This is a genomic window from Cupriavidus sp. LA-1 (genome assembly GCF_055385985.1).
In genome coordinates this window covers 786,324-1,007,644 of the sequence record NZ_AP031388.1, presented here as the reverse complement: position 1 = coordinate 1,007,644, position 221,321 = coordinate 786,324, and the positions used below count along the sequence as shown (strand labels likewise).

The following is a 221,321-nucleotide window of genomic DNA, read 5'->3' as shown; positions in this document are numbered from 1 at the left end:
TCGATGGTGAGCGGCTGGGACAGGTGGGCGAGGATGAAATCGTCCAGCCGCGCCAGAACGTGCCTGGACAAAAGGCCCCGCTGCTGGGCTGCCAGGGCGGTTGCGTCCTGCCCCCTGCCGCCATAGAGCAGGGCCACGCGCAGGCTGATGGCCAGCAGCAAGGATTGGTCGAGCAGGCTGCCGCCCACGCTGCCGCCCTGGACATGGGCGTCCAGCGCCAGCACCAGTCGCACCAGGCCGTTGTCGGCGCCGCCGGCGAAGTCCGAGCTCAGGTCGGGCACGCTGCGGTCGTGCGTCTGTTCATGAGCCAGGACAACGGCATCGGGGCGCACGGAAAAATAGATGGCATCCAGCGGGGCCAACCACGTGCTGGAAAGCGCATCGCCCGCGGCGCGGAAATAGACCTGGTTTGGCGCCATCGCCCCGTCCAGGCGCCGCCCGTTGACGTGCCAGCGGATCGCGACGGGATCCCTGCCGATCGGGATGGCCAGGCAGTGCACGGGCATGACCGTGGTGTCCAGGGCGCCGGCGGGCAGCAGGTGGCGCTCCAGCACAAAGCCGTCCCAGTGAGAGGTCGCGCTGCCATAGCGCGGCGTGGTAGGGATAGCCGGCACGGGGCCGCCGGCCGTCGTCGCCAGCAACTGGGTGCGTGGAGGAGCCTGGCCCATAGTTGGCGCGAGTCAACCCGCTCCCGACATCGCGGCCAAGGCTAGATATACGGTATTGTTCATTTTCTTGTGCCGTCACCTTGCGCGACTGCCTCTGCGGCAGGTCGTGCGCTATGTGTGGGGGGAGTATACATAGCTTGTGGTCGCTTCAGGGGGGCGGCGGGGCTAGCGAACTGCCGCTTCCGGACCCTTTGGCGCCGCTCGGATCTCCGTGACGGCAAAGTCCGCTTTCATGGCCTAGCTGCCGTTCAAGCGGGGGGCGCGTTAGTGGATGCGGCGGAACTCTGCTCTTACCCTGTTTAAAGCGCGCCAGCAGGCTGGGCAGGTGCGTGCTGGTAGAAATGGTGACCTTCGGCGGTCAGCGTCACGCCTTGCGGCAGGCACTCGAACAGGCGCACCGCCAGATGCTGCTCGAGTGCCAGCACCGCATTGGAGATGGCCGATTGCGACACTTGCTCGGTGGTGGCCGCCTTCGAAAACTGCCTGGTCTCGGCGGCTGCGGCGAAGTAGCGGAACTGTCGCAGTGTAGTCTCGTCGGCGATCGTTTCCGGTGCCTCGCGAGACTTGGCCATGTCCATCCCTCCGCTATTTGTTTTATGGATATCAGGTTTTGGAATTTTTGATTTTACGATGGCGCGGGCGCTTCCTACACTCCTCCGGACAAAAGAAGCATGCGGAGACAGACATCGTGAATGCCCCACTATCGCCAACCTGCGCGAATCCCTGGCCGCGGCCAGCCTGGACGACAAGGACACCCTCAAAAGAGGCCGCGTCTACATGAGCGGCACCCAGGCGGTGGTGCGACTGCCACTGCGGCAATAGGCCCGCGACCGGGCCGCGGGATTGAATACTGCCGGCTTTATTCCGGGTACCGGAGCTCGCCGCTGGGCGGGCTCCATGACGGTCGTCTGCTGGCGCGGCTGAAGGGCTTGCGCGACATCGCCTTCGATATATTCGGCAGGCCTACCGAACGGCGTGCAGAGCGGCAACTGATTGTCGAGCATCTCGCCACGGTGGAGGAGCTTGCGCAGTCCCTGAGCGACGGCAAACTGGACACTGCTGTCGCACTGGCTTCACTACCAGACAATATTTGCAGTTTCGGCCATGTGAAGGAGGTCAATATGCAGAAGGCGGCGCAGCGGCGGACGGCATTGCTGGCCCAATTTCGCAGTGGCGCGCTGAGTGCTGCTGCCTGACTCCGGCCGCAGCAGAACAGTTTCCTGTGGCAGGATCGAGCGCGTCCGGCTTGGCGGTGGTGGGGCTTGCGAAGGCGCGCCGCTCTTTGGCAAGTAGCACTCCCCCCTTGCAAGACACCCGCCCAGACGACACTACCGCGGCGGCCAGGGCCATATGGCCCAACATCCTCGGAACACTGAAAAATGAGTACGGAAAATCAACTGCATTTCGTTGTAGAGCCTCGCCCGGGGCCCACCCCCGCCGATGAGATTGCTGCCAAGTTGGCAAATCCGACGTTCGGACGCATTTTCACAGATCACATGGTCACGATCCGTTGGACCGACGGTCGCGGCTGGCATGACGCCAAGGTCGAAGCACGCCGTCCTTTCCAAATCGATCCCGCCTGCGCGGTACTGCACTACGCGCAGGAAATCTTCGAGGGCATGAAGGCATACCGTGGCGAGGACGGCAAGATCTCGCTGTTCCGCCCACAGGAGAACGCAAGGCGTTTTCGCGCCTCTGCTGCCCGCATGTCGATGGCCGACCTGCCCGAGGCCACATTTCTGCAAGCCGTGGAAGCGCTCGTCGATATTGACCGCGCCTGGATTCCAGGTGGCGATGGTAGCCTCTACCTGCGCCCATTCATGTTCGCCTCAGAAAATTTTCTAGGCGTGCGTGCGTCGGCCGAATTTGTATTTTGCGTGATTGCTTGCCCGGTCGGCCCGTATTTCAAGGCCGGCAAGCCGGCGGTGACCGTATGGGTTTCGGATCGCTACACCCGAGCGGCCCCTGGCGGCACCGGCGCGGCCAAGTGCGGCGGCAACTACGCGGCCAGCCTGATCGCGCAGACCGAGGGCTCGGCCAATGGCTGCGACCAGGTGGTGTTCCTTGATGCTGCGGAGCACCGCTGGATCGAGGAGCTCGGGGGCATGAATGTTTTTTTCGTGATGGATGACGGCTCTCTGCGCACACCCCCATTAACAGGGACAATCCTGCCGGGCATTACGCGCGCTTCGATCATCGAACTGGCCAGGCACGAGGGTATTCCGGTCAATGAAACACCATACGACTTCGAGACGTGGCGCACGGATGCAGCCAATGGCCGGGTTAAGGAAACCTTTGCCTGTGGCACGGCCGCGGTCGTCACCGCCATCGGGCAGGTACGTCACGCTGGTGGGGAGTTCACGATCGGCAATGGGGGGGAAGGCGAAGTTACGCAACGCCTCCGTTCGTTGTTGACCGGCATCCAGCGCGGCAAGATCGCCGACCCGTTCGGATGGGTTCATCACGTCGATTGAGACCGGCGTGTTTGACATGAGCGGCGTGCACGGAATCGGAGGGCCGCGCACGCCGGGTTGATTCGGTTTGATGTCTGTCCCCGTGGCCTGGGCGGTCCGGGTAATTCCAACAAATGCCGGGACCGGTGCGCGACCTGCGTGCCGGCAAGCCGTGCCGCCGACCCCGGCAGCACGCTGCCCGGATGCCTTCGCGCCCGCATGACTCGTCGCCATCTCCGGCGCCGGCCCGTGCGATCGCTCGGCAGCACATGCAGGAGACACCTATATGAGCTTGTTCCGAACCAAAGACATTGACGCCATGCTGGCGGAAAGACACGTTGGCAGCCTGAAGAAGGTGCTGGGTCCGGTGGACCTCGTGCTGATGGGCATCGGCGCCATCATCGGCACCGGCATCTTCGTGCTGACCGGCACCGGCGCTTTGACCGCCGGCCCGGCGCTGACCGTGTCTTTCGTCATCGCGGCCATGGCCTGCGGCTTCGCCGCGCTGTGCTATGCCGAGTTCGCCTCCGCCATCCCGGTGTCGGGATCGATCTATACCTATAGCTACGCGACTCTGGGCGAGATCATCGCCTGGATGATCGGCTGGGACCTTCTGCTCGAATACGGCCTGGCTACCTCGGCGGTGTCGGTGGGCTGGTCGGGATACTTCCAGTCGCTGGCGGCGGGTTTCGGTCTGCATTTGCCGACGGCGCTGACGGCAGCTCCGGGGGCTGTGCCGGGCGTGCACACCTTGTTCAACCTGCCGGCCTTCCTAATCATGCTGATCACCACTTGGGTGGTGTCGTGCGGCGTGCGCGAGTCGGCCCGTCTCAACAACCTGATGGTGGCGATCAAGATTTCGGTGGTGGTGCTGTTCATCGCAGTCGGCGTCTGGCATGTCAAGCCGGCCAACTGGCAGCCATTCGCACCGTTCGGGGTATCCGGCATCTTCAATGCGGCGGCGCTGGTGTTCTTCGCCTTTATCGGCTTCGATGCGGTGACCTCAGCCGCCGAGGAAGTGCGCAATCCGCACCGCGACCTGCCGGTCGGCATCATCGGCTCGCTGACGGTCTGCACGGTGCTATACGTGATAGTCGCGGCCATCATGACCGGCGTCGTTCCCTTCGCCAAGTTCGCCGGCATCGACCATCCCGTGTCGCTGGTGTTGCAGTACGCAGGACAGGACTGGGTGGCTGGCTTTGTCGACCTGGGCGCCATTCTCGGCATGACCACGGTGATCCTGGTAATGACCTTTGGCCAGACTCGCGTCATCTTTGCCATGTCTCGCGACGGCTTGCTGCCCGCCAAGCTGTCGTCGGTCCACCCGGTGCACGCCACGCCATTCTTTGCCACCTGGACTGTCGGCATCGTGTTCGCGATGATCGCCGCGTTCGTGCCGCTCAATGTGCTGGCCGAGTTGATCAATATCGGCACGCTCTCCGCCTTCACGCTGATCTCGATCGCGGTGCTGGTGCTGCGCCGGACCCGCCCCGAGCTGCCGAGAGCTTTCCGCTGTCCCGGCGTGCCGGTGGTTCCGCTGCTATCGGTGGGCTTCTGCCTGTTCCTGATGGCGCACCTTCAAGCGCTGACCTGGATCGCCTTCCTCACTTGGCTGGGGATCGGGCTGTCGGTCTACTTTCTGTACGCGCGCGGCAACGCGGTGCTGCACGGTGGCACCAGGTAGCACGCGGTGCCTAAGCGGATGTGGAAGCCGACCTTGGAGTAAGCGAAAACCCCAGCCCCGCCCGCACCCTGAAACTGGGTAAGATGCCAACCCGGCGACGGCGCGACAAGATCGCCCGAAGCCGAACGCGATTGGGGCTTCCCGCCCCATCAAAGCCGCACCGCACTGCAACCCAGGCGGTGTGTCAAGGAAGGCAGAGCTACAGCTTTGCATTCCGCACGTCATGGAGAAGAAGTTGAACGACCGTACCCACGCGGCGGCCGCTGTCCGCCTGTTCGGCACCGGCGAAGGCCTGTCCCACGAGCGCGTGACGCTCGCCACCGATCCGGAATCCGGCCTGCAGGCCATCATCGCCATCTACAACACCAGACTGGGCCCCGCCTTCGGTGGCTGCCGGTACTGGACCTATACCGCCGAAGCCGACGCGCTGTCCGATGCGCTGCGCCTGTCACAGGGCATGGCCTACAAGAACGCCCTCGCCGGGCTGCCGTTCGGTGGCGGCAAGGCGGTGATCCTGCGTTCCCCGGCGCAGCCCGACCGCCAGCAACTCTTCCGCGCCTTCGGCCGCATGGTCGAGTCGCTGCAAGGCAGCTATATTACGGCCGAGGACGTCGGCACGACGGTGGACGACATGCGTGCCGTCCAGGCCGAGACCCGCTACGTCAGCGGCATGCCGCGCGACGGCGGCTTCGGCGGCAATCCCTCGCCGTGGACGGCATACGGCGTGTTCGTCGGTATCGAGGCGGCGGCGCTGTATCGCCTGGACCGCAAGTCGCTCGCCGGCTTGTCCGTGGCCGTCCAGGGTCTGGGTTCGGTGGGCTGGGAGCTTTGCCGCCGTCTCCATGAAGCGGGCGCCACCCTGACCGTGGCCGATATCGACGCCGGCCGCACGACGCAGGCGCAACAGCAGTTTGGCGCCAGCGTCGTATCGCCGGAAGCCATCACGGCCGTCGACGCCGACGTATTCGCGCCTTGCGCGCTGGGTGCCGTCATCACCCCGGCCGTGGCCGAAAGTTGCCGCTTCCGGGTCATCGCCGGCGGGGCAAACAATCAACTTTCTTCGCTCGCCGAAGGCGACACCCTGTACCAGCGCGGGATCTTCTATGCGCCCGACTTCCTCATCAATGCCGGCGGCATCGTGAGTTGCGCCCGGGAATACCTTGGCGGTGTCGACGAATCGGCCCTGCGCGACGAAGTGGCAGGCATCCGCGAACGGGTGCTCAGGCTGGCGCAACGCGTGGAGTCGACCGGCCAGGCGCCGGCGCGCGCGGCGGTGACATGGGCGCACGAGGTGTTGTCGCGTGGCATCGGGCCGAACTGAGCGTCACGTCGACCAGGAGGAAGCCGATGAACGAATTCCCGAAGCCCCACAATTCGACCAGCGCCAGCGACAAGCTCGTCATCCTTGATACCACCCTGCGCGATGGCGAACAGTCGCCTGGCGCGGCAATGACCGTCAGGCAGAAGATCGCGGTCGCGGAACATCTCGATACCCTGAACGTCGATGTCATCGAAGCTGGCTTTGCAGCCAGCTCGGATGGGGACCATGACGCCATCCGGGAGATTTCCCGGCAAGTGAAGGGCAGCGTGATTTGCTCGCTCGCCCGTGCCAATGAGCGCGATATCGAGCGAGCCGCCAATGCGTTGAGGCGCGCGAGAAGATCCCGCATCCACACCTTCATCGCGACGTCGGCGTTGCACATGGAGAAGAAGCTGCGCATGACCCCGGAGGAGGTGTATCTGCGGGCGTGCACTGCCGTCCGCTTCGCGCGCCAGTTTACGGACGACGTGGAATTCAGCCCCGAGGATGGGAGTCGATCGGACGCCGATTTCCTCTGTCGCGTGATCGAAGGGGTCATCAAGGAAGGGGCGACCACGATCAACGTCCCCGATACCGTTGGCTATGCCATGCCCGTCGAATTTGCCGAGGGACTCCGGAGGCTTCGCGAGCGCATTCCCAACTCCGACAAGGCCATATGGTCGGTGCATTGCCACAATGACCTCGGCCTGGCGGTTGCCAATTCGCTGGCGGCCGTCAGGTACGGTGGCGCCCGGCAGATCGAATGCACCATCAACGGGCTTGGCGAACGCGCAGGCAACGCGTCCCTGGAAGAGGTCGTCATGGCGGTAAAGACCAGGCGTGACCTGTTCGGACTTGACGTTGGCGTGAACACCACGCATCTGGTCGCTGCCTCCAGGGCCGTTGCCGAGGCCACGGGATTCAGCGTTCCGGCGAACAAGGCAGTGGTCGGTGCCAATGCCTTTGCGCATGCGTCAGGCATCCATCAGGATGGCATCCTGAAAGCCCGTGAGACCTATGAAATCATGCGGCCGGAAGATGTTGGATGGGACAAGGGCGCGCTCGTGCTCGGCAAGCTTTCCGGCCGGAATGCCTTCAAGCACCGGGTTCAGGAACTCGGGATGCATTTTCCCGATGACGAAGGGCTGTCCGCTGCCTTCGCCCGCTTCAAGCAACTGGCGGATACGAAGGCCGTGATTACCGATGACGATCTGAGGCACATTGCCCTCGGCGTGGCGGAATCCAGTATGGTCAGCGCTTCATAAGCGCTCCCGGCCACGCCGCCGGGAGCTACCGCAGGCGGCGCTCAAGACAGCGCCGTCTGCTCAGCTTCCCGAACGTCGGGATAAGCCGACGCCAAAGGTCCGGTACCCGCGCGAGGCGCGCAGCATGAATGACCACCAGCAGCGCCGTCGCCACCGTCCTGCCCGGACTGGTGATGACATGGGCGACGTCCGCGCCATAGCGGGCGGTCTACCCATGTTTCAGCCTCTCTTCTTCCCCGCCTGACCGCACCGTCATTGACCCTGACTGGACCGAGAGGTGCTCGGGTTACCCCAGAGGGTCCCATGCCCGCTTCCGATACCGCCCTCCACGACCTGCTATCGGCGCTGCCGCGCCCGGGTGAGATCCAGTGTGCGCCTCTGGCAGTGGTCGCTGACCGACCCCATCTCGGCCATTCAATCCGTCGCCGTCCCAACGGCAGCTTCCAAACTACAACGGTCAATTGGAAAATCGGCCGCAGAGTGCTCGGCCGCTGGCGAGGCAATCAGAGCATCATGAGCGCGAACGTCATTGGCTGGGAGGACCTCGCGTGGGTCGGCCGCTATTACCCATGCGCTGCAGAGCATAATCGAGAATCCCGGCCGACCCTCGGATGGTTCTTTGCCCTTGGCGAGAAGGCTCAAGACGGGCCGCAGCGCGACAGCGTGTCGCATGGAGCGAGACCTGACGGCCGGGCCGCACCCTGGGTGTGGGTTGGGCTGGTTGGGAAAAGTGAGCGCGGGGCGGATCGCGAGTGGTTTCGTTCTGCACCGCCCGGCTCGGGATGGCTGGCGTCGGGAGGCGCATTAGGCTAGGCTCAATGCAACACATCGTCTAGAGGAGGGCCGACCATGTCACAACGCAGACTGCCGCGCCTACGCGTCCTGTTGCCCGTGTTTCTCGCGGCGCTGGTGGGGGGCTGCTTGTCGCGCCAGACGCACCACCTGCTGCCGCCGGCCCCAGAGCCGCCGAGAATGCCGCCGCAGGCTACCGACACCCAGGAGACCACGACTCCGGTGGCTTTGCCGGCGAGGCCGGCGGCCAAGGCCCCGGCCCCCTGACGGCACCGGCCGGCAAGAGGGCCGGCCTCAACAGCTTCACCCCCAAGGCATTGGCCTTCGTATGGGTCGCGACCTTCATCTCCCCGATGTCTGGCAACGGCTGTCCAGGCGGATTACCAAACCAAAGAAACGAATCGAAATCCAGATCCGGTTTCACCACGATCCAGAGGATGCAGCCGCTTGGCTTTTTCATGAGATTGAGGCTGGCGGTCACACTGGCCCGCTTCCCGCCGGCCACGCTTACTTTGAGCTGTAGCCACTGGTAAATCGCGTGCAGATTTCCCTTGTTGGTAAAGCCATCACGCACGCGACCGTGCGCGAAGCCTCGTAATGCCGGTCCCTGTCTCGGATTGCCCGCCTGCTGTCAGGCCATTTCACACGCAGCTTCGCCAGCCAGCGCGACTCTTGTCTCGTCGGTCACCGTGCTTTCCGCTATCGCGTTGTCGTCTTCGGAAACCATGTCGCCCAGACCGATGACGACCGTGATATTCGGCGTCCAGTTCTTGCGGTCGGTGCTGACCTCGGCAAACGTGGTCACCGTTGCGGTGTAGCCCTGCGCTCTGAGGTCGTTGGCTAGCCGTTGCGCGCGCGGTTCCAGCGCTGCTTGCGGATTGTCTTCGTTGATGTCGAGTACCAGGCTGGTCTCGAATTCTTCCTTGCCCCTCTGGATTGCCGTTTGCATTGCCTTGAGTTGCTTGTTCGCGAGCGCGACGAGCTTGCTGTACCTGGACTCTTCCTGGCTGGCGCGCAGTGCCTTGGCGGCGTTGATGATTTCGGTGCGGTGCACGAACATGATTGCCTTTCGAGGTGGGGAGAGAAAGCGCAGGCGCCGCACGGGCTTGACTTCAGGAGCCAGCTGTTCCGGGATGCGACGACAACTGTATAAATATACAGTGTTCGCCGGCTAACCGGCAAGGAGTAAAGGATGAAAGTCCCTGGCAGCAGAAGATCTGGCGAATCACGCTACGGTTGACGCGTCTATAAGGCGAAAAATTAATTCCGGGTCCAACGGTCGTCCGCCTCCATGGTCGCTGCGGCATTGCGAGGCGATGCGGCACCTTAATTGACTTGGGGCTAAGCGCAAAAAACCCCTCGCACAAGTCGAGGGGCCAAAAGCCAGGCCAAGGGGAAGCCCCTTGGCGAGAGGCTCAACAGCTTAGGGACGGTCGATACTCAGGCTGTAGAAGTTTTGAGCGGCATTGGCGCTGATCGATGCGGCAAGGCCGGCAGCGGGGATTCTCAGGCCGATTGCTTCGTTGACGTTCGTGGCAGCGGCCCGATGGCGCAGGCCAACGACGGGATTGTCGAGAGTCCAGGTATCTACGCGCCCATCCTCGATACGCGTCCGGGTATAGGAATTCGCGGTGGTGTCAACCGAGTCGATCCTGGTACTGTAAGCCGAGAAGGCGCTCATTGTGCCTGTCGTAAAGAGCGTCGAGTCCCAATACGCACTCGTCGTGCCAACGGTCGGCAGAGTCATGGTGTAGGCCCTGCTGGCGACCGTGAAGCCACCAGGACGGGTCAGGAACATGGAGACGCGGCCATCGGTGCCGACGAAAGTGACCGCATACCCGATGCCACCGTTGGAAGGTGTGCTCGCCAGGCCGTCTGCCCCTTCGGTGAAGACAGGGAAATCAGCGTCCGTCCAGACGTAGCATGGCTTGCCAGGGAAGCAACGGCCGCCAGCCGTGACCTTGCCGTCGGCGCCGATCGTCATGTTGACGCGACTCGGCATCAGATTGCCTGCGCTGTCGGGAGTGGTAGCGTAGGTAAGACCCACCCAATCCCCCGCCTTTTGGTCGGTGGCGACCTTTTGCGCCGGTACCAGGAGCCTGGCGGACGTGGAGGAGCCACGGACATCGCGCAGGAGTGCGATGCCGCCCTTGCCGACGACCATGTCATAGCCATACAGACTATCCGGATTGAGGAAGCGGCACGCCTGACTGGAATCAGCAGTAAGCGTATCGACGGCGCCATCGCTCTGATAAGTTACGGTCAGCTTTGCGGCGTCCACCGTCACCGGCTCGATCATGTTGTCGGCCGTATTGACACTGAAGTACTTGCCGCTGCGGAAGCTGGCGCAGGACGCCGCCGCAGGTTGCAGGATGGTTTGAATCGGGCCAGTCGAATTGCCACCGGGGTTCGCCGCGACTGCCGTGGACAGATCCACCAGGGTCGTGCCGGACGAGGTCATCGCGGCAGCGAGTTTGTCGATCGCCTTGTCCATGGCGTTGCCGGCCGCGCTGCCAGTTGCTGCGACAAGCGTGTCCGAAACGGGATTCACTCCGCCCAGATCAACAATGCCGCTAAGCGTGAGGCTGACTGCCGAGACCGCGCTGCGGACACCATCGGAGGTCAGCTTGCCTTGCGCGGCCGCATCAAAGGCAGTGAAGAAATCAGTCGTGCTACCGCCTGCGATGGCCGCCGTCACGAGCTCGGTCAGAGGCGTGATATTCGCCACCGCAGCGGTGCCAGAACCCGCATCGACGATCGAGTGCATCACCGGCCCGTTCGGAACCTGGACGCTGAGCACGCACGGACGCACGGCGTTCGGAATACCAATGGTGAAAGTGCCATCCGCGGCAGTCGTGGCCGACCCGGACCCCGTCGCGCATTTGGCCTGGACGGTTGCTCCCGCCAAAGCCGCGCCGGTTGCGGCAGTGCCACTGATCTTCGTCGTCGGCGTAGCAGGCGTAGTCGTTGTCCCCCCAGTCGTGGAGTTATCGCCCCCACCACCACAAGCACTCACGGTGGCTGCAGCTACGGCGACAGCAAGCAGTTTTGCTTTCATTTTTCTGACTCCCTAAGGTTGCAGGCGCGCGAGTCCGATGTCCCGCTACACCTTCCCGTCCGCTGTTTTCGGTCTTGGCGTGCGCTGTAATACAACCAGCACGCCGTAGCAAGTATGTAAGGGAAGACATGATCGCCGCATCATCAATATTGATGATGAAACAGCAGGTGTGTTTCACGATCTGAAGCGGCCCTGTGTGCGGAGCGGATTGCTCAAGGGCGGCTTTCACGGCTAGGAACGCCATAAGCCGATCGGCATCGGCTAGCGTTCAGCACTGGGGGACTTTTGCCAACAACTATGAAGCGGGGCCATTACGGGCCGTCGCACCCGCGCCAGTCAATCCGGCTTCTTCTGCGAGAGTATCGATAACATGGTACTCACGGCTTTGACTTGCGATCGGGAGTTGGTCTTTGCGAGAACGGCCCGCACCTGGTATCGAACCGTGTTGGATGAGACCCCTTTGGTGTTCGCATAATCCTCCGGGGACGTGCCTGCTATCAGGGCCTCCGCCACGGCCGCTTCCGCCGGCGTCAAGCCAAAAGCCTGATGCAACTGCCGGGCGGTGACAGGGGGGGAATTTCCACGCGTCCTTGCCGTAACCAGGACCGATGCGGAGCCGAAAGCGGTCAGCGTCAGCCCCGGAATGCCGGCGATGCTCATGAACAGGTCGTGTGTGGCTCCGGTGGCGTTTCGCAGCGCCAGGCTTTCTCCGCGCCTGGATCGCACAACCCGAAGGATCGCAGCATGGAGCGCGTCATTGTCCGGAGCGTGGGGCGCTGCCAGTCGACCGTGCCTGAGCCTGAGCGCTGTCCCGGCGCTAAGCAGCGCCTCCCCAGCCTTGTTGGAAAAGACGACGTGTCCCTCCTTGTCCAGAGCGAAGACAGCAAGGCCGAGTTGCTCCATCAGTTCGGTCCCCAGCGCGGCGTCCCGGTGCAGATCCCTGGCGTCCTGCCAAAGGTTGATGGCGCGATGGAGATGCGGGATCAGACCAGCTGCGGCCTTTCTTTCCGCGTCGGTATAAGGCTTTCTTCCTTTGTTGCGAAGGAGCCCCAGGAGGGTGTCGCTCCCCCCGGGCTGGGGAAGGCGCGCGCCCATCAGATAACGATGCCCGGAAGTCGGGAGCTGGAAGTCCTGGTAGAACTCGCTCCGAGCCACGTCTTGGTCGGTAATGTAGTCTTGGCAGGCAACGAGCGCTCCTGCGGGCGCACGCTGGACCAGTTCGCGCCGCGGATCCAGTGCGCCATAGTAAGCCTCGTAGATCGCGACAACAGAATCGAGCTGAGAGGCTGGCGTATACACCGAGAAGCGCGGACTGTTGTTTGCCGGGTCCCAGCTGAACATATGAAAGACGTTCGCGCCGACCGCCTCCGCGGTGCGTTGCAGGACTTCCAGGAAATCGTCTTGTCGAATGGCGGCCTCGTAAAGGTCCCCAATCAGATGGTCTCTCAGCATGTCCGCTCCCCAATCGATTAGCGAGCAGAGCCTGTCAGGCGGCTCTTTTGGTCGAGGCTCTTGGATCTACCGGCTAAATACGATATCGAACTCTTGATGGTGTTTACTTCCCCTCCAAGGAGGGGTATTGCGATTTTGGGGGAGTTCACATTTTGCATTGGCTCCCGGCCGGCCTCCGGCTGTCGCCAGGTCGACGCCGGCACGGGTCCGTCCTTGAACCTGCTTGCTGCTGAGCGCCTGATCCACAACGACGCTGTTGTGGCATCCTTCCATTCGCATAAGAAAAAGAAGGGTAGGGATCAACATTTATAAGAGCTTGCTGGTAGTCGCGGTCGCCGCGGCCGCCTTTATCTATTACAAAACTCATGCGCCTTTGGTAAATGCCGTTGCCCAGACCGAACCACAGGCGATCGAGGTCTCGGCCGTGGCAGCAACGGCGGAACCGGTTTTCCGCTGCGAGGGCAAACAGCACTGCAGCCAGATGGCTTCCTGCGCGGAAGCGCGCTTCTATTTAAAGAACTGCCCGGGGGTAAAGATGGATGGGGACGGCGACGGTATTCCATGCGAGACGCCGCCTCTCCAGTGTATGTTTTGACGCGCTGACCGGCAGGCCACGCACTGCTGTCCGCTTCCGAGCGGCGACCTACCTCACGAAGGCGAGGGCCACGTCAGTCGTCGAATCATGGCCGAACTCAGGCCGGGCAACGGCTGAACCGTTGCTCGATGACCTTGGTTCCCCATTGCGCCCCCTCCGATTCCTCCACCAGCTGAAAGCCAAATGACTCGTATAGATGCCGTGCCGCATCCAGCCCCTTGAATGTCCAGAGGTAGGTCTCGCTATATCGCTTGTCGACAAATTTCATCGCTTGTGACATTAGTTGCCGTCCGACACCGGAGCCACGCAATGAGTCATCCACAATGAACCAGCGCAAATGGGCGATGCCCGTTTCATCATCCCCGTCGATGGCGAGCGAGGCGAGCGACCGGCCGTTTTCGACGTAGAGCCACAGCGCCTTGTCAACGGCCGGCAGCTTGCCGACAAACTCGGCAAGCTCGGTCGCTACTTTCTTTTCGAAGAACGCGCCGAAGCCCCAATGTTCCGAGTAAAACCGGGCGTGCAAGCTTGCGATGTCACCGATGCAGCCGGGTTGGTAGCCTTCCAGAATCCGCGCGGACGCGGCATCTCCGGGGGCTGCTTGCATCGCGTTGTCTTGCGTGAGTGCGTCGGCGTACAGCGCGAGAGAGCGGACCAAGGCCTGCTGGTCAGCGGGAACCATCCGTCGCAGCGCGTTGGACACCTGATCGGTTGCGAAGCGGTCGATTTTTTTTCGAAGTTTCTGTCCTGCCTCGGTCAGGTACAGCTCGGACGAACGGGCGTCTTCATCCGCGATCCTGCGCTCCAGGAGTCCGCCGGCCTCCAGCCTTGCAACCTGCCTGCTTGTGTTCGATTTGTCCAGGCGCAGGATGTTGCCCAGATCCTTTGCGCTGATCCCTGGCTTGGCCCCGATCTCGATGATCGCGTGAACCGCCGACGGGGCAAGGTCACTATCGGCCAGGGTGGCCCGCATGAAGCCAAGTTCGCGGACAAGTCTTCGCGAGAAGTCGCGAAGCTCAAGAATCGTCGCTTCTCTTGATTTGGCTGGAAGGTCGACAAGGTCCACGGACGGCCTCACATAGGTTGCGCTGCGCAACCAATATAGTTGCGAAGCGCAACTTGATCAAGTCCGGTTTTGCTGAGATGTCGCAGGTCGGCGGTGCGGGTGCGGCGCCCGGGTCCCACAGTCGGCACAGGCGAGGTCATTCGCCGCCGATCCCCGCTGGTCGGAACCTAGCGCAACTCCGATTCCGACCGTGGATCCGCCCAACGTCCGCCGTAGGGTTCCCGATACAGGCCAGCTTGAAGCGGATTCCACTCAGATACCGCTTCAGCCAGCCATTGGGCAGAATGGTGTTGAGATGGAAATTCATGACAAAATAGGGCGCCACGGTGACCATTTCGTCGGCCCGGTAGACTGCGAAATAGCCGAAACGAAATCCCTCGATTCCGGCAGCCTGGAAGGCCCGGTAGAAATCTCCGCCCTCCGGCGCTTCTTGCAGGAATCCCTCTGGCGGTGTTGCCAGATCCTCGATGCGAAGCATCGCTCCCCCTAACCCGTTGTTGTTTATTCTTGGGCCGAACTGCGGTCCGGCCGAATACCGATCACGTTGAAGTCGACGTGCTCGGAGCATTCCATTAAAACGTCTTCTACATTCATCCTACCGCAACATTGTTTGCAGCCTACGACAAAGACCCCTCTTTCGTAGGATGGATGGCTCTTATTTCAATTCCCAATTCCGGTTACATTACTCTGCCTCTCCGCATTTTCCCGCTTGCCATACCGATCAGGCGGGCAGAAGGCGGTCAAATGAGCGGGAGGGGAAACTCAAGTAATGAAACATCGCTGAAATATGGCAGCTCTAGTCCTCATCAGAAGAATGGCGCTCCGGGTCTCGCTGGCCGCTGTGCTGTTACTGCCAATGGTTTCCTGCTTTGCGATCGAGGCTGCCGACCTCTATGAGAAGCGCTCCCCAAGTATCTGGCTGGTCAGCGTCCACGATGCTCAAGGGCAGCGCATCAAAATGGGGAGCGCTGTCGTGACAGGCCACGAGGAGCTGGTCACCAATTGCCACGTTCTGACCCAGGGACGGTCGATCACCATCAAGCACGAAAATACCGCGCACGCGGCTCAGCTCGCGCACGCTGACGTAGAGCGCGACCTGTGCATCATTCGTGCGAAAGGTCTTGTCGCACCTGCCGTGAAGATTGCTCCGGTGTCGACGCTGAAGGTGGGGCAGAAGGTCTACGTTATTGGGGCCCCGCGAGGGATGGAACTCACCTTGAGCGACGGGCTCCTATCCGGGCTGAATCACGACAAGGATGGCAACCTTACCCGGATCCAGATCAGCGCCCCGATTTCTCCGGGTTCCAGTGGCGGCGGCGTGTTCGATACTGACGGCCGCCTGATCGGCATCGCCTACCTGACGATCAGGGATGCGCAGAACCTGAACTTTGCCGTCCCGGCTGACTGGATAGCGCAAGTTCCTGCGCGTGCAAAAGTGGCGCTGGAAAAATTTCGCGCCGAGAATCCACCCCAGCCAGCCAAACTGGCAAAAGCACCGGAACCGGCAGGTGGTCAGCCCGGCTTGTCCGTACCCTACCTTGGGGAGAAAGGCCAGGAGCGCTTTCGCGATTTTCTGACAAGGCCATTCCCGCGAGCTTTTGCGATTTCGGATACAGGCTATTCCGTCGCAACCTGGGGCAGCAGGCCCAAAGATCCGACCAGGCCGGTCGACACAAAGGAAAGAGCATTGCAGATATGCAAGGAAGCGGCGGGGAAGGACTGCATGCTCTATATGGTCGACAGTGACATTGTATTCTCCAGATAAGACCAATGCGTATTTGCTCGAAGCTCCTTCCGATGACGCCTGCTTGCCTGACTGCCGCTTTCCGTATTATGGCAAGACCTCCCGTGTCGGCGGTGATGGCACTCGCGCTAGGCGCCTGCGCGGCCCCGACTGCCGTGACCACCAATCGGGCGCTGGATTACGATGGACGGCCGACCCGGCTGTATGTCATCTCGGGTGCCGGCATGGGATGGGGCCCTGATTTTTCTGGCGCATTTCGCGCAAAGTTCCGGGAGATCGCCCGGCGTTGCGGAGCTACCACCGGATTTGAAGAAATCTCTGGTCTCGAACTGGATCAAAACGGGCCCGCGGCCAGGGCCGCTGCGTTCGGCGCGGACACCATCCTGACCATTACGCACGGCGGCGGGGTGGTCAGCGGCAGCACCGGCAATCGTCTCTCGATCAGCTATGGTGCCACGCTGAGCGACGTCAGCCAGCACCGAGCCGTGTGGCGGGGCAACTTTGCCTTCAATCGTGGCGGCACCGTAATTCCCATTGCGGAACGGGGCTCGGTACTGGCGATCGATATCACAAACGGCCTGAAGAAGGACGGCATCCTGCAAGGGTGCAGCCAGATCGTACTGGGACAAGGCGGGCGGCTGGACCCGTCCGCGGTTGCCAAGCCGCGCCCGGAGGATGCAAAACCGCCCACCCTGTCGGCACGTCCATCCGGTGCGGCGCCTGGAACACCCAGCCTGAAGGATCTGCAGGGCCTGCTGCCTTCCCAGTGAAACGCAGGCCACGGCTGGGGCTGGCGCCCCGGTCAGATTATGATGTCCGTGCGATGACAAGGACCCGTCCGCGACCACTGCCACGGCCAAGCGCTTGCGTCAGCGCAGCAGGATGTTCACGGCTTGCTCGGTTGCCGCACTGGCGCTCGCGAACATCTGGCCTGGATGGAATATGCTGGCCATGACTCCAATGCTGCTGTTGCGGTGGCGCAGGCAGCGCTGAATCTGCAGTACATGGCGGTGCTGCGGGGGGCGGCCTGGTAAGACAGCACGGGAATCGGCGACAACGGGTGGGCCCGATGGGCTGGTGGATTACCTGTCCCCGGCGGACGGCTTGCCTTGATCCGGCGCTGCCGGTTTCCTTCCGGTCACCATGGACAGGATCAGGTTCTCCTTGTGCAACCGACTCATCAGAATCGCCGCGGCAACATGCACGCACACCAGCGCCAACAGCAAATCGGCGAGGACGCCATGGAGGTCCTTGGGCCAGTCTTCGCCCCAGAACATATCCAGCCGCGACAACCAGCCGGTAGCGGCAAGCGCAAGGATGAGGATCCACAGCGCTAGCATCATCAGCGCGCCAAGCGGATTGTGGCCAAGGTAGCGGGGCGGATGCCCGGCAAAGGCGGCCTTGACATACGCAACAACGCTGCTGCTGCCGGGGAGCCATTCGCGGAAATTCCCGGCGCCGCTTCCCACCACGCCCCAGGCGACGCGGACCAGCACCAGGCACGCGGCCGCGTAGCCAAGGGTGCGGTGCAGCGGCCCGCCGGAATCCTCGTACAGGTTCCACAGCACCAGTGCCGCCACGCCCCAGTGCGTGATACGCACGATGGGATCCCAGACCTGGACGGATGGGCGCGAAGGCTTCATGACGCGGCGGCGGGGGGCGGCGTTATTTCTGGATTTCCGCCTTGACTATGTCCAGCGTCTTGGTATCGAAGTAGATTTCCGCCTTTTTCCCCTCCTTGGTCGTGCCGTAGATCTCGTAGCAGTTCCCGTCGGTCTTGAACTTCTTGATGTTGTAGCCCTGCGCTTCAATCCTGGCGCGGGCATCGCTTTCCTTCATCCATTCGCTCTTGGGGTGCGCGGGACATTTCGCGCTGGCCAGCGCGGAACCGGACACCAGGATCATTGCCATCAGCGCGCCAATTCTAAGCATGAACACCTCCGTATCGTGGGAGGCATCAGCATAGTGCACTCAATAATGCTTCGCAATCATGGCGGTGCCTTGCGTGCACTTTGCATTGATCCCGGCGATCGCCTGACGCCTGCCTCCGGGCAGGCGCTTTGGCTTCGCTGATGACGGGTATCAGCCGGGGCCGCTTCCTTAGCGTTGAATTCGGGATCACACTACAGCTTCAATCTCGCGGACCTGTCAGCGGCTCAGCAGCACGGGCGGGCTGATCCACGCGAGCGAACCGATCAGGCAACAAGGAGAAGAAAGTGATTACCAGTGCGCGCAACCAGTTTTCGGGTGAAGTTTCGGCGGCCAGGCATGGCGCGGTCAACGACGAAGTCATCCTGCGCCTTGCCGGTGGCCAGGAGATTGTTGCCACCGTGACCAGCGAGAGCGCCGCACGCCTTGGACTGACGCAAGGCAAGAAGGCGGTCGCCATGGTCAAGGCAACCTCGGTGATCGTCATGGTGGATGTCGATGTCAGCAAGGTGTCGGCGCGCAACGCGGTCAGCGGCAAAGTGACCGACCTCAAGAAGGGCGCGGTCAATGCGGATGTCACCATTACCGACGATTCCGGTCTGGCGATTTCGGCAATCATCACCAACAGCAGCGTTGACCGGCTCGGCCTGGCGGTAGGCAAGCCGGCGGCGGCAGTGTTCAAGGCATCGAGCGTGATCGTGGGCGTGGATGGCTGAGCAAGCCCTGGGCAGGCGGCGGCACGCCAGGGTGGCCGCCGCAGTCAGAGATTCTTTGAAGGCACCGGCCCGGGCAGAACATTCTGGTTCAGACGAAAGAAGTTGGTGGGGTCGTATTTGTTCTTGAGCTCGACCAGCCTTTGGTAGTTCTCCCCATAGGCGGCTCGTACCCTGTCCTCTCCCTCCTCGCCAAGATTATTTGCATAAACCCCGCCCGTCGAGAACGGCCGGATAGCGTCCCAGGTTTCACGCGCCCACCGTACATTCGCTTCATCGTCTGCCGGATCGTCCCAGATCGAGATGGGGAAGCAGTCATAGAGCGCATCGCGGTTGACGTAGGCTGTCTCCGTGCGCGGGACCCGGGCGATCGCGCCTCCAACCTGCTGCAAAACCAGCAGCGGCATGCCGCCGCGCGCGTTCGCGTAGGCACTGAGCAGCGTATCGATGGCCGGATCCGTGAGTTCACGCAGGAACTGTGCCTTCCAGTAGTAGCGGCGCCCGCGGGGAAAGATGGCATCGCCGGCGCACTGGATCTGCAGGTAGGGGGTCGCCTCAAACCGGCACTCGGCCGGGGTTCCATGGTCCCTGAGCGGCGCGAGCACTCGCTCACCTTCCGTGATGGGTCCGGCATAGCATGCCGAGAGGCTCAGGAAGCGCTCGCCAGACGGCATGGTCACAAGGGCCGCGTCGACGCTGAGTTCGTCCGGCGCCTGGCTCGCAAATGCATGGTAGAACCGCAAGGCGTCCCGCGCCTGGTCGTAGCGATGCAGCACGGATCCGGTCAGAAGCATCGGCCCGACAGGATGAAGCCGGTACTCGAATGCCGTCACAATGCCGAAGTTCCCGCCGCCGCCGCGAAGGCCCCATAACAGGTCCGCGTTCTCGGTGGCACTGGCTCTGAGCATGCGGCCATCGGCCAGCACGATCTCGGCCGCGATCAGGTTATCGCATGCCAGGCCATGCTTGCGGCCCAGCCTGCCGAAGCCGCCGCCAAGCGTCAGTCCGGCGATGCCTGTGTCGCTGTTGACCCCCATCGTCGTCGCCAGCCCGTGCGACTGGGTTGCGCTGTCGAATTCGCCCAGGCTCAGGCCGGCACCCGCGCGCGCAATGCGCTGCACCGGATCGATTTCGATCCGCTTCAGGCGCGCCAGGTCGATCACGATGCCGTCGTCGCAGACGGACAAGCCGGCGACATTGTGGCCGCCGCTGCGTACCGCCACCAGATAGCCGCCTGACCGGGCAAACGTCACGGCGCGGCTGACATCGGCGGCATCGGCGCAATAGACGATCATCGCCGGCCGCTTGTCGATGGCGCCGTTCCAGACCTGGCGTGCCCTGTCATATCCGCTTTCTCCGCGCAGGATCGCTTCGCCATTCAGGCCTTGGCGGAATCGCTCCATGCTCAGGCCGACGTGCTCCGGCCCGCTTCCGGCACTCCCGGAGATGAGATGCGCATCCATGCTGCCCCCTTTCCATGTCCGGCACAGCAACCTCTGCACCGCAGGTTCCGGATACATGCTTGACGCAAGCAGGAAACGAAGCAAGCTCGAAGAACTCAGCTGGCAGATGAGTTCTGCTCACCTACACTCAGTGCATGCGCAAACTGCCACCGCTACGTTCGCTGCGCGCATTCGAGGCCGCGGCCAGGCTCAAGAGCTTCAAGGCTGCTGCGGCGGAGCTCGGTGTGACGCCGACTGCCATCAGCCATCAGATCCGGTTGCTGGAGGAAACCTGCGGCCAGAAGCTGTTCCAGCGGCGCCCCCGCCCGCTGACCCTGACTGGCGCGGGCGCGCAGCTGTTTCCGGCGCTGCGCAATGGCTTCGATGCGCTGGCGAGCGCCGTGGCATCGATCGCGGCGACCGACCACCAACGCCCGCTGCGCGTGACGAGCTCGAACGCGTTCGCGAGCCGGTGGCTGGTTCCCCGGCTACCCGAGTGGCGCGCATTGCACCCCGGGATCGCATTGGAAATCATCGGCACCGATGCTGTCCTGGACTTGCGGGCAGGCGACTCCGATATCGCGATCCGCTACGCGCGAACTTCGCCGGCCGATCATGTCGTGCAGGAGATCTGCCGGGACGCCTTCTTTCCCGTCTGCCGGCCGGAATTGCTTGGCACGGATGGCCGGCCCGTTCAGCGCGCCGCAGACCTGCTGCGCTTTCCGCTGATCCATTTCGACTGGATGAACCGGGATCCGGACGCCCCCACGTGGCACAAATGGCTGGCTACCGCGGGCATGATCGACCCCATGATGATGAACCTCAGCGTGAAGTGTGGCCTGAGCTTCCGCGAGGAACTGCATGCCATTGACGCAGTGGTTGCCGGACAGGGAATCGCAATATGCAGTGATGTGGTGGTCGGCAATGAACTGCGCACGGGGACCTTGGTCAAGGCACATCCCCTTGCCTTGCCAGGCTATGGCTTCTACCTGGTGGCAACCGCCAATCATCCGAGGCAGGCGTCCATTGATGCCTTTGCGGGCTGGATCCGGTCGACGGCGTTGAAGACCGGGCCGATGTAGCGCGGATCCGCACTGCTGAACGATCTCTGGCTTGCTCCTTCAGCGGCCCTTGGCCCCGCCCAAGCCAGTTCCGGGCAAGCAATCCCATCAGGTGCCGGTCGCCGGCGAGCCATGCTACGGCCTCGCGATGCGGGTCCATCGCACCATCCTGACCAGGCTCAATCACTTTGGCTTGCCTAGGGAGTGAGCCCCTATGTTTCGTCTAAGTCAGTCGAGTCAGACTGCATCTCACCATCAAACCTGAGTACTTCGAACGGGAGCTGCACATGAACGCTGTGTCGCCTGCAGACGCCACTGGCTGGCTCAACAAGGTCCCCACCATCACGCTTTCGTTCTGGATCATCAAGGTCATGTCCACGACCGTGGGGGAGACCGGCGCCGACTACCTGGCCGTCAATGCTGGCTGGGGGCAAGGCATGACGCGGGCCGTCATGGGGGGGCTGCTCGTCGCGGCCTTGATCGCGCAGTTGCATACGCGCCGCTATACACCGTGGATTTACTGGCTCACGGTGGTCCTGGTCAGCATCGTTGGCACCCAGATTACAGACCTGCTGACGGATGGCCTTGGCGTCAGCCTGTATCTCAGTACGGCGGTATTCGCCGTAGGTCTCGCGGCCATATTCCTGGTCTGGTTTCGCGTCGAGCGGACCCTGTCGATTCATACCATTGTCACGCGTCGTCGCGAACTGTTCTATTGGGCGGCCATTCTCTGCACGTTCGCGCTGGGAACCGCCGCCGGCGACTTGACGACCGAAGCGTTGGGACTGGGCTTTGTGCGCGGCGCGGTGGTATTCGGCGCAGCCATTGGAGCCACCTATGCGGCGTGGCGGATTGGCACCAACGCTGTCTTGACCTTCTGGGTTGGCTACATCCTGACTCGCCCCTTCGGCGCTGCTCTCGGCGATTGGCTATCCCAATCCACTACCTACGGTGGGCTCGGCATGGGTGCGATGTGGACCAGCGCGCTATTCCTCGCCGTGATCGTCTTCCTCGTCGGCCTCGCTCAGTACGGCATGCCTGACCGGCGTATGCCTCAGGCTATCGAATAGCCTTCCCCAATTCAGGAGAAATGCCATGCGCTCAATCCTCTCACGCCTGCCTGTGGTGACATCCACCGCTGCATTAGTCGGGCTCAGCCTCCTGGCAACCGGCTGTTCCAGGTCCGCCGAGAAGCCGGTTGCCGAACCGGCAGCTGTGTCAAGCACGCAAAGTCTTCCTGAACAACCGGCGCAAAAGACTTCCGCGCTTGGAGACCTGAGTGCGTTTCGCAGCATTGCAACTCAGGTTGCGACCATCGTCGACCAGGGCGATCTGCCCGGTGCGAAGGCTCGCATCAAGGATCTGGAGGTCGCATGGGATGCGGCGGAAGCAGGCTTGAAGCCACGCGCAGCCAATGATTGGCACGTGCTCGACAAGTCCATTGACCGGGCCCTGGCTGCCTTGCGTGCCGACTCGCCAGGTCAGCGGGATTGCAAGGCCGCCATGGCGGAACTGCTCCGGACGTTCGATGTGCTGCAGGGCAAAGGTTGACCGACTGAATTCTGTGCGCTGCGACAGGGGTGGCACAGACGATCTCGAAGATGTGCGGGGTGCATCTGGCTCAATCCCCATGCCCCAAGCCCCATACCGTCAGGATTCGTGGGTCTTGTTGCCAAGCAGATATTTTTCAATGCGGGAATCAGGAGCGAACCATACCCCAGCCATCAAGGTCAGTATGAAAAACGAAGCTGCGCTGCTGAAAAAACTGGCCAGGATCGCCAATGCGTAGATTGGGAGGGAGAGCTTCCCCTTGAGGTCGTTTCCGATGGCCTGTCTGAGTGCGGAATGTTCGCCGTCGTGGTTCATGATGAGTCTTGTGAGCAGCGAGTAGGACACGGAGCACATGAACAGGACAAAGGCATAGATTGCCGTCGGCGCTTCCGCGAAGCCGGATTTGCCGGTCCAGGTGGTGGTGAATGGAATCATGCTTAGCCAGAATAGCAAGTGGAGATTCGCCCACATGATTCTTCCGTTAATGCCGCGGGTAACCTGGAACAGGTGATGATGGTTGTTCCAGTAGATTCCGACGTAAACAAAGCTTAAGACATAGCCGAAAAAATTAGTGGCATTGTTCAGGATATCCCTGAGGGTAAAGCCTTCGGGAACCTGCAATTGAAACAGCATGAGTGTCAAGCTTACAGAAATGACCCCATCGCTAAATGATTCAAGCCTGTTCTTGCTGATGATCATGCTGTCGCTCACTCATCTGAATTGGTTGCGAAATGCCAGGCGCGCCATGTATGCGATGGGAAGAATAAACGGGAAGACACTCCAGAATCCGATCGTCACATAGAGGGATGCACCCAGGAAAGCACCGATCACAAAACCGACGACAACACTTGCGCTTTTGAGAAGCGCCTGGAAATTGGCGCGTGTCCTGGCGCGCAAGTAATTTGACAGATCGATACCCAGTTGTGTGGTGTTCCCGGTCATCATGGTGCTGGGACTGATGTACTTGATCAGTGTCTTGCTGGCAGTATTTCGGACGGCAAGCGCGACCAGGCCAAGGCCTCCGGTCAAAGCCAGGCCCGCGCCATCCGGATCCTGGAACGGTTCGAGATACAGGCCGGCGACCATGAAGCCAAGCAGGAAGACTGCTTCAGCAACAAACAGCCAACCCAGGGTCCGGTGGCTCTGCTGGTTGCGGTCAATCAGCATCTTGCTGACGATGACCGTGGCAATAAAGAGTGGTATGGCGCCAAGCTTGATCCATAGGCCGGCCCCGCCTTTGACGAGCGCCGCTCCCGCGAGCACCAGGTTTCCGGTGACGTGCGCAGTGAAGAATCCCAGCAGCGCAATAAAGCCAATGGTGTCGATGGCGCCGCCCACAATGGTAAGAAGGACTGGCGCCTTGCACATTTCCCAGAGGCTGAGACTTTCGCTCGTCTCTGTATTGTTTGATGCGTTGACGTTTGCGCTCATGGTTGAGATCCATCCGGTATATGGGGGCAGCGGCCGCTTGCACTCGCCCAACTCCGGGCGCTCGCCCGTAGCATTGTCGCCGCTTGCTGGTCTCGCAGGGGCAGGCCCGCGGGGGAGGGTTTCCCCCGGGGGGGCAATCAGGCGATCAGCGTCCTGGCGACGATCGCTGCCGCCGCCACGCTGGAGGCGCTGATGGCCAGCCAGCTTCCCAGCAGGAGGGCGCTGTTGGCCGCGCTTCGACCTGGAATCATCTTATGCGCTCCCAGGGATGACTGGCGGCGGACTTGCATCAGCGCTCGATGACCGGCGCGTGGACGGGAGCCAGCGATTCGTGCGTGGTTGCCGTGCGTTGCGCGGCCTTGTGGACCATCGTATAGGCATAGTCGATCCCCATGCCATAGGCGCCCGAGTGTTCCTTGGCCACGGCCATCACCTCGTCGTACGTTTCGCGGTTCTTCCAGTCGCGTTGCCATTCCAGCATGACCTGTTGCCAGGTCACGGGCACCACGCCTGCCTGGACCATGCGCTGCATGGCGTAGTCATGCGCTTCCTTGGTCGTGCCGCCCGAGGCGTCGGCCACCATATAGATCTCGTAGTCGCCTTCGAGCATCGCGCACAGCGCGAAGGTGGTGTTGCAGACCTCGGTCCAGAGGCCGGCGACGATCACCTTCTTGCGGCCATTGGCGGCCAGCGCGTCGCGCACCTTCTGGTCGTCCCAGGAGTTCATCGAAGTGCGCTCCAGGGTTTGCTTGCCCGGGAACACATCGAGCAGTTCCGGATAGGTATAGCCGGAGAACGATTCGCTTTCGACGGTGGTGATCGTGGTCGGCACGTCGAAGACCTTCGCGGCCTTGGCCAGGCCCACGACGTTGTTCTTCATCGTCTGGCGGTCCATCGACTGCACGCCGAAGGCCATCTGCGGCTGGTGGTCGATGATGATGAGCTGGCTGTTGCGGGGGGTCAGGACTTCAAGCTTGGCGTTCGACATGGTGTTCTCCGGTGGACGTAGATTCAATTATTTTGAGGATCTGTCTGGCGGCGCTGTTTTCGCTGTTTTGCGTTGTCGCGCCGTCCATGTGCAGAACTATAGCGAGGGAGAATGCACGAACAGCCAATCAGGATTGTTTATGTTGTTCAAAAAATTTGATCATCCTGAGACCATACCAAAGGTTGATTGGTGTATCAGGCGCTTTGCGAAGATACTCAACGCAAGCCAGTTCATCCGGCATCCCACATCGTCGTGCAGAGGAGCAGGGACCATGACACACGGCACCGCACGGATTGGATCGACGCCCTATCGCACGGACATCGTCGTATCCGGCCACGCAATCACGTCCGATGAACCCCGCGCTCTCGGCGGGCAAGGGGCCGGACCGGCCCCCTACGATCTGTTGCTGGCAAGCCTTGGCGCGTGTACAGCGATCACGCTCAGGATGTATGCCGAACGCAAGGGTTGGGCCCTTGAGTCGCTCGATGTTTCCCTCCGGCTGGTCGGGACGGACGAGCGGCGAATCGAGCGGACGCTGGTGATCCAGGGCCTGGAGGACAGCCAGAAAGCGCGTCTGGCGGAGATTGCCGAGCATACGCCCGTCACGAAGACGTTGAGATCCGGCTTGCCGATCGAAACCCGCCTCGCGTGACGCAGATCTGGTTCACACAAACCACCTCCAGACTTTCCGAAGCTGACGGCTCCTGGCAGTGAATCCACCGGACACCGCTCTCTGGGGGAGAACGCTCATAGGATCCAGCAGCACGCAGACGGTGCCGGAGAGCGCAGGCACCAGATATTCCGAGACCAGCATGCCGGGAGTCTTTGCAATCGGCGATGTCCGGGCTGGCTCGACCAAGCGGGTTGCCGCCGCAGTCGGCGACGGAGCCGCTGCCATCGCCCAGATCCACAGTTACCTCAGCAAGCTGACAAAGGAGGTGGCATGAAGACTTGTGACCATACGGATTCGATCCGTGATGTCGTGCCAAGCGCTCTGGGTTGCGAAGAATGCCTCAAGGTGCGCAGCCCGTGGGTGCATCTTCGGTTGTGCCGAACCTGCGGTCACGTCGGCTGTTGCGATAACTCTCCCCTCAGGCATGCCCGCGCGCATTTCGAGCAGACCGGACATCCCATCATTGAGGGATATGACCCCCCTGAGGGTTGGGGTGGTGCTATATCGATCGGGAAGAGGTCGCGCTCCCGGACCAGACGCCGCAGCGAGGGCCCATCCCACGGTTCGTCCGATGAAGCGCGTCGTGACCGGTATCGACAATTCAATCTAGCTCGCCCCCTTCGTGACAAGCACCGCATCCTTCCGATAGACCTCCGGGAACATCGCCTTCAGGTTGACGATCTTCGGCAGGTCGTTGATCACGATGTACGGATAAGTGGGATTCCTGACCAGGAAGTCCTGGTGATAGTCCTCGGCGGCATAGAAACCCTTGTAGTCTTCGATGCGGGTCACGATGGGCACCCGATATGACCTGGCGCCATCGAGCTGGGCGATATACGCCTGGGCAATTGACCGCTGCTCCGGCGTCAGCGGGAAGATCGCCGAGCGATACTGGGTACCGTGGTCGGGACCCTGGTAGTTCAGTTGAGTAGGATCGTGCGCGACCGAAAAGAAGATCTGCAGCAGCTTGCCGTAGCTGATCTGCGCGGGGTCGTAGCGGATCTCGACCGATTCGGCGTGACCGGTCAAGCCGGTGCCCACCCGTTCATATTGCGCGGTGCTCGCCGCGCCGCCGGCGTAGCCGGATGTCACGCGCGTCACGCCGCGTACATGCTCGAACACCCCTTGCACGCCCCAAAAGCAGCCGCCCGCGAAGACCGCGGTCTGGCTGTGGCTGGCGCCCGGCTTTTCGTCGACGCTTGCGGCGGGGATCTTCACCGCGGCTTCGGCGGATAGCACTGGCCTGGCGACGCCGGCAACCAGTGCCGCCAGCATCCCCAGGCCCGCAAGCCTGGCGGCGGTGGGGAGGGTCCAGCGTTGCAGCATTGCAATGACTTTCATGGTCAGCCTCTCTGGCATGTGTTTGATTCAGCCGAACGTAAAGGCATAGGCCTGCACGCCGGGATCGAGGAATTCGATGCTAAAGGTCCGGTCGCGGATGTCGCCGCCCTGGCGGACCAGCTGATAGAGGCGTTGCGCCGTCACCGTGCCGCTGCCATCGGCAGCCACGTCGGTGCCGTGCGAGGTGCCCGGGGCCTTGCCGTCGATCGCCACACGAAACCGCACTGGCTTGCCATCCGGCGACGGGCCGAGCACGAGGTGCAGGTCGCGTGCGTGGAAGCGAAAAACGATGCGGCCACTGGGGCGCTCCAGGGTTGCTTCTTCCTCGCCGACCTTCCAGTTGCCGGCCAGGCCCCATTGATTGAGTGCAAGCTCGGCGGGCGTACTGTAATCCTTCGACTGATCCTGCGTGGCGCCGCCGGCGGAAACGAAATTCTCGGCGCGCGCATAGCCGACATAGGTTTCCGGCGAACGCATGGCGTCCTTGTCGGCGGCCATTTCCACGCCTTGCGCCGTCACCGTCTGCCGGATGGCATTGGCATCCGGGGTGCTTTCGGGCATCGCCACCTTGGCCACCTGCGGGTGCCCGGCTTCCGCCAGCAACTGGCGGATCACGGCTTCCGATTTTTCGTACTCGCCTTCGCCGAAGTGATGGAAACGCACGCGTCCCTGCGCGTCGATAAAATAGTGCGCCGGCCAGTAATTGTTGCCGAACGCGCGCCAGATCGCGAAGTTGTTGTCGATGGCGATCGGGTAGGTCACGCCGAGGTCGCGCGCCGCCTTGCGGACGTTGTCGATATTGCGCTCGAAGGCGAACTCAGGCGCATGCACGCCGACCACGACCAGGCCCTGGTCGCGATACTTCTCGGCCCAGGCCTTCACATAGGGCAGGGTGCGCAGGCAGTTGATGCACGAGTAGGTCCAGAAATCGACCAGCACGACCTTCCCACGCAGCGCTTCGGCACTGAGCGGTGGCGAGTTGAGCCATTGCACCGCGCCGTCGAGGCCCGGGAAGCGGCCTTCCACCGGCAGGGCGGCGGGGTGGTCCGCAGTGCGCATCATCATCGGGTCATCCTGCGCAGGCTTTCCGGACATGGTGGCCGGTTCCGCCTGCGTGGCGATGGTGCCGCCTTCGCCCCTGGGGGAAAGCTGGTCGACCAGCCGCTGTTCGAGGCCGCCCGTGGCCACCGTCGAGATCCGCGTCAGCACGCCGGTATCCAGTCCCAGCGCAATCGCGCCGACGCCGGCCAGCATCGCCGCGCCGATGCCGCGCCGTATCCATTCGCCGGCACCGAGCGAGCGCTTCATGGCGGCAAACACGCGCCCCCCGACCAGCAGGGCAATGGCCAGCGAGGTTGCCGCACCGGCTGCATACGCCAGCAGCAGCAGGGTGGTGCCGAAGCTCGCGCCCTGCAGCGCCGCGCCGGTCAGCACCAGGCCCAGGATCGGGCCGGCGCACGGGGCCCACAGCAAGCCCGTGGCGATGCCAAGCAGGAAGGACGACGCGGGGCGGCTGGTGCGGCTGTCGGCCTGGGCGAAGTTCGACAGGCGGCTGCCCGCGTCGACCAGCGGGCGTGTCAGCCGCTCGGCCAGCCCTGGCAGCAGCAGTGTCAGGCCGAACACGGCCAGCAGCGCGATCGCCAGCCAGCGTCCGTACTGGTTGGCCTGGGCGACCCAGCTGCCGCCCACGGCGGCCAGTGTGGCCACGCCGGCGAAGGTGACGCCCATCCCGGCCAGGAGCGGCAGGCCACTGCGCACGAAGGGCTGGTCGGCGCGCGCGAAGACAAAGGGCAGGACCGGCAGGATGCAGGGGCTCAGGATCGTGAGCGCACCCCCAAGGTAGGAAAGTATCAGGAGCAGCATGGCGATGGGTCCGGGTAGTGGGTCCGATCAGGCAGAAGCCGGGCGGAAGGTCATGGCCACGCCGTTCATGCAGTAGCGCAGGCCGGTCGGCTTGGGGCCATCGTCGAACACATGGCCCAGGTGGCCGCCGCAGCGGTGGCAATGCACAGCGACGCGCAGCATGCCGAATGAGCGGTCGTTGGTGGTGCCCACGGCATTGGCCAGTGGCGCCCAGAAGCTTGGCCAGCCGGTGCCGCTGTCGAACTTGGTGGTCGACGAAAACAGCGCAAGCTGGCACCCGGCGCACGAAAAGATGCCCTTGCGATGCTCGTCGTTGAGCGGACTGCTGAAGGGCCGTTCCGTGCCTTCCTGGCGCAACACGGCATACTGGCTCGGGCTGAGCTTTTTGCGCCATTCGGCGTCTGTCAGCGTGTACTCGAAGGTTTCGGGTGGCTTCGCCGTGGTTTTGCCGTCTTCGCCGGCCAGGGACGCGGCGTTCAGCAGCCGCCAGCCGCCCACGGCGGCCAGCGCCGCGGTCAGCGTGCCGCCGGATAGCAGGAAGCGTCTCGTGATGCGCATGGTGAACCCCAGACTGGAAGTGGTAACCGGATGGTAGGCGCCTGCCTGTATCGGAGTCCTCGCCAAACCTTAAACAATTCGTGATAACTGCGCTGGCAGATTTCTGCACAATAGAGCCAACTCCGAGCCACCACTGCGCCATGGACCGCCCCAAACGCATCCTTCTCGTCGAGGACGACGTCGGCATTGCCAACGTCCTCGCCATGCATCTGCGCGATGAGCGCTACGAGGTCGTCCATAGCGCGGACGGCGCGGAAGGACTGCGGCTGCTGGAGCAGGGCGGCTGGGATGCCCTGGTGCTGGATCTGATGCTGCCCGGCGTGGACGGCCTGGAGATCTGCCGGCGCGCGCGCGCCATGACGCGCTACACGCCCATCATCATCACCAGTGCGCGTTCCAGCGAGGTCCATCGCGTGCTTGGGCTCGAACTCGGCGCCGACGACTACCTTGCCAAGCCGTTTTCCATGCTGGAACTGGTGGCGCGGGTCAAGGCGCTGCTGCGCCGCGCCGACGCGATGGCGCGCGACGTGCGGGCCGATGTCGGCAGCCTCGAACTGGCGGGCCTGAGCGTCGATCCGCTCGCCCGCGAGGCCGTGGTCGATGGCAGGCGGCTCGACCTTACCCCGCGCGAGTTCGACCTGCTGTACTTCTTTGCGCGCAATCCCGGCAAGGTGTTCTCGCGCATGGACCTGCTCAACGCGGTCTGGGGCTACCAGCACGAAGGCTACGAGCACACCGTCAACACGCATATCAACCGGCTGCGCACCAAGATCGAGGCCGATCCCGCCCAGCCCCGGCGCATCCTGACAGTCTGGCGCCGCGGCTATCGCTTCGTCGCCGATCCTCACGCCGGCGAGGCTGCCGACACCGGAGCGGCATCGTGAACCTTTCCCTGACCCAGAAGCTGGCGGCCGTCTTCGCGGCCTTGTTGCTGGCCTGCTGCGGCGCCTCGGCGTGGCTGCAGGTGCGTGCCAATGCGATGCACGAGAAAGAGGTGGTCCAGGATATCTCGCGTGGACTGGCCGCCTACGTCGCGCGCACGGCATTGCGCGAAGACCAGAGCGCGCTCGAACCGGTGGCGCTGCGCAGGCTGTTTGGCGAGCTGATGGTGGTCAATCCAAGCGTCGAGGTCTATTTGCTCGATGACCAGGGGCGTATCCACGGCCATGACGCGCCGGCCGGCCATCTGGTGCGGGACCGTGTCGACCTGGCGCCCGTGAAGACACTGATCGGCGGTGGCGCATTGCCGATCCTCGGTGACGATCCGCGCAGCGCTACGGCGCGCAAGGTATTCAGTGCCGCGCCGTTGCGGCAGGGGGGCTACATCTACGTGGTGCTGCAGGGCGAGGCGCATGACAAGCTGGCCGCGCAGGCGTCGCGCAATGCAGTGATGCGGACGACGCTATGGTCGATGGCGCTGGTGGCTGCGCTCGGCCTGGCCGCCGGACTTGCCGCGTTTGCCCTGATCACACGCCCGCTAAAGCGCCTGACGCTGCGGATCAGCCAGTTCGACTCGGGCGGTGGGCACGTGGTCCGCGCCGAACGTCCGCCGGAGCCCACGTCACGCGACGAAATTGCCGCCCTGGATGCCGCTTTCTCCCAGATGGCCGGCCGCATCGACACGCAGTGGCGCGCGCTCGCGCAGCAGGACCAGGAGCGGCGCGACATGGTTGCCAATATCTCGCACGACCTGCGTACGCCGCTGACCTCACTGCACGGCTATCTGGAAACGTTGTCGCTCAAGGCCGACGTGCTCAGCCGAGAGGATCGCCAGCGCTATCTGGATATTGCCCTGGCCCAGAGCGCTAAAGTCGGCAGGCTGGCACAGGCGCTGTTTGAACTTGCGCGCCTCGAACACGGCATGGTGCAGGCGACGCCGGAGGACTTTTCGATGGTGGACCTGGCCCAGGACGTGCTCGAGAAATTCGCCTTGCCGGCCGAGGCCAAGCAGCTTCAGTTGCGCGCCGGGGTGCCGCCGGCCTTGCCCGCTGTCAGGGCCGATCTCGGGATGATCGAGCGCGTGCTGACCAATCTGCTCGACAATGCCATCCGCCATACGCCGGCCGGCGGCACCGTGGAGGTGGACCTGGCCGCTCAGGACGGCAAAGTGGCAGTCACCGTCAGCGATACCGGCCCTGGCATACCGCCGGCCTTGCGCGAGTCGATCTTCCAGCGTCCGTTCCCGTCGGGTGGCGCCCATCGTGGCGGGGGCCTCGGACTCCTGATCGTGCAGCGCATGCTGCAACTCAATGGCAGCCAGGTGCGACTGGTCGACAGCCCGGTGGGAACCACGCTTCGCTTCGTCCTGCCGGCCGCATCCAAAGTCTCGGGGTTTGCGCTTCGTGCCGCTAACCAGTGAGGCATGACCCATGCGCGGGCAGCCGACCGCGGAACAGGCAATAGTCGCGACCGCGAACCGGTCTGGACTTTATAGGCGCTTTTTCCCACGGTTTCTCAAGGCACGCTGATGCGCGCCGCTTAATGAAACGGTCTGACGCCAGTCAGCCAGCCGTGCAACAGGAGAGCAAAAAGCGCCCAGGCGGCAAGTCCGGCGACCAGCGCGATGATGTCGCCCCGCAGCGTTCCGGCACTGGCACCCGCCGTCGCCGCGTCGCCACGGCGCAGCGCCGACACGAAGTCCGCGGCCGCCCAGATTAGGAAGGCACCGAAGAGCACCAGATCCGCCAGCGTGCCGTTAGCCAGCAGGTGTGCGATGGCCCAAACCAGCACGCCGGCAACCATGGGATGGCGCACTACCGTGCGGATGCGACTGGGCGGCGCGTACGCCGCCGCCACCAGGACAAAGGCCAGCGCGGTCAGCAGGCCCGCCGCGTGAGGCGCCCATGCCGGCGGCGTCCACAATTCCACGGCCTGCGCGCGCGCCAGGCCGTAGCCGTGAATGACCAGCACCAGACCGACAAGCGACGCCAGCGCGTACAGGCCTTTCCAGCGCCGCTCCCCGTGGCGGGCGATCTGTGCCTCACGCCACGGCGCCGCAATGATACGGACCGAGTGCGCGCCCAGGAAAATCAGCAATCCCAACAACAATACGGTCATCCTGATGCCTCCGATGTTGCCTTCCTCATGCATGAGCCCATACCCTGGCCCTAGCTCTTGTGTACGACCTCGAACGAGTATCCGTCCGGGTCGAATACATCGGCCGCGTAGTACCCGGGATAGTATTCAAGCCGTGCGCGAGGCGGGATGTTCTCCCGTGCACCGGCGGTGATTGCGGCGTGGTGGAATGCGTCGACCGTGGCGTTGCTATGCGCCGCAAAGCCCCAGTGAATCGCTTCGGGATTCGGATTCCCCTGCTTCAGCCAGAAGACGGCCTTCTCGCCATCGCCGAAACCCCACAGGTCAGGATGCCCATTTTCCCCTTTGTACGGCAGGAAAAACTTAATCCCTATGGGCTTCAAGGCAGCTTCGTAAAAAGCCAGCGAGCGCTCGATATCGCTGACGGTCAGGATCATGTGATCAAGCATACCTTCCTCCTCATAGTGCAAGTGGTTCGATGACTCGCTCGCCGTTCGCGACGGCATCTGGAGCGAGCGTCGGAATATTCATGGCTTCCGCACGAACCGTCTGGACATCTGAGATCCCAATGAAGCCAGGGATCTGGCGAAGGTACGACTCTACAAAATCCCACGGGCCTTTGCGGCGGCGGCCAGAACGTCCTCAGTTCGAAGGCCAACCTGCGAACAGAGGCCTGCGATGTCGAAAAGGAGTTTCTCGCCTTGCATCTTTCCGTCGACGAATGGCACGACGTTATGGAAGGCGCACGTGAAACTACGTCCGGTTGGCGCGAGGCCAAGCCATGCCCCGATGAACGTCCCATGTACGGTGCCCCAGGTCACGAACACGTCGTCCCCATAGGCGAATCCCTCCGACGTCGGCGAAAGATCGCGAAACGCGCCAAACAGGGCTTCGTAGGATTGACGAACCGCCATCCTGCCTTCGGTACGCAAGCCTAGCGCTACGTTCTCCAGAAAGCAGTTGTCGGCGAACGTGGCGATGACTGCGTCCAGGTCCCTGGCTTCTTCGAACTTCCGGTGCTCCTCGTACGCGTGCTTCATCTGGATTGGCGTCATCATTCAAGAACCCTCCAAGAAACCCCGTCTCGCGGGCGCGCGTGCATTCACGGCAACGGCTCGACATAGGGCGCAGTTTGACCGCATGGGTGCCTGGATTCTAGTCAGGGATCGATCAATTGACAGGGGAGTTTGCGGGCTGGCAGCGAACCCGACTCGGGGTAAAACAACCACACAACGTTTCAGCCTACGCCAGTCCCCGGGGTCAAGTAGGCCTCCAGGTCATGCGAGACCGTAGAAAAGCGCTCTATCAGAAAGTCGAGGAGCGCCCGGACGCGCGGTGCCATGTACCGGCTACGTTGATACAGGGCATGCACCGGGACATCTTGAGACTGCCACTCGGGCATCAGAATAATCAGTCTTCCCGCGCGCAGATCCGCCTCTATGTCCCATACCGATTTCATCGCTATCCCGTAACCCGCCACTGCCCACTCACGAGCGAGCGCGCCGTCATTCGTCTCTCGGGAACTTGCCAATGGCAAGGTATAGCTCTCGGCCGTGCCGCCGCGCGTGAATCGCCAGTCAGTCGCCAGTCCAACTGCGGTCCCCAGGACGATGCAATCGAAGCGCGCCAGATCCCGCGGGTGCTCGGGCGCCCCGTGCGTCGCCACATACGCCGGCGACGCACAAAGCACACGTCGATTAGACGCGAGGCGCCGCGCGACAAGGGAGCTATCGGGGGGGCACGCCAAACCGGATGGCAAGGTCAATGTCGTCGAGCAACAGGTTCGACAACGAATCGGACAGCACCAGGGCGAACGTCACCTCCGGATATTGCGCGTTGAATTCGTCAAGCCAGCCCTTGAGGACGTGACGGCCAAAATCGGAGGTCGCCGAAATCCGCACCTTTCCGCGCACGACGCTCCGGCCGGCCTGTAGTGCGGCATGGGCATCTTCCAGGGCCTGAAGCGCCTGCTGGCAATGTAGCAGGTAGATTCGCCCCTCCTCCGTGAGCCGCAACTGGCGCGTCGTGCGCTCAAAAAGCCGCGTCTTCAGGGTCGCCTCCAGCTTGACAAGACGTGCGCTCGCCGCGGCGGGAGAAAGCCCCAGCTTCCGTCCCGCGGCCGATAGCCCGCCCAGGTTTGCCGCTTCAACAAAAAGCCGGATGTCGCCGAGGTTCTCCACGATATTTCCGTTCCTTTTGAAGATGATTCAAATGGTAGGCCAATTATCAAAACCCGGCGGACTTTGCACAATGTGCCACATCAGCAATCGGCCAACGACTCCCCTCGGATGGGATCGAACAGCGTTCCCTGCCAACTCGCCGAGGTACCGCTTGCGAACGAACGCCAACGCATCATTTCGCTGGCTCCCGGTGCCGTCGTCGAATTCGTAGCCCGGTCAGGCAGTTCCATTTCAACCATCGTCAACTCACTCCGGAGATCCGCAATCATGTCGACAAGCGTCTCGCCGCTTTTCACGCCGACCGTTCTCGCCGGCCACACGCTGGCTCATCGCGTCGTCATGGCGCCCATGACGCGTGCGCGCAGCACCCAGCCCGGTGACGTACCCAACGCGATGAACGCCCGCTACTACGCTCAGCGGGCCGGCGCCGCGCTGATCGTGACTGAGGCCACCCAGGTCTCGCCCCAAGGCAAGGGCTATTCATTCACGCCCGGGATCTACAGCCCCGAACAGGTCGCCGGATGGCGACTGGTGACCGACGCGGTCCACGCCGCGGGCGGTCGGATCTTCCTGCAACTCTGGCACGTGGGCCGCATGTCCCATCCGGATTTTCACAACGGGGAATTGCCGGTGGCGCCCTCGGCAGTCCCATTCGACGGCCAGATCTGGAAGGTCGACCCGGCCACGGGCGTTGGCACCATGGTCGCCAGCCCGACCCCGCGCGCACTGACGCGCGGCGAGATCAGCGGCGTCGTGGCGGAGTTCCGCCAGGCCGCACGCCATGCCATGGATGCGGGCTTCGACGGTGTCGAGATCCACGGCGCCAACGGCTACCTGATCGACCAGTTCCTGCGTACGACGTCGAACGTCCGCACCGACGAATACGGCGGTACGCGTGAGAACCGCCTGCGCTTTCTCAAGGAAGTCGTCAACGCCGTGGCGGACGAGGCCGGAGCCGATCGCACCGCCATCCGCCTCGCCCCGTTCCTGACCGCGCGTGGCATGGCCTGTCCCGACATCCTGCCGACCATTCTCGACGCGGCCGAATTCTTGCAGGCACGCGGCATTGCCTATCTGCATCTGGTCGAGGCGGACTGGGACGATGCTCCGCAATTCACCGAGGCATTCCGCCAGGCCATCCGCGCGCGGTTCAAGCGGCCGGTCATCGTCGCAGGGAACTACGACAAGGCGCGTGCCGAGTGGGTTCTGTCCAAAGGCTACGCCGACCTGGTTGCCTTCGGCCGGCCGTTTGTGGCCAATCCGGACTTACCGCGCCGCCTTGCCGATGGCCTGCCGCTGGCGACCTTCGACGGCAGCACGTTGTTCGGCGGCGGCGAGCGAGGCTACACCGACCATCCCGCTTTGCCGGGGGCGGATGTCTCCGGCCTGGCTCTGGACGTCGCCAGCGTTGCGTGAGTGCCGCCGGCCGCAATGTGATCAGTCATCCGGGGCGGGTTCAAACCATCCGCGCGCCAATGCAAGTTCATCTCGACACAAGGAAGAGGAAATGTTTGATTATCGCGGCTCGACCGCTCTGATTACAGGCGCGTCAAAAGGACTAGGGAAGGTCTTCGCGGAGACCCTTGCGGCACGAGGCATGAACCTGGTGCTGGTGGCCCGGTCTGGTGACGCCTTGCGTGCCATGGCGCAAGAGCTTGGCGACAAATACGGTGTGCAGTGTCTCCCGCTCAACGCGGACCTGGCCAATCCCGAGGCCGCCATCCGGATCGGCGAGGAACTCGAGCGCAGCGGCATCCAGGTAGACCTGCTGGTCAACAATGCGGGGCTTGGTCTGACCGGCAGCTTTCTCTCGCAGGATTTCACCAGGGTGCAGTCGGAGATCCAGGTGAACGTCAATGCGCTGGTTGCGCTTACCCACCTGCTTGGCCGCGGAATGACGCAGCGAGGGCGAGGCGGCATCATCAACCTCGCGTCCAACGCAAGCTTTCAGCCGCTCCCCTATATGGCCACCTACGCGGCAACCAAGGCATTCGTCCTCTTCTTCAGCGAGGCGCTGCAGTATGAGCTCGCTGGTACGGGCGTTCATGTGACGGCAGCTTGCCCGGGGCCAACGGCAACAAGCTTCTTTGACGGCGTGTCGACCGACGTGTCGCCCAGGGACATGGACAGCTCCGAATCGGTTGTTCAAAAAACACTTAAAGCCTTCGACCGAAGGAAGGCGGTCGCCTATCCGGGGCGGCCAAGTGTGCGAGCGGCTACATGGCTGTCGCGATTGTTTCCGCGAACGCTCGTTGTGCGCCTCGCAGCAATGGCCACGGGAAAGATGGGGCTTCAAGGCTGAATGCACCCGGAGATTCGCGCAGCCGCTCGATCATCTTGCGTGGGTTATCGCCGGCTACACGGCTGCATGAAGCAGGGTCCACGCAACCATACGCCGGCTTCGGACGGTGGCATTAACTCTCAGACCAATAGGATACGGACATGAAATATCAGGAAAGAACGCCGACGCGCCAAGGAGAAACGCAATGAAGATTCTCGTGACCGGAGCGACCGGCTATATCGGTGGCGCCGCCGCCAAGGCGCTCGTCAAACGCGGACATGAGGTCTTCGGCCTCGCACGATCGGAAGGATCCGCCGAGCGGCTTCGCCGCGCTGGGATCACCCCGGTTGCCGGCGATTTCGCCGACAGCGCGAGCCTGATCAGGGCAGCCAGCGAAGTCGACACGATCGTCAGCACCGCAAGCATCGGCTCCCTGGCGGGCAGCGCTGAAACATTCGCGCAGGATCGGGATGCAATTCGCGCCATGCTCGGCGCCGCAAAGGGATCGGGCAAGACCCTTATCTTCACCAGCGGCTCGGCGGTCCTTGGCATCTTCAATGACGGTGAGGCGACGCGAGACGTTTTCGATGAAAATGTGAGCCTGCCTTTGCCACCCTCGGTCTTCGCCCCCGCATCGGCAAATGTGCCGCCCGAGCTGATCGACATGTTCGGCGCCGCGATGGGCGCGCGCGTCGAGACGGAGAAAGAAGTCGCCAACGCCTCGGGTGTCCGCGGCATCGTGATGCGTCCGGGCCTTGTCTATGGAAACGGCGGCAGCTACGACTTGCCCGCACTCATCCGGATGGCCCGCGCTAAAGGCGTGGCTCCCCACCTGGGGTCAGGCGGCACGCTGCAGGGATATGTTCATGTGGATGATCTGGCCGAACTGTATTGTCTCGCCGTCGAGGGGGCGCCCGCTGGCGCGGTGCTGCATGGCGTGGCCGGTGAAGTGAGCCAGCGCGAGCTTGCCGCGGCGGTCAGCCGCATGATTGGAGCCGGCGATCACACGGCAAGTTTCCGGCTCGAGGAGATGTACGCCGCTGGCGGCCCGGTCGGCGTGAGTCTCTCGTTGAACAAGCGCATGTCGTCAGAGATGACGCGGCGTTTGCTGGGCTGGTCGCCAACCCGCACGGACATCCTTGACGATATCGAACTCGGGTCGTACGCCGCCTGAATTCGTTGCGGTCGCGCCGGGGGGCAACGCTTGATGCAATCGCGGCCTCCCTGGACGCGGAAGATGCTGATCAGTACGCCGTAAAGCTCCAGGACTTGTTGATCGCCACACCATTTCGTGCACCGGCGAAAGTCGCTGTGTAGGTGCCGGCAGCGATGGGCTGCGTCGGGAGCAGAAATACCACGCCGCGATACAGGCTCGCGTCCTCGATCGCAGAAGCAACCGAACCGGCCTTGGATTCGGCAGGCACCAGGATGCGAGCGGGCACGGAGCTGCCGCCTGGTCCCGTCAGGATGAAGTTCGACACCGTCAGCACGTCCGATGGCTTTTCCACGTTGACGCGGAACATGATCGGGGTACCGGCGCTGGCCAGATCCGGCGCCGGGTTCGGGATCTCGTCCCCGGGAATGAACAAGCCGAGGACGTTGGCATTGGCGGCCGGGTAGTGGGCGCCAGTGCCGGGGGGCAGTTGCTGGCCGCCCCATTGGGCGAGGCCATAGCCGCCGGTTCCGGCTGCGGTCATCACACCGAAGTTCGCCACGCAGTAGTTGTCGTGCATGGCCAGGCCGATGGTTTCCTGGTTGCTGGTAATCCCTTGCAGGTGGTAAACCGAGTTCACCATCGCACCAAGGCAGCGGGCAATCTCGCCGCTATAAGCATTCTGCCCGACCCATTGCCGATGCGAGCCGCCGACAGCAAGCACTTGCTGGTACGGATCGACGCTGGTGAAACCAGGATTCCCCGGGATCTCCGTATGGCTCATCACCGCATTGAACCTCATATACTCAAGGTGGTTCTCAGCCGCGGCGTCCAGGGCGGCGTCCTGCCGCAACGCGCCTACACCCATGGCAACGCGCAGGGAGTTGAGCGCATTGAAGAACTCGAGGCGCGGGTCGATCCTGGCGTAGGTGGACCTGGGCGCGATCGCGGTGGGACCAGAAGAAGACGGATCCTTCCTGATGGTCGGCGTGCGTGGCGTGATCGAGGCGAGCGTTGGAGGGGTGGCACCAGCGTTACCAATGCTGGCGCAGACCGCGACGAGGGCAGACGTCGCGGCCACTGCGAAAAGGCACTTTTTCACGTTTTCCGGTTATTTCAGATCTGTACGAGCGGAGCCAGCGATCTGCGGCTGACCCTGGCAATTCCGCTTCCGGAGGCATAACGCGATATTGTGAGGATTGGTGGACAGGACCTTGGCGCGAGTCTGAAAGATTGCGCTGATGGCGCCGCGGCCTGCTTGTCACAGGCCGCACCTCTTGTTTGACGTTACGCGCCTTACATCTCCGCCGCGATCGCGTTCAGCCCGGCCACGTCGAGAATCAGCAAATGCGAATAGGTGATGCGAATCATCCCCTCGCGTTCCAGCTGCTTGAGCTCCCGATTGACGATGGGTCGGGATCGGCCAACCATGTCGGCGAACTCGTCCTGTGACAGCTTCAGTGAGATCGCCACCCCGTCGGTGCGTGGCATGCCGTATGGATCGACGAGATGGAGCAGCGTGCGCGCGCAACGGGCGCGGAGCGTCGACAGGGAACTCTCGGCAAGGTTCAGGTACGTGAGGCGCGCGCACAGACAAAGCAGCCGCATGAAGGCCAGCGCCAGTTCCGGCTCACTGGCCAGGGTCTGCCGGACCAGTGCCTTGCTCAGCAGCAGGACGACAGTGTCCGCATGCGCCACGGCATCGTGGATCGCGCCTTGCTCATCCAGCACCGGGATCAGGTTCATCAACTGCCCGGGCTCCAGGTAGCGCACCACGTGCCGCTTGCCGGTCGACGTCGTGGCGCTGACCTCCAGCACGCCATCGACGATCAGGCAGAGCTGCTCCACCGGCTCTCCGCGCCGGGTCATGATTTCCCCACGCTTGAGCCAGCGCACCTGTCCTTCCTGCAGCAGGGTTTCCAGTGTTTCCGGCTTGCAGGTGCTGAACCAGGCTGTCCGCTTGAGTACAGCGGACGCCAGGGAACGGTGGGAGGGCCGGGCGGATTCTGTCATTTTCTTTACAGATTTGCGGGACACGCCTTCTTAGAATCGCCGGCACATCAACGGAAAGCCAGGAGACAGCAATGGCCGACGATCATAGCATCGGCGCATCCGCCTATCTTGCTGCATTGCAGCGGGCGGGTGTCAGTCACTTTGTCACGGTGCCGGACTTCGTCCAGCTTGCACTGCATCAGGCCGTGGAGCGCGGCGAAGGCGGCGTGGAACTGGTCCGCACCTGCAACGAAGATCAGGCCGTCTGCGTGGCAGCGGGCCTGACGGTTGCCGGGAAGCGGCCGCTCGTGGTGATCCAGAACCAGGGCCTCTACGCGTGCGTCAATACCATCCGTGCCGTGGCGCTCGATGCGCGCATTCCTACTGTCTTCCTGATCGGCCAGTTCGGTCGCGAAGCCGAGAACTTCAGCCAGCCGAGCACGCAGTCGCGCCGGCGCGTGGTGAACCTGCTGGAGCCGCTGCTCGACACGCTCGATGTGCCGTACTGGCAACTGGAAGAGGCCTCCGACCTGGAAGCCGTGCCCGCGGCCTATGACGCCGCGCTGACCCGCCGGGGCGCGGCGGCGCTGATTGTCGGACGCCCCGTGGCGTGGAACTGAGGGAGAGCATCATGCGAATTGTGGAAGCCTGCAAGGCGATCGCCCAGGCGCGCGGCGAGCGCGTGATCGTGGCAACGATGGGGGCGATGTTCGCCTTCGATGTACTTGGCGTGACGGAATGCCGGCTGAGCTCGGTGCCGCTCATGGGCGGCGCTGCGAGCCTCGGTCTTGGTTTGGCGCTGGCGCGGCCCGACCACGGCGTGATCGTCGTCGATGGCGACGCGAGCCTGCTGATGCAGCTCGGTGGCCTGGTCACTGTCGCCGACGGCCGTGCATCGAATCTGATCCATTTCGTCGTGCAGAACGGTGCCCAGTTCACGGGCGCGTCCAACCTGCCGGTGCCGGGCGGCCGTGACGTGGACTTCTGCGCCATGGCGCTGGCCGCCGGCTATGCGAGTGCGCACAGCTTCGACAGCGCCCCCGCGCTTGGCCAGGCATTGCCCGCGCTGCTCGATGCCCGGGGTCCGGTGTTTGTCGCGCTGAAGGTCGAGCCGGAGGCCCCGCAGTTCGGCCCCGCGAAGCCACAACCGGAAATGCCGGATCGGCAATTTCAGCGCATGGGCGCCGAGGCGGAACAACTCGGCGTCTGGTACGCCGCGCATTGAAGGGGACATGCCGTGAATTCCCAAACCGCAGATACATACGACTACATCGTGGTGGGCGCCGGCTCGTCCGGCGCAACGCTGGCGACTCGCCTTGCCGAGCGCGGCAAGGGCAAGGTGCTCTTGCTGGAAGCCGGCGCCCCGCGCGACAAGGACTTCTGGGTCACCGTGCCGCTGGGAGTCGCCAAGCTGCTGCTCAATCCCGACTACGTCTGGCCCTTCCAGACCGAGGCCCAGCCCCAGCTTGCCGGGCAGAAGATTTACTGGCCGCGTGGCCGCCTGCCCGGCGGCTCGAGTTCGGTCAACGGCATGATCTTCGTGCGTGGCGAGCCCGCCGAGTTCGATCACTGGGCCGCGCTCGGCAACCAGGGTTGGGACTACGCATCGCTGCTGCCGTATTTCATGCGCCTGGAAAGGACCGAGTGCGGCCAGGACGAAGTGCGAGGCCGCAGCGGACCGATCAGCGTGTCGTCGGTGTCGACAGTCCATCCGAACCCGCTCAGCGATGCGTTCGTGCAAGCCTGCCAGCAGGCCGGCATTCCGGCGGCCAGCGACTACAACGGCGGCGTCTACGAGGGCGTGAGCTACCTGCAACTGTCCACTGGCGGTGGCAGGCGCTGCAGTACGGCGGTTGGCTACCTGCGCGGCAGGCCGCAGGCCAATCTGGTGCTGGCAACCGAGGCGCTCGGCACGCGCGTGCTGTTCGATGGCCAGCGCGCCGTTGGCGTGGAGTACGAGCAAGGGGGCATTCGGCGCCGCGCGATGGCGGCGCACGAGGTCATCCTCAGCGCGGGCCCGATCAAATCGCCGCAACTGCTCGAACTCTCAGGCATCGGCGACGGGGCGCGTCTGCAGGCACTCGGCATCCCTGTGCTTCAGCACCTGCCCGGCGTTGGGGAGAACCTTATCGACCATTTGCAGTCGCGTATCACCTTTGAATGCACCAGGCCGATCACGCTCAACGAGATCGTGCGCAGCCCGATCCGGCAAGGCTGGATGGGCATGCGTTACCTGATGACCCGGCGCGGCATCATGGCCACGCCGTCGGCTACCGTCCACGCACTGGCGCGCACGTCCGGGTTGCCCGGGCGCCCGGCGGTCAAGATTCAGCTTCACCACCTCACCGGCGCGGATCGCTACGCCGGAAGGGGCTTCGGCCTCGATCCGTTCCCCGGCTTCGCGGTAGGCTTCTTCCAGTTGCGACCGGATTCGCGCGGTCACCTGCATATCCGCAACACCGACCCGCATGAAGCGCCCGTGATTGAGCCGCGCTATCTCAATACCGAGAGCGACCGGCACGCGATGCTGGAAGCGCTGCGCCTCTCGCGCAACGTCGCGCAGCAGCGAGGGCTGTCCGGCTACGTGGCACGCGAAACCCGGCCAGGCGCGGACGTGCAGGATGACGCCGGCCTGCTGGAATACATCAAGACGTCGGGGCAGACGTCGTGGCACCCGATCGGGACCTGCAAGATGGGCAGTGATCCGATGGCCGTCGTGGACAGCCAGCTACGTGTGCATGGCATGGCCAGCTTGCGCGTGGTGGACTCTTCCATCATGCCGACCATGTGCTCGTCGAACACCAACGCCGCGTCGATCATGATCGGAGAGAAGGCGGCCGACATGATCCTCGGTGCCGCGCGCGGCTGAGCGGAACTGACACCGCGCAGGCATACCCCACCTCTACGCCATGCGATCTGGCGCGTACTCGGCGATGACAGGCCGCGCCAAGACGGCCACGGCATCCCAACACAATATCTCGGAGACAACATGAGCCCTATCTACGAACCCGCCAAGGCGTGGCGAATGGCGGTCCTGCTGTTCCTGTTCATGGTGGTGAATTTCCTGGACAAGATCGTCATCGGCCTGCTGGCCGTGCCGATGATGGAGTCACTGCACTTGACACCATCGCAGTTCGGGTTGGTGGCAAGCAGCTTCTTCTGGCTGTTTGCGATCGCCGGCGTGGCGGGCGGTTTCATGGCCAACCGGGTCGCCACCACCACGATGCTGCTGGTGATGTCGCTGACATGGTCGGTGTTTCAGATTCCCCTGGCAATGTCCTCGAGTCTGGCGGTGCTCATACTGTCGCGGGTGCTGCTTGGTATTGCGGAAGGTCCGGCGTTTCCGATCGCCGTGCACGCGGCCTACAAATGGTTTCCCGACGACAGGCGCAATGTGCCGGTCGCGTTTTTCTCGCAGGGCGGTAGTGTCGGCCTGCTGATCGCGGGCATCGTGATTCCGCAGATCACGCAGCATTGGGGCTGGCGGGCGAACTTCTATGTGCTTTCCGCCGTCGGCCTGATCTGGGCCCTGCTGTGGATGGCGCTTGGCCGCGAGGGGCGTATCGATGCAAGGCATTCCGGGGTGACCACCGTCGGAACCGATGACCGGCTGCCCTATGCGAGGCTGCTCTCGGATCCAACCGTGCTTGCCTGCTTCCTTCTGCATTTCGTTGCCTACTGGGCGCTCGCGCTGACGCTGACGTGGCTGCCAGCCTATCTGGAGCGCGGGCTCGGCTATTCTGGCATCCAGGCCGGCCGTCTCTATGCGGTCATCGTCGCGATCAGCATGCCGACGGTGATTGGCTGCTGCTGGCTCGCCCAACGGATGCTGAAGCGTGGCGCGACTTCGCGTGCAGCCCGCGGCATCTTCTCCGCAGCGACGCTGCTGCTTGCAGGGGGAGCGTTCATTGCCGTGTGGGCGACGGATCTTGCGCCGATCTGGCGCGTGGCACTGATCGGTGTGGCCGTGGGCGTTTCCCCGACGATCTACTCGCTGGGCCCGGCCATGCTGGCGGAAGTGACTCCGGGCGCGCAGCGTGGCGCCATCCTCGCCATCGACAATTCCATCGCTTCTGTCGCGGGCGTGTTGGCACCATTGGTATCCGCGTTGTTCATTGAAGGGATTGGCGGCGCGAAGGGCTACCAGGCGGGCTTTGCCTTTTGTGGCGCCATCATGGTTGTCGGCGGGGTGCTCGGCGGGTTGATGATCAATCCCGAGAAGTCGCGGCGCACCGTGTCACGCTATCTCGCGACACGCACGGCGAGCGGGGCGACTGGTCCGCAGTCCGTGGCGGGATAAGCAGGGATGGAGCCGGGAGCCGATGCCATTGAAGCATCGTTCAAGCGGCGGAGACCGGTTCACCTGCCTCCGCCGACTGCCGATGCCTTCCGTGGCACCACGGACCTGGCGCTGCCGTGTCGGAAATCAGCTTTACGCTGAAAAACCTTGACTGACCACCTCAGGGCGTGACTCGGCCTCTCGATTCTTCGCCTCTTCAATGTCAGCTTCCAAGGTACTACGGCCTCCCGGCGAACTATGTCGGCCGGCGGGTCTTTCGGATGCGTTCTGTGCCTCCCGTCTTGGCGGCGATTGGACGGGTTCGGCACACTGACTCCAGGGGTGGCGTTCGGGAAGATCATCGCTCGCGCCTGGGGCGAGAAGGGCAAGCCTCTGTCTGACTTGCCGGATCGATGAAGTCTGATCGTATATGCCGCAATGATCCCATGATGCGATCAGGTGGTGATGCCGCTCCGCAGCCGTCGACTTCCCCGGACAGAACGCGGCACCGGCCTTGAGCAGGGCATCCACATAGCCTGCCTGCGGGGAACCCGACATGGTGTGCGCCAGATCAGGCGCCGCTGCCGCCAGCGGGTCGAGAGACTTCGCCAGCGCCATGGCATCGTCGGCAAGTCGGGGGAGCGGGAAGCGCCCGCCCGGCGCAAGGGTGACTACTGTCACAAAAGAGACAGTCCAGTGCGTTCGGTTCTCGCATTGGTCTCCGGCGCCGTCGATCATATATCGAGTGTCACCCGACAAAGAAAGCTGAGTCAACGTGGTTTGGCAATTGTCGGTGCGACTGCTCAACGATTTTTCCCTGGGATGGTTTCCACAAATGCTCAAACTGCACGGGCGCGCTCTTGCGGTACGAGGCGCTGACGCGGGCCGCCAAGCTGGCGGCTGTGACGCATTCCTGCTCCGTCGAGTGGGCGTACGACGCTCCCCGACCGCAGAAGAATCGTGCCTGAATGGCGAGATGTTGCATTGGCGAGGCAGCCCTGAAATTCTATGACGACAACGCAGACGTGTATGAATGCAAACCAAATCAGCGTGAGCTTGCAAGGCAAGGTCGCAGTCATTACCGGTGCCGGACGAGGCATTGGCCGCGCAGTCGCAATTGCCTATGCGGCAGCCGGAGCAGCGATCGTCTGCGGCGCCCGGTCCAAGAGTGAGATTGATGAAACGGTCGAGTTGGTTTCCAGACAGGGAGGACGAGCGGCCGCCGTGACGATGGATGTGACAAATTACGCCACCGTGGAGGCTATGTACGCCAAGGCCGCTGCGGAGTTTGGCGGCGTTGACATTGTCGTAATCAATGCGGGTGCCGCGATGGAACGGAGCACAATTGAGGAGTCTGATCCAGAGTTGTGGCGAAAGACGATCGACGTGAACCTGACGGGCGCCTTCAATACGGCTAACGCCGCGATTCCTCATCTGCGTCGGCGTGGAGCGGGAAAAATGATCATAGTTGGATCTGGAATGCGGGGTCGGCCCAATAAGGGTGTGTCGGCTTATGCCTGCTCCAAGGCGGGCTTGTGGATGCTGACACAGAGCCTGGCGTCGGAATTGAACGAAGCCAGGATCTCTGTGAACGAGTTGATTCCAGGACCAGTTCGGACCGCCATTACGGGCTTCGGCGAAAAGTTCATCACTTCCGGGGAGGAATGGCTGAAGGATCCCGAGGATGTAGTGCCGATGGCGCTGTTTTTGGCGGGCCAACCAGATTCCGGGCCATCAGGTCAGAGCTACAGCCTGATGCGCCGGGTAGGCTGAAAAGAGTTCTTCACCGATCTTCGGGGACGGCCGCCCGGAGCTTGAGGAGGGAGCAGCGGGCATCCCGGAAGTCATAGTTCATGTGCTTGATCACTTTGATCCGGTTCTTGATGCCTTCTGCCATATTGGTACCCAAAGGCACAGTACGAAGATGATCAGCAGCGTGAATGGGACCACCCCCTTCAGCTTGAGGTGGCCTGCTCCAAGCACCGTCCTGGCCACAGCCGTCTGTATATCCTGAACCGCCGAGCGCAGGTCCAGCCCGCGAATGTCGACGTACACCCGACCGGACATGCGGGCGTTTTCGCTGCGCAGCATCGGTGGACACTGCACCACCTGAAAGCGAGCCACGTCGGATAGCAGCATCGCCGCGATCGCAATGGTCGTCTTCGACCCGGTCAGCACCCTTGCGGGGCGAGCCATATGGGCGCCGCCTTCCCGAAACGCTACTTCGACGCCTTTGCGCTGGTCTCGTCGCAGCGCACTCGGCGGCGCTTGCAGTCTTGTTCGTAAATCGCTGTATGCGGAACCGTACGTACGGTGTGTGAGAGCGCCGGGGGATGATCCCTCAGCCTACACGATGGTTCTTCCCCAAGATCCGGAGAAGGCAAGGCCTTTGAATCCTGGCGACAATGAATTTGTAATGGAAACAATATGTACATTTCGCTGCATGACCTGCTCGCCTCACCACTAGCCGTTCCCTAGGAGTTCGTCGGAGTTGAGGTGAAGCGTGATTCAAAACATCAGGTCGTGACGGGGTTCGCTTCGGTTGGCGGGCTCATCGCAGTCGTGATACGCGATGAAGGTATTTGAGAGTGGATGAGGAAGGCAATCGGGTGCTTTTTGACCGCACAAGAAGCCCGCTGATCGGCCCTATGCACCCCGTAATACGTTCATCCGCTTGATGTTCCACGCGAGCGCCACCAGCGACCATTCCGCCGCGACGTTGGACAGTCCGCGCAGCGAGAACTGCCGGAATCCCATCACTCGCTTGATGATGCCGAACACCGGCTCGACCGTGCTCTTGCGCAGCCCGTACAGTGCTCGCCCCGCCTTCGTTTTGTGTCGGTGTGTCATCCTGACGATTGGATCGGTGCTCTCAGGCGGCGCCGGATCGTCGGCGAAGCGTTCCATCAGCGGCAGATGATGGGCGTCGCGCTGGATCGCAATCAGCGGGGTGATGTCCGCCGCCTCGCAGGTGACGACGTTGGCCGCACTGAAGTAGCCCGCATCCGCCAGCAAAATCTCAGGCTGGCCCAATGGCTCGGGCAGCGCCCCCAGCACGTCGATCATCGGTGCGACCTGGCGCTTGTCGTTGCTTTGCTGGGTCACTGAGGTGCCCACGATCAACATCGTCTCGACATCCACCGCTGCCTGCGCGTTGTAGCCTTGCTCGAAGCCGCCGCTGGACACCGGCATGATGCGCGACTCTTCGTCCGTCAGGTTGATCTGGTCGCGTTCCTTGGCACCGCCTTGCGGCGGCTCCGGGTCCTTGCCCCGCGGCTTCTTGCCGTCTTTGCGCTGCGCCTCGCGACGCGCCACCTTGGCTTCATACTCCTGCTGCTCTTGCTCGAACCGTTCCTGCGCCCGTGCCTCGATCTTCGCCTTCGCTTCGGCCAACGCCTTCAGTCGCGCTTCGCGCCGTGCGATCTCCGCCGGTACATCCATCCCATCTGGCAGACTCTCTCGATCGGCGGTCTCGGCCATCGCCATCAACTGCTGCACTTCTTCATGCAACTGCGCTTCGATCCGGCCGATATACCCGTGCGACAGCGCGCGGTGCCTGCTCGCATTCGCCTTCACCTTGGTGCCATCCAGCGCAATCCGGCCCAGCTTGACCAGCTTCATCTCCTTCGCGATCAGCAGCACCTGCACGAACAGCTTCTCTAACTGGCTCGCAAACCGCTTGCGAAAGGTGGCCAGCGTGTCATGGTCCGGATGCGTGTTCGCCGCAATGTAGCGGAACGCCACCGAGTCATAGGTCGCTCTCTCAATCTTGCGGCTCGAAGACACTCCGGTCGCATACCCGTACACCAGCAAGCCAAGCAGCACCTCGGGGTGATGCGCCGCCATGCCGCGACCCGCGTACGCCCCACTCAGCTCCGACAGGTCCATCTGCTCGATGACTTCCACTACGAACCGCGCCAGATGACCTTCCGGCAACCAGTCCTCCACTGACGGTGGCAACAGATAGTCGGTCTGACGATCAACGGGCACGAAACGACTCATCTATGGGCTCACTCAGCGAACTGTGAATTTATCAACGCCCAACCCGTCCCGCCGGACGACTGGAGATCCCGAAAATCCGACAAACTCCTAGCATCAGCAATGCCCCCGTCAATTGCTGGCTCGCGTCCATTTCAGAAGTTTCCCCGGAAGACTGTGCGTCGCTGAAGGCGGGGCGCACTTCAGGCTTCTGCGCAATTGCGCTTTCTCGGTGCGGAGATCGCCCGCTGGTCAATGGCAAATGTCGTGCCACGCGTCTATCTGGCATGGCGGCATGCCGTCGTGGCATGAATTGGGTGCGATGGGAGACGCCGGATTTCGCGGCCTTCTCCCAGGGGCGGCGGCCGAAGAGCCCGATGTCGTAATGGTTGTGCCCTGGAAACAATGAACTGAAAGCTATAAGCCAAGGAGGATGGGAGTTGATGAAAAGAATGATCTCTGCCGCGGTCACCGTTCTGGCATGCGGTGCAGCACAGGCGCAATCCAGCGTGACGCTATACGGTGTGGCCGACGTCAATGTCGAATATGTCAATCATGTCGGCACCGTGCCGCAGGCAAGCAATGGATTCAATTCCGGCGTGGCCCACTCGGTGGTTCGTGAGAACTCCGGCGGATACTCCGGCTCGCGTTGGGGTCTTCGCGGTACAGAGGACCTTGGTGGCGGCTTGAAGTCTATCTTCGTGCTGGAAACCGGCTTCAATGTCGATACCGGTACCCTGCAGCAGGGCGGGCGCCTCTTTGGTCGCCAGGCTTACGTTGGTCTCGACACGCAGTTTGGCCAGTTCACGTTTGGCCGGCAGTACCAATCGCTGTTTGCCGCGCTTGCCAACTTCGTGCCGGCGCGATATGCCACGCAGTATGAGGCGGTAAGTGTCATCGCCGGTTCCAACTTCCGCCAGGACAACGTGGCGAAGTACACCGGGACCTTTGGTCCCATCACGGCACAGGCGCACTGGTCGTTCGGTGTCGGGGTTTCACCTTCGCAGGTCAACCCCGGCGTTCCGGCTGCGGGCGGCAACGGTGAAATTCCGGGGCAGTTCCGCCGTGACTCCGCCTACGGTGCAGGGGTGAACTACATGTCAGGACCAATCGGGTTGGGGATCGGCTATGACCAGTGGAATCCCACTATCGGCACCGGCAATGGTACATACAAGAAAGCCGCAGTCATGGCTCGCTACGCGTTCAATGGTACGGCAGTGCTGATGGGCGGTTACCGCTGGGCGCAGAACAGGGACCAGACTGGTCGGCTGCTTCAGCGCGATGACTTCTACTGGATTGGCGGTCAGTATCGAGTGTCGCCGACGCTGGATTTCACGCTCGAGTATGACTACCAGAACGTGAAGAGTCTGGGCGGAAGCACCCAGGTTCCCAACCCCTGGCAAATTCTCCTGATCGCGGACTATTCGTTTTCCAAGCGTACCGACATCTACCTGACCACGGCCTATAGCCGGAACGCCGGCCTGGCCATGGACTCGGCGGCCAGCGGCTTCTCCGCCAGCCTGGCGAGTGGCAATGTCTACGCGCTGGCCACCGGGCAGAAGTCCAGTTTCGGTGCCGCCATCGGTATCCGTCACGTGTTCTGACGACAAGCCTGGCGATCCCGCGGACTGGCGGCTATGTGCGCAGCACGCTTCAGGATCAAGCGGCTGCGGATGATTGGCCAGTGTCGAAAACTTCATCCCCGATACCGCACGCCTGGCAGAATGACACTTTCCTCGGTATCTGGACTTTAATGGTTCCACAGGCATCGCCTGTGGAACCCTTTTCCATGCTGGTAGCTTGGCCCAGGCACGCCATCTGCACGCGGCCATCCTTGTCCGGGCCGAGATTTGTACTGGGTTGCTGCAATCGACGCGCCGGCCCCGGATCGCGCTGGAGCCAGAGGGCGACAGCTTCATTGTCGATCCGTCCGGTGCCTCCACACGGATGCCTTGAGCCGTCATGGATAACGACGTGTGGCGGTTTTTCCCTATAGGCGGTTCCGAATCGTACGAGGGACAATCCATGGGCTATGAGCCGCGTCCTCACCAAACTTTCCATTACACAGTCGGAATTGTTCTCCGGTTGGCCCGGCGAAGCCGTCGAAAGACTGATCGCGGCGGCTGATGTCGTGAGCTACGATGCCAATGCCTGTGTGCATCGTTCAGGAGATGTCGCCGATTTCCTTTATCTCGTGGTCACGGGATCCATGCAACTGTCGCGTCGCGTGTCCGATCGCGAATTCACGGCATGGCTGTATTTCGCGGGTGATTGTCACGGCATCGGGCCGGTCATTACCAACTCGCCCTTCACCTATACAGCGACCTGCAAGGAACCCACGATGCTGGTACGGATTCCTGCCGCGCTGCTGCGCGACATGGTCCGCGCCGACGGAAGTCTGGCAATCAGCTTGTTCGCCGCCCTGGACCACCGCTATCGCAACGCCTTGAGCCTGTATGAAAGCGCCTCGACATTTTCAACACGTGAACGCATTGCAGCGCTCCTGCTGTCCTTTGTTGCCAGGAACATCCGATGCCGTGAGGCGTCGGAAGTGAACCTGTCCCAGGACGAAATCGCGACCATGCTGGGAACGCGCCGGCAGGTGGTGAACCGTGCGCTGCGCGAGATGGAGCTTGCCGACATCGTCCGGGTGCAGTACGGGCGCATTGCCATTGTCGACAAGGCCAGGCTGTCGGCGATGGCCGAAGGCACCGGGTGACGCTGCACTGACTCGGTCGGCGCAGCGCATTCCTTGCTTCAAAGGTCGAGCACCAGTTCCTCGGAGCTGGCGCGCGAACAGCAAATCAGCATGGTCTTGCCGCAGGCCTGCTCCTGGGGGGAGAGGGCAAGATCGCGATGATCGGGCGTGCCGGAGATGACCGCGGTCTCGCACGCCCGACACACGCCGGCCATGCACGAATATGGCACATCGATACCGGCATTCAGCACCGCATCCAGGATGCTGGTTTTCGGTTCGATCACGATCGTCTTCTGTGTCTTTGAAAGAACGACCCTGAATTCGCCATCTGCATCGGCCCTGGCAGACTGCGCGGGCGCAAAGTACTCGCGGTGGATGGTCGAAGGGTCGCGTCCGGAACAGGCCACTTCAAATGCCTGCAGCATCGGCACCGGGCCGCAGCAGTATACGTGCGCATCGTCGGCGCACGTGCCGACGAGTGCGCGGATATCCAGCATTCTGTCGTTGATCCCGCCGTCAAAAGTCAGCCGCACCTTGTTGCCCGTGCGAACCGCAAGGGTGACGAGCTCATCGACGAACGCGGCGTTGTCCTGGTTGCGCGCGGAGTAATGGAATTCCCACGAGCGGCCGAGTTCGGACAATCGGTGCGCCATGCTCCACAGCGGTGTGACGCCGATGCCGCCCGCGATGAACACCGAGTGACCGGCAGATTCGATCAGCGGAAACGAGTTCCGCGGCGGGGAAACCTGCAGGATCTGGCCTACCCGCAGTACCTCATGGAGGTAGCTTGACCCGCCACGACTGGCCGGGTCCCGGTTGACGCCGATCAGGAATCGATTGTCCTCGCCTGGCCGATTGGTAAGGGAGTAGCTGCGCATGACCCCGTTCGGCAGTACCACATCGATATGCGATCCGGCGATAGCCGTAGGCCAGGTCTCACCGTCGGCCGGCCGAAAATCGAATTCATGAATGCCCTGGGCGAGCCAGGTAATCGAATGCAGGCGGGCTTTAAGGTATTGCATAGTCTCTCCGACCCCCCGCCGGACAGGCCGGAGCGCCTTGGCTGGCTCTGCTGCGGTCTTGGGAGTTGATTGGTTGCGCTGTCGACCGGAGTGAACCGGGCGCGTTGTTGCCGCAGTGCGCGACCTTCGTATGGTGCGGCGGCCGCTTGGCGGAAGCTGGTCCTATTCTGGTAAGTCGGCCCGGTGGCAACAAGTGCGATGGGGATCCGATTGTCCGCAATGTTTCAATCCCGCGGGGGCTCAACGGGCTGGCGCCTGGCGGCCACCTTCTGGTGGGCGGGCTGCGCGGGCTGCGCGGCGCTGGAGTGCGGATCGCTCGAACGAAACAAAAAATACAATCTGGCCGCGCCGTGATTCGACCTCCAAAGTTGTCCGGGCCACAATCAACCTACCAACTACCCAGGTACAGGAGACGGACGAATGTCGGACACTTCAATCAAGATCGGTCGGTTCCAGAGCGGTGACCGCATCTTTATCGGCCGCATGGACAGCGACATGATCGGCTTGCTGGAAGATGGCGATGTGCTCTCCGACGTGCTCGCCAACGGGGCGGCAGCCATGCCCGTCAAGCAGCGCATTTCGGCGCAAGAGGCGGTGCTGCTGCCCCCCGTTGACCCAACCGCGCGGATTTTCGCGGTTGCCATCAACTACCAGGCGCACGGCGTCGAATCCAGCGCCAAGCCGCCTGAGCGCCCGCTGATCTTCTACAAGGCGCCGTCCAATTTCGTCGCCCATGGCGGCGTTCTGGACGCCAACGCGTCTGTCACCTCCCAACTGGACTACGAAGGCGAGATTGCCGTCGTCATCGGCAAGCGCTGCAAGGCGGCGACGGCTGAAACCGCCCTGGACTATGTCGCGGGCATCTGCGCACTGAATGATGGTTCTGCACGCGATCTGGTGAAGCTCGCGGCCGGCGCAGGCTTCTGGCCGGACTGGACGGCGGCGAAAGGCCTCGATGGCGCGTCCGCGCTCGGCCCCACGATCACCTGCGGCCCATCGGTGATCAATGCCCTGCGCGAGCGCACTTTGTCGCTGACCACCCGCCTCAATGGCGAAGTCGTGCAGCAGGGGCACATCTCGGAAATGATCTTCTCGACCGAGCAGATCATCACCACGCTTTCGTCCTACATGACGCTGTTGCCCGGCGACGTGATTGCAACCGGTACGCCGTCAGGCGTCGGTGCATCGCGAAACCGCTTCCTGGCAGGCGGTGATGAGCTTGAAGTCGAGATTGCCGGCTTTGACAAACTGCGTGTAAAGGTGGGCTGAACATGGCACAGGTAAAGAGTAAAGTCTCGGAGCAGCAGGTCGAACGACTGAGGCAGTTGACCGAAGTGGAAAGCGGAACGCCAATGGGCGATCTTCTGCGGCGGTTCTGGCACCCTATTGCGGTCTCGCGGGAAGTCGTCAATGGCAAGGGCAAGGCGGTACGTCTTCTCGGCGAAGACCTTGCGCTATACCGCGGCGAAAGCGGGGAACCGCACTTGGTCGCCGGGCGTTGCGCTCACCGGCTGACATTGCTGCACACCGGATGGATCGAAGGCGAGGAAATCCGGTGCATGTACCACGGCTGGAAGTACGACGCGAGCGGCAAGTGCGTGGAGCGCCCCGCGGAACGCAATTGCCGCGAGTCGAATATCCGCATCTCGGCGTACCCGGTGCGCGAGTATTGCGGCCTGATCTTCGCGTACATGGGGGAAGGGGAGCCGCCGGAGTTCGATCTGCCGCGCAAGGAGGCGTTCGAGAAGGACGGCATGCTGGTGTTCGCGCGCAAGGAGATCTGGCCTTGCCACTGGCTGCAAAATGTCGAGAACTCGCTGGACGCGGTGCATGTCAGCTTTGCGCATCAGATCGGCAAGGTCGGCGTGTTTGGCGAGGCCATCACGACGGATGTGCCGGAGGTCAGGTATCAGGAAACCGAAGCCGGCATTTGCCAGACGGCCTTGCGCGAGGGTTCAGAGCGCGTCAGCGACTGGACCTTTCCCTACGGTAATTACGTCGCGATCCCGGGCCTCAATGTCGATGATCCGTGGACGGAAGTTTCCCACTGGATGGTGCCTGTCGATACCGGGCACACGCTGAAGATTGCCGTGTTCGCGACGCCCTCCACCACGCCGGAGGCCGACCAGGAGCGGATCGATTACTTTGCGGGCTGCGAGGACTACAACTCGGCAGACTTCCATGACGAACTGTTTACCGGACAATATCCCTCGGATCCCCTGATCCGCCTGACGAGCGCGCAGGACTATGTTGCCCTCATCGGCCAAGGCGTGATCGCTGACCGGGTCAACGAGTGCCTGGGCGCATCGGATGTCGGCATTGCCATGCTGCGCAGGATTCTGTGGCGCGAAATGGATGCCCTGCGGGCGGGAGCGCCTGTCAAGGCCTGGCGACGGCTCGAGCGGCCATCGATGCTGTTCACAAGGAAAGATAAAGCAATCGTATAGGCTGCCGCTGGTGCCTGCCAACGACGACGTGGCGGCACCTGCCGAAATTTTAGGAGACAGGATCTTGAACAGACGAATGGTTCTGGGTGCTGCGGGCGCCCTGTTGCTCGCTTGGGGTGGATGGTGGCACGGGATGAGCTATGCGCAGTCGTACCCGGTCAGGCCCATCACACTGGTGGCGCCGGTGGCTGCCGGAAGCAGCGCGGATATCCTGGCGCGCGTGCTTGCAGAGCGGGTTGGTGCGGCGCTCGGCCAATCGGTCGTCGTGGAAAACCGCGCCGGGGCGGGTGGCGTCGGGGCCATCAAGTACGTGGCAAGTGCCAGCCCGGACGGGTACACGCTGGTTCTGATTGGCAGTGGCAATGCGCTGAGCCAGTCACTGTTCAAGACGCCACCTTATGACATCCTGAAAGACCTTGCGATGGTGTCCGACATCGCCAGGACGGACATCGTGGTACTGGCCGGGAAGCACTCCCGGTTCAAGAGCATGAAGGACTTTGTGCAGGGTGCGAGTGACCGTACCAGCCATGTGAAGGTTGGCACGACGCTCATCGGTACCACGCAGCAGATGACTGCGGAACTGCTCAAGGCCTCCATAAAAGCCGACTTCGACGTGATTCCGTTCAAGACGTCATCGAATCTGTATTCGGGTCTGCAAAACGGGGACATCGATGTCGCCTTCGATCTCGCGCCCGCCGTGCTGGCCCAGGTCCGCAATGGCGAAATGCGGGCACTGGCGACGGGTGGCGGACAGCGGTCCGGCCTCTTGCCGGATGTGCCGACGCTCAAGGAGCTCGGCCTCGTCAAGTATGAAATCGTTTCCTCCATGCTGATCGCGGCACCGGCGCGTACACCGGCGCCGATCATCGAGCGGGTCAACAGTGAGCTGCAGCGGGCGCTTCGGCAGCCGGGCGTTCAGCAGCGCATCAAGGATCTTGGCTTCACGGCGACGGGAAGCTCGCCTTCGCAAGCCCGCTTGCTAGCGGAAAAAGAGATGGAGAAATGGCGCAACGTTGTTCACTCCACGAATATTGAGCTGCAATAGATGAGCGTCTGACGGGGTTTCCTTGTCGGTCTCAAGCAACTGAGCGCCGGCATTGGCAGCCGCAAGCGTCTGCTTTGTGGCTGACCTGCGGCGCATCTCTGCAAGGCGCCGGTGCCCTCTGCGCAAACGCGCCGTAGCAGGGTCATCGAATCGGCAGAAGCCCATGCCGATCCCCTGCACGGTTTGCAGGAAGGGCGGCAGGCTGCTTGTGTGGCTCCAGTTTCCGCTCGCGCCCCATGCATCGCAAAGGCATGGCTGGTCGGCTCTCGTCCCATGCCTGGACTATTCCATCCGGATCACCTATGAATACCGCACTCGTTCGAGCTGGCACGAAACTCAATGACAAATACCAGATCCAGGAAGGCTGGGTCTACATGACCGGCATGCAAGCGCTGGTAAGGTTGCCGATCCAGCAACGTTTACGCGATCTGGCGATGGGCTGGAATACGGGAGGGTACATTTCCGGCTACCGGGGCTCTCCCATGGGCCGTTACGACGCGGAACTGTGGGGCGCTCAGGATTTCCTCAGTCAGCACAACATTCAGTTCCGGCCCGGCCTGAACGAGGATCTTGCGGCGACCGCGATCTGGGGCTCGCAATATGTGGGAAGCTTTCCGGGGGCCACGGTCGATGGGGTGTTCGGCTTCTGGTATGGCAAGGGGCCGGGCGTCGACCGGTCTGGCGATGTGCTGCGCCATGCCAACCTGGCAGGCACTTCGCCCAAGGGTGGGGTGGTCTGCCTGGCCGGCGATGATCACGGCGCCAAGTCTTCGACCGTGGCAAATTTCTCCGACCAGATCTTCATGGCGGTCGGCATGCCAGTGCTCTACCCGTCCAACACGCAGGAATTGCTCGACTACGGCTTGCACGGGATCGCCATGTCCCGCTCCAGCGGCTGCTGGGTAGGGATGAAAGTGGTGACAGACGTTGTAGAAGGCGGTGGTTCGGTCTACGTGTCGCAGGATTCGCCACGCATCAGCTTGCCTCAGTCATTGCCAGCGCAACCGGAAGGGGCGGGCAATGAACTCAGCATTCGCAGCATCGATGGACCGCTGCCGCAGGAGGATCGTCTCTATCACCACAAGCTCCAGGCGGTGATGGCATATGCACGCGCCAACGGTCTCAATAGCATCACGACAAATCCCGATAACGCCAGAATCGGCATCGTTTCGGCGGGAAAATCCTGGCAGGATGTGCTGCAGGCGCTGGCGGGCCTGAACCTGAGCGAGGAGCGCCTGGGACAATTGGGTGTTCGCATGCTCAAGATCGGCATGATCTGGCCGCTCGATCCGGTGATCTTGCAGGATTTTGCGAAAGGTCTGGAGACCATCATCGTCGTCGAGGAAAAGCGGCCTATCCTCGAGGAGCAGCTCCGCTCGGCCCTCTACGGCGGTTCAGCAATGCCGCGCATCATCGGCAAGCACTCGGGTGGCGGCGTGTTCGACCCGGCGCGAGGTCCGATGGTTTTCCCGAGCTCCGGAGAGCTGAGCCCCCTGCAGATTGCGGCGGTCATCGCTGACACGCTGCAACTGTCGAATCCGACGTGCAGCTTGCACGAGGCCATGCCGGGTCCCGCGAAAGGCGGGGCAGGCGCACCCATGCGCCTGCCGGGGTTCTGCTCCGGCTGCCCACACAACCGCTCGACCAGGTTGCCGGAAGGCAGCCGGGCGCTGGCGGGCATCGGTTGTCATACGATCGCCATGCTAAACAATCCGGCCCAGACGACCACGGTCTCCCAGATGGGCGGAGAGGGGGTCATGTGGCTGGGCCAGCATGCCTTTACCGAAGAGCGCCACGTCTTTGCCAACCTTGGTGATGGGACCTTCGCCCACTCCGGCTTCCTGGCCGTGCGCCAGGCCGTTGCGGCGGCTGTGCCGATTACCTACAAGGTCCTTTATAACGGCTTCGTGTCGATGACCGGCGGTCAGCCAGTCGAAACCGGGCAATCGCCCGCTCAGATCCTGCATGCGCTGTCGGCTGAAGGCGTGATGAAGATGGCGGTGGTCACCGACGAGCCGGGGAAGTATGAAGGCGTTGGCTTGCCACCGGGTACGGTTGTACATCACCGCAGTGAAATGGAGGCCGTGCAGCGCGATTTCCGCGAATACCTGGGCGTCTCAGTCATCCTGTACGACCAGGTTTGCGCGACGGAGCGACGCCGGCTCAGGAAGCGGGGCAAGCTGCCCGATCCCGACAAGCGCGCCTTTATCAATCCGGCGGTCTGCGAAGGCTGCGGCGATTGCGGCAAGGTCTCCAACTGCATGTCGATCGAACCACTGGAAACCGAACTGGGTCGCAAGCGGCGAATCAACCAGAGCAGTTGCAACAAGGACTATTCCTGCGTGGACGGCTTCTGCCCGAGCTTCGTCACGGTACACGGCGGGAAGGTACGCAGGCCGGGTGCGAACAGCAAGGGCGCAAAGCTGCCCGAGTGGCCGTACGAGCTTCCCGAGCCGGCGATTCCGCTTCTGACCGAGGTCTCCAGCATCCTGATAGTGGGTATCGGCGGCACGGGGGTGGTGACCATCGGACAGACCCTGGCGGTGGCTGCCCACCTGCAGGGCTACTACAGTTCGAACCTCGATATTACCGGTGTGAGCCAGAAATACGGGGCGGTCAGCTCGCACGTGCGCATCGCGCCCAAGCCGGACATGCTGCATGCAACCCGTATCGCCGCGGAAGAATGCAGCACATTGATCGGATGCGATCTCATCGTCGCGGCCGGCGACGAATCGATGTCCAAGCTAAAGGACGGCGTCAGCCAGGGCGTGATCTGCACGGACCTGATTCCCACGGCTGAATTCGCTCGCAATGCCGACTGGCAGATCGACGCCGATGCCTTGGCAAACCAGCTCCGGCAGCGGCTGGGGGAGGGGGCATTGATGCTGGAGGCGCAACGCCTGGCCAGGGAACTGCTGGGCGATGCGATTGCCGCCAACATGTTCCTGCTCGGCGCTGCCTGGCAGCGGGGCCTTGTGCCGGTATCGCTTGAGGCAATACAAGAGGCCATCGAACTCAATGGCGTTTCGGTGCCGATGAACAAGGAGGCTTTTACCTGGGGCCGCCGGGCCGCGCACGACCTGCAGGCCGTGGAGCGGCTGAGCATCGAGAAGGCTCGCCAGTCCGCCCAGGTGATCCAGTTCGTGCCGCGTGCCAAGCGCAGTGTTCCGGACATGGTCCGGCATCGTGCCCAGTTGCTGCGCGAGCACAGTGGGGAAGCCCTTGCCCGGCGATATGAGGAGCGGGTGCGGAGCATCAGTTCCGCCGAGGAGCGGCTGGGTCTCGGCGACGCACTCGGCCGCGCGGTGGCGGAGAATTATTTCAGGCTACTGGCGGTAAAAGACGAATGGGAAGTCGCGCGTCTTTTCAGTCATCGTGATTTCACGGATGCCTTGCAGCGGGAGTTCGAGGGTGAGTACAAGCTGCACTTTCACATTGGCGCCTGGCCGTTTTCCAGGCGGGACCATGCCGGCAACCTCGTCAAGGCTGAAGTGGGACCGTGGTTCATGAAGGCGTTGCGCGCGATGGCGCGCCTGCGGCTCCTGCGCGGTACGATCCTGGACCCGTTCCGGAACAACGCCGAACGACAACTGGACCGTCGCCTGGTCGCTCAGTATGAGGCGGACCTGGAGGAGTTGCTCAAGGCGTTGAACGGAAAGACGCATGCCGTTGCAGTCAGCATCGCCAGAGTTCCGGAAACGGTACGGGGCTACGGCCACGTCAGGGAATCTGCCGCAGCAAAAGCCGACCAGGCGCGTACGGGCCTGCTCAATGATCTGAAGGCCGTGGCAGAAGACGCGGCGCCTCAAGTCATCAATGCGAAAGGCTAGTGTCCTGTCCAGCATGTAACTGGCATTGATCGATACTCGCCCGGCTCCAATCGATCTTGTCATGTTCGCGCAATCGGATCAGCAGAGCCAAGTGCAGGCGTTCCCACCATCACGGGTCGAACCGGCGTAGGTCTTGTGCTGGAGCGGAGCCGACCCTTGAATGTCCACGTGATGAGTAGCGTGGACTGACTGGAGTTGGCCGGGACCTGAAATCCAGGCTCTCGCAAGGGCTTGCAATTCCTGTTCAATCGCGACCACGCGGGCTGAACGTTCGGGGAAATATCACCGGCGCATTGCGGTCGACCAGTCGGAATCCCTTCGCCGGGCGATTGGATTCGCCCTCTGCATATCCAGTCTCCTCAAGGAATCGGGCGGAAAGCATCCGCGTGCGGAACCCGCTCTTGTCGACCGGCCGCCCAAGCACAACCTCGTACGCGTGCTGCAGCTGAGAGAGCGTAAATGGCTCCGGCAGAAGGAACGCCGGTAGCGATGTGTATTCGACCTTGCTGCGTAACCGCTCGACCGCGACTTGCAGGATATCGCGGTGGTCGAACGCGAGTTGGAACTCGCGCAGGACCTTGTCGGCCGGGAACCACGCGACGTCGGCGGCGTTTGCCCCCTTGGCGAGCGCCACGTTGTTGCCCGCAATCAAGGCAAAGTAGACATGGGTGGCTGACCATCCGCGAGGGTCACGCGTGGCACTCCCCCAACTCCCCAGTTGCTCCAGATAAGGACTCCTGACCCCGGTCTTGTCCTCGAGCTTGCGACGCGCGCAGTCCTCGATGGTGCTATCGACCACCGTATCGATAAAGCCGCCAGGCAAGGCCCAGCTGCCGGGAAAGGGTTCGTCACCATCGCCCGGCCGTTGCACGAGCAAGACCTGCAGGGTGTCATCAAGTACCGTAAAGATCACAACATCGACCGACGCATAGGGCGTGGGGAACGCCGGACTACGGCGGGGACGCTGGGGGGAAGGCTGTTTGGCGCTCATCGTCATTCACAAAAGGGCTTGACCGACCCCAGTGTAAGTTGTACTGTGCAACTCATACAAGTTGTACAGTGCAACTTAATGGGGGTTGCAAATGTTCGGCGTTCGTTTCATCAAGTCCCAGCCCACGGTCCACCTGATGCAGTTCCGCGCCGGCAAGGTGGTGCGCGAGGGGTCGGGCCTGTCCTTCTACTACTATGCCCCGACCACCACGCTGGTGGCCGTCCCGATGGCCAGCCAGGACCGCGCGTTCATCCTCGAGCTGGTGACGGCGGACTTCCAGAGCGTCACGGTGCAGGGCCAGGTGACCTACCGTGTCGGCGATCCGCGCCGCACGGCGGCGATGATGGATTTCTCGCTCGCGCGCAATGGCCAGACCTATGTTTCGGAAGACCCCACGCGGCTTGGCGACCGTGTGGCCATGCAGGTCGAAGTGATCGTGCAGCAGGCGGTGCAGGCGCTGGAGTTGAAGCAGGCGCTGCGTTCTTCCGCGCTGCTCGCCCGCACTGCGCAGCAGGAGTTGGCCACGCGGCCCGAAGTGATCGCGCTCGGGCTGGATATCCTCGGCGTATCGATCATGGCGGTAAAGCCGACGCCCGACATCGCGCGAGCACTGGAAGCCGAGGCGCGCGAGTCCAACCTCAAGATGGCCGACGACGCGATCTACCTGCGACGCATGGCGGCGGTGGAAAACGAGCGTGCAATCCGCCAGAACGAGCTGGATACGGATATTGCCGTCGAGCAGAAGAAGCGCCAGATCCAGGAAGCCCAGATGGAGGCCAAGGCTACGCGGATGCGCAAGGAAAATGACCTGCGCAATGAGCAGATGGCGTCCGATATCGAGCTGGATGAGAAGCGCAAGGCCCTGGTCGCCAGCCAGGCAAGCAACAGCCGCACCCTGGCGGAGTCGGAGGCGTACCGGGTGGCCGCCGTGATGCAGGCACTGGACAAGGCGGATCCCCGCATTGTCAGCGCGCTGGCAGCGGCCGGCATGCAGCCTGGCCAACTGATCGCCCAGGCCTTTGGCGGCATCGCGGAACGCGCCGAGCGCATTGGCCAGCTCAATGTTTCGCCGGAACTGCTCCAGGGCATTCTGAGCGCGAACGCCAGGGTGGCATCATGAAAAATGACCATCGCAAGGTTGTATTGGTGACTCGCCGCACCCGGCTCGAGGAGTTGCTGGCCCGGCATCACACGCTGGCGCAAGCCAGGTTCTACCTGGAACATCTGGGCGCCGATTTCTCGGACTATCTCGTGGAAAACGCCGCATATGCCCGCGGCCTCGAAACCGCGGTGCGCACGCTCGAAGCCTGGGGACGCTACCAGGTGGTCGACAGGGCCTACCTGCCGAATTTCATCTTCGCGCCCGGCGATATCGTCGTGGCGCTCGGACAGGATGGGCTGGTGGCGAACGCCATGAAGTACCTGGACGGACAGCCGCTGATCGGTCTCAATCCGGAGCCGAGCCGCTGGGAAGGCATCCTGCTGCCGTTCGAGCCGGGGGACCTGGGCGCTCTGCTGCCAGAGGTTGCACGTGATCACCGGCCCGTGAAGGCGGTAACGATGGCGCAGGCCAGGCTCTCGGACGGGCAAGTGCTTCGCGCCGTCAATGACCTCTTCATCGGGCCGCGCACGCATACCTCTGCCTTGTATGACATTCAGTTTGGCAAGACGCATGAATCGCAGTCGTCCTCCGGCATCATCGTCTCCACGGGATTGGGCTCTACCGCGTGGCTCAAGAGCATCGTCACCGGCTCTCTCGGCATTGCCCGGGCAATGCGCGCGGTGACCGCCGAGATCCGCTACAAGTCCCAGCCCTGGGACAGTCCGCAACTGACCTTTACGGTTCGGGAACCGTTTCCGAGCCGGACGTCATCGGCGCAGCTTGTCTTCGGACGCATCAGCGCGCGCGAGCCACTGCAGCTGCGCTCGCGCATGCCAGAGAACGGCGTCATCTTTTCCGACGGGATGGAGGCGGACTACCTCAGATTTGTAGCCGGAATGGAAGCTACCATCACCGTTGCCGAGAGCCAGGGGCGTCTTGTCGTGTAGCAGGATGCCCGGCCAATCAATGTTGCCCGTTCCTGGCCGCCAGCCGCTCCGCGCCCCGACATAGCGCGAGATTGGTTCGCAAACCTTGCAGTCCTATGCAATGACCCAATCCTGGCCAGCAATCGGACCACCGGCTTGCTGCATGCGTCCGCCCGACACCAGGCCGCCAAGATCCACTGGCGCGTAGCCAAAATCGTTGACGAGTCCGATCACCGCCGCCTTTGCGTCCTTGTCGTCACCGGAGACGAAGATGACGCGCTTTCCTTCATGAAACTTCGGGCCCTTGTCGTAGTGCTCCATGCGGATCGCATTGAACGCCTTGACGACGCGAGCCCCTGGCGCGTGTCCCGCGACGATCTCGCTGGCGCCCGTGCCCCCCAGGTCCGCCAGAACGAGCTCAGGCTCGAGTTGCGTAAAAGGGTTGGTGGTATCCACCAAAATGCGACCTGCCCAATCGGGCAGCCCGGCCAGGGCCAACGGGACTTGAAGCCATGGAACGGTGAGCATGACCAGCTCGAGCCGGGCCACTCCCTGGACCGTATCCGCGGACGCCTTCGGACCGAGTCCGGCCACGATATCGCCCAAAGCCTGCGGCCCACGGCGAGCGCTCAGGACAACCTCATGTCCTGCTTGAATGGCGCTCCTGGCGGTGGACTGAGCGACAGCACCGGCTCCAATAAAACCAATTTTCATCAGATTTGCTCCGAGAAACCTCGCCATTCATGGCGGGGAGTGAAAGGAGTGCCGCCGCGAGGCGGCATTCCCACGTTAGAATTGGCGGCATGATTCTTGTCTACCGCTACCGGGTGAAGTCGCTCACCGGTCTGCTCCACAAGCAGAGCCGAGCGGTGAACTACGTCTGGAACTTCTGCAATGACACGCAGAAGCACGCGCTCAAATGGGGTAAGAAGTGGCCGAGCGGGTTCGATCTGAACGTGCTGACCACCGGCAGCAGCAAGGAACTCGGCATCCATTCCGGCACGGTCAACGCGACGTGCGAGCAGTACGCGAAATCGCGCAGCCAGCATCGTCGTCCTTACCTGCGATACCGCGGCAGGAAGTGCCTTGGATGGGTGCCCCTGAAGGGCCGCGATCTGAAGCGAGAGGGCGAGGCGTTTCGCTTTGCCGGGAGTATCTTCCGCGTGTTCAACAGCCGCCCGTTGCCCGAAGGTAAGATCAAGGACGGCACAAACTTCGCGCAGGATTCGCGCGGAAACTGGTTTCTCAACATCGTGATAGAGGTTGCTGAGGTGCCGGCACGCCCGATTCAAGCTGGCGTTGGCATCGACCTTGGCTTGAAGGACTTCGCAACGCTCTCGACCGGCGAGAAACTTCCCAATGACCGGTTTGGTCGGCATGCCGCCGAAAGACTCGCGAAAGCGCAGCGTGCACGAAAGCACAAGCGGCATATTGCCAAGCTGCATGCCAAGGTGGCGAATGCCCGCGCCGACTTCCAGCATAAGCTCGCGCTCGATCTCGTCCGGCGCTTCGACTACATCGCAGTCGGCAACGTGTCGGCTTTGAAACTCGCCAAGACCAGGATGGCAAAGAGCGTCTACGACGCATCCTGGTCGTCCTTCCGGGACAAGCTCCGCTACAAAGCGATTGCGCACGGGGCCACGTTTGAGGAAGTGAACGAAAGCGGTTCTACCCAGTCCTGTTCGGCGTGCGGTTCGAAAGACAGCACGACGCGGCCGAGAGGTATCGCAGGACTGCGAATAAGAGAGTGGATCTGTAGTAGCTGTGGTGTCGTGCATGACCGTGATACCAATGCTGCCCTGAACATTCTCCGATGCGGACGTGCATCGCCAGGTGTGGGAATCCCCTGCCTTTAGGCAGGGGAGATGGAATGAACACCGCCCGTCAGTAACGCTAGCGGGGCTTCCACGAGGAGGGGCTCTCGCTTGACCGACGGCATCGATGTGCCAAAGTGAAGATCCGAACCATCACTTGAGGTAAGGAGAGCCCAAATGAATGCTACGACATATGGGCTGGATCTTGCAAAGTCGATCTTCCAACTCTACTGGGTCGACCCAGAGACGGGCGAGACGCACAGCCGGCGCCTCAGCAACACCCAACTGATTTCCTTTCTAAGCAATCGCACCCCCGGCAAGTTCGTACTGGAGGCGTGTGGCGGCGCGCACTGGTGGGCAAGAAAGATTATCAGCCTGGGCCATGAAGCCATCCTGCTCCACCCAAAGTACGTGCGACCGTTCGTGCGGACCAACAAGACCGATGCGGCCGACGCGCGCGCGATCTGGACAGCCGCGCAGCAACCCGGGATGCGACCGATACCGGTAAAGACTGAGGCACAGCAAGCCATACTTGGATTGCACCGAATTCGCTCGGAACTAGTCGACAGCCGCACGCGGCAAGTGAATCAGATTCGCGGCTTGCTGGGCGAATACGGCCTGCACTTCGTGCTTGGTCGCAAGGCCGCCATGGCGCAATTTGTCACCCGACTGAGCGAGATCGAGCAAACCATCCCGGCTCCCTTGTGGCGACTGTTGTCGCGCCAGTTACAGCGACTCAGGCAGTTGGACGCTGAAATCCTCGCGGCCGAGCAAGAGATCGCTGCATGGCTAAAAACCGAGCCTGCCGCCCAATGTGTGGATGTGATTCCGGGAATTGGCCCTATCACTGCCACGGCCCTGGTTGCCACCATGGGATCTCCCCAGGCTTACCGCTCAGGCAGAGCCTTCGCGGCCAGCCTGGGCCTGGTACCCACCCAGAGTGGCACCGGCGGCAAGGTTCACCTCGGCCATATCAGCAAACGTGGCGATCCCTATTTGCGCAAACTGCTGATCCATGGTGCACGCATCGTGCTGACCCGCTCGAAGCGGCGCCCGTGCTGGGCTGAGGCCCTGCTGGCTAGGCGCCCGACCAATGTGGCCGTCGTCGCCCTAGCCAACAAGATGGCGCGCACCGCCTGGGCTATGCTTGCCCATCGCCGCGTCTATGAACCCGGCTATGTCAGCACACGGCCAGTGTAGCGAAAGCACGACCACAGCAAGGCACAAACGAATACCTTCAGGGTTGCACAGGGTAAGGAGAGTGATGGCAAACTAGGGAATCGCTGATCAATGAGGTTTGCGCTTGATGTTGCACAAGCCAAGGATTTCGGTTTTCGCAACGCGGGAGAGATGGGCCGATTCAAGCCATTTTTCTCTCGTTTGGCACCATTTCTGGCGCGCTTTGCGCGCTCAGGACGGATTGCTCCCCTGTGAGGCCAACAACAGCTTCCTGCCGAGCACCAGATTCGCCAGACCAAACAGGCTGAACAACTGTGCCGTGTTCTTGACCAGGCCCTTGTAGCGAACCTTGCGATGACCAAACAGATTCTTGATGACGTGGAACGGATGCTCGACCCGCGCCCGAATCTGGGCCTTGGCCCGCTCGACAGCGATCAGCAAGTCCTTGACCGCACCGTCACGCATTGCCTTAATCTTGCCGCGCTTGACGGCCACGTGCCACTTCACGGACTTGCCTTGCATCTCCTTGCGCTTGTCCACGCCCGTGTAGCCCGCGTCGCCAAACGCGTGCTCTTCGTAGCCATGCAGCAAGGCATGCGCCTGCGACACATCCGACTCGTTGGCCGCCGTGCCCACCACGCTGTGCACCAGCCCCGAAGTCGCATCCACGCCGAGATGCGCCTTCATGCCAAAGTGCCATTCATTACCCTTCTTGGTCTGGTGCATCTCCGGGTCGCGGCTCTTCTCCTTGTTCTTGGTCGATGGTGGCGCCTCGATGATGGTGGCATCCACAATCGTGCCTTCCTTCATCATCAGCCCCCGCTCGCACAGCATGATGCCGATCTCGTCAAACAGCTTTCGCGTCAGTTCATGCTCGACGAGCAGGCGGCGAAACTTCAGCAGCGTGGTCGCGTCTGGCACCGCTTCGACCGCCAAGTCGATCCCGGCAAATGCCCGCATCGCCATGCTGTCGTACAGCGCGTCTTCCAGCGCCTCGTCCGACAGCCCGTACCACTGCTGGAGGAAGTAGATGCGCAGCATCCGCTCCAGACCGATCGGCGGCCGTCCACGTTTTCCCTTGGGGTAGTACGGCTCGACCGCCTCAATCAGGCGCGACCACGGCACCAAACTCTCCATCTCCGTCAGGAAGCGCTCGCGTCGCGTCACCCGCTTCTTGCCGTGGCTCTCGGCTTCCGCAAAACTGATCTGTCGCTTCATCTCCGACTCATATCGTGGGCATGCACATGACAACGCTTGCACGCCAGTCAACGATGACTGCCGCGCTGATTAAATCAGTCTTTCCCTAGGTCGGACCGCGGGAACGCAAACCCGATGACGTCCAAGCGGCTTATAGCCCGTCGTGGGAGATGGGGACGTTCCCGGCTGATTCCATCAAGGCCCGCAGGCACGTTCCTGCAGCAAGGTCGGATATAAGACAGCAACCCATACCTACAAGCCAAAGCCCTTCAATTTACCTTGGCATCCGGGCGGTGTTCATATAAGGACGTCAATTCGACACCTCAGTGGTCAACGTAAGTCAACGAAGCCATGCTCAGTCAGGAGCAGGGCACTTGGGAGAACAGCCTGGTCAGTTCGATGCGCGCAAGTCGAGCAGCACCTTGCCACCCTTGATTGCGTGAGCCACGGCCTGTTGGTAGTCGGCAAGCGGATACGCGGCAGCCACGGGCAGGTCAAGCTCACCGCGAGCCATCAGTTCGGCAGATTCCTTGATTGCATCTGTGATGTACGGCTGGTATTCGGGAAGGTCGATGTAGATGCCGCGTACGACGATGCCGCGCAGATGCAGGTCCACGGCCTTGAGCGGCGTGACCAGCTCGCCGCTCGTGAACGCATAGCTCACCAGCGTACCGTTCTGCGACAGCACGTCGACCAGACGCGCCGCAGCCGAACCGCTCAGGCCGTCGATGGCCAGACGGACGTTGCCCGCACCGACCGCGGCCCTGGCTTTGTCGATGGCGCCCGGCTCATCGACGAGAACGACGTCCCCGCCAGCTTCCTCCAGTTCCCTGACCAGTTCCGGACGACGTACGAAGTTGATGGACCGCAGGCCGCGCTTCTTCGCCAGCGCGATCACCGTGCGGCCGATGCCGGAATTGGCCGCGTTCTGCACGATCCAGTCGCCTTCCTTGAGATCAACGAAGCGCCCGAGCAGCAGTACGGCCGTGGGCGGATTGATGCGCAGCATGGCCAGTTGGCGTGGATCGACGTTGACAGGCAGCGCCATCAGCCCCTTGGCGGGAATCACCAGGCGCTCGCGCCAGGTCAACGCATAAAGCGGGGGCAACACGCGGTCGCCGACCTTCACGTTGGAGACATTCGAGCCCGCCTGCAGAACTCGCCCGACACCCTCGTTGCCCACGATCGAGGGCAGTGGCGTCGAGTAGGCGAAGCGATTGGTGATGACGGCCAGGTCATTGCCGTTGATGGGGGCATACTCCATCGCGATCAGGACCTCATCCGGGCCGGGGCTGGCCGGCTCCGGAAGGTCAACGAGTTTCAGTGTCTCGACAGGGTCGCCGAAAGCGGTGTTCTGGATAGCACGCATGGCTTAGGTCCTTTCATAAGATGCCTGGCTGGAAGGCCGAGAGGCAATGCTTCGGCACTCCGGGCGCATTTCGAGATCGTGCAGGAAGCGTAGCGCTAGAAGGCGAGCAGCACTGTGCCGGTCCTTCCCCTGCGGTACGCATGTTCGAGCGCTCCCAGGTAGTCGCTCGCCTGATATCGTTCCGCGACGCGGAAGAGGTTCGGGAAGTTGCGTGCAAGCTCGAGCGCCTTGGCCACATCTGCATCGCGCACCGCCGCAGGTTCGAATTGCCAGCTGAACAACGACACGCCCTTGATGGTCAGCGCTCGCGGGGCGATGGATCGAATGTCCGTCGTAGCGCCGCCCAGGGAGCCGTAGCTGACGATCGTTCCGCCGCGCGCGAGGAAGCTCGCTACCTCGGGCAACAGCGCGCCGCCGACGCCATCGAACGCCACGTACACGGGCTTGTTCGCCAGCGCATCGCGAAGCTTGTCCTGCCAGCCCTGGTTCTCCGTGACGATGACAGGAAGGTTGGGGCGAGCGGCTTTAAGCGCTTGCGCGCTCGCCCCGGAGCCGACAAGCAGGATCGGATTGACGCCCGCTTCGACGAGCAGATGCGTGAGCAGCTTGCCGACGGCGGAATTGGCAGCCGTCTGAATAACCGTGACATCTTCGCGCTTGTCTTCGGGCAACGCGCTGTGACCAGCCCGCATCGCAAGGCGTGCAGTCAATGTGTTGACCAGCATCTGCGCCGCAACCTCGTCGCTCACGTCATCGGGCACGGGGATCAGCGAACCGACAGGCGCGGCAATCCTGGCACTCCAGGTGCCGTTGACGGGAAAGAAGGCCACGCGTGTGCCGACCTGAATCTGGTGCGAAGGGTCAATGTCAGCGGCCAGCGCTTCCACCACCCCTACACCTTCGACTCCGGGCACCCGACCTCCGCGCGGGATGGGGGGAGCGGCCCCGAAGGCGGGGGAAGCGGAGACGCCCAGCAAGTCGCCAGGGTGAACCGGTGCGGCTGACACGCGCACGACAGCTGTTCCGCGCACAAGAGCGGGTGCATCGGAAAGCGCTTCCAGCCTGAGTACGTCGGCGGGCTCGCCGTGATTGCTGTGGACGATTCGCTGCATCGCAGACTCCTTCTGCAGGATGATTATTGGAGCGATCGCTCCGTTATGGCAGAATAGGTTTGCCACCACAGCCTGTCAATGATTTTTGGAGCCATGACTACAAAAAAAGATGCACAGCCCCGGCGCAGCCGCGGCAGACCCTCGACCTTTGATCGTGCGGAAGCTCTGGACCGGGCCATGAAGCTCTTCTGGGAGCAGGGATACGAAGGAACCTCCTTCGACCGGTTGATCCAGGCCATGGGCATCAACCCCTCGAGCTTCTATAACTCGTTCGGCAGCAAGGAGCGGCTCTACAAGGAAGCGACTGACGCATACCTGAGCATGTCCGAAGTCTGGTTCGCTGGCAGACTGTTCGGCACGGCCGACACGCGAGAAGCATTCAAGAACCTTCTCGATGCTACCGTCGCTGCATTCACCCGAAACAGCCTCCCACCGGGCTGCATGATCTCTCTGGCCGGCACGCACCTGGCGCCGGAGCTCACTTCTATTCGCGAGACGATGGCCAGGCACCGGGCAAACGCTGAAGAGGTGATGGCGCAGCGGTTGCACAAGGGCGTGGAAGACGGCGACTTGCCGCCCGATACCGACGTGCCCGCACTGGCTGCCTTCTACAGCGCCGTGACCCGCGGAATGGCCGTCCAGGCACGAGACGGAGGCGGCCCGCAAAAGCTGAAGGCGATCGCAGACATCGCCATGCAAGCATGGCCAGCCCGCCGCCTCGGTGCGCGTGCCCCCTGAAAGTAGGGTAAACAATGCCTGGGTCAGGCCGTTACCGAGTCAGAAGGGAGCGCGCAGCGGGTTTCATCCCGGTACCTGGCGGGATCCCCTGCTTAGATGTTGTAAAGCATATTGCTTGATGAAATGATATTTGCAATCAAGCTCTTATGAGTAATGTAATTATTAATTACATTGTTCGACGAGATTGTCAGCCATAGCTGGCACACAACAAGATCCTCCTGACAGAGATCGTTGAGTCTGCCGCTTCTTGCTCCGTCAATCACCAAAGCCCCGAACGCTGTTCATTTGAGACGTCCTCTCTCGTATGCTCCGATCCATTCGCTCAAGGATTCAGGTCATTTCCACCGGCATCGTTGTGACCGCACTGGCGCTGACCGCCGGTACGACGTATGTCATCGTCCGTCACAGCAATCTCGAAACGATTCAGCAGAATCTCGATGCCATCGCGACCGGCCATGCACTTGCCCTCGACGAGTGGGTGGCGGCAAAAGCCACGATGGTGGCTGCCGCTGCCGACCAGATTGCGCCTGGCGACCCGCAGGGAATCGTCCGCCAACTGCAAAGAGCCGGCGCATTTCCGGTTACCACGGCAGGGTGGAAGGACAGGTCCTTTGTCGCCAGCAAGGAGCACATGCCGGAAGGCTTTGATCCGACCGCCCGCCCCTGGTACAAGGAAACCGTGGCGGCAGCCCGGCAAATTGTCACCGCGCCCTACGCCGATGCTGCAAGCGGCAAGCCCTTTGTATCGTTTGCCGCGCCAATCATGCGCAATGGCGCGTTGGAGGGCGTGGTATCCGCAGTCGTGTCCCTGGAGGGGGTTCGCGACGTCGTTGCCGCCGTGCATCCGACACCGGCAAGCCTGGGATTTGTGGTTGGCAAGGATGGCAATATCCTGGCACACCCCCAGGAGAAGTACCTGCGGAAACCTGCGATCGAGCTGTCGTCGGCTTTGACGCCGGCAACGCTGGCCGCACTGGCGGGGGAGACGAAGCCGCTTGAGGTGGAACTGGATGGCGCCGCAAAGCTGCTGCGTGCCAAGCCTGTTCACGGCACCGACTGGCAGCTGGTAGTGGCGCTCGACAAGGCCGAAGCCACCGCGGCCCTGAACGACGTGATCAAGGCATCGGCCATCGCCATCGTGCTGCTGGCAGCCGCCGCAGCGGCGCTGAGCGGCGTGCTTACCGCGCAAGCCTTCCGCCGGCTTTCCGGCGTGCGTGACGCGATGCATGAGATCGGATCCGGCGACGGAGATCTGACTCAGCGCCTGCCGGCCATCGGCAGTGACGAAGTGACGCAGATTGCGACGTCCTTCAATACTTTTGTCGAGAAGCTTGGCGGGGTGTTGTTGCGGATTCGCCATGGCAGCGAGTCCATCAAGATTGCGACCAGGGATATCGAGGCCGGTAATCATGACCTGTCGCGCCGCACCGAAATGGCGGCCGGCAATCTGGAGGAGACTGCTGCCGCGCTGTCGGAATTGACCGGCTCGGTGAGCCGGTCGGCCGAAGCGACGGTACAGGCCACGCGCCTTGCAACGTCCGCCAGTGAGGCAGCAACGAGGGGTGGCAAGGTGGTTGCCGATGTGGTGACGACGATGGACGACATCGCGCAGTCTTCCGCAAGGATTGTGGAGATCATTGGCGTCATCGATGGCATCGCCTTTCAGACCAATATCCTCGCACTCAATGCAGCAGTTGAAGCGGCGCGAGCCGGCGAGCATGGGAAGGGCTTCGCGGTGGTGGCGAGCGAAGTGCGTAGCCTGGCCCATCGATGTGCCACCGCGGCCAGGGAGATCAAGGCGCTGATCGAGACTTCTGAAGTCAGCGTCAAGTCCGGGGCTGAACGGGTTCAGGTAGCGGGCGAGGCCATGAGCGAAATCGTTGACGGAATCCGTCGAGTGACTTCGATCATCGCGGAAATCAGCACGTCCATGGGCGAGCAAGCCACCGGCATCACTCAAATCAATCAGGCTGTCGAGGAAATGGGGCAGGCAACGCAGCAGAACGCCGCGTTGGTGGAGCAGGCTGCGGCGGCTTCCTCACTCCTGAACGAGCAGGCTTTCACGCTGGCGGATGCCGTAGCCGAGTTCAGGCTCGGCGCGCAGGCGAGGGGCACGTAACCAGCCACCATCGCGAGCGCCCCCGGCCAGAGTGCCATTCAAGGCTCCCGCAAGGTCAGAAGCCGCACGCTTTCAGGTCTCGTTTGTTCGAGTGCCACTGCGTCAGGAAGCAGCGGGACGCACAGACGGGTCAGGACGTTGCCCGGTGGCATCTCCACAGCGAGCCGCATGTCGCAGGCTCGCGCCAGCAGCATGGTCTCGTGCCAGCGTACCGGCAGCGCCATGTTGCGGGCCAGATCCTCCGTGATGCGCGACGGCTCCCTCAGTTCCCTGGCCGCGCTGGAGCTGAAGTAGCGCAGCAGAGGACACCGCACGATGACGCCTGCGAAGGCCCGCGCGAGAGCCTCGGCCGGGTCATTGAGCAGGGCGCAATGCGAGGGGACGGAAATCGCTACCCGCCTGGCTTCCCGCGCGCCGGCCGCCTTCGACAGCTCGGCAACGCGAGCCATCGCGGCGTCTGCACCGGCGATCACGAACTGCATCTCGGCATTGTGGTTGGCGAGATAAGCCGGCGACGCGGGGCCGTGGACGGCTGCAACAATGGCCTCCAGCGGGCCGCGTTCGAGGCCGAGGATTGCCGTCATGCCATATCCGCCGGGATAGGCGTCTTCCATGAGCTTGCCGCGCAGGGCGACCAGCCGCACTGCCTCGCCAAACGGCAACACGCCGGCCACTACCGCTGCCGCGTAGGCGCCGATGGACAGCCCGGCCACGGCGTTGGCGCGCGCACCGTCATCGAGCAGGCAGCGCGCGCTTGCGACGCCAGCGGTCAGCAGGCACAACTGTACTGCCACGGTCGAAGCCAGGCGTGGCGCGTCATCGAGCGACAGAACGTCGTAGCCCAGGACTTCGCTCGCTTCGGCCAGTGTCCGCGCGACGGACGGATGCGCCGGCAATGCATGCAGCATGCCGGGGCGTTGCGCGCCCTGTCCCGGAAACGTCAGCAGCACGCCCATGGCGATTGCCAGGGATCGGCGCACAGGACCGGCCCTGCGTCCGTCTTGAGCAGTACGCGGCCCCCGGTGCGCAGCCGCTCGCGCAGTGCGAAGGCGCCGTAGGGGGTGGCGACCTGGATATCGAGGCGGGCTTCCTCGCTTGCCTCCAGCAGGGCGCCGAGTGCCTGCATCTCGGCCTGTGCCAGGGGCCGGGCCGATACGAGCAACAGATCGACGTCGCTGTCGGCGTGGAGCACATCGATGCCGCAAGCCAGGGCGAAGCCAACGGCGCCCGTTACGCCCCATTGACAACTCAGCGTATCGAGCCGGGGCGCCAGCCGTGCCAGCGTACGGAGCGCGGGGATTTCCGCGCGGCGCGGATGCAGGCGCCAGCGCGCCTGGCTGGCGATATCCATGGGCGTGACGATCTTCGCGCACTGTGCGGCGGGAAGCCAGGCGGCATGGCGCTGCGGCCGGAGCCTGCCGCGCAGCCCGATGGGGATGCGGCCGTCGGGCGCGCGATCGCGGCGCACGACCACCGGCGCCCGCGCCAGCCATGCGGCGCTGGCCCAGTCCGGCAGCGCGGCCTGCGCGGCGAACACCTCGGGGTCGCTCAGCCAGATCAGGTCATGTGGCTGGGGTGCGCGCATGGCATCAGTCCCGCCATTGGCGGGCAAGCACTTCCCGCGCGCGGCGCGTGGCACCGCGGTTCTCGCCGTGCAGGCGGCCACGCAGGCCGCGGTGTGGGTCATCCTCGATATCGGCTAGCGCATCCGCGAGTGCGGCCCTTACGATGCCGAGATCGGCGGCATCCGGTGCCGACGGATTCGATACCCGCACGGTGCGCCAGAGCAGGCCGAGCGTCGCGTAGGCGCCGATGTCGTAGGCCATCGGCGGCACGGTTGCGGCGAAGGCCTCAAGATCTTCCACGCTGCGCATCGTGATGCGGGCGGCGGCGTCCTTGCCCATGGCGTGGACTTGCACACCAGCGTCGTCCAGCGCCACGATCCGGTTTGCCTGATAGCCATGGGCGAGGAACGCGCCGGACATTGCCTTGCCGACCAGCAGCGCGATGACCGGGTGTCCTTCCAGACGTGCCGTGGCATAGGCCCCCGCCGCGCCGGCCAGCGCCTGGTGGATGCCGAATGCTTCTTCACGGCGGCCATAAGCCTGGCTGGGGGTGTCGACGATAGCGACGATCGCGCGCTTGACCGATGCGCCGCGGTCAGCCGCGACGGCTTCCTGCACGGCGCGGGCCAGCGACCAGCCCTCCAGCAGGCCGACCTCGCCGTGGCGTGCGCGCGGGAACGGGCTGGCGGCGTCGGGAACGACCGCGATCAGCCGGGCGCGGCGGCCGTCGGTTTCGACGTCGGCCACCTGGACCGAAGGCGGATAGCCTGGCAGCCGTGGCGCATTGCCGCCAAGGCCGGCGAGCCAGGCTTCGCCCCGGCCGGGCGTCTTTGCTTCATCATTCATTGCTGGTCTCCCGCGTAGAGTCGGCGCACGGTGGCAGGGTCCGCCTGGGCGGCGGGATCATAGGCGGCGAGGCGCCGCAGGTAATCGTCGTGCCGGTCGCTGCGATGCACCGCTGCCGGCGGCTGCGCGACCAGCCCGGCTACCGTGGCGCGGATCGCGGCGCTGTCATCGTCGACGAAGCGGTCCGTCAGCCCGGTGACAAACCGTTGCTCGCCGCCGGTAAAGCTCCAGATGAAGGGGCGGTCGCGTGAATCGTATTCGGCAATGCCGGCCTCCTGCTCGATCACCGCCGGCCCGTTCAGGCCCAGCCGGGCCTCGCGCGTCACCACGAGCGCGCTGCACAGGCCCGCGGCGATCGACATGCCGCCGAAGCAGCCCACCTGCCCGGCGGTCACACCGATCACGGGCTGGTAGCGGCGCAGGTCAACAATCGCCGCGTGGATCTCCGCAATCGCCGCCAGCCCGAGATTGGCTTCCTGCAGCCGCACGCCACCTGTCTCGAACAGGATGACGGCACGCACCGGGATGCCTTGCCGGTTGTCTTCGGCGGCCAGCTCCAGCGCGCCGGCGATCTTGGCGCCGCCGACCTCGCCCAGGCTGCCGCCCTGGAACGCCCCCTCGATGGCGAGCACCACGGCGGGGTGCCCGTCGATGGTGCCTTTGGCAACGATGACGCCGTCATCGCCCTGGGGCACCACGCCCTGGCGTTCGAGCCAGGGCGACGTCAGGCCGTCGAACGGCCCGGCCAGCTCGCGGAAGGTACCGGTGTCCAGCAGCGCGCGCGCACGCGCACGCGCGCCCAGTTCGACAAAGCTCTCGCGAGCCAGCAGCGCGGCGCGGTTCATGCGTCCTCCTTGCCATCCACGGCATTGTCGAGGGCTTCGAAGGCTTCGGCCAGCCGCATGCCGACCACCCCCGGGGTCGCGCCGAAGTCGTGGATGCGGATGCGCATCGCGGCGCGCGGCTCGGCGCTGAACACGCGGTTGAGCTGCGCATCCCAGACCCGCCCGTAGCCGTCTATCGACGTCGTCACATGGATCGTGGTCCTGCCGGGCTCGCCGGGTTCGATCATGACTTCCAGGTCGCCGGAGCCCACCACGCCCACCAGCACCTGCCGGCGGGCCGGTGCGCCGGCCTCATATTCAAAACGGAGCTGTTCCATCATTGCTCTCCTTGCTGATCGTGATGGGCGGCAGGCAGCCGGTCGAGGAATAAGGTTGCGGCCAGCAGGTCTGCCGCCCCGCCGGGCGATGCATTGCGCGCCTGCATCGCTGCCTCCAGTTCGCGCAGCCGGCGGCGGCCAGGCAGCGTGCCAACGCCGCCGGCCCCGAGCACCGCCGCTGCGCCAGTCTGCATACCGGCCAGTCCTTCGCGGCCCGCCCGCACCAGCACACAGGTATCGTCAAGCCGCGCCATGATGGCGAGCAGGGCGTTGACCCTTGCACTGGATTCCGCATCGCCGCGGGCCCGGCTCGCTTGCAGCGCCGGCAGGCCGACACCGACGACATGCGGGAAGCCAGCCTCGGCCTGCGCCCGCGCACCGCCCACGCCGTACGCGCTGCACGCCAGTTCGCCCTTGTTGCCGGTATGGGCGGGACGATGCCGGTCCGGCAGCCGCGCGATGGCGCCGGCCGCCGATGCGACGCTGGCGGCATCGACCGCCTTGCCCAGCCACCCGGCCGCACCCGCCAGCAATCCGAGACACCAGATTGCGCCCCGGTGCGTATTGACGCCACCGGTGGCGCGCAGCATGGAGGCTTCGGCCTCGCGCCCGAGCGCGCCCAGGCGCTCGCGCAAGCCATGGTCGATGTGCGCGGCACGCTGGCCGGCCAGCGCCATGGCTGCGAAGGCCCCCCGCAGGCTGCGCGCGGAATGGATCATCAGGCCAAGCGACATGTCCTTGTGCGCGCCGCTGCCGCGTGCATCGACAAGGCCTGGCTTAGGTGTCAGCGAGGCTTCCTCGACCAGCACGTCCACGGCCAGGTCCCCGATGGCATGGGCAGTGGCCGGTACGACCTGTGCGGCCGCTGCCCGTGCAAGGTTTGCAGGGATCGCCATTACCAGCTCCTGAAGCGTGCCGGCGGCGCATACAGCCCGCCGGACCACTCGACCAGATCGGCCATGCTCTTCGCCGCCAGCAGCGAGCGCGTGGCATCGGCGCGATGCACGCCGAGATCCTCGGGCAGCGCAATCAGGCCGTCGCTGCGCATGCGCCGCGTGGTCGCCGGGTCGTGGCGCATGCCGATCGGCGTGACGCCGGCCACCGCGGCGATCATCGCGCGGCGTTCCTCCAGCGAGCGCGCCTTGTAGAGGTAGGCAATGCCTTCCTCGGTCAGCACGTGGGTCACGTCGTCGCCGTAGATCATGACCGGCGCGAGCGGCATGCCGCTGTCCCTGGCGACCTGCACCGCGTCCATCGATTCAACGAAGGTGGGCTTGCCTCCCGCCTGGAAGGTCTCCACCATCTGCACTACCAGCTTGCGGCCGCGCGCGAGCGGGTCGTCGGTCTCGATCAGGTCCAGCCACGCCGGTGTGGCGTGACGCCTGCCGCCCGGGTTGTGTCCCATGTTCGGGGCCCCGCCGAAGCCGGACAGGCGCCCGCGCGTGACGGTGGAGGAATGGCCGTCACCGTCGATCTGCAGGGTCGAACCGATGAACAGGTCCACCGCGTACTGTCCCGCAAGCTGGCAGAAGGCGCGGTTGGAACGCATGGCGCCATCGGCTCCCGTAAAGAAGATGTCGGGACGGGCCGCGACGTAGTCCTCCATGCCGAGTTCGCTGCCAAAGCTGTGCACGCTCTCGACCCAGCCGGATTCGATGGCGGGGATCAACGTCGGATGCGGGTTCAGTGTCCAGTACTTGCAGATCTTGCCCCGCAGGCCGAGCGATTCGCCGTAGGTCGGCAGGATCAGCTCGATGGCCGCGGTGTTGAAGCCGATCCCGTGGTTCAGCGACTGCACCTGGTGGCGCTCGTAGATGCCACGGATGGCCATCATCGCCATCAGGATATGAACGGGTTTGATCAGGCGCGGATCACGCGTGAACAGCGGTTCGCAGAAGAAGGGCTTGTCCGACTGCACCACATAATCGATCCATGAGCCGGGGATGTCGACTCGGGGCAGGCCGGCCGCGTCGTCGACGATCTCATTGACTTGCGCAATGACGATGCCGTCGCGGAAGGCCGCGGCCTCGACCAGCGCCGGGGTGTCTTCGGTACTGGCGCCGGTATAGAGATTGCCGTCGCGATCGGCCTTGTAGCCGGCAACCAGCACGATCTGCGGTGTCAGGTCCACATACAGCCGTGCATAGAGCTCGATATAGGTGTGGATCGCGCCCACCTCCAGCTGCCCGTCCTCCAGGAACTGGGAGATCCGCACGCTCTGCGTGCCGGCGTAAGCGAAGTCCAGCTTGCGGGCGATGCCGCGCTCGAACAGGTCCAGGTGCTCCACGCGGCTCACGCTGGGGATGATCATGTGCAGATCGTGAACGCGGGCAGGGTCGGCGTCGGCCAGTGCGCGGGACAGGAAATCGGCCTGCTTCTGGTTGTTTCCCTCTAGCACCACGCGGTCGCCGGGCGCGGTGATGGTTTCGAGAAAGGGCACGATGTCCGTCGTCGGGATCACCTTGCCGGTGGCGATCCTGGCGCCGAGGGCCTGGCGGCGCCGTTTTTCGGCGCGGCGGGTGTCCCACTGTCGTTCCGGCATGGGCTTGGGCATTGCATCTCCGGTGTGCTGCGATCGATGCAGGAAAGATAGGGCCGCAGGCACAGCCGAACAATGAACCCCGATGTCGGATCGTTACGCCAAGGGTAAATGATCGTCCGCCCACGATTAGCCTGAGCGTAACGATCTCCCTGTGCGGTTGATTGATGCGGGCGCAGGGCTTTCCTAGAGTCTGCTCATGCCGTGCATGGATCGGGCACGGACATCAACAAAAAACGCAGGCTGCCTGCATTGCCCCGGGGGCGGATGCCGTCAGCCGCACAGGAGACACATCGATGATCATCTATGGAACTGCATTACTGGCGCTCTGCCATCTGATCGGCTTGTTCCTCGGGGACTTGCTCGGCGCCGCAATTGGCGTCAAGGCCAATGTCGGGGGAGTGGGCATCGCCATGCTGCTGCTGATTACCATCCGGCTCTATCTGCACGACCATGACCTGCTACCCAAGGAGACCGAGGCTGGCGTCGGCTTCTGGGGCGCGATGTACATTCCCGTCGTGGTGGCGATGGCGGCACAGCAGAACGTCGTCGCAGCCCTGCGCGGCGGGCCCGTTGCACTGCTCGCGGCCGTGCTGGCGGTGCTGGCGTGCGCCTGCTGTATCGCTGTGCTGAGTCGCACCGGTGAGCATGAGCCGCTGCCGCCATTGCCTGCCGATGGGCAGGGTGGCTCTGGCACCGCCCGCGTAACGGCCACGCGCTGAGGAGACGGCCATGACAAACTCACTGGCGCATATGCTTCAGGAAGTGCTGCTGCACAACGGCCTGGTCACCGCCTTCGCCACCGTCGGTATCGTGATGTGGATTTCGTCGCAGCTGTCGCGGCGGCTGACCGCCGGGCGCGTGCATGCCTCCGCCATTGCCATCCTGATCGGCCTCGGGCTGGCTTACTACGGCGGCGTGGTCACCGGCAAGGAAAAAGGACTGGCTGACTTCGCGCTCTTCTCCGGCATCGGCCTGATGGGCGGTGCCATGCTGCGTGACTTCGCCATCGTGGCGACGGCCTTCGAGGTTCAGGTCAGGGAAGCGCGCAAGGCAGGCCTGGTCGGCGCTGTGTCGCTGCTGCTTGGCACGGTGATTCCGTTTGTCGTCGGGGCGATCGTCGCACGCGCCTTCGGCTACAGCGATGCCGTCAGCATGACCACCATCGGCGCGGGTGCCGTGACCTATATCGTCGGCCCGGTGACCGGCGCGGCGCTGGGCGCCAGTTCCGACGTGATCGCCCTGTCTATTGCGACGGGCCTGGTCAAGGCGATCATCGTGATGGTTGGCACCCCGTTTGCGGCCGGCTTCCTGGGCCTGAACAATCCGCGGGCGGCAATGGTCTTCGGCGGCCTGGCTGGCACGGTGAGCGGTGTCTCGGCGGGGCTGGCCGCAACCGACCGGCGGCTCGTGCCCTACGGGGCCCTGGTGGCTACGTTCCACACCGGCCTGGGTTGCCTGTTGGGGCCATCCGTCCTGTACCTGGCCACCAAGGCGCTGGTTGGCTGAGTTCAGCAGCCCTTGCCGCCGGCGGCGGGGGTGAGCATGCGGCAGACGGCGGCAAGCGCGAGGAGGTTGGGATCGCGCTCGCGCCGCCGCAGGAAACTGAGCCCGATGGTCTGCTTCAAGCCGTACTCGGGCGTCAACGGGATGAAGGCCACATTGCTGGCGAACACGTCGCGCACCCGGCCCGGAAGCAGCGAGTAGCCGATGCCGCCGCCGACGAGGTTCATCAGCGAGAAGATATCGCCTACCTTCATCACCACGTTGGGCGTGAAATCGGCAATCCGGAATGCCTCCGCGAAACCGCTGGATGTCACGAAGCCGTCGCCGAGCGAGACAAAAGGCTCGTCCCGGCACAGGCGCAGGTCCACGGCGTCCAGCCGGGCGTAGTGCGAATTCTCTGGCGCGGCAAAGAAGATGTCGTCCTCGAACATCGGTATCGACTCGATGTCCGCGCTGGGCTGCGGCAATCCCATCAGCGTCGCATCAATGGTGCCTTGCCGCAGCTTGTCAAGCAGATCCGCGTTGGAGCCCAGCACAAGCTCGGTCTGCAGGCTTGGCCGTCGCACCTTGATGCCGATGACTACCTGCGGCACGGTTCGGATGGTCAGTGAGTAGAGCGAGCCGATCTTGAGCTGATCCGCCGAATAGCCTGCCGCCTCGCGGGTCATACGGATGCCGTCGGACATGGTCTTCAGCACCTCGCGCGCAACGTCGGCCAGCACCTGCGCCGCTTCGGTCGGCAGCAGGTTGCGGCCTTCATGCCGGAACAGCGCACAACGCAGACCCTCCTCCAGGGAGTGAAGGGCCCGGTGCACGCTGACCGTGCTGACATCCAGCGCCTCGGCCGCCTTTGCAAGGTTGCCCGTGTCCATGAAGGCCAGGAGCGCCTCCAGTTTCCGGAACGTGATGTCTTCGCTGATGCGGTCTGGCATGGCGTGGCAGGGAGATGTTCAGGCAGGGATCATCGCACGACGCGCGGTCGGCTGTCATGATGGCGGGGAGCGGGCGCCCCCGCCATCATGACATCTGCTTCGCCCGCGTGCCAGACGGGCGGCGCGATGACGCTAGCTCAAGGTCGAATCGTCGTCCAGGAAGCCGTCGTCGCTCAGGCCTGCATCGAGATTGCCGTTATCCGAATCCCAATTGCGCGCAGCGACCGACGCCTGGTCATCGTTCCCGTAGTAGTTGTTGACGATGTTCGTTTCCGTTCCTGGCGAGTTCATGCCGGACTGCCCCAGGAACCCGTTCTTGCTGCTGTGGCCGAACAGGTTCTCGATACCCTGGAACAGGAAGGCACCGCCGGCTACGCCGGCGGCCGTCGTTGCGATAGTGCCCAGCGTGCTGCCGAACCCGCCGCTCAGGAAGCCCGGGCGGGGTGACTGCGGCGGGGCGGGCTGCAGCGCGGGTGACGCGGTCTGAGCGGGCGCAGGCACGGGCGCCGGGGCAGCAGGGTTCGCACTGGCGCCCCACGCATACTGCTGGTCGATAAAGCTGCGCGAGCCGTTGGCCTGCGCGGCCTGCAACTGGCCCTGCAATGCAGCGATCTGCGCCTTTGCCGTCGACAAGGCATGATCGAGCACCATGGCTCGCTGGACCAGCAAATAGGCGGCGTCCGGCTGTATCGCGACCGCCTGGGCGATCAGTGCCTCCGCCTGCGGGTCCTTCGCGCCGGCGCGGGCCTGGGTTAACTGAGTCAGGAAGACTTCGAGTGCTTGCGTATCCTGCGGGGTCATGGTGTCTCTATCCCGGTTGTTGGTACGCCGTCACTCTATGAGAAAAGACTTAAGGGAGACTTAAAGGCAGGGACATCCGCGCGCAGCAAGCGGCTTTTGGCGGCAGCCCGCGCTCCGGAATGTGCTTCGGCCCTTGCCCTGGCTAGTCGAAAGAGAGAGGCTCTCCGTTCTGTAGCGATGAGCCTTCGACTCAGGGAACATCATCTATGCAAGAGATCGCGACGCTGGTCGTCTCTCTCATATCTGCAGAATGATTTTCTGCAGCAGGGCAGTTAGATCTCGACGCTGATCCATGATCAAGTGCACATAAATGGTGTCGCCCCTGACTTCATAGATAATTCGATTCTTTCCGCAATGCACTTCGCGGAATCTGTTCGCAGTCAGCCCACTGAGTTCATCGACCATGTGGCCGCATTCTGGGAACTCCCGGATGCGAGTGATGGCCGCCTGGATCTGGGCATATGAGTCTTCCCAGACGGCCATGCCAAATGCATCCACAACGTAGCGGCGCACCCGCTTCAGTTCGGTTTTACCGCTGTCGAGAAGCTTCGCCTTCAGCAACTTGGAGGCCATCAGCGCCGCTTCTCTTGCCGATCCAGTTCGTCCAGTTCTGCGAACACATCTTCGATGTCGGAAAATTTTTCCTGCTCGATCTGCTTTTGCCCAAGCGCCAGAATCTTCAGCAGGGCCAATGTCTGCCGGTCGGATTCGTAGCTGCGTACGTCCTGGACAACGAGCTTGGCTTCGCCGTTTTGGGTGATGATCAATGGTTCACCGGATTCAGCGAGGTCCTTGACGATCTGCGCGGCTTCACTCTTGAGATAACTGATCGGCTTGACGTGACCGGCGATCCGCATCGGCGGCTCCTGTGAATGGCATGGGTGGACTGAATATAGTCCGTTAACAGTCTTTCGTCAACGTTGCCCGACCGCACTCCGCCGCGGCTGAGGGCGATCACATTCTCCGAAGGCGACTGCGCGCGCATGGCGGTCCGCAGGGGGTTATCCAGTCATTGCTGCAACCCCTGGCGCCGGAGGTTGGGAGGGGATACAGACGGCGGTTTCGTCTACCGAGATAGTGCCGATTGCGGCGCCAGATGTACAAGCCTCAACATCGCATCTGCACAAATTAGCACAGCACGCGATAGGTCGACTGCACCAGGCCGGACGGAAAGTGCCGGCTCGATTCGAGCGCCAGACTGACGTCGCGCGGCAGGGCGCCGAACAATGGCCTGCCTGCCCCGATCAGCACTGGCACGGTGGTGACCACCAGATCGGCGATCAATCCGTCGCGCAGAAACGACTGAACCAACTGACCGCCGTCGACGTACACGCGACGCGCGCCTGCAGCCTCCAGTTGCTTCATCGCATCCGTGGGCGTGCTGTCCGAGAATCGCACCTTTCCCTGCAGCTTCTCCGGCACTGGCTTGCCGGCCAATTGCCGGGACAACACCAGAACGGGCTTGTCGTAAGCCCATTCGCCCAGCGTAAGGACTTTCTCGTAGCAGCCTCGGCCCATGACGATCGCGTCCTTGTCGGCGATGAAGGCCGGATAGCCATGGTCTTCTGCCGGCTCATCCCGTTTCAGAAGCCAGTCGATGTCCCCATCGGGTCGGGCGATAAAGCCGTCAAGGCTGGTGGCAATAAAGACGTGTCCTGTGATCATTGTCAATCTGCTGTTCTGTCGGATCGCGTTCAAGCTTTAACCGGCGCCTCGGCCCCGCAGGCGCAGGCTCTTCGGTCCCGCCAGACACAATCCATGGGGTTTGCGACGCCAGAACGGCCATTATCGCTGAAGGCAGGGGTTGGCTATGCGTTGCCAAATGGCACCTGTTGGCGCTTCTGGCCGGCGATAGGCCGCTACGCGGCCCTTCGCGCGCCGAAGGACCACGCTGTCAGGTCCGCTCTGGCGTTTCACGGGCATATCTGCCAAGATTGCGGCCCCTCACTGACCAGCGGCGAACCAGCGCAACTCCATCATGGCCTCACGCAACGCGCACCACGCCACCGGATGGGCGGCGGCCGTCATCTTCGCCGCTGTTGTCGCGAAGCGCGGTGATGGCGGCTGGCACTGGGCCAGCGTGGCTGGCTTCGTGGCGGCGCTGCTCGGCAGCACCGCTCCCGACTGGCTGGAAGTAGCCTGGTGGTCCAGGTCGCGCCGCCTGTGGATTACCCATCGCACCTTGACGCACTGGGGCATCGCCTGGGTCGGCCTCCTGGTGGGGGCATACCGTGCACTGGGAACGCATGCGCTGGCTACGCCGGCATTCGGCTTTGCCTGCGGCGGCGTCATGCACTTGCTGGCCGACTGGCCAAATCCGCTGGGTGTGCCCTGGATCGCCGGCCGCCACTCCCTGAACTGGTGGAACAGCGGGCGCTGCGACCTTGTCATCGTCACAGCGTCATGGCTGATTGCCCTGGCTGTTTCCGATGACCTCTGGTTTCATGGGCGACATAGCCTCGAGTTCATCCATCATCTGCGCCTTGGGCCGGTTCTGTTCTGGTGATGGAGTCGTGCCTTGCACGCCCGTGATCACGCCTGGCCAGGCTCAGACCTGGTGGAAAGACGTCCGAAACTGACCAGACTTCAGTCAACCGACGAAAGGAGTGCCGGTCGACTCGTCCGGCCGGGCTGCAGAACTATGGCCATATTCGAGGCGGGGTAGTCGTGCCCGTCGCCCGATCGCATCAGTAGTGAATGTCGCCGGGCATCCCACCTCCGACCGGTATGGCATCGCCGTTGATAGCGACACTCAGCGGCGAGGCGAGGAAGGTTACGACGCTCGCCACCTCACTGGCATCGACAATGCGCCCGAGCGTATTCCGCGATGCGACGCGTGCTTCGGTCGCAGCGTCCGTTACTTCCGTACGAGTGGCACCCGGATGGAGCGCGGTGACATTGATGCCTTTCGGTCCCAGTTCGTCGGCCATGTTCTTGGTGATGGCCGCGACGCCCACGTTGCGCAGGGTTGCCACCGGGCGACCAGTGCGATAGATGGCGAGACCGCCGACGTTGATGATCCGGCCCCAACCATTGGCAATCAGGTGCGGCGCGAGCGCGCGTGCGGCGCGCAGATAGCCGATGACCTTGATATTGATGTCTTCCAGCGCCTCCGCATCGACGATCTGCTCCAGGGCCGTCGCAGGCGAGATGCCGCCAGGCAGCGCTGCCGCATTCACCAGGATATCGATGCCGCCCAAGGTACCGATTGCCTGTTCCACCATGGTGTCGACGGACGCCTGGCTGGCGGTGTTAACAGTCAGGGTTACTACGCGGCGTCCCGTCTCGGCCGCAATTTCGGCTGCTGTTGCCTCCAGAGCCGCCTTCCCCCGTGCAGCTAGCACAAGGTCCACTCCCTCCTGGGCGAGCTGGCGTGCAATTGCCTTGCCGATACCGCGGCTGCCGCCGGTGACGATGGCGCGCTTACCTGTCAGCCTGAGATCCACGATTCCTCCTTGAGGCGATATGACGTCAGCGATATTGAGCCCAACCCATGCGGCCCTGAACTCGGGGCCTGGTTTTGGCTCTTTCTATTCTCGGATCGCATCATGTCAACGTGCTTGTCCGATTACGACAAGCTGTTGCCGATTCGCGCAAACCGGGGAAATCCATGGCCCTCCGACGGCGACTGGCTTTGGACGTGCTGAAGAAGCTTCCACCAGAGCAAAGCGAGCCAACTGCTCCGCCCCTTTCCGCCGGAGCAGCGAATACGCCGGCCTGCGGCTCCCTACTTTGGTATGGAAACGCTACATTCAAGCTTGGCCTCGAATGTGTCGATAACCTCGCTAGTGTCCTGAGTCGGAAGTTCGTTGCAGAAATAAGTCTGTCGAGAAGGTGCGCGAGCCTAGGAGCGAAGCGCAGCAAGGCTGGAGCCTTGCGAGCATTCGCGACGACGGATCGTGCAGCTTATCGGCAGACTTATGCAACGAACTTGCGATTCAGGACACTAGTTGTCAGAACAATAATCGGCTCGTACTCATGGCACTCATCATTGCCAGCAATACCCTGGCTCTCAGCGCATCCCTGCAAGCGGGGAGGGCAAGCAACGCGGTTGGAGATTCCATTCGGCGCCTTTCCTCGGGACTGCGGATCAACTCCGCGCGCGACGATGCAGCTGGATTGGCCATTGCCAACCGCATGCGGGCGCAAGTCAGCGGGCTGAACCAGGCGCGTCGCAATGCGAGCGACGGGCAGTCCCTGCTCGAAACCGCCGGCGGCGCGCTGGACTCCCTGAGCGCGCGTCTTCAGCGCATTCGTGAACTGAGCGTCCAGGGCCTCAACGGCACGCTTTCGCTCACGGATACCGATGCGGTCCAGGCCGAAATCAATGCAAACCTGAAGGAAATCGACCGGCTCACGCAACAGTCCACGTTCAATGGCTTGCGGCTGCTGGACGGCAGCGCCGGCAACCTCAATCTGCAGGTAGGCGCCAACGACTCGGACAAGCTGTCCGTCAACCTGGGTGGCTCCGGCTTCGGCGTCAATGCCCTGGGGCTGAAGGATTTCACGATCGCGGGCATCCCGGGCACCGTCAGCGGCCTGAACGTGCTGCAGGGCCGCAGCACCAATGTCATGATCGACAGCCCCACCACCACCGTCCACTGGCCGGCTGGCAGCACGAGTCCCAACCTCGTGCGGGACGCCGGCGGCATCATCTATGTGCAGGACGTGGACAGCGCAGGCAAGCCAACCTATCAGCAAGTGGGATACCTGCCCACGACCGATACGGCAACGGGCCTTAGCGACGTAGGGCTTTACCCGACCGGTTCGCCGGTGTTTCACAGTCCGGCGGCGGTTGCCTCGCGCGCAATCGGTACCCCAAGCCTGCTCGATGATACGAACACGCCGATTGCCGGCGCCTCGCTGGTCCAGGCCGACGACGGTCGCTACTTCATCCAGAAGGCCGGCAACTACTATCAGGCCAGCCTGCGCTTTGGCGCGTCCGGAACCGTCACCGCGACAGCCGCCGACATGACGTCGCCACTGACCGCCGGGGATTTCGCGACGCTGCCGGCAACCGTCACCCAGACGCCGCCCGTTGACCCCGCCACCGACACCGTCGCGTTCCAGGATGCCAGCGGCGCCGTGATCAACGCGTCGTCCTCGCGCCTGCTCCAGCGCAACAACGGCACGTACGTCATCGAGGTGGATACGGGCGGCGGCAATCTCCACTATTACGATGCCGCGCTGACAATGACCGACGACGGCGCCACGCGAACCCTGACCGCCAGGGCCGTGAGCACCGCCTATCAATCGTTCACGGACCTGCCTTCGGTCGGTGGCAATTCGACAGTGACGATCGACCCGGCAAAGGTGACGGTCAATTACACCGATCGGAATGGCGTGACCTACGGCAACGTGCTCGGTCTCGACGCCAGCGGCAACTATGTATTCAATCTCCCGCAGTCGGCCAAGACCGGCACGCTGGTAACCGCGCAGGATGGCTCCCAGTACATCCGCACCGTCAACGGCAGCCAGGATGTTCTCATCTTCTACCCGCTGACATTCACCGCGCTCACCGATGCCTCCACCAATCAGACGGTGCTCAACGTGGTGGAAGCTGGCGAGGGGATCCGGCTCAAGCAGCCCCTTGATCCCTTGGCAACGCTCGACCGGGCCCTCGCCGCCGTCGACAGCCAGCGCAGTTTGCTGGGCGCGGCACAGAATCGGCTCGATTCGATCACCAATGCCCAACAAACCGCTGCCACCAACCTGGATATGGCACGCTCGCGGATCGAGGACGCCGACTATGCGGTGGAGGTCTCGAAGATGACGGCCTCCCAGATAGTCAGCCAGGCTGCCACCGCGATGCTGACCCAGGCCAACCAGCAGTCTCAGTCGGTGCTTGCGCTGCTGGGACGCAACTGATCGCGGGCGGGCGGTCGCATACCGGCCGCACCGTGCCCGGCCTCGGCCAGTATTTCATCCATGTGCCGATTGGGCGCTGGACTCGTCGCCCCACGTCGGGCCACCAGAAGAGTCAATCCACCCGATTTTCGCCAGATGACTCAATGACGTTAGGGTGTCCGTCACACACCAAGCGAGGCTCCAGCATGCGGTGCAGCATGAGTCCGATGGCTGCTCCTGCGCATTGAGCCAGCACAAAACCCGGTACGCTGCCCGGTGCAATGCCAGCGAAGCTGTCACTGAACATGCGCCCAAACGCCGCCGCCGGATTGGCGAACGACGTGGAGGCGGTGAACCAGTATGCCGCGCCGATATAGGCCGCGACCATGGCCGAGGCCCGGCCGTTCGGGGCGCGCAGGATGACCAGAAGCAGACCAGCGGTTGCCACCGTCTCCGCAATCCATTGCCCCGGACCGCTGCGCACCTTGGCGGAGAACTGCAGGATAGTCATGTCGAACATGGCATGTGCCAGCCAGGCTCCCAGTACCGCGCCGACAAGTTGTGCGGCGATATATGGGACCAGTGCCGCGCCAGGCAATTCGCGTTGCGCCACCATGACCGCACTGACCACCGGATTGAAATGGGCGCCGCTGATCGGGCCGAAGACCTCGATCAGGATGTAAAGGCCGCCGACGGTGGCCGCCGTATTGGCCAGGAGCGCTACGGCGACATTGCCGCCGGCAAGCCGCTCTGCCATGATCCCCGAGCCGATGACGATCGCCAGCAGCAAGGCTGTCCCAAGCGTTTCGGCCGCCAACCTGTTCCGCAAGTCGACCATGGCGCTCAGCTCTTCAAGATATGGTCGAGCTGTTGCTGCAACTCGGCATTGCTCATTGAGTCCAGCGGCAGCATCAGAAGTTGCAGCATCCGGTAACCGATGGCCTGCCGCGTCAGCTCGAAGGCTTGGCGCTTCCCTTCGTCACCGCCGGGCGCGTTGGAGGGATCGACATACCCCCAATGCACTTTGACCGGGCTGCCCGGCCAGTACGGGCATTGCTCGGCCGCCGCGCTGTCACAGACAGTGATGACGATGCGCATCTCGGGGGCATCGTTCGCAGCGAATTCATCCCAGCTCTTGCTGCGAAAGCCTGAGATGTCAATCCCAGCATTGCCAAGCGCTTCGAGGGCAAAGGGGTTGATCCGACCGCTCGGTGCACTGCCGGCGCTGTAGGCGCGCACATCCTTGTCAAGCTTCTGCGCCCAGTCATTCAACATGCCTTCACTCAGGACGCTACGCGCGGAGTTGTGGGTACAGAGGATCAGTACGTTGGTAGTCATGAGATGAGGTGAGGTAAAAGGCGCTGCTCTTGCCCAGGTCGTCAACGTGGATGTGAACGTGGAATTTTCATGAGATCTCCATCAGCATCGGCAAGTCGTTGTGCTGACTTCCAGGCAGGCTTGCTGTCCCTGGCAACAGTTGGCGGTCAAGAAGCCAAGCACCGCGTTCATGTGATCGAATGCGGCCCGATAGATCAGATTGCGGCCGTCGCGCTGCTGCGTCACCAGTTCGGCATGCATCAGTTCCTTGAGATGGAACGACAGGGTTGCACCTGGCACGTCAAGCTGCTCGGCAATCGCACCGGGCGTCAGCCCGGCTGGCCCTGCGACCACCAGCATCCGGAACACCTGAAGGCGCAGGCCATGGGCCAGCGCCGCGAGAGAGCGGATAACGTCATTTTCTTCCATAATTCCAATATATTGGAATTATGGAAGAAAGGCAATTGGTCGTACACGCCGATTAGGGCACTTGACCTTGCCTCGGAGGGAAGGTCAACACTGAGATTGGGCGCACTTGCCGGGTCATCGACGCGCCATAGCGCGGGCTTTCTGAAGGAGCGCGCAGATGAACGAATCACCCATTTGTTCCTTGAGCGAAGCCATTCTCGCGGCCTTTACGTTAGCTTTGAGGGATCAAAACATGAGCGCGGCCGATCATCTGCTGCGCGCCTTAGAAGTGCTGGCCGCCCAGCAAGGTGATGTAGCGCTACTGGATAATGCCTACCTGCTGTTCTTGAGATCGACGCCGGGACACCGACAGTGATTGCTTCCGACAGCGACGCAATGACAAGTGACGGGCAAAGGCGGCGGGGCACAGGCCTTTCTCGATGATCTGGTACCGTCTCGGTCTGGCAAGCCTGGGCTGTGCCACGAGCGAATCACCACATAACGTTTATCGCACCTATCCAACATCGCATGACCACCCTTCACATCATCATCCTGGCTTGTGTCCAGGGCCTTGCTGAGTTGCTGCCGGTTTCCAGTTCGGCCCATGTCATCCTGGCCGAGAAATGGCTGGGACTGGACCCGACCTCGCCCGACATGACGTTGATGCTGGTCATGTTGCACACGGGCACAATGTTCGCGGTCATCGCCTATTTCTGGCGCTCGTGGCGGCAGACGTATTTCTCGTCGACCAAGGCGTTGTGGAACAACGGTGTCCTGCTGGCGGTGGCCACGGTAGCCACGGGCGTCGTCGGGCTGGCCCTGCTGTACGTCATCAAGCATGCCGTGATGGGCGGCGCCGACAGCTTCGAGGTGGAACACCTCTTTGGCAATACCAAGCTGATGGCGGTCAGTCTGGCCGTGGCCGGCGTGCTGATCATCGTGTCGTCCAGGCGCGCCAACACGGCCACCGAAGACCTGACTGGCCGGCGTGCCCTCTGGATTGGGGCCGTGCAGGGGCTGTGCCTGCCGTTTCGCGGACTGTCGCGTTCTGGCGCGACGATCTCCAGCGGCATGCTGCTGGGTGTGCAGCGCCGCCGCGCCGAGGAGTTCAGCTTCGCGCTCGCCGTGGTGTTGACGCCAGCCGTCATCGCCAAGGAGGGTTATCGCTTCTTCAAGGCGCATGCGGGCGCGACCGACGGCCTGCTGCACATGCTGGCGCCGAGCCTGCTGGGCATGGTGTTCAGCTTTATCGCCGGCTTGCTGGCCTTGCGCTGGCTGTCGCGCTGGCTGGAGCAGGGGCGGTGGTACCTGTTCGGCTGTTACTGCCTGGTCGCGTCGGTCGTCGTGTGGACGTTCGCCGGGTGAAGCTGCGCTTGCGTCAATCGCGCCGCAGACGGCCACGCAGTCCAGTAAAGTCGTTTTTGCCAGGCGAGGGGACTCATGGGCGGCGTCGAGGCGACTTCGTCAAGGCGCGCGCCTTCCCTCGATCGGCCATGATGCTCGTGAGCTCAACGGCGGCAGGCGAACTCAATCGTGTGGAAAGGTCACCACAGTTGCATCGAGCCCGGTCAGCTCGCCCGCGGCGTCGATGGCCTGTTCGATGGCCTCGAACGGGAAGCTTCTCACGCGGATCGTGTCCAGCGAAAGCTGTCGGGCGCGAACCATTGCCACCAGCGCACGGTAGTCGGAGGACGAGTACATGAAATGGCCGATCAGTTCCCAGCCATTGCGCAGCATCTCGCCATAGGGCAGCGGCAGCGGCACGCTCATGCTGCCCATCAGCACCATGCGGCCGCGCCGCTTCAGGCTGAGCAGCGCTGCGAGCGTGCTGTCTGGCTCGCTGGCCTGACCCACCATGTCAAATGCCAGGTCGACGCCGCCCGGCGCTGCATTCCGGATTGCTGCGCAGTCGATGGCGGCATCGCCGCTCAGCACCACCGGCACCACGCGGCCATCGCCCAGCCGGGCCAGCGACTCGAGCGGGCCCGCACGGCGCCCCAAGGCGAACACCGTCGATGCGCCCATTGCCAGCGCCGCTAGCACGGCAGCCGAGCCGAACGCACCAGTTGCCCCGTTGACCGCGACCGTCTCGCCCGCAACCAGCCGACCGCGGCGCAGACCGCCAAACGGAATTGCGAACTTGGACAGCGTGGCCAACCGGTCCGACGGAATGTGATCCAGCCCGTCAAGGGAAATGAGTGTCGAAGACGGGAACTCGACGATTTCGCGCAGCGTGCCGTGCGGGAAATCGCTAAGCAGCGGGCCGCTATCGGCGCTGATGCCGGTCAGCCCGATCAGGATTTCCGCCGGCGCATCGACGCTTTCCGTGCTGGTCAGGTAGGGATTGACGGCCACACGCTGCCCGATCCGGAAATGGTGGACACCCGCTCCAGTCTCGATGATCGTGCCAGTGCCGTTGGTACCGGGCGTGAACGGGAAGGGCGGGTAGGCGTAAGGCAGCGCGCCGTTCAGGTAGTCGCGCGTGTAGCTGAGCAGCGGCACCGCTTCCATGCGCACGAGCACGGTGCCGGGTCGAGCGTGGGGCATGTCGATTTCGCGCAGGGCAAGCGGTTGACCAGGGTGGTCGAGCATCCAGGCTTTCATGATGGGTCCTCAATGATGGGGCGGTGTGCCTTGCACTGTAGGTGTCCCGGACATATCTTTGAAATCGATGGAAGGTATGCGAGGTATAACCATGATCGATTTCAAAGGGGTGGACCTGAACTTGCTGGTCACCCTGGATGCTTTGCTGGACGAACGTAACGTCACGCATGCGGCGGAACGGCTCGGGCTATCGCAGCCCGCCGTTTCGGCCCAGTTGGCGCGCCTGCGGCGCATTTTCGGTGATCCATTGCTGATGCCGGCCGACACGGGGCGCGGCATGATCGCGAGCGCCCGGGCCCTGGCGTTGCTGGAGCCGCTCCACGCCGCGCTCAAGGACCTGGAGTCGGTTGTGCGCCGGCGGCCTGAATTCGATCCGATGGCCGATGCACGCCGCTTCGTCATTGCCGCGAGCGACAACGCCACCTCCACGCTCGGCATGTCCTTGCTGGAACGACTGCCGGCGGTTGCCGGGGACGGGGTGCGCGTGGCCTTCGTGCACGCGCGGCAACCCGATATTGCCGCGCAACTCGAATCCGGCGACGTCGACATGCTGATTGGCTCCGAACGCATGATTCCGCTGACCATGCGGGCCCGCAAACTGGTCGACGAGACGTTCGTGATGGCTCAGCGCAAGTCTCATCCAAGGGGGATGCGCAGGGTCACGCTCGATGCCTACTGCAAATTGCGTCACGTGCTGGTTTCCACGAGCGGCGGCAGCTTCTTCGGCTTTGTCGACGAGCAGCTCCAGTTGCTGGCGCGGTCGCGCGAGGTCGCCGTATCCGTTCAGGCGTTCACGGTGGTGCCGGATTTGCTGTGCCGTAGCGACTACGTCTGCACGATGCCGGCGCGGCTGGTAGCCCGCTACGCTGATCGGCTGGATGCTTTCGCGCTGCCGTTCGATCTGCCGGGGTTCTCGCTCAGCGCGGCATGGCATCCGCGCAATCACGCGGACCCCGCGATTGCGTGGCTGAGGAAGATGCTGAGTGAGGTGGCCGGCGAGACGAGGCCGGCTGCACAGCGTTCCAGGGGGACTGGCCGGCCGGATTGACGTGGGAACCTGTTACGTCCAGGCGGTCCGCGTCCTTCTCGCACAGCTATCTCTTCAACGCAGGCGCAATCCGCGAGTCGGTGAGCAGTCGGCGGGCGATGGCGCACATTCCGCGGGGCTGTTAAATGGTCTAATCTGAATGGCGAACTCACACCGGCCGTCAGCGATCGCTGACTGTCGTCAGGTGAGGGCAGGTACGGACGCGTGGCATGTGAACCCATTGATAGTTGTCATATGTTGCGACTAGCGCACTCAAGTTCTCGTGCCAGCCTGATGCCGCACCGATCCGCCCTGACATCCGTTACGGCATTTCTATCGCATCGCGGGCTCCTGGCGGCTGGCATGCACGTCGCGAGGATCTTCGGTGTGTTTGCACTCGTTGTCTGCGGCGTCGCGTTTGCGCAGGAAGCGTCAGAGGTTGGCGACTTTGAGGCACGGCAGGAAGACAGCCCGACGGCAGGGTTGGAACAGCAAGCCGCACTTCCCGATCCAACCGACGATCAGCCACAGAGTCGCTGCGTTCTCTACCACAAGCGGGGGCTCGCCAATTTGCGGCTAGGGCGTTATCAGCGCGCCATCGCGGACCTTAAACAGGCATACGCCTTGACCCAGCCTGCGGAGAATTCGCATGCCGGCATGATGGGGCACCAAAGACGCCGCTTCCGATCGACCACCAATCCCTCTGCTCCGCCACTCCCGCAGTCTGGCTCCGCCGCCAAGGGCGAGTGGTGCCATAGATGGCGTGTGGAATCTCATTTGGCAAAAGCCTACGAGGGAATCGGCGACCAGTTTGCCGCGATCGAACTGCTGCAAACGGCGGCGCCAGAGTGGCAAAAGACCCATGTGCGTGCGTATTTCTATACGCAGTTGGAACTGACCGGCCCGTATCTCGCGTTGGGCATGCTGAAGGAGGCAGACGAAGCGTTTGATCGCGCCATCGCAGCCTTGCCTGAGCTCAAGACGCGCCGTGACTGGGAGACCATTCAGAACAACGTCAACGATGTCTCCAGTTCCATCGCGTCGAGACTGCAGGGGCTGCACGGTAACTATGGCGAGGCGGAGAAGTTGAGGCGGGCGAGCCTGGCCTATGCGCAACGATATCTTGAGGATCGCGAGAAATTGCCCAATCCGGTGGGCGTGAGAATCGCGAAGGAGAACGTCATTCGTCGCACGGTCGCCTTGTCCAGAATTCTCTCGATTCAAGGCAAGTTCGGTGAGGCAGAATATTTTGCGTACGAAGGATTAAGCCAGACGCTGTCCATGTACGCGTTCGGAACCGTCGAAACAAGCCGTGCCCTGAAGACGCTTGCCTCGATCAAGCTGCAGCGGGGCGAGATTGGCGATGCGGCTCACTATGAGGAAATCGCCCTGGATGCGCTCATGGCCACCGATATGGCGCCCTATGCCGCTGAATTGGCCAGTCAACGCGCCACGCTGGGATTGATCCGCAACATGCAAGGCCGTTGGGACGATGCCGTGCATTTGTTCGGGCTGCGCAAGCAAGGACTGGCAAGCAATTCCGAGCAGTGGAAAGTATTGGGCGGAGGCCATATTGAGTGGGCCATGGCGTTGGTGAAGACCGGACGAGCGGACAGGGCAGTCGAGATGTTGCAAAGAGTCCTGAATTCCGAGCTGAAACGTCCGTTTTATCCTCCGCTCAGAATAGCCTGGGCGCAGGCCTATCTTGGCGTTGCGCTGGCTGAGCGTGGTGACGATGGTGAGGCACTGACATATTTCCAACGTGCACTGCCGGTGCTGCTCCGGCAGACACAAGACGGTGTCGATGACGAGGATCGCGGACAAGTCCAGTTATACCGTCTGCGGGTGATTGCCGATTCCTACCTCGAATTGCTGGGCAGGCTGCACAGCAGTTCGAAGCAAGGTCAGGACTGGGTGACGGAGGCGTTCAAGATTGCCGAGATCGCGCGTAATTCGTCGGTTCAACAAGCGGTGGTGGTCAGTGCTGCGCGCGCGCAACTGCCCGACGCCGGCTTGGCCGAGCTGGCGCGGCGTGAGCAAGATGACACCAGCCGGATTCAGGCGCTGAGCACGCTCCTGGACAACGCCGTGTCCGGCGAACAGCGCTCGAATCAGGCGATTGCTTCGCTGCAGCAGCAGATTGTCAGTCTCAGGACGCAGCAGGAGTCATTGCGCAACGAGATTGCGCAGCGCTTCCCAGCCTACGCCAGCCTGGTCCGTCCGCGGCCGGTGACACCGGCCGACGTCCAGCGCGTACTGCAGCCGGGCGAAGCGATGGTTTCCATCTATAGTGGCGACCGTCAGAGCTATGTCTGGACAATCACGCCGACAAGCGTGGGCTGGCGTACCGTTGGTCTTTCCCGCGATCAGGCCGGGAAGGTCGTGGCAGGCCTGCGCGATGCGTTGGACCTGGAAGATGGCCGGCTGAAAGCGTTCGATGGGGCAGCCTCTTATGGTCTTTACGCCAGCCTGCTTGCGCCCGATGCGAAAATGTGGGCCAACGCCTCCGTGCTCATTATCGTCCCGCACGGCGCGTTGGGTGCGCTGCCATTCTCCGTGCTGCTGACCGCGCCGACACGCCCGGCAGCCGCAACAGATGGAGCTGCCTACGCAGCGATGCCATGGCTGATTGATCGAGTCGCGATCGTTCAGCAGTCTTCGGCCAGCAGTCTGGTCGCGCAGCGGCGTGTACGCTCTCCAGACATTGCACGCTCGCCATTCATCGGTTTTGGCGACCCGCTCTTCGCTGTCAGGACCGAAGGCGGTGGCCCGGCAGGCATTCACGTGCGCCAGTTGCGGGTGCCGGCGACCGGGGACGTGCTGCAGCCGCTGGTCAATCAGGCGCAGCACTCAAACCGGCCTGTCGGACTGGCTTCGCGGCCAGATCTTCCGACCCTGGCACAGGCGTTCTCGCTGTTGCCGGCATTGCCGGATACTGCAAATGAGCTGGCCGAGATTGCACGTACCTTAGGCGCTAGTTCGCAATCAGACCTGTACCTGGGTGCGCGGGCCAGCAAGGCTAACGTCAAGCGCATCGATCTTTCGCGCTATCGCGTGATCGCGTTCGCGACGCACGGATTGAAGGCGGGTGAACTGGCCGGGCTCGATCAACCGGCGCTCGCACTTGCCAATCCGGCGCTGACCCATGAGTCGGGTGACGACGGTTTCCTCAAGCTGGAAGACGTGTTCGGCCTGAGTCTGAATGCAGACTGGGTGATTCTTTCAGCGTGTAATACCGCCAGCCCGGATGGCAGCCGCAGCGAGGCAGTGTCCGGGCTCGGGCGAGGCTTCTTCTACGCCGGCGCGCGCAGCGTACTGGTGTCGAACTGGGCAGTGGAATCAAAGTCGGCGCGCCTGTTGACAACCGGGCTGTTCCGCGAGCAGCAGGGTCACCCGGGTATGGTGCGCTCGGAGGCCCTGCGCCGCTCGATGCTGGATCTGAAGGAGCGGCATCCTGGCGAGTACGGACACCCGGCATTCTGGGCGCCGTTCAGCCTGGCTGGTGAAGATCGATGATGAGGACGAAGGGAGACTTCACCGCCATCGCGCGCGACATAGCATTTGACTGGTGCGCCGCAATGCCGGACACGTCGTCCATTTCCGACGGTAACCAACCCGGCGCGACAAAAAGCGGTGCCCTTGCCTTGCTTGGTCACCTAATATGAATTCAGCGGGCAGCACTTTCCGCTGGAGCATCCCAAATGGCAAAACGAACCGTTGGCTCTTTTTGTGGGCGCTGGGTGAGCGCCTTGTGCTTTGTGGCGCTTGGCATCGCGGCCAACGGGCCTGCCGCGCAGGCCGGTGAGGTCATCCTCAAAGAGCAGGATATCAACGAGCAATCGATTACCGATGCGCTGATGCCGCAAGACGCCGACGAGAGCAATGTCACCCGCGGGATCAGGTTCAGGGATGCCGTGGCAGAACAACACCCCGCGAGCCCGGCTCGAAGTGCATCGGTGCACTTGCTGATTACGTTCAGGACCAACTCATCAAGGCTGACCGAAGGCGCTCGTGCCGCGCTCGACAAGGTCGCTCATGGACTGCAGTCAAACAAGCTCTCCGACTTCAAGTTCAAGATTGAAGGGCATGCGGACCCGCGCGGTTCGGCCATCACGAACCAGAAGCTATCAGAAGCGCGGGCCTCCGCCGTGGTGCAGTACCTCGCTCACCAGGGTGGTATTGCTGCCGATCGCCTTGCGCCGGTGGGGAAGGGCTCCACGGAACCGCTAAATCGACATAATCCGGCCGCCCCGGAAAATCGCCGCGTCACAATCGTCGCTGTGAAAAGTTAGCGCGTTTCCTTGAACTCAACCGCCCGGTTTGACACCGGCAAGCTGCGCGCCCCGGCGTAGAGGCATCCCCGGCCCTAGCCGAATACGGCTTCGACGCCGCTACCGTCCGGATTGGCGGCATTGCACACCGGCAATACTACCGAGTCTGCGCTGAGCGTCAGTCCAGGGATGTCCTCCGGTTCCAGGAAGCCGTCGTCACCTCGGCGCCGCTTCACGAACGCCAGCCAACCCTCATGATCGCGCTGGCCGTGTCGACCACGGCCGCCAGCACAAGCATGGCGATGATCACCGTGCAAGCCTGGTGCAGATGGAACAGGGACAGCTCGAAATACAGCATCTGCCCCAGCCCGCCGGCGCCGACAAAGCCAAGGATTGCCGCTGCGCGGATATTCGTTTCCCAGCGGTACAGGATGTAGGCCAGGTACTGGGGCCATACGCAGGGCAGCGTCCCATACAAGAAGACCAGTGCGGCAGGGGTGCCCCCTTCCATCAGCGCGCGGGCGGGTGCGCGCGGCGCATTCTCCAGCGCCTCGGCGAACAGGCGACCGAGCACGCCCGCGGTATGCAGTGCCAGGGCGAGGGTGCCGGCAAACGGTCCAAGGCCGACTGCCAGCACGGTCAGGGCTGCCCATACCAGCTCGGGAATCGAGCGCAGCAGGTTCAGCAGCAAGCGCGACAACGTGCGCAGCGCATCGCCGAAGAGCCCGGAAGCCGGTAGTGCCAGGGCAAAGCCCAGCACCGCCGCACACAGCGTGCCCACGGCGGAAACCGCAAGCGTTTCGAGCATGCTGCCAGCGGTTCTGGCCAGAAAAGCGGACGACAGCTCCGGCGGGAAGAACGTCAGCAGGAAGCGCACCATCCCGGCTGCGGCGTCCGCGGAAAAGAGCTGGCCCAGATCGAGCGACAGATACGCGAAGCTGCCCGACACCGCGGCGGCCACCGCGATCAGGGTGAGCAGGCAGCGCATGCAGAATTGAGCGGCCTTGACCTTGTGCGTCATGATTCAGTCGAGCAGCTTGCGCAGGCGCGCGCTGAGCGCGTCCGCCAGCAGAACCAGCAGCAGGAACACCAGCAGGATGGTCGCGGCTTCTCCGCCATTGAGCAGTTTCATGGCCTGGTCCATCAACTGCCCAAGCCCGCCGGCGCCGACGAAACCCATGACCACGGAAGCCCGGATGGCACATTCCCAGCGGTAGACGGTGTAGGAGACCAGCTCCTGCGCGGCATGGGGAAGCAGCCCGTAGAACAATGCCGCCAGGCGCCCGCTCCCGCTGCCAAACAAGGCATCCACGGCGCGTCTGTCGCTGGATTCGAGGATTTCCGCATAGACCTTTGCCAGCATGCCGCCATAGGTGATGGCCAGAGCGAGCACGCCCGCCGCCGCCCCCAGGCCGAGGGCACGCACGAAGACCAGCGCCCACACCAGCTCCGGCACCCCGCGCAGCAGCAGCACCAGGGCGCGCACGCCAGCGCGTACTGCCATGCGCGGCTTGCGTCCCTGGCCGGGGCCGATGCGCGACACCGACAGGCTGCCCGTCATGGCCACGGCCAGAGGTGCTGCGATCACAAAGGCGAGCGCAATGCCTGCAGTGGCGATCGCCAGCGTTTCCAGCGTGGCCTTGACCACAAGCCCGAGGAATCCCGCGGAAACCTCGGGAGGAAGGAAGTTGCGCACGAAGGCGCCCATTACCTTGAGGTTTCCGGTGTCGAACAAGGCTGAAGGGCTGAACCGGGACAGCCGCAGCAATGGCCACAGCAGCAGCAGCGCGAGCGCCAGGCCGCTTGCGCGCCGCAGCGCCTGGGGATCGCGCGGGTGCGCGGTCATCGGCACGCCGACCTGGGTGGGGTACCGCCACCGAAGGCGGCGCTGGCACCTGCCGCGATGCTCATCAGGGCCTGGCTGCCTTGTACCGGTGGTGATGTGCTTTCGGAGGCATAGAGTTCGCGCAGCATGGCGTCGGTCACCCGCCCGGCCGGCAGGTCGAAGGCGATCTCGCCCGCCTTCAGGCCGACGATGCGGGGAAACCAGCGTAGCGCCAGATCCACGGCGTGCAGGCTGGCGACCAGGGGCACAGCGCGTGTATCCGCTTCCTTGCGCAGCTCGCCCAAGGTGAGGTTGGCCAGCACCGGGTCCATCGCCGAGACTGGTTCGTCCGCCAGGATCAATTCCGGGCGCTGGTAAAGCACGCGGGCGACGCCCACGCGCTGCAGTTGGCCGCCCGAGAGCTGGTCGCACCGGTCGAACAGGCGGTCGGCCAGCTCAAGGCGGGCGAGCTGTTCGCCGGCACCATCGATGTCTGCCGGATAGACCAGCGACAGCAAGGATTTCCAGCCGGGCCAGATGCCCAGGCGGCCGGCAAGGATGGCGGTGACCACGCGCTGGCGCGGCGGCATCGGCGGCGCCTGGTGCACCATGCCGATGCGGCAGCGCAATTGCCGCAGGCGTGCGGCGGACACCGCCCAGGGGCTTTGCTCCAGCACCTCCACACGGCCTTCGCTTGGCCGCAGCGACGTTGCCAGCAAGCGCAGCAAGGAGGTCTTGCCGGCTCCCGACGGACCGATGACAGCGATGGGCTCGCCGCGGCTGGCTGCCAGCGTGATCTGGCTGAGCGCACGCTGTCCGTTGCCGTAACTGATGCTGGCGGCGTCCAGGCGAAAGCTCATGGGACCTGCATCACTGGATGAGGCCCGCGGCGCGGGCTGCGGCCTCGATGCCGGCGTAGTTTTCCGGCCGGGTGGGAATGTACCTGGCGGTCCGCTGCAACGCCATGATCTCCCGCTGCTCGGGATTGGCCGGGTCAAGTCGCAGGAACGCTTCGGTCAGCTTCTTGCGCAAGGCCGGATCGAGCCCGCCGCGCACGGTCCAGTTGTAGTCGTAGTAGGGCGGTGTGACGGCAAATACCCTGACCTTGCCGGGATCCACCTTATGCTGCTCCACCAGCTTGTCCCACACCGAGGCATTGAGCACGCCGGCGTCGGCCCTGCCGGCCTGCACGAAAGCCACCGTCGCATCGTGGGCGCCCGAATAGGCGACTGTCTTGAAGTCCTTGTCCGGGTCGATGCCGGCCTGCAGCAGGAAGTGCCGTGGCATCAGGTGGCCGGAGGTCGAGGACGGCGCGCCGAAGACGAAGGTATGGCCTTTGAGGTCGGCCAGCGACTTGATCGCGCTGTTGGCGGTGATGAACTTGCTGGTGAAGGCGGCATCTTCCTGGCGCTGGACGATGGGGATGGTGGCTCCCTTTGTCCGGATCTTGCTCTGCACGTAGGTAAAGCCGCCCAGCCATGCCATGTCGATCTTGCCGGTGGCCAGCGCTTCGACCACCGCAGCGTAGTCCGTGACGGGCACGAACTGCACCTTCATGCCGGTTTCCTTCTCCAGGTAGCTGCCGAGCGGCGCGAACTTGCGCTGCAGTTCGGTGGGGGACTCGTCGGGAATGGCCGAGACCTTCAGGACGGCCTGGGCACTGGCGAGGCCGGCAAAGCCCAGCAGGGTCAGCGCGGCGAGGCGCTTAAGCAACGGCAACACGGGCGGCTCCTTCCGTCATTTCGCCAATCACCGCAGCGTCCGCGAAGCCTTCCCGGCGAAAGATCTCCAGGATCTCGTCCACGGCTTCCGGTGCGCACGACACCAGCAAGCCGCCGCTGGTCTGGGGATCGGTCAGCAGCGCCTGCTGGCTTGGCGTGACCGACGTGGACAGGTCCACCTCGCTGCCGTAGCTGGCCCAGTTGCGCCCCGATGCGCCGGTCACCAGCCCTTCGGCGGCCATGCGCTCGACACGCGGCAGCAGCGGAATCCGCCCCATGTCCAGCCGGGCGCCGAGGTCCGCGCCACGGCACAGTTCCAGCAGGTGGCCGAGCAGGCCGAAACCTGTCACGTCGGTCAGCGCGTGGACACCGGGCACTTCGGCCAGCAGCCGGCCGGGGGTGTTGAGTCTGGTGGTGCAGGCAATCAGCTCTTGATAGCCGGCCGCGTCGAGCTTGTCCTTCTTTACCGCGGCGGACAGCACGCCCACGCCCAACGGCTTGCCGAGGATCAGCTTGTCGCCCGCCTCGGCGCCGCTGTTCTTCTTGACCCGATCCGGGTGCACCAGGCCAAGGACCACCAGCCCGTAGATCGGCTCAAGGGAATCGATGGTATGGCCGCCCGCGACCGGGATGCCCGCCTGGGCGCAGACCGATTCGCCGCCTTCGAGGATCTTGCCGATGACTTCAGGCGGCAGCTTCTCGATGGGCATGCCGACCAGCGCCAGCGCCATGATCGGGGTTCCGCCCATGGCATAGACGTCGGAGATGGCGTTGGTGGCGGCGATACGCCCGAAATCGTACGGATCGTCCACCACCGGCATGAAGAAGTCCGTGGTGGCGATCAGGGCCTGGCTGTCATTGAGCTGGTAGACCGCCGCGTCGTCGCTGGTTTCCTTGCCGACCAGCAGTGCGGCCGGAGCGGGGAAGCCGACCGAATTCCTGAGGATTTCAGAAAGCACACCGGGGGCGATCTTGCACCCGCATCCGCCGCCGTGGGAGAAGGCGGTGAGCTTGATTTTTGCGTTGTCTGGCTGGTCCACTGCGGGCTCCGGGTTATTCTGGTTTCAGGGCGTCGGCGACAAGTTTACTCACTTCCGCCCGTTCCCGGGCCGGCGCAAACAGCGGAGCCCGAAGTGCGCATTGCTGCCGCAGGCGGTTCAGGAACCCGGCATCCCGGCTGGCGCGTTCCAGCACCAGCGCCAATTGCGCGGGGTCACCCAACGGAAAATAACCTTCGTAGTCACGGCCCAGCATGCCGACGTTGCCCGGGATGCGGCTGGCCAGCACCGGCACGCCGCTGGCGACGGCTTCGATGATCACGTTGGCGCCGCCTTCCATGGCGCTGGAGATCACCATGGCCTGTGCTTGCCGGATGTGCTGCCGGGTTTCGTCATGGGGCAGGTTTCTGAGCCAGACATAGCGCCGCACGCCGGGCCAGGCTTGTGTTTCCAATGCCAGGGCCGCCTGCTGATAGGCGTCATCCAGCGCGCCACCGATGTGGATCAGGCGCACGCGCGATTCGTCGGGAAGCAGCGAGAGGGCGCGCATGGGCGTCAGCGGGTCTTTTTCCGCCCGCATGTGGCCGACCAGCACGACGTCGAAGTGATCCTGGCTGAGCGCCGCCGGCGCGCATGCCGGGGCGGATTGGTAGATCACCCGGCATTTGGCGCGATGCGCGGCGGCCAGTTCGGCGAGCCCTTCGTCCTGCAGCACCACCAGGCGGGTGGCGAGTTCGAGCGAGCGCCGGGCTGATGCATCGGTGCGGATGTCGCGGTACAGATCGGTGCCGGTCAGCACGACGATCAGCGGACGATCCGGGCAGACCTCGGCGAACCTGGCGATGGACTCGGCCGAGCGCCGGGCGTGCAGGGCGATCAGGCAGTCGGGCAGGGCGCCGCCCTGGCTGGCCGTCGGCCATTCAGCGGCCAGTGTGACATGGTAGTCCCCCTGCAGGAACCGGGACCAGCGATTGGCGGTCTGCCAGTTGCCATTGTTGGCTTTGCGCAGCGCCGGGCTGATAATCGCGACGGTGGCCTTGGGAGGACGCATGAGGACAGGTTCTGAGGGGGCGGCAGCAAGAAGGATAAACAAGTTCGGGCTGGATGCGGCGTTTGCCGATGCGCACCGGCGCACGTGGGGCCTGCTTCAGGACCTATCGCCGTCCCAATGGCAGGTTCCTTACGATGCGGGAATCAATCCGCCCTTGTGGGAGTATGCCCATATCGCCTGGTTCACGGAGCAATGGGTGCTGCGGGAGCCGCGTGCCGGTCAGGACGGCCGCTGGGTGGCCGGCCTTCCGTCCATGCTGCCGGACGCCGACCGCCTCTTCGATTCCATGCGCGTCGCCCACCGGGATCGATGGCATCTTGCGCTGCCCCGGCTCCCCGAGATTCGCGACTATGCAGCCGCCGTGCTGGCCCACGTTCGCGCCAGGCTCGCCGCATCGGACGATACTGACGCGGCGCTCTATTTTTTCCGGCTCGCCTTATTCCACGAAGACATGCATGCGGAGGCGCTGACCTATATGCGCCAGACGCTCGATTATCCGCTGCATGCCCCGCCCGGCATGCCTTCGATTGCGCCAGGCGCCGGGTCGGCGGCCGCAGGCGGCGACACGTTCCTGATGGGGTCGCCCAGCGGGGGCGACGGGTTCGTCTTCGACAACGAGAAGTGGACCCACCCGGTCCACATCGCCCCTTTCCGCATCGATCGCTCCTGCGTCAGCAATGCCGCATTTGCGGAATTCGTGGCCGCCGGCGGCTACCGCGACCGTCAATGGTGGTCCGACGACGGACGCGCATGGCTGCAACAGAGCGGGCTGGCGCATCCGGTGCGCTGGCGCCGGACGGCCGGCGGCATCCCGGGGCAATGGGCGTTGCGCTGGTTCGGGCAGTGGGTGCCGCTGCCGCCCGAACAGCCGGTGTGTCATATCAATGCCTACGAGGCGGAGGCCTATTGCCGCTGGGCCGGCAAGCGCCTGCCCACGGAAGCCGAATGGGAGTATGCGGCAACGCATGACCTGATCCGCTGGGGTAGTGCAGTGTGGGAATGGACGGCTGATCCTTTCGTGCCCTATGCAGGCTTCTCGCCCGACCCCTACCGGGAATATTCCGCGCCGTGGTTTCACACGCATCGCTCGGTTCGCGGCGGATCGTTCGCCACCCATGCCCGCATGCAGCATCCTCGCTACCGGAACTTCTACCTGCCGCACCGCGGCGACCTCTTCGTCGGATTCCGCTGCTGCGCTTGAGTCTTCGGCGCTTGCATTTGCGAACGCCGCCCACTGCAAGCAACGGACGTTGGCCCTGTCGTCGCAAACGGCTGCCCGTCGCGCAGGCGGCTGGTGTCCGGGCGAATGCTTGTGAATCCCATCCAACACACCTAACATTGTGTTGTACGAGGCTTTTTTTTACGCCCCGACTCAGGATCCAGTCTGTTGATCGATTCGACATGACGGTCAGGAGGGCGCCATGACAGCACCGAGTCGCATCCACTTCAGTCGTCGCACTGTCCTCAAGGGGGCCGCCGCCGCCGCCGCCTTGCAACTGGCGCCTCCCTTCCTCATCAAGGCGCGCGGCGAGACCCCACTCCGAATCGGCATGGTCGATCCCCTGACCGGCGTTTATGCCGCGGTTGCACAGAATGAAGTGACGGGTGCAAGACTTGCGGTCCGGCAGATCAATGACAAGGGTGGCATTCTCGGGCGACCCGTCGAGCTTCTGGTAGAGGACTCGGCGAACGACGTCGGCACCGGCGTGCAGAAGGCGCGCAAGCTGATCGAGCGTGATCAGGTCGCCTTTCTCATCGGGGACGTGAATTCCGGCATCGCCCAGGCCATCGCCCAGGTCAGCAACGAGAAGAAGGTATTGCACATCGTTTCAGGCGGCCACACTGACACGATCACGGGCAGCGACTGCAAGTGGAACGTCTATCGCGTCTGCAACACCACGAGCATGGAGGCCAACTCGGTGGCCAACCTGCTGTTCACCAAGTATGGCAAGAAGTGGCATTTCATTACGCCGGACTACGCCTTTGGCCACACCTTGCAGAAGGCCGCGGCGGCCGACTTGCAAAAGCTCGGCGGCACCATCACCGGCAACGAGCTCACGCCGCTTGGCACCACGGACTTCTCCGCCTACCTGATCAAGGCGCGCGCGGCCAATCCGGACGTTCTGCTGGTGCTGCCGCAGGGTTCCGACATGGTCAATTGCCTGAAGCAGATCGCGCAGTTCGGCATCGGCAAGCAGATGCATATTGCGGGGCTGCAGCAGGAACTCGAATCGCTCGAGGCGATGCCGCCCGAGGCCCGCGTCGGCATCTGGATGTTCGAGTGGTACTGGAAGCAGCCGGGTGTCCCGGGCGTCGAGAAGTTCGTCGCCGAGATCCGCAAGGTGAACGGCGGCAAGGTTCCCACCGCGCGTCACTGGTTCGGCTATACCTCGGTCCATACCCTCGCCGCCGTAGCCAACCGGGAAAAGAGCCTGGATGCGAGGAAGCTCGCCGAAGCGCTCGGCGGGTTCGAACTGGCGGACGATATCAAGCTGCAGCCCAACAAGTGCTACTACCGCAAAGGGGATCACCAGCTCATGACCTCGTCCTTCGTAGGCGAGGCGCAGTCCAGGCCGGCCGGCGATCCCGAGGACCTGTTCCGCGTCGATAGCGTCATTCCGGGTGACAAGACCGCGCCTCCCGAGAGCGCGACCGGCTGCACGATACGGTGGCCGGCCTGAGCCGGCGGACAACGGCCGAGCGGTGACATCGTGCGTTGTTCCCATGATCAGAACGGCAATGCCTGCCAGCGCCGCCGCGCGTGCCGGTCATCCGGACCCAGGCAGGGCGTGCGTCGGGACATCACGACGTGAGCCCCGGCGATGACGCAACTTGTCCTCTTCAACGTCACCAACGGGCTGATCATCGGTGCGTTCTATGTGCTGATGGCACTTGGGCTGTCACTTATCCTGAATCTGAGCAATGTGATCAACTTCGCCCATGGCGGCTTTCTTGTCATCGGCGGCTATATCGCCTATACGATCACGCCTCTGGTTGGCTTCTGGGGCGCGCTGCTGATCGCGCCGCCGCTTACCGCCATCATCGGCCTCGTGCTGGAACGGGTGCTCATCCGTCGGGTTTACGGGCGCGATCCGCTCTACAGCCTGCTGCTGACGTTTGGCCTGGCCTTCATCATCGAGGACGGTACCCGCTTTATCTGGGGCGCGCAGGGCAAGCCGGTGACAATTCCCGCTGCCCTGGCGCAGCCGTTGAGCAATGCGTTCTTCTTCATCACCGGCTATCGCCTGTTCATGGTTGGCACCGTGGCCGTCACGGTGGCGCTGCTCTTCCTGCTATTGCGTTATACCCGCCTTGGCATCCGTATACGTGCCGGCACCCTCGATCTTGAAACCGTCGCGGCGCTCGGCATCAACGTGGGCAGGCTGCGGACGCTGAATTTCGCTGTCGGCATCTACCTGGCCGGCCTGAGCGGGGTGCTGGCCGCAGGCCAACTCGGGCTGGAGCCCACCATGGGAACGGGGCTGCTGATGCCCAGCTTCATCGCCATCATCGTCGGCGGCGTCGGCAGCCTCCCGGGCACGCTGCTTGGCGGCCTGCTGATCGGTGTCGCCTCGGGCATCACCGCGGTGTTTCTTCCCGCGGCGAGCGAGGCCATCATGTACGTCCTGATGGCTGTGGTGCTGCTGATCCGGCCGCGCGGCCTGCTCGGCGAGGAAGGCATGCTGACATGAGCGATCGGGCGCAGACGCGGCTGGTGGCGCCCCTGGCGATCTGGGCGGCGCTGCTGCTCGCGCCGTACTGGATGCCGCCGCTGGGCGGCTATACCGCGCTCGGCACGCGCGTTCTCGTCCTCGGGCTGGCCGCCATGTCGGTGAACTTCCTGCTCGGCTTCACCGGTGTTCTTTCCTTTGGCCACGCAGCGTACTTCGGGCTAGGCGCCTATGGCGCCGGCTTCGCGCTGAAGTTCCTGGCGCCAAGCACGCCGCTGGCGTTGCTGTGCGGCACGCTGCTGGGCGGGATTGCGGGCGCGCTGCTGGGCGCGCTCAGCGTGCGGCGGCGCGGCGTCTATTTCGCCATGGTCACTATCGCCTTTGGCCAGGTCTTCTACTACATCGCCTTCCAATGGAGCTCGGTGACCGGCGGCGACGACGGATTGCGTGGGTTTGCGCGCCAGCCGCTCAGCCTCGGCGTCGCAACGTTCGATATCCTGTCGAACGCCGATGCGTTCTACTACTTTGTGCTGTTCTGCCTGGTGCTGGCGACCGGCTTGATGGGCTTCATCCTGCGCTCCCCCTTCGGGCACACCATGATCGCCATCCGCGAGAATGAGCGGCGTGCCCGCTTTCTCGGCATTCCCGTGGATCGCCATATCTGGATTGCCTTCACGCTGTCCTGCTTCTTCATGGGGTTTGCCGGCGCGCTCTATGCGCTGCTGAACAACTTCGCCGATCCGCGCGGGCTGCATTACAGCCAGTCGGGCGACTTCGTGATGATGGCGGTCATGGGCGGCATGCGCAGGTTCTGGGGGCCGCTCCTGGGCGCCGCGGTGTTCGTCGTGCTGCAGGATTACCTGTCGAGCATCACCATCAACTGGATGTCATTCGTCGGCATGCTGTTCGTTGCGATCGTGCTGTTCTTCCCGCGTGGCCTGCTCGGCTTCATTCGGCAAAAGGGCGACTCATGAGCGTGCTGGAGGTCAAGCGAGTCAGCAAGCGCTTCGGCAGCCTTGCCGCGGTGCGTGATGTGTCGCTGGCGGTTGAGCAGGGCGAGTTGCGCGCCATCATCGGGCCGAACGGCGCCGGCAAGACCACCTTCTTCAATCTGATCAGTGGCTTCTTCGCGCCGACCAGTGGAGCGATCCTGTTCGGCGGACGCGATATCACGGCACTCCCTGCGCATCAGCGCGTCGCCGCCGGCATTGCCCGCACATTCCAGATCACCGAGATTTTTCCGGAGCTCACCGTGTTCGAAAATGTGCGCATCAGCACCGAAGTGACAGAGGGCTTGCGCCTGCGCCCGTGGATCAGCCAGACCAAAAAGGCCCGGGTCCGCCGCCACACCGAGGAGATGCTGGAGCTCACCGGCCTTCGTGCCAAATCCGACCGGCTGGTCGGGGAGCTTTCACCTGGCGACCAGCGTGCGGCCGAGATTGCCATGGCGCTGGCACTGCGGCCGCGTCTGCTGTTGCTCGATGAGCCGACCGCCGGGATGGGCGACCAGGAGACCAGCGAGATCATGCAGCTTATCCGGCGCCTGCATCGGGAAAGCCATTTCACCATCATGCTGATCGAGCACGACATGCGCGTGGTCTTCCATCTTGCCGATCGGGTCACGGTGCTCGACCAGGGCACCCTCCTCGCCGAAGGCACGCCTGGGGAGATTGCCGCCAATGAAGCGGTGCAGGCCGCCTACCTGGGGAACGCGGCATGAGTGCAGCGCTGACCGCCGAAGGCCTCCATACCTACTACGGCAAGAGCCATATCCTGCATGGCGTCAGCCTGGAGGTGGCGGCAGGCAGCATCACGACATTGCTGGGCCGCAACGGGGCCGGCAAGACCACGACGCTGCGTACCCTGATGGGCCTGACACCCGCGCGCCATGGGTGCGTGACAATCCTGGGGGTGGATACCACGCATTTGCCGACATTCCGGATCGCCTCGCTTGGCGTCGGCTATGTTCCGGAAGGACGAAGGATCTTTGCCAATCTCAGTGTGGAAGAAAACCTGAAGGTGCCACTGGAGCGCCGCGGCCCATGGACGATCGCTCGGATCTATGCGCTTTTTCCGCGCCTGGCCGAGCGCAAGCTCAGCCGCGGGCGCCAACTCTCCGGCGGCGAACAGGAGATGCTGTCCATCGGCCGGGCGCTCCTGCTCAATCCCCGGCTGCTTGTTCTCGATGAGCCATCGCAGGGCCTGGCCCCCCTGATCGTGCGGGAGGTGTTCCGCGTCGTGTCGCAGATGCGCAATGAGGGAATTTCGGTACTGCTGGTGGAGCAGAACGCGCGCATGAGTCTTGAAATTGCCGATCATGCTTACGTGCTGGACGATGGCGGCATTGTCTATTCGGGCAACGCACGCGAGCTTGCCGCGGACGAGAGCCGGGTCCGGGCGCTGACCGGCGCTAGCGCGGCGGAGTGAGGGCGATCCTTGCCGCCTGGCCAGTCATTCGTGTTAACGCCGAACCCCGGTGCATTCGCTGCGAGCATCAGATGAATGACCGAACCGGGTATGGTGATAAGGCGCGATAACGGTCCCTGCTGGATGTATTGAAAAGCAGTGAACCAGCACGCAGCCGGAAAATCTTGCGTTACAAGTTCATTGCGCGCGCCGTCATCTTGGCCGATCCAGGTGCCGTTATTGGGTCATGTTCGGCGACCAGCGCCGGGCACCCACAACCAAGGGGAGCGTGAAATGATGACGAAGAAAATTCTGGGTGGTGCAGCGATCGCGATCTTCGCGGCAAGCCTTGCCAGCGCGGCCATGGCGAACGATAAGGACAGCCGCTGGGAGCGCAACCACCCCCGTCGTGAGCAGGTCAATGAACGGCTTGCCAACCAGAGCCGGCGCATCAACCACGAACTGAAGGAAGGCGAGATCTCGAAGGCCCAGGCCGCCAGGCTGCACCAGCAAGATGGGCAGATTCGCCGGGAAGAGCGCATGATGGCCAGCCAGAACGGCAGCCATATCACGCGCCAGGAGCAGCGCACGCTGAACCAGCAGGAAAACGCTGTCAGCCACCGGATCGGTCAGTAGGGCTGGCGAACCAGGGCGAGGGACCTGTTGGCGCGCGCTCGCCAGCCTGGCCTTTAGTCAGGGGCTGTCCTTGCGCTAAAGCGGATGGGACTTATCCGGCATGTTGGCGGAGAGCGGGCTGCACCGCGGGTTAACCTCGGGGTGAGAGCGCTGAGGAAGAGGCGGGCGAGCAGCGAAGCGGGCTGAGCGTGCAGTTTCCGTCCGCCGAATCTGACGACGCCCCCCTCGAGCCTAATGCCGTTCAGTTAAGAGCTGAACGGCATTTTTGTATGTAGCGTCAGAGGAAGTTGTAAACGCTGCGCCGAAGTGTTAACTTTCGGGCGCGATGCTTTCCAGTCACCTGACCTTCCTGCTCGAAGCGCAACAGCCGGCCGACTTGAGTCGGCTCGCCGAGCATCTTCCGTACGAGTGGATCGAGCGCGCGGTAGACGCGACGGGAACGGCAAGTATCCGTCGCCGTCGATTGCCCGCTGAACAGGTGGTCTGGCTGGTGATTGCGCTGGCGATGTACCGCCATTGGTCGATCAGCGAAGTGCTCGACAATCTGGAACTGGCCCTGCCTGATGAGGTGGCGCCATTCGTCAGCAAGAGCGCGGCGGCGCAAGCCCGCCAGCGCGTTGGCGAGGCGCCGCTGGCCTGGCTGTTCGAACGAACAGCGCGCGCCTGGAGTCTGCAGGACGCCAGCGACTACGCCCTCAAGGGACTCAGCCTGTGGGCGATGGATGGCACGACGCTACGCACGGCCGACAGTCCTGCCAACCGCGAGCACTTTGGCGCCCAAGCTTACGCTCGCAGGGTCGCCAGCTATCCGCAGGTGCGCATGGTGACGCTGACTGCGATCCCCACGCACCTGGTGGCAGGCGCCAGCTTCGGTCGCTATGACAGCAATGAGATGGTGTACGCCAAAGGCTTGTTGCCCCAGATACCGGATGACTCGCTGACGGTATTCGACAAAGGCTTTCTGGCCGCCGAGATCCTGTGCGGCTTGACGATGGGCGGGCACAACCGCCACTTCCTGATTCCGGCCAAATCCAACACGCGCTGGGAGGTGACGGCCGGCACGGCCGAAGACGCCACGGTACGCATGCGTGTCTCGCCGCAGGCACGCAAGAAGTGCCCGGCGCTGCCGGAGTTCTGGCAGGCGCGGGCAATCCGAACGATCGATGCCCGCGGACGTAGCCGAATTCTGCTGACGTCGCTGCTCGATCGCCGACGCTTCAAACCTGCTGACATCGTCGCCAGTTACGAGCGGCGCTGGCAGATCGAAACGAGCTACCGGGAACTGAAGCAGTCGATGCTCGGCATGGAGCTGACCCTGCGTAGCCGAACCGTCGATGGGGTATGCCAGGAAATCTGGGGCGCCTTGATCGCCTACAACCTGATTCGTCGCGAGATGGCCAGCGCCGCCCGAGAAGCGAAGCTCGCGCCGACTGACATGAGCTTCGTGCGTGCCTTCCATGTCATCCAGCACGAGATGATGTGGGCAGCTGTCACGCCAGCCTACGCGAAATTGCCCGCCTGCCTGCAGCGCCTACGCGAGCGCCTAAAGTCGCTGCCCAATGTGAAACGACCCGGTCGCTCATGCGACCGGGTCGTCAAGTCCCGCCCTTCACGCTATGCCGTTCGCTTCCTCAATAGGGACCTTAACTGAACGGCATTACCCCCTCGAGCCAGGCTTACTCGGTCCAGACGGCGTCGACGTCCCGCAGCAGGTGCCCGGCCAGGATGTAGTCGCCAACCTTCATGGCCTTTGCCTCCAGGGCAGCCAACTCGTTGGCTGCCAACTGGTCCAATGCAAACTGGCAGTAAAGGTTCCGCTGGCGGAAGGACACCTTCGGCCGACTGAGGCCAGCAATGAGCGCCGCGTGGGACTTCACGGCAATGCTCTCGTGTCCGCGATACTCCACCCGTATCCCCACCTTGTTGCCAAGGCGCCCGAGCTCAATCGCATCTTGCCAACCTGACTCATAGTCGAGCTCGACTAGCGCGACCCCCTCTGCCTCCAGGAGCCTGATGGCTTCCCCTTTGGTTCCAGCCCGAGCCGTTGTCATTTTTTCCTCCCCCTTGCACCCCCGGCACACAGGTCGCCGGTCTGCTTCAACGTACTACTGAAGTCAACTCAACGTTGCCCTGCTCACCTTGAACCCTGGCTGCAGATTTGGAGCCAAGATCCTGCTTAATTCTGACGTAAGAAAAATCTAAGTCAATATAGAATCGCCCTGAAGTCTTGCTACCACCCGCGTAATTGCTCCGGCGACGCGGGTTTTTTTTGACACAGAGCGCTTCGTTCTCATTCAGCCTGAAGCCCGATGCCCTCCCTCAGCAACCACATATCCTTGGCGGATCTCGGCGTTGGTGCTAATGCAAGCCGTCCGGCCGGTCGGCGAATGGATGCTTTGGAACTCGGATGCATATCATGTCGTGATATTCCGTTGAGCTGCCCGGCGCACGTTTTGGCGACGGAGAAGATACCGGGAATTGCGGCACACATGCCTTCGAATCACATTGAACACAACCTGGTGAGCAGCTAAGATGAACATTTCGGGTGCGAGAACAAGCACCCGCCAGCCAGAACCTCGCGTCCGAGAGGAAATAAGCGGTCTGTACAAACCAGGCCAGCTGTCACGGACGGTAGTGAAGTCCCGTAGCAAAAATAGACTAGAGCTTGGGAGACGACTGTGCTGAGTCATCATGAATTCGCCACGCTGATGCTGGTCAACGACAGCTCTGACCCAACAGAGCTGGACCGCTCTGATATGGACACGCTGCTCGCGCATCAGCTGGTTACGCTTGAGCGCCTTGGGCCAAGCCACAGCCGCCCTCACGTGACAATCCAGGGCTACGCCTTTCTGAAAGCCTTCGGGCGAACTCCCGCAAGGGAATGCCGGGCTCGCCAGGCCTCCTTGTAAGCGTATTGTTTTAGCTTGTAGCGACTGCCGGCGTCGGCGCTATTGCGTCCGATCGGCGTGGCCTGCCAGGGTCACAATGTTGTAATCGTTATCCACTCGATTCCCGACCCGTCGGAGCTCTCATCGGATAGCTCAGGTGGCGGGTCGCACTTAGGAGACGCAAGATGACTCAGTGGTCCCCCGAGCAATTCCTTAAGGTCCAAATGGCAGGCATTGAAACCTTGACCGGGCTGACCGGCAAGGCCTTTGAGGGCTTCGAAAAACTGCTGGAGTTGAATCTGCAAACGATGAAGACGGCGCTGGCTGAGACACGAGAAGGCGCAAAGAAGGCGCTCTCAGTCAAGGACCCGCAAGAATTGGTCGAATTGCAAATCGAATTACTTCAGCCAGCAGCCGACAATGTATTAGCGTATCGCCGTCAACTGTACGATATCTTCGCCGCCACTCGGGCGGAGTTCGAGAAGGTCGCCGAGGTCCAATACGCGGCAGGCAAGCAGGGTTTGCACGACTTCCTTGGAAGCGTGGTGAACAAAACGCCAGCCGGCCCGGCGGCACCGTTGGCTGCTTGGCAGGAGGCCGTGAACGCGACCACTACGCTTTATGAGTCGATGCAAACGACGGCAAAGCAGGCCATGCAAGTGGCCGAGAGCAGCTTCAATACTGCTGCGGAGGCGGCCTCGAAAGGCCTGCAACGTCGTGCAGCACAGGCCTCAAAGGTGGCTGCAAAGTAAGTCGGTTTTGGCTCCCCGTTATGCGGCTTCACGGTGCCGAGGGTCAGCCAGATTCGTGGGGGATATCGGGGGCTCGGTGAGCAGGGCGGGGCGCCGCGTCATCCAGGCGTACCGATGCTTTAGGCATTGGATTTCGTCTGCCTGGAGCTAAGGGCAGCAGACCAATCAACCCTGTACCGGCCTCCAAATAATAACCGCAGCCGAAGCTGCGGTTATTTCACCCTGCCAGCGCGACCGCCCCGGCAGCATCAAGGCCCTCACTTACTCCCCCGGACGAAGCTCCCCCGCCGTTTGCTCAAGCTTCGCCTTGATCATCCCCACCAGGCACCGGATACCATGGCAAGCCTCCGAACATTCGCTTTCCACTTCCAGCAGCGCCATAACCCTGTCCAGTCCGGCACTGACGCAATCCAGCGATTCCCGACATGCTTCCGGAATGGCAGCTAAGACGGTTTGTTGTTTCGACGCGATTTGTTCCTGCATTGCGAGCTCCTATCAAAGTTGGATAACCCGCCTGGTACCTGCATTTGAAGGGTGGCGGGCCTGACAGCGGGGGTACCAATACCGGCTCATTAACAGGGTAATCCGGCCAGCCTTGCGGCTGCCCCGCCCGGCCCGCCATTAAGCTGAGGGATGTGGACGTGCGACTTTGGCCGTATCAGACGGCCACCTGTAATGAAATCCGGGTTGGTACACCCGATCACCGTTGTTTCGGTGATGGCTCTAGTGTCCCCATCTCCGCTGGCCATGGCGATCAGACGATTCGCAATCTGCCGGGGGGCTCGCCGGGTAGTTAGCGAATCCTGTCGAACCCACCGGCGGCCCAACGCTCGGCACTGTCGCGCGTCAGCCGAAAGTCAGGCCGCACCTTGACAGTCGCCAGCACATCACCAAAGGGATCCTCGGCGGTAAGCGTGCCAAAGGGCTCGAATTCATCAGGCGTGATGACGAGCTTCACGATCACAGTGCCGGATTCAGACTCGATACTGACCTGCTTATTGAGCTGCGCATGCAGTTGCTGTTCGTGCCGCCGGATAACCTCCGAAGCCGTCTTGACCAGCGTCTGGTGCGCAGTAGCATCCAGCGGCTTGGGATCAACCTTGTTCCGCCCCATGGTCCAGGGCCCGACCAGCGCGGGCTCGGCTCTGCCGTCGCGGATCATCTCGACCGCCCAGCCGTCGCCATCCTCGTTCTTGATGACCCGGGCGGTCCAGCCCTTGTCGCGCCAGAGGCGGGGCTCGTGGATGGCTGTGGATTCGTGCTCAGGAAGGGCGTCGTCGGTGTGGTGCATCAATCTCGTGGTACGGGTCTGGGGAACCCGCGAGGATACTATAGGGGCCGGCAGGCCGCGATCGGCCGTGCGCGTGGGCGTTCAGGGGCGTCTGCGCTCAGGCCCCTGACGGTCGGCAGTGCAGGGGCCGGGTTGGACGGCCAGCACCTGCTATTGCGCCTCAGGCCATTTCCCCTTGCGGGGAAAGCGCATGTCGAACTCGGTGAACACGTGCTCCTCGGATCGGCAGCTGATGCTGGCCCCCCAGCTGTTCAGCACCTTCTGGCAGAACGCCAGCCCGATGCCGGTGCCGCGATGCGCCGGGTAGGAGAAGAAGGGCTGGAACATCCGCGCCAGCACTTGCGGGGGCACGCCCGTGGCGGTGTCGCGGAACACCACGTGGACGGCGTCGGGCTCGACCTCGCAGCGGATATGGATGGTGCCCTTGCCGGCCCGCTTGGTCGCTTCCAGCGCGTTCTTCAGCAAGTTGGTCGTGACCAGCCCGAACAACTGCGGGTTGCCCATCACGTAGGCGGGGCCAGGCAGGTCGATGGTGACCAGTTCCAGGTCGGCCTGCTCGAACGGAAACCGGCCAATGGCGTCGCGGATCACGCAGCCCAGTTCGAACAGCTCCTGCGTGGCGTTGTCAGGGTTCTTGGAGTTGGCGACCAGCAGTTCAATGCTGTTGCTGATATGGGCCAGGTCCGACTCCATCCGGTCCACGGCCTGCATCATGCCGTCGCGCAGCGGCGTGTCCTGGTCCAGCGCGGTCGGGAGGCGGGCCTTGAGGCCCCTGGCGGTCATGGCCAGGCTGGTCAGCGGCGTGCGCAATTCGTGCGCGACGGTGGCCAGCGCGGCGGCCATCCCGCGCCGCTTCTGTTCGGCCAGCAGCTGGCGGTCCATCTTGATCACCACCAGCACCGCGATGACAAAGCCGATCACCGGCAGCTGCAGCAGTACCGGCTCCCACGGGATGCCGACCATGGAGTTGCCGGTCAGCACGAACAGCGCGATCGCCGCCGCTGCGCCAGAGAACAAGGCGATGGTCGCGAACGCGGTGTTGAAGTGATACAGGATCACCACCGCGATGATGACGGATTCGGCCCAGACCATGGCGCCGCCATTCTCCAGGTAGAAGAAGATGAAGGCGAACGGCAGGCCTACGGTAATGGCAAAGAGTGCATAGGGCGGCAGCCAGCGCCGGTCCGAGAAGGCGGAGGCGAACAGCAGCGGCACGAACAGCGCGGTGCAGACCAGGCGCAGCCAGAGGTTTTCATAGGGCTGGGGGAAGATATAGGACCAGATCACGTAGTACAGCGGGTGTCCGATCACGCCCAGCGCACCCACCATCTGGATCCGGCGCAGCCGGATAACGCTTTCCTCGTCCAGCAGGGTGGCCCGCGCGGCGGTCTCGAACACGGTCTGCCACGCCTGGCGGGCAAGGCCGGCAAGGCTGGTGCGGCCGTCTTCCGCTTGCGCTACCTTTGCATCCATCTCCAGGACTACTCCTCGCGGGAGCCTGCCAGCGGCCCGCTTGTGGGATTTTGGGACTTGCGCCGGGCCCGGCGCGTCGAGGACCACTGATCCAGCCGGACTTCGTCACGGATGCTGGCGAGCACGCCGATCAGGCGGTCGATTTCATTGGCGCCAAGTTTCGCATGCAGCGTAAGTCGCATCAATGCCCGGTTCTTCGGGGTTGCCGGCGAACAGAATACCGCGCCGAAGATCCCGCGGCGCTGCAGCGCGTCGCGCAGCACCTTGACTTGCGGCTCGGTCCCCGCCTCCAGGCCGATGATCTGCTCGGAGCCCTCGCTGATGTTGTAGCCCAAGCCGGCAATCGCGGCCCGGGTGTCGCGGGTGATGGCGTGCAGGCGCGCACGGCGCTCATCCGCCCCGGCGACGAAATCCGTCACGGCGTCGAACCACGCAATCTCATGGCGCAGCAGCCCTGAGCTGAAAATGGCCGGCCGGGACTCAACCGCGAAAAAGTCCTTGAAGTCGGTCGAACAGGCAACATAGCCGGCGCGGCCGGCGAACGCCTTGGCCAGCGAGGCCGTGCGGAAGTGTACGCGGTCGGACAGCCCCAGCGCGCGCACCAGGCCGCCGCCAGACGGCCCATGGGTGCCGAGCGAGTGCGACTCGTCCACGACCAGCACGCTGCCCGACGCCTCCGCCAGGTCGGCATAGTCCACAAGCGGCGCCACGCTGCCGGTGGTGCTGTAGACCGAGTCCACCATGATCACGCCCGGACCGAAGCGCTCAAGCTGCCGGCGCACATGCTCGCAATCGTTGTGGCGCACCGGCACGGCCTGCGCGCCCGCGGCGATGATGCCCTCCCACAACGAGGCATGCCCGTTCATGTCGATATAGACCGGAATGCCGGGCCCGGCGATGCACTGCACCAGGCCTACGTTGGCGGCCCAGCCCGACTGGGCGATCAGCCCGTCCTCGGCCTGCATCAGGTTTGCGATCTTGCGCTCGACCCGCCGCTGCGGGGTGTCGCCGTGCTGGAACACCGACGACATCAGCAGCTCCGGCTCTTCTTCCAGGAAGGCGCGCGCCTGCGCCTGGACCAGTGAGGATTCCCCGAGCAGGCAGAGATAGTCGTTGCTGCTCAGGTGCAGCGCATCGGGCCCGGGCACGAGCCCGTGAAGCAGGTGATCGCCGCCCCAGAGCTTGCCCATCCGCTCATCGAAATGTTGCGCCATCCGAGCCGTGATCCATGGCGGCAGGGTGGGCGCTTTGGCGCGGGGGGCGTGGTGCATTGAATGCGGTGTCTCGGCTTCGGAGAACATCGGCTTTCCTTCTACAGGTACAGGTCGGGTAAAAAGCGGGATCGGTGGCAAGGCTCGGCCTGGCGGTTGCGGCGATGGACGCCGTGCGCGCGCGGCGGGGCCGCACCCGGTCCTTCCGGTGAGGCGCCATTGCCGACAGGCCGGGGAAGTCCTTTTTTGTAGCGACCACTGTGCCAGCCTTAATCAGCAATTGTGACCGGACTTCCACCAATGCAACGCCCGTTTGGAGAAGGGTTGTCGGGTTGAGGCAGCTGCGCCATGGCCAGATCATCCGCTGGACGATGGGCGAGCACGCTATAAAAATGCTTTTATAGGCACTTGTATGATCTACGCGCTATCTCTTGCGCTGGGCCCTTGAGGCCCGGACCGGGCATGGCTTGCGCTGGGCAGGACCTTGTCAGGCGCGGGACTGCCGAATGCTCATCATCAGTCTTGGCGATTAACGCCCTTTTTGCACGCCCTGGTTTCCAGGCAGGCGGCTTTGGCACGGTGCCATGGCACGAAGGGGGCAGCATGGGGCGTGCACCAAGGGAGGGAAACAATGGGGGCTGCGTGGTACGCCGGCCGCGGCGGGCAGGGTGTGAGGGAGGGGATGACAGGGCTTCGGAGAGGGGGCCGCCGCCCATGGCGCATCCAGGCTGGTGCCTTCAATCACTTGCTGTGTAGATCCCGTACTCCGGCGGCAACCCTGCCAGCGTGGCGAAGGCGACGCCTTGCGGTAGCACCAGCACCGCGCCAAGCAGCCCGGCCATCAGGTCCGCGCGCAGGGTGGCAGTGCTGATGCGATGGCACCAGGCTGGCAACAGGCCAGCGCCGTTTGCGTGGAGGCGGCGCAGAAGGCTGGTCATGGGGTGTGCCCCGCATGGGCCGGGTCCAGCAGTTGGTCCACCAGTTCAATCCAGTGCCGGACCGGTGTATCGGTGCCGTCCATGCGAAGCAGCATCGACTGTTGCGAAGACGCCGCTGGCTGGCTTGCGACGGCGCTACCGGACATAGCGGATCCCTGCCTTTGCCTTCGGATAAGTTGGCATGTCTTTCTTCTCTTGCGGTATGCGTGAAGGTGTCGCGCCCAGGCCCGGCGGCGTGGCCGCACAGGCAAGGCGCGCAGCGCGAGGACGGAGACCTCAGGTGTTGGCGTCAGTCAGCGAGCGCTGCGCGCGGCTCCGTTGCCGCCGGCTTCCGTGCGGGGCAACGCGCGGCGAAGCGGCGCTTGCTTGCCTCGGGATTGATCACGCAGAAGCCGATCACGCTCGCGATGACCGACAGCACGCCGGCCAGGACAAAGCCGTTGTCGTAGCCGATGCCCGGCGTCGAGGCGCCCTGGATCAGCTTGCCCATCAGCGCCGGCGCGACCAGGCCGCCGGTGGTGGCCAGCGCGCTGTTGATCGACATCATCCCCGAGCGCTGGCTGTCCGGGATGATCTCCGCGACGATAGTGGAACTGAGGACGAACGTGATCTGCGGCAGGTTGCATCCCAGGGCCAGCAGGATGACCTTCAGCAGGGGCTGCTGCACGCCATAGACCGACACGCAGATCAGTACGCCGCCGGCCAGCGCGAAGGCGCAGGTCAGCCAGGCACGTGCTCGCACCGAGGCCACGCCGCGCTTGAGCATGTGCTCCGACAGCCATGAGCCGCCCAGCACGATCGGGATGTTGAAAGCGGTGAAGAGCATGAACATCCAGCCGGTGGCGGTGGCGTCATAGTGCATCACCGTGCCGAGATAGGACGGTACCCACGTAAACATCACCGAGAAGATCCAGTACGTGGTCCAGTACAGCAGCATGTTGGCCAGGAAGGTGCGGTCGGTCAGCAAACTTGCATACGAGACATGCACTGCCGGGTGCTGCGCGCCAGCACCCTTGTCATCGCTGCTGACGTGGCCCTCCGAGCCGATGAACATCCACAGCACCATCCACACCAGGCTGGCGATGCCCAGCGTCATGAACGCGGCGTGCCAGCTCCAGCGCACCAATACGTAAGTCAGCAGCGGGCCGGAGATCAGCAGGCCGGCGGTGACGCCCTGGAATATGATCGCGGACGGCAGGTTGCGGCGGTCATTGCGGAACCACTTATAGCAGGCATGCAGCGCCAGCGGGTAGGCCGGCCCCTCTCCCGCCCCGAGCAGGATGCGCGAGAAGAACAGCAGCGGCACCGACGCGGTAAAGGCGAGCGGGAATTGCGAGATCCCCCAGATGGCGGCGCACACGAGCAATAGCGCCTTGGACGACACACGATTGGCGACAAAGCCGAAGCCGATCGCCGAAATCGAGAACAGCAGGAAGAAGCTGCTGGCGATCATGCCGAATTCGGACGGCGAGATATGCAACTCCGCCATCAGCGGCTTGGCCACGATGCCGAGAATGGCCTTGTCCATGAAGTTGATGACCATGAACAGCGCGAGCATGATGGTGATGACCCAGCCGCGTAGGTTGGGGTTCTTGATGCGTGACATAGTGTCTACCTCCGGTATCGGTGGGCCTTCTGACTCTTCTCTGTGATGGCTTAGTTCAGGCCCGCCCGCGTGCCGTCTGCTTCTTTGGCTTCTCTTCAAATCTTAGTGGTTCGGCACAATGCGGGCGGTGTCGTGGGCAAGCGTCAGTCAAACACGATGGCGGCGCCCGGGGGCGGGCTGAAGCCGAGGTCGCCGCGCTGGATCACAAACTCGCGACCACCATTGGCTTCGAGCAGTTCAGCCTGGCGCTGCCTCACCTTGTGATCCACCGCGACCGGGTCGCAGATGGCAAGCAGGCGCTGGTGGCAATCCTTGAGAACGGCGGCGTAGGCGGGCTCCTGCGCAAGGTCACGCAACTCTTCCGGATCGGCAGCAAGGTCGAACAATTGCGGCGGATAGTCCACGTAGCAGACGTACTTGTACTGCTTGTGGCGGATCATGAAGGCGCCGGTGGCCGAGCCCATGCCGTGGTATTCCACCATCACGTTGCGCGAGGGCTTTTCGCCGTCGGCCAGGTCGTTCAGCGATACCCCGGGAAAGCCGTCGCGCAGCGCGGGTTCGTCCACGCCCACGGATTCCAGGATGAAGGGGTAGGCATCGACGTGGCTGGCAGGCGTGTCGATGACCTTGCCGACGGGGATGTCCGGACCGGCCATGATCAGCGGCACGCCGGCGGCCTCTTCGAACATGGTGGACTTGCCCCACATGCCGCGGCTGCCGAGGTTGTCGCCATGGTCGCTGGTGTAGAGCACGCGGGTGTCGTCGGCCAGCCCGGATTCATTGAGCGCCTGCAGGACCTTGCCGATGTTCTCGTCCAGGAAGGAGCACAGGCCGTAGTAACCAGCCAGTGCCTTCTTCAGCTTGGCCTCGTCGAAATACTCGTCATAGTTGAAGCTGCTGCGATAGTCGACGAGGTAAGGATGGTCGGGGCGCTCGTGACGCGCGTACAGCTTGGGCAGCGGCAGGTCGCGGTCGTAGTACTTGTAGAAGTGCTCGGGCGGCGCGGTCAGCGGGAAGTGCGGGGCGACGAAGGAGACGAACAGCACCCACGGCTTGTCCTGGTGCTTCGCCGCCTGCTCGCGCAGCCACACCTGGGCGCGCGCGGCGATCTCCCGGTCATAGAAGGTGTACTGGCTCTCGCCGGGGCCGGCCAGGTTGGCCATCTTGTAGGCACCCTTGCGCACCGGCAGGTCGCTGCGCACCAGCCCCATCAGGTCACCCTTGCCCTCGATGATATGCATGGGGATGATCTCCTCGGAGAAGCCGTGATCCTCGCCTTCTTCGCGGAAATGCAGCTTGCCGATCGACACCACGCGGTGGCCGCGCTCGCGCAGCTTATGGTGCCAGCTGGGGATCACGCCGTCATAGGCGTCGGCATTGTCGGCGTATCCCATCTGGTGGATGTACTTGCCCACCGCGAAGGACGCGCGCGCCGGTATGCACACCGGGCTGGTGCAATAGGCCGAGCTGAAGCGCACCCCGCCGGCGGCAAGCCGGTCAAGGTTGGGGGTTTCGACGATGGGATGCCCGGCGCAACCCAGCATCTTGGGGTTGTGCTCGTCGGACATGATGATCAGCAGGTTCTTGGCGGTCTTGGCCATGGCTTACCTCTTTACTATGGAGCTATATAGTTTTTGAATCCGAAAAAAATTTTGCGGCTTGCGCCGGCGGGCTGGGCTTGCGCCGCCCGCCGGCCAGACGTCAGCGGCGGCCGCCCACCGCTTCGTCGGGAATGCACAGGGTTCGCGTGGTTGGGGGGATAAAGAACTCCTGGTAATACACGCAGGCTTCGCGTCCCATTTGCGCCACCGCCTGCAGGAAGATGCCGGTTGCCGGAGGCTTCAGCTCAAGGACCGAAACGATCTTTTCGTCGAACTGCATGGCGCGCACGAAATGCCCGACGCGAGTGATCGGCACATTCGATTCGCGGGCGATCAGCCGCTTGAAGTTGACCCCGCTCAGCTTCGCCAGCGGCGTGTCCCACAAGGCGGGCAGCAGCCGGCGGTCGGTATAGAACTGCGTGAAGACATTGAACTCATTGTTCACGTTGATCACGCGGTCGATCCGTATCACGTTGTCGAAAGCCTGCGGGAAGTGCGCGGACCATGCGCCTCTGCCCTTGACCGCTTCGCGCTTCAGGGCCTTGGAGTAGATCGGCAGGTAGCTTTCCCCATCGTCATCGAGAAAGCGGCAGTGCCAGGGGTCTTCCAGGCGCAGGTCGGTTTCTGCAACGAAGCTCCCTAATCCGTGCTGCCGCACCACGATGCCCTGTTCCGACAGGTTGCGCAGCGCACGCTGCACGGTGCCGAGGCTGAACGGGGTCAGCTCCGCCAGTTCCTCTTCAGTAGGCAGCTTGTCGCCGGGTTTCCAGTAGCCGGAGGTGATGGCTTCCACCAGTGCGTCGGTCAGCCGCACGTACTTTGGCTGGCCGCCTTTGCTCGGGCGCCGCAACTGCTCGAAAATCCCTGCGTGGTCGGTGGGCTCTGCCATGATTGTTGCCTCAGAAAGCGTTGTGTTCGTCGCGGCATCGGCCCCGTCCTGGCTGGGGATGCCGGCAGTTCCGGGCCGGCGCTGGCATGGCCAGGCGGGGGCCGGGTACCTTCAAGCCGCTAAATATATCCTAACGCTTCTCGCCTCCAGGGTGCCCTCCGGCGCCGACCTCAGGCTTGCACCGCCGGGCCTGGCGCGGCGGTACGCTCGGCCTGCGCGGCTGGCACTGTCAGCAGCGCGGGCAATGTATCTCCCCGGCCCGGACCGGCATCCTCCAGGATCATGTCGGCGGCCTTTTCTCCGATCATGATCGCCGGGGCGTTGGTATTGCCCGACACCAGCGTGGGCATGATCGAGGCATCGGCCACGCGCAGCCGGCGCACGCCGCGCACGCGCAGGCGCTCATCGAGCACCGCGCCGGCGTCGTTGCCCATCCGGCAAGTGCCTACCGGGTGGAAGATGCTGGAGCCGTAGGCGCGGATGAACGCCAGGATCTCGTCATCGCTCTGCACGCCGGCGCCGGGCAGGTATTCGTCAAGGATGTACGGCGACAGGCTGCGGGTTTGCGCCAGCGCGCGCGCTACCTTCACGCCGGCGATCATGACGGACCGGTCATGCGCGGTGGCCAGGTAGTTCGGCGTCATTGTGGGCGGCACAGAGGGATCGCGCGAGGTGATGCGAAGCGAGCCGCGGCTGGTCGGCCGCAATTGGCACATCGACATCGTGAATCCCGAAAACGCATGCGGCTTGCCTGCGGTGCTGTCTGCGCTGATGGTGCCGAAATGGAACTGGATGTCCGGCGTGCCGGCATCCTTGAGCGCGCGCGTGAACAAGCCACCCAACTGGATGCCGATGGCCAGCGGCCCTTTGCGGAACAGCATCCATTTCAGGCCGATCTTCATCCGGCGCCACAGGCTCTGCAGGTCGTCGTTGGTGGTGATCGGCCTGGCGCACTTGTACATCAGGCGGACTTGCAGGTGGTCCTGCAGGTTCTCGCCGACACCGGCGGAGTCGGCCACCACCGGAATGCCATGGCTGCGCAGCAGCGCCGCGGGCCCGACGCCGGACAGCTGCAGCAGCTGCGGCGACTGGATCGCGCCGGCACAGAGTATGACTTCACGCGTGGCACGCGCAGTGCGTTCGCGCCCGTGCTGGCGGAAGCTGACGCCGACGGCCGTGGTGCCTTCGAACAGCACGCGCGAAGTCTGGGCATCGGTTTCCACCACCAGGTTCGGGCGGCTGCGCGCGGGCTTCAGGTAGGCCTTGGCGCTGGAACAGCGCCAGCCGTTGCGGGAGGTGAGCTGGTAGTAGCCGGCACCTTCCTGGCTGGCACCGTTGAAATCGTCGGTGCGCGGAATGCCGAGTTCGCCCGCCGCGCCGATGAAGGCCTCGACCAGTTCGTGCTTTTCGCGGATCGGCGACACCTGCAGCGGGCCGCTCTTGCCATGGTAGGCGCCGCCAAGGCTGTGGTTGGTCTCCGACTTGATGAAGTACGGCAGCACGTCCTTCCAGGCCCAGCCTGCGTTACCCAGCGACGCCCAGTGGTCATAGTCCTGCGCTTGCCCGCGCACATAGACCAGGCCGTTGATCGAGCTGGACCCGCCCAGCGTGCGCCCGCGCGGCCAGTAGACCTTGCGCTGGTTCAGGTGTGGCTGGGCTTCGGTATAGAACCGCCAGTTGTACCTGGCGTCGAACATGGTCTTGCCGTAGCCGATCGGGATGTGGATCCAGATATTCTTGTCGGCGGGGCCCGCCTCCAGCAGCAGCACGGAATAGCGTCCGTCCTCGCTCAGCCGGCCGGCCAGCGCGCAGCCGGCGGAACCAGCACCTACGATGACGTAGTCGTACGTGCGCTCAGTCATGCCTGTCTCCTCTTTGTCTTGATGGTCTGCCGTGCCTGCAGGACACTAGATGTCCAGCACCAGCAGCTCGGAACTTGAGCGCGAGCAGCACACTGTCAGGTACTGGCTGCGCTCTTCGTCGCTGAGAATGAAGTCGCAATGCTCGGGTGTTCCTTCCAGGTAGCGCGTGCGGCAGGTGCCGCAGACACCGGCCTCGCACGAGGTCTCGCAGGCAATGCCTGCCTCGCGCAGGGCCTGTGCGATGGACTTGTCCGCGGGCACCGCCAGCGTCTGGCCGGTGCTGGCGATGCGCACCTCGAAGGCACCGTCGCTGACCGGGTTCCCGGCACGTGGCCATGCCGCCGGCGGCGCCGCGAAGTACTCGCAGTGCACGGTGCCCTGCGGCCAGTGCGCCGTGGCCTTGGCCACGGCCGCCATCCATCCCGGCGGGCCGCAGTAGTACACGTGCGTGCCGAGCTCCGGATGGCGCAGCAGGTCGGCCAGCGACAGGCCTTGCGCGGGATCGCCATGGTCATAGTGGTGGATGGCCTTGCCGGCTTCCACCAGCGGCGCCAGCTGCTCCCGGAACGCGGTGCGCTCGGGCGTTCGGGTGCAGTAGTGCAGCCTGTACTCCGCGCCGGCTGCGCGCAGGTGCGCCACCATCGCCATCATCGGCGTGATGCCGATGCCGCCGGCCAGCAGCAGGTGGCGCCTGGCGTCGGGCTCCAGCGGGAAGTGGTTGCGCGGCGCGGAGACCCGGATCAGGTCGCCTGCGCCCACCGAGGCATGCAGCGCCTTTGAGCCGCCGCGCCCATCCCCGACATTGAGCACGCCGATGACATAGCGCTTGCGCTCCAGGGGATCGTTGCTCAGGGAATACTGGCGCACGAAGCCGCCGGGAATATGCACGTCGATATGGGCGCCGGCCGTGAAGGCCGGCAGGTCGGCGCCGGCCGGATCAACGAGTTCGTAGGCATTGATGCCGACGGCTTCGTTGGTAATGGATCGGACACGGAGTTCTAGCATGATGGTTCTCGGTTACCGCGGCGCCTGTTGCCGCTCAGGCATCGGTGCCGGTCAGTAGCGCCGTGGCACCGCCTTCCAGCCCGCCATCGATGTCGTCCAGGCGCCGGCGCACATGCGCGTCGCGCTCGCCGCTGGGCAGGGCATCGGCTTCCTTCAGGATCGCCAGGACCTGCTTGCCGACCTTGGCCATCAGCGCGCGGTCGTCGGCGGCCTTGGGAACGCACAGCACCGAGTCCTGGGCATACATGGGCAGCGTGTCGCCCGCGGCAATGGCTGCGGCGCGCGTCGTGTCAGCCGGCAGCTGGCCGCGTGCGCCTTCGCGCAGCAGCTTGCGGCACATGTAGACGCCGATGTCGGAGCGCCCCGGGTTTTCCACCGCGTGGACCGCGATCGGACGCTGGCTTACCAGGGCTTCCCAGTCGCCCGGCGCGCGCTGGCCTGCTTCATAGGTGCGGTTGCCGGTCTGCCCGACCAGGAAGTCGATCTTGTCGACGCCGCAGTCCGCTTCGTTGCCAAGGTGGTCGGGGTCGACCTCATCGTTGAAATGGCGCCAGCCAAAGATGATCATGTTGGTGTCGTCAACGGGCACCTGCCAGCGCGTCATGGCCGTGGTGGCGTGGCGTTCGCGCGCTGCAGTCGGGACCAGCGAGCCGATCTGCAGGCAATTGGGGAACAGCATCTCGGTGATGCGCACCCAGATCTTGTCTTCCGGCAAGCGGCGTGAGGCAATGAAGATCATGCCGTTGCCACCACGCGTGGCTTCCCATTGCATCACCGGCATGTCGCCGAAGCCTTCCAGCGAGACGCCGGCCGAGGTCTCGGCATCGACGCCTTCGACCGTCATATGGTTGTGCAGCACCGCGGTGTGCATGTGGTCCATGATGTTCTCAAACACCTGCAGCCAGTTGCACGGATAGATATTCGAGAAGGGCACCAGCCGCGTGCCTTTGGGCTGCGTGTAGGCGTCGAAGACCGGAAACTCAGGCTTGGCATCCGGCGCGCCCATGTAGGCGAAGACCAGGCCATCGCGCTCGAAAGCCGGATAGGCGCCGTGGCATACGGTCTCCTTCAGGCGGCTTTCGGCGGGTTCGCAAGGCGTTTCCAGCAAGGTGCCATCGAGCCCGTAGTGCCAGCCGTGATAGCAGCAGCGGATGCCGTCTTCGGTGATGATGCCGTACTCCAGCGATGCACCGCGGTGGCTGCAGTGGCGGTGCAGCACGCCGACGCGTCCGCGCTTGTCGCGGAACGCGACCAGGTCTTCGCCCAGGATGCGGATGGCCTTGGGCAGGTCGGCCAGCTGCTCGGACAGGCACACGGGCTGCCAGAAGCGGCGCATGTATTCGCCCATGGGCGTGCCCGGCCCGGTGTGCGTCAGTTCGGTATCCGGTCCCGGCACGTCGCGTTTGTAGTAGCCGCCGAAGGGCATGTGCTTGAGGACGTGTTCTTGCTTGGACTGGCTCATTGCTTGTCTCCTTTCCGGGATGGCGATGTGAGGGGGCAGGCCGCGCTTACAGGGGGCAGGCCTGGCTGACGTACTTGGTATGCAGATAGGCATCCAGCCCTTCCGGGCCGCCTTCGTAGCCGACCCCGCTCTGCTTGAGGCCGCCGATCGGCGCGTCTGCAAGAGAGGGGGTGAAGCCGTTGATGCCGATCCAGCCTGCCTCGAAGGCCTCAGTCAGGTGCGAGGCGGTGCGGATCGAGCCGGTGAACGCGTAGGCGGCAAGGCCGAAATCGACGTCGTTGGCTTGCGCCACGGCCTCGTCCAGGGTGGCAAACGGCATCACCGGCACCACCGGGCAGAAGGGCTCCTCATGCAAGATGGAGGCTTGGGGTTCCAGCTCTGCCAGTACCGTTGGCGCGTAGAAGTAACCACGCTTGCCTAGGCGGTGACCGCCGGTCAGCACGCGCGCTTGGCGGCTGTGCGCATCGGCAACGAAGGCTTCCGCCGCGGCCAGCCGGCGCGCATTGTTCAGCGGCCCCATCTGCGTGGCCGGGTCCAGGCCGTCGCCGACGCGGATCTCCTGGGCGGCGCGCACGAACTCCGCGACGAACTGGTCGTAGATGCGCTCATGCACGAAGAAGCGGTTGGGTGACAGGCAGACCTGGCCGGCATTGCGGAACTTGAAGCCCACGCAGGCCTTCACCACGCGCTGGACCTCGACATCGTCGAACACCAGCACCGGCGAGTGGCCGCCCAGTTCCATGGTCACGGCCTTCAGCTGCTCGCCTGCCATGCCGCAGAGCAGCCTGCCCACCGGCACCGAGCCAGTGAAGGAAACCTTGCGGATCACCAGCGATTCGATCAGTCGCCGGGAAACATGTGCCGGAACGCCGAAGACCAGTCCGATCACGCCGGCCGGCACCCCGGCGTCCTGAAACGCGCGTACCACTTCGATGCAGGCGGCGGGCGTTTCCTCGGCGGGCTTCACCACCACCGAGCAGCCGGCTGCCAGCGCCGCCGCCAGCTTGCGCGTGACCAGGAATGCCGGGAAGTTCCAGGGCGCGAACGCCGCAACCGGGCCGACAGGCCGCTTGATCGTGCTTTCACTGACGCCCGCTGCGCGCGGTGCCATCACCCGGCCGTAGACGCGCTTGCCTTCCTCCGCGCACCACACAATGGTCTCGATGACGCGATCCAGCTCCCCCAGCGCATCCCCCAGGGGTTTGCCGTTCTCCAGCGTCAACATGCGTGCGATGTCCGGCTTGCGCGCCGCGATCAGGTCAGCGGCCTTGAGCATGATCCTGGCGCGCTCCCAGGGCGATACGGCGCTCCAGGCGGCGAAGCCCCGCTGCGCGGCGGCCAGCGCGGCATCCAGGTCGGCGTCGGTGGCCAGTGGCAATTGGGCCAGCACGTCTTCCGTAGCGGGATTGACCACCGGCCGGGTCTCGCGGCCAGCGCCGGAATGCCATTCGCCGTCGATCAGCATGCCGAGTTGCTGCGGATAGGCGGGACTCATGCCATCCCCCGCGCCTGCGATTGTGTATGGATCGTCTTCATGTGGGCCTCGTTCAGCAAAGTCGAATCGTCGTTGTCTTGGCGAAACTATAGTCCTATATAGTTTCTCGTCCAAGAAAAAAATAGTGCCCTAGGGTTTTTGCGGATCTACCGGGGATCGTCGGCGCCAGGTGACAATTAGCGCACGTGGGCAACCTGCAGTACATGGGGGCGTACCAAAGAAAAACGCGCTGAAGCACATCCAAATGCTTCAGCGCGTGCGCTGCAGGGCTTTCGTCGCAAATCCGTTGGGACGCCTTACGCCTGGCCTGCCTCGTCGGTCAGCGCGGAAACGTCGACGATATACATCTGCCGCTCGGCGTCTTGGATCGAATCGATGCAGACTTGCTGCCCGTCGCGGCTCCAGGCCTCAGTGTGGTGTCTGCTGCTCGATGTATTGGCGGATGATCTCGATGGGTGCACCGCCGCAGCATCCGGCAAAGTATGACGCGCCCGCCAGCGGTAGAACTCAAGCCGCGCCGCCGCCCTCCAACGCCGCCCCCCGCGCCTCCATCGTCCTGCGCGCGATATTGAGTTGGTGGATCTGCGTCGTCCCTTCATACAGCCTGAACAGCCGCACATCGCGATAGAAGCGCTCAGCCACGGTGCGCGCCATATAGCCGCTGCCACCAAATATCTGCACCGCGCGGTCGGCGACGCGGCCGGCCATTTCGGAGGCGAACAGCTTGCACATCGACGCCTCCATGGTCACGTCCTCGCCGGCGTCGCGCTTGCGCGCGGTGTCCAGGACCAGCGCGCGGGCGGCGTGCAGTTCGGTATTGCTGTCGGCAATCATCTGCTGCACCAGCTGGTAGTCCGCGATCGGCTTGCCGAACTGCCGGCGCTGCGCCGCGTAGCGGACCATCTCGTCGACCAGCCGGATGGCGGGCCCCACGCACAGGCCAGCCAGGTTGATGCGCTGCTTGTTCAATGCCTTCATCGCCGTCTTGAAGCCGACGTTGGGTTTGCCGCCGACGATGGCGCTGGCCGGCACGCGGCAGTCCTTCAGGTAGACATCGCCCACGGGCGAGCCGTGCTGTCCCATCTTGCGTTCCGGTTCGCTGGTGCTGAGGCCGGGCGTGCCGCGTTCGATCAGGAAGGCGCTGATGCCGTGCGCGCCGGGTGTGTCGGGGTCGGTGCGGGCGAATACGGTGAACAGGTCGGCGATCGGGGCATTGGTGATGAAGCACTTGGCGCCGTTCAGCACGTAGTGATCGCCGTCCCGCCGTGCGGTGGTTTGCAGCGACGTCGCGTCGGAGCCGGCTTCCGGCTCGGTCAGCGCAAAGCAGCCGGTCACCTTGCCGGAGGCCAGCAGCGGCAGGTAGCGCTGCCGCTGCGCCTCGGTGCCGTCGGCGACCAGCGATTCCGAGGCGATGCCGGTGTTGCCGCCGAAGCGGGCACGGAACACCGTGGCGGCCTGCGAGACTTCGATATTCACCAGCGCCAGTTCTTCGGTGGTCAGCCCTGCGCCGCCGTACGCTTCGGGGATGCTGTGGCCGAACAGGCCGAGGCGGCGCATCTGCTCGACCACGGGCTCGGGGATGACATCGGTACGGTCGATCTCCGCTTCCAGCGGGATGCAGGTGTCGAGCACGAAGCGGCGGATATCGGCAAGCAGCGCTTGCTGGCGGGCGGAGTCGCGGATCATGGAAGGGTTCCGGTTGGTTGGATGAGCGCGTGCGTGCGCGGCTACTGTGCCGTGATGCCGGCGGTTTTCAGCACGCCGGTCCACTTTTTGGTTTCGGTGTCCAGGAAGCGGTCGAACGCGGTGGTGGATTGCGGTGCCAGGTCCATGCCGAGCTCAGCCAGGTGGCGTGCCGTGGCGGCGTCCGATGTGGACTGCGCGGCGGCGTCCGCCAGCTTGCGTACCACGGCGTCGGGCGTGCCCTGCGGCGCGACCAGTCCGAACCACCCACCCATTTCATAGCCGGGCAGGCGCGCGGCCTCGGCCACGGTGGGCACATCGGGCATCACGGCTGAGCGCTTGGCCGAGGTCACCGCCAGCGCGCGCAGCTTGCCGCTTTGCACCTGCTGGCGGGCAATGGCCGCGGTCAGCGCCATCATCGAGACGCGCGCGCCCAGCAGGTCGCTCATGGCCTCGGGCTGGCCCTTGTAGGGCACGTGGGTGAGCTTCACGTGCGTCATCTGCGCCAGCAGTTCCGCCGAGAGATGGTTCGACGTGCCCACACCCGCGCTGGCGTACGTCAGCGTGCCGGGCTGTCTGCGCGCCGCGTCGAGCAGCTCGGGCAGCGTGCGCAGCGGCGACGAGGCCGGCACCACGATCACGTTGGGCACCGCGCCGATGCCCGCCACGGCACGGAAGTCCTTGCTGCCGCTCTTGCCCTGGATCGACGGGTTGAGCAGCGGCCCGACCACATAGCTGGGGCTGACCGCCAGCAGCGTATAGCCGTCCGCGGGCGACCTGGCGACGAAGTCCGCGCCGATGGCGCCGCCGGCGCCGGTCTTGTTCTCGACGATGACGGGCTGCTTCAGCACCTTCGCCATATTCTCGGCGGTGATGCGGGTGACGGAGTCGACCACGCCCCCAGCCGAAAACGGCACGATGATCCGTATCGGGCGGTCCGGGAAGCGTGCCGCATTGTCGGGGGTGGCCAGCGCTGGCAGCGGCATCAGCACGGTGCAGGCCAGCATGCCGGCAGCGAGCCGGCGCAACGGTTGGATGGCATCCATCTTGTCTCCTTGGGTTGCCTGCGCCAGGGGACTTCCCGCGGCGCGGTTTCATGCAGGCCTCTGGCGGGCCGCTTGTCATTGCCCTGCCGGCGACATCGCCGGCAGGCTGCATTGCCATGCCGTATCGGCTAGCGCGCGCAGCTCAGTTCGATCTGCCGCACCGCCTCGCGCAGCCTTGGCGCCACCTCGCGCTCCAGCATGTTGTCGCGGTTGCGCGAAGCGGCAATCGTGCAGTTCAGCGCGAACGCGTCTTCGTGCAGCGACTGGCGCAACGGGGCCGCGATCGCGTGGATCTCGGGCCGCCACTCGCCGCGGCTCAGGCAGTAGCCGTGCGCGCGGAAGTGCTTCTGGTCGTCTGCCCACATCTGGCGCTCAACATTGAAGCGCTCCGGGTCGTCCACGCGCAGCCGGTTCAGCAGCGCCGTGCGCTCGTCGGCGCTGCAGGCCAGCAAGACCGCGCGGCCGATCGCGCTGACCAGCAGCGGGCGGCTGCTGCCGATGTCCGGCTGGTAGAGGTTGCCGGGATCCAGCCGGCAACTGTCCACGTACACCACCGACAGGCGCTCGCGCATGCCCAGGTTCACGGTGCAGCCGGTCTCGCGCGCAATTGCCTCCATATAAGGCCGTACCACCTGGCGGATCGCCAGCCCGGCCAGCATCGGGTAGGCCAGCGCCAGCACGCCCGCGCCCAGCCGGTACTTCTGGTTGCCGGGCACGCGGCTCAGGAAGCCGAGCAGCCCCAGCGTGTAGGTCAGCCGCGACACCGTGGCCTTGGGCAGTCCGGTGCGTGCCACGATGTCCTGGTTGCCCAGCACCGGGCTGGACGGCGTAAAGGCGCGCAGCACCTCCAGCCCGCGCGCAAGATTGGTGGCGAACTGGCGGTCGGTGGCCAGTGCGTCCTCGCTGGCCAGGCCTGGCAGGGGTTCCGGGTGGCGATCCATGCTGTGCGGTGGTTGCTTGGGTTCCATGCTGGGATCCGGGAATGGGGGCGTCAATGTTGTAGCACGACCGTTCCGCACAGCGAAACCATACTTGCATCCGGTCCAGCCACCTGCCACTTTGCTGAAGACGCCAATGCCGCCGGAGAGCCGCCATGCAAGACAACATCGCACACCCTGTATCGTCAGACGCACACGGCACCGGTCCGCTGGGCGGACTGCGTATCCTCGACATGGCCACCGTGGTGGCAGGCCCGTTCTCTGCCACGCTGTGTGCCGACATGGGCGCCGATGTGGTCAAGCTGGAGCTGCCCGACGGCAGCGATCCGCTACGCGGACTGGAGCCGGTCACGGAGGATCACGCCCTGTACTGGAAGGTGACCAACCGCGGCAAGCGCGGCATCTCGCTCGACGTGCGCACGCAGCGGGGGCGCGAGATCTTCCTGCGGTTGCTGCCCGGCTTCGACGTCCTGGTCGAAAACTTCCGCACTGGCACGCTGGCGCGCTGGGGACTGGATCTGGAGACCCTGCACGCGGCCAACCCGAAGCTGATCGTGCTGCGGCTGACCGGCTTCGGCCAGACCGGGCCCGATGCGGCGCGGCCGGGCTTTGCCCGCATCTTCGAAGCCAGGAGCGGCTTCACCAACCTGGCGGGCACGGCGCAAAGCGGGCCGATGCATATGAACTACCCGGTCGGCGACATGATTGCCGGCCTGTTCGGCGCCTTTGCAATTGCCACTGCGGTAGCCGAGCAACGCGCCAGGCCTGGCCAGCCGGGCCGCGAGATCGACCTGGCCGCCACCGAGGCGCTGTTCCGCCTGCTGGACCCGCTGGCCATCGAGTATGAGCAACTGGGCCATGTGCGCCAGCGCGCCGGCAACCGCACTACCTACGCGGCGCCGTCCAATATGTACCGCACCGCGGACGATGTCTGGGTCACGGTGGTGGCCTCGTCCGACGCCACCTTCCGCCGGCTGGCCGAGGCCATGGGCGTGCCGCAGCTGGCGCAGGCGCCGGAATACGCCACCAACGCCGGGCGCGTGCGCCATATCGAAGCGCTGGACGGCAGCATTGCCGAGTGGTTTGCCGCGCAGCCTTATGCCGCGGTGGCGGCACGGCTGGAACAGTGCCAGGTGCCGTTCAGCAAGGTGTTCAGCATCGCCGATATCGTCGACGATCCGCAGATGGCCGCGCGCCAGGCCATCGTCCGGCTGCCCGATCCGGACCTGGGCTCGGTGCCGGCGCCTTGCGTGGTGCCGCGCTTCTCGGGCTATGCGCCGCCGTCACCGCGCACCGGGCCGGATGTGGGCGAGCACAATGCCGAGGTCTATGGGCAGCTTGGGATCGGGGATGAGGAGCTGGCCCGGCTGCGTGCTGACGGCGTGGTGTGATACACCGGGACGCTCACTCCCCCGTCATCAGCGCCGAAAAGTCCGCCACGATCTGCCGCAGCAGCCGTGCCGCCGGCGGCGACAACACCCGGCCCTGGCGCGACACGGTCTGGATCTCCCCCTGTTGGAGCAGGGGGTTTTTCATCGGCAGCGACACCACGCGCGCCTCGTTCAGCTGGTTCCACAAAGCGAGGCGCGTGCACAGGACATAGCCAAGCCCGGCCACCACGAAATGCCCCAGCGCATTGAATGACGAGGTGGTCAGCAGCGACTGCAGGCGCACGCCCTCGCTGATCTCGGCGGCCTCGATGTGCTGGCGCACGCCGAACGTCCGGTGCAGCGTGGCGCCGGGGTAGGGCAGCAGGTCCTGCAGGTCCAGCGGCCGGCCCAGTTGTGCCAGCGGATGCGAGGCCAGCACCTGGGCCTGGATCGGCATCGGATGGGCGTGGTGGCAGCGCAGCCGCGCGTCCTTGGGCGGCTGGAACACCAGCCCGATATGGGCGCTGCCATCGACAATGCGCTGCACGATGTCGTCGGTGCTGCCGACCGACAGGTCCACCGTGATGCCCGGGTGCGCCAGCATGAAGGTGCGCAGGCTATGGCGCATCAACCATTCCACGAAGCCTTCACCGGCGACGATGTCGATATGGCCGCGCGCCACCTTCTGGATGCTGTCGAGTTCGGCCAGCAACTGCTGCTTCTGGCTGTTCTGGTGGCGCACGTAGGCGGCCAGCAACTCGCCCGCCTCGGTGGCGACCACGCCGCGGCCATGCCGCTCCAGCAGGCGCGTGCCGCAGTCTTTCTCCAGTATGGCGATGGCCCGGCTCACTGCCGAAGGGTCCATGTCGAGGACTTCGGCGGCGCCGCGGACCGAGCCGCTGTCGAGCACCTGCATGAAGTAGCGCACGCGCCGCGTGTCCAGTTTGTCGTCCATCGAAAGCACGGGTCACTCCGCTGAGCGTTGCATTGAATGCAACAAGTTTCCCATATCACGATCATTGATGAAACGCTCAGCCACCGGAATACTGGCGTGATCCTTCTGGTCAGCGGTCAGGACGAACCGGAATGCCGAAGGAAGCACATTGGTGCTGCATAAGCAGGCTACCCCGGAGACACCTGATGACGAACCCCATTGCCCAGCCGGCGGTTGTGTCGGCCGATTCCCCGCTTGCCGCCGTTACCGGCAGCGGCAAGGTACGACTGGCCGTCGTCACGCTGGCCGTGGTGGCCATTGCCGAGACCATCGGCGCGGTGCAGTTCAAGCTGGGGCCCGGCAAGGTGGTGCTGATGCCGATGCTGTGGGCGCTGCTGATGGCCGCGGCGTGGGGCATCGCGGCCAGGAACCTGCCGCGCGCGGTGCGCATCGACGCGCCGCTGCAATCGCTGGCCACCGGCCTGCTCAATGCCGGGCTGTTGCTGTTCGTGGTGAAGCTCGGCCTGACCGTGGGCGGCGCGCTGCCGCAGCTCAAGGGCGCCGGCTGGGCGCTGTTGTTCCAGGAGTTCGGGCACGCGCTCGGCACGCTGGCGCTGGGCCTGCCGCTGGCCTTGCTGCTGGGCATCAAGCGCGAGGCCGTTGGCGCCACCTTTTCGGTCGGGCGCGAGGGCAATATCGTCATCATCGGCGAGAAATACGGCATGGCGTCGCCGGAAGGCCGCGGCGTGCTGGCCGAGTACATCACCGGCACCGTGCTGGGCGCGCTCTTTATCGCGGTGCTGTCGGGGTTTGTCAGCAGCCTGGGGATCTTCGATCCGCGCTCGCTCGCCATGGGTGCCGGCGTGGGCTCGGGCAGCCTGATGGCGGCGGCCGTCGGCGCCATCGTCGCGCAGCACCCGGGGCAGGCTTCCGAGATCATGGCCATTGCCGCCGCGTCGAACCTGCTGACCTCGGTGGCGGGCTTCTACTTCACGCTGTTCCTGTCGCTGCCGCTGTGTTCGTGGCTGTACGGCAAGCTGGAGCCGGTGCTGGGCCGCTTCTCGCGCCGCGACCCCATGCGCGAGGTGCAGGACGTCAGGCTCGATGGCGCGCTGGCGCACGGCACCTCGGCGCGGGATGCCGCGCTTGGCTGGTTCCTGGTCGGCGCCGGGGTGCTGATCGGCAACAAGCTCTCGTACCACGTGCCACTGTGGGAATCGCTCAAGGGCATCCTGGTGGCGATTGCCATCGTGGCGGCCTGCGACCTGCTCAAGCGCGTATTCCCGCGCGTGCCGCTGCTGCTGACGATGTCGGTGGTGGTCACGCTGATCGGCGTGCCGGGGATGCTGCCGTTCTCCGATGCCGTCATCGCCATGACGGAAAAACTCAACTTCATGACCTTCACCACGCCGGTGCTGGCGCTGGCGGGCTTCTCGGTGGCCAAGGACCTGCCGGTGTTCCGGCTGCTCGGCTGGCGCATCGTGGTGGTATCGCTGACGGCCACGGCCGGCACCTTCCTCGGCGCCACGCTGATTGCCGAGTTCTTCCACTGAATCTCACCAGCACCAGAGACCTGACATGTACCGCGACCCCGATATTGCCGACGACATCCGCCAGAACATGCTTGGCTGGCGCCGCGACATCCACGCCGTTCCGGAAACCGCTTTCGAAGAGCACCGCACCGCCGGCATCGTGGCCCAGGCGCTCGGTCTGATGGACATCGAAGTGCAGCGGGGGCTGGCGACGACGGGCGTGGTCGGCACCCTGCGCAACGGCGACGGCCCCAGCATTGCGCTGCGCGCGGACCTGGATGCGCTGAACATGCAGGAGTTGGGCAAGCCGGCGCATGCATCCACCTGCGCGGGCAAGATGCACGCCTGCGGCCACGATGGCCATACCGCCATGCTGCTGGGTGCGGCTGCGCACCTGTCGCGCAACCGCGATGCGTTCCGCGGCACGGTGCATTTCGTGTTCCAGCCCGCCGAGGAGAATGAAGGCGGCGGCCGCGTGATGGTGGAAGAGGGCCTGTTCGACCAGTTCCCGGCCGATGCCGTCTATGGCATGCACAACTTCCCCCAGCTGCCGCGCGGCAAGTTCGCCATCCGCGCCGGCACCATGACCGCGTTCCTGGACAACTTCGAGATCGTCATCACCGGCAAGGGCGCGCATGGCGCGCAGCCGCACCACGGCATCGATTCGGTGGTCGTGTCCGCGCACCTGATCACCGCGCTGCAGACCATCGCCAGCCGCCGCACCGATCCCACCGATTCGGTCGTGGTCAGCATCACCCAGATTCACGGCGGCGATACCTGGAATGTGCTGCCTGAATCGGTGGTGTTGCGCGGTACTATCCGCACGCTGCACCCGGCGGTCCGGGACCGCACGCAGAACGAGATGCGGCAGATCTGCGAGGGCGTGGGCACGACCCACGGCGCGCGGATCGCGATCGACTACCGCCCCGGCTACCCCGGCGTGGTCAACACGCCCGCCGAGACCGATGCCGCCATTGCCGCCGCCGCGCAACTGGTGGGCGCCGACAACGTGAAGACCGATATCAAGCCGGCCATGGGCTCGGAAGACTTCGCCTTCATGCTGGAAAAGCGCCCCGGCGCCTATATCGGCATCGGCGCCGGCGAAAGCGCCGAGGACCCACCTCTGCACAATCCCTACTACGACTTCAACGACAAGATCCTGCCGCTGGGCGCGGCGTACTGGGTGGCACTGGTCGCGCAGCAATTGCCGGCCGAGTGACCCGCGCCCGTCAGGCCATGCGGGCCGCTTGCGCGAACACGTTCAGGAATGCTTGTGCGGGCTGCGCGCTGGTGTGCGCTTCGATAGCCGCAGCCAGCACCGGCGCCGGCAGCCAGGGATAGGGCAACGCCGCCTGCAAGGCCGCCAGCGTGACCGCGCCGGGATCGGCGATTGTGTCCATGCGTTCGATATGGATATGCAGGCTGGCGATACGGTAGGTGCCGTCATCGCCGGCGGCAAAGCCCCAGCGGTAATAGCCCTTGCCGACGCGCAAGGCGCTGGCCGCCGTTTCCCGCATCACCACCAGCCATGGGATCGTCATGGCGTTGCCGGCCAGCGCGGCGGCAACGTCGCCGATGTAGTAGGTCCGGCAGCGGTCGAACGTCTTCGCAAACTCGCTGACCAGTGTCGTGGCAATGGCATCCGCGCCTTCGGCCCTGGGCGGGAAGCTGATGGCGTCGGTATCGATCGAGAAGGTCAGCGACGCATCCGCGGCAAAGGTCTCGTGGATCAGCGCCGGGCGGTTGTTGTCCTTGGCCTCGACGTACTGGGCCAGCCGGGTTTGGGCAGTGGCAAGCGGGATCGTGTTCATGCTGGACTCGGGAGTGTGGTTTGAAGGGGGCGGGGTGTTGCAGGGAGTTTGATAGAATTTGGCACAAAGCTTGCATCAAAAGCTAAGTGGACATTCCGCCGATGGCAACGACTCCTGCAAACAAGAACCTGACCGTTACGCATCCGGCCTGCCTGGTTGACGGCTCGGACCGTGAGTTCCGGCACCTGGTGAATGGCCTGCTTCCGTTTGCCGCGCGCCTGCTGTCCGTGCGCGACGGGTTTGGCAGCCTGATCGGCCTGACCGGGGTCCAGTACTCGCTGATCCGATCGATCCTGCACCTGTCGCAGCAGGGCGAGGTGACGGTCAACCAGCTCGCCGACCACCTGCACCTGAGCGGCCCCTTCATCACCATCGAGACCGGCAAGCTCAAGAAGCTGGGACTGATCGACAAGAAGGCCCATCCCGACGACAAGCGCAAGATGCGGCTCACCATCACTGCCGCCGGAACTCGCCTGCTCAATGAGCTGCTGCCGGTGCAGCAGCAGATCAACGACGTATTGTTCGATGGCGTTTCCCGCACCGAATTCAAGGTGCTGTGCTCGGTGGTGGACCGGCTGGTCGCCAACGGCGATCGCGCCGCGCTGGATCTTGAGCACCTGCAGGCGCGCCGTCAGAAAGGCTAGTGCGCGGCCCACTGCACCGTGCCGACATCAATGCCTTCCTGGTGCATCTCCCATAGCGGGCTTAGCTCGCGCAGACGGGTGACCGTGTCGCTGACCTGGCGGATGACTTCATCTACTTCCGCCTCGGTGGTGTAGCGCCCCAGCGTGAAGCGGATCGAGCTATGCGCCAGCTCGTCGCTGCGTCCCAGCGCGCGCAGCACGAACGAGGGCTCCAGCGAGGCCGAGGTGCAGGCCGACCCCGACGACACCGCCACGTCCTTGATGCCCATGATCAGCGACTCGCCTTCGACATAGTTGAAGCTGATGTTCAGGTTGTGCGGGATACGCTGGTCCAGGCTGCCATTCACGTAAACCTCGTCAAGTCCCGACAGCCCCGCCAGCAGCCGGTCGCGCAATGCGCCCACGCGGCGCGCTTCCTCCGCAAGTTCCAGCTTTGCCAGCCTGAAGGCCTCGCCCATGCCCACGATCTGGTGCGTCGGCAGGGTGCCTGAGCGCATGCCCCGCTCATGCCCGCCGCCGTGGATCTGCGCTTCGATGCGGATGCGCGGCTTGCGCCGCACATAGAGTGCGCCGATGCCCTTGGGACCATAGACCTTGTGCGCCGTTACGGTGAGCAGGTCGATCTTCAGGGCTTGCAGGTCGATGGCGATCTTGCCGGCGGCCTGTACCGCATCGCAATGGAACACCACCCCCGCCGCACGGCAGAGCTCGCCGATCTGCGCGACCGGCTGGATCACCCCGATCTCATTGTTGACCATCATCACCGACACCAGGATGGTGTCTGGCCGCATGGCGGCGCGCAGCGCGTCAAGGTCGACCAGGCCATCGGTGCCGACGTCGAGATAGGTCACCTCGAAGCCCTGCCGCTCCAGCTCGCGGCAGGTATCGAGCACGGCCTTGTGTTCGGTCTTGACGGTGATGACGTGGTTGCCCTTGCCGCGATAGAAATGCGCCGCGCCCTTGATCGCCAGGTTGTTGCCCTCGGTCGCGCCGGAGGTCCAGATGATCTCGCGCGGGTCCGCATTCAGCAGTGCCGCCACATGCGCGCGCGCGGCCTCGACCGCGTCTTCCGCCTGCCAGCCGTAGTAGTGGCTGCGCGATGCGGGGTTACCGAACTGCTGGTGCAGGTAGGGAACCATCTTCTCGACGACCCGGGTATCGACCGGTGTCGTCGCGCTGTAGTCCATATAGATCGGAAGGGTCTTCGGCTCTTGCATGGCGCTCATTCCTGGAGGCGGATGGGGGGACGACCGTGGGCAAGGCGTACCCGCTGGTCAAGGAAAGTGGGGCCGAGTCTAGCACCGGGTGGCGGCCGTTCGCGGCTGCGCCATGCTGCCGGTAGGGTTGCTTGACGCGCGGACAAGCGCAATGCCGGCCACCTGGCGCTACCTGTCACCGAACCGTAAACCCTTGTCCTGCAAGGGTTTACGGATTCCATCGAGCTTCCGCAGAGTGTCTTCAGTTGCGCGCGCTAGGGTTTTCACCAACTTGAATAGCGTTGTTTTCTAGCATTCAATAAAAGCTAAGTTACAAAGGTAAATAAACAAATTAACTGGTTTGGTGAGAACACTTGCGTAGGAGTCGTGATGGCTGAGTCATCTGTCGGTCAGGGCGTCAACGTGGACGCCGAAGCGCAACGCCGCTTCAGGAATGCGTTGGCGATGTTTGCAACGGGCGTCGCCGTGATTACCGCGCCGCGCGAAGAAGGGGTGCCGGTCGGCATCACGGTGGCGTCGTTCAACTCGGTATCGCTGGACCCGCCGCTGGTGCTGTTTTCGGTGGACCGCCGCTGCCTGAGCCTGGGCGACCTGCGCACCGCGCGGCGCTATGCGGTCAACGTGCTGGCCGAAGCGCAGCAGGATATCTCGAACCGCTTCGCCAGGGCGAACTCCGGCAAGTGGGAAGGCATCGGTTTCGGTAGTCGCGAAGAGGACAGCCATGTGCTGCTGCCCGATGCGCTGGCCACCTTCGAATGCGAACCCTATGCCCAGCACGACGGCGGCGACCACGTGATCTTTATCGGGCGGGTGCTCCGCCACCAGGCCCGCCAGGACGGCCGGCCCCTCATCTTCTTTGGCGGCAAGTACCGGGCTCTGGACGACAGCCCGGCCGCCGCCTGAATCCACAAGAACAGACAGTCAGCACAGGAGAACGACATGATCAAGACCGGTAACCAGCACATCGCCATGTTGCGCGATGGCCGCGAGGTGTACCTGGACGGCAAGCGGGTGACGGACGTCACCAGCCATCCGGCCTTCCGCAACTCGATCCGCAGCTACGCCAACCTCTACGACTTCCAGGCGCAGCCCGGCAATGTCGACAAGATGACTTTCCAGCCGGCGGGCACCGACCGGCGCGTCAGCCGGATCTGGGAGTTGCCGGCCAGCTACAACGAACTGGTCGAACGCCGCCAGATGCTGGAAGCCTGGACCGAACTGCATTACGGCTTCATGGGCCGCTCGCCCGACCACGTGGCTTCCTGCATCTCGGGCATGTACATGGGCATCGATGTCTTCGAGCAGGCCGATCCGGCACGTGCCGGCGCGCTGCGCGACTACTACCGCTATGCCCGCGACAACGACCTGTTCCTCACCTATGTGATTGTCAACCCGCAGGCCAACCAGTCCAGGTCCGCGCACGAGCAGGAAGACAAGTATCTGGCGGTGGGCATCGTCGACCAGGACGCGGAGGGCATCACCGTGCGCGGCGCCAAGATGCTGGCCACCAGCGGCATCATGGCCAATGAAGTCTTCTGCAGCTGCATCCAGCCGCTGCGCGAGGGCGACGAGATGTATGCGCTGTCGTTCGCGGTGCCGATGAACACCAAGGGGCTGAAGGTGATGTCGCGCAAGTCGTACGAAGCCAACGCCACCTCGGTATTCGACAACCCGCTGGCGAGCCGCTTCGACGAGAACGACGCGGTGCTCTACTTCGACGACGTCAAGGTGCCGTGGGAGCGCATCTTCGTCGCGGGCGACGTGGGCCTGTGCGCAAAGCAGTTCCACGCCACGCCGGCGCACGTCTACCAGAACTACCAGTGCCAGGTGCGGCTGATGGTGAAGCTGCGCTTCCTGGTGGGCCTGGCGCACCGCATCACCGAGATCAACGGCACCAACAGCTTCCCGCAGGTCAGGGAAATGCTGGGCCAGCTGGCCGCCGAGGCAGGCATGGTCGAGGCCTGGGTCTACGGCATGGAGGCCAAGGGCCAGGTCGGCAAGCACGGCTACTTCGTGCCGGACCGCAGCATGCTGTACGGCTCGCAGGTGGTGACCCAGCAGCTCTACGGCAAGGTGCTGGCCACGCTGCGCGAGCTGGCCGGCGGCGGCATGATCATGCTGCCGTCGAGCATCGAGGATTTCGCCAATCCGTCGCTTGCCGGGATCATCGCCAGGACGCAGAAGTCGCCGGTGTGCAGCCCGGAAGAGCGCGTCAAGTTCTTCAAGCTCGCCTGGGACGCGGTCGGCTCCGAATTTGCGTCGCGCCACAACCAGTACGAGATGTTCTACGCCGGCGCCACCTTCGTCACCAAGGGGCATGCCTACCGCACCTATGACTGGCAGAACGCATCCGGCCTGGTCGACAACATGCTCGGCAGCTATTCCCTTGAAAGCGAACTGGCCAAGCTGCCGCAGGCGGCCTGAGTTCCCGCACCTTCCCCAATGCCCGCATCGACTACGGAGATCGACATGGCAATCACCAAGCTTCACGATGAGTTCCACACCCTGGACCTGGAGTCCGGCTGGGAGGTCCCCCACGGCTATCCCTCGGGTATCCAGCAGAAGATCCTGTCCGGCTCGCTGGACGAGGGCGGCCGCAGCGGCAGCCGTACGCGCCTGCTGCGCTTCCAGCCCGGCGTGTTCACCACCTCGCCCTTCGTGCACGAGTACTGGGAAGAGGTCTACCTGCTCAGCGGCGACCTGACCGTGGGCAACGACGCCAATGGCAAGGGCGGCGAAGCCTTCGTCCCCAACACCTACGCCTGCCGCCCGCCCGGCGCCTTCCACGGCCCGTTCAAGTCCAACGGCGGCTGCATGCTGCTGGAGATCCACTACTACGACCCGGCCTGATCATGGAAGCGACCATCGCAACCGCACAGCGCCAGCTTGCCGCGGGCAGCGCCAACGCGCAGTCCCTGCTGGCGGCGTGCGTCGAACGTATCTGCAACCCCAGCGGCGAGGGCGCGCGCGTGTTCCCGCATGGTGTCAGCATGGCCGCGCGCAGGCAGGCCCAGGCCTGCGACATGCTGCGCGAGCAAGGCGTGGCTGGCCCGCTGGCGGGCGTGCCGGTGTCCGTCAAGGACCTGTTCGATGTGCAGGGCGACGTGACCCGCGCTGGCGCCCGGGTGCTGCCTGAGCGTGCCGCCAGTGCCGACGCGCCGGCCATTGCGCGCTTGCGTGCGGCGGGGGCAGTGTTTGTCGGGCGCACCAATATGACCGAGTTCGCCTACTCGGGTGTTGGCATCAATCCGCACTACGGCACGCCGCGCAATCCCTATGACCGGCAAGCCGGGCGCATTCCTGGTGGTTCGTCGTCAGGCGCTGCGGTCTCGGTGACGGACGGCATGGCGCTGGCCGCGATCGGCTCCGACACCGGCGGCTCGTGCCGGATTCCCGCGGCGTTGTGCGGCATCGCGGGCTTCAAGCCCACGGCGCGCCGCGTGCCGCTGCAGGGCACGGTGCCGCTGTCGCCCAGCTATGACTCGGTGGGCTGCCTGGCCAATACCTTGGCGTGCTGCGCCGCCATCGACGCCGTGATGGCGGGCGAGGCGCCGCCCGCCGGGCCGGTGCCGCTGGCCGGGCTGCGCCTGGCGGTGCCCACCGGCCTGGTGCTGGACGGCATGTCGGACGAGGTGGCCGAGGTCTTCAGCCGCACGCTGCGCCGGCTGTCGGCGGCGGGCGCGCTGCTGCGGGACGTGAGCTTCGACAGCTGGAACCAGCTGGCCGGCATCGGCACCAACGGCGGCCTGGTCGCCGCGGAAGCCAGTGCCTGGCACGGCAGCCTGCTGGCTGATCAGTCCGATCGCTATGACCCGCGCGTGCTGTCGCGCATCCGGCTGGCAGAAGGGCAGCGCGCCGCCGACTACCTGCGCATGCTGCAGCGCCGGGGCGAGCTGTGCCGGCAGGCCGATGCCGAGCTGGCCGGCTTTGACGCCGTGGTCCTGCCCACCGTGCCGGTCGTGGCGCCGCGCATTGCCGACCTGGACGACGACGAAGCCTTCTTCAGCACCAATCGGCTGCTGCTGCGCAACCCGGCCATTGCCAACATGCTCGACCTGTGCGCGCTGTCGGTGCCGTGCCATCGCCCGGGCGACGCGCCGGTGGGACTGATGCTGTTCGGGCGCCACTTGTCCGACCGCAGGCTGCTGGCCATCGGCATGGGCATTGAGGCGGCATTGCGGCACGAACGGGGCTGAGCACGCGCAGCAGTACAGAAGTACCCATAACTACAGTGGAGACAACAATGCCTGATATCCGTACCGGCGCCGCCGTACTGGCCTGCGCCACCCTGTTCGCGGCGACGGCTGCCGCGGCCGACCCGGCCCCCATCCCGGCCTCCATCAGCGACGGCGTGGTCAGGATCGGTGTGCTGACCGATATGTCGTCGATCTTTTCCGACATCGGCGGCAAGGGCTCGGTGGTGGCCGCGCAGATGGCGGTGGACGACTTTGGCGGCAAGGTGCTGGGTGCCCCCATCCAGGTGGTCAGCGCGGACCACCAGAACAAGACCGACGTCGCCGCCACGCTGGCGCGCGGCTGGTTCGACAACCAGAAGGTCGACGTGATCCAGGACGCGCTGCCGTCTTCGGTCGCGCTGGCCGTTTCCAACCTGGGCAAGCTCAAGCACAAGATCGTCATCGCCAGCGGGGCCGGCACCACGCGCCTGAGCAATGAAGACTGCTCGCCCTACACCATCCAGTACTCGTACGACACGTACGCCTTCGCCGCCAACACGGTCAAGGCGCTGGCCCGGCGCGGCGACAACAGCTGGTACTTCCTGACGGTCGACTACGCTCTGGGCGCATCGCTGGAGAAGGACGGTACCGAGGCCTTGTCCAGTGTCGGCGGCACCCTGAAGGGGAAGGCAAAGCATCCGATCAACTCGGCCGACCTGTCGTCCTACCTGCTGCAGGGGCAGGCCTCGGGCGCGAAGGTGATCGGGCTGGCCAATGCCGGTGCCGACACGGTCAATGCAATCAAGACCGCCGCGGACTTCGGCATCAACACCGCGGGCAAGCAGAAGCTGGCCGGGCTGCACATGTTCATCAGCGATATCCACAGCCTGGGACTGCAGGCCGCCCAGGGCATGACGCTGACGACATCGTTCTACTGGGACCGCGACGACGCCACGCGCGCCTGGTCGCAACGCTTCTTCGAGAAGACCGGGCGCATGCCGACCCTGGTGCATGCCGGCGTGTACTCGTCGACCACGCACTACCTGAAGGCGATCCAGGCCGCGCGCACCGACGACAGCGATGCCGTGCTGGCCCGCATGCGCGCAACCCCGGTCAATGACTTCTTTGCCAGGAACGGCACGATCCGCGCCGACGGCCTGATGGTGCACGACATGTACCTGGTCGAAGTGAAGCGGCCGCAGGAGTCCAGGCGCCCGTGGGACTACTACAAGATCAAGAGCGTGATTCCCGCGAGCGAAGCGTTCCGCCCGCTCAGCGCAAGCACTTGCCCGCTGGTCAGGAAGTAGGCCCACATCCCTCACGGAGGCCGGCATGCCAGCCGGCACTCGCCCCCCATTGCAGAGAGCAACCGATCATGAAGACCCTTACCTTTGAACTCGACAGCCGCCAGGGCAAATCGCAGCGCACCGTCACCATCCACCAGCTCATCGTGGCGGGCTGGACCGGCCGCGATGTCGAAGCCATGGAAGCCCATATCCGTGAACTGGAAGAACTGGGCGTGAAGCGCCCGCCCTATACGCCGGTGTTCTACCGCGTCGCCGCGCAACGCCTGGGCCCGGCCCCGGAAATCCAGGTCAGCGGCGAGGCCAGCAGCGGCGAAGCCGAGTTCCTGCTGGTCAGGGACGGCGATGAAATCCTGGTGGGTATTGCCTCGGACCATACCGACCGCGAAGCCGAGACCTACGGCATCACCGTGTCCAAGCAGATGTGCGAGAAGCCCTGTGCTTCGGCCTTGTGGCGCCTTGCCGAGGTGGAAGGCCACTGGGATCAGCTGGTGCTGCGCTCCTACGCCACCATCGACGGCGAACGCGTGCTGTATCAGCAGGGCCCGGTGACCGCCATGCGCTCGCCGGCGGACCTGCTGGAGCGCTTCAGCGGCCATGGCGGCGACTTTGGCGAAGGCTCGGCGATGCTGTGCGGCACGCTGCCCGCCATCGGCGGCATCCGCCCGGCCGAGCGCTTCGAGATCGAGCTGGAAGACCCGGTGCTGGGGCGCACGTTGCGCCACGCCTACGCGGTCGCGGCGCTGCCCGTCGCGGGCTGAGCATGCCGCGCCATCCCAACCGAACAGGCAGCGCCACGGAGTCACGTCCATGCACCACGACCTGATACTAGAGACCCGCAACCTCGGCAAGGCCTTCCGTGGCTTTACCGCGGTGAGCGGCGTCAACCTGCGGGTGCGCCGTGGGTCGATCCATGCCTTGATCGGCCCCAACGGCGCCGGCAAGACGACCTGCTTCAACCTGCTCACCAAGTTCCTGGAGCCGACCACCGGCACCATCCTTTTCAATGGCATCGATATCACCCGCGACAAGCCCGCGCAGATCGCGCGGCGCGGCGTGATCCGCTCGTTCCAGATCTCGGCGGTGTTCCCGCACATGACGGTGATGGAGAACGTGCGCATCGGGCTGCAGCGGCAACTCGGTACGGCATACCAGTTCTGGCGCAGCGAGCGCTCGCTCGAGGTGCTCAACGAGCGCGCCATGGAGCTGCTCGAACAGGTCGGCCTGACCGAGTTCGCGCACACGCTGACGGTGAACCTGCCGTACGGGCGCAAGCGCGCGCTGGAGATCGCCACCACGCTGGCGATGGAGCCCGAGCTGATGCTGCTCGACGAACCCACCCAGGGCATGGGCCACGAGGACGTGGACCGCGTCACGCAGCTGATCAGGAAGGTCTCGGCGGGCCGCACCATCCTGATGGTGGAGCACAACATGAGCGTGGTGTCGTCGATCGCCGACAAGATCACGGTGCTGCAGCGTGGCGCGATCCTGGCCGAAGGCCCGTATGCGGAAGTGTCGAAGGACCCGCGCGTGATGGAGGCCTACATGGGCACCGCCGACGCGGAACTGCAGGGCGCGCACTGAGCCAGGGACGACACGATGAGCACATCCAATACTCCCGCGCTGGAAATCAAGGACCTGCACGCCTGGTACGGCGAATCGCACATCCTGCACGGCGTGGACCTGACCGTGAACCGCGGCGAAGTGGTCACGCTGCTGGGCCGCAACGGCGCCGGGCGCACCACCACGCTGCGCGCGATCATGGGCCTGACCGGCGCGCGCAAGGGCTCGATCAGGGTCAATGGCCAGGAGACCATCAGCCTGCCGACGCACAAGATCGCGCACTACGGCATCGGCTATTGCCCCGAAGAGCGGGCCATCTTCTCCAGCCTCTCATGCGAAGAGAACCTGATGCTGCCGCCGGTGCTCAAGGGCGCCGACACCAGCAAGGGCATGAGCGAGGCCGACATCTACGAGATGTTTCCCAACCTGAAGGAGCGCCGCCAGAGCCAGGGCACGCGCCTGTCGGGCGGCGAGCAGCAGATGCTGGCGGTCGGGCGCATCCTGCGCACCGGCGCCAACCTGCTGCTGCTCGATGAAATCTCGGAAGGATTGGCACCGGTGATCGTGCAGGCGCTGGCGCGCATGATCCTGATGCTCAAGCAGAAGGGGTACACGGTGGTGATGGTGGAGCAGAACTTCCGCTTCGCCGCGCCACTGGCGGACCGCTTCTACGTGATGGAGCACGGCAGCATCGTCGAACGCTTCGCGGCCAGCGAGCTGCAGGCCAGGATGCCGGTGCTGCATGAATTGCTGGGCGTATGAGGAGCACCCATGACCTTGTTTGAAATCCCGTTCCCGGCGCTGCTGTCGCAGTTGCTGCTGGGGCTAGTCAACGGCGCCTTCTACGCCATGCTGAGCCTGGGCCTGGCGGTCATCTTCGGGCTGCTGAACGTCATCAACTTTGCGCACGGCGCGCTCTTCATGCTGGGCGCGGTGCTGGCCTGGGCCGGCATGGCCTATGCGGGGCTCAGCTACTGGGCGATGCTGCTGCTGTCGCCGCTGGTGGTGGCCGCGCTGGGTGTGGGGATCGAGAAGACCATGCTGCGCTGGATCTACAAGCTCGACCCTATCTACGGCCTGCTGCTGACGCTCGGCATCACGCTGGTGGTCGAAGGCATCTTCCGCTCGGTCTATGGCGTGTCCGGGCTGCCTTATTCTCCGCCCGAAGCGCTGCAGGGCGCTTCCGATCTCGGCTTCATGCGCTTGCCCAATTACCGCGTGTGGGTGGTTGGGGCATCGCTGGCGGTCTGCCTGTCGACCTGGTACGTGATCGAGAAGACCAGGCTGGGCGCCTACCTGCGCGCCGGCACCGAGAACCCCAAGGTGGTCGAGGCCTTCGGCGTCAACGTGCCGTTGATGGTGACGCTGACCTACGGCTTCGGCGTGGCGCTGGCTGCGTTTGCCGGGGTGCTGGCGGCACCCGTCATGCAGGTATCGCCGCTGATGGGGCAGAACCTGATCATCGTCGTGTTTGCGGTGGTGGTGATCGGCGGCATGGGCTCGATCATGGGAGCGATCCTGACCGGCCTGGGGCTGGGCGTGATCGAAGGGCTGACCAAGGTGTTGTACCCGGAAGCATCGTCCACCGTGGTCTTCGTCATCATGGTGGTGGTGCTGTGGTTGCGCCCGGCAGGGCTGTTCGGAAAGGAGAAGTGATGAGCGGACAATCTATCGCCGCAATCGGCGTGCGGCAGCAGCAGGTGGCGGGGCGCCTGCCAGGGCAGGTGATGTACGGCGTGGTGCTGGCGTGCCTGCTGGCCGCGCCGCTGGCCGGTGCGTATCCGGTATTCGTGCTCAAGGTGCTGTGTTTCGCGCTGTTTGCGTGCGCCTTCAACCTGCTGATCGGCTATACCGGGCTGCTCTCGTTCGGCCATGCGGCCTTCTTCGGCGGTGCCGGCTATGCGGCCGGCCATGCGATGAAGGTCTGGGGCGTGACGCCCGAGATCGGCCTGGTCCTGGGCACCGGCACGGGCGCGCTGATCGGCTACGTGGTGGGCTCGCTGGCCATCCGCCGCCAGGGCATCTACTTCTCGATGATCACGCTGGCGCTGGCGCAGATGCTGTTCTTCATCTGCCTGCAGGCGCCCTTTACCGGCGGCGAGGACGGCCTGCAGGGCATTCCGCGCGGCAAGCTCTTTGGCGTGCTGCCGCTGTCGGACGACCTGACGCTGTACTACGTGGCGCTGGTGATCATCGTGGCCGCCTTCGCGCTGATCGTGCGCACGGTGCATTCGCCGTTCGGCCAGATCCTGAAGGCGATCAAGGAGAACGAGCCGCGCGCGGTGTCGCTGGGCTATGACGTCGACCGCTTCAAGCTGACCGCCTTCGTGCTGTCGGCGGCGCTGTCGGGGCTGGCCGGTTCGGTCAAGGCGCTGGTGCTGGGCTTCGAGACGCTCAGCGACGTGCACTGGTCGATGTCCGGCATGGTCATCCTGATGACGCTGCTGGGCGGGCTCGGCACGCTCACCGGCCCGATCGTCGGCGCCTTCGTGGTGGTGGCGCTGGAGAACAAGCTTGGGGAGCTGGGCAGCTACCTCGGGTCAGCGACGGGCATCGAGTGGTTCAACGGGCTCGGTGAATCGGTGTCGATGGTAACCGGCATCATCTTCATCGTGTGCGTGCTGGCGTTCCGCAAGGGGATTGTGGGCAGTCTGGGGCGACGCCCTGGATGAGGCAAAACCCGCTTACGCCACTGGTTTTCTCCCCTCTCCCATAAATGGGAGAGGGGAGAAAACATCCGCGACCTCAGGCTCAGGCCTTCGCCAATGCCAGCGCCGCACCCGGCGCGACCGCCACCTTGGCGCCAAGATGCTGGTCCACCACCCCCGCCACCATATCCGCCGTCACCGCCGACAAGGTCCACCCGAGGTGCCCGTGCCCGGTGTTATAGAAGATGCAGGCCGCACGCCCGCGCCCCACGCGCGGCAGCATGTCCGGCATCATCGGCCGCAGCCCGGCCCACGGCACCACGCTGCGCGTGCTGACGCCGGGGAAGCACTGCTGCACCCATTCCACCAGCGGGCGGATGCGGTCGGCGCGGATATCGCGGTTGTAGCCGTTGAACTCGGCGGTGCCGGCCACGCGGAAGCGGTCGTCGCCCAGGCGGCTGGTGACCAGCTTGGTTTCATCGTCGAGCAGGCTCACCACCGGTGCGGCGGCGCGGCTGGCCGCGTCGGTCAGGTTGACCGTGATCGAGTAGCCCTTGACCGGATAGATGTTGACGCGGTCGCCCAGTCCCGCGGCCAGCGCGCGGCTGGCTGTGCCGGCGCAGATCACGGCGCCGTCGAAGCTGGAGCTGGCCGTAGCGGCGCCGTCTTGCACGGTCACGGTGGCGCGCCTGCCGTCGGTCTTCACCGCGCGCACATCCTGGCCATAGCGGCAGCGCACGCCCAGCCGGTCGATGGCCGCGGCCAGGCCGCTGGTGAACTTGTGGATGTCCCCGGTCGAATCGCTCTCGGTGAAGTAGCCGCCGTAGTACGACCCCGCCAGCGTCGGCTCGATCGCGCGCATCTCCTCGGGCGTCACGGCGCGCCGTTCCAGCCCGCCCTGCGCCAGCAGCGCCGAGACCCGGCCGGCATGCTCGAAACCGGCCTTGTCGCGGTAGATATGGAGAATGCCTTCTTTCTTCAGGTCGAAGTCGATGCCTTCCTGCGCCGCCCAGGCGAACAGATGCTCACGCGCGGCGATGGCCAGGCGCGCGGTCTCGACGGTGTTGCGGCGGTAGTGGGGGATCGAAGCGATGAACTCGGCGAACCACGACAGCTTGTGCCAGCTCGGCCGGGGATTGACCAGCAGCGGGGCATCGTTGCGCAGCATCCATTTCATGCCCTTGACGATGGTGGACCAGTGGGTCCAGACCTCGGCGTTGGAGGCCGACAGCTGCCCGCCGTTGGCGAACGAGGTCTCCATGGCGGCATAGCGGTGCCGTTCGAACAGCGTGACGGAAAATCCGCGCTTGGCCAACGCGTAGGCCGTGGTGACACCCGTGATGCCACCGCCGATGACAGCGATTGATTTCATGATCTGCAGGTTCCAGGAACGTCGATGGTGGGAGCCCGGACGCAATATGCGTGACGGACGCCCCCTCTGTTCTGGACCTGAGAGATTCACGACACCCGGCCGCGAGGGCGGGGCGCGCTTGCTCCTTCGGTATGCCGGCGGACGATAGCGTCCGGCATTCTTCAGAGTGCACTGACTGGTGATGCCGGTCCTTTTGCCTGAGAGTTTCCGGGGCGGTTGCTCCTTCGGCGCTGTCCGCGGCGGGCGCCGCGGCAGTCTCTCCCTGCATCACATTGGCTTGACGCCAATCCGGGCAATGTAGTGACATGGCCTGGCATTGGATATACGGGTAAACGCTAGGGTGACGTGCTGCCCGCGTCGCTATGTCGCATCGGCCCGCGCCGCCATGCCCCATAAAATGTCAGCGCTCGCTCTCGGGGAGAAGCGCCTGATGCTTCGCACAGGCGGAGCAAGCCAAAAAAAGACGACAACAAGGTTTTCCAGTGAAGAAGAATCGTATTGCACTCGCCGTCTCGGCGGTGCTGATGGGCCCAGCCGTTGCCGCCGCCCAGGCGGTGGACGCGCCCGAGCCGCTGCAGGAGGTGGTGGTCTCGGCCAAGTCAGAACGCGGCGAGACGCCGGCCGTACCGCCCAACACGCCCTCGCCAGCCTACGGCATCAGCGGCACCCGCATGGCCGACTTCAATGTGGTCAATACGGAAGACGCCCTCAAATACGCGCCCAACCTCGCCGTACGCAAGCGCTTTATCGGCGATATGAACTCGATCATCTCGGTGCGCAGCACCAGCTCGCGCCAGTCGGCGCGGGGGCTGGTCTATGCCGATGGCCTGCTGCTGTCCAACCTGCTGGGCTCGGACTTCAGCTTCCCGCCGCGCTGGTCGCTGGTCAATGCCGCCGAGATCGAGCGCATGGACGTGCTGTACGGCCCGTATTCGGCCCTGTATCCCGGCAACTCGCTCGGCGCGACGGTGCTGATCACCACGCGCACGCCGCAGAAGTTCGAGGGTGACGCCAGCGTGCAGCTTTTCACGCAGCGCTTCAGCCTGTACGGCACGCACGACAACTTCAACGGGGTCCACGCCAACGCCTATGTGGGCGACCGCGTCGGCCCGTTCTCGTGGCTGGTCAGCGTCGACCGGCAGGACAGCAAGAGCCAGCCGCTGAGCTTCTATACCGCGCCGCGCTCGACCAGTCGCGCGGGCGCCGGGGCAACGCCGGTCACCGGTGCCTATTTCGATCAGGACCAGACCGGCCGCGACCGCGTGGTGATGGGCGTGAACAGCGAGGGTGTCACGCACACGGTGCAGGACCAGCTCAAGCTCAAGCTCGGCTACGACATCACCAACACGCTGCAGGCCCAGTTCACCGCGGCCTACTGGCAGCAGGACCGCTCCAGCGCCACCGGCAGCTACCTGCGCGATGCCAATGGCAACGTGGTGTCGAGCGGTCCCGTGAATATCGGCGGCTATCAGTATTCGATTCCCGCCAACGCGTTCGCCCCGAGCAATGGCGAGGACGCGCGCTGGCTCTACGGGCTGTCGCTGCGCACGCGCAACGAGACCGGCTGGAATTTCTCGGGCGTGGCGTCGCTGTTCGATGTCAGCAAGGACATCAGCCGCAGCGCCAGCACCGTCGGCAGCGGGCCGGGCACCGTGACCTATGGCGACGGCACCGGCTGGCGCACGCTTGACCTCAAGGCCGACTACCGCCCGCAGCAGTTGCAGGGCGGGCACTGGATCACGTTCGGCTACCACTATGACAACTACCGGCTGACCAACACCACCTACAACACCTCGGACTGGCAGGCGGCCACCATCACCGCCTTCAACAACGCATTTGCCGGCAAGACCGAGACCCAGGCGCTCTACGCGCAGGACGCCTGGTACTTCGCCGGGGACTGGAAGCTGATCCCCGGCGTGCGCTACGAACACTGGCGCGCCTATGACGGCAGCCGCAGCCAGCCCGGCGTGGATATCGGCTACCCGGTGCGCAGCGAATCCAACTGGTCGCCCAAGCTGGCGCTGGAGAAGGCCTTGGGGCAGGAATGGCTGGGCCGGCTGTCGCTGGGCAAGGCCTATCGCTACCCGACCGTCAGCGAGCTGTTCCAGGGCCGCATCACCGGGACCTCGCTGATCAACAACGATCCGAACCTGCGGCCGGAGCGATCGTTCTCGAAGGACCTGACCTTCGAGCGCACGGTGGATTCGTCGTTCTTCCGGGTCTCGGTGTATGAGGACGATATCCGCGATGCCCTGGTCAGCCAGACCAACACCACGGTATTCCCGACCGTCACCAGCTTCCAGAACGTGGACCGCGTGCGTACCCGCGGCATCGAACTGGCCTATGACGCGCGCGATGTACTCGTCAGCGGTTTCGACCTGTCGGCCAGCGGCGCCTACAACCATTCGAAGACGCTGGAGAATGCCAACAACCCGGCCTCGGTGGGCAAGTACTTCTACCGCATCCCCAAGTGGCGCGCCAACCTCGTCGGCACTTATCGCATCACGCCGGCGTGGGCAGGCACGCTGGCGATGACCTATTCGGGCCGGCAGTACAATACGCTCGACAATTCCGACACCAATCCCGACACTTTCGGCGGCACCAGCAGCTTCCTGACCTTTGACGTCAAGGTGACGTACAAGCCCGCCAAGAACGTGCGCCTCGGGCTTGGCATCGACAACCTCACTGACCAGCGCTATTTCGTCTACCACCCGTATCCGGGCCGGACGTTCTACGCCGAGGCAAAACTTTCCTTCTGAGCAAGTGAACAGGCTGACCACAACCATGCAAGGCGTTCGCCCCGGTTTCCGTTTGATCGTTGCCGGGCTGATGGCCTGCGCCGCGCTGGCCGCGACCGCGCAAACGCACGGCGATCATGCCGGCCACGGCGGCCAGGCCAAGGCCGCGAAGATGAGCGAACTGGGCACCGGAGCCGCCTTCGACCGCGACGGCAAGCTTTGGGTGGCGTACAAGGACGGCCCCTATGTCGCGGTGCGTGCATCGGCCGACTATGGCCGCAGCTTCGGGCCCGCGCAGCATGTCAACAGCGTGCCGGAGCAGGTTGCGGCCGATCATGAAAGCCGGCCCAAGGTGGCCGCGGGGCGCGACGGCGAGATCTACGTTACCTGGACCCAGCCGCTGCCCAAGCCGTGGACCGGCTTTATCCGCTTTGCGCGTTCGACCGATGGCGGCAAGTCCTTTGGCGAACCGCTGACGGTACATGCCAACCGCGACCAGATCGCGCACCGCTTCGACGCCATCGCGGTGGACAACGCCGGGCACGTCTTTGTCAGCTGGATCGACAAGCGCGACGTGGTTGCCGCCGAGGCGCGCAAGCAGCCGTATGCCGGCGCCGCGATCTACTACGCGGTCTCGGCCGACCAAGGCAAGACTTTCCAGGGCGACTACAAGATTGCCGACCAGTCGTGCGAATGCTGCCGCATCGCCCTGGCGCCCACGCCCGACGGCAAGATGCTGGCGCTGTGGCGCCATGTGTTCCCGCCCAACGCGCGCGACCACGCGCTGGCGCTGCTGCGCACCGACGGCAAGGCCACGCCGATGCAGCGCGCCACTTTTGACGACTGGCGCATCGACGCGTGCCCGCACCACGGCCCCGGCGCCTCGGTGGCGCCCGACGGGACGGTGCATATGGTCTGGTTCAACGTGCGTGAAGGCAAGCCCACGGTCTCGGTCGGGCGCTGGAAGGACGGCAAGCTGCAGGCACAGCGTCCGCTGGATGACCCGCGCGCGCAGCATGCCGATATCGTCGCGCTGAACGATGACGAGATCGCCGTCACCTGGAAATCGTTCGACGGCCAGCAGACGCGCCTGTGGGCGATGCTGTCGCAGGACGGCGGCAAGACTTGGCAGACGCGCAAGCTGGCCGGCACGGAACGCGACTCGGACCAGCCGCACCTGCTGCAGCACGCCGGCCGGGCCTACGTGTTGTGGCGCACGGAAGCAGAGGGCTTCCAGGTCTTCGCGCTGGGCCAGGAGGGCGCATGATGCCATCGCGCCGCAAACTGCTCGCCGCTGCCGCCCTGACGCTGGCGCTCGCCACCGCCAATGCCGGCAATCAACCGGCCGACCGCGTCGCCGTGTTCGAATCGGCCAGTGCCACCCAACTGGCCGCCAGCCAGAAGGGCATGCCCTTTGTGCTGGTGGTGTGGTCGCTCGACTGCGTCTATTGCAAGCGCAACTTCGACGCCATCGGCAAGCTGCGCGCGCAGCATCCGGACCTGCGCGTGGTCACGCTGTCGATGGACAGCCCCGACGCCATGCCGCAGGTGCAGCAACTGCTCCAGCGCGTCAGGCTGACGCGCAACGCGTGGTTGTTCGGGTACGAGCCGCAGGAGCGGCTGCGCTATGCGGTCGATCCGGACTGGATGGGCGAGATGCCGCGCACCTATTTCTACCGCGCCGACGGGCAGCGCCAGGGCATCTCCGGCGTGATCAGCGACGCGGACTGGGGCAAGCATCTGCGCTGGGCTGGTATCGCGGGCTGACGCTGGACCGGGGCGATCCGGCCCTGCGGCTGTCCGCTTAGTCCGGCTTGATCCCCGCCCGCGCAATGATCGGCTTCCAGCGCTGTTGCTCCAGCGCGATAAAGCGCGCGAACTCCGCCGGCGTGTCGCCCACCACGATCGCCGCATCGGCGCTCAGGCGCTCGACCGACGACTTGCTTTTCACCGCTTTCACGGTGGCTTCCGCCAGCTTGTCGGTGGCCGCCTGGGGCAGCGATGCCGGCGCCAGCAGGCCATACCACTGTGTCATTTCGAAGCCGGGATAGCCTTGTTCGGCAACCGTCGGCACGTCAGGCAACTGGGGAATGCGCTGGGTCGTGCCGGTGGCGATGCAGCGCAGCTTGCCGGCCTTGATGAACTGGATGATCGCGGGCGCGCCGACCGCGGCCGCGTCCAGCCGCCCCGACAGCAGGTCGGTGATCTGCGGGCCGCTGCCGCGATAGGGCACGTGGGTGATGAAGGTGCCGGTCGCGGCCTTCAGGTATTCAAAGGCCAGGTGGCCGGCGCTGCCGTTGCCGGCCGAACCGTAGTTCAGCTTGCCGGGCTTGCTCTTGGCCAGCGCCACGAACTCCTTCAGGTTCTTCGCGGGCACGTCGGGGTGGACCACGTACAGGCTCGGCACCTTGGACAGCAACGAGATCGGGCGGAAGTCCTTGTTGGGGTCGTAGGGCAGCTTCGGGAAGATATAGGGATTGACCGCCAGCGTGCCGATATGGCCAAGGATCAGCGTGTGATTGTCATCGGCGCGCGCGACTTCGCCCATGGCGATATTGCCCGCTGCACCGGGCTTGTTCTCGACGAACACGGACACGCCGAGCAGCTTGGTCAGCTCCGCCGCGGTCGAGCGCGCCACGATCTCCGAGCTGCCGCCCGGCGCGAACGGCACCACCAGCCGGATCGGCTTGGCCGGCCAGGCCTGGGCGCGGGCGAGCGTGGGTGCCAGCGCGCAGGCGCCTAGTGCGGCGGAGGCCTTGAGCAGGTGGCGGCGAAGGGGATTGGTCGGGGTCATGCATTTCTCCTTGAAATTCTTTAGCCGGCCCGTGGCGGGCAGGGGCGGTGCCGACAGGTGCTATTCGGGCTTGATGTTGCCGTCCCGGATGACCTTGGCCCATAGCCGGGTCTGCCCGTCGATGAATTGCCGTGCCTGTGCGGGCGGTGCCGCCACGACCTCGCCGCCCAGCTCGGCCACGCGTTGCCTGATCTCGGGGCTGGTCATGACCTTCTGCAGCGCGTCAGCGAGCTTCGTGGCGACAGGCTCCGGCGTTGCCGCGGGCAGGAAGGCCGCGTTCCATTCATAGACCTCGTAGCTCGCCACGCCGGCCTCCTGCATGGTGGGCACGGATGGCAATGCCTGAGTGCGGGAATGGCTGGTCACCGCCAGCGGCTTGAGCTTGCCGGCCTTGATGTGCTGCAGGCTCGAGGCCACGTTGGCAAAGAACAGCGGCACCTGGCCGGCGATGACATCGGTCATGGCCGGGCCGCCGCCCTTGTAGGGCACGTGCAGAAGGTCGACCCCCGCGCGCTGCTCGAACAGCACGCCGGCCAGATGCTGCGCCGAGCCGTTGCCCGACGACGCAAAGGCGACCGAGCCCGGCTTCTGCCTGGCCATGGCCAGGACGTCGCTGACCTTGCTGGCGGGGAAGCTGGCCGTGGCCACCAGCACATTGGGATAGCGCGCCAGCACGCCGACCGGCCGGAAGGCCTTGTCCGGATCGTAGGGCAGGCGCGGGTAGAGGCTGGGATTCACCGCATAGGACGAGGCATCGACCATCATGGTGTAGCCGTCCGGTGCGGCCTTGGCGACATAGGCGGCACCGATCTGCCCGCCGGCACCCGGCCGGTTCTCCACGATGACGGTCTGGCCCAGCTCGCGCCCGAGACCCGGGGCGATCAGCCGTGCCATCAGGTCCGCACCGCCGCCCGGCGGATACGTCACCACGATCGTGATGGGGCGTGCCGGCCAGGCCGCGGCGGTGTCGGCGGCCTGTGCCAGCGTGGTGGTGGCGATCATGGCAACGATGGTGGTGGCGATCGCGTTGCGTGCGTGCATGGGTCTGTCTCCTCGGGCGCGGTCCGTCAGCGGACGTCCGCGGTATAGCGAAAGGCAAAGGCGTCGCCGCGCGTCAGCCGGTATTCGATGCAGTTGCCGCCCAGATCGAAGGCATGCCGGGTCACGACCGCGCACGGATGCGCATCCGGCAAGTCCAGCAACGCGGCCTCGTCGGCTGCCAGCGTGCGGAAGGCCACTTCATCCACGGCGCGATGGACCGTGATGCCGCAGGCGCTGCCCAGCAGCGGGTAGAGCAGGTCGCCCCACTGCGCCGGCGGGAGCTGCTGCAGGGCTTCGCAGCGCGGCAGCGGCAGCCAGATCGATTCCAGCAGCCGGGGCGTGTCTTCCAGCCAGCGGCGGCGCGAGATCGCCAGCCCGCGCGCGCCGGCCGGCAGGCCGAAGCGGGTGGCCATGGCCTTGTCCAGCCGGACAGCGCGGCACGACAGGATTTCCGAGCGCGGGACGGCCGGTGCATCGTCGGCGCGGCCGAAGCGGAAGAACCGCATCAGGCTGGCCCCGCTCAGTCCCTTGCGCACAAAAGTGCCCTTGCCCTGCACGCGCTCCAGCAGGCCCTGCTGGACCAGCACGGCGATGGCCTGCCGGATGGTGCCCAGCGCAATGCCGAACTCCCTGGCCAGTGCGCCTTCCGCGGGGATGGCGCTGCCGGGCGCCCACGCGCCGGAAACGATCCTTGCCTGCAGTTCCGCCGCGATCTGGCCGTAGCGGCTCAGGCCCGCGGCGGTGGTTGTAGTCTGGAGCAGCGCGTTGTCTGGCATGCCGAACCCGTGCTAAATTGATGTCAATGTCCTCTAGAGGACTAGAATACTGACGAGGGTTCGGATGCCATATCCGGATATACCCGCGCCACTGACCCGTGCCACTGAGGGGCTGACTGATGAGCAAGCGCGCTTTGCCGCTGGTGGATACCCACTTCCACGTCTTCGCTGCCGGAGCGGCCACGCCATCGGCCCGCTACCGGCCGCCCTATGCCGCCGACCTGCAGGACTGGCACGCCCGGCTTGCCGGGTTGGGGGACTTGTATGGCGTGGTGGTGCAGACCAGTTTTCTCGGCACCGACAATACGGCGCTGCTGGCCGCGCTGCAGGCCATGCCCGGGCGCTTGCGCGGCGTCGCGGTGGTCGGCCCTGCGGTAACGGACCAGGAGCTGACAACGTTGCACGCAGCCGGCGTGCGGGGCATCCGCCTGAACCTGTACGGCGATCCGGACTGGCAGCGCATCGCCACCGCGCCGTGGCGCGGGCTGTTCGCCAGGATCGCCGGGCTGGGCTGGCATGTCGAACTCCATACCGACAATGGCGACGGCGCCATGGTGCTGGCGCAGCTTGACGCGGCCCTTGGCGATGCCGGCGCGCCGGTCGTGCTTGACCACTTTGGCCGGCCTGGCACCGCGGGAACCGCGGATGCGATCTTCGAGGTTGCTTCTGCCGTGCGCGCGCGCCGCCAGGTCTGGGTGAAGATCAGCGCGCCATACCGGCTGGCATCACCTCAGGACTGGCCCGGCCTTGCGCAGCGATGGCGCGAAGTCGTGGGCGACGACCGCCTGCTGTGGGGCAGCGACTGGCCGTGGACCAATCACGAGGCGCCGGCTCGGATCGACGAGTGCCGGATGCTGGCCGCGTGGGCGGGGCAAGGGGCGCCCGATGACAGCGCGGCCTTGTCCGCTGCGTTCCGGTGGCGCAACGCCGCGGCGTTGTACGGGTTCGCGGTGAAAGGGTAGCGGGGATTTGCCTGCGGCGCTCGATCACCTGGAGCGCGGTGCCTTCGGCAAGGTGGTGGTGCGTTTGCGCTGAGGCGCGGGCGCTATTTGCGTGCCTTGCCGCGTACGCTCTTTCGGGCCGCGGCGCGGGCTGCTTCCTTCTCGGCCGCTGCCGCAGCGCCCAGTTGGTCCATCCAGGACATGGCCTCGACATAGGACAGGAAATGCCGCAGGTATTCCGGCGACGTCTCGCGCATCAGCGACAGCGAACGATGCACGAGATGGTCGGTATTGAGCGGCCCGGCATTCTCCGGTACCCGCTCCAGCGACAGGCGGAAGTGCTGCTCGACACTGACCCTGGCCCAGGTCTCGCGAAAGTAGTCGGCCAGGGCATCGACCAGTGGCGCGTCGGATTGGGGGGCGTGCGCGGGCTCTGGCGTACGCGGTCGGGCGTCGTTCGAAGCAACCGCGAGGGCGGGCCTGGCGCGGGCGGTGATGTCGTGGACCAGTGCGCCAAGCGCGCTGGTTGTTGGCGTGGACGGCGCGGCAACATCGGCGGCATCGCCACCATTGCCGGCATGCCCTTGCACGATGGCCGCATAAGCGGCCACCAGGCCGTGCAGGCGCTCATCCAGCAAGCGCCGCGCCGCGCCGCTGTGCCCGGCAGAGCGGCGGGCCAGCGCCTGCAGCATGCGGAAGCGCACGGGATCGGCCTGGTCGGCGCCGCTGGCCTGCCAGGCGTCCAGTTGCGCATGGAGATCCGCTGCCACGCCGAGGCTAGCCATGCGGCTTCACCGTGCCCGTGGTCACGCGCGGCACCGGCGAGATTTCCACGCGCCGGTTCTTCGCGCGGCCCTCGGCATCGGCATTGGGCGTCACAGGCTGCTGCGAACCGAAGGCGGCCGAGAATACCGACGAGGGCGGGATGCCCGCATCGATCAGCGTGCGGGTCACGGTCAGCGCGCGCTGCGCCGACAGTTCCCAGTTGTCGGCAAAGCGCCGGTTGCCCTCGCGCACCTGCTGGTCGTCGGTGAAGCCGCTGACCATCAGGATCTCGTCGCGGCTGCGCAGGTAGGCCGACAACGGCTGGGCCAGGCTCTTGAGCAGGTCGCGGCCTTCGGGCTGCAACTGGTCGGAATTGAGCGCAAACAGCACGCTGCCGCTGATGCCGATGCGCCCGTTCACCAGCGTCACGCGGCCCGCCGCCAGCGGTCCCGCCAGCGCCTTCTCCAGCGTCTCGCGGCGCTGTGCTTCTTCCTGGCGCTGCTTGACCTCGGCTTCCAGCCTGGCCGACAGTTCCATCTGCACGCCGATGACCCCCAGCACGATCAGCACGAACGCGCCCAGCAGCACCGACATCAGGTCGCCAAAGACCGCCCACGCGGGAACGGTCGGCTCAACGCCGGCGTCGAATTCCTCTCTCATGCCGCCTCTGCGCTGGACGCTTGCTGGCCGGCGCGCTGCTGCAGGTCTTCCAGGATCTGCTTCTGCGACAGCATGCTCAGGTCGACGACTTCGCGCGCCTGCGCCACGTAGTAGGCCAGTTGCTCGTCGCTGCGCGTCATCGACTTGTCCAGCGCGGCCTCGATGCGCTGCAGGTGGTCGATCAGCTTGCCGTTGGACTCGCTGAAGAGCTGCACCGCCACGCCGAAGGCTTCGCCCAGGCTGGCCACCTCGACCGCGCTGCCGGTGACCTGCGCGGCGACGTCGGTGAGCTTGCCGGTCTCGGACTCGACCTTGTCGGTAAAGCGGGTGCCGATGCGCTCGAGCAGGCCGGCCGTGGTGGCGACCAGCGCGTCGACCGCGGTGCGCTGCTCGGTGGAGGCGTGGTTCACGGCGTCAAGCAGCGTGCCCAGCGTTTCCATCATGCGGCTGCGTTCTTCCAGCATGGCGTGGTCGCGCGCCATGCCGTCGGTGAGCTTGTCGCGCAGTGCCGCGATGACCTCCGCGGCGGCCCTCGGCGCTTCGGACGCGGCCTGCATCAGGCGGGCGACTTCGGCGATGGTGCCGGTGGCTTGTGCCTCGGCCTGGGCCGCCATGTCACGCGCGGTGACGGCCAGCGTCTCGCAGATCTCCTGCTGGCGGCTGGCCGTATGCGCGCTGGCCTGTTCCCATTCCTGGCGCAGCGAGGCGGCCATGGCGCCGAGCGTATCGGTCCAGGCAGCCATGCGTTGCGCGTCCTGCGATGCCAGTTCCGCCTGCAGCGCGGTGGCGGCCTTGGGCGCTTCGGCCGCGGCCTGCACCAGGCGGTCGATTTCGGCGAGGGTGGTGCTGGCATGCGCCTGCGTCTCGGTCGAGATATCGCGCGCGGTCTGCGCCAGCGACTCGAAGATTTCCTGCTGGCGGGTGGCGGCATGCGTGCTGGCCTGTTCCCACTGCTGGCGCAGCGTGGCCGCGATGCCACCGAGCGTTTCGGTCCAGGTGGCAAAGCGTTGTTCGTCGCGCGACGCCAGTTCGGCCTGGAGTGCAACGGCCGCCTTCGGGGCGTCCGTTGCGGCTTGCACCAGGCGGTCGATCTCCGCAAGGGTGCGGCTGGCATGGTCCTGGGTCTGGGCGGAGATGTCGCGCACGCTCTGTGCGAGCGTAGTGCTGATCTCGTCCTGGCGGCTGACCGTGTGGGCGTTCAGTTGCTCCCACTGCTGGCGCAGCGCTGCGGTCATGTTGCCCAGCGTATCGGCCCAGGCGGCAAAGCGCTGTTCGTCGCGGGAAGCCAGTTCGGCCTGCAGCGCGACGGCCGCCTTCGGGGCGTCCGTCGCGGCTTGCACCAGGCGGTCGATCTCCGCGAGGGTGCGGCTGGCGTGGTCCTGGGTCTGGGCCGAGATATCGCGCACGCTCTGCGCGAGCGTAGTGCTGATCTCGTCCTGGCGGCTCACAGTGTGCGCGTTCAGTTGCTCCCACTGCTGGCGCAGCGCTGCGGTCATGCTGCCGAGTGTATCGGCCCAGGCGGCAAAGCGCTGTTCGTCGCGAGAAGCCAGTTCCGCCTGCAGCGCGACGGCCGCTTTCGGGGCGTCAGAGGCGGCCTGCACCAGGCGGTCGATCTCCGCGAGGGTCTGGCTGGCATGCGCCTGGGTCTGGGCCGAGATATCGCGCACGCTCTGCGCCAGCGTAGTGCTGATCTCGTCCTGGCGGCTCACAGTGTGAGCGTTCAGTTGCTCCAACTCCTCGCGCAACCCAGCCGTCATGGTGCCCAGCGTATCGCTCCAGGCCGACAGGCGCTGCGCGTCGTGCGTGGCCAGCTGCGTCTGCAGCCCGGCATGCGACTCGCCCACGGTGCGCACCAGTGCTGCCGCCTGTTCGCCGAAAGCGGCGGTAGCGGCCGCCAGTGCCTGCTGGTGGTCGCCGGCCAGCTTCTCGCCGGTGCGCTCCTGCCGGGACAGCGTCTCGCGCCAGGCGTCGGCAGCGCCGGCGGCCACGGCGTCGAGGCGGGCGGCGACACCGTCCAGCAGCCCGGCCGAGCGTTGTGCGAAGGTCTGGGTGAAGCCGTCCAGGGCGGCGCGCAGGTTCTCGGCCAGCGCCTCGCTTGTGCGTTGATGCCCGGCCAGCGCCTGGTTCCAGGTATCGGCAACGCCCGCGGTGGCGGTCTCGAAACGGCTCGATACCCCATCCAGATGCTGCTGCACCGCCTGCGTGACGGTGTCGCGCAAGGCCGTGGTCTCGTGCGCCAGGCCTGCCATGGTGGCGTCCACCGCAGGCTGGATCGCGGCGCGGGCGCTGTCGGCGATGCTGTCCTTCAGCGATTGCTCCACCGATGACGCCAGGCGGGTATACACCACTTCGGTCTTGCCGTGGAAAGCGTCCTGGCTGGCCGCCAGGCGTTCGGTCAGGGCCTCGTTCTGTTGCGCCATGGTGCGCATCATCGCCTGCATCTGTTCGACCAGCGCCGGCATCACGTCAGCCTGGCGCTGCAGCAGCCGGAAGGCCTCGTCGCGCTGGTGGCCGCGGGAGTACGGGCGCAGCGTGGTGGCGATGCGGGCGTCGAGCGCCTGCGCGGCCTGGATGCGCTCGCGCCGGCACAGCGCGGACAGCAACCCCAGCATGGCCGACGTGGCCACGCCCGCGACCGAGGTGCCGAAGGCAAAGCCCAGCCCCTTGACCGGCGCCGCCAGCGAGGCGCGGATGGCCTGCAGGTCGGTGGCGCCTTCCAGCGCGATGCCGGTGCCGCGCAGGGTGGCCACCATGCCCAGGAACGTGCCCAGCATGCCCAGCAGCACCAGCAGGCCGACCAGGTAGGGCGTGAGCGCGGGGCCGGGCAGGCCGACGCGCTCGCCTTCGACGCGCAGGCGCGCGCTGTCGCGCAGGCTGGGATGCAGCCGTTCCAGCCAGGCGCCAAGGCTGGCCGGCGTTTCGGACAGGCCGGCGAGCGCCTGTGCCAGCGTGGCCGTGGCCTGGCGGTAGCGGTAGAGCTCGAACGCGCCGGCCACGTAGAAGCCGCCGATCAGCAAGGTGACGGTGAGCGCCAGGAAATTCGTGCCGGCATAGCCGGCGGCGATCCAGCACACGACTGCCAGGCCCGCCAGGAAAGCAACAATATGGGTGAGGTATCGGGTCATGATGTCCTGGTTAGCTGTCTTGCAGCGCCGCCAGCAAGCCTTCAACGGGCTGCCAGCGGATTTCGAGTTCGGCGAGCAAAACGCTCTGCATATCCTTGCGGAACACCCCCAGCCATGCGCCGGGGCGGACCGCCGCGGGCTGCCCCGCGGCCAGCGCCGCCGCTTCGGCCTGGCGCAGGCGCTGGAAATGCGGCTCCAGCATGGAAGGCACTGTGCCCAGCAGGCTTTGCTCGCGCGCGCCCAGCACGCGCTCCATCACCGCATCGACCGTGGCCAGCTTGGCCATGCCGGGTCCACGGGCGGACAGTGCGACGCGCAGGCGGGCGCGCAAGTTGCCGATCGCGGTCTCCATGGTCTGTTGCAGCGTGAGATAGCGCTGGCGATAGACCGCGTAGTCGACCTGCGCATCGACGGGATCGGGTAGCGCAGACCGCCGCGACGGCCCGCGCCGCTTGCTGGCAAGCGAGGTGTCTTCCACGATGGCATCGGCCAGCGTGCCGCGCACGCGCGCGCATGCCTGCGCCTCGGTGCCGGCGGCGGCACTTGCCGCGGGTGGCATTGCCGGCGCATTGGCCTTCAGGGCCGACGACAGCGCGATTGCGTCCGCCCAGCCAAGCCATTGACTCAACTGGCTGGAAAGCGAGCTTGCGGGAGAGGGGGCATCGGCGTCGGTCAGGCGAGCCAGCAGGCGGACCAGGGTCGGGCCGCTGAAGCCTGTGCGCCGGGGCACTTGTAACATTCCGCCGGATTTGAAAAATCCAGCAGTTTACACGGGCCGGAGGGGCGAAGTCAGGAATCGGGGAGGATTACGAGACGGAGTTGACCCAAATGGACTCAGTGGACTAATATGGGCTTAGTCCACTAGGAGCAAAAATGCAGACGGTCAATATCCATGAAGCGAAGACCCATTTTTCGCGTTTGGTCGATGCCGCAGCCAGCGGCGAGGAGATTGTGATTGCCAAGGCAGGCAAACCGGCCGCGCGACTGGTGCCGATGGAACGGGCCAAGGTGGTGCGTCGGTTTGGTGGCCTGAAAGGCAAGGTGCGCATCGCCGAAGACTTCGATGCGCCGCTGCCCGATGACGTGATTGCCGCATTCGAGGGCCGGTGATGCGCCTGCTTCTCGATACCCACGTTTACCTATGGTCGGTCACGGACGACCGCAAGCTGACCAAAGCTGCCCGCAAGCTGATACTTGACGCCGATGATGTTTTCGTTAGCAGCGCGAGCATATGGGAAGCCTCGATCAAGGCCGGGCTTGGCAAGCTCGACGTGGATGTGAACCTGCTTGTCTCCGAGATTGAGGCGAGCGGCTTTTCGGAATTGCCGGTACGGGCGGTTCACGCGGCGATGGTGCGCGACCTGCCGGATATTCACCGTGATCCGTTCGACCGGCTCCTGGTCGCACAGGCTCTTTCGGAGCCCCTGCGTCTGGTGACTTCGGACGGCCATTTGTCGAAGTACACCAATCTGGTCATCACCGTGTAAGAGCCTCGATTCCAACTGCCTGCCAGAAGTCCATATACGGGTATGCAAGTACAATCCTCGGCAAACTGACACACAAATACTACGAGGGGACGACATCATGAATGGTGTGGTTTCAGGCCGCCTTGCGCCGGGGTGTCCTTGAATACTCGCTTTATCGAGGCCTTCATGTGGGTGGCGCGGCTTGGCAGTTTCCGCGCTGCGGCCGACCATCTGCACATCACGCAGGCCGCCATGTCAAACCGCATCGCCTCGCTCGAGCAGGAGATCGGCGCCCGCGTCTTTGAGCGCGAGGCCCGCGATCTGCGCCTGACGCCGGTTGGCCTGCGCTTGCTCGGCTACGGCGAGCGGATGCTCGAACTGCAACGCGAGATCATGGTGCTGGGCCGCTCGGACCAGCAACTGCTCGGGCTGGTGCGCATCGGCGCGATCGAGACCGTGGTGCATACCTGGCTGGTCGACTTCCTGCGCCACCTGAGTTCGACCTATCCCGGCATCGAGGTGCAGATCACCTCCGAGACGACCGAAGGGCTGCACAAAAGCCTGCGTGGCGGCGCCATCGATATCGCGCTGCAGACCGACACCGCCGTCGGCGAAGGCATCGCCAGCATGCCCTGCCTGCCGATGGCGATGGGCTGGGTTGGCCCGCCGGGCGAACCGCAGCCGGGCGAGGGCATGCTGGCGGGGCTGCTCCAGCATCCGACCATCACCATGAGCCGGGGCTCGCAGCCCCACGTTGCGCTCAAGGAGCTGTATCGCAAGGCCGGATTGCCGGTCGGCAAGGTGCATTGCGTGAGCTCGATCGCCGCCATTGTCAGGCTGGTCAAGGGCGGGTTCGGCAATGCCCTGATGCCGCTGGCACCGGTGCGCGAGCAGGTCGAGCGCGGCGAATTGCGCCTGCTTGCCTGCGATGTCCCGCTGCCACCGCAGCGTGTCGTGGTCAGCTATCACGACCACGGTGTTTCCGAGGCCATCCGCTTTGTTGCCGAACTGGCCTGCCGCGAATCGGATCAGTTCGTCCGGTCGCTGCCTGCACCATATTCGGGTGCCTAGGGCCTGTGCATAGGCCCTGGAGAGGCCATTGCGCCACCCTGGTGCGGTTTCCCGGCCGTATCCACAAGAAAAACTGATCGGAAGGACCAACAATTTCCCGTTTGTCCTGACTCGCTGCTGCAACGATCATCGACTCATCTGCCACGCCCGGCGATCACCCCGTCAGAGGAGATAGAGTTTGATGAGCAATCTTGCGGCCATTCCCCCACATGGCTTGTTGTTCGTCGCGTCCGATGTGGATGCGGCCGATGAAGCCGATTTCAACCTCTGGTACGACCGCGAACACGTAGAGGAGCGCGCGCGCGTTCCCGGCTTTATCTCGGCCGCGCGCTACCAGGCAGTGCACGGTGGCCCGAAGTACCTTGGCCTCTATCGCACCGAATCGCTGGCTGCGTTCACTTCGGCCGCCTACAAGCAGGCCTTCCGGCACCAGACCCCATGGTCAGTCACCAACCTCGGGCGCATGCGCAAGCCGATGCGCCGCGTGTGCTCGGTCGATGCTTCGGTGGGACAAGGCAGCGGCAGCTGGCTCGCGGTCCTGCCACTGCCGCGCGCCGACGATGCCGAGTCCCTCATTGACCGGGCCGCCGAGGTCGGAGATGAACTTTCGCTGCGCGCCGGGTTCGTCCGCTCCTATCTACTCGTCCCCGACGACGAGCTCAGCCAACCTTTGCCGAACGAGAGCCTGGCAGGCCGCGAACTGCTCCCCTTGTTCGTCGTGGAGAGCAGTGACGAACAGGCAAGCGAGCTTGCGCTGGGCCTCGCGGCACAGGGCCTGCACGCCGATCCCGCAGGTGCGACGCGCTACATCCTCAAGTGGAAGCTCTACGCAAAGGAACTGACGTCATGAGCGAAATGATTTCTCCGGTAGCCGACGCCGGCGCTGCAGCCGGCGCGCGCGATGCCAGCGCCAACGCGAAGATGCGCCGCCTGGCCGCGGCCAGCTCGATCGGGACCACGCTGGAGTGGTATGACTTTACCGTCTACAACCTGATGGCGGCGCTGGTCTTCAACGTCATCTTCTTTCCGTCGTTCGATCCGCTCACGGGCACGATCCTGGCGTTCTCCACGTATGCCGTCGGCTATCTGTCCCGGCCGCTCGGCGGCATGGTGTTCGGCCATCTTGGCGACAAGCTCGGCCGACGCTTTGTCCTGGTGACGACGCTGGTCCTGATGGGCGTAGCCACCGGTGTGATGGGGATGCTGCCGACCTATGCGTCGTTGGGCATCTGGAGCCCGCTGCTGCTGGTGGCGTTGCGCTTTGTGCAGGGCGCCGCCATCGGCGGCGAGTGGGCCGGCGCGGTGCTGCTGGCGATGGAGCACGGCAGGCAGGATCAGCGCGGGCGCAATGCGTCCTTTACGCAGGTGGGTCCGTCGGCCGGCACGCTGCTGGGCACTGGCTTCATTGCCCTGGTCTCGCTGTTCCTGAGCCCGGAGGACTTCCTGGCGTGGGGCTGGCGCATCCCGTTCGTTTCGAGCGTGGCGCTGGTGATCTTCGGCTTGTGGCTGCGGCGTGGCGTGGACGAAACGCCGGCGTTCAAGGAAATGGCTGCCCACAATACGCAAGCCAGGACCCCGGTCAAGGAAGTGTTTGTTTCGCACTGGCGGCGTTTGCTGGTGGCCGGCGGCGTGCGGATCGGCTCGGACGTGCTCTATGCCCTGGTCGTGGTATTTACGCTGACCTATGTGACCAGCGTGTTGCACCTGTCGCGACCGCTGGCACTGACCGCGACGATGCTGGGTGCGGCCGGCAATGCGCTGACGGTACCGCTGTTCGGTGCGCTGTCTGACAAGCTCGGCCGCCGGCCGGTCTACGTGACCGGCGCGCTGCTGGGAATCGTCTGGGCGTTCGTGTTCTTCGTGCTGATGGACAGCAGCCAGCCGTGGCAGATCTGTGTGGCCGTTGTGCTCGGGCTGCAGATCCACGCCGTCATGTATGGCCCGCAGGCCGCGTTCGTGACCGAGCAGTTCCCGACGCGGGTGCGCTATGCAGGGTCGTCACTGGCCTATACCCTGGCGGGCATCCTCGGCGGTGGCTTCGCTCCGCTCATCATCACGGGCCTGTACAAGGCCTACGGCACGACCGGCGCTGTGTCGCTCTATGTCTGCGCGGCATTGGTCGTGACGCTGATGGCGCTGCTGGTTGCCCGTGAGACGGCTCACAAGCCGCTTGAGCACTAGATCAGGCGTGGCCCGTCGGTGTCGGACGGGCCGAGCCTGCCGGCTGCATTCCGCTTGCAGCCCATTCTTCTCAACTACTAGTACCCCATGCCTACTCTGCAATTCCAGCTCGCCGGCGAGGGACCGCTGGCCCTGCATATCGACCGGCTCGTCATTGCCGGCTGGACCGGACGCGACGCCGAAGCCGTCAACCACCACATCCGGGAACTCGAACAGATCGGCGTGAAGCCGCCATCGACCGTTCCGTGCTTCTATCCGCTTGCCGCCTCGCTGCTGACCACCGCGCCGTTGCTGGAAGTGCCGCGGGAAGATTCATCGGGTGAGATCGAGTTCGTGCTGATGGCGGGCCCGGACGCGCTCTATGTCGGCGTGGGCTCGGACCATACGGATCGCAAGGTCGAGGCCTATGATGTTACCGTCTCCAAGCAGATGTGCGCCAAGCCGGTCGGTGGCGAGGTCTGGCGCTTTGACGATGTCGCGGCGCACTGGGACCGGCTCGAGATGCGCTGCTGGCGCACCCGGCATGGCGTGCGCGAGCTTTACCAGGAAGGACTGGTGACACGCCTGCTCGATCCGCGCGATCTGATCTGCCGTCTGCACGGCGAAGGCGCGTTGCCGCCCGGTACCGCGATGTTTTGCGGCACCCAGGCCGTGATCGGGGAACTGGGCGGAGGCGAGGCTTTTGAAGTCGAGCTGCACGATCCGGTATTGCGGCGTTCGATACGCCATGCGTACCGCGTGGCAAGCCTGGAGGTGGCCCCCTGATGCGCTCCGATCTTCCCACCATCGCCGAACTGGCCGCCAGCCTGAATGCCGGCCGTACTACGAGCGTCGCGCTGACCGAACAGGCGCTGGAGCGTATCGACAGTCATCGCACGGCGGGCGGCGCGGCCTTTATTGAGGTCGATGACAAGGGCGCCCTGGCGGCGGCCGCAGCGGCAGACCACGCGCGTGCTGCCGGCCATGTAGCGTCGCCACTGGCCGGCCTGCCGGTTTCGGTCAAGGACTTGTTCGATGTGCGCGGCCAGGTGACGCGGGCCGGCTCAAAGGCGCTGGACGGTGCCGCCGCGGCGGCGGACGCGCCGGCCGTGGCGCGCCTGCGCGCCGCGGGCGCGGTGCTGATCGGGCGCACGAACATGAGTGAGTTCGCCTTCTCCGGGCTCGGGCTGAATCCGCACTACGGTACGCCCCGTGCGCCGTTCGACGAAGCCTGCATCGCCGGCGGCTCGACCTCGGGCGGTGCCGTCAGCGTGGCGCTCGGCATGGCCGTAGCCGCGCTCGGTACCGACACGGGCGGTTCGATCCGCATCCCGAGCGCATTCTGCGGACTGACCGGCTTCAAGCCCAGCGCGCGGCGCGTGCCGCTGAAGGGCGCCGTGCCGTTGTCGACCTCGCTCGACTCGGCCGGTCCGCTGGCGCGTTCCGTGGCCTGCTGCGCGGCCTTCGATGCGGTCCTCAGTGGTGAGGCGCTTGACAGCCGTCCCACTGCGCTTGCCGGCCTGCGCCTGTACGTGACGCGCGACTTCGTCACGGAAGGTCTGGACAGCGAAGTCGCGCGCGCCTTCGACGCAGCGCTGGCCAGCCTGTCCGGGCTCGGTGCGCGCATCATCCCATTCGATTTCCCGGAGCTAAACCGCCTGCCGCAGATCAATGCCGGCGGCGGCCTGACCGCGGCCGAAGCGTGGCACTGGCATCGCGCGCTGCTGGAAGCGCGCGGCGCGGCCTACGATCCGCGCGTGGCGACACGGATACGCCGTGGCCTGCAACAGAGCGCCGCCGACTATCTGACCCTGCTCAAGGACCGCGAAGTCATGCGCCAGAGAGCGGCAGCGCTTCTGCGCGACGCCGATGCCTGGCTGATGCCATCGGTGGCCGTCCGGCCGCCGCGGCTCGACGCGCTCGACAGCGATGAAGCCTTCTTTTCGACCAACGGCCTTGTGCTGCGCAATCCCAGTGTGATTAATTTTCTCGATGGCTGCGCGGTATCCTTTCCGCTTTCCGCCGCCGCGCCGGGCATCGCGCTCAGCGTCTGTGGATTGAACGGTGCCGACGAGCGAATCCTGCAAGTTGCCGGTGGGATTGAAAAAGGCCTTCGCTGAACGCTACCCCTCCGACACCTCGCAAAACCGCAGCCGGTTTCCGAACGGATCGGCCACCTGCAGCATCCGTCCCCAGCCCACATCCTCCACGCCGGGCCTGGCGTACGGATAGTCCTTGGCGGACAGCTCCCGCTGCAGCGCATCGACATCCTCCACCGTGACGAACACCGTCGATCCCGGCGTGGCGTCGCCGTGGTGCTCGCTCAGGTGCAGCGTCAGGCCGCTGCGCCTGACCTGCGCGTACAGCGGAAACCCCTCTTCATACCGGTGCTCCCAGTCGAGCGAGAAGCCGAGGAAGTCGAGGTAGAACTCCTTGGCCTTGTCGACCGAGAAGATCCGGAGGATGGGAATGCCGGCGGACAGGGTCATGTTCTTCCGTTCGATAGTTGCGCGGGAAGGCCAGATGATAACGCCGGCCCGCAGTGATCCGCGCAATCTCCCCGGGGCGCAACGCGACCCCGGGGCACCCTGCATCAAACCACCCCCATCTCCGGATCGCTGACCGTATCCTCGCCGGTTTCCATCCGTCCTGCAAAGCGCCGCGCGAACGACGGGCTGGCCTCGCAGGTCACGACGAAGTCGTACCAGTTGCCGCTGTCGGCCACCGGCCAGTCTGTCAGGCTGGCGTAGCGTGGCCCACATCGTGTGCACACAGCGGCCATCAATGAATACGCAGGGCAGGGTAGAATCACGCCATCCCCGATCTCCGCGTGCCGCAGTCCATGTCCGAAGAAAAGAAGAGCCTGTCCGAAACCATCCGCGCCGCGATCGAGCAGGAGATTCTTTCCGGAAAGCTTCCCAGCGGGGCCCAGCTGGAAGAGCAGCAGCTGCTGGCGCGCTTTGGCGTGTCGCGCACGCCGGTGCGCGAGGCGCTGATCCAGCTGGAGTCGGCCGGCCTGGTGGACCTGGTGCCGCGCCAGGGCGCGATCGTGTCGTCCATCACGCTGCGCGAGTACGTGGCGATGAACGAGATCCTGGTACAGCTCGAGGCGCTGGCGGCGCGGCTGGCCGCACGCCGTATTTCGGCGGCGCAGCGCACGGCGATGCAGACGGCGTTCGACGACTGCCGCGCGGCCGCGGAGCGTGCCGATTCCGATGGCTACCGCGAGGCCAACGACACCTTCCATGAAGTCATCTACGCCGCCTGCTGCAATGACATCCTGTCGCGGCAGATCCGCACCATGCGCGCGCGCATGCGCGGCATGCGCGACCTGCGCTTCGAGAAGCCGGCCCGCATCCTGGCCTCGCTGGCCGAGCATGAGGCGGTGATGGGCGCGATCGTGCGCGGCAACGAGGATGACGCCGCGGCGGCGATGGTCCGGCATATCGCCACCGGCGGCGATGTCTACGCGGACATGATTGCGTCCATGCCCGGCGACGAAGCCGGCGGCAAGCGCGGCCGGCGCTAGTCCATGGCCGCCTTGTCAGTCCAGCTTGACGCCGGCCTGCTCGATCCGCGTCACGGCCGCCTTGCCGTCCGCCGCGGCCCACTTGCCGAACTCCGCGGGCGACGCCGAGGTGGAGACCTCGCTGCCGTTGGCGGCCAGCTTCGCGCGCAGCTGCGGATCGGCCATCACCCTGGCGGTAGCGGCAAAGAGCTTGTCGCGGATGGCATCGGGCAGTCCGGCCGGCCCGTATAGCCCGAACCAGAAGGTGAAGTCAAAGCCCGGCAGCCCCATCTCGGCCAGCGCCGGCAGGCCCGGCGCCACCGCCGAGGGCCTGGGCGTGGTCACGCCGATCATCTTCACCACGCCCTGCGTGCCCATCGGCAGCACCGACGCCGCGGTGCCGAACGACAACTCCACCTCGCCCGCGGCCACGGCCTGCAGCGCGGGCGCGCCGCCCTTGTAGGGCACGTGCGTCATCCGGACCCCGGTGGCCTTCTCGAACTGCAGCCCGGCGAGATGTGGCGAGCCGCCGATGCCGGACGACGAGTAGTTGAACTTGCCCGCCTGCGCGCGCGCCCTGGCCACCAGCGTTTTGATATCGCTGACGTTCAGGTTCTTGTTGACGGCCAGGATCAGCGGCGACACGGTCAGCCGCGTGACCGGGGTGAAGTCGCTCGCCTTGTAGCGGGCCTTGTAGAGCTGCTGGTCGATGCCGTACAGCGTGGACGTGGCCAGGCCCAGCGTGTAGCCGTCTGGGGCCGCCTGCGCCAGGGTCGCGGAGGCCAGCGTGCTGCCGGCGCCGGGCTTGTTGTCCACCAGCACGGTCTGGCCAAGCTCCTTCGACAGGGCCTCGCCGAACACGCGCGCGACATAGTCGGCAGCGCCGGCCGGGGTGTAGCCCACCAGCAGCCGGATCGGCCGGGTCGGGTAGTCCTGCGCACCGGCCATGCCGGGCAAGGCAGCCAGAGTGGCAAGGGCGGCGCCGACCGCGGCGCGCCCGAGGGTGTGTTTCATCGCTGTCTCCTTTTGTGTTCTCGTTGTCGCTATCGCGTGTCCTGGCCGCTGGGCGCTCAGGACGCCACGTTGGCGTCGCGCAGGGCCGCGACGCCGGCCTCGTCATAGCCAAGCCCGCGCAGGATCTCGTCGGTGTGCTCGCCGGGATCGGGCGCGGCGCGGGTAAAGCGCTCGGGGTGCGGCGCGGCCGACAGGTTGATCGGCGAACGCAGCAGTTCCAGTTGCCCCAGCACCGGGTGCCCGGCGGGACGGGTCATGCGCAGGTGGCGCACCTGCGCGTCCTCGAAGGCCTGGCCGATATCGAGCACCGGCCCGCACGGCACGCCGGCGGCATTCAGGCGCGAAGTCAGTTCGGCCGCGCTGAAAGCGGCGGTGCACTGGTTGATGGCCTGGTCCAGCCGGTGGCGGTCGGCGGCGCGGCCCGCGGCGCTCTGGAACGCGGGATCGTCCAGCAGCCAGCCGGCCTCGACGGTGCGGCAGAAGTTGGCCCACATGCGGTCGGTGCTGGCGGCGATATTGACCACGCCGTCGCGGCAGCGGTAGGTGCCCATCGGCACCAGCGTCGGGTGCGCATTGCCCTGCTGGGTCGGCACTTCGCCGTCGACGGTGTAGCGCGTGGCCTGGAAGTCCAGCTTGTTGAGCATGCCCTCGATCAGCGAGGTATGGACCCATTGCCCGCGCCCGGTGCGCGCACGGTGCAGCAGCGCCAGCAGGATGCCCTGGCCCAGGAACATGCCGGCGGTGGTGTCGGAGATAGCGATGCCCACGCGCAGCGGGCCTTTGCCGGGCTCGCCGGTGACCGAGCTCAGCCCCGACATGCCCTGCACGATCTGGTCCAGTCCCGGACGCTCGCAATAGGGCCCGTCCTGGCCGAAGCCAGAGATGCTGGCCAGGATCACGCGCGGGTTGATGGCGCTCAGGCGCTCATAGGTCAGGCCCAGCCGCTGCTTGACCACCGAGCGGAAGTTCTCCACCACCACGTCCGACTGGCGCACCAGGCGCGCCAGCACCTCGGCGCCCTGCGGCGTCTTCAGGTCCAGGCACAGGCTGCGCTTGTTCCGATGCAGGTTCTGTTCGTCCGAGCCGCGCCGCCGCCCGGTGACCGACCCGCGGTCCTGCGGCGGTGGCGGCTCCACCCGGATCACGTCGGCGCCCCAGTCCGACAGCAGGCGCACCGCCGCCGGGCCGGCGCGGGCGATGGACAGGTCCAGCACGGTGATGCCGGACAGCGGCAGGTCCGCGGGCGGGGCGCAGGACCCGGCGGCTTCGGGGCCGGGAAGCAAAGACGTCATGGCAGTTCCTTGGCAACAGATCGGCCTTGAGTATACAAATAACAACAATAAAAATACGTATACGGAGTTTCCATGATGCGGAGTACCGTGGAATGGCGTAGGCTGCGAGGGCCTTCATACAGGATTGCGTAATCTGCAGCGCGAGAAAATGCCATATCAGGCATGTGAAATAGGGCGGTCGGCGCCTCGTTATCGGCTTCCAACTGTGTCTGCGCCTGGCTGACGTCTAAGATTTGAGGATTTGTATGCTGACGGATGCTATCTGTATTAACAGGGTGGGAGGACCGGATGTGCTTGAGTCCTGCCAGGTTTCGGTGCCGCCACCCGGACCCGGCGAAGTGCAACTGCGCCAGTCGGCCATCGGCCTGAATTTCTCGGACATCTACCAGCGCAAGGGCGCACACGGCCCCCATGCGGCGGCGCCGTTCCCGGTCACGCTGGGCTCGGTCGGCGCCGGCACGGTGACCGCGGTTGGCCCCGGAGCAGAAGGGTTCGCGGTTGGCCAGCGTGTTGCCTGCATGCATCCGGGCGCCTATCAGGTGACGCGCAACGTGCCGGCAGGGCGGGTGGTGCCGCTGCCGGAGGCGATGCCCGAAGCGGTGGCCGGCGCCACGCTGCTGCGCGGGCTGACGGCCGAGTACCTGCTGCGCCGGCTCTACGCGGTGCAGCCGGGCGATGCCGTGCTGGTGCACGCCGCGGCCGGGGGCATGGGCGTGCTGCTGTCGCAATGGGCGCGCGCGCTGGGCGCGACCGTGATCGGCACCGTGGGCAGCGAGGCCAAGCGCGCGGTGGCGCTGGCACATGGATGCCACCATGTCATCAACTACCGCGAGGCCGACTTCGTTGCCGAAGTGCAGGCGCTGACCGGCGGCGAGGGCGTGGCCGTGGTCTATGACGCCGTCGGCAAGGACGTGTTCGTGCCGTCGCTGCAATGCCTGCGGCCATGCGGCATGGCGATCAACTACGGTACCGCGTCGGGCGATGTGAAAGCCTTCGACCTGCAGCTGCTGCACGCGCGCTCGCTGATCGTGTCGCGGCCCACGCTGCGCACCTATATCGCCAGCCCGCAGGCACTGGCGGATGCCGCGGCCGCGTTGTTCGCGGCGGTGGCGGCCGGGCAGCTGCGGCTGGAGGTCAAGCACCGCTACCCGCTGGCCGCCGTGCGCGACGCCCACCGCGACCTGGAGGGGCGGGCCACCACGGGCTCGGCCGTGCTGATTCCATGAACCCGGCGAGGGCAGCATGAAACTCTTCCATGGCTGGTTGTCGAGCGCTTCGCGCCGGGTGCGGCTGTGCCTGGCCGAGAAGGGTATCGGCTATGACAGCGTGCCGGTCGACATGGCGGCGCAAGAACACCATTCGCCTGCCTTCCTGGCGATGAACCCCAACGGCGTGGTGCCTGCGCTGGCGCTGGACGATGGCCGCTTCCTGTACGAGAGCGCCACCATCTGCGAATACCTTGACGAGATCCGGCCGTCGCCGCCGCTGCGACCCGACGACCCCTACCAGCGCGCGGTAATGCGCAACTTCGTGCGCTGGACCGACGAGAAGTCCTTGCCGAACCTGCTGATCCTGAACTGGAGCCTCGCGCTGCAGCCGGTGGCCGCGCAATGGAACGATGCCACGCTGGCCGAGCGGCTGGCGCGCATCCCGACCGCGGAGCGCCGCGAGGCGTGGCTGCGCATTGCGCGCAAGCCCTACACGGATGAAGAGAAGCGCAGCGCGCTCGACGCGCTGTTGTTGCTGGTACCGAAAATGGAAGCGATGCTGGCCGGCGGCGACTGGCTGTTCGGTGCGCGCTATACGCTGGCCGATATCGCCGCCGTGCCGTTTGTCGCGCGCATTGCCGAGCTGGCGCCCGAGGCGCTCAGCGCGGCGCCGGCGGTCGCCGGCTGGTGGCAGCGCGTGCAAGCCCGTCCCGCGTTTGCCCAGGCGCAGCTGGAGCGCTTCGACAGCGCGCTCGCGCGCCGGGGCGCGCAGCAGCCCGCCACCCAATGATCCCTACCTGGAGTAATCCCGATGCAGACTGATGGTTCCCTTCCTTCGCTCGATATTGCCGGCCATGTCGCCACGATCACGCTGCGCCGCCCGGAGGTGGCCAACCGCCTCGGGCCGGATGACCTGGCCGAGCTGCAGCGGCATGTCGATGCCGTGAACGGCAGCGACGTGCGCGTGCTGCGGCTGCGCGGCAGCGGCAAGTACTTCTGCAGCGGCTTCGATATCGGCAGGCTCGCGGCCGGGCAGCGGGGTGCCGGCTTCGAGCCGCTGGTCAACGCGGTGGAGGACTGCCGCGCGGTGACCATTGCCGAGATCCATGGCGGCGTCTATGGCGGCGGCACCGACCTGGCCCTGGCGTGCGATTTCCGGCTCGGCACCGCCGCGGTGGATATGTTCATGCCTGCGGCGCGGCTGGGGCTGCATTTTTACCAGCGCGGCATGGAACGCTATATCAGCCGGCTCGGGCTGAACCACGCCAAGCACCTGTTCCTGACCGCCGAGCGCATCGACGCCGACGAGATGTTCCGCCGCGGCTTCCTGACCGAGCTGCTGCCCGCCGAGCGCCTGCGCGAGCGCGTCGACCAGCTCAGCGACACCGTGGCCGGGCTGGCGCCGCTGGCGGTGCAAGGCATGAAGCGGCATCTGAACACGATCGGGCGCGGCGCGCTGGATAGCGCGGCGCTGGCCGCCGACATCAGCCGGGCCACGCAGTCGCAGGACATCCGCGAAGGCGCGCTGGCCTGGAAGGAAAAGCGCAAGCCGCAGTTCACCGGCACCTGACGCGGCTCACTGCCCCTGCCGCATCACCCACTCCACCGCCCGCGCCAGGAACGGTGAGGTGTCGCCTTCGCGGTAGCTCATGATCACCGGCGACACGAAGCCCGGCGCGTCGATCGGGCAGTAGCGCACGTCGTCGCGGTGCAGGCGCTGGATCGACGCCGGCACCAGGGTGATGCCGATGCCGGCCGCCACCAGGCCCAGCGCGGTCTGCAGCTCGTTGGCCTCCTGCGCCACGCGCAATTGCAGGCCCTGCGCGCGGAACAGCGACAGCAGGTGGTCGGCATAGCTGGGCCGCGGCCGGGCCGGGTAGAGAATGAACGGCTGCGCCGCCAGCGCCTGTGGCGTCAGCGCCTTGCGGCGCGGCGCGGGCAGGCGTGCCGGCAGCGCGGCTACCAGTGGCTCGGCCATCACCACCTGCTGGCGGATGGCGGGATCGTTCAGCGCGATGCGGCCGAAGCCCAGGTCGATACGGCCGGCCTTGAGCGCCTCGATCTGCTCCACGGTGATCATCTCGGCCAGTCCTACCTCGACCTGCTGGTCGTGCCGGTCGGATTCGCGCAGTTCGCGGATCAGTTCCGGCAGCACGCCATACAGCACCGACGGCACGAAGCCGATGCCGAACCAGCGCTTGTCCTGCCGCCCGATGCGGCGCGTGCCTTCGATGGTTTCTTCCAGCCGCTGCGTCAGCTGGGTGGTCTGCTCCAGCAGGAAGCGGCCCGCCTCGGTCAGCCGCAGCCCGCGGCCGACGCGGTCGAACAGCGCCACGCCCACTTCGTCTTCCAGTTGGCGGATCTGGCGCGACAGCGGCGGTTGCGCCATATGCAGCCGCTCGGCGGCGCGGGTGACGTTCAGTTCCTGTGCCACGACCTGGAAATAACGCAGGTGCCGGAGTTCCATGTGTGTCCTGTTTCCATACCTGTAGGGTATTGATCGAGACATCTTCGGTCTTGGACACCGCCAAAGTCAAGTCGCATACTTGGCCTCAACATCAATCCGCATCGACAAGGTATGACCACGACTATCACTTCGGTGGAAGCCATCCTGGTGGACCTGCCCACCATCCGGGCGCACCAGCTGGCCATGGCCACCATGCAGCAGCAGACGCTGGTCATCGTGCGGCTGCGCTGCAGCGACGGCGTGGAAGGCATCGGCGAGGCCACCACCATCGGCGGCCTGTCCTATGGCGACGAAAGCCCGGAAGGCATCAAGCTGACCATCGACACCTACCTGGCGCCGGCGCTGGCCGGCCAGGATGCCACCAACGTGCATGGCGCGATGGCGCGCCTGGGCAAGGTCGCGCGCGGCAACCGCTTTGCCAAGTCGGCGCTGGAGACCGCGCTGCTGGATGCCCAGGGCAAGCGCCTGGGCGTGCCGCTGGCCACGCTGCTCGGCGGCGCGGTGCGGGCCACGCTGCCGGTGCTGTGGACGCTTGCCAGCGGCGACACCGCCCGCGATATCGCCGAGGCCGAGCAGCTGCTGGCCGAGCGCCGCCACAATACCTTCAAGCTGAAGATCGGCCGGCGCAGCGTGCGCGACGACGTGGCCCACGTGGCCGCGATCAAGCGCGCGCTGGGCGACCGGGCACGCGTCACCGTCGACATCAACCAGGCCTGGAACGAGGCCGACGCCGCCACCGGCATCGCCATGCTGGAGGCCGCCGGCATCGACCTGATCGAGCAGCCCACCCCGCGCGAGCAGCGCATGGCGCTGGCGCGCCTGGCCGCGCGCTTTGTGGTGCCGATCATGGCCGATGAAGCGGTGTGCGGCCCGGAAGACGCGATGGAGCTGGCGCGCATCGGCGGCGCCGACGTGTTCGCGCTGAAGATCGCCAAGGCCGGCGGCATCTTCGGCATGCTGCGCACCGCCGCGGTCGGCGACGCCGCCGGCATCGCGCTGTACGGCGGCACCATGCTGGAGGGCAGCGTGGGCACCATCGCCGCGGCGCACGGCTTCTGCACGCTGCCGCAGCTGGCCTGGGGTACCGAGCTGTTCGGCCCGCTGCTGCTCAAGGACGATATCGTGCAGCAACGCCCCGAGTACCGCGACTTCAGCCTGCATCTGCCCGAAGGCCCCGGCCTGGGGCTGGCGCTGGACGAAGACAAGCTGGCGCACTACCGCCGCGGCTGATCTGGCAGGCAACTTCCCCGCATGGCACGCCACGTGCCAGGGGCGCATCACGCAGTGAGGAGACTATGAAGACGTTATTCCAGCGGCTGGCGAGCAGGGGCCGCGCAGGGGCGCTGGCACTGGTTGCCGGCCTGTCGTTCGCCGCACCGGCCGCGCACGCGGCCTATCCCGACCACCCGATCCGCTGGATCGTGCCATTCCCCGCGGGCGGCGCGATGGACAATATCGCCCGCACGCTGGGCGAAGACATGTCGCGCACGCTGGGCCAGGCCATCGTCGTCGAGAACCGTCCGGGCGCCGGCGGCAATATCGGCGCCGAGCTGGTGGCACGCGCGCCCGCCGACGGCTACACGCTGATCATCGTCGCCAACGGCATGGCCGTGAACCCGGCGCTGTACGGCCGCCTGAACTATGACCCGGTCAAGGACTTTGCGCCGGTGTCGCTGCTGGCGGTGGTGCCCAATGTGCTGGTGGCCAACAAGGCGCGGCGCAAGGAAAGCACCGTCAAGGAGGTGGTGGCCCAGGCCAAGGCGGCGCCGGGCAAGTACACCTATGCCTCCGCCGGCAACGGCACTTCGATCCACCTGGCGGGCGAGCTGTTCACCTCGATGGCCGGTGTCGACATGCTGCATATCCCCTACAAGGGCAGCGGCCCGGCCATGACGGATTTGCTGGGCGGCCAGGTCGACTACATGTTCGACAGCATCACCTCGGCCAAGCCGCATATCGAATCGGGCAAGCTGACGGCGATCGCGGTCACCACCAGCAAGCGCTCGAGCGCGCTGCCCAATGTGCCGACGGTGGCGGAAGCCGGCCTGCCGGGCTATGAACTGTCGCCGTGGTTCGCTGCCTTCGTGCCGGCGAAGACGCCGCAGCCGGTGATCGACACGCTCAACCGCGCCATGCTCGAGGCGCTGCACAAGCCCGCCGTGCAGAAGCGGCTGGCGCTGATCGGCGCCGAACCGATTGGCAGTTCGCCGGCGGCACTGCGCGAGCACCTGGCGAAGGAAACCGACAAGTGGGGGGCGCTGATCCGCCAGCGGGGGATTCGGGCGGATTGAGCGGCCCGGACCAACGCGGTTCATAGGGGGCTCCCCCGGGGATGCGCCCGGGGGCATGTCATGACCCCGCCCCCGTCTCCCTGGCACATAATGTGCGTAAGATGCCGGCCGAAAGGCACACTCGAGCGGATCATCCGCCGGCACTGAGGGGAGACAATGAGCAGTTCAACCGACAAGTTCTCGGCCACCATGCGCGATGGCCTGGCCGATCTTGCCCGCCGCCTGCGCTTTGCCATGGAGGAAGGCGCGATCTGGCTGGACGAGCAGCGCATGATCCTGATCCATACCGCCGCCCTGGGCGCCCTGCGCAAGGAACTGGTGGACACCCTGGGCATGGAGCGCGCGCGCGGCCTGTTCATGCGCATGGGCTTTCATTCGGGCATGCGCGACGCCGAGGTGGCCAGGAAGCTGCGCGCCGGCCACAGCGACTTCGGCCAGCTGGAGATCGGGCCCTGCCTGCATACCATCGAGGGGGTGGTACGGGTCACGCCGGTCAAGGTCGACATCGATATCGCCGCCGGCATCTACGATGGCGAATTCCTGTGGGAAGACTCCTTCGAGGGCGACGTCCACCGCCAGCTGTTCGGCATCGTCGACCAGCCTGCCTGCTGGATGCAGATTGGCTACGCCACCGGCTATACCTCCGCGCTGATGGGGCGGACCATCCTGTACCGCGAAGTGGAATGCATCGCCTGCGGGCACCCGCATTGCCGCATCGTCGGCAAGCCGGTGGAGGCCTGGGAAGACGGCGCACAGGCGCTGGCGCTGTACCAGCCCGATCCCGTGATCGAAACCATCATCGCCCTGCAGAGCGAGGTCGAGCACCTGCGCGCGCTGCAGGGCACCCCGGCCACGCCGGCCGACCTGGTCGGCACCTCGCCCGGCTTCCGCGCCGCCTGGGGCCTGCTGCAACGCGCCGCGGCCAGCAACGTGACCGTGCTGCTGCTGGGCGAGACCGGCGTGGGCAAGGAGCGTTTCGCACAGGCGCTGCACAGCGTGAGCGGGCGCGCCGACAAGCCCTTTATCGCCGTGAACTGCGCGGCGATTCCCGACGAGCTGATCGAGTCCGAGCTGTTCGGCGTGGAAAAGGGCGCCTTTACCGGCGCCAGCCAGTCGCGCCCCGGGCGCTTCGAGCGCGCGCACGGCGGCACCCTGTTCCTGGACGAGCTGGGCGAGCTGTCGGCCTCGGCCCAGTCCAAGCTGCTGCGCGTGCTGCAGGAAGGCGAAGTCGAGCGCGTGGGCGGCACCGGCACGCGCAAGGTGGACGTGCGGCTGGTGGCCGCCACCAATGTCGACCTGGCCGAAGCCGTGAAGCAGGGCACCTTCCGCAAGGACCTGTACTACCGCCTGAACGTCTACCCGGTCACGATCCCCCCGCTGCGCGAGCGCCTGGACGATATCCGGCCGCTGGCCGAGCGCTTCGTGGCCCGCTACGGCGCGCGCCACGGCAAGCGCATCGTCGGCATCACCGACCGCGCGCTGGCCGAACTGCGCCACTATGACTGGCCCGGCAACGTGCGCGAGCTGGAGAACGTGATCGAGCGCGGCGTGATCCTGGCCAGCCAGGGCGGCCAGATCACCGCCGACCACCTGTTCCTGCCGGGCACCGTGGCACCGGCGGTGGATACCGCGCCGCGCCTGGGCGCGGGTGGCACGCTGCCAGACCTGCGCGAAGCCGCGGTCCATGCACTGCTGGACCAGATGTCGGAGCAGCAACTGGCGCTGGGCGATGTCGAGACCGTGCTGATGGAGGCCGCGATGCAGCGCGCCGGCGGCAACATGAGCCAGGCGGCGCGGCTGCTGGGCATTACGCGGCCGCAGCTGGCGTACCGGTGGAAGATGCGCGGTGCGCGCGGCAACGGCCACGGCAACTGAGGCTGCTGCACGGTTCAAATGCTGAGGGTTTGCTCCCACTCCCGCTTGCGGGAGCGGGAGCGCACTGGTGGTCATCGATATCCATCGCGTCTTCCACGCGCCTTCAATCCCCGCTTCTTCCCCCTTGATCATTTGATGCAGTCCCTTCCGGCCGCGCATTCGCCCGCAGTTGCCTGATGCTGCACCGCGCCAGCAACATTTCCCTGTCGGATCAAGTCCTCTCGCCCATGTTGCCCACGCACGCTGCTGCACCGCGGGGCAACCGCATCCCCATCCGCCCGCTGCCCGCAAACGCCCGCCCGGCGCGGCTTTTGATCATTTGATCAAGGCTTGCGGGCAGCTTCATCAATTCATCGACAGTATTCGCGCGGACCTTTTCGGGTTAACGCGCACGCTCGCCACGGCTGATTCCCCGCAAGCCTTGTCCCACCGCGCTTTGCGCTCCCTGGCACGGTCTTCGCAGTAAGGCCTGCGTCCAGCCAACGCAATGGAGCGCGCCATGAACACCCCGTCGGTTCCCCTGTTCGAAGCCACGCCGCGCTACGTGCGGGTCGAGGGCCGCACGCCCGAAGGGTTTGTGCAGTTCGCCTTCAGCGTGGCCGACCCCGAGCTGAACGTCGAACTGATCATGCCGGCGCCGATGTTCGAAGCCTTCTGCTGCGTGAACCGCGTGCGCTTCCTGCCCCCGCTGGAAGCTTCGCCGCAGCCGGATGCCGACGACTGACGCCGCAGCCACCGCATCACAAAGAGAGAAGGGATACAGGAGACCAAGCGATGCAAGTCGATATCAAGACCCAGCAGATCCAGCCGCTGCGCCAGACCTACGGCCATGTCGCGCGCCGCTTCGGCGACAAGCCGGCGTCGCGCTACCAGGAGGCGACCTACGACGTGCAGTCGGAGGTGAACTTCCACTACCGCCCCACCTGGGACCCCGGCTTCGAGCTGTATGACAAGCGCCGCACGGCAATCGTGATGCAGGACTGGTACGCGCTGAAGGACCCGCGCCAGTTCTACTACGGCGCCTACGTCACCGCGCGCGGCCGCCAGCAGGATGCAACGGAGAAGAGCTTCGCCTTTGTCGAGAAGCGCGGCCTGCTGCAGGCGCTGCCCGCCGAATGGCAGGAACGCCTGGCCACCGGCCTGCTGCCGCTGCGCCATGTGGAATGGGGCGCCAACATGAACAACTTCTATTGCGCCGACTACGGCTGGGGCACCGCCATCACGCAGGCCTGCACCTACTGCGCGATGGACCGCCTGGGCATCGCCCAGTACCTGTCGCGCATCGGCATGCTGCTGGACGGCAATACCGGCGTGGCGCTGGAGCGCGCCAGGGTGGCCTGGCTGGAGAGCGCCACGTGGCAGCCGCTGCGCCGCTTTGTCGAGCACACCTTTGTCACCGAGGATTGGTTCGAGACCTTCGTGGCCCAGAACCTGGTGCTCGACGGGCTGCTCTATCCGCTGGTCTACCAGCATGCCGACGCGGTGATCGCGCGCGCCTGCGGCACCGGGCTGGCGGTGCTGACCGAGTTCATGAACGACTGGCGCGACGAGCACGCACGCTGGGTCGATGCGGTGATCCAGGCCGCCGCGGCCGAGTCAGACGCCAATCGCGTGCTGCTGTCCGGCTGGGCGCGCGCCGCCTGCGCCGAAGTGGCGCAGGCGCTGGTGCCGGTGGCCGACGCCCTCACGGGCGAGGACGGCGCGCAGATGGTGGCGCTGTGCCGCGAGCAGTTCGAAGTCCGCCTGGGCAAGCTCGGCCTGGCTGGCTGATCCGCCCGCAACGAACCCCACGGAGATACGCCATGTCAGCCACCGCCGCCAACGTCTACATCGCCCTGCAGCACAACGACGACACCCGACCCATCATCGACGCCATCACCGAGGCCAACCCGCATGCGGTGGTGTCGCAGTTCCCCGCCATGGTCAAGATCGACGCCCCCGGCCACCTGACCATCGTGCGCGAGCTGGTGGCCGGCAAGCTCGGCCGCGACTGGGACCTGCAGGAGATCCACCTGAACCTGATCTCGCTGTGCGGAAACATCGACGAAGACGAAGACGCCTTCACGCTGCGCTGGAACGCCTGACACCGCAGCGGCATAGAGAACATCACGGAGACATCATGGACGCACGCAAGAAGCTCAACCTGCGCGAGAAGTACGCCTCGATGACGCGGGACCTGGCCTGGGAAACGACCTACGAGCCGATGGACAAGGTCTTCCCGTTCGACAAGTACGAGGGCATCCGCATCCACGACTGGGACAAATGGGAAGACCCGTTCCGCATGACCATGGATGCCTACTGGAAATACCAGTCGGAGAAGGAGCGCAAGCTGTACGCGATCATCGATTCGTTCGTGCAGAACAACGGCCACCTGAACGTATCCGATCCGCGCTACCTGAACGCGCTGCGGCTGTTCCTGACCGGCGTGACGCCGCTGGAATATGCCGCCCACCGCGGCTACGCCCACCTGGGCCGGCATTTCCGCGGCGCCGGCGCGCGCGTGGCGGCGCAGATGCAGTCGATCGACGAGCTGCGCCATGCCCAGACCCAGTTGCACACGCTGTCGGTCTACAACAAGTACTTCCACGGCTTTGGCGAATGGCGCCACATGCACGACCGGGTCTGGTACCTGTCGGTGCCCAAGTCCTACTTCGAGGACGCGATGAGCGCGGGGCCGTTCGAGTTCATCACCGCGATCTCGTTCTCGTTCGAGTACGTGCTGACCAACCTGCTGTTCATGCCGTTCATGTCGGGCGCCGCCTACAACGGCGACATGGCCACGGTGACCTTCGGCTTCTCCGCGCAGTCCGACGAGTCGCGCCACATGACGCTGGGCCTGGAGGTGGTCAAGTTCCTGTGCGAGCAGGACGCCGGCAACATCCCGATCCTGCAGAAGTGGCTGGACAAGTGGTTCTGGCGCGGTTTCCGCCTGCTCACGCTGGTCGGCATGATGATGGACTACATGCTGCCCAAGCGCGTGATGTCGTGGGCCGAGGCCTGGGAGATGTACTTCGAGCAGGCGGGCGGGGCGCTGTTCAAGGACCTGGAGCGCTACGGCCTGCGCATGCCCAAGTACCACGAGGTCGCCACCAGGACCAAGGACCGCATCACGCACGAAGCCTGGGCCACCTTCTACAACTACGCGGGCGCAGCCGGCTTCCACACCTGGGTGCCCAAGGCCGACGAGATGGCATGGCTGGCCGAAAAGTACCCGCAGACCTTCGAGCGCTACTACAAGCCGCGCCTGGACCACTGGCAGGAGCGCCAGCAGGCCGGCGAGCGCTTCTACAACGCCACGCTGCCGATGCTGTGCCAGACCTGCCAGATCCCGATGGTGTTCTCGGAGCCCGACGACCCCACCCAGACCTGCTACCGCGAAAGCAGCTACCACGGCATGAAGTTCCATTTCTGCTCGAACGGCTGCAAGGACATCTTCGACGGCGAGCCCGCCAAGTACGCGCAGGCCTGGCTGCCGGTGCACCAGATCTACCAGGGCAACTGCGGCGGCGCCACGCTGGAGGACGTGCTCAAGTGGTACCGGCTGAACCCGGGCGCGGACAACCTGGATTTCGAGGGCTCGCAGGACCAGCGCAACTGGAACGCGTGGAAGGGCATCGGGCCCGCCGCGGACGCCGCCTGAAGCCGCCCCATCACAAGACAAGGAGACAACCATGCCCGTCGTATCCATCGGCGACTACGCCTTCGAGGCGGCCGACCGCGAGGCCGTGTTCCACGGCAACCGCCTGCTCTATATCGGCTGGGACGGCCACCTGCTGTTCTGCGCCCCGCATTGCTTCCCGTTCCCGCCGTCGATGCCGCTGTGCGACGTGGTGGACAAGGTGCTGCCCGGTGTCTACGGCTACCACCCCGACTTTGCCCGCATCGACTGGGGCCAGGTGCAGTGGCTGCGCGGCGGCCAGCCCTGGCAGCCGGACCTGGACCGCTCGCTGGAAGAGAACGGCCTGGGCCACAAGGACGTGATCCGCTTCCGCACGCCGGGGCTGGACGGCATCGGCGGCAGCCGCAGCTGAGGCACGCGGGCGAGCGCACCACCGCAAGGAGACCAAGATGTATTCGCTGACCATTGAACCGATCGGGCAGACCATCCCCATCGCTCCGGGGCAGACCGTGCTGGATGCCTGCCTGCGCAACGGCGTGTGGCTGCCCCATGCCTGTTGCCACGGCCTGTGCGCCACCTGCAAGGTGCAGGTGGTGGACGGCGAGGTCGACCAGGGCGAGGCGTCCAGCTTCGCGCTGATGGATTTCGAGCGCGACAACGGCCAGTGCCTGGCCTGCTGCGCGACCGCGCAGTCCGACCTGGTGATCGAGGCCGATATCGAGGAAGACGCCGATGCGCTGGGACTGCCGCTGGCCGACTACCGCGCCGAAGTGGTCGAGACGCGCGCCCTGACGCCCACCATCCTGGGCATCTGGCTGCGGGTCAAGGACGGCCGGCGCACGGCCTTCCAGGCCGGGCAGTACGTGAACCTGAACGTGCCGGGCTGCGACCAGCCGCGCGCTTTCTCGCTGGCCAACGCGCCGGGTGACGAACTGGTCGAACTGCACGTGCGGCGCGTGCCGGACGGGCAGGCCACCGGCTACCTGCACGACCGGCTGGCGGTGGGCGACGAATTGTCGTTCTCCGCGCCCTATGGCCGCTTCTTCGTGCGCAAGTCGGCGCGGGTGCCAATGCTGTTCCTGGCGGGCGGCTCCGGCCTGTCCAGCCCGCGCGCGATGATCCTGGACCTGCTGGCCGCCGGCGAGACCCTGCCGATCACGCTGGTGCAGGGCGCGCGCAACCGCGGCGAGCTGTACTACGACGCCGGGTTCCGGGCGCTGGCGCAGGCCCACCCCAACTTCCGCTACGTGCCGGCGCTGTCGGACGAACCCGCCGACAGCGGCTGGAGCGGCGCGCGCGGCTACGTCCACGATGTGCTGCACCAGCTCTACGCGCAGAACGGCAATGCCGACTTCAGCGGCCACAAGGCCTACCTGTGCGGGCCGCCGCCGATGATCGAGGCCTGCATCCGCACGCTGATGCAGGGCCGGCTGTTCGATGCGGACATCCACACCGAGAAGTTCCTGTCCGCGGCGGATGCGCAGAACAGCGCGCGCAGCCCGCTGTTCAAGATCTGAGGAGGCCGCAATGCATTCCGTCGAGATTGCCGGCAGCGGGCTGCGTTATCCCTGCGCGCCGGGGCAGAACCTGCTGCGCGGCATGGAAGTGCTGGGCCAGCGCGGCATCCCGGCCGGCTGCCGCGGCGGCGGCTGCGGCGTGTGCAAGGTCCGCATCGAGGCCGGCCACTACCACGCCGGCAAGATGAGCCGAGCCTGCCTGTCCGAAGCGGAGCAGCGCGACGGGCTGGTGCTGGCCTGCAAGACCTACCCGGACAGCGATATCAGGCTGCGGCCGGTGGCCCTGCTGCAGCGCTGCCTGGACAAGCAGCGCCAGCGCGAGCAGGGCCGGTAGCAAGCGAACGAAGCACAAGCAAAGAAGGTGGCACGCACACAGTGCCACCACCACACCAGGAGACCCATCATGGCATTGACAGGCGTATTGCGACCGGGGCACGTGGCCCTGCGCGTGCTGGAGCTGGAGCCGGCGCTGAAACACTACACCGAGGTACTCGGCTTGATCGAAACCGCGCGCGATGCGCAGGGCCGGGTGTTCCTGAAGGCATGGGACGAGCACGACCACCACAGCGTGGTGCTGCGCGAGGCCGACAGCCCGGGCATGGACTATATGGGCTTTCGCGTCGACAGCGGCCGCACGCTGGAGCGGCTGGCGCAGGAGGTGGAGCAATCCGGCCTGGCCACCGCTTGCCAGTGGATCGCCGCGGGCGAGCATCCGCACACCGGCGTGCGCTTTCGTTTCACCATCCCGACCGGCCATGCCATCGAGCTCTTTGCCGACAAGGACAAGCTGGGCTGCAAGACCGGCGACCTGAACCCAGACCCCTGGCCGGACGACCTGCGCGGCATGGCGCCCAGCCGCTTCGACCACTGCCTGCTGTATGGCGACGATGTCGACGGCACCGTCAGGCTGTTCCGCGACGTGCTGGGTTTCTCGCTGGCCGAGCAGGTCGTGGCCGGACCGGACGGCCAGATGCTGATCGGCGCCTTCCTGACCTGCTCGAACAAGGCGCATGACATCGCCTTTATCCGCCATCCGGAGAAGAACCGCTTCCACCATGCCTCGTTCCTGCTCGACAACTGGAGCGAGGTGCTGAAGGCAGCCGACATCATTTCCAAGAAGGATGTGTCGCTCGACATCGGCCCGACCCGCCACGGCATCACGCGCGGCGCGACGATCTACTTCTTCGATCCCTCGGGCAATCGCAACGAGGTGTTCTCAGGCGGCTATATCCACTACCCGGACAAGCCCACCATCACCTGGACCGACAACGAGCTCGGGCGGGCGATCTTCTATCACGACAGGAAGCTGAACGAGGCGTTTTTGAATGTGCTGACCTGAGCGCGATTGCATCTACACCAGAGAACCAACATGAAAGACTTCAAGAACTTCATCAACGGCGAGTGGGTCGGCACCGCGCGGACCTTCGAGAACCGCAACCCGGCCGACAACAGCCTGATCGGCCGCGTGCATGAGGCCGGGCAGGCCGAGGTCGATGCCGCCGTGCAGGCTGCGCGCCGCGCGCTGCAGGGGCCGTGGGGCCGCATGACGGTGGCGCAGCGGGTCGAACTGCTGCACGCGGTGGCCGACGGCATCAACCGCCGCTTCGACGACTTCGTGCAGGCCGAGATCGCCGATACCGGCAAGCCGCTCGGGCTGGCCAGCCATATCGACATCCCGCGCGGCGCGGCCAACTTCAAGGTCTTTGCCGACCTGATCCGCAACGTGCCGACCGAGAGCTTTGCCATGGACACGCCCGACGGCGGCAAGGCCATCAACTATGCGGTGCGCAGCCCGCGCGGCGTGATCGGCGTGGTGTGCCCGTGGAACCTGCCGCTGCTGCTGATGACCTGGAAGGTCGGGCCGGCGCTGGCCTGCGGCAATACGGTGGTGGTCAAGCCGTCGGAGGAAACCCCCGCCACCGCCACGCTGCTGGGCGAAGTGATGAACGAGGCCGGCGTGCCGCCGGGCGTCTACAACGTGGTGCATGGTTTCGGCCCGGATTCGGCCGGCGCTTTCCTGACCGCGCACCCGCAGGTCAACGGCATCACCTTCACCGGCGAGACCCGCACCGGCGAGGCCATCATGAAGGCAGCGGCCAATGGTGTGCGGCCGGTGTCGTTCGAGCTGGGCGGCAAGAACGCGGGCATCGTGTTTGCCGATGCGGATTTCGACAAGGCCGTGGCCGGCATCACGCGCTCGGCGTTCGAGAACAGCGGCCAGGTGTGCCTGGGCACCGAGCGCGTCTACGTGCAGCGGCCGATCTTCGAGCGCTTTGTCGCCGCGCTGAAGGCGAAGGCCGAGGGGCTGAAGCTGGGGCCACCCTCCGAGCCCGGCGTGAACATGGGGCCGCTGGTGTCGCATGAGCATCGCGACAAGGTGCTGTCCTGCTACCGCCAGGCCGCCGAGGCCGGCGCCACGGTGGTCACCGGCGGCGGTGTGCCGCAGATGCCCGGCGTGCTCGCGGAAGGCGCCTGGGTGCAGCCTACGATCTGGACCGGCCTGCCCGAAAGCGCCGCCGTGATCCGCGAGGAGATCTTCGGTCCCTGCTGCCATATCGCCCCGTTCGACACCGAAGAGGAGGTCATCGCGCTGGCCAACGACACCCCGTACGGCCTGGCCGCGACAGTCTGGACCGGCGACCTCGGCACCGCGCACCGCATGGGCAGCGCGCTGGAGGTTGGCATCTGCTGGATCAATGCCTGGTTTCTGCGCGACCTGCGCACCGCCTTCGGTGGCGCGAAGCAGTCCGGCATCGGCCGCGAGGGCGGTGTCCATTCGATCGAGTTCTATACCGAGCTGCGCAACGTCTGCGTGCGCCTGTGAGGTCCCATCATGCATAGCCAACTTATCCTTGAGATCGGCGCCGGCCTGCACCAGGCACTTGCCACCCGCCGCCCGGTGGCGCCGCTGACCGAATCCTGGCCGGACCTGACCATCGACGATGCCTACCGCATCCAGCTGGCGATGGTGCAGCACCGGCTTGACGCCGGCGAGCGTGTGGTCGGCAAGAAGATCGGCGTGACCAGCCGCGTGGTGATGGACATGCTCGACGTGCGCCAGCCCGACTTTGGCCACTTGCTGTCGGGCATGGTCTACCCCGACGGCGCGGCGATTCCCGCCGACACCCTGATCGCGCCCAAGGCCGAAGGCGAGATCGCCTTCGTGCTGAAGGACGACCTGGAAGGGCCGGGCGTGACCAATGCCGACGTGCTGCGCGCCACCGCCTGCGTGCTGCCTTGCTTCGAGATCGTCGACTCACGCATCCGCGACTGGAAGATCCGTATCCAGGACACCGTGGCGGACAACGCATCGTCAGGCGTGTTCGTGCTCGGCGACGCCGCGGTGGACCCGCGCAGCGTGGACCTGGGCACGGTCGGCATGACGCTGGAGAAGAACGGCGAGATCGTCGCCACCGGCGCCGGCGCGGCCGCGCTGGGGCACCCCGTCAACGCGGTGGCATGGCTGGCCAACACCCTTGGCAGGCTGGGCATCGGCCTGAAGCGTGGCGAGGTGATCCTGTCCGGCTCGCTTGCCGCCATGGTGCCCGTAACCGCCGGCGACCAGCTGCGCATCAGCCTGGGCGGCATCGGCTCGGCCGGCGTGCGCTTTGTTTGATCCCGATCTCTTCCCGAACCCTGCGCAGGACAAAGCCATGACCCTGACACAAGACACCATCGCCCGGCTCGCCGAGCACCTGGAGAACGCCGAGCTGCAGCGCGAGGCGGTGCGCAAGATCACCGACGAATACCCGGACATGGACTGGGACGACGCCTACGCCATCCAGGATGCCATCCGCGCGCGCAAGGAGGCGCGCGGCACCCGCATCGCCGGGCTCAAGATGGGCCTGACCTCGTTCGCCAAGATGCGCCAGATGGGCGTGAGCGACCCGGTGTACGGCTTCCTGACCGACTACGGCGCCTGCATGGACGGCGCCGCCATCGATACCGGCGCGCTGATCCACCCCAAGGTGGAGGCCGAGATCGCCTTCGTGCTGAAGGCCCCGCTCAGGGGGCCGGGCTGCCATATCGGCGACGTGCTGGCGGCGACCGACTTCGTGGTGCCGGCGGTGGAGGTGATCGACTCGCGCTACGAGAACTTCCGCTTCGACCTGAAGAGCGTGATTGCCGACAACACTTCGTCGGCGCGCTTCGTCGTGGGCGGCACGCACCGCGGCGCCGAGGGCCTGGACCTGAAGAACCTGGGCGTGGTGCTGGAAAAGAACGGCGAGGTGGTGGCCACCGCGGCCGGCGCGGCGGTGCTGGGGCACCCGGCCAACAGCGTCGCCATGCTGGCCAACATGCTGGGCGCGCGCGGGCGCGAGCTGCCGGCGGGCACCTTCATCATGACCGGCGGCGTGACCGAGGCCATCGCGGTGGCGGCCGGCGACAACATTACCGTGCGCTACCAGCACCTGGGCACGGTATCGATGCGCTTCACCTGAACCGCGTACCAAGGAGACACACCATGCCAATCATGCAGGTCTTCCTGATCGAAGGCCGTACCGAAGAACAGAAGGCGCGCCTGATCCGCGCGCTCACCGATGCCGCGGTCGAAGCGGTGGGTGCGCCGGTGGAAACCGTGCGCGTGATGATCACCGAAGTGCCGAAGGTGCAGTTCGGCATCGGCGGCAAGACTGCCAGGGAACTGGGCCGCTGACGCGTCAGGACTCAAGCGAAAAGGACAACGACATGGACATGAAAGCAAGCGGCCGGCACAAGGTGGCCATCATCGGCTCCGGCAATATCGGCACCGACCTGATGATCAAGGTGATGCGCCACGGCCGGAACCTGGAGATGGGCGCCATGGTGGGCATCGATGCGGCGTCGGACGGGCTGGCCCGTGCCGCGCGCCTGGGCGTGCCAACCACGGCCGAAGGCATCGAGGGGCTGGTCGGCATGCCGGGCTTCGGCGATATCCGCATCGCCTTCGATGCCACCTCGGCGGGCGCCCATGCGCACCACAACCGCGTGCTGCAGCAGCACGGCGTGCGTGTGATCGACCTGACACCGGCTTCGATCGGGCCGTACGTGGTGCCCGTGGTCAACCTGGACCAGCACCTGGACGCAGCCAACATCAACATGGTCACCTGCGGCGGCCAGGCCACTATCCCCATGGTGGCGGCCGTGTCGCGTGTGGCCAACGTGCACTACGCCGAGATCGTGGCGTCGATCTCCAGCAAATCGGCAGGGCCCGGCACGCGCGCCAATATCGACGAGTTCACCGAGACCACCAGTCAGGCACTGTGCTCGGTGGGGGGCGCGGCACGGGGCAAGGCCATCATCGTGCTCAACCCGGCGGAACCGCCGCTGATGATGCGCGACACGGTCTTCACCTTGTCGGAGGACGGCGATGAAGCGCAAATTGCGGCGAGCGTCGAAGCGATGGCGCAGGCAGTACAGGCTTACGTGCCGGGTTACCGGCTCAAGCAGCGCGTGCAGTTCGAGCGTATCGCCGCGTCGGCGCCATTGAATATCCCCGGCCTGGGACCCATGAGCGGGCTCAAGACCTCGATCTTCCTGGAGGTGGAGGGCGCCGCCCACTACCTGCCGGCCTATGCCGGCAACCTCGACATCATGACCAGCGCCGCGCTGGCCTGCGCCGAGCGCCTGGCCGAGACCCGGCTGTGCGCATGAGCCGCTTGTCACGCCATGAACGCACCGAAGGCAGGGAGACCAATATGACCGCACAACCCACCAAGAAGCTCTACATCTCCGACGTGACGCTGCGCGACGGCAGCCACGCCATCCGCCACCAGTACAGCCTGGACCAGGTACGCCGCATCGCCGCCGCGCTTGACGCCGCGCGCGTGGATTCGATCGAGGTCGCGCACGGCGACGGGCTGTCGGGCTCCAGCTTCAACTATGGCTTTGGCGCCCACACCGACCTGGAATGGATCGCCGCCGTGGCCGAGACCGTGCGCCATGCCCGCGTGGCCACGCTGCTGCTGCCGGGCGTGGGCACCGTGCACGACCTGCGCGCCGCCTATGACGCCGGCGCGCGCGTGGTGCGCGTGGCCACGCATTGCACCGAGGCCGACGTGTCGCGCCAGCACATCGAGTACGCGCGGGAGCTCGGCATGGACACCGTCGGCTTCCTGATGATGAGCCACATGACCACGCCCGCGGCGCTGGCGCAGCAAGCGAAGCTGATGGAAGGCTACGGCGCCCAGTGTGTGTACGTGGTTGATTCCGGCGGCGCGCTGGGCATGCAGGACGTGCGCGAGCGCTTTCGCGCCTTCAAGGACGTGCTTAAGCCGGAAACCCGGACAGGCATGCACGCCCACCACAACCTGAGCCTGGGCGTGGCCAACTCCATCGTCGCGGTGGAAGAGGGCTGCGACCGCATCGACGCCAGCCTGGCCGGCATGGGCGCCGGCGCCGGCAACGCCCCGCTGGAAGTCTTCATCGCCGCCGCCGAACGCCTGGGCTGGCAGCATGGGTGCGACCTGTACACGCTGATGGATGCCGCCGACGACATCGTGCGCCCGCTGCAGGACCGCCCGGTGCGCGTGGACCGCGAGACCCTGGCGCTGGGCTACGCCGGGGTCTATTCCAGCTTCCTGCGCCATGCCGAGGCCGCCGCGGCGCGCTACGGCCTGGGCACGGTCGACATCCTGGTCGAGCTGGGCAAGCGGCGCATGGTGGGCGGGCAGGAAGACATGATTGTGGACGTGGCGCTGGACCTGCTGGCGCGGCGCGGTGCGTTGGCGGGACAGGGGGCGGCGGCAGTGGCCTGACCGTCGGCGGGTGCGGGCAGGGGACGCCTACGTGCGCCTCCCGTTTCTTGTGCTCACTGCTGTACTCGCTGCCCGCTCCCGTTCCGTTTACCTCTCCCCCACTTCCGTAGGGATCAGTTCCCCCTTACCCAGACCGTTAGCAGCGCAACAACGAGCACGGATGCGCAGACAGTTGCCGGGGCCATGCACCCCTGCCGATCGCAAACACCGGGCCGACCAGCAGGAACGGGCGCGCAGTGGCATGCAGTCGTCGGGCATGCAATGGTTGGATCCATAACAATCGAAGCGCATACGTCTTCTTGGACGGTAAGGGGGTGATCATGAATTTCAGGAGTCTGTCTATCCGCACGCGGCTGCTGGCGGGGTTTGGCACGCTGGCGGGCATGGTGCTGGTGGTGTCGGCGTACTCGCTGCATGCGCTCGGGGATGCGACCACCGGATTCAACGACTACCTGAACGGGCTGAACGCCCGCGCGGACATGGCCGCGAAAGTGCGCAGGGCGGTGGACCGGCGTGCCGTCGCGGCGCGCAACATGGTGCTGGTGACCGATGCGGCCGAGCTGCAGAAGGAGAAGGCCGAGGCGTTGCGCGCGCACGAGGACGTGCAGACGCGGCTGGCGCGGCTCAATGAGATGGTGCGCCAGCCCGGCGTCAGCGACGAGGCGCGCAGGATGGTCGACGAGGTGGTGAAGGTCGAGGCGCAGTACGGCCCGGTCGCCACGGCCATCGTCGGCCTGGCGGCGGAGCGCAAGATCGACGAAGCGGTGTCCCGTATCGACAAGCAATGCCGCCCGCTGCTGGCGGCACTGATCAAGGCGACCAACGCCTATGCCGACTTCACCGCGGCGCGCCAGAAGGAGATGGAGCGCCAGCTCGAGGCGGACTATGTGCGCCAGCGCAACCTGCTGATCCTGATCTCGCTGGCATCGGCGGCGATCGCGGTCATCGGTGGCTTGCTGGTTACGCGTGCCATCACGCAGCCGATCCAGCGCGCCGTGGAGGTGGCCGACACCGTTGCCAGCGGCGACCTGGGCGCGCGCATCGAGGTGGATCGCCATGACGAGACCGGCCGCCTGCTGGCGGCGCTGCGCGACATGAACGAGCGCCTCACCGCCACGGTCACCCACGTGCGCGCAAGCAGCGGCAATATTGCCGTGAGCACCAGCGAGATCGCGCGCGGCAATGCCGACCTGAGCAGCCGCACCGAGGAGCAGGCGGCTTCGCTGGAGGAAACCGCGGCCAGCATGGAGGAACTGACCGAGACCGTGCGCCAGAACACCGAGAATGCCCGCCAGGCCAGCGCGCTGGCGCGCAACGCGGCGGATGTGGCGCAGCGCGGCAGCACCACGGTGCAGCGCGTGGTCGGGACGATGCAGGACATCAGCGCCAGTTCGGCCAAGATCGCGGAGATCACCGGCATTATCGAAGGCATTGCCTTCCAGACCAACATCCTGGCGCTGAATGCGGCGGTGGAAGCCGCGCGCGCCGGTGAGCAGGGTCGCGGCTTTGCTGTGGTGGCCAGCGAGGTGCGCGGCCTGGCCCAGCGCTCGTCGAGCGCGGCCAAGGAGATCAAGGAGCTGATCGAGGCCTCGGGGCGCCAGGTGCACGACGGCTCGTCGCTGGCGACCGAGGCCGGCCAGACCATGGCCGAGGTGACCCAGGCCGTGGCGCGCGTGACCGGCATCGTGGAAGAGATCGCCACGGCCTCGGCCGAGCAGACCCGCGGCATCGAGCAGGTCAACCAGGCCATCGTGCAGATCGACCAGGTGACGCAGCAGAACGCGTCGCTGGTGAGCGAGGCGGCCGACGCATCGCGCGCGCTGGAAGAGCAGGGGCGTGAACTCAGCGAGGTGGTGGCGTTCTTCCGCCTGCCGGGCGAGGGCGGCGGCTCGCACCTGGCAGCCGGTACGCCGGGCACGCAGCGGCGCACGGCTCACAGGCTGGCCGCGGCATAGCGCAGAGCCGGGACGGCGTAGCTGCAAGCTGGCCCCGGGACGGGTAAACTGGCCCGTCCCAGCTTCCTTGCCACTGCCATGACCGCCCTGCCTGTTTCCTTCGACGACGTCGCCGCCGCCCACGAACGCATCCGCGCGGCGGCCCACCGCACCCCGGTGCTGACCTCTTCCACCGCGGACGCGGCCACCGGTGCGCAGCTGTTTTTCAAGGCCGAGAACTTCCAGCGCATCGGCGCCTTCAAGTTCCGCGGCGCCTATAACGCCATCGCCCAGTTCACGCCGCAGCAGAAGGCCGGCGGCGTGCTGGCGTTCTCCTCCGGCAACCATGCGCAGGCGATCGCGCTGTCGGCCCGGCTGCTGGGCGTGCAGGCGGTGATCGTGATGCCGCAGGATGCCCCCGCGATCAAGATCGAGGCCACGCGGGGCTATGGTGCTGAAGTGGTGCTGTACGACCGCTACCAGGACGACCGCGAGGCGCTGGGCCGGCGCATCGCCGCCGAGCGCGGCATGACGCTGATTCCGCCCTACGACCACCCGCATGTGATGGCGGGGCAGGGCACGGCCGCCAAGGAACTGTTCGAGGAAACCGGCCCGCTGGACATGCTGGTGGTATGCCTGGGCGGCGGCGGGCTGCTGTCGGGCTGCGCGGTCGCCGCGCACGCGATGTCGCCCGGCTGCGCCGTGTACGGGGTCGAGCCCGAGGCCGGCAACGACGGCCAGCGCAGCCTGCGCAGCGGCGAGATCGTGCGCATCGATACCCCGCGCACCATCGCCGACGGCGCGCAGACGCCATTCCTGGGCAACCACACTTTCGCCGTGATCCGCGAGCTGGTGACGGATATCGCCACGGTGTCGGATGCAGAGCTGGTCGAAACCATGAAGTTCTTTGCCGGGCGCATGAAGATCGTGGTTGAGCCCACCGGCTGCCTGGCCGCCGCCGCGGTGCTGCACGGCAAGCTGGATGTGAAGGGCAAGCGCGTGGGGATCATCATCTCGGGCGGCAATGTCGACCTGGGCGCCTTTGGCAGCTTCCTGCTGGGTTAAGGCGGGGGAATTCTCGGCTGGTGTCGGCCGTCTAATGTGCAATCCGCGACGACACAGCCAGGGGCGGCCATGACGGACAAGCGCCACTACGACGTGCTGGACACCGGCGCCGGCAAGCCGGTCAAGCTGTGGACGCGCGGCGTCCCGGTGGAGGGCGCTGCCCGCCAGCAACTGGTGAACACCGCGCAGATGCCGTTTATCTTCCGCCATCTCGCGGTGATGCCGGATGTACATCTGGGCAAGGGCTCGACCATCGGCTCGGTGATCCCGACCGTGGGCGCGGTGATCCCCGCCGCGGTGGGCGTGGACATCGGCTGCGGCATGATGGCCGTGAAGACCTCGCTGACTGCCGCCGACCTGCCCGACAACCTCGGACCGCTGCGCAGCGCGATCGAACACGCCGTGCCGCACGGCCGCACCGCGCAGGGCGGGCGGCGCGACCAGGGCGCCTGGGGCTCGGCGCCGGCGCCGGTTGACGCGGCCTGGGCCGAAATGGCGCCGGGCTTTCGCCGCATCACCGACAAGTATCCGCACCTGGCGCGCACCAACCATCGCAATCACCTGGGCACGCTCGGCACCGGCAACCACTTTATCGAGGTGTGCCTGGACGAAGCCCAGTCAGTCTGGTTCATGCTGCACAGCGGCTCGCGCGGCGTCGGCAATGCCATCGGCACGACCTTCATTGCGCTGGCGCAGCAGGATATGCGCAAGCACCTGGCCAACCTGCCGGACCGCGACCTGGCCTACCTGGTCGAAGGCTCCGCGCACTACGAGGACTATATCTTCGCGGTGTCGTGGGCCCAGGCCTACGCGCGGCGCAACCGCGAACTGATGATGGAGGCGGTGCTGGCCGCGGCGCAGCGCGTGCTGCGCAAGCCTTTCAAGGCGCAGCTGGAGGCGGTCAATTGCCACCACAACTACGTGCAGAAGGAACACCACTTCGGCGCCGACGTGCTGGTCACGCGCAAGGGCGCGGTCAGCGCGCGCGTGGGCGAACTGGGCATCATCCCGGGTTCGATGGGCGCGCGCTCGTTCATTGTGCGCGGCAAGGGCAACCCGGAGTCGTTCTGCTCATGCAGCCACGGCGCGGGGCGCACCATGAGCCGCAGCGAGGCCAAGCGCCGCTTCACCGTGGCCGACCAGGTGCATGCGACCGAAGGCGTGGAATGCCGCAAGGACGCCGCCGTGATCGACGAGATCCCGATGGCCTACAAGGACATCGACGCGGTGATGGCGGCGCAGGCGGACCTGGTGGAGATCGTGCACACGTTGCGGCAGGTAGTGTGCGTGAAGGGGTGAGTGCGCCGCGGCGCGTGGCACAGACTCCGTTCCAGACCGGCTTGCCGCGTGCGGTACCTCTCACGCCTGGGTCGTGTCAGCGGCACAGGCGGCACATATACCGTTGATCGCTTCGCGCACCAGTGGCGCCGGGGCAAGGCCGCGGGCCTTCAATGCGATCCGCTCCAGTTCGATCAGTCTCCCGTCAACGACCTCGTCAAGGCGATGGCACCGGACGCAGAAGAGATGATGGTGATCGTTGTCCGCGAGTTCGTAGATATGTACCAGCTTGCTTCGGCCCGGATATACCGCAACGCTTGACAGGACTCCGGCGGCGCAGAGTTCGTAGATGGCCATCCGGAAGGTCGAGATGGCACAACGATGGCTTGAGCGAAGCATCTCGCCGCACAATGACTCAGTGGTCTGGTGACGGCTGGCGCATCCCGACAACACCCGGATCACGGTCTCGCGCGGGATGCTCAGGTCAATGCCATGCCTGGCCAGCCGCTGCGCCGGGCTTTCCGAAGTCAATGTGGATTCAGCCGCGGCGTCTCTGCGCGGCGTGAAGTCCCTTAGCGGGTGGGAGAGGCCTGCCATGACACCGGCGTTTGCGTGCGCGCGCCACTCAGGACGTTGAGTGTCGTCGTCGCCCGATGGCGAACGGCTTCATACGTGGCACCGCCGAATGTGCCCGGCGTGCGTTCCAGATGTACAACGTGCAGGATGTACTGGCCGCGCCAGGGGAGGGTGAAGCGTACCAGGCCGTCCTTGCCGCTGGTGGCCTCGCGCGTCCAGGCATTGGGCGCGATGATGCGCACATCGGTGCCCGCCAGCGGCGCGCCCTGGAACATCACGCGAAACTCGCCGGCCGCGCCGGTGGGCACGATATCCAGCGGCATCGTGTTCGCGGCCGGCGTGGCTTGCGTCGGCGTGGCACCGGCCAGGCGGGCATAGAACATGGGCTTGACGATGCCGATGCCTGCGCGCGTCCAGTCCTTCACCGCATAGCCACTTTCCGTGGCCACGACGTTGGCGTCGCGGGATGGCCGGGGGAACGCGAAGCCTCCCGGCTCGCGCGTGGCCCTGAGGGCCGTCGCCTGGCCATCGCGGTCCACGGCGCGAATCTCGGGTGCCGGCATCTCGTCGAGCCGGCCCGGCGATCGCTCGCGCAGCATTTCTTCGTATTCGCCGAAGTACAGGTGCCCGCCGGCCTTGTCCTGCTCCAGCCAGAGATAGTGTGCCTGCACGGGCGCGGCCAGCAGGGTGGCCGCGAAGGCCAGCGCCATGCCGGAGAACAGCGGGTGTCTTGTCATGGAGTTCCTCACTGGAATCGATAGCGGGCGGTCAGCATCGCGCTGCGTTTGTCGCCGGGCAGGGCGCCCGAGAACGTCGGCGAGACGTAGTAGGTCTTGTCGGTCAGGTTGCGCAGATTCAGGGTAACGTCCCAGCTCCTGCGGCGGTAATAGACCGCGGCATCGAGCACGACGTACGAAGGCACGCGATACAGGTTCAGGCTGTCCGCATAGCTGTCGCCCTTGTAGGTCAGGCCGAGGCCGACGCCGAAACCGTGCAGTGCCTGTTGCTGGAAGTCATAGGTGGTCCAGAGGCGGCCACCGGTGCGGGCCACCCCGGCCGGGCGCGTGCCGGCGATGCTGCGGTTGGTCACGCCCATGCTGGCGTTGGACGCCAGCGCGTTGGACTGGACTTCCACGTCCTGCAGCACGAAGTTCGCGAGCACGGTCCAGCCGGACAGCGGGCGCGCCGTCAGCTCGATCTCCATGCCGCGCGAACGGTCGCGGCCATCGGGCGTCGGGCTCAGGGCGCCGGGCAGCGTGATGTAGTAATTCTTGCGCTCGGTCTCGAACAGCGACAGGTTGGTTTCCAGCCGGCCGTCAAGGAAGGCGGCCTTCATGCCCACTTCCTTCTGCAGCGCGCTCTCGGGCTGGGTGCTTAGCGCGGCCGGTTCGGTGGAGACGTTGATGAACTTGCTGGTCGATACCCCGGCATACAGCGACAGAGTCTGCAGCGGCTGCCAGACCGCGCCCAGCGAACCGGAGGTGAGGTTTTGCGTGTCGCCGATATTGCGGAAGACACCACCTTGCGTGCCGGCATCGCTGAACTTGACGCGGTCCGAGCGCACCGCCGCCCGCACCTTGAATTGCTCGCCGAAGGCCAGCTGGTCCTGCAGGTAGACCCCCAAGTCCTGCTGCTTGAGGACACGGTTGAAGCCTTGCGCGACCACCGGTGCCAGGCCATGGAGCGTGGTCTCAGGCACGACGGGGGCGTTGATATTGGCGATGTTGGGCAGGTTGTAGCCGGTGCGCAGCGTGTTGATATGCGTGTCGGAATATTCCAGGCCGAACAAGACCGTATGGTCGACCGGGCCGGTGCGGGTCTTCCAGACCAGTTCGTTCTGGGTCAGCAGGAAATGCCCGTCGTCGACCTGGGTGCGGGCGCTACGGCCCGTCATCTGGTTGAGCGCGTTGCCGCCGTTGCCGCCGGCATTGCGGGTCATGTCCAGGCCGCGCTCGTCATAGATGAACGCGGTGCGCATCGTCAGCGCCGGGTCGATGCGCCAGTCGTGGCTCAGCGTCAGGCGGTCGATGGTCTGGCGCGTGTCGTTGAACGGGCTGTAGTAGCGCGCGTCGCGCGGGGCCGGGGCAACCTTGCCCTGGTTGTTGAAGACAATGCCGTAGTTGTCCGGGACGATGCGGATATCGCGATGGTCGTAGTCCACCGTCAGTGTCTTGTCGGTGTCATACGCCCAGCTGAACGACGGCGAGACTTCCTTGATGTCGCGCGACAGGCCGCGATAGCCGTCGCTCTTCTCGTAGTCGGCAATCAGCCGCGTGGAGACCTGCGAGCTGACGGGGCCGCCGACGTCCACATAGGTACCCCAGGTGCCGAAGCTGCCGCCAAATGCGCCAATCTCGGCGCCAAATTTGCTGAGTGGCGGCTTGGTCACGATGTTCACCGTGCCGCCGGGCTGGCCAGAGCCGTAGAGCGCCGAACCCGGGCCCTTGAGCACCTCGATGCGCTCCACGTCGTACATGGTGCGGTAGTAGCCATTCTGGCTGGGACCGTCGAGGTTGCCGTCACGCAGGAAGCGCATGGCCAGCCCACGGACCGTGTAGTTGTTGGCAAAGCCATAACCCCCTGCCAGCAGCGGCTGTACGCCGGCGGAGTTCTGCAGGGCGTAGTTCATGTCCACGGCACCCTGTTCACGCAACACCGTATCCGGGATGACGGTAATGGCGGCCGGAATGTCGCGCAGCGGCGTATCCGTCTTGGTACCGGTTGTCACCGTGTCACGCAGGCTGCCCGGTGTGACCTGGTTGGCGGAGGCGGTGACCGCGGGCAGGGTCTGTTCCGCCACCGCCGGCTGTGTCGATTGGGCTCGCGCTGCGGCGGGCAGGCCGGCAATCAGCGCGGAAGCGAGGGCGGCGATGGTGCGTGGACGGGTGGCTGGGCCAGGGCGGAATGCGGAAACGCGGGTCATGAGATGGTGAGTGACAGATAGCGGATCAGCGAAGGCTAATGCGAATCATTTTCAAACTCAATTCAGAATTCCCTGCCAGCCTGGGATTCCGGGACATGTGTCAGGCAGCCACCAGCCATTTGCCTGGGAACCCAAGGTCGAAAACCGGGGCATGGGACATATGTCCAGTACGTTAATGTGCTGCTGAATTCACCCCATGCGGTGCCGTACCCGCTTGAGAGTTGTTCTGCTTTTCATATAAACGAGAATCAGTTACATTCGCTTCCTCCATTTCCACGCAGTCCGAATCGAATCCGATGGGCGTCTTCCGCCGCCCTCTGTCCTCCCGATGCCGCCCAAGCTTTTGATCCTGCTCGCCTTCTTTCCCGCCTATCAGCTTTGGGATTTGTGGCAGTTGCATAGGACTGGCGGGGTCAACTACCACCTGATGACCGAAGTGGCAGCCACGATCGTGTTCCTGTGGATCCTGGCGGTGTTCCTGCGCGAGCGCCGGCGCGCGGCGAGCGAATTCGCTGAGCTGAAGAACTCGGCAGCCGCTGGCGAGCGTGCCATGGTCGAGCGTGACGCCGCAGTGCTGCAGTCGACCAGGACTTTCCTGAAGCAGATGCAGGATCAGTTCGATGCCTGGAAGCTGACTCCGGCGGAGAAGGATGTGGCGCTGCTGCTGGTGAAGGGGTTGTCGCTGGAGGAGATTGCCGGGCTGCGCGAGAGCGGGGCCAAGACGGTGCGCCAGCATGCGGCCAACATCTATGCCAAGGCCAGGCTTGAAGGGCGCCATCAGTTGGCAGCCTACTTTCTGGAAGACCTGATGGCGCCCGCCGCCGCGAACTGAAGCGTCAAGTCCGGAGCGTTCAGGCGGCTTGCCCGACCCCGGGAATGGCATTCCGGCCGACCATGGCTGCGCTTTGCACGACCCCGTGCAGGCGCCGCAGTTCAGGCTGCGGCGCCAGGCGCAGGTATTCGAGCATCTTCTCGATGAAGGCCGAGGTGGCGGTGCCGGGTGCGCGTGCGATCCAGGCCGCCGCGCCGGCATGGTCTCCGGCCAGCGCCAGCACACGGGCGTAGTTGAACTGCCCGCGGAAATCCCCGGCTTCTGCGGCGCGGCGGTAATAGTCGGCCGCGATGCGGGCATCGGCCAGGACTTCCCAGCCGTCCTCGAAGAAGCCGCCCACGATATTGAGCGATTTGGCGTGTCCCAGGTCCGCCGCCTTGCGGAACCAGGCAAACGCCGCAGGCCGGTCAGTCGGCAGGCCTCGGCCCAGGGCCAGCGAGGTGGCCAGGTTGTACATGCCCCAGTCCGATCCCCGTTCTGCCGCCACCGTGTACCAGTGGGCGGCGGCGGTCGCGCCGGCAGCGGTGCCCCAGCCGTTCTCGTAACAGCGCCCGACCAGGTTGGCCGCGCCCGCGTGGCCGGCATGCGCGGCATGCTTGAACCATGCAAAGGCCCGTGCCTCGTCCCGGGCGACGCCGCGTCCTTCCAGAAACCACTGTCCGAGCAGCGTCTGCGCCGCGAGCGTGCCGCCGGCGGCCGCGGCGCCAAGCCAGGCCAGCGCGGCCTGGGGCGGGCCGGCAAGCTTGTCGCGCAGGCCGGCGGGTCCGAGGTGATCGAGTTCACCCTGGGAGACGATAGGGAAGGGAATCAGGTCCATGGAAACACGCGGAGCCAGAACAGGTGCTCCGTAAAGGCCAGGCGGGAAGGGCTTCTATTGCGGAAGAAGGGCGACGGCGGCAGGCCCTCGCCCGGGGGATCGCGCGGCGGACGGCCCGTGCGGGCCGCCACGATCCGTCAGTAGCGGACGTTCAGGTTGAGCATTGCCCAGCGACCCGGGGCCATGGTCGCGTAGTGCGTCGGGTAAGCCTGGCTGTAATACGTCTTGTCGAACAGGTTCTGCACGTTCAGCTGCAGCGTGAGGGCCTTGTTGATCCTGTACGAGGCCATCGCGTCAAAGCGCCAGTACGCCGGGACCCACTTGTTGTTGACTTCGCTGCCCCAGACCTTCGACACGTAGTAGGCGCCGCCGCCGACCGTGAAGTTGGGGAACAGGCGATAGGTGGACCACAGGCTGAAGCTGTCCTCCGGCGTGTTCGGGAACGAGGTGCCGTTGCTCAGGCCGAACGCCGCGCCCGCGCCGCCGGCGTTGCGCAGTTCGCTCTTCAGGTGCGTGTAGCCGCCGAACACCGCCCAGTCGTCGGTCACGTTGCCCGAGAAGCCGAGCTCGAAGCCGTCGACGCGCTTGTTGCCAGCCATGGCGGCGGTGCCATCCTGCAGCGTAATGCGTGCGTTGGTGGTCTCGATGCGGAAGATCGCGGCCGTCAGCGCCAGGCGCTTGCGCAGCACATCCCACTTGGTGCCCAGTTCGAAGGCCCGGTTCTTTTCCGGGGCGAGTTGCGAGCCGGTGGTCAGCGGGTTGCTGTCGCTGCCTTGCGCCAGGAAGGCGCCCGCCGGCGTCGACGATGTGCCGTACGACACATAGACGCTCGCGTTATCGGCGGGCTTGTAGACCACGCCGAACTGGTAGTTGAAGAGATTGTCGTCGCGCGAGAAACTGGTGCGGAGGTTGGTGCCGGCGGCACGCGTCGACAGGAACTCCGTGGCGTAGCGGTCGAAGCGCAGGCCGGCGTTCACCATCCATTGCCTGCCCAGCTCCATGGAGTCGAACACATAGGCCGAAGTGGTATTCGTCTGCGAGTAGCTCGGGTTATTGGTGCGCGCGATGGAGCCCGCCCACGGATCACCGGGGTTTGGGTTGTAGAGGGTCGTGCAGTTGTAGCCGCCTGCCGCGCCGGGGCCAGCGGGGCAGCGATTGCTGCCGGTGGCCACGGTGTAGGTGTCGTTGTCGCTGGTCTCGCGCGAGAACTCGATGCCGGTGGCGTACTTGTGCCTGACCGGGCCGGTCACGAACTCGCCCGACAGGTCGGTCTGGTTCGACAGCGTCCTGGCGGTGCTGATGCGCGTATTGGCGCGCCGCCAGATCATGTCGTAGTAGAGGTTGCCCTGGCTGTCGTCCGGCTGGGTGTAGATGAAGTCCTGCGACGTGCGCGACATGCGCGTCTGGTTGCGGAACCTGAGCGCGTCGCTGAAATCGTGCTCGAAGCGGATGGTGCCCATGTCCGCCACATCCTTGCGGAAGTCGCGGTCGACGAGACCGTAGTACGTGTTGCGCGGTACGTTCACCGGCGAGCCGTCACCCGCGGTGCGCGTCCTCGCCCGGCCGTCGGTGCGGGCATTGAAGGTCGGGTTGTTGTACGGAATGCCGACATCGGGAATGTCGTCGGTCTGCATGTGGTAGTACGACATCGTCAGGCGCGTGGGCGTGCCCAGCCCGAACGTGACCGTGGGCGCCACACCCCAGCGGTTCTGGTGGGTCGCGTCGCGGCCCGCGACGCCGGAGTCGTGGTACATCGCATTCAGGCGGAAGGCCGCATGCTCGGCGAACTGCCAGTTGCCGTCGACGGTGGCCCGCTTGTAGTCGGCGTTGCCCACGCCCACATTGCCTTCGGCAAAGTTGCCGAGCTTCGCCGACTTGCTGGTGAGGTTGATGCTGCCACCCGCCGAACCACGGCCATCGTAGGCCCCGGCGGGGCCCTTGGTCACCTCGACCGATTCGATATTGAAGACTTCGCGGCTTTGCGAGCCGATGTCGCGAAAGCCGTCGAGGAACGTGCTTGCCTGGGCGTCGTAGCCGCGGATGAAGGGCCGGTCGCCGACCGGATTGCCACCTTCGCCGGCGCCGAAAGCGATGCCGGGCACCGTGCGCAGCACATCGGTAAGCGTGGTGGAGCCCGTGCTCTGAATCACTTCCTGGGGAATCACCGTAATCGAGCGCGGCGTGTCGAGCAGCGCCGCCGGGTTCTTGATCGACGATGAGTGGTCGACCTTGAACTCGCTCGCGCCCGAGACCGTAACCGTCGGGAGTTCGACCGTGCCCGGCGGCGCCTGGGACGCTGTCTGGGAGCCCGTCTGGGCGGTTGCGGGCGCGGCGGCGACAGCCACGCCAAGTGCGCCAGTCAGGTGCGGCAACATGCGCACGCCCTTGGTGATTGCGAGCACGGTTTCGCTCATCGCTAAGCCTCAATCTAAATGGTAGTACGAATGAGAAATATTATCATTTGTATTAAGGAAAGTTCCACTTGTTTTTACAACGACATATTGCGGGAAATGACATGCGTCAAAATATGACGCATAAAGCTCATATGCATCCAGCCAGATCGTGTCGCGGCCATTCCCCGGAACAGCGCGCACGCGGCCAACGCCTGGCGGTTGATGCCAGGACGCAGGCGCGAACGCGCTCTCACGGGGGCCGGCTTGCGCCCGTGTGGCAACGATGTCATGCGGGAAGTCGGGGGATCCGCCTGCTCCAGCCTGGCCGGTGCCCCAGGTGGTCAGTCGACGAGCAGGTTGATCTTCGTCGCGAATTTCTGCCAGCGATCGATGTCGGTGGCCACCAGCTTCTGGAATTCGGCCGGGGTGCTCGTGGTCGTGGCAAAGCCGAGCTGTGTCAGCGATGCCTTGATCTCGGGCTTGGCGATGGCCCTGGCGATTTCGGCATTCAGCTTCTGCACGATCTCGGGCGGCGTATGTGCCGGGGCGAGGATGCCGAACCACTGGTCGACGTCATAGCCGGTCACGCCAAGTTCGCCCACCGTGGGCACGTCGGGCAGGAACGGCGAGCGCGCCTTCGAGGTGACCGCCAGCGCGCGCAGCTTGTTGCTTTTCAGGTAGGGGATGGTGTTGGTCAGCGTGTTGACGCTGACATCGGCCTGGTTGCCAAGCACGTCGGCGATGGCGGGGGCACAACCCTTGTACGGCACATGCAGCATCTCCATCTTTGCCGAGACCTTCAGCAACTCGCCGGCCAGATGCTGCGGGGTGCCGTTGCCGCACGACGCATAGCTGGGGGGAGAGGCGCTCTTGCCCGCCGCCAGCAGGTCGCTGAAGGTGTGGATCTTCGATTGCGATGGCACGGCAATCACCGACGGCACCGAGGCGAAGGTGATCACGGCGCTGAAATCGGACTTGGGATTGAACTGCAGCTTCTTGAAGACGCTCGGGTTGATGGCAAAGCTGCTGTTGACGATAAGCAGCGTATAGCCGTCGGCGGGGCTCTTGGCGACGAACTCGGCACCGATATTGCCGCTCGCGCCGGGCCGGTTGTCGACGACCACCGGCTGCCCCAGCGACTTGCTGAGGTCATTCCCGATCAGGCGCGCAAGAGAATCGGTCCCCCCTCCGGCCGGGAACGTCACTACCACGCGGATCGGCTTTTGCGGGAAGGTACTGGCGATATTGGCTTCGGCGCGCCCGGGCAGGGTGCCCAGGCTGCCTGCGACAAACAGGAGCGATGCCAGACTGCTGACGACGGATAGGGGTCTCATGGATTTGCCTCGTCGGTTAGGGTGAAGGAAGTGGAAAAGCCGGTCAATCGGGGTCAATACGCACCGCATGGCTGCACTCGCCGCCAGCGCGCACCAGTGCCGCAGCCGCCTCAAGCGCTTGCGCGGAGCCCGCGTGGATGCGGTAGAGGGGTTGCCCCGGCGCTACCTTTGCACCGATCGCGCACAGCATGTCGACGCCTGCGCCGGCATCGCGCGGTGCCCCGGCGGCGCGCGCCACGCCGGAAATCTGCAAGCCATCGACGGCTGTCACCCGGCCCTGCGTGGCGGCAGGTACGACCTGCGTATGCGTACCCGGCGCCACCGGGTCGGGGCGGATGCCCTGCGCGGCGGCGATACGATCGAACGCAACCTTGGCCTTGCCGTCATCCAGCAGCGCCGCCGCAATTTGCATGCCGTGTTCGGGCGAGCCCACGCGGGGATCGAATGCGATGATTTCGCCGGCAAAGCGCAGAGCCTTGTCGCGCAGGTCAGCGGGCGCATCGGGGGCGTTGTCGAGCACGAGACGGACGTCGCGCACTTCCAGCGCGGGGCCGATGCCACGGCCGATCGGGTGGCTGCCGTCCGTGACCAGCGCACGCACGTGCAGGCCCAGTCCCTTGCCGACGTGTTCGAACAGCGCGCCCAGCGCCTCGGCTTCGGCGCGCGTTGCCAGCTTGGTCTGTGGCCCGTAGGGCAGGTCGACAATGACGTGGGTAGCGCCGGCGGTGTATTTCTTCGACAGGATCGAAGCCACCGACCAGCGCCGCGAATCCAGCCGCAGGGGCCGCGTGATGGCATTCATCACATCGTCGATCACGGAATGGTTCAGCCGCCCGTTCCACGCAATGCAGGCGCGCGCCTGCGCCACGCAGCGGCGCACGTCTTCTTGCGCCAGGTCGACGCGTGCGATGGTCTCCATGGCATCGGCGGTGCCGGCGGCGGAGGTGATCGCGCGCGACGATGTCTTGGGCATGGCCAGCCCGTAGGCCGCGACAATCGGCACCACGACCAGCGTGATGCGGCTGCCGGGAACGCCACCCATCGAATGCTTGTCGACGACAACGGGCTCGTCCCAGTCGATGCGGGGCGTGAAGGCGGTACGCGCGCGGGCCAGCGCCACCACTTCCTCGTCAGTCAGCGTGCGGGTTGCAGCAACCAGGAACTCGGTCAGCTCTGCCTCGGTGTACCGCCCGGCAATGGCGTCCTGCAGCACGGCGACGTATGCAGCCTCGTCGAGCGGCTCGCCGCGCAGCTTGGCCATCAGGTTGGTGCGGCTGGCCGGCCGTTCGATGGCGGATGCCATGGTGCCGTTGTGCAAGGCTTCGACAAAGCGTGCCGTGCCGGCTTCCAGCGTGCTGTCGTTCGAGACCGTGATGCACGGCACATGTGGCGGCACCGGAGCCCCTGCGCGCGCCACGCGGCTGGCGACCTGGTCGCCCGATTCCCGCCCGCGCGCGGCAATGCGCCGGGCAAGCACGTCATGCGGTGCTGTCACCAGGACCACCACGAAGCGCGGCAAGCGGGCCGCAAGTTCCGCGATGACGCTGCGCGAGCCATTGGCGACGACGTTGCGGCCGCGTTCGAGCTCGCGCATCAGGGAGGCCGGCAGTCCATAGCGCAGCTCGTGCGCGTCCCAGGTCACCAGGAATTCTCCGCTTCGCTGGCGCCGCGCGAACTCGGTCTCGGATACCCCCTCATGCGCTTCGCCGGCGGACCCGCCAGGACGCGTGATGACGCGCCGCGCAAAGACGTAGTCGTCATCGAGCGCGGCACGTGCACCGTCGATCAGCGAGTCCTTGCCAGCGCCACTGGGCCCCACAACAAAAAAGAATGTGCCGCTCGCCGTCATGGAAATTACCTTAGATGTCGAAGTTATGTGGTTATGCTAGCACCGGCCCGGGGGGTGTCAAGATAAGTTCGATGTCTAAGGTAATGCAAGCAGTGGGCCAGCGCCCGCAAATCAAGCGTGTACGCGGGATTCGCGGATTTCTAGGGGAAAACACGGGGGCAGGGTGCGCAGCGACGGTGCCCCATGCATGGCTTGAGGGCATGGTGCACTGATGGAGTGAGCGCTACATGGAGATGCCCTGGCCATCAGGCGTGGTGTCCGCGTGCGAGTGCCGGAGGCGTTATCATGTGCGCTGTCGCCGGCACCGCGCTCGTTCGGTGCCGCATGCATGCGTTTCACTTTCCCTCATGACTATGGCCACAAGAAAGCCGGATGCTCCGGTCCCGATCACGCCTGCGGATGAAGCCGATGAAGAACGGCTTGCCCACCTGGTGAAGGATGCCGCCCGCGCCTATATCCGGGCGCTGCAGCTGCGCCTGGCGGAGCATTCGGTTTCGTACGGCCACTGGACCATCCTGCGTATCCTGTGGCGCCATGACGGCCTGTCGCAGCGGGAGCTGAGCGAACGGGCCGGCGTGACCGAGCCGACGACGTTTGCGGCAGTCAAGGCGCTGGAGGCGCTGGGCTACGTGGAACGCACCCATCTTCCCGGCAACAAGAAGAAGGTGCATGTGTTCCTGAGCAAGACCGGACGCGCGCTGCGCCGCAAGCTCGAGCCGCTGGCTACCGAGGTGAACGAGCTCAGCGTGGCAGGGCTGAGCGAGGAAGATGTGCTGACCACCCGCCGCGTGCTGATCACGATCGCGAAGCGGCTGGTCGCCGACGAAGCCGCCTCGGCAGAGCATGGCCGGCGCGTTCCGTCTACGCAGGAGGTGGGGCGGCTGCTCTCGGATCTGTAGGCAGCCCGCCAACGAAAAGGCCCTCGCCGGGCGAGACCGGCAAGGGTGAATGCCTTGGGTAGAAGGCGTGAATCGGTCAGGGGGGCCTGGGCCCCGCGGCTGTCAGGCTTCGTCGAGCCCGATATCGACGGCAGGGGCGGACTGGGTGATCTTGCTGGTGGAGATGTAGTCCACGCCCGTTTCCGCCACGGCCCGGATCGTTTCCAGGCGGATGCCGCCCGAGGCCTCGACCTTGGTCCGGCCATTGACGATCTGCACGGCTTCCTTCATGTCGGGCACCGACATATTGTCCAGCATGATCACGTCGACACCGGCCGCCAGTGCCTCGTGCACCTGTTCCAGCCGGTCGCATTCCACTTCCAGCTTGGTCAGCACGGGCAACCTGCGGCGCACGCGCGCCACGGCCGCGGCAATGCTGCCGCACACGGCGATGTGGTTGTCCTTGATCATCACGCCGTTGTCCAGGCTGAGCCGGTGGTTCAGTCCGCCGCCGCAGGTCACCGCGTGCTTTTCCAGCGCGCGCAGGCCGGGTGTGGTCTTGCGGCTGTCGATCAGGCGCGCCCTGGTGTGGGCAATGGCCTGGGCATACGTTGCCGTATGGTTGGCGATGCCGCACAGCCGCTGCATGATGTTCAGCGCGGTGCGCTCGGCCGTCAGGACACTGCGTGCATTGCCGCTCACGTTAAGCAGCACCGCGCCTTTTTCCACCTTGTTGCCGTCGGCGACCCGCACATCGACAGACAGCGTCGGGTCGTAGCGCGCGAAGATGCGTGCCGCCACATCGATGCCGGCGATGAGCATGGGCTCGCGGGCGTTCATGCAGAAGGTGCCGGTCTCTCCCGGTTCAATCATGGTCTGGACGGTCAAGTCGCAGATGCCGATGTCTTCGGTCAGCCAGAGGTCGATCAGCTTGTCCGTGGCGAAAATGTCGTACATGAAGGGCTCCTGAACGGTGGTTGCGGTACCTGATAAATCTTAGAGATCGAAGTACATGGCGTAATACTAGCCCCTTCGTGCGCCATGTCAAGAGATATTCGAGATCTAAGATAAAGCGCAATCCTACCGCGCAAACTGCGCCAGCACCGTCCCCACCGCCTCCAGCCCCGCCTCGATCATGTGCTGCATGTAGACGCCCATCTGCGGCATCACCAGCATCAGCACCAGCAGCCCGCCCGACAGCGTGACCGGGAAGCCGACCGCAAAGATCGACAGTTGCGGCGAGGCGCGGTTCAGGATGCCCATCGCCAGGTTCAGCGTCAGCAGAGCGGCGATCATCGGCAGTGCCAGCAGCAGGCCGGACGAGAACACCATGCCGCCGGCGCGGGCCACGGCCATGGCGCCGCCGGCCGATAGCGGCGTGCCACCGATGGGCAGGCCGTTGAAGCTGTCGACCAGCGTGCCCAGCATCAGCAGGTGGCCGTCCAGCGCCAGGAACAGCAGCACCGCGATCAAGTTCAGGAAGCGCGACAGCACCATGGTCTGGCCACCGGCGGCGCGGTCGAAGAAGGACGCGAACGACAGGCCCATCTGCAGGCCGATGATTTCGCCGGCCTGCTGCACGGTGGCAAAGACCAGGCGCATGGCGAAGCCGGTGGCCAGGCCGACGCCGACTTCATTGAGGATGATGATCAGCCCGCCGAAGGAATACACCGGCACCACCGGCAGTTGCGCGATGGTGGGCGAGACCACCATCGCGATCACGGCGGACAGCGCGATCTTGACGCGGCGCGGGATGGTGGATTCACCGAACAGCGGCGCGGTGCTGATCAAGGCCAGGATGCGGAAAAACGGCCATAGAAACGCCGCGAGCCAGCTGTAGAGCTGGGCTGAGGTGAACTCGATCACGGCGGGGAGTCAGCGGGCAGGCAGGGCGAGGGGGGACGACGACGGCGAGTGCGGCTGCTGTCAGTGCGCCATCGCGGGAATGCTCTGGAACACCTCGCGCATGTAGTCGACCATCGAATTGATCATCCACGGCCCGGCCAGCACCATGGTGGCGAACAGCGCGATCAGCTTGGGGATAAAGCTCAGCGTCATCTCGTTGATCTGGGTCGCGGCCTGGAACAGGCTGACCAGCAGGCCGGCGGCCAGCGCCACCAGCAGCAGCGGGGCGGCCAGCAGCAGGGTCATCTTCATCGCCTGGGTGGCGATGGTCATTACGGTCTCGGGTGTCATGGCTAAGACTTGGCGGTGGGTGGCGGGCGCTGGCTGGCCGCCTCAGTTCATGAAGCTCTGCGCCAGTGAACCCAGCAGCAACTGCCAGCCGTCGACCAGCACGAACAGCATCAGCTTGAACGGCAGCGAGATAGTGGCCGGCGGCACCATCATCATGCCCATCGCCATCAGCACGCTGGCCACGACCAGGTCGATGATCAGGAACGGGATGAAGATGGTGAAGCCGATCTGGAACGCGGTCTTCAGCTCGCTGGTGACGAAGGCCGGCACCAGGATACTGATCGGCACTTCCTCCGGGCCCTGCATCTCCGGCGCCTTGGCCATCTGGGCAAACATGGCCAGGTCCTTCTCGCGGGTCTGGCGCAGCATGAAGCCCTTGAGCGGCTCGACGGCGCGGGCGGCGGCGGCTTCGAGGCTGATCTTGTTTTCCGACAGCGGCTTGTAGGCGTCGTTGTAGACGCGGTCGAACACCGGTGCCATCACGAAGAAAGTCAGGAACAGCGACAGGCCCACCAGCACCTGGTTGGGTGGCGAGGAGGCCGTACCCAGCGCGTTGCGCAGCAGGCCCAGCACGATGACGATGCGGGTGAAGCCGGTCATCATCAGCATTGCCGCCGGCAGGAACGACAGCGAGGTCAGCAGCACCAGCGTCTGCACCGGCAGCGACCAGATCTGGCCGCCGCCCGGGGCGGGTTTGCTGATCACGCCGGGCAGCGCCTGGGCCCAGGCCGGTGCGGGCGCGAAGGCCAGCGCGGCAATGGCTGCCATCAGCGCCAGCAGGGCAGGCATCGGGAAGCTGCGCGCGGCTGCAGCATTGCGCACAGCGCGGGCATGGCGCCGCAGCGCGGCACGCGGAGAATTCATGGCTTGAAGTGATCCTGCATCGAACGCAGCAGTTTTTCGGCAAAGGTGCCGCCGGTCCGCGGTTGCGACGAGCCGATGGCGCCGGGGGCCGCCGTCGGGCTGGCGGCCGTGGTGCCCGCGGTCATGGTGTGCAGCGGCCGGATTTCGCCGGGGCTGACGCCCAGCACCAGCCAGGTATCGCCCACCTCGACCAGCACCAGGCGCTGGCGTGCGCCGAGCATGGTGCTGCCGACCACCTTCATCGCGCCGCCGGTGGCATGGCGCACCAGGCCGGCACGCCGTGCCACCCAGGCCATGCCCAGGATCAGCGCGATGATGGCGAACAGCCCCAGCCCGGCCTGCGCCAGGCTGGCCGCGCCGCTGATGGCGGGCACGTGCGTGCCGTCGGCGGCCATGACGGCCCCCGGCAGCAGCGCAGGCACGGCCAGGCTGGCGCGCGTCGGCATGGTCATTTGTTCAGCTTCCGGATGCGTTCGGACGGCGTGATGATGTCCGTCAGGCGGATGCCGAACTTGTCGTTCACCACCACCACCTCGCCCTGCGCGATCAGGTAGCCGTTGACCAGCACGTCCATCGGCTCGCCGGCCAGGCCATCCAGTTCCACCACCGAGCCCTGCGCCAGTTGCAGCAGGTTCTTGATGGGTACCTTGGTGCGGCCCAGTTCCACGGTCAGCTGCACCGGGATATCGAGGATCATCTCGATATCGTTGCGGAAGCCGCTCGGCGCTTCCTTGGCCAGCGGCGGGAAGACCGTGGCAGCGGCCGGGGTGGCCGCAGGCGCGGCCGCCGGTGCGGTGGCTGCGGGGATCCCGGCGGATGTGGCGCTGGTCTGCTCGGCCAGCGCGCTGGCCCAGTCGTCCATCGGGTCGACCGGCTTGTCCTCGATGCCGTCACTCATAATCGGTGTCCTCGGTGTCCAGGTGGGAGTGGCCGTCCTGGTGATTGATCATTCGTTCTACCCGCAGCGCGTACTGGCCGTTCATGGTGCCGAAGCCGCATTGCATGACGGGCACGCCGTCCACCTTGCCGAAGATCTTCTCCGGCAGCTCGATCGGCAGCACGTCGCCGGCGCGCATCGCCAGCACTTCGGCCACGGTGCTCTGCAGGTGCGCGAATTCGGCCACCAGCTCCACCTCGGCCGCGCGCAGCTGCGTGGACAGTTGCGTGACCCAGCCCTTGTCGACGTCCTTCTCGTCCTGCAGCGGATTCATCAGCAGGTCCTTGAGCGGCTCGATCATCGCGTACGGCAGGCACACGTGGAGCTGGCCGCCGACCGCGCCCAGTTCGATATGGAAGGCGGTGGTCACCACGGCTTCGTTGTGCGTGGCGACGTTGGCAAACTTGGGGTGCATCTCCGAGCGGATGTACTCGGTCTCGATCGGGTGCACGGTGCGCCAGGCGTTGCCGTAGCTGGTCAGCGTCAGCTCCAGCATGCGCTGGATGATGCGCTGCTCGGTCTGGGTAAAGTCGCGGCCTTCCACGCGGGTGTGGAAGCGGCCGTCGCCGCCGAACAGGTTGTCCACCACCAGAAACACCAGGTTCGGGTCGTAGATGAACAGCGCCGTGCCGCGCAGCGGCTTCAGGTGGACCAGGTTCAGGTTGGTCGGCATCGGCAGGTTGCGCGCGAAATCGCCGAACTTCTCGATCCTCACGCCGCCCACCGAGATGTCCGCGCCGCGGCGGATGAAATTGAACAGCGCCGTGCGCATCGAGCGCGCAAAGCGCTCGTTGATGATTTCCAGCGTGTGCAGGCGGCCGCGGATGATGCGTTCCTGCGTCGCCAGGTTGTAGGGGCGCACCGCGCCTTCGTCGGGCGCAGGCTCGCTGGCCTTGGGCGTATCGGCTTCGCCGGATACGCCCTTGAGCAGCTCGTCTACCTCGTCTTGCGAGAGGAACTTGTCGTAGGCCATCTGGTGTCCTGCCCCTTGTGCGGCGTTATGGATGAATCCGGCTGCCCTGGCTTGCGCTTACTGCACCACGAACGAGGTGAAGAGCACATCGAGCACGCGCTGCGCCGGCAGGCCGCTGGCAAACGGCTTGCTGATGGTGTCGCGGATGTCGTCGGCCAGCTTGCGCTTGCCTTCGACGGTGGCCAGGTCGGCCGGATGCCTGGCCGACAGCAGCAGCAGGATGCGGCTGCGCGCTTCGGGCAGGTACTGGGCCAGGCGCGCCTGGGTCTCGGCATCGGCCACCTTCAGCGACAGGCCGGTGTGCAGGAAGCGGTCGCCGTCGTCGCTGCGCAGGTTGACGGTGAACGCATCCAGCGGCACGAAGATCGGCGGCGGTACGACCGGGGCGGCGGGCGCGGCGGCAGCCGCCGGCTGGCGGTTGCTCAGCACGCTACCCAGCACGAAGCCTCCGGCGCCCAGTGCCACAACCAGCACGCCGGCGCCAATCAGCAGCAGCCGGCCGCGCTTGCCTGTGTTGCCAGTCCGGGGAGGGGAAGCCGTGTTCGCCATGAGAAGCCTGTATCGGAATGCCTGCCATTCTTCCGGAATCGCAGGCCAGCAAAGGGCCGAAAAAAAGGGGGAAACCCTTTCAGCTTGGCCATTTGAGCGGAAAGGGGGCAGGCACGGCAAGCGTCCTGCTTCGTAGATAGGTTGTCGAAATGAAGTGGTTCGGTTGGTCGTCAGGCTAGGCGCGAGGAGGCGCCATAGCCGTAGCTATGGCAACGACGAGCAACGACGCATGGCGGCCAACCGGGCCATTTCATGACAAGCTATCTGCGAAGCAGGGCGCTACAGCGAGCGGGCGCTGCGGGAGACGCGCCTGCAGGCTGGTTAACGCTTCATGTCGTGTGAACTTGAGTGCCGGTGCGATTCGCGGCGAATCGCGGCCGGCCCGGCGGGGTGGGTTCGGGCAGCGCCGATGTGCATTCCCTACTACGCTAGTCGGGTAGTTTGTTATGTGGGCCTGCAAAACCATCAGTCCTTAACGCATTGATCTGCATGCATTTTTGCATTTTCACTCTTATATAAGATATAAGACATTTGACCGAGGAGCTGCTTCGGACTACAATCGCGACGTACCGAGATTTTCTAAACCTAATTACTCAGCAGGTTCCCATGCTTGAAAACTATCGCGCACATGTGGCCGAGCGCGCCGCGCTTGGCATCCCCCCTCTGCCCCTGACCGCCAAGCAGACAGCCGAGCTGATCGAACTGCTGAAGAACCCGCCCGCCGGTGAAGAGCAGAACCTGGTCGAGCTGATCACCTACCGCGTGCCGGCCGGTGTGGACGACGCCGCCAAGGTCAAGGCTTCGTACCTGGCCGCCGTGGCGCTGGGCAAGGAACAGTGCGCGCTGATCTCGCGTGCCAAGGCGACCGAGCTGCTGGGCACCATGCTGGGCGGCTACAACATCTCGCCGCTGATCGAGCTGCTGGACGATGCCGAAGTGGGCACCGTCGCCGCCGACGCGCTGAAGAAGACCCTGCTGATGTTCGACGCCTTCCACGACGTGAAGGACAAGGCCGACAAGGGCAACGCCAATGCCAAGGCCGTGCTGCAAAGCTGGGCCGATGCCGAGTGGTTCACCAGCCGTCCGGAAGTGCCGCAAAGCCTGACCATCACCGTGTTCAAGGTGCCGGGCGAAACCAACACCGACGACCTGTCGCCGGCCCCGGACGCAACCACCCGCCCGGACATCCCGATGCACGCGCTGGCCATGCTGAAGAACAAGCGCGAAGGCGCGGCGTTCCAGCCGGAAGAAGACGGCAAGCGCGGCCCGGTCAAGTTCATCGAGTCGCTGAAGGAAAAGGGCCACCTGGTTGCCTACGTGGGCGACGTGGTCGGTACCGGCTCGAGCCGCAAGTCGGCCACCAACTCGGTGCTGTGGTTCACCGGCGAAGACATCCCGTTCATCCCGAACAAGCGTTTCGGCGGCGTGTGCCTGGGCAACAAGATTGCCCCGATCTTCTACAACACCATGGAAGACGCCGGCGCGCTGCCGATCGAGCTGGATGTGTCGAAGATGGAAATGGGCGACGTGGTCGAGCTGCGCCCGTACGACGGCAAGGCCCTGAAGAACGGCGAAGTGATCGCCGAGTTCAAGGTCAAGTCCGACGTGCTGTTCGATGAAGTGCGCGCCGGCGGCCGCATTCCGCTGATCGTTGGCCGTGGCCTGACCGCCAAGGCACGCGAAGCGCTGGGCCTGGCCCCGTCGACGCTGTTCCGCCTGCCGCAGAACCCGGCCGACACGGGCAAGGGCTTCACCCTGGCCCAGAAGATGGTCGGCCGCGCCTGCGGCCTGCCCGAAGGCAAGGGCATCCGCCCGAATACCTACTGCGAACCGAAGATGACCTCGGTGGGCTCGCAGGACACCACCGGCCCGATGACCCGCGACGAGCTGAAGGACCTGGCCTGCCTGGGCTTCTCGGCCGACCTGGTGATGCAGTCGTTCTGCCACACCGCCGCCTATCCGAAGCCGGTCGACGTCAAGACCCACCACACGCTGCCTGAGTTCATCAGCACGCGCGGCGGCATTTCGCTGCGCCCGGGCGACGGCGTGATCCACTCGTGGCTGAACCGCATGCTGCTGCCCGACACCGTCGGCACCGGCGGCGACTCGCACACCCGCTTCCCGATCGGCATCAGCTTCCCGGCAGGTTCGGGCCTGGTGGCCTTTGCCGCCGCCACCGGCGTGATGCCGCTGGACATGCCGGAATCGGTGCTGGTCCGCTTCAAGGGCCAGATGCAGCCGGGCGTGACCCTGCGCGACCTGGTCAACGCGATTCCGCTGTACGCGATCAAGCAAGGCCTGCTGACCGTGGCCAAGCAAGGCAAGAAGAACATCTTCTCGGGCCGCATCCTGGAAATCGAAGGCCTGCCCGACCTGAAGGTCGAGCAAGCGTTCGAACTGTCGGATGCTTCCGCCGAGCGGTCGGCCGCCGGTTGCACGGTGCGCCTGAACAAGGACCCGATCATCGAATACATCAACAGCAACATCACGCTGCTGAAGTGGATGATCGCCCAGGGCTACCAGGACCCGCGCAGCCTGCAGCGCCGCATCAAGGCCATGGAAGCCTGGCTGGCCGATCCGAAGCTGCTGGAGCCGGACGCCGACGCCGAGTACGCCGCCGTGATCGAGATCGACCTGGCCGACGTGCATGAGCCGATCGTGGCCTGCCCGAACGACCCGGACGACGTGAAGACGCTGTCCGACGTGGCCGGCGCCAAGATCGACGAAGTGTTCATCGGTTCGTGCATGACCAACATCGGCCACTTCCGCGCAGCCTCCAAGCTGCTGGAAGGCAAGCGCGACATCCCGGTCAAGCTGTGGGTCGCCCCGCCGACCAAGATGGACCAGAAGCAACTGACCGAGGAAGGCCACTACGGCGTGTTCGGCACCGCCGGTGCCCGCACCGAAATGCCGGGCTGCTCGCTGTGCATGGGCAACCAGGCCCAAGTGCGCGAAGGCGCCACGGTGATGTCGACCAGCACGCGCAACTTCCCGAACCGCCTGGGCAAGAACACCAACGTGTACCTGGGTTCCGCCGAACTGGCCGCGATCTGCTCGCGCCTGGGCCGCATCCCGAGCAAGGACGAGTACATGGCCGACATGGGCGTGCTCAGCGCCAATGGCGACAAGATCTACAAGTACATGAACTTCGACCAGATCGAGGACTTCAAGGAAGTGGCCGACGGCGTGACGGTGTAAGCCGCGCAGTCAGGCTGGCATGAAGAAGGGGCCCCGCGTTGCGGGGCCCTTTTTGTTGTCGGCGCTTCGGTTTTGCCGGCTTGCCTGAACCTCAGTCCGGCGGCATCCCCTGCCGGCCGAGGTTGCCTCAGCGCGCACTGCAAGCCGGGCGGGGCCGGTTTATGATCTGGTTTTTCCGTTGTCCGGCGCCTCCCGCAATGCGCAAGCGCCCGAACCTGGAGCCAGTGTGCCCGATTTGTCCGCATTCCCCATCACCCGCAAATGGCCGGCGCAGCATCCCGACCGCATCCAGCTCTATTCCCTGCCCACGCCCAACGGCGTCAAGGTGTCGATCATGCTGGAGGAGACCGGCCTGGCGTATGAGCCGCACCTGGTGCGCTTCGATGCCAACGACCAGATGTCGCCGGAGTTCCTGTCGCTGAACCCGAACAACAAGATCCCCGCGATCCTTGATCCCGATGGCCCGGGCGGCAAGCCGCTGGCGCTGTTCGAATCGGGCGCGATCCTGCTGTACCTGGCCGACAAGTCGGGCAAGCTGATTCCCGCCGACCCGGCGCGCCGCTACGAAACCATCCAGTGGGTGATGTTCCAGATGGGTGGCATCGGGCCGATGTTCGGGCAGGTGGGCTTCTTCAACAAGTTCGCCGGCAAGGACTACGAGGACAAGCGCCCGCGCGACCGCTACGTGGCCGAAAGCCGCCGCCTGCTGAACGTGCTGAACCAGCGGCTGGAGGGGCGCGACTGGATCATGGGCGACGAATACACCATCGCCGACATCGCCACCTTCCCGTGGGTGCGCAACCTGATCGGCTTCTATGAGGCGGGCGACCTGGTCGGCATCCAGGACTTCTCGCATGTCAGGCGCGTGCTGGATGCGTTTGTCAGGCGTCCGGCCGTGGTGAAGGGGCTGGATACGCCGCACCGCGGCTGAGCAGCGAAGGCATGTTGATTGGCCGGCACGGGTCGTGGAACCGCCGGCCGCTGGCATGCTCGGGGCAACCCGTGGCGCGGGGTGCCCGACCGAGCGCCCTGGCGCTGTCGCCCGCCGGCGCTGTCTATACTTGGCTTGACCGGGTTCTTTACGGCGGAGGGTCACTGCGTCCGCACCAACCGCGCGCTTGCCGGCACCCTGGACATCGACGCCGAGGAGAGGGCATGGACCACACCGCAGATTCGTTTCGGGCCTTTGAGCTGGCCGGCTGGGAAGATCCCGAGGTCGTCAGCCAGTACGAGGAGCATCTGTCGCACGTGACCCGGCAATCGGTCGAGTCCCTGCTGGACGAGGCCCGTGTGGCCAGCGGGCAGCGCGTGCTGGACGTGGCCACCGGCTCCGGCCATGTCGCGGCGGGAGCCGCGCAACGCGGTGCCGAGTCCGTCGGCATCGACTTCTCGCTGGCGCAGGTGCAGCTGGCCCGCAAGCTCCATCCGGAGGCCCATTACGAACAGGCCGATGCGCAGGCGCTGCCGTTCGGCGATGCCAGCTTCGATGCCGTGGTCAATGGATTCGGCATGTGCCACCTGTCGGAGCCCGACGCCGCGCTGGCCGAAGCGTTCCGCGTGCTGCGCCCGGGCGGACGCATCGCGTTCACGGTGTGGGACACCCCCGAGCGCGCGGTCGGCTTCGGCGCGGTCTATGCCGCGATCCGCGCCTGCGGATCGATGGAGGTCGATATCCCGGTGGGGCCCAACTTCTTCCTGTTCAGCGATCCGGGACACTGCCGCACCGCCTTGCAGCAGGCCGGCTTTGTCTCGCCCACCTGCCGCAGCGTGCCGCAGGTATGGCGCTTCTCCACGCCCGACCAGCTGTTCGATGCGCTGGCCCAGGGCACCGTGCGTGCCGCCGCCACGCTGCGTGCGCAGACCCCCAGGGCCCGCGATGAAATCCGCGCCGTGCTGCGCGGCACCGTCGCCGCCTACATGCGCGGCAGCGGTTTCGAGGTGCCGATGCCGGCGGTGCTGGCGGCGGCGGTCAAGCCCTGAGGGCGGTGCGGCCGGCGAGGCGCGCAGCCGCCCGCTGAGGGTGTTGGGCACCGACCGACATCCCCAGGGTCGGCGTCGGTCCGGTCCCACCACTCCATCTCCGGAAAGTGCCGCAATCCAGGCCGCAGCCAGCGCTGCGGCGGTGGCACGGTCATTGCGCAATGGTCAGCGAGCGCGGCGCCGCGGCTCGTTGTGCCACCTGCCAGCAATGGCTTCCCGGAGAACCCCGATGAATACCCGACCCCAATGCCAGACAGGGCAGGCCGCGCCGCGCCCGCATGCAATCCGGCACCGCGCGCGCCGAGCCATGGTGCTGCTGCGTGTGCTGAGCTTGTGCATCAACAGCGTCGCCTGCGCGCAGGCCGAGGCGCCGCAGGCCGCGGCGTCTGCCGTGCAGGCCGTGACGCCGGAACAGAAATTCGCACCCGGATACCTTGAGGCCGCCGCCACCGGCTATGACAATGGCCAGGCCTTCCGGGAGCCGGAAGGCATCGCGCCGCTGAGGCCGCCGCGCGAGGTACGCAACGTGCCGGCGGCGCCGATGGTGGGCGCCGTGCCGGTGGCCATGCCAGAGGCGGCGCAGCCGCAGCCGTCGCGCTGATCCGGTGGCCCCCGGATCAGTGTGGGTCTCCGGCGTTCGATCTGTTTCCGTTCATCCGCCCCGCTGACATGAAGTTGCTCCGGGAAGGCGGCGGCCGTGACTTGAGTTTACCCCTGAGACAGCGCGGTCCAGTCTTCAAGGCGCAGGCCCGGATACGCGGCAAAGTCGCGGGTGTTGCGCGTGACCACCGTCAGGTCCTCGGCAATGGCATGCGCCGCAATCAGCTTGTCCAGGACATCCGCCTTGCGTTCGCGCGTGGCGGCGCGGACCGGGCCGTAAGCGCGCGCTGCCGCGGCATTCAGCGGTAGCACCGGCACGCGAGCGACCAGCGCTTCCAACGCGCGCCGCGCTGCCCGGGGATCGCCCGAGACGGTGACGCCGTATTCCAGCTCGGCCAGGGTGATAGCGGACAGCACCACATCGCCCTCGAAGCATTGAGCGAAGCGCTCGGCCACTTGCGGTGGCTGGTTCTTCATCAGGTAAATGCACATATTGGTGTCGAACATATACCTGGCCATCAGAACCCCTCCCGCTCGGCCTGCGTCTGGTCTTCGCGGCCTTGTGCCATGAAGTCGTCCGGGAACGCGGCAAAGGCGTCGAGCAGCCCGGTCAGGCGCCGCCGCGCAGGCCGAATGCGCAACTCATCGCCGATCCGCTCGATTTCCAGCGGCATGTCGGTATCCGGATAGGCCAGTTCCGCGGGAATTCGCACCGCCTGCGAGTTGCCGTTGCGGAAGATACGGGTGAAAGGCATTGTGATTTCCATGTACATCCTGTAGGTACAAGCATAGCATCATTGGATCAGAAGTACATCCGCGTGTGTACGTCCGTCATTCTCAATTTCGCTTGCCATTACCCACAATTCGTCACATTGGCCAAGCCCGTCGCCACCATGGACAACGTCACGGACACCGCCGTGACTGCACACATCAAGAGTCTGGAGGCGCAACTGAACTGGCGGCCGATCGCAAGCCTGTCCGCTCGCCGGTGGTAGGAAAAATCATCCGTTCCGACGAATCTCACAGGCGCCGCGCGGGGGACACTCACCCGGTCATTCTCAAAAACACCAGGAGACCCCGCCATGCAACGCCTGATCTTCGACGCCGAACACGACGCCTTCC

209 protein-coding genes, 9 pseudogenes and 2 riboswitches (2 of these 220 cut by a window edge) are annotated in these 221,321 nt (G+C 65.0%); of the genes and pseudogenes, 112 read left to right on the top strand and 106 right to left on the bottom strand.

Annotated elements, in window-relative coordinates; genetic code table 11:
- Together ACZ5MJ_RS23760 and ACZ5MJ_RS23755 are read right to left on the bottom strand one after the other, a co-directional pair.
- On the bottom strand, positions 1 to 614 hold the 5' portion of the coding sequence (locus ACZ5MJ_RS23760) for a helix-turn-helix transcriptional regulator (RefSeq protein ID WP_464226114.1). Its footprint begins 274 nt before the window's first position; only the first 614 of its 888 coding nucleotides appear in the window; its start codon is at positions 612 to 614; the stop codon falls past the left edge of the window.
- A 380-nt stretch (positions 615 to 994) separates the two neighbouring features.
- A pseudogene (locus ACZ5MJ_RS23755) lies at positions 995 to 1,240 on the bottom strand (LysR family transcriptional regulator); the annotation flags it as partial.
- A 116-nt stretch (positions 1,241 to 1,356) separates the two neighbouring features.
- Between ACZ5MJ_RS23755 and ACZ5MJ_RS23750 the strand changes: the two are divergent.
- From ACZ5MJ_RS23750 to ACZ5MJ_RS23725, 6 genes and pseudogenes are all read left to right on the top strand, one after another.
- Positions 1,357 to 1,564 (top strand): annotated as a pseudogene (locus ACZ5MJ_RS23750) (hypothetical protein); the annotation flags it as partial.
- Between the two features lie 33 nt (positions 1,565 to 1,597).
- Positions 1,598 to 1,864 (top strand): DUF6537 domain-containing protein, encoded by a 267-nt coding sequence (locus ACZ5MJ_RS23745; RefSeq protein WP_464226586.1) that lies wholly within the window; start codon positions 1,598 to 1,600, stop codon positions 1,862 to 1,864.
- Positions 1,865 to 2,047: 183 nt separating this feature from the next.
- On the top strand, positions 2,048 to 3,142 hold the full coding sequence (locus ACZ5MJ_RS23740) for a branched-chain amino acid aminotransferase (RefSeq protein ID WP_464226113.1): 1,095 nt from the start codon (positions 2,048 to 2,050) through the stop codon (positions 3,140 to 3,142).
- A 265-nt stretch (positions 3,143 to 3,407) separates the two neighbouring features.
- On the top strand, positions 3,408 to 4,805 hold the full coding sequence (locus ACZ5MJ_RS23735; protein WP_464226112.1) for an amino acid permease: 1,398 nt from the start codon (positions 3,408 to 3,410) through the stop codon (positions 4,803 to 4,805).
- Between the two features lie 223 nt (positions 4,806 to 5,028).
- Entirely contained in the window at positions 5,029 to 6,126 is a 1,098-nt protein-coding gene (locus ACZ5MJ_RS23730) for a Leu/Phe/Val dehydrogenase (protein WP_464226111.1), read from the top strand.
- Positions 6,127 to 6,152: 26 nt separating this feature from the next.
- Positions 6,153 to 7,355: pseudogene (locus ACZ5MJ_RS23725) on the top strand (2-isopropylmalate synthase); the annotation flags it as partial.
- 139 nt (positions 7,356 to 7,494) lie between these two features.
- Here ACZ5MJ_RS23725 and ACZ5MJ_RS23720 read toward each other — a convergent pair.
- From ACZ5MJ_RS23720 to ACZ5MJ_RS23700, 5 genes and pseudogenes are all read right to left on the bottom strand, one after another.
- Positions 7,495 to 7,653: pseudogene (locus ACZ5MJ_RS23720) on the bottom strand (cupin domain-containing protein); the annotation flags it as partial.
- Between the two features lie 702 nt (positions 7,654 to 8,355).
- Complete coding sequence (locus ACZ5MJ_RS23715) at positions 8,356 to 8,736, bottom strand: hypothetical protein (protein ID WP_464226109.1); 381 nt, start codon at positions 8,734 to 8,736, stop codon at positions 8,356 to 8,358.
- 57 nt (positions 8,737 to 8,793) lie between these two features.
- On the bottom strand, positions 8,794 to 9,222 hold the full coding sequence (locus tag ACZ5MJ_RS23710) for a hypothetical protein (RefSeq protein WP_464226107.1): 429 nt from the start codon (positions 9,220 to 9,222) through the stop codon (positions 8,794 to 8,796).
- 363 nt (positions 9,223 to 9,585) lie between these two features.
- Positions 9,586 to 11,220, bottom strand: a complete 1,635-nt coding sequence (locus ACZ5MJ_RS23705; RefSeq protein WP_464226106.1) for a hypothetical protein — start codon at positions 11,218 to 11,220, stop codon at positions 9,586 to 9,588.
- A gap of 336 nt (positions 11,221 to 11,556) precedes the next feature.
- The gene (locus ACZ5MJ_RS23700) at positions 11,557 to 12,672 is read right to left on the bottom strand and encodes a helix-turn-helix transcriptional regulator (protein ID WP_464226104.1); all 1,116 of its coding nucleotides are present in this window, start codon (positions 12,670 to 12,672) and stop codon (positions 11,557 to 11,559) included.
- Between the two features lie 316 nt (positions 12,673 to 12,988).
- On the opposite strand from ACZ5MJ_RS23700, the gene ACZ5MJ_RS23695 reads away from it, so the two are divergent.
- Complete coding sequence (locus ACZ5MJ_RS23695; protein WP_464226103.1) at positions 12,989 to 13,267, top strand: excalibur calcium-binding domain-containing protein; 279 nt, start codon at positions 12,989 to 12,991, stop codon at positions 13,265 to 13,267.
- Between the two features lie 97 nt (positions 13,268 to 13,364).
- Here ACZ5MJ_RS23695 and ACZ5MJ_RS23690 read toward each other — a convergent pair whose 3' ends face one another.
- Together ACZ5MJ_RS23690 and ACZ5MJ_RS23685 are read right to left on the bottom strand one after the other, a co-directional pair.
- Positions 13,365 to 14,333 (bottom strand): bifunctional helix-turn-helix transcriptional regulator/GNAT family N-acetyltransferase, encoded by a 969-nt coding sequence (locus tag ACZ5MJ_RS23690; protein ID WP_464226101.1) that lies wholly within the window; start codon positions 14,331 to 14,333, stop codon positions 13,365 to 13,367.
- 136 nt (positions 14,334 to 14,469) lie between these two features.
- The gene (locus tag ACZ5MJ_RS23685; RefSeq protein WP_464226100.1) at positions 14,470 to 14,811 is read right to left on the bottom strand and encodes a hypothetical protein; all 342 of its coding nucleotides are present in this window, start codon (positions 14,809 to 14,811) and stop codon (positions 14,470 to 14,472) included.
- Between the two features lie 336 nt (positions 14,812 to 15,147).
- On the opposite strand from ACZ5MJ_RS23685, the gene ACZ5MJ_RS23680 reads away from it, so the two are divergent.
- Both ACZ5MJ_RS23680 and ACZ5MJ_RS23675 read left to right on the top strand, forming a co-directional pair.
- The gene (locus ACZ5MJ_RS23680; RefSeq protein ID WP_464226099.1) at positions 15,148 to 16,098 is read left to right on the top strand and encodes a S1C family serine protease; all 951 of its coding nucleotides are present in this window, start codon (positions 15,148 to 15,150) and stop codon (positions 16,096 to 16,098) included.
- A 134-nt stretch (positions 16,099 to 16,232) separates the two neighbouring features.
- Complete coding sequence (locus tag ACZ5MJ_RS23675; protein ID WP_464226097.1) at positions 16,233 to 16,847, top strand: hypothetical protein; 615 nt, start codon at positions 16,233 to 16,235, stop codon at positions 16,845 to 16,847.
- Between the two features lie 312 nt (positions 16,848 to 17,159).
- Here the strand turns inward: ACZ5MJ_RS23675 and ACZ5MJ_RS23670 are convergent, their stop codons facing one another.
- Both ACZ5MJ_RS23670 and ACZ5MJ_RS23665 read right to left on the bottom strand, forming a co-directional pair.
- Positions 17,160 to 17,720 carry a cytochrome b/b6 domain-containing protein gene (locus tag ACZ5MJ_RS23670; RefSeq protein ID WP_464226096.1) on the bottom strand — a complete coding sequence of 187 codons (561 nt, stop codon included), beginning with the start codon at positions 17,718 to 17,720 and terminating at the stop codon, positions 17,160 to 17,162.
- A 22-nt stretch (positions 17,721 to 17,742) separates the two neighbouring features.
- Entirely contained in the window at positions 17,743 to 18,009 is a 267-nt protein-coding gene (locus ACZ5MJ_RS23665) for a PepSY domain-containing protein (RefSeq protein WP_464226095.1), read from the bottom strand.
- A 284-nt stretch (positions 18,010 to 18,293) separates the two neighbouring features.
- Between ACZ5MJ_RS23665 and ACZ5MJ_RS23660 the strand changes: the two genes are divergently transcribed.
- Positions 18,294 to 18,722, top strand: coding sequence for a TOBE domain-containing protein (locus tag ACZ5MJ_RS23660; RefSeq protein WP_464226094.1), 429 nt, complete (start codon positions 18,294 to 18,296; stop codon positions 18,720 to 18,722).
- A 44-nt stretch (positions 18,723 to 18,766) separates the two neighbouring features.
- Here the strand turns inward: ACZ5MJ_RS23660 and ACZ5MJ_RS23655 are convergent, their stop codons facing one another.
- Positions 18,767 to 20,182, bottom strand: coding sequence for an FAD-binding oxidoreductase (locus tag ACZ5MJ_RS23655; protein ID WP_464226093.1), 1,416 nt, complete (start codon positions 20,180 to 20,182; stop codon positions 18,767 to 18,769).
- 134 nt (positions 20,183 to 20,316) lie between these two features.
- On the opposite strand from ACZ5MJ_RS23655, the gene ACZ5MJ_RS23650 reads away from it, so the two are divergent.
- The 3 genes from ACZ5MJ_RS23650 (at position 20,317) to ACZ5MJ_RS23640 (ending at position 22,773) form a co-directional block, all read left to right on the top strand.
- A complete protein-coding gene (locus ACZ5MJ_RS23650; protein WP_464226092.1) occupies positions 20,317 to 21,243 on the top strand; it encodes a LysR substrate-binding domain-containing protein in 927 nt (308 codons plus the stop codon).
- Positions 21,244 to 21,509: 266 nt separating this feature from the next.
- Positions 21,510 to 22,292 carry a COG4705 family protein gene (locus ACZ5MJ_RS23645; RefSeq protein ID WP_464226090.1) on the top strand — a complete coding sequence of 261 codons (783 nt, stop codon included), beginning with the start codon at positions 21,510 to 21,512 and terminating at the stop codon, positions 22,290 to 22,292.
- A gap of 25 nt (positions 22,293 to 22,317) precedes the next feature.
- Positions 22,318 to 22,773: a hypothetical protein gene (locus ACZ5MJ_RS23640; RefSeq protein WP_464226088.1), complete on the top strand. Its 456-nt coding sequence runs from the start codon at positions 22,318 to 22,320 to the stop codon at positions 22,771 to 22,773.
- A 99-nt stretch (positions 22,774 to 22,872) separates the two neighbouring features.
- On the opposite strand, the gene ACZ5MJ_RS23635 is transcribed toward ACZ5MJ_RS23640, so the two are convergent.
- From ACZ5MJ_RS23635 to ACZ5MJ_RS23625, 3 genes are all read right to left on the bottom strand, one after another.
- Positions 22,873 to 23,472, bottom strand: coding sequence for a TMEM175 family protein (locus ACZ5MJ_RS23635; protein ID WP_464226087.1), 600 nt, complete (start codon positions 23,470 to 23,472; stop codon positions 22,873 to 22,875).
- Between the two features lie 12 nt (positions 23,473 to 23,484).
- Positions 23,485 to 24,204, bottom strand: coding sequence for a YoaK family protein (locus ACZ5MJ_RS23630; protein WP_464226086.1), 720 nt, complete (start codon positions 24,202 to 24,204; stop codon positions 23,485 to 23,487).
- A 289-nt stretch (positions 24,205 to 24,493) separates the two neighbouring features.
- Positions 24,494 to 25,192 (bottom strand): hydrolase, encoded by a 699-nt coding sequence (locus ACZ5MJ_RS23625; RefSeq protein ID WP_464226085.1) that lies wholly within the window; start codon positions 25,190 to 25,192, stop codon positions 24,494 to 24,496.
- Positions 25,193 to 25,463: 271 nt separating this feature from the next.
- On the opposite strand from ACZ5MJ_RS23625, the gene ACZ5MJ_RS23620 reads away from it, so the two are divergent.
- Both ACZ5MJ_RS23620 and ACZ5MJ_RS23615 read left to right on the top strand, forming a co-directional pair.
- Complete coding sequence (locus ACZ5MJ_RS23620; protein WP_464226584.1) at positions 25,464 to 25,844, top strand: OsmC family protein; 381 nt, start codon at positions 25,464 to 25,466, stop codon at positions 25,842 to 25,844.
- A gap of 291 nt (positions 25,845 to 26,135) precedes the next feature.
- Positions 26,136 to 26,279, top strand: a pseudogene (locus ACZ5MJ_RS23615) (ubiquitin carboxyl-terminal hydrolase family protein); the annotation flags it as partial.
- A gap of 192 nt (positions 26,280 to 26,471) precedes the next feature.
- On the opposite strand, the gene msrA reads toward ACZ5MJ_RS23615, so the two are convergent.
- The 3 genes from msrA to msrB are packed head-to-tail and all read right to left on the bottom strand — an operon-like array spanning position 26,472 to position 29,627.
- On the bottom strand, positions 26,472 to 27,206 hold the full coding sequence (msrA, locus tag ACZ5MJ_RS23610; RefSeq protein WP_464226083.1) for a peptide-methionine (S)-S-oxide reductase MsrA: 735 nt from the start codon (positions 27,204 to 27,206) through the stop codon (positions 26,472 to 26,474).
- A 27-nt stretch (positions 27,207 to 27,233) separates the two neighbouring features.
- The gene (locus ACZ5MJ_RS23605) at positions 27,234 to 29,069 is read right to left on the bottom strand and encodes a cytochrome c biogenesis protein DipZ (protein WP_464226082.1); all 1,836 of its coding nucleotides are present in this window, start codon (positions 29,067 to 29,069) and stop codon (positions 27,234 to 27,236) included.
- Positions 29,070 to 29,096: 27 nt separating this feature from the next.
- Positions 29,097 to 29,627: a peptide-methionine (R)-S-oxide reductase MsrB gene (gene msrB / locus ACZ5MJ_RS23600; RefSeq protein WP_464226080.1), complete on the bottom strand. Its 531-nt coding sequence runs from the start codon at positions 29,625 to 29,627 to the stop codon at positions 29,097 to 29,099.
- 140 nt (positions 29,628 to 29,767) lie between these two features.
- Between msrB and ACZ5MJ_RS23595 the strand changes: the two genes are divergently transcribed.
- Positions 29,768 to 30,511, top strand: coding sequence for a response regulator transcription factor (locus ACZ5MJ_RS23595; RefSeq protein WP_464226079.1), 744 nt, complete (start codon positions 29,768 to 29,770; stop codon positions 30,509 to 30,511).
- Entirely contained in the window at positions 30,508 to 31,986 is a 1,479-nt protein-coding gene (locus tag ACZ5MJ_RS23590; protein WP_464226078.1) for a HAMP domain-containing sensor histidine kinase, read from the top strand. The genes ACZ5MJ_RS23595 and ACZ5MJ_RS23590 overlap by 4 nt, the downstream gene beginning before the upstream one ends.
- Before the next feature lie 119 nt (positions 31,987 to 32,105).
- Here ACZ5MJ_RS23590 and ACZ5MJ_RS23585 read toward each other — a convergent pair whose 3' ends face one another.
- The 4 genes and pseudogenes from ACZ5MJ_RS23585 to ACZ5MJ_RS23570 form a co-directional block, all read right to left on the bottom strand.
- Entirely contained in the window at positions 32,106 to 32,684 is a 579-nt protein-coding gene (locus tag ACZ5MJ_RS23585) for an NnrU family protein (protein ID WP_464226583.1), read from the bottom strand.
- Between the two features lie 50 nt (positions 32,685 to 32,734).
- The gene (locus tag ACZ5MJ_RS23580) at positions 32,735 to 33,112 is read right to left on the bottom strand and encodes a VOC family protein (protein WP_464226077.1); all 378 of its coding nucleotides are present in this window, start codon (positions 33,110 to 33,112) and stop codon (positions 32,735 to 32,737) included.
- A 150-nt stretch (positions 33,113 to 33,262) separates the two neighbouring features.
- Positions 33,263 to 33,721: an ester cyclase gene (locus tag ACZ5MJ_RS23575; RefSeq protein WP_464226076.1), complete on the bottom strand. Its 459-nt coding sequence runs from the start codon at positions 33,719 to 33,721 to the stop codon at positions 33,263 to 33,265.
- A gap of 179 nt (positions 33,722 to 33,900) precedes the next feature.
- A pseudogene (locus ACZ5MJ_RS23570) lies at positions 33,901 to 34,843 on the bottom strand (LysR family transcriptional regulator).
- A 267-nt stretch (positions 34,844 to 35,110) separates the two neighbouring features.
- Between ACZ5MJ_RS23570 and ACZ5MJ_RS23565 the strand changes: the two are divergent.
- The 3 genes from ACZ5MJ_RS23565 (at position 35,111) to ACZ5MJ_RS23555 (ending at position 38,298) form a co-directional block, all read left to right on the top strand.
- Entirely contained in the window at positions 35,111 to 36,259 is a 1,149-nt protein-coding gene (locus tag ACZ5MJ_RS23565) for an alkene reductase (protein ID WP_464226075.1), read from the top strand.
- 91 nt (positions 36,260 to 36,350) lie between these two features.
- Positions 36,351 to 37,145, top strand: a complete 795-nt coding sequence (locus ACZ5MJ_RS23560) for an SDR family NAD(P)-dependent oxidoreductase (RefSeq protein ID WP_464226074.1) — start codon at positions 36,351 to 36,353, stop codon at positions 37,143 to 37,145.
- A 184-nt stretch (positions 37,146 to 37,329) separates the two neighbouring features.
- Positions 37,330 to 38,298 carry an NAD-dependent epimerase/dehydratase family protein gene (locus tag ACZ5MJ_RS23555; RefSeq protein ID WP_464226072.1) on the top strand — a complete coding sequence of 323 codons (969 nt, stop codon included), beginning with the start codon at positions 37,330 to 37,332 and terminating at the stop codon, positions 38,296 to 38,298.
- Between the two features lie 70 nt (positions 38,299 to 38,368).
- Here the strand turns inward: ACZ5MJ_RS23555 and ACZ5MJ_RS23550 are convergent, their stop codons facing one another.
- On the bottom strand, positions 38,369 to 39,379 hold the full coding sequence (locus tag ACZ5MJ_RS23550; protein ID WP_464226071.1) for a CAP domain-containing protein: 1,011 nt from the start codon (positions 39,377 to 39,379) through the stop codon (positions 38,369 to 38,371).
- 194 nt (positions 39,380 to 39,573) lie between these two features.
- Positions 39,574 to 40,290: a Crp/Fnr family transcriptional regulator gene (locus tag ACZ5MJ_RS23545; RefSeq protein ID WP_464226070.1), complete on the bottom strand. Its 717-nt coding sequence runs from the start codon at positions 40,288 to 40,290 to the stop codon at positions 39,574 to 39,576.
- 71 nt (positions 40,291 to 40,361) lie between these two features.
- On the opposite strand from ACZ5MJ_RS23545, the gene ACZ5MJ_RS23540 reads away from it, so the two are divergent.
- The 4 genes from ACZ5MJ_RS23540 (at position 40,362) to ACZ5MJ_RS23525 (ending at position 44,569) form a co-directional block, all read left to right on the top strand.
- A complete protein-coding gene (locus tag ACZ5MJ_RS23540; RefSeq protein WP_464226069.1) occupies positions 40,362 to 40,889 on the top strand; it encodes a thiamine pyrophosphate-binding protein in 528 nt (175 codons plus the stop codon).
- 11 nt (positions 40,890 to 40,900) lie between these two features.
- Positions 40,901 to 41,494 carry a thiamine pyrophosphate-dependent enzyme gene (locus tag ACZ5MJ_RS23535; protein WP_464226068.1) on the top strand — a complete coding sequence of 198 codons (594 nt, stop codon included), beginning with the start codon at positions 40,901 to 40,903 and terminating at the stop codon, positions 41,492 to 41,494.
- Positions 41,495 to 41,506: 12 nt separating this feature from the next.
- Complete coding sequence (locus tag ACZ5MJ_RS23530) at positions 41,507 to 43,138, top strand: GMC family oxidoreductase (protein ID WP_464226067.1); 1,632 nt, start codon at positions 41,507 to 41,509, stop codon at positions 43,136 to 43,138.
- 120 nt (positions 43,139 to 43,258) lie between these two features.
- Positions 43,259 to 44,569: an MFS transporter gene (locus ACZ5MJ_RS23525; RefSeq protein WP_464226066.1), complete on the top strand. Its 1,311-nt coding sequence runs from the start codon at positions 43,259 to 43,261 to the stop codon at positions 44,567 to 44,569.
- A gap of 132 nt (positions 44,570 to 44,701) precedes the next feature.
- Here ACZ5MJ_RS23525 and ACZ5MJ_RS23520 read toward each other — a convergent pair whose 3' ends face one another.
- A complete protein-coding gene (locus tag ACZ5MJ_RS23520) occupies positions 44,702 to 45,355 on the bottom strand; it encodes a hypothetical protein (RefSeq protein WP_464226065.1) in 654 nt (217 codons plus the stop codon).
- Positions 45,356 to 45,577: 222 nt separating this feature from the next.
- Here ACZ5MJ_RS23520 and ACZ5MJ_RS23515 point away from each other — a divergent pair, with 222 nt between their 5' ends.
- The gene (locus tag ACZ5MJ_RS23515; RefSeq protein WP_464226064.1) at positions 45,578 to 46,321 is read left to right on the top strand and encodes an SDR family NAD(P)-dependent oxidoreductase; all 744 of its coding nucleotides are present in this window, start codon (positions 45,578 to 45,580) and stop codon (positions 46,319 to 46,321) included.
- A gap of 90 nt (positions 46,322 to 46,411) precedes the next feature.
- On the opposite strand, the gene ACZ5MJ_RS23510 is transcribed toward ACZ5MJ_RS23515, so the two are convergent.
- Complete coding sequence (locus ACZ5MJ_RS23510) at positions 46,412 to 46,744, bottom strand: hypothetical protein (protein ID WP_464226688.1); 333 nt, start codon at positions 46,742 to 46,744, stop codon at positions 46,412 to 46,414.
- A gap of 450 nt (positions 46,745 to 47,194) precedes the next feature.
- The gene (locus tag ACZ5MJ_RS23505) at positions 47,195 to 48,550 is read right to left on the bottom strand and encodes an IS1182 family transposase (protein WP_464219218.1); all 1,356 of its coding nucleotides are present in this window, start codon (positions 48,548 to 48,550) and stop codon (positions 47,195 to 47,197) included.
- A gap of 419 nt (positions 48,551 to 48,969) precedes the next feature.
- Here ACZ5MJ_RS23505 and ACZ5MJ_RS23500 point away from each other — a divergent pair, with 419 nt between their 5' ends.
- Entirely contained in the window at positions 48,970 to 50,130 is a 1,161-nt protein-coding gene (locus tag ACZ5MJ_RS23500; protein WP_464226062.1) for a porin, read from the top strand.
- Between the two features lie 428 nt (positions 50,131 to 50,558).
- Complete coding sequence (locus ACZ5MJ_RS23495; RefSeq protein WP_464226061.1) at positions 50,559 to 51,245, top strand: Crp/Fnr family transcriptional regulator; 687 nt, start codon at positions 50,559 to 50,561, stop codon at positions 51,243 to 51,245.
- A 38-nt stretch (positions 51,246 to 51,283) separates the two neighbouring features.
- Here ACZ5MJ_RS23495 and ACZ5MJ_RS23490 read toward each other — a convergent pair whose 3' ends face one another.
- On the bottom strand, positions 51,284 to 52,246 hold the full coding sequence (locus ACZ5MJ_RS23490) for a PDR/VanB family oxidoreductase (RefSeq protein ID WP_464226060.1): 963 nt from the start codon (positions 52,244 to 52,246) through the stop codon (positions 51,284 to 51,286).
- Positions 52,247 to 52,666: 420 nt separating this feature from the next.
- Between ACZ5MJ_RS23490 and ACZ5MJ_RS23485 the strand changes: the two genes are divergently transcribed.
- The 4 genes from ACZ5MJ_RS23485 to ACZ5MJ_RS23470 all read left to right on the top strand — a co-directional run bounded on the left by ACZ5MJ_RS23485 (position 52,667) and on the right by ACZ5MJ_RS23470 (position 59,568).
- Positions 52,667 to 53,515 (top strand): fumarylacetoacetate hydrolase family protein, encoded by an 849-nt coding sequence (locus ACZ5MJ_RS23485; protein WP_464226058.1) that lies wholly within the window; start codon positions 52,667 to 52,669, stop codon positions 53,513 to 53,515.
- A gap of 2 nt (positions 53,516 to 53,517) precedes the next feature.
- Positions 53,518 to 54,693: a Rieske 2Fe-2S domain-containing protein gene (locus tag ACZ5MJ_RS23480; RefSeq protein ID WP_464226057.1), complete on the top strand. Its 1,176-nt coding sequence runs from the start codon at positions 53,518 to 53,520 to the stop codon at positions 54,691 to 54,693.
- Between the two features lie 64 nt (positions 54,694 to 54,757).
- Positions 54,758 to 55,738, top strand: coding sequence for a Bug family tripartite tricarboxylate transporter substrate binding protein (locus ACZ5MJ_RS23475; protein WP_464226056.1), 981 nt, complete (start codon positions 54,758 to 54,760; stop codon positions 55,736 to 55,738).
- A gap of 302 nt (positions 55,739 to 56,040) precedes the next feature.
- Positions 56,041 to 59,568, top strand: coding sequence for an indolepyruvate ferredoxin oxidoreductase family protein (locus ACZ5MJ_RS23470; protein WP_464226055.1), 3,528 nt, complete (start codon positions 56,041 to 56,043; stop codon positions 59,566 to 59,568).
- Positions 59,569 to 59,812: 244 nt separating this feature from the next.
- Here ACZ5MJ_RS23470 and ACZ5MJ_RS23465 read toward each other — a convergent pair whose 3' ends face one another.
- Complete coding sequence (locus ACZ5MJ_RS23465) at positions 59,813 to 60,559, bottom strand: NUDIX hydrolase (RefSeq protein WP_464226054.1); 747 nt, start codon at positions 60,557 to 60,559, stop codon at positions 59,813 to 59,815.
- A 91-nt stretch (positions 60,560 to 60,650) separates the two neighbouring features.
- Here ACZ5MJ_RS23465 and ACZ5MJ_RS23460 point away from each other — a divergent pair, with 91 nt between their 5' ends.
- Positions 60,651 to 61,679, top strand: a complete 1,029-nt coding sequence (locus tag ACZ5MJ_RS23460; protein WP_464226053.1) for an SPFH domain-containing protein — start codon at positions 60,651 to 60,653, stop codon at positions 61,677 to 61,679.
- The gene (locus tag ACZ5MJ_RS23455) at positions 61,676 to 62,608 is read left to right on the top strand and encodes a diacylglycerol kinase catalytic domain-containing protein (protein ID WP_464226052.1); all 933 of its coding nucleotides are present in this window, start codon (positions 61,676 to 61,678) and stop codon (positions 62,606 to 62,608) included. The genes ACZ5MJ_RS23460 and ACZ5MJ_RS23455 overlap by 4 nt, the downstream gene beginning before the upstream one ends.
- Positions 62,609 to 62,701: 93 nt before the next feature.
- On the opposite strand, the gene ACZ5MJ_RS23450 is transcribed toward ACZ5MJ_RS23455, so the two are convergent.
- On the bottom strand, positions 62,702 to 63,301 hold the full coding sequence (locus tag ACZ5MJ_RS23450) for an NADPH-dependent F420 reductase (RefSeq protein WP_464226051.1): 600 nt from the start codon (positions 63,299 to 63,301) through the stop codon (positions 62,702 to 62,704).
- 89 nt (positions 63,302 to 63,390) lie between these two features.
- On the opposite strand from ACZ5MJ_RS23450, the gene ACZ5MJ_RS23445 reads away from it, so the two are divergent.
- Positions 63,391 to 64,443: an RNA-guided endonuclease InsQ/TnpB family protein gene (locus ACZ5MJ_RS23445; protein ID WP_464226050.1), complete on the top strand. Its 1,053-nt coding sequence runs from the start codon at positions 63,391 to 63,393 to the stop codon at positions 64,441 to 64,443.
- A gap of 135 nt (positions 64,444 to 64,578) precedes the next feature.
- A complete protein-coding gene (locus tag ACZ5MJ_RS23440; protein ID WP_464226049.1) occupies positions 64,579 to 65,601 on the top strand; it encodes an IS110 family RNA-guided transposase in 1,023 nt (340 codons plus the stop codon).
- 210 nt (positions 65,602 to 65,811) lie between these two features.
- Here ACZ5MJ_RS23440 and ACZ5MJ_RS23435 read toward each other — a convergent pair whose 3' ends face one another.
- From ACZ5MJ_RS23435 to ACZ5MJ_RS23425, 3 genes are all read right to left on the bottom strand, one after another.
- Positions 65,812 to 66,798, bottom strand: coding sequence for an IS5 family transposase (locus ACZ5MJ_RS23435; protein WP_464222743.1), 987 nt, complete (start codon positions 66,796 to 66,798; stop codon positions 65,812 to 65,814).
- A 370-nt stretch (positions 66,799 to 67,168) separates the two neighbouring features.
- The gene (locus ACZ5MJ_RS23430) at positions 67,169 to 68,146 is read right to left on the bottom strand and encodes a zinc-dependent alcohol dehydrogenase family protein (RefSeq protein ID WP_464226048.1); all 978 of its coding nucleotides are present in this window, start codon (positions 68,144 to 68,146) and stop codon (positions 67,169 to 67,171) included.
- 95 nt (positions 68,147 to 68,241) lie between these two features.
- Positions 68,242 to 69,258, bottom strand: a complete 1,017-nt coding sequence (locus tag ACZ5MJ_RS23425) for a zinc-binding dehydrogenase (RefSeq protein WP_464226047.1) — start codon at positions 69,256 to 69,258, stop codon at positions 68,242 to 68,244.
- 177 nt (positions 69,259 to 69,435) lie between these two features.
- Here ACZ5MJ_RS23425 and ACZ5MJ_RS23420 point away from each other — a divergent pair, with 177 nt between their 5' ends.
- Positions 69,436 to 69,996 (top strand): TetR/AcrR family transcriptional regulator, encoded by a 561-nt coding sequence (locus tag ACZ5MJ_RS23420; RefSeq protein ID WP_464226045.1) that lies wholly within the window; start codon positions 69,436 to 69,438, stop codon positions 69,994 to 69,996.
- Between the two features lie 304 nt (positions 69,997 to 70,300).
- Complete coding sequence (locus ACZ5MJ_RS23415; RefSeq protein ID WP_464226044.1) at positions 70,301 to 72,115, top strand: methyl-accepting chemotaxis protein; 1,815 nt, start codon at positions 70,301 to 70,303, stop codon at positions 72,113 to 72,115.
- Between the two features lie 38 nt (positions 72,116 to 72,153).
- Here the strand turns inward: ACZ5MJ_RS23415 and mdcH are convergent, their stop codons facing one another.
- Genes mdcH through mdcA form a run of 7 tightly spaced genes read right to left on the bottom strand, consistent with a single transcriptional unit; the run spans position 72,154 to position 78,242 of the window.
- Entirely contained in the window at positions 72,154 to 73,071 is a 918-nt protein-coding gene (gene mdcH, locus ACZ5MJ_RS23410) for a malonate decarboxylase subunit epsilon (RefSeq protein WP_464226042.1), read from the bottom strand.
- Positions 73,056 to 73,700: a malonate decarboxylase holo-ACP synthase gene (locus ACZ5MJ_RS23405; protein WP_464226041.1), complete on the bottom strand. Its 645-nt coding sequence runs from the start codon at positions 73,698 to 73,700 to the stop codon at positions 73,056 to 73,058. The genes mdcH and ACZ5MJ_RS23405 overlap by 16 nt, the downstream gene beginning before the upstream one ends.
- Positions 73,701 to 73,704: 4 nt before the next feature.
- Entirely contained in the window at positions 73,705 to 74,526 is an 822-nt protein-coding gene (mdcE, locus tag ACZ5MJ_RS23400; protein ID WP_464226039.1) for a biotin-independent malonate decarboxylase subunit gamma, read from the bottom strand.
- Positions 74,523 to 75,371 (bottom strand): biotin-independent malonate decarboxylase subunit beta, encoded by an 849-nt coding sequence (locus ACZ5MJ_RS23395; protein WP_464226037.1) that lies wholly within the window; start codon positions 75,369 to 75,371, stop codon positions 74,523 to 74,525. The genes mdcE and ACZ5MJ_RS23395 overlap by 4 nt, the downstream gene beginning before the upstream one ends.
- Positions 75,368 to 75,688 carry a malonate decarboxylase subunit delta gene (locus tag ACZ5MJ_RS23390; RefSeq protein WP_464226582.1) on the bottom strand — a complete coding sequence of 107 codons (321 nt, stop codon included), beginning with the start codon at positions 75,686 to 75,688 and terminating at the stop codon, positions 75,368 to 75,370. Before ACZ5MJ_RS23390 ends, ACZ5MJ_RS23395 begins: the two co-directional genes overlap by 4 nt.
- Positions 75,688 to 76,584, bottom strand: coding sequence for a triphosphoribosyl-dephospho-CoA synthase (locus ACZ5MJ_RS23385; protein WP_464226036.1), 897 nt, complete (start codon positions 76,582 to 76,584; stop codon positions 75,688 to 75,690). Before ACZ5MJ_RS23385 ends, ACZ5MJ_RS23390 begins: the two co-directional genes overlap by 1 nt.
- Positions 76,584 to 78,242, bottom strand: coding sequence for a malonate decarboxylase subunit alpha (gene mdcA / locus ACZ5MJ_RS23380; RefSeq protein WP_464226035.1), 1,659 nt, complete (start codon positions 78,240 to 78,242; stop codon positions 76,584 to 76,586). Before mdcA ends, ACZ5MJ_RS23385 begins: the two co-directional genes overlap by 1 nt.
- A 281-nt stretch (positions 78,243 to 78,523) precedes the next feature.
- Between mdcA and madL the strand changes: the two genes are divergently transcribed.
- Entirely contained in the window at positions 78,524 to 78,949 is a 426-nt protein-coding gene (gene madL, locus ACZ5MJ_RS23375) for a malonate transporter subunit MadL (RefSeq protein WP_115213756.1), read from the top strand.
- 10 nt (positions 78,950 to 78,959) lie between these two features.
- On the top strand, positions 78,960 to 79,736 hold the full coding sequence (gene madM, locus ACZ5MJ_RS23370; RefSeq protein ID WP_464226034.1) for a malonate transporter subunit MadM: 777 nt from the start codon (positions 78,960 to 78,962) through the stop codon (positions 79,734 to 79,736).
- Between the two features lie 2 nt (positions 79,737 to 79,738).
- Here madM and ACZ5MJ_RS23365 read toward each other — a convergent pair whose 3' ends face one another.
- From ACZ5MJ_RS23365 to ACZ5MJ_RS23345, 5 genes are all read right to left on the bottom strand, one after another.
- On the bottom strand, positions 79,739 to 80,665 hold the full coding sequence (locus tag ACZ5MJ_RS23365) for a LysR family transcriptional regulator (protein WP_464226033.1): 927 nt from the start codon (positions 80,663 to 80,665) through the stop codon (positions 79,739 to 79,741).
- Between the two features lie 132 nt (positions 80,666 to 80,797).
- Positions 80,798 to 81,466, bottom strand: a complete 669-nt coding sequence (locus ACZ5MJ_RS23360) for a DUF2076 domain-containing protein (protein ID WP_464226030.1) — start codon at positions 81,464 to 81,466, stop codon at positions 80,798 to 80,800.
- 237 nt (positions 81,467 to 81,703) lie between these two features.
- On the bottom strand, positions 81,704 to 82,039 hold the full coding sequence (locus ACZ5MJ_RS23355) for a type II toxin-antitoxin system RelE/ParE family toxin (protein WP_464226029.1): 336 nt from the start codon (positions 82,037 to 82,039) through the stop codon (positions 81,704 to 81,706).
- Positions 82,039 to 82,323 (bottom strand): type II toxin-antitoxin system Phd/YefM family antitoxin, encoded by a 285-nt coding sequence (locus ACZ5MJ_RS23350; RefSeq protein ID WP_464226027.1) that lies wholly within the window; start codon positions 82,321 to 82,323, stop codon positions 82,039 to 82,041. Before ACZ5MJ_RS23350 ends, ACZ5MJ_RS23355 begins: the two co-directional genes overlap by 1 nt.
- Before the next feature lie 271 nt (positions 82,324 to 82,594).
- Positions 82,595 to 83,131 (bottom strand): dihydrofolate reductase family protein, encoded by a 537-nt coding sequence (locus ACZ5MJ_RS23345; RefSeq protein WP_464226026.1) that lies wholly within the window; start codon positions 83,129 to 83,131, stop codon positions 82,595 to 82,597.
- A 313-nt stretch (positions 83,132 to 83,444) separates the two neighbouring features.
- Between ACZ5MJ_RS23345 and ACZ5MJ_RS23340 the strand changes: the two genes are divergently transcribed.
- Entirely contained in the window at positions 83,445 to 83,972 is a 528-nt protein-coding gene (locus tag ACZ5MJ_RS23340) for a metal-dependent hydrolase (RefSeq protein ID WP_464226025.1), read from the top strand.
- 181 nt (positions 83,973 to 84,153) lie between these two features.
- On the opposite strand, the gene ACZ5MJ_RS23335 is transcribed toward ACZ5MJ_RS23340, so the two are convergent.
- The gene (locus ACZ5MJ_RS23335) at positions 84,154 to 84,912 is read right to left on the bottom strand and encodes an SDR family NAD(P)-dependent oxidoreductase (RefSeq protein WP_464226024.1); all 759 of its coding nucleotides are present in this window, start codon (positions 84,910 to 84,912) and stop codon (positions 84,154 to 84,156) included.
- A gap of 532 nt (positions 84,913 to 85,444) precedes the next feature.
- Here ACZ5MJ_RS23335 and ACZ5MJ_RS23330 point away from each other — a divergent pair.
- Positions 85,445 to 87,334 carry a flagellin N-terminal helical domain-containing protein gene (locus ACZ5MJ_RS23330; protein WP_464226023.1) on the top strand — a complete coding sequence of 630 codons (1,890 nt, stop codon included), beginning with the start codon at positions 85,445 to 85,447 and terminating at the stop codon, positions 87,332 to 87,334.
- Between the two features lie 112 nt (positions 87,335 to 87,446).
- Here ACZ5MJ_RS23330 and ACZ5MJ_RS23325 read toward each other — a convergent pair whose 3' ends face one another.
- From ACZ5MJ_RS23325 to ACZ5MJ_RS23315, 3 genes are all read right to left on the bottom strand, one after another.
- On the bottom strand, positions 87,447 to 88,151 hold the full coding sequence (locus tag ACZ5MJ_RS23325; RefSeq protein WP_464226022.1) for an aquaporin: 705 nt from the start codon (positions 88,149 to 88,151) through the stop codon (positions 87,447 to 87,449).
- A 5-nt stretch (positions 88,152 to 88,156) separates the two neighbouring features.
- Positions 88,157 to 88,651 carry an arsenate reductase ArsC gene (locus tag ACZ5MJ_RS23320; RefSeq protein WP_464226021.1) on the bottom strand — a complete coding sequence of 165 codons (495 nt, stop codon included), beginning with the start codon at positions 88,649 to 88,651 and terminating at the stop codon, positions 88,157 to 88,159.
- Positions 88,652 to 88,732: 81 nt separating this feature from the next.
- A complete protein-coding gene (locus tag ACZ5MJ_RS23315) occupies positions 88,733 to 89,059 on the bottom strand; it encodes an ArsR/SmtB family transcription factor (RefSeq protein WP_464226020.1) in 327 nt (108 codons plus the stop codon).
- Between the two features lie 157 nt (positions 89,060 to 89,216).
- Between ACZ5MJ_RS23315 and ACZ5MJ_RS23310 the strand changes: the two genes are divergently transcribed.
- Entirely contained in the window at positions 89,217 to 89,414 is a 198-nt protein-coding gene (locus ACZ5MJ_RS23310) for a hypothetical protein (RefSeq protein ID WP_464226019.1), read from the top strand.
- Positions 89,415 to 89,566: 152 nt separating this feature from the next.
- Positions 89,567 to 90,403: an undecaprenyl-diphosphate phosphatase gene (locus ACZ5MJ_RS23305; RefSeq protein WP_464226018.1), complete on the top strand. Its 837-nt coding sequence runs from the start codon at positions 89,567 to 89,569 to the stop codon at positions 90,401 to 90,403.
- A 162-nt stretch (positions 90,404 to 90,565) separates the two neighbouring features.
- Here ACZ5MJ_RS23305 and ACZ5MJ_RS23300 read toward each other — a convergent pair whose 3' ends face one another.
- A complete protein-coding gene (locus tag ACZ5MJ_RS23300) occupies positions 90,566 to 91,642 on the bottom strand; it encodes a zinc-binding dehydrogenase (protein WP_464226017.1) in 1,077 nt (358 codons plus the stop codon).
- Positions 91,643 to 91,733: 91 nt separating this feature from the next.
- Here ACZ5MJ_RS23300 and ACZ5MJ_RS23295 point away from each other — a divergent pair, with 91 nt between their 5' ends.
- The 3 genes from ACZ5MJ_RS23295 to ACZ5MJ_RS23285 all read left to right on the top strand — a co-directional run bounded on the left by ACZ5MJ_RS23295 (position 91,734) and on the right by ACZ5MJ_RS23285 (position 96,961).
- Positions 91,734 to 92,690: a LysR family transcriptional regulator gene (locus ACZ5MJ_RS23295; RefSeq protein WP_464226015.1), complete on the top strand. Its 957-nt coding sequence runs from the start codon at positions 91,734 to 91,736 to the stop codon at positions 92,688 to 92,690.
- Between the two features lie 366 nt (positions 92,691 to 93,056).
- Positions 93,057 to 96,185, top strand: a complete 3,129-nt coding sequence (locus ACZ5MJ_RS23290; protein ID WP_464226013.1) for a CHAT domain-containing protein — start codon at positions 93,057 to 93,059, stop codon at positions 96,183 to 96,185.
- A gap of 185 nt (positions 96,186 to 96,370) precedes the next feature.
- Positions 96,371 to 96,961, top strand: a complete 591-nt coding sequence (locus ACZ5MJ_RS23285) for an OmpA family protein (protein WP_464226012.1) — start codon at positions 96,371 to 96,373, stop codon at positions 96,959 to 96,961.
- A gap of 211 nt (positions 96,962 to 97,172) precedes the next feature.
- On the opposite strand, the gene phnE is transcribed toward ACZ5MJ_RS23285, so the two are convergent.
- The 6 genes from phnE to senB are packed head-to-tail and all read right to left on the bottom strand — an operon-like array spanning position 97,173 to position 102,535.
- A complete protein-coding gene (gene phnE, locus ACZ5MJ_RS23280) occupies positions 97,173 to 97,961 on the bottom strand; it encodes a phosphonate ABC transporter, permease protein PhnE (protein ID WP_464226011.1) in 789 nt (262 codons plus the stop codon).
- A 3-nt stretch (positions 97,962 to 97,964) separates the two neighbouring features.
- Positions 97,965 to 98,786, bottom strand: coding sequence for a PhnE/PtxC family ABC transporter permease (locus tag ACZ5MJ_RS23275; protein ID WP_464226010.1), 822 nt, complete (start codon positions 98,784 to 98,786; stop codon positions 97,965 to 97,967).
- Complete coding sequence (locus ACZ5MJ_RS23270; RefSeq protein ID WP_464226009.1) at positions 98,783 to 99,625, bottom strand: phosphonate ABC transporter ATP-binding protein; 843 nt, start codon at positions 99,623 to 99,625, stop codon at positions 98,783 to 98,785. Before ACZ5MJ_RS23270 ends, ACZ5MJ_RS23275 begins: the two co-directional genes overlap by 4 nt.
- Before the next feature lie 10 nt (positions 99,626 to 99,635).
- Positions 99,636 to 100,487 (bottom strand): putative selenate ABC transporter substrate-binding protein, encoded by an 852-nt coding sequence (locus ACZ5MJ_RS23265; protein WP_464226008.1) that lies wholly within the window; start codon positions 100,485 to 100,487, stop codon positions 99,636 to 99,638.
- Entirely contained in the window at positions 100,471 to 101,526 is a 1,056-nt protein-coding gene (gene selD / locus ACZ5MJ_RS23260) for a selenide, water dikinase SelD (protein WP_464226007.1), read from the bottom strand. Before selD ends, ACZ5MJ_RS23265 begins: the two co-directional genes overlap by 17 nt.
- 13 nt (positions 101,527 to 101,539) lie before the next feature.
- A complete protein-coding gene (gene senB, locus ACZ5MJ_RS23255; RefSeq protein ID WP_464226006.1) occupies positions 101,540 to 102,535 on the bottom strand; it encodes a selenoneine biosynthesis selenosugar synthase SenB in 996 nt (331 codons plus the stop codon).
- Here senB and senA point away from each other — a divergent pair.
- The 8 genes from senA to ACZ5MJ_RS23215 all read left to right on the top strand — a co-directional run bounded on the left by senA (position 102,534) and on the right by ACZ5MJ_RS23215 (position 110,899).
- Positions 102,534 to 103,736, top strand: a complete 1,203-nt coding sequence (gene senA, locus ACZ5MJ_RS23250; RefSeq protein WP_464226005.1) for a selenoneine synthase SenA — start codon at positions 102,534 to 102,536, stop codon at positions 103,734 to 103,736. The genes senB and senA overlap by 2 nt on opposite strands.
- Before the next feature lie 220 nt (positions 103,737 to 103,956).
- Positions 103,957 to 105,216, top strand: coding sequence for an ABC transporter substrate-binding protein (locus ACZ5MJ_RS23245; RefSeq protein ID WP_464226004.1), 1,260 nt, complete (start codon positions 103,957 to 103,959; stop codon positions 105,214 to 105,216).
- A gap of 141 nt (positions 105,217 to 105,357) precedes the next feature.
- Positions 105,358 to 106,227 carry a branched-chain amino acid ABC transporter permease gene (locus tag ACZ5MJ_RS23240; RefSeq protein WP_464226002.1) on the top strand — a complete coding sequence of 290 codons (870 nt, stop codon included), beginning with the start codon at positions 105,358 to 105,360 and terminating at the stop codon, positions 106,225 to 106,227.
- Positions 106,224 to 107,180 carry a branched-chain amino acid ABC transporter permease gene (locus ACZ5MJ_RS23235; RefSeq protein ID WP_464226001.1) on the top strand — a complete coding sequence of 319 codons (957 nt, stop codon included), beginning with the start codon at positions 106,224 to 106,226 and terminating at the stop codon, positions 107,178 to 107,180. Before ACZ5MJ_RS23240 ends, ACZ5MJ_RS23235 begins: the two co-directional genes overlap by 4 nt.
- A complete protein-coding gene (locus tag ACZ5MJ_RS23230) occupies positions 107,177 to 107,926 on the top strand; it encodes an ABC transporter ATP-binding protein (RefSeq protein ID WP_464225999.1) in 750 nt (249 codons plus the stop codon). The genes ACZ5MJ_RS23235 and ACZ5MJ_RS23230 overlap by 4 nt, the downstream gene beginning before the upstream one ends.
- Positions 107,923 to 108,633: an ABC transporter ATP-binding protein gene (locus ACZ5MJ_RS23225; RefSeq protein ID WP_464225998.1), complete on the top strand. Its 711-nt coding sequence runs from the start codon at positions 107,923 to 107,925 to the stop codon at positions 108,631 to 108,633. Before ACZ5MJ_RS23230 ends, ACZ5MJ_RS23225 begins: the two co-directional genes overlap by 4 nt.
- A 273-nt stretch (positions 108,634 to 108,906) precedes the next feature.
- Positions 108,907 to 109,248, top strand: a complete 342-nt coding sequence (locus ACZ5MJ_RS23220; RefSeq protein ID WP_464225997.1) for a hypothetical protein — start codon at positions 108,907 to 108,909, stop codon at positions 109,246 to 109,248.
- A 325-nt stretch (positions 109,249 to 109,573) separates the two neighbouring features.
- Positions 109,574 to 110,899, top strand: a complete 1,326-nt coding sequence (locus ACZ5MJ_RS23215; RefSeq protein ID WP_464225996.1) for an IS4 family transposase — start codon at positions 109,574 to 109,576, stop codon at positions 110,897 to 110,899.
- 25 nt (positions 110,900 to 110,924) lie between these two features.
- Here the strand turns inward: ACZ5MJ_RS23215 and ACZ5MJ_RS23210 are convergent, their stop codons facing one another.
- A complete protein-coding gene (locus ACZ5MJ_RS23210) occupies positions 110,925 to 111,299 on the bottom strand; it encodes a PHA-granule associated protein 4 (protein WP_464225995.1) in 375 nt (124 codons plus the stop codon).
- A 1,022-nt stretch (positions 111,300 to 112,321) separates the two neighbouring features.
- Between ACZ5MJ_RS23210 and ACZ5MJ_RS23205 the strand changes: the two genes are divergently transcribed.
- Positions 112,322 to 112,888 (top strand): phasin family protein, encoded by a 567-nt coding sequence (locus ACZ5MJ_RS23205; protein WP_464225994.1) that lies wholly within the window; start codon positions 112,322 to 112,324, stop codon positions 112,886 to 112,888.
- Positions 112,889 to 113,149: 261 nt separating this feature from the next.
- Here the strand turns inward: ACZ5MJ_RS23205 and ACZ5MJ_RS23200 are convergent, their stop codons facing one another.
- The 16 genes and pseudogenes from ACZ5MJ_RS23200 to ACZ5MJ_RS23125 all read right to left on the bottom strand — a co-directional run bounded on the left by ACZ5MJ_RS23200 (position 113,150) and on the right by ACZ5MJ_RS23125 (position 131,418).
- On the bottom strand, positions 113,150 to 113,371 hold the full coding sequence (locus ACZ5MJ_RS23200; RefSeq protein WP_464225993.1) for a hypothetical protein: 222 nt from the start codon (positions 113,369 to 113,371) through the stop codon (positions 113,150 to 113,152).
- Positions 113,372 to 113,681: 310 nt separating this feature from the next.
- Positions 113,682 to 114,179, bottom strand: a complete 498-nt coding sequence (locus ACZ5MJ_RS23195; RefSeq protein WP_464225992.1) for a hypothetical protein — start codon at positions 114,177 to 114,179, stop codon at positions 113,682 to 113,684.
- 150 nt (positions 114,180 to 114,329) lie between these two features.
- On the bottom strand, positions 114,330 to 115,652 hold the full coding sequence (locus ACZ5MJ_RS23190) for a sensor histidine kinase (protein ID WP_464225991.1): 1,323 nt from the start codon (positions 115,650 to 115,652) through the stop codon (positions 114,330 to 114,332).
- Positions 115,653 to 115,660: 8 nt separating this feature from the next.
- A complete protein-coding gene (gene cqsA / locus ACZ5MJ_RS23185) occupies positions 115,661 to 116,953 on the bottom strand; it encodes an alpha-hydroxyketone-type quorum-sensing autoinducer synthase (RefSeq protein WP_464225990.1) in 1,293 nt (430 codons plus the stop codon).
- A gap of 656 nt (positions 116,954 to 117,609) precedes the next feature.
- A pseudogene (locus ACZ5MJ_RS23180) lies at positions 117,610 to 117,801 on the bottom strand (SulP family inorganic anion transporter); the annotation flags it as partial.
- A 289-nt stretch (positions 117,802 to 118,090) separates the two neighbouring features.
- Positions 118,091 to 119,407: an MFS transporter gene (locus ACZ5MJ_RS23175; protein ID WP_464225989.1), complete on the bottom strand. Its 1,317-nt coding sequence runs from the start codon at positions 119,405 to 119,407 to the stop codon at positions 118,091 to 118,093.
- Between the two features lie 143 nt (positions 119,408 to 119,550).
- Positions 119,551 to 121,008 (bottom strand): sulfatase-like hydrolase/transferase, encoded by a 1,458-nt coding sequence (locus ACZ5MJ_RS23170; RefSeq protein WP_464225988.1) that lies wholly within the window; start codon positions 121,006 to 121,008, stop codon positions 119,551 to 119,553.
- A gap of 100 nt (positions 121,009 to 121,108) precedes the next feature.
- Positions 121,109 to 121,897: a GntR family transcriptional regulator gene (locus tag ACZ5MJ_RS23165; protein ID WP_464225986.1), complete on the bottom strand. Its 789-nt coding sequence runs from the start codon at positions 121,895 to 121,897 to the stop codon at positions 121,109 to 121,111.
- A 170-nt stretch (positions 121,898 to 122,067) separates the two neighbouring features.
- A complete protein-coding gene (locus ACZ5MJ_RS23160; RefSeq protein WP_464225985.1) occupies positions 122,068 to 123,759 on the bottom strand; it encodes a GMC family oxidoreductase in 1,692 nt (563 codons plus the stop codon).
- Positions 123,760 to 123,804: 45 nt separating this feature from the next.
- Complete coding sequence (locus ACZ5MJ_RS23155) at positions 123,805 to 124,764, bottom strand: PDR/VanB family oxidoreductase (protein ID WP_464225984.1); 960 nt, start codon at positions 124,762 to 124,764, stop codon at positions 123,805 to 123,807.
- A 34-nt stretch (positions 124,765 to 124,798) separates the two neighbouring features.
- Positions 124,799 to 126,226 (bottom strand): Rieske 2Fe-2S domain-containing protein, encoded by a 1,428-nt coding sequence (locus ACZ5MJ_RS23150; RefSeq protein WP_464225983.1) that lies wholly within the window; start codon positions 126,224 to 126,226, stop codon positions 124,799 to 124,801.
- A 46-nt stretch (positions 126,227 to 126,272) separates the two neighbouring features.
- Positions 126,273 to 127,721: an NAD-dependent succinate-semialdehyde dehydrogenase gene (locus ACZ5MJ_RS23145; protein ID WP_464225982.1), complete on the bottom strand. Its 1,449-nt coding sequence runs from the start codon at positions 127,719 to 127,721 to the stop codon at positions 126,273 to 126,275.
- A gap of 408 nt (positions 127,722 to 128,129) precedes the next feature.
- Positions 128,130 to 128,207, bottom strand: a pseudogene (locus ACZ5MJ_RS23140) (IS200/IS605 family transposase); the annotation flags it as partial.
- Positions 128,208 to 128,228: 21 nt separating this feature from the next.
- Complete coding sequence (locus ACZ5MJ_RS23135; protein ID WP_464225981.1) at positions 128,229 to 129,407, bottom strand: acyl-CoA dehydrogenase family protein; 1,179 nt, start codon at positions 129,405 to 129,407, stop codon at positions 128,229 to 128,231.
- A 41-nt stretch (positions 129,408 to 129,448) separates the two neighbouring features.
- Positions 129,449 to 130,450 (bottom strand): Bug family tripartite tricarboxylate transporter substrate binding protein, encoded by a 1,002-nt coding sequence (locus ACZ5MJ_RS23130; protein WP_464225980.1) that lies wholly within the window; start codon positions 130,448 to 130,450, stop codon positions 129,449 to 129,451.
- Positions 130,451 to 130,578: 128 nt separating this feature from the next.
- The gene (locus ACZ5MJ_RS23125; RefSeq protein WP_464225979.1) at positions 130,579 to 131,418 is read right to left on the bottom strand and encodes an IclR family transcriptional regulator; all 840 of its coding nucleotides are present in this window, start codon (positions 131,416 to 131,418) and stop codon (positions 130,579 to 130,581) included.
- A 125-nt stretch (positions 131,419 to 131,543) separates the two neighbouring features.
- On the opposite strand from ACZ5MJ_RS23125, the gene ACZ5MJ_RS23120 reads away from it, so the two are divergent.
- Positions 131,544 to 132,779, top strand: a complete 1,236-nt coding sequence (locus tag ACZ5MJ_RS23120) for a CaiB/BaiF CoA transferase family protein (protein WP_464225978.1) — start codon at positions 131,544 to 131,546, stop codon at positions 132,777 to 132,779.
- Between the two features lie 13 nt (positions 132,780 to 132,792).
- Here ACZ5MJ_RS23120 and ACZ5MJ_RS23115 read toward each other — a convergent pair whose 3' ends face one another.
- Positions 132,793 to 133,713, bottom strand: coding sequence for a LysR family transcriptional regulator (locus tag ACZ5MJ_RS23115; RefSeq protein ID WP_464225977.1), 921 nt, complete (start codon positions 133,711 to 133,713; stop codon positions 132,793 to 132,795).
- A gap of 185 nt (positions 133,714 to 133,898) precedes the next feature.
- On the opposite strand from ACZ5MJ_RS23115, the gene ACZ5MJ_RS23110 reads away from it, so the two are divergent.
- Together ACZ5MJ_RS23110 and ACZ5MJ_RS23105 are read left to right on the top strand one after the other, a co-directional pair.
- Entirely contained in the window at positions 133,899 to 135,245 is a 1,347-nt protein-coding gene (locus tag ACZ5MJ_RS23110) for a DUF3100 domain-containing protein (RefSeq protein ID WP_464225975.1), read from the top strand.
- 25 nt (positions 135,246 to 135,270) lie between these two features.
- Entirely contained in the window at positions 135,271 to 136,443 is a 1,173-nt protein-coding gene (locus ACZ5MJ_RS23105; protein ID WP_464225974.1) for a M20 aminoacylase family protein, read from the top strand.
- 10 nt (positions 136,444 to 136,453) lie between these two features.
- Here the strand turns inward: ACZ5MJ_RS23105 and ACZ5MJ_RS23100 are convergent, their stop codons facing one another.
- Complete coding sequence (locus tag ACZ5MJ_RS23100; protein ID WP_464225972.1) at positions 136,454 to 137,035, bottom strand: hypothetical protein; 582 nt, start codon at positions 137,033 to 137,035, stop codon at positions 136,454 to 136,456.
- 101 nt (positions 137,036 to 137,136) lie between these two features.
- Between ACZ5MJ_RS23100 and ACZ5MJ_RS23095 the strand changes: the two genes are divergently transcribed.
- Positions 137,137 to 137,679, top strand: a complete 543-nt coding sequence (locus ACZ5MJ_RS23095) for a MarR family winged helix-turn-helix transcriptional regulator (protein WP_039009266.1) — start codon at positions 137,137 to 137,139, stop codon at positions 137,677 to 137,679.
- Here the strand turns inward: ACZ5MJ_RS23095 and ACZ5MJ_RS23090 are convergent.
- Positions 137,676 to 138,896 carry an IscS subfamily cysteine desulfurase gene (locus ACZ5MJ_RS23090; RefSeq protein ID WP_464225971.1) on the bottom strand — a complete coding sequence of 407 codons (1,221 nt, stop codon included), beginning with the start codon at positions 138,894 to 138,896 and terminating at the stop codon, positions 137,676 to 137,678. The genes ACZ5MJ_RS23095 and ACZ5MJ_RS23090 overlap by 4 nt on opposite strands.
- 369 nt (positions 138,897 to 139,265) lie before the next feature.
- Here ACZ5MJ_RS23090 and ACZ5MJ_RS23085 point away from each other — a divergent pair, with 369 nt between their 5' ends.
- The 10 genes from ACZ5MJ_RS23085 (at position 139,266) to ACZ5MJ_RS23040 (ending at position 148,610) form a co-directional block, all read left to right on the top strand.
- A complete protein-coding gene (locus ACZ5MJ_RS23085; RefSeq protein WP_464225970.1) occupies positions 139,266 to 139,799 on the top strand; it encodes a flavin reductase family protein in 534 nt (177 codons plus the stop codon).
- A 36-nt stretch (positions 139,800 to 139,835) separates the two neighbouring features.
- Positions 139,836 to 141,320: a 4-hydroxyphenylacetate 3-hydroxylase family protein gene (locus tag ACZ5MJ_RS23080; protein ID WP_464225969.1), complete on the top strand. Its 1,485-nt coding sequence runs from the start codon at positions 139,836 to 139,838 to the stop codon at positions 141,318 to 141,320.
- 45 nt (positions 141,321 to 141,365) lie between these two features.
- Positions 141,366 to 141,746, top strand: coding sequence for a cupin domain-containing protein (locus ACZ5MJ_RS23075; protein WP_115213343.1), 381 nt, complete (start codon positions 141,366 to 141,368; stop codon positions 141,744 to 141,746).
- Positions 141,747 to 141,748: 2 nt separating this feature from the next.
- Positions 141,749 to 143,092, top strand: a complete 1,344-nt coding sequence (locus tag ACZ5MJ_RS23070) for an amidase (protein WP_464225967.1) — start codon at positions 141,749 to 141,751, stop codon at positions 143,090 to 143,092.
- Between the two features lie 47 nt (positions 143,093 to 143,139).
- Positions 143,140 to 144,378 carry an ABC transporter substrate-binding protein gene (locus tag ACZ5MJ_RS23065; RefSeq protein WP_464225966.1) on the top strand — a complete coding sequence of 413 codons (1,239 nt, stop codon included), beginning with the start codon at positions 143,140 to 143,142 and terminating at the stop codon, positions 144,376 to 144,378.
- 68 nt (positions 144,379 to 144,446) lie between these two features.
- Complete coding sequence (locus tag ACZ5MJ_RS23060) at positions 144,447 to 145,136, top strand: DUF2848 domain-containing protein (RefSeq protein WP_464225965.1); 690 nt, start codon at positions 144,447 to 144,449, stop codon at positions 145,134 to 145,136.
- 49 nt (positions 145,137 to 145,185) lie between these two features.
- Complete coding sequence (locus tag ACZ5MJ_RS23055) at positions 145,186 to 145,959, top strand: ABC transporter ATP-binding protein (protein ID WP_464225964.1); 774 nt, start codon at positions 145,186 to 145,188, stop codon at positions 145,957 to 145,959.
- A gap of 15 nt (positions 145,960 to 145,974) precedes the next feature.
- A complete protein-coding gene (locus ACZ5MJ_RS23050) occupies positions 145,975 to 146,700 on the top strand; it encodes an ABC transporter ATP-binding protein (RefSeq protein ID WP_464225963.1) in 726 nt (241 codons plus the stop codon).
- 9 nt (positions 146,701 to 146,709) lie between these two features.
- Positions 146,710 to 147,594 carry a branched-chain amino acid ABC transporter permease gene (locus ACZ5MJ_RS23045; protein ID WP_464225962.1) on the top strand — a complete coding sequence of 295 codons (885 nt, stop codon included), beginning with the start codon at positions 146,710 to 146,712 and terminating at the stop codon, positions 147,592 to 147,594.
- A gap of 71 nt (positions 147,595 to 147,665) precedes the next feature.
- Positions 147,666 to 148,610: a branched-chain amino acid ABC transporter permease gene (locus ACZ5MJ_RS23040; RefSeq protein WP_464226580.1), complete on the top strand. Its 945-nt coding sequence runs from the start codon at positions 147,666 to 147,668 to the stop codon at positions 148,608 to 148,610.
- A gap of 79 nt (positions 148,611 to 148,689) precedes the next feature.
- Here the strand turns inward: ACZ5MJ_RS23040 and ACZ5MJ_RS23035 are convergent, their stop codons facing one another.
- Entirely contained in the window at positions 148,690 to 150,003 is a 1,314-nt protein-coding gene (locus ACZ5MJ_RS23035) for a D-amino acid dehydrogenase (protein ID WP_464225961.1), read from the bottom strand.
- 11 nt (positions 150,004 to 150,014) lie between these two features.
- Positions 150,015 to 150,133: riboswitch (glycine riboswitch) on the bottom strand.
- Positions 150,134 to 150,232: riboswitch (glycine riboswitch) on the bottom strand.
- Between the two features lie 208 nt (positions 150,233 to 150,440).
- Between ACZ5MJ_RS23035 and ACZ5MJ_RS23030 the strand changes: the two genes are divergently transcribed.
- Genes ACZ5MJ_RS23030 through ACZ5MJ_RS23020 form a run of 3 tightly spaced genes read left to right on the top strand, consistent with a single transcriptional unit; the run spans position 150,441 to position 154,463 of the window.
- Positions 150,441 to 152,717, top strand: coding sequence for a TonB-dependent receptor (locus tag ACZ5MJ_RS23030; protein WP_464225960.1), 2,277 nt, complete (start codon positions 150,441 to 150,443; stop codon positions 152,715 to 152,717).
- 25 nt (positions 152,718 to 152,742) lie between these two features.
- Positions 152,743 to 153,963, top strand: coding sequence for a sialidase family protein (locus tag ACZ5MJ_RS23025; RefSeq protein WP_464225959.1), 1,221 nt, complete (start codon positions 152,743 to 152,745; stop codon positions 153,961 to 153,963).
- Positions 153,960 to 154,463, top strand: a complete 504-nt coding sequence (locus ACZ5MJ_RS23020) for a TlpA family protein disulfide reductase (protein WP_432261951.1) — start codon at positions 153,960 to 153,962, stop codon at positions 154,461 to 154,463. The genes ACZ5MJ_RS23025 and ACZ5MJ_RS23020 overlap by 4 nt, the downstream gene beginning before the upstream one ends.
- 37 nt (positions 154,464 to 154,500) lie before the next feature.
- Here the strand turns inward: ACZ5MJ_RS23020 and ACZ5MJ_RS23015 are convergent, their stop codons facing one another.
- The 3 genes from ACZ5MJ_RS23015 to ACZ5MJ_RS23005 are packed head-to-tail and all read right to left on the bottom strand — an operon-like array spanning position 154,501 to position 157,307.
- The gene (locus ACZ5MJ_RS23015; RefSeq protein ID WP_432261952.1) at positions 154,501 to 155,490 is read right to left on the bottom strand and encodes a Bug family tripartite tricarboxylate transporter substrate binding protein; all 990 of its coding nucleotides are present in this window, start codon (positions 155,488 to 155,490) and stop codon (positions 154,501 to 154,503) included.
- Between the two features lie 60 nt (positions 155,491 to 155,550).
- The gene (locus ACZ5MJ_RS23010) at positions 155,551 to 156,531 is read right to left on the bottom strand and encodes a tripartite tricarboxylate transporter substrate binding protein (RefSeq protein WP_464225958.1); all 981 of its coding nucleotides are present in this window, start codon (positions 156,529 to 156,531) and stop codon (positions 155,551 to 155,553) included.
- A gap of 26 nt (positions 156,532 to 156,557) precedes the next feature.
- The gene (locus ACZ5MJ_RS23005) at positions 156,558 to 157,307 is read right to left on the bottom strand and encodes a GntR family transcriptional regulator (RefSeq protein WP_432261954.1); all 750 of its coding nucleotides are present in this window, start codon (positions 157,305 to 157,307) and stop codon (positions 156,558 to 156,560) included.
- A 119-nt stretch (positions 157,308 to 157,426) separates the two neighbouring features.
- Here ACZ5MJ_RS23005 and ACZ5MJ_RS23000 point away from each other — a divergent pair, with 119 nt between their 5' ends.
- The gene (locus tag ACZ5MJ_RS23000) at positions 157,427 to 158,269 is read left to right on the top strand and encodes an amidohydrolase family protein (RefSeq protein WP_464225956.1); all 843 of its coding nucleotides are present in this window, start codon (positions 157,427 to 157,429) and stop codon (positions 158,267 to 158,269) included.
- Positions 158,270 to 158,352: 83 nt separating this feature from the next.
- Here the strand turns inward: ACZ5MJ_RS23000 and ACZ5MJ_RS22995 are convergent, their stop codons facing one another.
- The 4 genes from ACZ5MJ_RS22995 to ACZ5MJ_RS22980 are packed head-to-tail and all read right to left on the bottom strand — an operon-like array spanning position 158,353 to position 163,537.
- Positions 158,353 to 159,033 carry a DUF2894 domain-containing protein gene (locus ACZ5MJ_RS22995; protein WP_464225955.1) on the bottom strand — a complete coding sequence of 227 codons (681 nt, stop codon included), beginning with the start codon at positions 159,031 to 159,033 and terminating at the stop codon, positions 158,353 to 158,355.
- On the bottom strand, positions 159,026 to 159,673 hold the full coding sequence (locus tag ACZ5MJ_RS22990) for an OmpA family protein (protein ID WP_464225953.1): 648 nt from the start codon (positions 159,671 to 159,673) through the stop codon (positions 159,026 to 159,028). Before ACZ5MJ_RS22990 ends, ACZ5MJ_RS22995 begins: the two co-directional genes overlap by 8 nt.
- On the bottom strand, positions 159,670 to 162,798 hold the full coding sequence (locus ACZ5MJ_RS22985) for a DUF802 domain-containing protein (protein WP_464225952.1): 3,129 nt from the start codon (positions 162,796 to 162,798) through the stop codon (positions 159,670 to 159,672). Before ACZ5MJ_RS22985 ends, ACZ5MJ_RS22990 begins: the two co-directional genes overlap by 4 nt.
- 10 nt (positions 162,799 to 162,808) lie before the next feature.
- The gene (locus ACZ5MJ_RS22980) at positions 162,809 to 163,537 is read right to left on the bottom strand and encodes a DUF3348 domain-containing protein (RefSeq protein WP_464225951.1); all 729 of its coding nucleotides are present in this window, start codon (positions 163,535 to 163,537) and stop codon (positions 162,809 to 162,811) included.
- 134 nt (positions 163,538 to 163,671) lie between these two features.
- On the opposite strand from ACZ5MJ_RS22980, the gene ACZ5MJ_RS22975 reads away from it, so the two are divergent.
- The 7 genes from ACZ5MJ_RS22975 (at position 163,672) to ACZ5MJ_RS22945 (ending at position 169,615) form a co-directional block, all read left to right on the top strand.
- Entirely contained in the window at positions 163,672 to 163,908 is a 237-nt protein-coding gene (locus ACZ5MJ_RS22975) for a type II toxin-antitoxin system Phd/YefM family antitoxin (protein WP_316154826.1), read from the top strand.
- Positions 163,908 to 164,285 (top strand): type II toxin-antitoxin system VapC family toxin, encoded by a 378-nt coding sequence (locus tag ACZ5MJ_RS22970; RefSeq protein WP_464225949.1) that lies wholly within the window; start codon positions 163,908 to 163,910, stop codon positions 164,283 to 164,285. Before ACZ5MJ_RS22975 ends, ACZ5MJ_RS22970 begins: the two co-directional genes overlap by 1 nt.
- A gap of 138 nt (positions 164,286 to 164,423) precedes the next feature.
- Entirely contained in the window at positions 164,424 to 165,335 is a 912-nt protein-coding gene (locus tag ACZ5MJ_RS22965) for a LysR family transcriptional regulator (protein WP_464225948.1), read from the top strand.
- A 181-nt stretch (positions 165,336 to 165,516) separates the two neighbouring features.
- Positions 165,517 to 166,185: a hypothetical protein gene (locus tag ACZ5MJ_RS22960; protein WP_464225947.1), complete on the top strand. Its 669-nt coding sequence runs from the start codon at positions 165,517 to 165,519 to the stop codon at positions 166,183 to 166,185.
- Between the two features lie 71 nt (positions 166,186 to 166,256).
- Positions 166,257 to 167,516: an MFS transporter gene (locus ACZ5MJ_RS22955; RefSeq protein ID WP_464226579.1), complete on the top strand. Its 1,260-nt coding sequence runs from the start codon at positions 166,257 to 166,259 to the stop codon at positions 167,514 to 167,516.
- An 87-nt stretch (positions 167,517 to 167,603) separates the two neighbouring features.
- Positions 167,604 to 168,281: a DUF2848 domain-containing protein gene (locus ACZ5MJ_RS22950; protein WP_464225946.1), complete on the top strand. Its 678-nt coding sequence runs from the start codon at positions 167,604 to 167,606 to the stop codon at positions 168,279 to 168,281.
- Entirely contained in the window at positions 168,281 to 169,615 is a 1,335-nt protein-coding gene (locus ACZ5MJ_RS22945; protein ID WP_464225945.1) for an amidase, read from the top strand. Before ACZ5MJ_RS22950 ends, ACZ5MJ_RS22945 begins: the two co-directional genes overlap by 1 nt.
- A 3-nt stretch (positions 169,616 to 169,618) precedes the next feature.
- Here ACZ5MJ_RS22945 and ACZ5MJ_RS22940 read toward each other — a convergent pair whose 3' ends face one another.
- Together ACZ5MJ_RS22940 and ACZ5MJ_RS22935 are read right to left on the bottom strand one after the other, a co-directional pair.
- Positions 169,619 to 169,984: a glyoxalase superfamily protein gene (locus ACZ5MJ_RS22940; protein ID WP_464225944.1), complete on the bottom strand. Its 366-nt coding sequence runs from the start codon at positions 169,982 to 169,984 to the stop codon at positions 169,619 to 169,621.
- 104 nt (positions 169,985 to 170,088) lie between these two features.
- Positions 170,089 to 170,229, bottom strand: a pseudogene (locus tag ACZ5MJ_RS22935) (phospholipase domain-containing protein); the annotation flags it as partial.
- Between the two features lie 108 nt (positions 170,230 to 170,337).
- Here ACZ5MJ_RS22935 and ACZ5MJ_RS22930 point away from each other — a divergent pair.
- Complete coding sequence (locus tag ACZ5MJ_RS22930; protein ID WP_464225943.1) at positions 170,338 to 171,024, top strand: GntR family transcriptional regulator; 687 nt, start codon at positions 170,338 to 170,340, stop codon at positions 171,022 to 171,024.
- Positions 171,025 to 171,039: 15 nt separating this feature from the next.
- On the opposite strand, the gene ACZ5MJ_RS22925 is transcribed toward ACZ5MJ_RS22930, so the two are convergent.
- The gene (locus ACZ5MJ_RS22925) at positions 171,040 to 172,017 is read right to left on the bottom strand and encodes a Bug family tripartite tricarboxylate transporter substrate binding protein (RefSeq protein ID WP_464225942.1); all 978 of its coding nucleotides are present in this window, start codon (positions 172,015 to 172,017) and stop codon (positions 171,040 to 171,042) included.
- A 56-nt stretch (positions 172,018 to 172,073) separates the two neighbouring features.
- Positions 172,074 to 173,309: a CaiB/BaiF CoA transferase family protein gene (locus tag ACZ5MJ_RS22920; protein ID WP_464225941.1), complete on the bottom strand. Its 1,236-nt coding sequence runs from the start codon at positions 173,307 to 173,309 to the stop codon at positions 172,074 to 172,076.
- A 245-nt stretch (positions 173,310 to 173,554) separates the two neighbouring features.
- Between ACZ5MJ_RS22920 and ACZ5MJ_RS22915 the strand changes: the two genes are divergently transcribed.
- Genes ACZ5MJ_RS22915 through ACZ5MJ_RS22905 form a run of 3 tightly spaced genes read left to right on the top strand, consistent with a single transcriptional unit; the run spans position 173,555 to position 176,087 of the window.
- The gene (locus tag ACZ5MJ_RS22915) at positions 173,555 to 174,535 is read left to right on the top strand and encodes a quinone oxidoreductase family protein (protein ID WP_464225940.1); all 981 of its coding nucleotides are present in this window, start codon (positions 173,555 to 173,557) and stop codon (positions 174,533 to 174,535) included.
- 16 nt (positions 174,536 to 174,551) lie between these two features.
- A complete protein-coding gene (locus tag ACZ5MJ_RS22910; protein WP_464225938.1) occupies positions 174,552 to 175,307 on the top strand; it encodes a glutathione S-transferase family protein in 756 nt (251 codons plus the stop codon).
- 21 nt (positions 175,308 to 175,328) lie between these two features.
- A complete protein-coding gene (locus ACZ5MJ_RS22905; protein ID WP_464225937.1) occupies positions 175,329 to 176,087 on the top strand; it encodes an enoyl-CoA hydratase/isomerase family protein in 759 nt (252 codons plus the stop codon).
- A gap of 6 nt (positions 176,088 to 176,093) precedes the next feature.
- Here the strand turns inward: ACZ5MJ_RS22905 and ACZ5MJ_RS22900 are convergent, their stop codons facing one another.
- Positions 176,094 to 176,984, bottom strand: a complete 891-nt coding sequence (locus tag ACZ5MJ_RS22900) for a LysR family transcriptional regulator (RefSeq protein ID WP_464225936.1) — start codon at positions 176,982 to 176,984, stop codon at positions 176,094 to 176,096.
- Between the two features lie 111 nt (positions 176,985 to 177,095).
- Between ACZ5MJ_RS22900 and ACZ5MJ_RS22895 the strand changes: the two genes are divergently transcribed.
- The 20 genes from ACZ5MJ_RS22895 (at position 177,096) to ACZ5MJ_RS22800 (ending at position 197,321) form a co-directional block, all read left to right on the top strand.
- The gene (locus tag ACZ5MJ_RS22895; RefSeq protein ID WP_464225935.1) at positions 177,096 to 178,214 is read left to right on the top strand and encodes a muconate/chloromuconate family cycloisomerase; all 1,119 of its coding nucleotides are present in this window, start codon (positions 177,096 to 177,098) and stop codon (positions 178,212 to 178,214) included.
- Between the two features lie 65 nt (positions 178,215 to 178,279).
- Positions 178,280 to 179,275, top strand: coding sequence for a tripartite tricarboxylate transporter substrate binding protein (locus ACZ5MJ_RS22890; protein ID WP_464225934.1), 996 nt, complete (start codon positions 178,280 to 178,282; stop codon positions 179,273 to 179,275).
- Positions 179,276 to 179,431: 156 nt separating this feature from the next.
- On the top strand, positions 179,432 to 181,150 hold the full coding sequence (poxR, locus tag ACZ5MJ_RS22885; RefSeq protein ID WP_464225933.1) for a phenol degradation transcriptional regulator PoxR: 1,719 nt from the start codon (positions 179,432 to 179,434) through the stop codon (positions 181,148 to 181,150).
- Between the two features lie 499 nt (positions 181,151 to 181,649).
- Positions 181,650 to 181,874: a phenol hydroxylase subunit gene (locus ACZ5MJ_RS22880; RefSeq protein WP_464225932.1), complete on the top strand. Its 225-nt coding sequence runs from the start codon at positions 181,650 to 181,652 to the stop codon at positions 181,872 to 181,874.
- 50 nt (positions 181,875 to 181,924) lie between these two features.
- Positions 181,925 to 182,920, top strand: a complete 996-nt coding sequence (locus ACZ5MJ_RS22875) for an aromatic/alkene monooxygenase hydroxylase subunit beta (RefSeq protein ID WP_464225930.1) — start codon at positions 181,925 to 181,927, stop codon at positions 182,918 to 182,920.
- Between the two features lie 32 nt (positions 182,921 to 182,952).
- Positions 182,953 to 183,234, top strand: a complete 282-nt coding sequence (locus tag ACZ5MJ_RS22870; protein ID WP_432261969.1) for an MmoB/DmpM family protein — start codon at positions 182,953 to 182,955, stop codon at positions 183,232 to 183,234.
- 35 nt (positions 183,235 to 183,269) lie between these two features.
- Complete coding sequence (locus ACZ5MJ_RS22865; protein ID WP_464225929.1) at positions 183,270 to 184,790, top strand: aromatic/alkene/methane monooxygenase hydroxylase/oxygenase subunit alpha; 1,521 nt, start codon at positions 183,270 to 183,272, stop codon at positions 184,788 to 184,790.
- A gap of 31 nt (positions 184,791 to 184,821) precedes the next feature.
- On the top strand, positions 184,822 to 185,181 hold the full coding sequence (locus ACZ5MJ_RS22860) for a phenol hydroxylase subunit P4 (protein ID WP_464225928.1): 360 nt from the start codon (positions 184,822 to 184,824) through the stop codon (positions 185,179 to 185,181).
- 37 nt (positions 185,182 to 185,218) lie between these two features.
- Positions 185,219 to 186,286: a 2Fe-2S iron-sulfur cluster-binding protein gene (locus ACZ5MJ_RS22855; RefSeq protein ID WP_464225927.1), complete on the top strand. Its 1,068-nt coding sequence runs from the start codon at positions 185,219 to 185,221 to the stop codon at positions 186,284 to 186,286.
- A gap of 10 nt (positions 186,287 to 186,296) precedes the next feature.
- Complete coding sequence (locus tag ACZ5MJ_RS22850) at positions 186,297 to 186,620, top strand: 2Fe-2S iron-sulfur cluster binding domain-containing protein (RefSeq protein WP_464225926.1); 324 nt, start codon at positions 186,297 to 186,299, stop codon at positions 186,618 to 186,620.
- Between the two features lie 69 nt (positions 186,621 to 186,689).
- On the top strand, positions 186,690 to 187,625 hold the full coding sequence (locus ACZ5MJ_RS22845; protein ID WP_464225925.1) for a catechol 2,3-dioxygenase: 936 nt from the start codon (positions 186,690 to 186,692) through the stop codon (positions 187,623 to 187,625).
- Positions 187,626 to 187,655: 30 nt separating this feature from the next.
- Complete coding sequence (locus ACZ5MJ_RS22840; RefSeq protein ID WP_464225924.1) at positions 187,656 to 189,110, top strand: 2-hydroxymuconic semialdehyde dehydrogenase; 1,455 nt, start codon at positions 187,656 to 187,658, stop codon at positions 189,108 to 189,110.
- A 9-nt stretch (positions 189,111 to 189,119) separates the two neighbouring features.
- Entirely contained in the window at positions 189,120 to 189,902 is a 783-nt protein-coding gene (dmpE, locus tag ACZ5MJ_RS22835) for a 2-oxopent-4-enoate hydratase (protein ID WP_464225923.1), read from the top strand.
- Positions 189,903 to 189,939: 37 nt separating this feature from the next.
- A complete protein-coding gene (gene dmpH, locus ACZ5MJ_RS22830; protein ID WP_464225922.1) occupies positions 189,940 to 190,728 on the top strand; it encodes a 2-oxo-3-hexenedioate decarboxylase in 789 nt (262 codons plus the stop codon).
- Between the two features lie 23 nt (positions 190,729 to 190,751).
- The gene (locus tag ACZ5MJ_RS22825; RefSeq protein WP_432261978.1) at positions 190,752 to 190,943 is read left to right on the top strand and encodes a 2-hydroxymuconate tautomerase; all 192 of its coding nucleotides are present in this window, start codon (positions 190,752 to 190,754) and stop codon (positions 190,941 to 190,943) included.
- A gap of 32 nt (positions 190,944 to 190,975) precedes the next feature.
- Positions 190,976 to 191,920: an acetaldehyde dehydrogenase (acetylating) gene (locus tag ACZ5MJ_RS22820; protein WP_464225920.1), complete on the top strand. Its 945-nt coding sequence runs from the start codon at positions 190,976 to 190,978 to the stop codon at positions 191,918 to 191,920.
- 44 nt (positions 191,921 to 191,964) lie between these two features.
- Complete coding sequence (gene dmpG / locus ACZ5MJ_RS22815; protein ID WP_464225919.1) at positions 191,965 to 193,023, top strand: 4-hydroxy-2-oxovalerate aldolase; 1,059 nt, start codon at positions 191,965 to 191,967, stop codon at positions 193,021 to 193,023.
- 320 nt (positions 193,024 to 193,343) lie between these two features.
- Positions 193,344 to 194,978, top strand: coding sequence for a methyl-accepting chemotaxis protein (locus ACZ5MJ_RS22810; protein WP_464225917.1), 1,635 nt, complete (start codon positions 193,344 to 193,346; stop codon positions 194,976 to 194,978).
- A gap of 78 nt (positions 194,979 to 195,056) precedes the next feature.
- Positions 195,057 to 196,022 carry a threo-3-hydroxy-L-aspartate ammonia-lyase gene (locus ACZ5MJ_RS22805; protein WP_464225916.1) on the top strand — a complete coding sequence of 322 codons (966 nt, stop codon included), beginning with the start codon at positions 195,057 to 195,059 and terminating at the stop codon, positions 196,020 to 196,022.
- Positions 196,023 to 196,091: 69 nt separating this feature from the next.
- Positions 196,092 to 197,321 carry an RtcB family protein gene (locus ACZ5MJ_RS22800; protein WP_464225915.1) on the top strand — a complete coding sequence of 410 codons (1,230 nt, stop codon included), beginning with the start codon at positions 196,092 to 196,094 and terminating at the stop codon, positions 197,319 to 197,321.
- Between the two features lie 60 nt (positions 197,322 to 197,381).
- Here the strand turns inward: ACZ5MJ_RS22800 and ACZ5MJ_RS22795 are convergent, their stop codons facing one another.
- Genes ACZ5MJ_RS22795 through ACZ5MJ_RS22785 form a run of 3 tightly spaced genes read right to left on the bottom strand, consistent with a single transcriptional unit; the run spans position 197,382 to position 200,799 of the window.
- Positions 197,382 to 197,897: a transcriptional repressor gene (locus ACZ5MJ_RS22795; RefSeq protein ID WP_464225914.1), complete on the bottom strand. Its 516-nt coding sequence runs from the start codon at positions 197,895 to 197,897 to the stop codon at positions 197,382 to 197,384.
- Complete coding sequence (locus tag ACZ5MJ_RS22790) at positions 197,873 to 198,613, bottom strand: DUF4198 domain-containing protein (RefSeq protein WP_464225913.1); 741 nt, start codon at positions 198,611 to 198,613, stop codon at positions 197,873 to 197,875. Before ACZ5MJ_RS22790 ends, ACZ5MJ_RS22795 begins: the two co-directional genes overlap by 25 nt.
- A gap of 8 nt (positions 198,614 to 198,621) precedes the next feature.
- Positions 198,622 to 200,799: a TonB-dependent receptor gene (locus ACZ5MJ_RS22785; protein ID WP_464225912.1), complete on the bottom strand. Its 2,178-nt coding sequence runs from the start codon at positions 200,797 to 200,799 to the stop codon at positions 198,622 to 198,624.
- Positions 200,800 to 201,193: 394 nt separating this feature from the next.
- On the opposite strand from ACZ5MJ_RS22785, the gene ACZ5MJ_RS22780 reads away from it, so the two are divergent.
- Positions 201,194 to 201,631 carry a helix-turn-helix transcriptional regulator gene (locus ACZ5MJ_RS22780; RefSeq protein WP_464225911.1) on the top strand — a complete coding sequence of 146 codons (438 nt, stop codon included), beginning with the start codon at positions 201,194 to 201,196 and terminating at the stop codon, positions 201,629 to 201,631.
- Positions 201,632 to 201,650: 19 nt separating this feature from the next.
- Here the strand turns inward: ACZ5MJ_RS22780 and ACZ5MJ_RS22775 are convergent, their stop codons facing one another.
- From ACZ5MJ_RS22775 to phnN, 4 genes are all read right to left on the bottom strand, one after another.
- Complete coding sequence (locus tag ACZ5MJ_RS22775; protein WP_464225910.1) at positions 201,651 to 202,448, bottom strand: tetratricopeptide repeat protein; 798 nt, start codon at positions 202,446 to 202,448, stop codon at positions 201,651 to 201,653.
- A gap of 137 nt (positions 202,449 to 202,585) precedes the next feature.
- Entirely contained in the window at positions 202,586 to 204,823 is a 2,238-nt protein-coding gene (locus tag ACZ5MJ_RS22770) for a TonB-dependent receptor (protein ID WP_464226578.1), read from the bottom strand.
- Positions 204,824 to 205,182: 359 nt separating this feature from the next.
- Positions 205,183 to 206,175: a tripartite tricarboxylate transporter substrate binding protein gene (locus tag ACZ5MJ_RS22765; RefSeq protein ID WP_464225909.1), complete on the bottom strand. Its 993-nt coding sequence runs from the start codon at positions 206,173 to 206,175 to the stop codon at positions 205,183 to 205,185.
- 43 nt (positions 206,176 to 206,218) lie between these two features.
- On the bottom strand, positions 206,219 to 208,024 hold the full coding sequence (gene phnN / locus ACZ5MJ_RS22760; protein WP_464225908.1) for a phosphonate metabolism protein/1,5-bisphosphokinase (PRPP-forming) PhnN: 1,806 nt from the start codon (positions 208,022 to 208,024) through the stop codon (positions 206,219 to 206,221).
- A gap of 353 nt (positions 208,025 to 208,377) precedes the next feature.
- Between phnN and ACZ5MJ_RS22755 the strand changes: the two genes are divergently transcribed.
- Complete coding sequence (locus tag ACZ5MJ_RS22755; RefSeq protein WP_464226576.1) at positions 208,378 to 208,923, top strand: MarR family winged helix-turn-helix transcriptional regulator; 546 nt, start codon at positions 208,378 to 208,380, stop codon at positions 208,921 to 208,923.
- A 102-nt stretch (positions 208,924 to 209,025) separates the two neighbouring features.
- Here the strand turns inward: ACZ5MJ_RS22755 and nadC are convergent, their stop codons facing one another.
- From nadC to fliL, 8 genes are all read right to left on the bottom strand, one after another.
- Positions 209,026 to 209,859 (bottom strand): carboxylating nicotinate-nucleotide diphosphorylase, encoded by an 834-nt coding sequence (nadC, locus tag ACZ5MJ_RS22750; protein ID WP_432262002.1) that lies wholly within the window; start codon positions 209,857 to 209,859, stop codon positions 209,026 to 209,028.
- A 123-nt stretch (positions 209,860 to 209,982) separates the two neighbouring features.
- Positions 209,983 to 210,768: a flagellar biosynthetic protein FliR gene (fliR, locus tag ACZ5MJ_RS22745; RefSeq protein WP_464225907.1), complete on the bottom strand. Its 786-nt coding sequence runs from the start codon at positions 210,766 to 210,768 to the stop codon at positions 209,983 to 209,985.
- A 60-nt stretch (positions 210,769 to 210,828) separates the two neighbouring features.
- Entirely contained in the window at positions 210,829 to 211,098 is a 270-nt protein-coding gene (gene fliQ / locus ACZ5MJ_RS22740) for a flagellar biosynthesis protein FliQ (RefSeq protein WP_078199399.1), read from the bottom strand.
- A gap of 42 nt (positions 211,099 to 211,140) precedes the next feature.
- Positions 211,141 to 211,866, bottom strand: coding sequence for a flagellar type III secretion system pore protein FliP (gene fliP, locus ACZ5MJ_RS22735; RefSeq protein WP_464226575.1), 726 nt, complete (start codon positions 211,864 to 211,866; stop codon positions 211,141 to 211,143).
- 92 nt (positions 211,867 to 211,958) lie between these two features.
- Positions 211,959 to 212,414, bottom strand: coding sequence for a flagellar biosynthetic protein FliO (gene fliO, locus ACZ5MJ_RS22730; protein ID WP_464225906.1), 456 nt, complete (start codon positions 212,412 to 212,414; stop codon positions 211,959 to 211,961).
- On the bottom strand, positions 212,411 to 212,860 hold the full coding sequence (fliN, locus tag ACZ5MJ_RS22725; protein WP_432262005.1) for a flagellar motor switch protein FliN: 450 nt from the start codon (positions 212,858 to 212,860) through the stop codon (positions 212,411 to 212,413). The genes fliO and fliN overlap by 4 nt, the downstream gene beginning before the upstream one ends.
- Positions 212,853 to 213,872, bottom strand: a complete 1,020-nt coding sequence (gene fliM / locus ACZ5MJ_RS22720) for a flagellar motor switch protein FliM (RefSeq protein ID WP_464225905.1) — start codon at positions 213,870 to 213,872, stop codon at positions 212,853 to 212,855. The genes fliN and fliM overlap by 8 nt, the downstream gene beginning before the upstream one ends.
- A 57-nt stretch (positions 213,873 to 213,929) precedes the next feature.
- Complete coding sequence (fliL, locus tag ACZ5MJ_RS22715) at positions 213,930 to 214,421, bottom strand: flagellar basal body-associated protein FliL (RefSeq protein ID WP_464225904.1); 492 nt, start codon at positions 214,419 to 214,421, stop codon at positions 213,930 to 213,932.
- Positions 214,422 to 215,027: 606 nt separating this feature from the next.
- Here fliL and acnB point away from each other — a divergent pair.
- The 4 genes from acnB (at position 215,028) to ACZ5MJ_RS22695 (ending at position 220,200) form a co-directional block, all read left to right on the top strand.
- On the top strand, positions 215,028 to 217,619 hold the full coding sequence (acnB, locus tag ACZ5MJ_RS22710) for a bifunctional aconitate hydratase 2/2-methylisocitrate dehydratase (protein WP_464225903.1): 2,592 nt from the start codon (positions 215,028 to 215,030) through the stop codon (positions 217,617 to 217,619).
- Between the two features lie 226 nt (positions 217,620 to 217,845).
- On the top strand, positions 217,846 to 218,550 hold the full coding sequence (locus tag ACZ5MJ_RS22705; RefSeq protein ID WP_464225902.1) for a glutathione S-transferase N-terminal domain-containing protein: 705 nt from the start codon (positions 217,846 to 217,848) through the stop codon (positions 218,548 to 218,550).
- Between the two features lie 224 nt (positions 218,551 to 218,774).
- Positions 218,775 to 219,599, top strand: coding sequence for a class I SAM-dependent methyltransferase (locus ACZ5MJ_RS22700; protein ID WP_464225901.1), 825 nt, complete (start codon positions 218,775 to 218,777; stop codon positions 219,597 to 219,599).
- A gap of 229 nt (positions 219,600 to 219,828) precedes the next feature.
- Complete coding sequence (locus tag ACZ5MJ_RS22695) at positions 219,829 to 220,200, top strand: hypothetical protein (RefSeq protein ID WP_464225900.1); 372 nt, start codon at positions 219,829 to 219,831, stop codon at positions 220,198 to 220,200.
- Between the two features lie 107 nt (positions 220,201 to 220,307).
- On the opposite strand, the gene ACZ5MJ_RS22690 is transcribed toward ACZ5MJ_RS22695, so the two are convergent.
- Positions 220,308 to 220,718 carry a PIN domain-containing protein gene (locus ACZ5MJ_RS22690; RefSeq protein WP_464225899.1) on the bottom strand — a complete coding sequence of 137 codons (411 nt, stop codon included), beginning with the start codon at positions 220,716 to 220,718 and terminating at the stop codon, positions 220,308 to 220,310.
- On the bottom strand, positions 220,718 to 220,954 hold the full coding sequence (vapB, locus tag ACZ5MJ_RS22685) for a type II toxin-antitoxin system VapB family antitoxin (protein WP_432262021.1): 237 nt from the start codon (positions 220,952 to 220,954) through the stop codon (positions 220,718 to 220,720). The genes ACZ5MJ_RS22690 and vapB overlap by 1 nt, the downstream gene beginning before the upstream one ends.
- Positions 220,955 to 220,996: 42 nt before the next feature.
- Between vapB and ACZ5MJ_RS22680 the strand changes: the two genes are divergently transcribed.
- Together ACZ5MJ_RS22680 and ACZ5MJ_RS22675 are read left to right on the top strand one after the other, a co-directional pair.
- Entirely contained in the window at positions 220,997 to 221,194 is a 198-nt protein-coding gene (locus tag ACZ5MJ_RS22680) for a hypothetical protein (RefSeq protein ID WP_464225898.1), read from the top strand.
- Between the two features lie 87 nt (positions 221,195 to 221,281).
- A protein-coding gene (locus ACZ5MJ_RS22675) for an acyl-CoA dehydrogenase family protein (protein ID WP_464225897.1) crosses the window boundary here: on the top strand, positions 221,282 to 221,321 show its start. 1,118 nt of this gene lie beyond the right edge of the window; only the first 40 of its 1,158 coding nucleotides appear in the window; its start codon is at positions 221,282 to 221,284; its stop codon lies beyond the right edge, outside the window.

What these genes read in the sequence shown, in the direction of transcription:
- ACZ5MJ_RS23740 (WP_464226113.1), top strand. Translation starts at nt 2,048, where the DNA reads ATGAGTACGGAAAATCAACTGCATTTCGTTGTAGAGCCTCGCCCGGGG.
- ACZ5MJ_RS23735 (WP_464226112.1), top strand. Translation starts at nt 3,408, where the DNA reads ATGAGCTTGTTCCGAACCAAAGACATTGACGCCATGCTGGCGGAAAGA.
- ACZ5MJ_RS23730 (WP_464226111.1), top strand. Translation starts at nt 5,029, where the DNA reads ATGGAGAAGAAGTTGAACGACCGTACCCACGCGGCGGCCGCTGTCCGC.
- ACZ5MJ_RS23710 (WP_464226107.1), bottom strand. Translation starts at nt 9,222, where the DNA reads ATGTTCGTGCACCGCACCGAAATCATCAACGCCGCCAAGGCACTGCGC.
- ACZ5MJ_RS23705 (WP_464226106.1), bottom strand. Translation starts at nt 11,220, where the DNA reads ATGAAAGCAAAACTGCTTGCTGTCGCCGTAGCTGCAGCCACCGTGAGT.
- ACZ5MJ_RS23700 (WP_464226104.1), bottom strand. Translation starts at nt 12,672, where the DNA reads ATGCTGAGAGACCATCTGATTGGGGACCTTTACGAGGCCGCCATTCGA.
- ACZ5MJ_RS23685 (WP_464226100.1), bottom strand. Translation starts at nt 14,811, where the DNA reads ATGCTTCGCATCGAGGATCTGGCAACACCGCCAGAGGGATTCCTGCAA.
- ACZ5MJ_RS23680 (WP_464226099.1), top strand. Translation starts at nt 15,148, where the DNA reads ATGGCGCTCCGGGTCTCGCTGGCCGCTGTGCTGTTACTGCCAATGGTT.
- ACZ5MJ_RS23670 (WP_464226096.1), bottom strand. Translation starts at nt 17,720, where the DNA reads ATGAAGCCTTCGCGCCCATCCGTCCAGGTCTGGGATCCCATCGTGCGT.
- ACZ5MJ_RS23665 (WP_464226095.1), bottom strand. Translation starts at nt 18,009, where the DNA reads ATGCTTAGAATTGGCGCGCTGATGGCAATGATCCTGGTGTCCGGTTCC.
- ACZ5MJ_RS23655 (WP_464226093.1), bottom strand. Translation starts at nt 20,182, where the DNA reads ATGGATGCGCATCTCATCTCCGGGAGTGCCGGAAGCGGGCCGGAGCAC.
- ACZ5MJ_RS23650 (WP_464226092.1), top strand. Translation starts at nt 20,317, where the DNA reads ATGCGCAAACTGCCACCGCTACGTTCGCTGCGCGCATTCGAGGCCGCG.
- ACZ5MJ_RS23645 (WP_464226090.1), top strand. Translation starts at nt 21,510, where the DNA reads ATGAACGCTGTGTCGCCTGCAGACGCCACTGGCTGGCTCAACAAGGTC.
- ACZ5MJ_RS23640 (WP_464226088.1), top strand. Translation starts at nt 22,318, where the DNA reads ATGCGCTCAATCCTCTCACGCCTGCCTGTGGTGACATCCACCGCTGCA.
- ACZ5MJ_RS23635 (WP_464226087.1), bottom strand. Translation starts at nt 23,472, where the DNA reads ATGATCATCAGCAAGAACAGGCTTGAATCATTTAGCGATGGGGTCATT.
- ACZ5MJ_RS23630 (WP_464226086.1), bottom strand. Translation starts at nt 24,204, where the DNA reads ATGAGCGCAAACGTCAACGCATCAAACAATACAGAGACGAGCGAAAGT.
- ACZ5MJ_RS23625 (WP_464226085.1), bottom strand. Translation starts at nt 25,192, where the DNA reads ATGTCGAACGCCAAGCTTGAAGTCCTGACCCCCCGCAACAGCCAGCTC.
- ACZ5MJ_RS23620 (WP_464226584.1), top strand. Translation starts at nt 25,464, where the DNA reads ATGACACACGGCACCGCACGGATTGGATCGACGCCCTATCGCACGGAC.
- msrA (WP_464226083.1), bottom strand. Translation starts at nt 27,206, where the DNA reads ATGAAAGTCATTGCAATGCTGCAACGCTGGACCCTCCCCACCGCCGCC.
- ACZ5MJ_RS23605 (WP_464226082.1), bottom strand. Translation starts at nt 29,069, where the DNA reads ATGCTGCTCCTGATACTTTCCTACCTTGGGGGTGCGCTCACGATCCTG.
- msrB (WP_464226080.1), bottom strand. Translation starts at nt 29,627, where the DNA reads ATGCGCATCACGAGACGCTTCCTGCTATCCGGCGGCACGCTGACCGCG.
- ACZ5MJ_RS23595 (WP_464226079.1), top strand. Translation starts at nt 29,768, where the DNA reads ATGGACCGCCCCAAACGCATCCTTCTCGTCGAGGACGACGTCGGCATT.
- ACZ5MJ_RS23585 (WP_464226583.1), bottom strand. Translation starts at nt 32,684, where the DNA reads ATGACCGTATTGTTGTTGGGATTGCTGATTTTCCTGGGCGCGCACTCG.
- ACZ5MJ_RS23580 (WP_464226077.1), bottom strand. Translation starts at nt 33,112, where the DNA reads ATGCTTGATCACATGATCCTGACCGTCAGCGATATCGAGCGCTCGCTG.
- ACZ5MJ_RS23575 (WP_464226076.1), bottom strand. Translation starts at nt 33,721, where the DNA reads ATGATGACGCCAATCCAGATGAAGCACGCGTACGAGGAGCACCGGAAG.
- ACZ5MJ_RS23565 (WP_464226075.1), top strand. Translation starts at nt 35,111, where the DNA reads ATGTCGACAAGCGTCTCGCCGCTTTTCACGCCGACCGTTCTCGCCGGC.
- ACZ5MJ_RS23560 (WP_464226074.1), top strand. Translation starts at nt 36,351, where the DNA reads ATGTTTGATTATCGCGGCTCGACCGCTCTGATTACAGGCGCGTCAAAA.
- ACZ5MJ_RS23555 (WP_464226072.1), top strand. Translation starts at nt 37,330, where the DNA reads ATGAAGATTCTCGTGACCGGAGCGACCGGCTATATCGGTGGCGCCGCC.
- ACZ5MJ_RS23545 (WP_464226070.1), bottom strand. Translation starts at nt 40,290, where the DNA reads ATGACAGAATCCGCCCGGCCCTCCCACCGTTCCCTGGCGTCCGCTGTA.
- ACZ5MJ_RS23540 (WP_464226069.1), top strand. Translation starts at nt 40,362, where the DNA reads ATGGCCGACGATCATAGCATCGGCGCATCCGCCTATCTTGCTGCATTG.
- ACZ5MJ_RS23535 (WP_464226068.1), top strand. Translation starts at nt 40,901, where the DNA reads ATGCGAATTGTGGAAGCCTGCAAGGCGATCGCCCAGGCGCGCGGCGAG.
- ACZ5MJ_RS23525 (WP_464226066.1), top strand. Translation starts at nt 43,259, where the DNA reads ATGAGCCCTATCTACGAACCCGCCAAGGCGTGGCGAATGGCGGTCCTG.
- ACZ5MJ_RS23515 (WP_464226064.1), top strand. Translation starts at nt 45,578, where the DNA reads ATGAATGCAAACCAAATCAGCGTGAGCTTGCAAGGCAAGGTCGCAGTC.
- ACZ5MJ_RS23510 (WP_464226688.1), bottom strand. Translation starts at nt 46,744, where the DNA reads ATGGCTCGCCCCGCAAGGGTGCTGACCGGGTCGAAGACGACCATTGCG.
- ACZ5MJ_RS23505 (WP_464219218.1), bottom strand. Translation starts at nt 48,550, where the DNA reads ATGAGTCGTTTCGTGCCCGTTGATCGTCAGACCGACTATCTGTTGCCA.
- ACZ5MJ_RS23500 (WP_464226062.1), top strand. Translation starts at nt 48,970, where the DNA reads ATGAAAAGAATGATCTCTGCCGCGGTCACCGTTCTGGCATGCGGTGCA.
- ACZ5MJ_RS23495 (WP_464226061.1), top strand. Translation starts at nt 50,559, where the DNA reads ATGAGCCGCGTCCTCACCAAACTTTCCATTACACAGTCGGAATTGTTC.
- ACZ5MJ_RS23490 (WP_464226060.1), bottom strand. Translation starts at nt 52,246, where the DNA reads ATGCAATACCTTAAAGCCCGCCTGCATTCGATTACCTGGCTCGCCCAG.
- ACZ5MJ_RS23485 (WP_464226058.1), top strand. Translation starts at nt 52,667, where the DNA reads ATGTCGGACACTTCAATCAAGATCGGTCGGTTCCAGAGCGGTGACCGC.
- ACZ5MJ_RS23480 (WP_464226057.1), top strand. Translation starts at nt 53,518, where the DNA reads ATGGCACAGGTAAAGAGTAAAGTCTCGGAGCAGCAGGTCGAACGACTG.
- ACZ5MJ_RS23470 (WP_464226055.1), top strand. Translation starts at nt 56,041, where the DNA reads ATGAATACCGCACTCGTTCGAGCTGGCACGAAACTCAATGACAAATAC.
- ACZ5MJ_RS23465 (WP_464226054.1), bottom strand. Translation starts at nt 60,559, where the DNA reads ATGAGCGCCAAACAGCCTTCCCCCCAGCGTCCCCGCCGTAGTCCGGCG.
- ACZ5MJ_RS23460 (WP_464226053.1), top strand. Translation starts at nt 60,651, where the DNA reads ATGTTCGGCGTTCGTTTCATCAAGTCCCAGCCCACGGTCCACCTGATG.
- ACZ5MJ_RS23455 (WP_464226052.1), top strand. Translation starts at nt 61,676, where the DNA reads ATGAAAAATGACCATCGCAAGGTTGTATTGGTGACTCGCCGCACCCGG.
- ACZ5MJ_RS23450 (WP_464226051.1), bottom strand. Translation starts at nt 63,301, where the DNA reads ATGAAAATTGGTTTTATTGGAGCCGGTGCTGTCGCTCAGTCCACCGCC.
- ACZ5MJ_RS23445 (WP_464226050.1), top strand. Translation starts at nt 63,391, where the DNA reads ATGATTCTTGTCTACCGCTACCGGGTGAAGTCGCTCACCGGTCTGCTC.
- ACZ5MJ_RS23440 (WP_464226049.1), top strand. Translation starts at nt 64,579, where the DNA reads ATGAATGCTACGACATATGGGCTGGATCTTGCAAAGTCGATCTTCCAA.
- ACZ5MJ_RS23435 (WP_464222743.1), bottom strand. Translation starts at nt 66,798, where the DNA reads ATGAAGCGACAGATCAGTTTTGCGGAAGCCGAGAGCCACGGCAAGAAG.
- ACZ5MJ_RS23430 (WP_464226048.1), bottom strand. Translation starts at nt 68,146, where the DNA reads ATGCGTGCTATCCAGAACACCGCTTTCGGCGACCCTGTCGAGACACTG.
- ACZ5MJ_RS23425 (WP_464226047.1), bottom strand. Translation starts at nt 69,258, where the DNA reads ATGCAGCGAATCGTCCACAGCAATCACGGCGAGCCCGCCGACGTACTC.
- ACZ5MJ_RS23420 (WP_464226045.1), top strand. Translation starts at nt 69,436, where the DNA reads ATGAAGCTCTTCTGGGAGCAGGGATACGAAGGAACCTCCTTCGACCGG.
- ACZ5MJ_RS23415 (WP_464226044.1), top strand. Translation starts at nt 70,301, where the DNA reads ATGCTCCGATCCATTCGCTCAAGGATTCAGGTCATTTCCACCGGCATC.
- mdcH (WP_464226042.1), bottom strand. Translation starts at nt 73,071, where the DNA reads ATGGGCGTGCTGCTGACGTTTCCGGGACAGGGCGCGCAACGCCCCGGC.
- ACZ5MJ_RS23405 (WP_464226041.1), bottom strand. Translation starts at nt 73,700, where the DNA reads ATGCGCGCACCCCAGCCACATGACCTGATCTGGCTGAGCGACCCCGAG.
- mdcE (WP_464226039.1), bottom strand. Translation starts at nt 74,526, where the DNA reads ATGAATGATGAAGCAAAGACGCCCGGCCGGGGCGAAGCCTGGCTCGCC.
- ACZ5MJ_RS23395 (WP_464226037.1), bottom strand. Translation starts at nt 75,371, where the DNA reads ATGAACCGCGCCGCGCTGCTGGCTCGCGAGAGCTTTGTCGAACTGGGC.
- ACZ5MJ_RS23390 (WP_464226582.1), bottom strand. Translation starts at nt 75,688, where the DNA reads ATGGAACAGCTCCGTTTTGAATATGAGGCCGGCGCACCGGCCCGCCGG.
- ACZ5MJ_RS23385 (WP_464226036.1), bottom strand. Translation starts at nt 76,584, where the DNA reads ATGGCGATCCCTGCAAACCTTGCACGGGCAGCGGCCGCACAGGTCGTA.
- mdcA (WP_464226035.1), bottom strand. Translation starts at nt 78,242, where the DNA reads ATGCCCAAGCCCATGCCGGAACGACAGTGGGACACCCGCCGCGCCGAA.
- madL (WP_115213756.1), top strand. Translation starts at nt 78,524, where the DNA reads ATGATCATCTATGGAACTGCATTACTGGCGCTCTGCCATCTGATCGGC.
- madM (WP_464226034.1), top strand. Translation starts at nt 78,960, where the DNA reads ATGACAAACTCACTGGCGCATATGCTTCAGGAAGTGCTGCTGCACAAC.
- ACZ5MJ_RS23365 (WP_464226033.1), bottom strand. Translation starts at nt 80,665, where the DNA reads ATGCCAGACCGCATCAGCGAAGACATCACGTTCCGGAAACTGGAGGCG.
- ACZ5MJ_RS23360 (WP_464226030.1), bottom strand. Translation starts at nt 81,466, where the DNA reads ATGACCCCGCAGGATACGCAAGCACTCGAAGTCTTCCTGACTCAGTTA.
- ACZ5MJ_RS23355 (WP_464226029.1), bottom strand. Translation starts at nt 82,039, where the DNA reads ATGGCCTCCAAGTTGCTGAAGGCGAAGCTTCTCGACAGCGGTAAAACC.
- ACZ5MJ_RS23350 (WP_464226027.1), bottom strand. Translation starts at nt 82,323, where the DNA reads ATGCGGATCGCCGGTCACGTCAAGCCGATCAGTTATCTCAAGAGTGAA.
- ACZ5MJ_RS23345 (WP_464226026.1), bottom strand. Translation starts at nt 83,131, where the DNA reads ATGATCACAGGACACGTCTTTATTGCCACCAGCCTTGACGGCTTTATC.
- ACZ5MJ_RS23340 (WP_464226025.1), top strand. Translation starts at nt 83,445, where the DNA reads ATGGCCTCACGCAACGCGCACCACGCCACCGGATGGGCGGCGGCCGTC.
- ACZ5MJ_RS23330 (WP_464226023.1), top strand. Translation starts at nt 85,445, where the DNA reads ATGGCACTCATCATTGCCAGCAATACCCTGGCTCTCAGCGCATCCCTG.
- ACZ5MJ_RS23325 (WP_464226022.1), bottom strand. Translation starts at nt 88,151, where the DNA reads ATGGTCGACTTGCGGAACAGGTTGGCGGCCGAAACGCTTGGGACAGCC.
- ACZ5MJ_RS23320 (WP_464226021.1), bottom strand. Translation starts at nt 88,651, where the DNA reads ATGACTACCAACGTACTGATCCTCTGTACCCACAACTCCGCGCGTAGC.
- ACZ5MJ_RS23315 (WP_464226020.1), bottom strand. Translation starts at nt 89,059, where the DNA reads ATGGAAGAAAATGACGTTATCCGCTCTCTCGCGGCGCTGGCCCATGGC.
- ACZ5MJ_RS23310 (WP_464226019.1), top strand. Translation starts at nt 89,217, where the DNA reads ATGAACGAATCACCCATTTGTTCCTTGAGCGAAGCCATTCTCGCGGCC.
- ACZ5MJ_RS23305 (WP_464226018.1), top strand. Translation starts at nt 89,567, where the DNA reads ATGACCACCCTTCACATCATCATCCTGGCTTGTGTCCAGGGCCTTGCT.
- ACZ5MJ_RS23300 (WP_464226017.1), bottom strand. Translation starts at nt 91,642, where the DNA reads ATGAAAGCCTGGATGCTCGACCACCCTGGTCAACCGCTTGCCCTGCGC.
- ACZ5MJ_RS23295 (WP_464226015.1), top strand. Translation starts at nt 91,734, where the DNA reads ATGATCGATTTCAAAGGGGTGGACCTGAACTTGCTGGTCACCCTGGAT.
- ACZ5MJ_RS23285 (WP_464226012.1), top strand. Translation starts at nt 96,371, where the DNA reads ATGGCAAAACGAACCGTTGGCTCTTTTTGTGGGCGCTGGGTGAGCGCC.
- phnE (WP_464226011.1), bottom strand. Translation starts at nt 97,961, where the DNA reads ATGACGCACAAGGTCAAGGCCGCTCAATTCTGCATGCGCTGCCTGCTC.
- ACZ5MJ_RS23275 (WP_464226010.1), bottom strand. Translation starts at nt 98,786, where the DNA reads ATGACCGCGCACCCGCGCGATCCCCAGGCGCTGCGGCGCGCAAGCGGC.
- ACZ5MJ_RS23270 (WP_464226009.1), bottom strand. Translation starts at nt 99,625, where the DNA reads ATGAGCTTTCGCCTGGACGCCGCCAGCATCAGTTACGGCAACGGACAG.
- senA (WP_464226005.1), top strand. Translation starts at nt 102,534, where the DNA reads ATGAGGACAGGTTCTGAGGGGGCGGCAGCAAGAAGGATAAACAAGTTC.
- senB (WP_464226006.1), bottom strand. Translation starts at nt 102,535, where the DNA reads ATGCGTCCTCCCAAGGCCACCGTCGCGATTATCAGCCCGGCGCTGCGC.
- ACZ5MJ_RS23245 (WP_464226004.1), top strand. Translation starts at nt 103,957, where the DNA reads ATGACAGCACCGAGTCGCATCCACTTCAGTCGTCGCACTGTCCTCAAG.
- ACZ5MJ_RS23240 (WP_464226002.1), top strand. Translation starts at nt 105,358, where the DNA reads ATGACGCAACTTGTCCTCTTCAACGTCACCAACGGGCTGATCATCGGT.
- ACZ5MJ_RS23235 (WP_464226001.1), top strand. Translation starts at nt 106,224, where the DNA reads ATGAGCGATCGGGCGCAGACGCGGCTGGTGGCGCCCCTGGCGATCTGG.
- ACZ5MJ_RS23230 (WP_464225999.1), top strand. Translation starts at nt 107,177, where the DNA reads ATGAGCGTGCTGGAGGTCAAGCGAGTCAGCAAGCGCTTCGGCAGCCTT.
- ACZ5MJ_RS23225 (WP_464225998.1), top strand. Translation starts at nt 107,923, where the DNA reads ATGAGTGCAGCGCTGACCGCCGAAGGCCTCCATACCTACTACGGCAAG.
- ACZ5MJ_RS23220 (WP_464225997.1), top strand. Translation starts at nt 108,907, where the DNA reads ATGATGACGAAGAAAATTCTGGGTGGTGCAGCGATCGCGATCTTCGCG.
- ACZ5MJ_RS23215 (WP_464225996.1), top strand. Translation starts at nt 109,574, where the DNA reads ATGCTTTCCAGTCACCTGACCTTCCTGCTCGAAGCGCAACAGCCGGCC.
- ACZ5MJ_RS23210 (WP_464225995.1), bottom strand. Translation starts at nt 111,299, where the DNA reads ATGACAACGGCTCGGGCTGGAACCAAAGGGGAAGCCATCAGGCTCCTG.
- ACZ5MJ_RS23205 (WP_464225994.1), top strand. Translation starts at nt 112,322, where the DNA reads ATGACTCAGTGGTCCCCCGAGCAATTCCTTAAGGTCCAAATGGCAGGC.
- ACZ5MJ_RS23200 (WP_464225993.1), bottom strand. Translation starts at nt 113,371, where the DNA reads ATGCAGGAACAAATCGCGTCGAAACAACAAACCGTCTTAGCTGCCATT.
- ACZ5MJ_RS23195 (WP_464225992.1), bottom strand. Translation starts at nt 114,179, where the DNA reads ATGCACCACACCGACGACGCCCTTCCTGAGCACGAATCCACAGCCATC.
- ACZ5MJ_RS23190 (WP_464225991.1), bottom strand. Translation starts at nt 115,652, where the DNA reads ATGGATGCAAAGGTAGCGCAAGCGGAAGACGGCCGCACCAGCCTTGCC.
- cqsA (WP_464225990.1), bottom strand. Translation starts at nt 116,953, where the DNA reads ATGTTCTCCGAAGCCGAGACACCGCATTCAATGCACCACGCCCCCCGC.
- ACZ5MJ_RS23175 (WP_464225989.1), bottom strand. Translation starts at nt 119,407, where the DNA reads ATGTCACGCATCAAGAACCCCAACCTACGCGGCTGGGTCATCACCATC.
- ACZ5MJ_RS23170 (WP_464225988.1), bottom strand. Translation starts at nt 121,008, where the DNA reads ATGGCCAAGACCGCCAAGAACCTGCTGATCATCATGTCCGACGAGCAC.
- ACZ5MJ_RS23165 (WP_464225986.1), bottom strand. Translation starts at nt 121,897, where the DNA reads ATGGCAGAGCCCACCGACCACGCAGGGATTTTCGAGCAGTTGCGGCGC.
- ACZ5MJ_RS23160 (WP_464225985.1), bottom strand. Translation starts at nt 123,759, where the DNA reads ATGACTGAGCGCACGTACGACTACGTCATCGTAGGTGCTGGTTCCGCC.
- ACZ5MJ_RS23155 (WP_464225984.1), bottom strand. Translation starts at nt 124,764, where the DNA reads ATGCTAGAACTCCGTGTCCGATCCATTACCAACGAAGCCGTCGGCATC.
- ACZ5MJ_RS23150 (WP_464225983.1), bottom strand. Translation starts at nt 126,226, where the DNA reads ATGAGCCAGTCCAAGCAAGAACACGTCCTCAAGCACATGCCCTTCGGC.
- ACZ5MJ_RS23145 (WP_464225982.1), bottom strand. Translation starts at nt 127,721, where the DNA reads ATGAGTCCCGCCTATCCGCAGCAACTCGGCATGCTGATCGACGGCGAA.
- ACZ5MJ_RS23135 (WP_464225981.1), bottom strand. Translation starts at nt 129,407, where the DNA reads ATGATCCGCGACTCCGCCCGCCAGCAAGCGCTGCTTGCCGATATCCGC.
- ACZ5MJ_RS23130 (WP_464225980.1), bottom strand. Translation starts at nt 130,450, where the DNA reads ATGGATGCCATCCAACCGTTGCGCCGGCTCGCTGCCGGCATGCTGGCC.
- ACZ5MJ_RS23125 (WP_464225979.1), bottom strand. Translation starts at nt 131,418, where the DNA reads ATGGAACCCAAGCAACCACCGCACAGCATGGATCGCCACCCGGAACCC.
- ACZ5MJ_RS23120 (WP_464225978.1), top strand. Translation starts at nt 131,544, where the DNA reads ATGCAAGACAACATCGCACACCCTGTATCGTCAGACGCACACGGCACC.
- ACZ5MJ_RS23115 (WP_464225977.1), bottom strand. Translation starts at nt 133,713, where the DNA reads ATGGACGACAAACTGGACACGCGGCGCGTGCGCTACTTCATGCAGGTG.
- ACZ5MJ_RS23110 (WP_464225975.1), top strand. Translation starts at nt 133,899, where the DNA reads ATGACGAACCCCATTGCCCAGCCGGCGGTTGTGTCGGCCGATTCCCCG.
- ACZ5MJ_RS23105 (WP_464225974.1), top strand. Translation starts at nt 135,271, where the DNA reads ATGTACCGCGACCCCGATATTGCCGACGACATCCGCCAGAACATGCTT.
- ACZ5MJ_RS23100 (WP_464225972.1), bottom strand. Translation starts at nt 137,035, where the DNA reads ATGAACACGATCCCGCTTGCCACTGCCCAAACCCGGCTGGCCCAGTAC.
- ACZ5MJ_RS23095 (WP_039009266.1), top strand. Translation starts at nt 137,137, where the DNA reads ATGGCAACGACTCCTGCAAACAAGAACCTGACCGTTACGCATCCGGCC.
- ACZ5MJ_RS23090 (WP_464225971.1), bottom strand. Translation starts at nt 138,896, where the DNA reads ATGCAAGAGCCGAAGACCCTTCCGATCTATATGGACTACAGCGCGACG.
- ACZ5MJ_RS23085 (WP_464225970.1), top strand. Translation starts at nt 139,266, where the DNA reads ATGGCTGAGTCATCTGTCGGTCAGGGCGTCAACGTGGACGCCGAAGCG.
- ACZ5MJ_RS23080 (WP_464225969.1), top strand. Translation starts at nt 139,836, where the DNA reads ATGATCAAGACCGGTAACCAGCACATCGCCATGTTGCGCGATGGCCGC.
- ACZ5MJ_RS23075 (WP_115213343.1), top strand. Translation starts at nt 141,366, where the DNA reads ATGGCAATCACCAAGCTTCACGATGAGTTCCACACCCTGGACCTGGAG.
- ACZ5MJ_RS23070 (WP_464225967.1), top strand. Translation starts at nt 141,749, where the DNA reads ATGGAAGCGACCATCGCAACCGCACAGCGCCAGCTTGCCGCGGGCAGC.
- ACZ5MJ_RS23065 (WP_464225966.1), top strand. Translation starts at nt 143,140, where the DNA reads ATGCCTGATATCCGTACCGGCGCCGCCGTACTGGCCTGCGCCACCCTG.
- ACZ5MJ_RS23060 (WP_464225965.1), top strand. Translation starts at nt 144,447, where the DNA reads ATGAAGACCCTTACCTTTGAACTCGACAGCCGCCAGGGCAAATCGCAG.
- ACZ5MJ_RS23055 (WP_464225964.1), top strand. Translation starts at nt 145,186, where the DNA reads ATGCACCACGACCTGATACTAGAGACCCGCAACCTCGGCAAGGCCTTC.
- ACZ5MJ_RS23050 (WP_464225963.1), top strand. Translation starts at nt 145,975, where the DNA reads ATGAGCACATCCAATACTCCCGCGCTGGAAATCAAGGACCTGCACGCC.
- ACZ5MJ_RS23045 (WP_464225962.1), top strand. Translation starts at nt 146,710, where the DNA reads ATGACCTTGTTTGAAATCCCGTTCCCGGCGCTGCTGTCGCAGTTGCTG.
- ACZ5MJ_RS23040 (WP_464226580.1), top strand. Translation starts at nt 147,666, where the DNA reads ATGTACGGCGTGGTGCTGGCGTGCCTGCTGGCCGCGCCGCTGGCCGGT.
- ACZ5MJ_RS23025 (WP_464225959.1), top strand. Translation starts at nt 152,743, where the DNA reads ATGCAAGGCGTTCGCCCCGGTTTCCGTTTGATCGTTGCCGGGCTGATG.
- ACZ5MJ_RS23020 (WP_432261951.1), top strand. Translation starts at nt 153,960, where the DNA reads ATGATGCCATCGCGCCGCAAACTGCTCGCCGCTGCCGCCCTGACGCTG.
- ACZ5MJ_RS23015 (WP_432261952.1), bottom strand. Translation starts at nt 155,490, where the DNA reads ATGACCCCGACCAATCCCCTTCGCCGCCACCTGCTCAAGGCCTCCGCC.
- ACZ5MJ_RS23010 (WP_464225958.1), bottom strand. Translation starts at nt 156,531, where the DNA reads ATGCACGCACGCAACGCGATCGCCACCACCATCGTTGCCATGATCGCC.
- ACZ5MJ_RS23005 (WP_432261954.1), bottom strand. Translation starts at nt 157,307, where the DNA reads ATGCCAGACAACGCGCTGCTCCAGACTACAACCACCGCCGCGGGCCTG.
- ACZ5MJ_RS23000 (WP_464225956.1), top strand. Translation starts at nt 157,427, where the DNA reads ATGAGCAAGCGCGCTTTGCCGCTGGTGGATACCCACTTCCACGTCTTC.
- ACZ5MJ_RS22995 (WP_464225955.1), bottom strand. Translation starts at nt 159,033, where the DNA reads ATGGCTAGCCTCGGCGTGGCAGCGGATCTCCATGCGCAACTGGACGCC.
- ACZ5MJ_RS22990 (WP_464225953.1), bottom strand. Translation starts at nt 159,673, where the DNA reads ATGAGAGAGGAATTCGACGCCGGCGTTGAGCCGACCGTTCCCGCGTGG.
- ACZ5MJ_RS22985 (WP_464225952.1), bottom strand. Translation starts at nt 162,798, where the DNA reads ATGACCCGATACCTCACCCATATTGTTGCTTTCCTGGCGGGCCTGGCA.
- ACZ5MJ_RS22980 (WP_464225951.1), bottom strand. Translation starts at nt 163,537, where the DNA reads ATGTTACAAGTGCCCCGGCGCACAGGCTTCAGCGGCCCGACCCTGGTC.
- ACZ5MJ_RS22975 (WP_316154826.1), top strand. Translation starts at nt 163,672, where the DNA reads ATGCAGACGGTCAATATCCATGAAGCGAAGACCCATTTTTCGCGTTTG.
- ACZ5MJ_RS22970 (WP_464225949.1), top strand. Translation starts at nt 163,908, where the DNA reads ATGCGCCTGCTTCTCGATACCCACGTTTACCTATGGTCGGTCACGGAC.
- ACZ5MJ_RS22960 (WP_464225947.1), top strand. Translation starts at nt 165,517, where the DNA reads ATGAGCAATCTTGCGGCCATTCCCCCACATGGCTTGTTGTTCGTCGCG.
- ACZ5MJ_RS22955 (WP_464226579.1), top strand. Translation starts at nt 166,257, where the DNA reads ATGCGCCGCCTGGCCGCGGCCAGCTCGATCGGGACCACGCTGGAGTGG.
- ACZ5MJ_RS22950 (WP_464225946.1), top strand. Translation starts at nt 167,604, where the DNA reads ATGCCTACTCTGCAATTCCAGCTCGCCGGCGAGGGACCGCTGGCCCTG.
- ACZ5MJ_RS22945 (WP_464225945.1), top strand. Translation starts at nt 168,281, where the DNA reads ATGCGCTCCGATCTTCCCACCATCGCCGAACTGGCCGCCAGCCTGAAT.
- ACZ5MJ_RS22940 (WP_464225944.1), bottom strand. Translation starts at nt 169,984, where the DNA reads ATGACCCTGTCCGCCGGCATTCCCATCCTCCGGATCTTCTCGGTCGAC.
- ACZ5MJ_RS22930 (WP_464225943.1), top strand. Translation starts at nt 170,338, where the DNA reads ATGTCCGAAGAAAAGAAGAGCCTGTCCGAAACCATCCGCGCCGCGATC.
- ACZ5MJ_RS22925 (WP_464225942.1), bottom strand. Translation starts at nt 172,017, where the DNA reads ATGAAACACACCCTCGGGCGCGCCGCGGTCGGCGCCGCCCTTGCCACT.
- ACZ5MJ_RS22920 (WP_464225941.1), bottom strand. Translation starts at nt 173,309, where the DNA reads ATGACGTCTTTGCTTCCCGGCCCCGAAGCCGCCGGGTCCTGCGCCCCG.
- ACZ5MJ_RS22915 (WP_464225940.1), top strand. Translation starts at nt 173,555, where the DNA reads ATGCTGACGGATGCTATCTGTATTAACAGGGTGGGAGGACCGGATGTG.
- ACZ5MJ_RS22910 (WP_464225938.1), top strand. Translation starts at nt 174,552, where the DNA reads ATGAAACTCTTCCATGGCTGGTTGTCGAGCGCTTCGCGCCGGGTGCGG.
- ACZ5MJ_RS22905 (WP_464225937.1), top strand. Translation starts at nt 175,329, where the DNA reads ATGCAGACTGATGGTTCCCTTCCTTCGCTCGATATTGCCGGCCATGTC.
- ACZ5MJ_RS22900 (WP_464225936.1), bottom strand. Translation starts at nt 176,984, where the DNA reads ATGGAACTCCGGCACCTGCGTTATTTCCAGGTCGTGGCACAGGAACTG.
- ACZ5MJ_RS22895 (WP_464225935.1), top strand. Translation starts at nt 177,096, where the DNA reads ATGACCACGACTATCACTTCGGTGGAAGCCATCCTGGTGGACCTGCCC.
- ACZ5MJ_RS22890 (WP_464225934.1), top strand. Translation starts at nt 178,280, where the DNA reads ATGAAGACGTTATTCCAGCGGCTGGCGAGCAGGGGCCGCGCAGGGGCG.
- poxR (WP_464225933.1), top strand. Translation starts at nt 179,432, where the DNA reads ATGAGCAGTTCAACCGACAAGTTCTCGGCCACCATGCGCGATGGCCTG.
- ACZ5MJ_RS22880 (WP_464225932.1), top strand. Translation starts at nt 181,650, where the DNA reads ATGAACACCCCGTCGGTTCCCCTGTTCGAAGCCACGCCGCGCTACGTG.
- ACZ5MJ_RS22875 (WP_464225930.1), top strand. Translation starts at nt 181,925, where the DNA reads ATGCAAGTCGATATCAAGACCCAGCAGATCCAGCCGCTGCGCCAGACC.
- ACZ5MJ_RS22870 (WP_432261969.1), top strand. Translation starts at nt 182,953, where the DNA reads ATGTCAGCCACCGCCGCCAACGTCTACATCGCCCTGCAGCACAACGAC.
- ACZ5MJ_RS22865 (WP_464225929.1), top strand. Translation starts at nt 183,270, where the DNA reads ATGGACGCACGCAAGAAGCTCAACCTGCGCGAGAAGTACGCCTCGATG.
- ACZ5MJ_RS22860 (WP_464225928.1), top strand. Translation starts at nt 184,822, where the DNA reads ATGCCCGTCGTATCCATCGGCGACTACGCCTTCGAGGCGGCCGACCGC.
- ACZ5MJ_RS22855 (WP_464225927.1), top strand. Translation starts at nt 185,219, where the DNA reads ATGTATTCGCTGACCATTGAACCGATCGGGCAGACCATCCCCATCGCT.
- ACZ5MJ_RS22850 (WP_464225926.1), top strand. Translation starts at nt 186,297, where the DNA reads ATGCATTCCGTCGAGATTGCCGGCAGCGGGCTGCGTTATCCCTGCGCG.
- ACZ5MJ_RS22845 (WP_464225925.1), top strand. Translation starts at nt 186,690, where the DNA reads ATGGCATTGACAGGCGTATTGCGACCGGGGCACGTGGCCCTGCGCGTG.
- ACZ5MJ_RS22840 (WP_464225924.1), top strand. Translation starts at nt 187,656, where the DNA reads ATGAAAGACTTCAAGAACTTCATCAACGGCGAGTGGGTCGGCACCGCG.
- dmpE (WP_464225923.1), top strand. Translation starts at nt 189,120, where the DNA reads ATGCATAGCCAACTTATCCTTGAGATCGGCGCCGGCCTGCACCAGGCA.
- dmpH (WP_464225922.1), top strand. Translation starts at nt 189,940, where the DNA reads ATGACCCTGACACAAGACACCATCGCCCGGCTCGCCGAGCACCTGGAG.
- ACZ5MJ_RS22825 (WP_432261978.1), top strand. Translation starts at nt 190,752, where the DNA reads ATGCCAATCATGCAGGTCTTCCTGATCGAAGGCCGTACCGAAGAACAG.
- ACZ5MJ_RS22820 (WP_464225920.1), top strand. Translation starts at nt 190,976, where the DNA reads ATGGACATGAAAGCAAGCGGCCGGCACAAGGTGGCCATCATCGGCTCC.
- dmpG (WP_464225919.1), top strand. Translation starts at nt 191,965, where the DNA reads ATGACCGCACAACCCACCAAGAAGCTCTACATCTCCGACGTGACGCTG.
- ACZ5MJ_RS22810 (WP_464225917.1), top strand. Translation starts at nt 193,344, where the DNA reads ATGAATTTCAGGAGTCTGTCTATCCGCACGCGGCTGCTGGCGGGGTTT.
- ACZ5MJ_RS22805 (WP_464225916.1), top strand. Translation starts at nt 195,057, where the DNA reads ATGACCGCCCTGCCTGTTTCCTTCGACGACGTCGCCGCCGCCCACGAA.
- ACZ5MJ_RS22800 (WP_464225915.1), top strand. Translation starts at nt 196,092, where the DNA reads ATGACGGACAAGCGCCACTACGACGTGCTGGACACCGGCGCCGGCAAG.
- ACZ5MJ_RS22795 (WP_464225914.1), bottom strand. Translation starts at nt 197,897, where the DNA reads ATGGCAGGCCTCTCCCACCCGCTAAGGGACTTCACGCCGCGCAGAGAC.
- ACZ5MJ_RS22790 (WP_464225913.1), bottom strand. Translation starts at nt 198,613, where the DNA reads ATGACAAGACACCCGCTGTTCTCCGGCATGGCGCTGGCCTTCGCGGCC.
- ACZ5MJ_RS22785 (WP_464225912.1), bottom strand. Translation starts at nt 200,799, where the DNA reads ATGACCCGCGTTTCCGCATTCCGCCCTGGCCCAGCCACCCGTCCACGC.
- ACZ5MJ_RS22775 (WP_464225910.1), bottom strand. Translation starts at nt 202,448, where the DNA reads ATGGACCTGATTCCCTTCCCTATCGTCTCCCAGGGTGAACTCGATCAC.
- ACZ5MJ_RS22770 (WP_464226578.1), bottom strand. Translation starts at nt 204,823, where the DNA reads ATGTTGCCGCACCTGACTGGCGCACTTGGCGTGGCTGTCGCCGCCGCG.
- ACZ5MJ_RS22765 (WP_464225909.1), bottom strand. Translation starts at nt 206,175, where the DNA reads ATGAGACCCCTATCCGTCGTCAGCAGTCTGGCATCGCTCCTGTTTGTC.
- phnN (WP_464225908.1), bottom strand. Translation starts at nt 208,024, where the DNA reads ATGACGGCGAGCGGCACATTCTTTTTTGTTGTGGGGCCCAGTGGCGCT.
- ACZ5MJ_RS22755 (WP_464226576.1), top strand. Translation starts at nt 208,378, where the DNA reads ATGGCCACAAGAAAGCCGGATGCTCCGGTCCCGATCACGCCTGCGGAT.
- nadC (WP_432262002.1), bottom strand. Translation starts at nt 209,859, where the DNA reads ATGTACGACATTTTCGCCACGGACAAGCTGATCGACCTCTGGCTGACC.
- fliQ (WP_078199399.1), bottom strand. Translation starts at nt 211,098, where the DNA reads ATGACACCCGAGACCGTAATGACCATCGCCACCCAGGCGATGAAGATG.
- fliP (WP_464226575.1), bottom strand. Translation starts at nt 211,866, where the DNA reads ATGGCAGCCATTGCCGCGCTGGCCTTCGCGCCCGCACCGGCCTGGGCC.
- fliO (WP_464225906.1), bottom strand. Translation starts at nt 212,414, where the DNA reads ATGACCATGCCGACGCGCGCCAGCCTGGCCGTGCCTGCGCTGCTGCCG.
- fliN (WP_432262005.1), bottom strand. Translation starts at nt 212,860, where the DNA reads ATGAGTGACGGCATCGAGGACAAGCCGGTCGACCCGATGGACGACTGG.
- fliM (WP_464225905.1), bottom strand. Translation starts at nt 213,872, where the DNA reads ATGGCCTACGACAAGTTCCTCTCGCAAGACGAGGTAGACGAGCTGCTC.
- fliL (WP_464225904.1), bottom strand. Translation starts at nt 214,421, where the DNA reads ATGGCGAACACGGCTTCCCCTCCCCGGACTGGCAACACAGGCAAGCGC.
- acnB (WP_464225903.1), top strand. Translation starts at nt 215,028, where the DNA reads ATGCTTGAAAACTATCGCGCACATGTGGCCGAGCGCGCCGCGCTTGGC.
- ACZ5MJ_RS22700 (WP_464225901.1), top strand. Translation starts at nt 218,775, where the DNA reads ATGGACCACACCGCAGATTCGTTTCGGGCCTTTGAGCTGGCCGGCTGG.
- ACZ5MJ_RS22695 (WP_464225900.1), top strand. Translation starts at nt 219,829, where the DNA reads ATGAATACCCGACCCCAATGCCAGACAGGGCAGGCCGCGCCGCGCCCG.
- ACZ5MJ_RS22690 (WP_464225899.1), bottom strand. Translation starts at nt 220,718, where the DNA reads ATGGCCAGGTATATGTTCGACACCAATATGTGCATTTACCTGATGAAG.
- vapB (WP_432262021.1), bottom strand. Translation starts at nt 220,954, where the DNA reads ATGCCTTTCACCCGTATCTTCCGCAACGGCAACTCGCAGGCGGTGCGA.